The organism is Embleya scabrispora DSM 41855, from assembly GCF_000372745.1.
In the GTDB taxonomy this organism is placed as follows: Bacteria; Actinomycetota; Actinomycetes; order Streptomycetales; family Streptomycetaceae; genus Embleya; species Embleya scabrispora.
In genome coordinates, this window is sequence record NZ_KB889561.1 from 1 (window position 1) to 230,686 (window position 230,686).

A 230,686-nucleotide genomic window follows, 5' to 3' on the forward strand; every position below is an offset into this window, starting at 1 on the left:
CGGGACCGGCCGCCGACCTCGTTGCGCGAGCGATTGGTGCCCTCGTACACCGACAACAGCCCGTACACCGGCGGCGGCTGGCTGCCGTGCGTCCTGGTGACGCTGCTGGCCGGTTTCATCCGGTTCTGGAACCTGGGCAAGCCGCGGGCGGTGATATTCGACGAGACGTACTACGCCAAGGACGGCTGGTCGCTGCTCAAGCTCGGCTACGAGGGCACCTGGCCCAAGGAGGCCAACGACCAGATCCTGGCCGGTCGGACCGACACGCTGCAGACCCAGGGCTCGTACATCGTGCACCCGCCGATCGGCAAGTGGACGATCGCGCTGGGCGAGCAACTCTTCGGGCTGACGCCGTTCGGGTGGCGCTTCGCGCTCGCGGTGCTCGGCACCCTGTCGGTGCTGATGTTGTGCCGGATCGGCCGCCGCCTGTTCCGCTCGACGCTGCTGGGCTGCGTCGCGGGCCTGCTGATGGCGCTCGACGGCCTGCACTTCGTGATGAGCCGCACATCGCTGCTCGACCTGGTGCTGATGTTCTGGATCCTGGCCGCGTTCGGATGTCTGCTGATCGACCGCGACGACACCAGAGGGATCGCGGCCCGGTTGTTCGAGTCCGGCCCGGACGCGGCACGGGCGGCCTCGATGAAGTTCGGGTTGCGACCGTGGCGGATCGTGGCCGGCATCTGTCTGGGCATGGCCTGCGGCACCAAGTGGAGCGGCATCTACGTNCTCGCCGCCTTCGGCGTCATGACCGTTCTCTGGGACGCCGGCACNCGNCGCGCGTGCGGCGCGCGCCGGCCNTACCGCGCNNCNCTGCGGCACGACGTGCTGTTCGCGTTCCTGTCCACCGTCGCCATCGCGGTGGCGATCTACATCTGGTCCTGGACCGGCTGGTTCATGACCGACGGCGGCTACTTCCGGCACTGGGCCGACGACCGCTCCGGGCTGTCCCCGGACGAGGTGTTCGGCATCCCACTGCCCCAATTCGGCATGTCGTGGGTGCCGGCGCCGCTGCGCAGCCTGTGGCACTACCACGCGGAGATGTGGTCGTTCCACACTCACCTGGACGACCCACACCAGTACCAGTCGAACCCGTGGAGCTGGCCGGTGCTCGGCCGGCCGGTGCTCTACTCCAACGAAATCGTGCACCGGGGCGCGGCCGGGTGCACCGAGCAGGACTGCTACCAGACCGTACTGGCCATCGGGACACCGCTGCTGTGGTGGACCGGCGTGATCGCGGCCGGCTACCTGCTGTTCCGCTGGGCCGGCCGCCGCGACTGGCGCGCGGGCGCGATCCTGTGCGGCCTGGGCGCGGCGTACCTGCCCTGGCTGGCCTTCCAAGAGCGCACGATCTTCCTGTTCTATGCCGTCGCCTTCGTACCGTTCCTGTGCCTGGCGGTGACCATGATGCTCGGCGCACTGCTCGGCCCACCCGGGGCCACCGAGCGGCGACGCGCGTGGGGCACCGCCGGAGTGGTCGCGATCATCGCGCTGATCGCCTGGAACTTCCTCTACTTCTACCCGATCCTCGCCGGTGAGACGATCGGTCGAAGTGCGTGGCTGGATCGCATGTGGTTCAGCACCTGGATCTGAGCCGGAAGGTGGCCGCACGCCGGCGCGGTCTCGGGTCAGGCGGTGTCGAAGCGCCACCGGGTCTGGGTGAAGGTGCCCTTGCCGAATCCGAAGACGGTCGTCGGCGCGACGCGGTAGACCGCCGCCCGGTTGCCGTCCTTGCCCTGAAAGGCCCCGTCACGCACGTCGAAGTGCCACTCCGGGCCGTACTTGCCCTGGTACGCGTCGGCCAGCCGGCTCAGCCGCGCGTGGTCGGTCAGCAGCGCCGCCTCGCCCTCGACGACCAGGTCCAGGCCCTCGTGCAGGGCGTTGTCGCCGGTGGTCAGGACGCAGTTCGCGTTGGCGGCGAGGTTGCGCGCCTTGCGCTCCTCGGCGCCTGTACAGAAGTGCAACGCGTCGTCGAGCCAGACACCCAACAACGGGGTGACGTGCGGCCGCCCCTCGGGCCGCACCGTGGTCAGCCAGTACACCGGTGCGGTCGCGAGCCGAGTGACGGCCTCCGACCACGGGGTGGCGACCGCCGCGGGGTCGCTGTAGCGCGCGTCGAGATCGGTACGGGGTTCGTGCTTCGACATCAAGGTGTCCTTCGGTGAGTCGATCGGTGGTCTGCACATGATGAGACCGCGCTTCGCCGTGAAACTCATCGGCGGGCGGGCGTTGTTCGCCCGAAGGAAGCAGTCGTTGGGCGATATGCCGGCCGAGCGTCACCCGCGCCACGAGGGTGCGTGGACAGTCCGGATCAGTCCGGGCAGTGCGGGCGGCCGGAGCCGGAGCGGAAGACCGCGTCCGTCCGGGCGCCGGTGGGCCCGTCGAGGCGGGCCGCCGGTCGTGCGGCGTGCCACACACGTCACGGGCATATTCGGCGTTCGGCCTTCACGTTCCGGTCGAAGCGCACACGCACCGGCGGCCCCTGCGGCGGGTCGTACTCCAGGGCACGGTTGCCGATGAACCGCGTGTTGGCAATCGTGCCCCGATCCCTGTGGCATCCGTCCAGAATCCGCGTACTGCGATCGAGTCCCTTCTCCATGCGAATCTCCAGGCCGTACCTCGCGTGGCGCACGTCGCCGTCGTCGTAATCCAGCCGTACCGCCCGGATCCGACCGTCCGGCGACACCGCCACGACCTCTTCGGTCGACCTGCCGGAGGGAACCAAGGACGCGAGGACGGCGTATGCGACCAGGATGAAGCCCACCATCACTCCACTCAGGATCGCGAGAGCCAGAGCGCAGACGCGGAGCAGGAAGCTACGGGAGGTCGCCACGATCTCGGTCGCGATCAGGCACCAGCCGAGGGTGGCCAAGACGGGCCTACTGGAGAGGATTCCCTCGTCGAGGACGTCCAGGTTCCACGGGTTGGGCTCGACGAGCCGCCAGACGGCGAACGCCGCGCCGGCCGACCCCAGCAGCAGCACCCTGCGGACGATCACCGCCATCCGGATCATGCGCGCGAGTTCGGGATCGTCATCGCTCGATCGCGCGTCGGGCGTCGTTCCCCATGTCATCGCCCACCCCCGAACCCCCGTGGCGGGGAGCGTGGGTGCTACGCCCCCAACCGATATGGGCGGAACGTACCCACCACCACGCGCCCTACTCCCCGCGGCGGGGCCGAAGCCGGGGTGTAGGTCCTCCCGCGGATGAAGTGCCGTACCGGTGCGTGTCGGACGCGGGGGAGCTCGTGTCCGTCAGGTGGAGCGGCGTGGTGGTCCGGTTGGTGACCTCGGTGGACGACGAGTTGCCGGTGACCGCCTGGACGATCATTCCGGCGGGGACGGTCATCCCTTCCGCCGCGGCATGATGCATCGTCATAAAGGCCCCCGCCGACCGCAGTTCATGAATCCGGGCGGCCGAGCGAGCTACGTCGGCCGAACCGCCGGGAAGCCTGGACGCAAATTACCGAACTCGACTAGCTTTTCGGACATGGAACCTGAGGAACGCCGCGCGAACATCCGCAAGCCGCGCGGCCGTTACGCCAAGGGGGTCGCGCGCCGCAACCAGATCCTCGAAGTGGCACTCGACGTCTTCGCCACCCTGGGCGAGAAGGGCGCGCTGATCAAGGAGATCGCCGACCGCATGGGCATGTCCCAGGCCGGCGTCCTGCACTACTTCGGATCACGCGAGGGCCTGCTGATCTGGGTCCTGGCCGAACGCGACCGCGTCGCCGCCGAGAAGATCTCCCGGGATCGGTTCGACGATCCGCTCACCCCGATGGCCGACACCCTGCGCCGCAACGGCGACGTCCCCGGGCTGATCCGCCTGTACGTGAGCCTCGCCGCCGCGGCCGGCTTCCCGGAACACCCCGCCCGCGAATTCTTCGAGATCCGCTCCGCCGACATCGTCGCGGGCCTGCGCGACGGCCTCGCCGACCTGCAACGCCAGGGCCGCGTCCGCCCCGACATCGACTCGGCCGCCGTCGCCCGCCTGGCCCTCGCCGCCGCCGACGGCATCCAGTACCAGTGGCTGATCGACCCCACGGTGGACATGGGCGGCGTCATCGACACGATCCTCGCCCTGGTCGTGAACGTCCCCCAGCCCTCCGCCACCTCGACCGGCGGGGCCGGCGAGGCCGCTCAACACCGATGACATCGACAACCGGGGGGTCCGTGCCGGTGATCGTCACGACGGTAGTGCCCGCGGTCGGGCCGCTGTTCGGCGTGAGGCCGGTGGCCTCGGGCGTGGGAACGGTGTGCAGGGACAGTTGCCTGGGACTGTTCACCCCGGTGGCGGCGGTGGTGACGGTGTTGGTGGCGTAGATGGACCCGGGCACGTTCCCGCTGGGGCGGTCGGTGACGTAGGCAGTGGTACGACCGGGCTGAACCGCGTGCGCGGCCGACGCGGCCAAGGCGACCAGGCCGGTCGCGGTGAGCACGGCAACTTCGAGTGGACAGTACTCACCACCCGCCGAGTCTGCGCGAGCGCCCCACCCACGCCGCACACGCCCACCTCCTCGATGAGGAACTCCCGTGAGTGGCACGGGAGTTGAGCCTGCTACCGCTGCCCTGGCACACGCCGCCGCGTACATGATCAACGAGGACGCCCCCTGCGCACCCCGACACGCTGAGGGCGCGGGCGAACCTGGCCGCCTCGTACCGCCGGCCGGGGCGGCGGACCGACGAAGCCATCGCCCTGGAGGAGCGAGTGCCGGCCGACCGCGAGCGGCTGCTGGGCGAAGAACACCCCGACACGGTGGCGGTAGCGGATGCCGTGCGCAGGTGGATGAGTGAGTAGGAATCCACAGTTGTGTGCAAATCGCGACCCCACCGGACGACACCGTCCGGCGGAGCGCAGTTCGGCGACCCTGCGCCCGGGGTACTCGGTCTGCCAGGCCACTGGACGTTGGACCATGCCGCGGCTGCTCCCGGGACCCGTCGTTGACGGTACCCAAGTCCGGAACGGACTTCCGAGGCCGGTCGTACCCTCACTCACTCTCGGAGGACGCGCCGAGAATTCGCGACGCGGGGTGTCTCCGAGGAGACGCCCCGATCCGGCTCCGGGGCATCACGACGTGCTCCGCAGGATCCACCGGAACGCTTCCATCACCGACTCGTGACAGCACATCGTCCCTGCACATCCTCGACAGGCACCCATGCAGAACCCTCCCGTCACCATGTTCGGCCCCCCGATCACCTTCCTCGGGGTTCCGGCGTGCGACCTCGACGCCCCGGCCACCTACGCCGACGCCGACATCGTGGTCCTCGGGCCCCGCTCGACGGCGGCACCTCCTACCGCTCCGGCGCACGGTTCGGCCCGTCCGCCATCCGCCAGGCGTGTTACCTGCCACAGGCCGGATCGAGGCCGAGCCTGGCACTTCGGGTCGACGCCCTGCAGGACCTGAAGGTCTACGACGCCGGCGACGTGGCCCTGTACAGCGATGACATGGCGGAGTCGGTCAAGCACATCGAAGCGGCCGTCTTCAAGATCGCCTCCACCTGGGACCGCCGCGAACCACTGCTGCACGGTCGAGACTCCGACGAACAACTTCAGCAAATCGACAACGGCCGGATCCACGGCCACCCGCACACCCGGGATCGTCGCGGTCGTTGACGCCGGTGAGGAGGAGGCCGAGGCGGCGGAGCCCTTCGGGAAACCCGTGTGCGGCGAGGCGTTCCCGTCGGCGTCGGTCCGTCAGTTGCGCTTTCTGTTCTTGCTCCACAACCCGAAGGCGAACATCCCGAGGATGAAGACGAGAATGGCAACTCCGAACACCGTTCCGGGCGTTCCGTCGGGTATCCATTCTCCGCGCGCGAGCGTCATCGAAGCTCTCCTGTCTCGACCGAACGAACGAGCCACGGCCGCTCGAACAGCCGATTCGGTCTCGGCCCATCCGACCTCGAGTGACCGGCATGGTGTCCTCGAAGTGTTGCCCCGATGTCGCCGATCATGCCGCCCGACCACCACTGTCGACGGGCGACATCTCGGACTCACCGTGCCGGCACGCGCGTCGTCTCACCCGGTTGCGGCAGGCGCGCGGGGCGGAAGAGGGTGAGGGCAGCGGCGGCGGCGAGCCCCGCGCTGATCGCGGCGGCGCCGAACGCGGTCGCGATGCCGTGCGTGAGGACGTGCTCGGCGCTCTGCGTGGGGGACGCCCCGCGGGTCGCGGCGCCGAACACGGTCACCCACACCGCCAGCCCCAGCGTGCCGCCCATCCACTGGGTGGTCTGCAACAGGCCCGACGCCGCGCCTGATTCGTGCGCCGCGACGCCCGACAGGCCGTAGATGTTCAGCGGCGTCATGGCGATTCCGGCGCCCGCTCCGATGAGTATCACCGGTCCGAGGATGCCCGTCGGGTACCCGGTGGCGTCCCCGAGGCGGGCAAGCCACACGAGCCCGGTGGTGCAGGCGACCGCGCCGACCGCCACCGGCCACGCGGTGCCCACCCGCCGGGTCACCGCGGGCGCGAGCCTGGCCATCGTGAACTGCGCGGCCATCAGGGGCAGGAAGGCCAGGCCGCTCTTGATCGGGCTGAAGCCCCGCCCTTCCTGGAAGTATTGGCCGAGCAGGAAGAGCACGCTGAACATCGCGGCCGCATAGAGCCCGACGATGGGCAGTACCCGGGCAAGGGTGCCGGACACGGCCAGGCGCAGCGGCAGGACGGGCTCGGCGGCGCGCCGCTCGACCAGCCGGAACGCGGGCAGGAGAACGGCTGCGGCGACGAGGCCCGCGACGGTGCGGCCGTCGTGCCAGCCGTCGGACGCCGCGCGGATGAAGGCGTACACCAGGGCGGTGATTCCGGCGGTGCCGGCCAGCGCGCCGGCGAGGTCGAAACGTGGGCGGACGGTCGGGGCGGACCGCTTCGGCTCGCGGACGACGCGCATGGCGAGTGCGGCGAGCAGCGCGCCGAGTGGCACGTTGATCAGAAAGACCCAGCGCCACGAGACGAGTTCGGTAAGCACGCCGCCGAGGATGAGGCCGACGGACGCGCCGCCGCCGAGTACCGCCGAGTACCACGACAGGGCGCGCGCCCGTGCGGGTCCTTCGAAGGTGCTGACGATGAGGGCCATCGTGCTGGGGCCGACGAGCGCGCCGCCGACGCCTTGCAGGACACGGGCGCCGATCAGCCACCAGGCCCACGGTGCGAGGCCCGCGAGCAGCGAGGCGGTGGTGAACAGGAGGACACCGGCGATGAACGTCCGGCGGCGCCCGAACGCGTCCCCGAGCCGCCCGCCGAGCAGGAGCAGGCCGCCGAAGGCGAGCGTGTACGCGTTGAGCACCCACGATGACGCGGTCGGCGAGAGGTCGAGTGCGGAGCCCATGTCGGGCAGCGCGAGGTTCACCACGGTGACGTCGATGCCGATGAGCAGCATCGAACCGGTGATGACCGCGAGTACGAGGCCGGCCCCCCGGATTCCGGGTCCGGAGGGGCCGCCGGAAGCTCCGACGGCCGACGTCGGAGGCGAAGACCCGGGCAAGGACCCGGTCGGCTCCTCGGATGAGGACGCCTGGGGTGCGCCGGCCGCGGCGGAAGAAGGCATGGCTGACCTCCAAAGGTCAGGACAAGGGAATTTAAGAGACCCACTGGTCTCCTAAATTCACTCTAGGAGACTCGACAGTCTCTTACAAGCCGTTGGGGATACTGGAGTCCGCAGACGAGAAAGGTGACCGCGTTGGAATCCCGCACCGGAGAACCGCGCCACGCCGCCGCACCGCCCACCCGACGGCGCGGCCGCGAACTCCAACAGGCCATCTACCAGGCGACCTTCGAGCAGCTGCGCGAGGTCGGCTACGCGGGCCTGACGATGGACGGCGTCGCCGCCGCCGCGCGGACCGGCAAGGCCCCGCTGTACCGGCGCTGGCCCGACAAGGACGCCTTGCTCGTCGACGCGCTGCGCGACCGACTCCCGTCCGCCGACGACATCCCGCTCGCCGGTGACCTGCGATCCGACCTGATCGCGATCCTGCGCTTCCTGCGCGGTGCCTGCGCGATCACCGCCGACACGGCACTGCAGACGGTCAAGCAGCAGTCAGAGGGCGTACACGCGATGATGCGCGAACGCATCTCCGAGCCGACCCGGCGCCTGATCCTGGAGACCCTGCGCGCGGCGGAAGAACGCGGCGACACCCGCCCCGGATCCGCGACCCCCCTCACCGCGCGCGTCGGTCCCGCCATGATCGCCTATCAAAACCTGAGCGCCCCGACGGAACTCACCGACGAATTCGTGGTGTCGGTCGTCGACGAGGTCCTGCTCCCCATGCTGCGCGGCCCGGCCTGACCCCGGCGACCACTGCCCCCGGGCCGCCTTCGCCGGCGCCCCGTGATGGCGTTCGGTACTCAGGCACGGCGGAACACGCCGGGCGTGACGCCGTACACACGCTGGAACCAGCGGCCGAAGTGCGCCTGGTCGGCGAAGCCGGTGACCGCCGCGGCGTCGGCGGGCGCGGCGCCGGCCTCGAGCAGGGAACGCGCGTGACGCAGGCGCAGTTGTCGCTGGTAGTCGCTCGGCGCGAAGCCGAATTCGGCGCGGAAGCAACGGTAGAGGGCGAACCGGCTGCATCCGGCGGCCTCCGCCAGTTGCTCGGCGGGTATCGGTTCGAGGTAGCCATCGTCCAGGAGTGACCGGGCTCGGTGGGCCGCTTGGCGGCGCGCTCGGTCGGTCGGTGTCCGGGCGCGCACAGGAGGTGCCGTGGAGGACGCGCCACGGCGGGTCATGGCGGTGACAGCCGCGGTCAGGCGTTCATCGCGTACCAACGGATCCGCGGTGCCGACCAGCGCGGCGTGCAGACGGGCGAGGGCGTCGGCGAGCGCGTGGTCGCTCAACACGGGGCGTGGGAACAGGGGCAGGGCGCTGGAGCGTCCGTCGGTGACGTCGGTGATCACTTCGCGCACGACGGATGGCCCGATGTGGACGATGCGGTACTGATACCCCGACTCGGCCGCGGCTCGGCCGTCGTGGACGTCATCCGGATTGAAGGCCATCACCATCCCGGCACCGCTGGTGTGGGCGGCGCCCCGGCAGCGAAACCGCTGGGCGCCGGCGTCGGTGATGCCGAACGAGTACGTGTCGTGGCTGTGTGGCGGGTAGACGTGATCGAGGAAGTGCGCGTGCATGGCTTCCACGGGGCGTGCGCCGTCGCGCCAGTAGCGAACCCAGCTGTCGGCCGTTGTCATGGACGCATTATGAGCGCGGCGCACCAGCGTTCAAGACCCCCACGGGCCACAACCGTCAGAGTCGGCCCATGTCACGGAAGAGGGGCTTGCACAGCCCGTACCTTTTGCTGTCGATCACCATGGTGCTGTGGGGAGGCGCCTTCTCCGGCTCCAAGTCGGTGGTGGAACACGTACCGCACTCGGTGGCCGCCCTGCTGCGGTTCGGGGGCGCCGCTCTGGCCCTCCTGGTGGCGGTGGTGCTCTTCGGCGACCGGCAGGCGAAGACATCACCGCACACCGGCCGGCGCGCCGCCATGGCGGGCGTCCTGGGGGTCTTCGCCTACAACGGCTTCTTTTTCTGGGGGCTCTCGCTCGCGCCCTCTCTGGACGCGGGCATCCTCATTCCCGTGATGAGTCCTGTGATCACCAGTTTCCTTCTGCTGGTCACCGGGCGGGAGCGGGCGTCGAGGGCACGGCTGGGCGGCCTCGCGCTGGGTCTGGCCGGGGCCGTGGTGTTCTTTCTCGGGGCAAGCGGCAGTGCGCACGGGAACCCGTCGCGCCTTGCCGGAGACGCGCTGTTCCTCCTCAGCGCGGTGTGCTGGGCTGCCTATACGCTTGCCGGCCCTCGGGTGTTGGCCGGCATCGATCCGCTGCGCGCCACCACCTACGCGACGTGCGCGGGGGCGCTGCTGCTGGGCGTGATCGCCGCGCCCGAAATCCCGAGCGTGGAGTGGAGCGAGTTGCCGCCGGGCGTCTGGCTGGACGCGGTCTACCTGGCACTGGGCGCGGCCGCCGTCGCCAATCTCCTCTACTACCGGGGGGTGGGAGCCGTGGGGCCCGCCTCCGCCTCGTTGATGATGTTCACCGTCCCGGTGGTCAACATCGTGTGCGGCACACTGTTTCTGGGGGAATCCTTCGACGCCGTACAGACCGCGGGGGCCCTGGTGCTTTCGGCGGGTGCGGTCCTTGCCGCGCTGGAAGGGCGGCTGTCCCGGCGCGCCGCCGTGGCACCGGTCCCCGAGCAGGAGGACTCGGCCAAGGCGTGACTTCGCCGGCCGGTGTGGTCCGAGACCATGCCCGGGCGACATCGCATGAGGCCCGGCACCATGGACGGGGTCGGGTACCGCCATACCGTCGTGCGGATACACGACGCCCCGGGACGGTGCGGGCGTATCTCACCGGTCTCGGAACGAGCCGCCCATGGCGGACACCACGGAAGGCGGCGCATCGCGCGCTGTGGGCGTCGAAGCCGGCGCACCGGTCCGCGTGCCGGAAGCCGAACACCAACGTGCCGTGTGGCTGGATGACCTGACCACCGTCGGCACCGCCGTCACAGGGCACACCGTCCTCGCGGACTGGGAGCACCTGCACGCGTCCGGAACCCCCGGCCGGAGCCGGTGTCGGGGCTGTGGATCGACGGCTACTTCCCCGCCGAGACGCACCTGAACCCGCACCACGGCCGGAACCACGACGCGCAGTTCGTGCTGCGCCTCCCCGACGACTGGAACGGCAAGCTCGTCGTCACCGCCGCTCCGGGAATCCGACGGCAGTACGCCGCCGACCACATCATCGCCGACGGCTGCCCCGACTGGCATCCGGCTGCCGGGAACCCTGGGCGCGCCGCCGGCACGGCAACATGTGACCGGACACCCCATCGCCGAGCCGGACCATGGCATCGCACACCACCCTCCGAAGCTCCGACCGTCGCCCGGCGAAACACGTCACTGTGCGGCCCCGTACCGACGGCCCGGCGCCGCGCACCCCGCGCCCGGCTGTGTGGTACTACGGCCCGGAGATCGCCGGCAGACGAGAACGGACGCGACAGGTACAGCTGACCGCCCCGGCGACTCTGGCGTCGTTGGCCCGGTTGATCACGGCCACAGAGACCACGCCCGAGCGAGCGCTTGCCTGGCTGGAGGAGCAACTGGGCGTCAGGGTCGCGCTGTTCGACGGCGCGGGCGTCGCCCCCGCGACCGATCCGCCGCACGCGGCGTCGGCCCGGTCCCTCCGGCGCAGCGCCCGCTTCCGCGTCGACGGCGATCCCGTGGTCGAGTCCGCGTGCGGAGGGGCACCGCTTCCCACACGATCGACATCGTGCCGCACGACGACATCGCGGCGGACGGACCGCGCGGCCAGGAGACGCGGGTGCCGAGCACCCTGGTCACCGTGCCGGTGCGGACCGACGGAACTCCGGTGGACAGGTGGGGCCTCCGGGAAGACGAACCCTCCCGGGAGGCCCCGCGTGTGTCCGCGGCCGCGCGCCGAAAACGTGGGTCCTGGCCGGGAGTTCCCTGATCGGCCAAGCGACGTCGTCAACCGTCAGAAACGGCTCGCCGACCACGGCCGCCGGGGTCAGTCCGGTGTACGCCGTGACATCCCGATGCAGGTGGGACTGGTCGGTGTAGCCGCTGTCGGCCGCGACTCGGGCTGTGGCGTCACCCGCGACCAGGCGGTGCACCGCATGGTCGAAGCGGACCAGTTTCGCGGCGCGCTTGGGAGGCATGCCGATCTGCGACCGGAACCGGGCCCACAGGCGCTTGCGGCTCCATCCGAGTTCGGCCGCCAGTCGATCGATCCGGACCAGGCCACGCTCGACCACGATCCGGTGCCAGGCCCAGGCCACCTCCGGATCCACCGGCGATCGCACCTCGGATCGGCGGGCGAGCAACTGCTCCGTGAACGCGAAGCGGCCCTCCCACGAGCGGACTTCGGCCAGTTGCCCGCGAATTCGTGACGCCTCTCGGCCCCACAGGTCCTCCAGGGTCACCAGGGCGCCGTCCAGATCGGCCGGGCCGACGCCCAGGACCGTGCGCGCCACCACCGGCGACAGGCGGACCTGCACGCACTCGACGTGTTCGCCCCACGCCCGGACCGCGCCTCCGCGCCCGAACCCGGGCCCGGCGACGACACTTCCCCGATGCCGCCGCCCGGCGCCGTCCTCGACGACGGACGGTGTCGCCCCGAACTCCAGGACCAGCATCACGGCCGGATGCGGAACCACCCGCAAGCCGCCCACGAGCGGGCCGGGAACACTGAACCCGGCCATGTCCACACCGGCCGTCCGGCCGGCCCGGCGTGGACGTGCCACGTCCCACGCAGCCGGATCCTCGCCCGCACCCGCAGTCGACCGCATCGTCACATGGTATGCGGGGGCGGGGACGGAACATTTGTGCAATCCACCGGCACGCCCCGGCGGCGACAGTGAGCCCATGACTCTCCCCGACGATCAACCGCAGGTCGGCGGCGGCGCCGCGACCACCGAAGACTCGCTCCTGCACCTGGGGAACGGCGACATGTACGTCCGCCGGGACGGCTCCCGAAACGCCCCCGCGCTGGTCCTCATCCACGGGTCGGCCTCCTCGACCCGCTCGTGGGACCAGCTCGTTCCGCTGCTGACCGCGGCCCATCACATCATCCGGATCGATCTGCTCGGCCACGGCCGGTCGTCCGAACCGGCCGACCGCCGCTATGAGACCACCGAGCAGGGCCGCACGGTCGGCGCGGCACTGGACCGGCTCGGCGTCGAGCACGCCGTCGTCGTCGGCCATTCCAGCGGTGGCTATGCCGCCACCGCCCTCGCCGAACAACGCCCCGACCTGGTGACCGCGCTCTCGCTCGTCGACACCGGTCCCGGCCTGGACGCCTTCGTCGCACCGGAATCCGCCGCCATCGGCCCCGCGCAGTGGCCGCCGACCGATGAGCAGGTCCGGCTATTCGCCGGCACGGGCTTTCGTCCGGGCTTCCGGATCCCGCAAGAGCTCGTCGACGACGTGCGCGACATGACCCATCACGCGTTCACCGCGTCCATGCAGGCGTCCCGCGCCTATCTGGAGCAACAGACGCTCCCCGATCGACTGAAGACCCTCGGCAAGCCGCTCCAGGTGATCTTCGGCGACCAAGACCGCCGATGGCGCCCCGCGTCGGCCGCCGACTACCACGCCGTCCCGGGCGCGATCGTCGAACTGCTGCCCGGGTCCGGACACACCCCCATCCTGGAGGATCCCCCGCGGACCGCCGCATTGCTCCTGGCCTTCACCACGACCCACGCCGCGCGGGCCCGGAAGGGCACCTGACGCGCGCCATCGGGCGCCCCGCGAACGGAGCAACGTCCCGGCCCACGCCGAGGGCACAGCGCCGACGAGCGGGTCGCCCGCCTCCTCAGGGTGGAGGGGAAGGGCCATGCCGGGAGGGTGGCCTACATCCGCACCGTGGCCTGCCGCCCGCGGCCTACCGGTGGGGCGGTGGGTCGGGAGGCGGCGGTGGGATGCCGGCGAGGCCGGGTGCGGCCTCGGGCCAGACCAGCAGGACGGGGCAGGGGGCGTGGTCGACGACGAACCGGCTGCCGGGACCGAGGCTCTTCGGTCCGAGGTGGGTGCGGTCGCCGTCGCGCGCCAGGATGAGCAGGTCGGCGCCTTCGGCGGCGGCGACGACCTCCCGCTCGATCCGCCCGGATCTCTCCGACTGCGTACAGGGACGGCCCAGATGCTCGGCGGCGGCTCGAAGGAGTTGCCGGGCGGAGGCGGCCCCCAGATGCTCCAGGCGGGTGCCGGGGTCGCGGTCGCGGTGGCCGCGGCCGAGCAGCCCGGCGTATGCCCCGTGCGCGGCACCCGGGACGTCATGGCCGGTGACGTGGAGCAACGTGATGTCGGCACCCTCGGGCACGTGTTCGCGTGCGGCGTCCACGCAGGCGGGCCAGGTGCCTTCGACGATCCAGGCGATCACGGTCACGGGGTCAGCCTCCCAGGGCGAGCAGCGAGACCCACAGTGCCGTCACCGCCCCGACGAGGGCGGCAGGCACGGTGAGCAGTCCGAGCCGGGTGAACTCCTTGATGTCCACGTCAGTGTCGTGCTCGCGCACGATCCGGCGCCACAGCAGGGTGGCCAGCGACCCGGCGTAGGTGAGGTTGGGCCCGATGTTCACCCCGAGCAGTACGGCGAGCACGGCGCCGGGGCCGGCGGGCGCGGTCAGTGGCAGCAGCACCAGGACGGCGGGCAGGTTGTTGATGACGTTCGCGAGCACTGCGGCCAGCGCGGCGACGGCGAGAAGGGCGGGCAGCGCGGTGCCCGCGGGGACCAAGTGGCCGAGCACGTCGGCGAGGCCGTTGTCGACCACCGCGCGGACCACGATGCCCAGGGCGAGGACGAAGGCGAGAAAGGGGACGCTCGCGGCACGGACGATCGCGGTGGGGGTGGTGCGGCCCTGGGCCAAGGCACGGCCGGCGAGGACCGCCGCGCCGGCCAGGGCCGCCCAGGCCGGGTTCATCCCGAGCGCGGAGGTCAGGACGAAGCCGGCCAGCGTGCAGGCGACCACCACCAGGACGAACGCCGGCAGCTCGGGTGCCTCGGCGGCGGGCGGCGCCTGCGCGCCGGCATCCAGGTCGGTGGCGAAGAACCGCCGGAAGACCATGTACTCGACCGTGATCGCAACCAGCCACGGCAGCGTCATCAGCGCGACGAAGCGGGTGAAGCCGAGCCCGCTTGCCGCGAACGCCAGCAGGTTGGTCAGGTTGGACACCGGCAATAGCAGTGAGGCCGTGTTCGACAGATGGGTGCAGGCGTACACGTGCGGCTTGGGGCGGGTCCCCAGCCGCGCGGCGGTGGCGAACACCACGGGGGTGAGCAGCACCACCGTGGCGTCCAGGCTCAGTACCGCTGTGATCGCCGACGCGACGGCGAAGACCTGCACCAGCAGCCGTCGCGGCCGCCCCGTCGCGGTGCGGGCCATCCACACCCCGCAGGCTCGGAACAGCCCCTCGTCGTCGCACAGTTGGGCAAGCACGAGCACGGCGGCCAGGAACCCGATCACCGGCCCCAGCCGCTCCGCCTCGGCGCGGGCGTGCTCCAGTGAGATCGCCCCGGTGCCGATCACCACGGCGGCGGCCGGCAGCGCCACGACCGCCTCCGACCGGCCCCACGGGCGCACCACCGCACAGGCCAGGACTGCCGACAGCAAGACGACGGACAGGGCCTCCGCGAGCGACGTGTTCAGGATCAGGCACCCCCGGACGGGCAACGGAATCGGCCCTACATCGAACCAGACCCCTTCCCGGTCGACGCCAGGGGCCGCCGGTAGTGATCTCCCGGACCTCACGGGCGGCGCAGCGCTCGACACAACGTCGGCAATGCACGCAGGTCGGGACGGCCTGTGGCAGGTGGTACGGCAGGCGTGGGGCGGTCCGCGGCAGGGGCCCGGAGCAGGACGGGCTTCCGGTGCGACCTGACAGCATGGGCTCATGGACGTCGCAGTGAACCTCGGCGAGATCGGTGTGCGCCGCGCGAGTGAGTCGGAGTCGGACGCGCTGGTCGGGATCGACACGGTCGCGGCCGAAGGTGACATCGAGCGGCAGGCGAGCATCCGAAAGTGGTGCCGGCAGGGTCTGGTGGTCGTAGCGGAGGACGCGTCCGGCCTGCTTGGCTATTGCGTGGTCGAGCACACGTTCTTCGAACAGGGCTTCGTCACGATGCTGATGGTGGCCCCGGCGGCCCGCGGCAGAGGAGTCGGCCATCGGTTGCTGGACGCCGTGGCCGCCTCGTGCACAACCCCGAAGCTCTTCACCTCGACCAACGTCTCCAACCAGCCGATGCAGCGACTGCTCCGACGCGCCGGATGGAGTCCGGTCGGCCTTGTGCACGGCCTCGACGAGGGCGACCCCGAGCTGTTCTACCTCTGCCGACCGCGGACCGCGGAGCGCGGGGATGCACCTGTGACCTGAAGCGGACCGCACGAGTTCGTCGCGCCGGCGCATCTGCGCACCGGGCTCCCGTCGTTGACGAGAACGTTCGCGCGGGGTCTGGCGACACTCACTCTACGCGAGTAGCGTTTCGGCATTCGTTCGTCCACCCGGCCGCCCGACGGGCCGTCGAGGAGGTTGTACGCCTGTGGACCGTCGTCGTTTCCTGTCCCGTGGCGCCGTGATCGCGGCCGGCGCCGCCGCCGTCGGCGGACCCTTCCAGGGCCTCGTCGCGAGCGCCGCGCACGCCACCCCGGGAGCCGCCGGCCCGAGCACCGACCGCGGACGTCCCGGAAGCGGCGGATACGGCCCGCTCCTGCCGGTCCCCGACGAACGCGACGGCGCGGTACGGCTGCACCTGCCCGAGGGCTTTCGCTACCGTTCCTTCACCCCGGCCGGCTCCCCGCTCACCGACGGCAGCCCGACCCCCGGCAAGCACGACGGCATGGCCGCCTTCCGCGGGCGCCGCGGCACGACCGTTCTCGTCCGCAATCACGAAGTGAACGGTCCGGTGGGCGCCTTCGGCGACGTGGCGCACGCCTACGACCCGGCGACGGGCGGCGGCACCACCACCGTCGTGGTCGACCGGTACGGCACCGTGCAGTCGTCGCGTGTCAGCCTCAACGGCACCCAGATGAACTGCTCGGGCGGTCCCATGCCGTGGGGGTCGTGGCTCACCTGCGAGGAGACCGTCAACGGTCCCGATGTCGGCAACGACTTCACCGGTGCCGACAACAAGAAGCTCACGCGCAAGCACGGCTACCTGTTCGAGGTGCCGACCGACGGCGTCTCGACGCGGGTGCCGATCCGCAGCGCCGGCCGATTCGCCCACGAGTCGGCGGCGTTCGATCCGATCAGCGGCGCGGTGTACCTGACCGAGGACAACTTCGGCTTCGCGTCCGGCTTCTACCGATACCTGCCACCCGTCAGCCCCTGGGTCGGCGGTCGGTTGCGCGACGGCGGCCGACTCCAGATGCTCGCGGTGCGAGGACGTCCCGGGATCGACCTGTCGGCGGCGCAGCGTCCCGGTGCGGCGTACGACGTGACCTGGGTCGACATCGACGAACCCGACCCCACGTTCGCCCCGGGCACCACCAACGACCAGGCCGTTCAGGCCGTCGGGAACCAGGGTCGGGCCCAGGGCGCTGCGCTTTTCTCGCGACTGGAAGGCGCGTACCACCAGCGTGGCGTCGTCTATTTCGTCTCCACGCAGGGCGGCGCGACCGCGCCCGGCGAAGCGGCGCCCGACGGGTTCGGCGACGGGCGTGGACAGGTGTGGGCGTACAACACCGTCACACGGCGCCTTCGGCTCGTGTACGAATCGCCGACCGCGACGAAGCTCGACCTTCCGGACAACGTCACCGTCAGCCCGCGTGGCACGCTCGTGCTGTGCGAGGACGGCGACGGGGACAACTTCCTGCGCGGCCTGACCGCGGACGGCCGCGTCTTCGACCTGTCGAGGATGGAACCGGTCACCGGCGACCCGGGCGCCGAGTTCGCGGGCGCGACCTTCGGCCCGGACGGGCACACCCTGTACGTCAACATCCAGTCCAAGTCGGGCATGAGTATCGCCATCTGGGGGCCCTGGCACCGGGCGGGCTTCTGACGGGTCCCCACGGCGTGGAACCGGACCCGGCGAGACGGGGAGGAAGCCGGGTCCGGGCACGGCTCAGGCAACGTGGCTTGCCTGCCCGGCACCCGAGGCCGGGCGGAACACGGCGGGGCGAACGGCCGTTCCGGCGAATCTTCCTGTCGGAACCGGCCGTTCGCCCCTTCGAAGTCTCAGGCCGCCGACGACCGGCCGCGAGACGCCGTATCGAACCGACCGCGAACGGCTCGAACGAGGGCCGGGACCGGCCGAGTCGTCGATCCCGACCACCGAACGCACCGACGAACCTCGCCGCCCCGCACACCCTGCCGTCCGACCCGCCTTGAACTCGGTGGCATTGCGAAGCAGGTCCGAACCGGCACCACCGAAACCACGCACCCGACCCGGGTGACCCCAGGTGACCGGCCGGGAAGTCCGAAGACAGGGAAGCTGCTCGACCAGCTGTTCCTCCAACTCGCCCGGCTCGGCGCGGCGCACGACGATCTTCCTCGGCACATCGGGATCCACCATGAGCCGGAGCGCAGGAGCGAGACAGACAGCGACAGAGCGGAATCCGCAAAGACCTCACCGCCGGACGATCCACACGCCGGACTGCCGCCCGCCGCCGGCACGAGCCCCCGATAGCCCGCCAGGCCAGTCGTCTCTGACCAGCACGTTCGAAGATGGCGAAGCCTCAGGGATGACGATACGGATGACGACGACGTCGGTCAGGAAGCCGTGTCCGGTTGTTGCGCCTGTTTCGGTGCCCGCCATGCGGGATTCCTCCGGACGCCGACCTGTTCCAGGTCGAGCACGTCTCCGGCTTCGCTGCGCAGTTCGACGTGGACCGGGACACCGGTTTCGTGGTCGACGTAGTGCAGCGGCGCCGTGCCGTCCTGCAGGTGCTTGTCGCCCCACTGCATCAGGGCCACGATCACCGGGAACAGGTCGCGGCCCATGTCGGTGAGCACGTACTCGTCGCGGGTGCGACCGCCGTCCTCCCGGTAGGGACGCTTGGCGAGCAGGCCGGCCTCGGTCAGGCGCCGCAGCTGCTGGGCGGCGGCGCGGTCGGTGATGCCGATACGGCCGGCGAAGCCGCTGAACCGGGTCGTGCCGTAGCAGGCCTCGCGCAGGATCAGCAGCGCGGAGCGGGTTCCGACCACCTCCAGCGCCTTGACCAGCGAGCAGTGGTCGGTCTTCCACGCGCCGAGATCGGCAAGCGCACCTTCCATGACAACCGGCATGGAGTCCATGGTACCCGCCGCAACTTGATCCTTGTATAGCCAGACCCTGGCTACCTATACTCACGGATAGTCAGCCAGCTTCCCGATCCCGGAGTGGGAGGCGGAGCGCTGCCTTCGACCGGACATCCGGTACAGATCGCAAGGGGATTCCCATGGCCACGCAGACCACACCATCCACCGAGGGCGTGCGACCGGACCCCGGCAGACCGTCGGTGATCACGTTCGTCGTGTGCTCCGCGGCGTTCGTGGCGATGCTCGACGTGTTCGTGGTCAACGTCGCCTTCAACGACATCGGCGCCGATTTCGACGCGCCGCTCGCGGACCTCAGCTGGGTCCTCAACGCCTATGCCATCGTCTACGCGGCGCTGCTGGTCCCGGCCGGACGCCTCGCCGACCGGTACGGCCGCAAACCGGCGTTCCTCGCCGGACTGGCCTTGTTCACCGTTGCGAGCGCCGCCTGTTCCTTGGCGCCCCAGCTGTGGTGGCTGGTGTTCTTCCGCGGGGTACAGGCGGTCGGCGCGGCCATGCTCACCCCGGCGAGCCTCGGGCTGCTGCTCACCGTGCTGCCGACCGAACGCCGGGCCGGAGCGGTCAGGATCTGGGCCACCACCAGTTCGTTCGCGGCCGCGGTCGGCCCGGTGGTCGGCGGCGGCCTGGTGGAGCTGTCCTGGCGCTGGGTGTTCCTGATCAACATCCCGGTCGGCGTGGCGGCGTTCGCGGTCGCCCACCATGTGCTCCCCGACCTGCGTGACGCCTCGGCCGTGCGCATGCCGGACCCGCTCGGCACCGCGGCGCTGGTCGTCGCCTTCGGCGCGGTCTCGCTGGGCCTGGTCAAGGGCCAGGAGTGGACATGGACCGGGGCGGCGACTGTCGGCACCTTCGCCGTCGCCGCCGTCGGCATCGCGGTGTTCGTCGTTCGAATACTCAGCCACCCGGCACCGGTCGTGGATCCGGCCCTGTTCCGAACACCGACGTTCGTCTGGGCCAACATCACGGTACTGATGTTCTGCACCGCCTTCGGCGCGGTCTTCCCGTCCGTGGTGCTGTGGCTGCAAGGCCCCGGCGGCTACTCCACCCTGGTCACCGGCTTGGCCATTGCCCCGGGCCCGCTGATGGTGCCGCTGTTCGCGGCCGTCGGCCGGCGCTTGGCCACACGGCTTTCGGCCGGAGCCCTGGTGGCGGCGGGGAACCTGCTGTTCGCCTGCGGTGCCCTGCTGCTGGCCGCCGGCGCGTCCCCCGATACCCGGTACGCGACGCAGATCCTGCCGGGCTGGCTCGTCATCGGCGTCGGCATCGGCCTGGCCATGCCCGTCATGCTCTCCCAGGCCACCGTCCAACTGCCCGCCGCCCAGGCCGCCACCGGCAGCGCCGTGGTCAACACCAGCCGCCAGCTCGGCTACGTCCTCGGCGTCGCCATCCTGGTCGCCGTCCTGGGCACGGCCGGCACCGCGCACGATCCGGCGCACACCTTCCAACACGCCTGGTGGTTCATCGCCGCCACCGCCGCCGGGTCAGCCGCCACGGCCTACGGCATCACCGGCCGCACCCGGAGCTGATCACCGTGACCACCGTGGTCGCGTCCGACACCGTGCACCTGCGCTCGTGGCGCGCGGACGATATCGACAAGCTCGGCCGGGCCGTCTCCGGCATCTCGCAGAACGCACTCGCCCGGCGATTCGGCGTGCCGTGCAGCACAATCCCCGACTGGTACCCGGCCGGGATCGCCGAAGGCTGGGCGCGAAGCACTTGGAACGCGTACGTGGCCGAGAGCAGGGGCCGCATCGTGGGCTGGGCGGAGTACGGACTGAACAGCGATCCCCACCACGCCGACCTCGCCGCCCTGGTCTGCGACCGGTATCAGGGAAACGGTCTCGGCACGCGGTTGGTCAAGGAAGTCGCGTCGCTGGCCCAGGCGGCCACGGTGCGTGTGTTGCACGCCCAGATCCAGGTCGGAAACCAGGCCGCGCGCAAGGCGCTGTACGCGGCGTTGCCGGACCTGCGGTACACCGGACTGCAGGACGGACAGTGGCACTACGTCATGCACCTCCCCGAGACATCAAGCTGAACGAAGCCCGGGTCACCCGCCACCGACTCAGGCTCTTCGGTGGCGCCGCGCCGCGATTCGGGCTGCCGGCGGTGTACCTCGACCCGCCGCCGGTCCGGCGAGCCGGTCCGGCGCACCCGACACGGGTGGCGGCACGAATACGCCTGCTGCCCTTCAGCCGATCGACGAGCCGAACATCCCACCGATCCGACGGATCTCCTCCAGCGGATACGCGGTCTCCCTGCTCTCGTGCCGGAGTTCGCGAAAGAAGTCCGCCATCACTGCGGTGAGCGGCGCGTGGCGGGCGATGATCGCCGCGGCCGCCTCCGGGATTCCCGTGGGGCGCTCGCCTCGGGCATACGCTCGAACCCGCGCCTCCCGGTCGTCTCTCCCATGCCCGTAAAGGGCCGTGACCAGCCAGTTCACCAGGTAGGTGATCGAGTAGCAACGGTCATAGGTCCGATGCCGGTCGAAGAAGCCGGCCTCCTCCCACGAGAGCTCGAATCGGGAGGAGACAGCAAGGCCGTAGTCCGCGAAGTAGAGGCGCTTGCCGTCGGTCAGGATGTTCTCGAAGTGGGCGTCGAAGTGCAGAAGGCCGCGGCCGTTCATGAACGTCGTTCCCGCTGCCAGGTCTCTCCGCACCATGCCGCAGGCCCGGTCGGCGGCCTCGTCGCCGGCGTGCATCTGCCGGCCCAGCCACTGATGCAGGTTCTGCGGTATGTACTCCAGAAACAGTGCGACGCTCGCGGAGGACTGCTCGAGAGCCTCGATCCGGCGGCGCACCGCTGATCCGCCGCCCCAGTAGGCGACGGCCCGTTCGACGTCGGCCAGTTCCTCGGGCAGAGGCGTCGAATCCGGCAGCACTCGCCAGTGATACATCAGCGGAAAGCCCTCGTACTCGCCTGCGAGCACCCAGTTCGTCGTCATGGTGTGCACGGCGAGTTCCCGCCAGGCCCCGAAGCTCGGCCCGCCGATGCCGTACTGGCAAAACACGGGCAGCGCGAACAAGTTCGCCGTGGACCGCACGCTCTCCGGTCGCATCTCCACATCGGTGAGGGGCACACGCTTCACGAAGACCGGGGTTCCGGCGACTTCCAACAGAGCCGACTTCCCGCCGATACCGGAACCGATCGGCTCCGCCTTGTCCAGCAGTTCGCGCAGCGCGCCGTCACTGCACCGGGCCAGCGATGTGGAAACGGCGCCATGCGTGGCGAAACGCGCACCGCGCGACATGTCAGGGCACTTCACTGCTGCCTCCATCCGGGCACCGACCTCGATCCTTTGTCGCCTTCATCATGGCTTGGGCGAGGCCGACGTGGAGTCCTCGACCTCGCCGAACCGGCCTTCCTGGTGGGCCTCGACGACGCCTGCGCCGAGATTGCGGCGGATGTCGACGAGCCGTGCCCGTTGGGCCGGGTCCGGTCTCGTAGTGGGTATCCAGCACAGGTTTCGCTGCACCGGACCATCGCTCCGGCTTGCCGGAGTCGCCCCGGATCGGTGCTTGGCGTTCGGCTGTTGCTGCCGTGAGTGAGGCTCTTGACCCTCACGTGGCGTCAGGCCGCATAGTCGGTGCCGTGGAGAATCACTGGACCGTGGGACGTGTGGCAGAGCTGGCCGGCGTGAGCGTCCGCACGCTGCATCACTATGACGAGATCGGACTCGTTCGGCCGTCGGCGCGGACCGTGGCCGGCTACCGGGCCTATTCGGCAGGCGACGTCGAGCGGCTGCGGGAGGTGCTGGCCTACCGACGGTTGGGCTTCGGGCTGCGGGAGGTCGCCGAACTGGTCGGCGACCCGTCCACCGACGCAATCGCGCACCTGCGCCGACTGCGCGGCCTGCTGCTGGAGCGGCGTGATCGCGCCGACGCCATGGTGACGGCCATCGACCGGGAACTCGAGGCACGAGCGAAGGGATTGAAGGTGACACCGGAGGAACAACTGGAGATGCTCGGTGCACGGCTGTACGACACGATCGGCGGCGCCTACACCGCGACACGGCGTACCGAGCCGCAGATCGCCGCGCAGATCTGGGACGCGCTCGGGGACGCGCAGACGGTGCTGAACGTCGGGGCCGGCACCGGCTCCTACGAGCCTGCCGATCGCGACGTGATCGCGGTGGAGCCATCGGCGGTCATGCGGGCGCAGCGGCCCGCCGGCTCGGCGCCGTGCGTGGCCGCCGCCGCGGAGAGCCTGCCGTTCGAGGACGACTCCTTCGACGTCGCGATGGCCGTCTCCACCGTTCACCACTGGGGAGACCCGATGGCGGGGCTGCGCGAGATGCGGCGCGTGGCCCGCCGCGTGGTGGTGCTCACGTTCGACACCGACGAGCCCGGATGGCCGGACCGGTTCTGGCTTACCCGCGACTACCTGCCCGAGTTCGCCGCCGTCCTCGCGGAATTTCCCTCGCTTGCCGGGATGGCCGACGCGATCGGCGCCCGCGCGGAACCGGTGCTCATCCCGTGGGACTGCGCTGACGGCCTGTTCGAGGCGTACTGGCGCCGACCGGGGGCGTATCTGGAGGATCACGTGCGCCGTGCGATGTCGGTGTGGACGAGGGTCGGGCCGGAGGCCGAGCAGCGGGCGGTACGAAGCCTCGGCGACGACCTCGAATCCGGCCGGTGGGCCGAGCACAACAGCGACCTCGCCGACCTCGACGCGGCAGATCTCGGCCTCCGATTGCTCATGGCCTGAACCGCGTCGCAGCATCGGTGTCATCGCTGTTCCCGGCCGGCCCGCCGGCCACATGCCGGGCCTGGCAGCCACCGTGTCCGCCAACATCGTCGGCGACGGTTACGACTATCGGACCACCATCTCCCCCTGGTTCCGGTCGATCTTCCACCTGCGGCCCGACCCCGCGCCGATGACCGGCGTGCCCCTGCTGTTCCGGCTCCACGCGCTCAGCGCACTGGCGCTGTTCGCCGTCCGGCCCTGCACCCGGCTGGTCCACATGCTCACCGCTCCGCTGGGGTACGTCACTCGCCCGTACATCGTCCACCGCAGCCGCGACACGCAGCTGGGCTCGCGGGCTCCCCGGCGAGGATGGGAACGCGCCCGCTGAACGACCACCACGACCTCGTCCGTGCGACGTCATCGAGGAAGGTCGTGAGGCGGTCGTCACCGTCCACGCAGACCGGGCGGCTCGGTTCCCGACATCCGGCCTCGCCACCAGGCGCATCGAGCCGGTCGACCGGAGGAACCCGACCGGGCGGGCTCAGCCCTCCGCGAAGACCTCGTCCGCCTGCATGCCCTTCTGACCCTGCACCGCGACGAAGCTCACCTGCTGACCTTCCTTGAGGCTCTTGAAACCGTCCCCCTGGATCGCCCTGAAGTGCACGAAGAGGTCCGGACCGCTTTCGGGGGTGATGAAACCGTATCCCTTCTCGTCGTTGAACCACTTCACGGTGCCGGACTGCCGATCCGCCATGTCCACTCCCTCGAATCCGTGCTCGGGTCGGGCTTGCAGGACGCCCGACAAGCCGATCATCCACGGTGGGGGGACGAAAGTTGCGGAATTCAAGACGTCCGGCGGACAAGTGTCGGACCGGGCGCAGCGCTCCGGCCGCAACGTCGCCCCCCTCGGCGAGCTCGCGCCGCTACGTCCCGGTGCCGCGGGCACGGGCACGGGCACGGGCACGGGCACGGGCACGGGCACGGGCACGGGAGGCTGCCGGTGTCTCGCCCGCGCGATGGCGGAAGAACTTGGTGAAGACCGAGGAGTCCGGGAAGCCCAGCCGGTCTCCAATGGCGCCGGCGGGCAACTCGGTGTGCAAGAGCAGCCGTTTGGCCTCCGGTACGACGCGCACCCTGACCCGCGCCACCGCCGTCGCCGTCGGACTGGGCGCCAAGGCCTTCATCGACGACCCGGTCGACTGCTTCCGGAACAGTTCCACGGCACCGGTACCGACAATTGGGCCGACTACGGCTGTCGGTGATCCCGCCTCGGCGCAGCCGCCGTGACCTACCGATCACTCCACGTAGTGTGTCATAAGTCTCATCAGAGGATGAATGCATTGTTCAACGGACCAAAGACGACATAACTTCCTCCGGGCTGGTGACGTCGCGCACATCGCCGTCGGCCGTCGGGATCCGTATCGCGCATCCCGTTCTCGCATTCGCGAACCACAAACGCCCCCCAGGCGAGGAGCTACCGCATGTCAACGCAGGTCCCCGAACATCGGAAGACCGCACCCCCGAACGTGATCGAGGCGTCGTCTCCCGCTGGGCAGGGCCTCAGCGGCGGACTGAAGAACCGCCACCTGTCGATGATCGCCATCGGCGGCGTGATCGGGGCCGGCCTCTTCGTGGGCTCGGGGTCGGGCGTCAACAAGGTCGGTCCGGGCATCCTGATCTCCTACGCCCTCACCGGCCTGATGATCGTCTTCGTCATGCGGATGCTCGGCGAGATGTCGGCGGCCAACCCGACGAGCGGCTCCTTCTCCTCGTACGCCGACCGAGCCTTCGGCCGCTGGGCGGGGTTCACGGTCGGCTGGCTGTACTGGTTCTTCTGGGTCGTCGTACTCGCGGTGGAGGCCACCGCCGGCGGCGCGATCCTGCACGGTTGGGTGGGCGCCGTGCCGCAGTGGGCCTTCACCCTCGCGGTGATGGTGCTGCTGACCGGGACCAACCTGATCTCGGTGGGCTCGTACGGCGAGTTCGAGTTCTGGTTCGCGGGCATCAAGGTCGTCGCGATCGCGGCGTTCCTGGTGATCGGCGGGCTGGCGATCTTCGGCGTGCTGCCGGACACCGACCCGGTCGGCCTGACCAACCTCACCGGCCACGGCGGTTTCCTGCCGAACGGATGGGGCCAGATTCTCTCCGGCATGCTGCTCGTCGCGTTCTCCTTCATGGGCAGCGAGATCGTCACCCTCGCGGCGGGCGAGTCCAAGGACCCGCGACGCGCGGTCACCCGCGCCACCAACAGCGTGATCTGGCGGATCGCGCTGTTCTACCTGGGCTCCATCCTCATCGTGGTCACCCTGATGCCGTGGGATTCCAGCGCCGTCGGCGCGAGCTCGTACGTGGCGGTCCTGGACCACCTGAACATCCCGGCCGCCGGCCAGATCATGAACGTCATCGTGCTCACCGCGGTGCTCTCGTGCTTCAACTCGGGCCTGTACAGCGCGTCGCGCATGGCGTTCTCGCTGGCCAAGCGCGGCGACGCGCCGCGGGCCTTCGGCGCCGTCAGCCGTAGTGGTGTCCCGCGCAATGCCGTCCTGGCCTCGGTGGTCTTCGGCTTCGTCGCGGTGATCTTCAACTACACCTCGCCGGACACCGTCTTCGACTTCCTGCTGAACTCGTCCGGCGCCATCGCCCTGTTCATCTGGCTGTCGATCTGCCTCACCCAGCTGCGCATGCGCCGCATCCTGGAGCGCGAGGCGCCCGAGAAGTTGACCGTGAAGATGTGGGGCTTCCCGTACGTGACCTACGGCACCGCGGCATTCCTGCTCTTCGTGATCGGCTACATGCTGTACGACGACGCCGGCCGCAAGCAGATGCTGCTCTCCCTGCTGGCCGCCGCCGTCGTCCTGATCACCTCCCTCGTTCGCCGGCGCCGCGCCCCGGGTGCGGAGCCGAGCGTCGCGGCCGGGACCCCGACAGGCGCCGTCGCACCGTCGTCCGCCTCCTGACCCCGGGAACCTCCCGATCAGGGCGTACAAGCGCGGGAGGCCCGTCCGGACCCCGGACGGGCCTCCCGCGCTTGCGTCCGCCTGCCGGCCACGCCGTCGGCAGGCAGGCGGCGAGCGGCAAGGGCGCGCACCGAGAGACACCGGTGGTACGACCACGTCGACTGCGAACCGGAAGCGTGCCCCGCCGGTTGTCGACGCGGGGAACCGGACATCGGGCCCCGACGTCACATCACCATGGCCGAGTCGAACGCACGACCACCCGCCACACGGACGATCCGCGTCGTCACCGCCGCACTGATCGCCGCCGTCTGCATCGCGGTCGGACTGTGGCTCCTGCTCACCCGCGGTGACGACGACAAGCCCGCGGCAGGAGGACCGATCCGAACGGCATCCGACATACCGGTCACCGCACCGGTCACCGCTTCGCTCACCTCACCCGCCGCCCCCGCAGGAACACCGGTCACCCCGGGCGCCACCCCATCGAGCACCACACCCCCGGGCACCCGGTCCCCCACCATCCCCGCCGACGGCCGCCTCGACACCCGAACCATCTCGTTCACCGACGCCCGCGGCCTCCCCAAGGTCTTCGCCGTCGCCGAATCGGCAGCCCAGGACGCGAACGTCCTGGCAGGCGTGTTCGCCGGCAACCCGAGCAAACGCCCGCCGGAGCCCACCCCCGCGACCGACTTCGCCCACAACGTCGTGGTCTCCGTGACCGTCGAGGCAGGCTGCCTCGACCCCGAGGGCGCCCGGCTGTACGCGGACCGGAACCGCCTCAGGCTCGACGTGCGCCTCCCCGATCGCAAGGCCCCGCCGGAATGCCTCGCCCCGTACATCCGGCTCGCGCGCTTCGAAGTGCCGCGCACCTCGATGCCGAACCGACCGGTCCTGGACGGCAGAACGCCGGGAATGCCGACCGCGGACACCCGCCCCTGACCGGAACACGGATCCGTGGTCGAGGGTGCGCCGCCCACTGGGTCGAGCAGGTGCGCGCGGTGCTCGGGGCCACGGCCGATCCGAAGGCACCCAACGAGGTCGAGGTCTCACGGCCCTCGGACGCGTTGGCCGCCAAGCAGGCGGCGGCCGAGGCCCTGACTGCCGGGTTCCACGTCCCCGGCGCTCGCCGCCACGGACGACCCCGATCGGCTCTTCCGGCAGGGCCGGTTCGAACGGGCGTGGGCGCACGGCGATCACGCCGGCAGGAGTTGCGATTCCGAGTGCTCCGCCGGCGCCGCCTTGGGGTCCCACAGTCTGGTGGTCCGCACGTAGCAGGCGATGACCGAGGTCATCGCCAGAATGAGCAGTGGTCCGAACACCCACGGATGTCCGGCCATCTCCGTCGGCAGATAGCGGTACGACACCAGGAGCACCGCGAAAACCGTCGCGCCGTAGATGACCAGTCGGACTCCCGGCCGGTCCCAGCCACGGCCGAACGAGCGCATCGCCGCCTCGATGGTGAGCGCGAACACCACACCGGCCACGAGATCAACGCCGTAGTGGTAGCCGAATCCCAGGGTGGCCGTGAGCGTGCCGATCAACCAGAAGGTTCCCGCGAATCGGAAGAACCACGAGCCCCTGCGGGAATGGATGAAGAGCGTGGTGGCCCACGCCGTGTGCAGGCTGGGCATGCAGTTGCGGGGGGTGATCTCGTCGAACCGTATGGGGTGCGGGGTGCCGATCGGCGGCAGGGTGTCCGGCCACAGGTTGCCCACCGCCCATTGCCCGCCGTCGGTGCCGTAGGCGAAGACCGGTCCGACCACGGGGAAGATCATGTAGATGCTTGGTCCGAGCAGACCGATGACCAGGAAGGTGCGCACCAGGTGATGGCTCGGGAAGCGGCGCTCGACCGCCACGTTGCGTAGTTGGTACAGCGCGATGATGGCCGCCGCCAGCGGCAGCTGACCGTAGACGCCGCCGAGGACGTGGGCGCCGGTCGGGCCGGTGGCCTCCACCATTCGGCCGACCATCCACGACGGGTCACCCAGCGCGTGATCGGCGGTTGCCACGTACTGGTCGAGCACAGCCGGGCGGGTGAGCGACGTGATGTGCAGCCAGGTGTCGCCTGTCTTGTGGCCTGCCACCAGCAGCAGTCCCAGCCCGACGCCCTTCAACAGCAGAACACGTTCCCGGCCGGTGCGGCGCGTGACGGCGATGACCGCACAGCCCAGGATCACCCACAACGCGCCGTTGCCGAAGTTCATCCGGGCGTCGACCATCCACCGCACCGGCCAGATGGCGACGTCGATGGCGATCGCGGCGCCGGCCGCGATGAACCGCTGCCGCCAGGTGAGCACCACCATCGTCAACGCCAGGCCGGCGTACAACAGCGGCCCCGAGCTGGGAGCGAATATCACCTCTCGCGCCTGATTGGTGATCGGCCCCGGCAGGCCGTGGCGACGTGCGACGATCTCCAAGGTGACGAGAAATCCGAGGGCCGCCACACCCCCTGCGGCCCACAGGATCACCCGCGACCGACACCGCACGGCGGTCGTGGTTCTACGACTTGTTCGCGAAAAAGTCCGCACTATTATGGATATCAATTACTTGGCCGCTTTGTTGGATTTCAGTAAATGATCACCCTTCGCGCCGGTTTGCATGGATTTCTGGTGAAGGAGGGCGCTCGGGTGATCGTCGTGAGTCGGATGATGTTATCGGAGCGGCGCGGATGAGCTTCGCCGGTCCGGCGTTCCCGGGATCATGATCCGGAGTCTCGGACCCTCCCACCGGACGCCGCAGCCCGCCCGGGCTGCTCGAACCGAGGTCCGCGGTACGAACACGGTCCTGGTCACAGGGGGCCGGCCAACCCCCCGTCGGGTCGAACAGCCCGGGTACGGGCGGCGCCGGGTCAGGGTCGGGCGGCGAGGGCCTCGACCTCGAACAACACGTCGGGCGCGGCCAGACTCGCGACACCGATGAGGGTTTGCGTGGGGGGTTTCGTACCCCAGCCCTTCTGCACGGCCTCGGCGATCGGTCCCAGCTTGGTGACGTCGTGGTCGACCACGTACGTCCTGAGTTGGGCGACGTGGCTGAGGTCGAGTCCATGGGCGGCCAGAGCGACTTCGATGTTGCGGAACGTCTGCTTCACCTGTTCGGTGAAGTCGGCCGAGACGACCGCGCCGTCCGGGCCCGACGCGTACTGGCCCGCGACGAGCACCAGTTCCGTGCCCGCGGGGACGGTGGCGGTGTGGCTGTAGCCGAACGGGGTCGGGTCGTGCAGACCGTCCGGGTTGACGATGGCGTGTGCCATGGCGGGTCACCTCTCGTGTGTGGTGGGGTTTTGTGGTGCCTGGTAAGCCTGTCAACGAATCACGACATCCTGTGTCGTGTATTCCCGTAGAGTTTTCGTGTGCGCGCGGATCGGTTGGTATCGCTGGTGTTGCTGCTGCGGCAGCACGGTCGGTTGTCCGCGGGCGCGCTGGCGCGCGAGTTGGAGGTGTCCACTCGCACCGTGCTGCGTGACATCGAGGCGCTGTCCGCGGCCGGCGTCCCGGTCTACGCCGAACGCGGGCGGCACGGCGGTTTCGTGTTGCTGCCGGGTTTCCAGACCGAGCTCACCGGGTTGAACCACGACGAGGCACTCGCCCTGCTGGTCGCCGGATCGCGGCGCGGCGCGCAGGCGTTCGGTCTGGGCTCGGCGCTCGCTTCGGCCATGCGCAAGGTGGTCGACGCGCTCCCGGAGAGCGATCGGGCCACGGCGGCCGGCGCGGTGCGGCGATTGCTCATCGACCCGGAGATCGACCTCCTCTCACGTCGGTCGGCCGCCGATGAGGTGCCCGACGCCGTCGTGGCCGAGGTCCGGCGCGCGGTGCTCGCCGGACACAGGTTGCGCATCCGCTACGCGGCCGCGGACCAGAGCGCGAAGTGGCGCACGGTGGACCCGATCGGCCTGGTCACCGTGCGCGACCAGGGCTACCTGCTGGCCACCAGGGCCGGCGCGGACCGCACCTACCGGCTGTCCCGGGTGTCGGCCGCCGAGGAACTCGCCGAACCGGCACAGCGACCGGAGCGGGTCGATCTGGACCGGGCCTGGCAGGAACGCAGCACGCGGTTCCGCACCGGCGGCGAGCAGGTCGTTGTGCTGGTACGGGTGAACCCGGCACGACGCGAGGAGTTGGTGGGCACCGCGCTGGCCGTCCGCGCCGAAGAAGCCGACGCGGACGGCTGGTTGCGGCTGGAGGTGACCTTCCAGGATCCCAGACACGCCGAATGGGCGCTGTGGCAGCTCGCCACGAACGCGGAGGCCCTGGCCCCGCAGTGGTTGCGCACCTCCCTGCGCAATCGCGCCGCCGCGACCGCCACCTGCTACGAAGCGTCGCCCTGAGACGCCTTCCTGCCCGCCACGGCCTTCCCGCCGACCCCGGGGGTTGCAACCGATGTTGCAGGCATGCGCCGCCGATGGGGCGGCGATCGCGGTGCACGGCGGTGGGCGGGCCTCGAACGGCCGGGCGCCCGGGTCGGCGGCTCGACCCGGGCGCCGGCGTCTTCGCCCCCTGACCAGTCCGCTACTCGAACCGCGCGGTGTCGCCCGCTCCACGGCGTACGATCTCGGCCTCGTCGCCGGAGAAGTCGATGACCGTGGTCGGCCGGGTGCCGCAGTCGCCCGAGTCCACCACGGCGTCCACCACGTGGTCGAGCCGTTCCTTGATCTCCCAGCCCTGTGTCAGCGGCTCGTCCTCGCCGGGCAGGAGCAGCGTGCTGGACAGGATCGGCTCACCGAGTTCGGCGAGCAGGGCCCGGGTGACGACGTGGTCGGGAATCCGGACGCCGACCGTCTTCTTCTTCGGGTGCAACAGTTGCTTCGGCACCTCGGACGTGGCGCGGAGGATGAAGGTGTAGGGACCGGGTGTCGATGCCTTGATGGCACGGAACACGTCGTTGTCCAGGTATACGAACCGGCCCAGTTGAGCGAAGCTCTCGCACACCAGGGTGAAGTGGTGCCGGTCGTCGAGGTTGCGGATCGTCCGGATCCGGCCGATGCCGTCACGGTTGCCCAATCGGCATCCCAGCGCGAAACAGGAATCCGTCGGGTACGCGACGAGCGATCCGGAGCGGATCAGGTCGACCACACTGCCAATGGTGCGCGGCTGGGGGTTCTCGGGGTGCACATCGAAATACTTCGCCATCCGCCGACCCTACGGGGACGAACCCCGCTCCCGGCCAACGGATGTCCCCAAGCCTGCTCCGGAAGACACGACGGGGCCACGCTCGGCGCTGGTGCTGTCGGCGTGGACGTCGGTGACTCTCCCGGTGCCCGCCTCGCGCTTCGCTGTGCCGATGCCGGCGTTCGGTCCGGAACGCTTCCCGGTGGGCAGGTATCGGGCGCGCTCCCTGCCCCGCGGGCCCGCCCTCCGTCCATACGAGGCGGAGGGCGGGCCCGTGCGGGCTTCCCGATCACCCATCGGCGTGCCGACGCGGGCGCGTCAGGAGTCGACGGAGGATCAGCCGATGGTCCAGTGCTGGAGTGCCGAGCCCGTGTCCGGCTGCTGGGTGACCATGGCCCCGTCCGTACCGGCGGCGGTGGTCAGCAGCAGACCGCTGAGTTGGGACTTGATCGTGTAACTCCCGTCGGAGCGGCGGGTGAACAGCCACCGCTGGTTGCTGCCGCTGCCACAGGCCCACTGGATGACCTTGCCGCCGGGTGCGGTGGAGTGGTCGGCGACGTCCGCGCACAGCTGCGAGTGGCCGTTCGCGATCCGATAGCTGCCGTCGGACTGGCGGGTGAGGATCCAGTTCTGGTTGGTACCGCCGTTGGGGGCCCAGGTGATGAGCTGGGTGCCCTCGGCGGTGGAGCCGTTCGGGTCGTCGAGGGCCTTGCCCGAGGCCACCAGGGTGTGGGTGCCCTCCACCGGATCCCCCGGAGCCGACCCGCTCGCGGTCAGGGTCAGGGTCTGTTCACCCGCGCCGCGAAGACCTCCGGCCGGGCTGTTGGTGGTGTCGCTCCAACTGCGGGTCGGGGTCGTCTCGGCGAGCCGCCCGGACTCGCCGGACAGGCCGATGACCAGGCCGCTGTAGCGGTTGACCAGGCGGAAGGTGCCGGTGGCCGTGTTGTCGGAATTCTTGGTCGCGACGACGAACCACTGCTGTCCGACGGTGGGCCCGCCCGAACCGGCCGCGACGGCGGTGGGCTTGGCGCCCCAAGCGCGCCCGGCCTTCGTGGTCGAGTCGACGCCCAGGAGGTGGCCGGTGGCGGCGTTGGCGATCCGGTAGGAACCGTCACCGTTGGCGGTGAACACCCAGGATTCCAAGGCGTTCGCGGTGGTGGAGGCCACCGAGGTGGTCGCCGACGTGCCGGAGATCTGGGCCAGCGCCCGGCCGCCCGCGCCGCTGATCCGGTACGCCTTGCTGACGTCCACCGGCGGCGCGGCGGGCTTGGAGGAGGCAATGGTGAGGTCGACGTATTCGCCGGAGGCGTTGTTCTGGCACTCGAACGCGCAGTAGGAGCGGAACGTCCGGCCGACGATCGTCGAGTTGGTCCGGTTCGCGCCGTCGAGGAACCACCGGTACCAGGACCGGTTGGCGTAGCTGCCGGTGTCGCCGATCAGATGCCACTTCTGGGTGGCCAGGTCGTCGGTGACGTACAGCTGCTGCGGGGCAGCGGGGCCGACGGCCTCGGGGGTGCCGAGATAGAGCCCGAGGTAGGCGTTATAGGTGATGTTCATGACGAACAGCGGCGATTTCGACGGGAGTTTCCCGGCCGCGATCTGCCGGCTCACCGAGCCGCTGTTGGCAGGATTGTAGTCGTTGGCGATGGGCGTCCAGCCGCTCTGGCCGGCGCTGTCCACCGGCACCGTGTTGCTCTCCCGGCCGCCCACGCCCGGCTGCGACCAGGCACCGCCGTACCACTTCTGCCACGAACCGGGCGCCATCTTCTGTGCGATCGGCGCGCGCGCCACGTGCGCGAGACTGTCCTCCCAGTTACCACCCTTCGCCACGATCCGCGAACCGTAGTAGACGTAGAAGTAGCCGGAGGCGGTGTCGACGAACAGCCGCTGGTCGCCGTTGCCGTAGTTGTACGTCTGGTTCGGGAACTGGGCGGTGTCACCGCGCTTGGTGCTCCACGGTGAGGTGATCACATGGTCCTTGATGGTCCACGTCCGGCCCTGATCCTTGGAGACCGCGTAGTCGATCGCGTCGTAGTGGATGCCGTCGCCGAACGGCTGGGGCGTGAACTCGTTGTGCACCAGGCCGTACCAGTCACCGGTGTCCGGGTCGACCCAAACCCCGGACAGATCACAGTAGTTGCGCTGCGAGTAGCCCGATCCGGAAGGCGCGTACGTCGCCTCGACACCGGTCGGACTGTTGTTGCAGCGCGAGGTGGTGTCGTTGTTGCGGTCCCGGGAGTCGGCGGGGTTCACGGCGTCGCTGATCGCGCTCGACCTGGTGGCGGTGTCGAAGTCGGTGCCGGTGAAGAAGTCCCAGTAGCGCACGTCGTCGGCGCCGTACAGCGCGGCGGACTGTTGGAAGTAGAAGGTGCCGTCCTTGTCGACGAACGTCGAGGCCGGGGTGTCCGTCGGATGCGTGTACCGCACCGGGGAGCCCACGGTGACGGTGTACGTGGCGGCCGGCGGCGGCGCCGAGGCCGGAACCGGTGCGATGCCGGTCAGCGCGAGCACGAGCGCGGACACCAGTGCGGCGGAGGCGGAAACCGCTCCCGGTTTCCGCCTCGGTCGTGGGTAGGGCAGGGGCATGGGCACTCCTTCTGCGACAACGCACAGTCGTGGGGGTGGTGGGGCGCGGACACATTCCCTGCCCTCCGCCGGCACGGAGCCAGGCCCTGGGAGCGGTCCGGGAGTGCGGGAGCACGGGACACCCGCAAGGAGGGGCGTGCCGCCACGGTGCACATCGGGCCGCACTTCATTGCGGGTATCGCTCTTCGCTCTTGACCCCGAGTGTGCCCACCCGCCTCCCGGCGGGTCCACGGACAAAGCATCGGCCGGACTTGGACTTTTGTACCGCGCCGAGCACCTCGCCGGGCGCCGGCCTCGCGGCAATCCGCGCGCGGCAGGCCGGCGGAGATTCGGTGGGCCCGGCCAGGCCCGGCCCCGCCCCGTGCACCGGTCCGGTCGGGGTGAGGTATGGGTACGCGACATCCAGGTCTGGAAGTGCGGGGCCCGCGCGCTGAGTTCGCCGTGCTCCAGCGCGTCGGAGTGCGCAAGCTCCCGGCCGGGGTGGCCCACACCGAGGCGACCGACACCCACGCCGCCGAAATGCGGCTGACGTACGGCTACCGCAGGAGTGCGCCGCGCAGGGCCGGTCCGTCGTATCGGCGCAGGCCTCGGGCCTCGTAGAACGACACGATCGGCACCGACACCGGCGCGCCACCGCGTCCTGCACGCGACCCGGGCGGGAGGGGCGAAAGACCCGCTTGGCGACCGCGATCGGGCCGATCCTGCGGTTCAGGCGCTGCAACCGGGCCGTGGCGGGCCCGGCGAAGTTGGCCGCGCCGGCGGGTAGCCCCAGTGCGGGGCCGGCGCAGGCGGCTCGCCCCGGCCCGAGGGCGAGCCCCAAGCCCGCCGCCGGGGTGGGTCGTTCCACTCGTCGTCGCGCCCCCGTACTCCCTCATCGTTCCCCGCCCATATTTCGCTGTTACGGCCGTTTCGGGTCGCATCGCCTCCGGCGACGACCGGAAGCCTCCCTACCGGTCCACCTGTGCGCTCCCCTTCCTCCCACCGGCCGGCAATCGGCCCCCGGCCGAACAAGTCGATCCATGCCGGGAGATGCGGCTGTCGGCGCGCCGCCAACCGCCGCGCGCACGAACAGCCGTGTGGCCTCCTGCTCTTGTGGTGCTATAGGCAGATGTGATTACCCCGGGAACGGGACCACCGGCTACTTTGATGCCGTCCGACCGGAGCTGTACGAGAACGTCCCGCTCGACGGTGGTTGGTTCGGATCCCGCGGCGGCGCCCGTCCTCCGGTTCCACGCCACCTCCGCCCACCCGAGGAGACACATGTCCCGCCGCGCCCGTAAACATCGCCGCCCCTTACCCATCGGCCTGATAACCGCCTGGGTCGCCACTCTCGTCGCCCTCGTCGCACTGGGACCTGCCGGCCCCGCCGGCGCGACGGGCGCGCAGCGGTCCGACGCCGTCCCCTCGCCCACCGCGCCACATCGGGGGATCGTTTCGCAGAACGCGTCCGACGCACCGACTCCCGGGCGTGACGCGGCCGTTCATGCCTTCGTCGAGCAGCGTGCCAAGCTGCGCGCGACGCTTTCCGGCGACTCCGCCGGCACGCCGAGCGACGCCGCGGCGACCGGCGCGGACGCGAGCCTCGCGCCGACACACAACTTCTGGGGCGTCTTCCCGCAGCCGGGCACCCATGACGGCATCACCGCGACGCACAGCGTGGATCCGTCGTACCGGGTCACCAACTCGCAGAACTTCACCTACGCCCCGACCACCAAGGCGCAGAACTCGTGCATGGAGGTGGTCACCGCGTACTGGAGCCAGGGCGCCGAGATATGGGCGTGGGACTGGTGCGGCACGAGCGGCCCCGCCAAGACCCTCAAGGTGAATGCCGACTTCCTGGCGAAGTACACCACCACCGCCAACGGAGTCACGTCCTACAGCGTGCAGTTGACCAAGGACGCCACCTCGGGCAACTCCTGGTCGTCCTATCTGTACAACCACCGCACGCAGGTCTGGGAGTTGCTGTTCCGCTCGTCCGGCACCGACCAGAGCTCACTCGACCACGGCTGGGACATCTTCGAGATCTACGCGACGGTCAACCCCGCCACCGGCAAGGGCTATTTCTGCACCGAGGCGCGCAGTACAGCCTTCGACAGCGCCGACATCAAGCTCCGCAGGGGCGGCGCGTGGCAGCTCGCGACCTCCACCGACTCGCCCTGGACCAGTACCAACCCGCGCGGCAGCGACTTCCTGTGCCCGTCGCTTGCCTTCACCCGAGCCGCGCAGAACCACCACTGGACGGTGCACCCCTGATCGTCCCCGCCACCGAGCGCCGGACGGGCGGCTCGCCCCCGTCCGGCGCATCACCACGATCCTCCGCAACGCCGGCCACCGCCGCATCCACTTCGACGACCTCCGTCACTCTCGCGGCTCACCCCACCGAGGTCGACGCCGTCGAACGCCCGTGACAACGCGGGCGAGCGTCGCCGGCGGCGAGTCGGTCTCATCGGTCTCGGCACCTTTCAAGGCGTCAGTAGTACGGCGCGGGCGTCGACGTTGAGGACGTGTCCATCCATGGATGCGCAGACAGGGGCGTTCCAGTGCACGTGTCCGCAGACGGTCAGGGCGGGTGGCCGGAGCCGGAGCCGGACGCCGATTTCGGCCCGGCCCGGCCGGTCGTCGGCGTCCGGGCCGGCGGGTCCCTCGTGCAGGATCAGCACCGAAGGGTCCTCTCCCAGCACGCGGCCGAGGAGGTCGATCTGGGCGCGCTCGGCGCGGCGGCCGGGTCGGGCCGGGTCGCCGATGATCCGGCCCACCCCACCGAAGCGGACTCCGCCCAGGTCCACGCAGTCTCCGTCGAGCAGCCTCACGTGCCCACCGGCCTCGGCCAATTCCGCCGCCGACACCAGGTCGTGATTGCCGGCCACGCCGACCACGAACGGACAGCCGGCCGCCGCGAACGCCCACCACACGTCCCGGACCGCGCCGCCGACCCCGCGTCGATCCGCCGCCGGCGCCGCGTACAGGTCACCGGCCAACACCACGCCCACCCGCTCCGGCGGCGGCGCCGACCCCTCCTCGGCCCATACCGTCAGATAGTCGGCCAACGCGACGCCCAACAACACCGGCGGCCCACCCCACGGCGAGGGCGCAACCCCCTGGAGGTCACCGACGACCAACACCGCATCGCACCCGGACGGCACCCGATCCACCCGCAGCCGCCCCACCGGCAGCCGCGCCCCCTCGCTCCCACCCCCGGCCCGCGCCCGCCGATAGCCGACCTCGGTCAGCCCCACCAACTCCCCCGCCACCACGCGCATCCCCGCACGATAGATCCCCCATCTCCTCACCTACAGCCCATTTCCCCGCAGCCGGCCCTCCCGGCACGAACTCGGGGCCCGAGGAAGGCGCAGGCCGCGGCACCCGGTCGGCAGACAAGCGCCGGTTCGGCCCCGGGCGCGGCGACGGCCGGGCATACTCCTTCAACGGACCGCCAACACGTCTCGATGTCGGCTGTTGTCGAGGCCGAGCCAACGGCTCCGCAGCACGCCGTGCCGTACACGCCGCCTGTTTCGCCGGTCGGCCGTTGCCATCACCGGTGCGCGTCACGCCGGCTCGGCGTGTGTACACGGCTCGGCCGGACAGGCTCGTCCCATGTCTGAAGATTCTTGGATCGGGCGAATTCGTGGTGTCCCGAGGTTGGTCGGGACCGAGTTTCGAGGCATCGGGCGCTCCGCGTCACGGGCCTGGAAGAGCCCCGGGCGTGAGCGTGATCTCGTCGTGCAGTCCGCCAAGGCGGCGCTCGCCGCCATGCTCAGCTGGGCGGTGGCAGGGTGGTGGCTGCAGGCGCCGATGGCGATCATGGCACCGTGGGTGGCGATCCTGCTCGTCCAGGCGACGGTGTATCGCTCGGTGGCGCAGGCGCCGCAGATCATGGTCTCGATGGCCTTCGGAACGCTGATCGCCGCGTTGGCGTGGGTCGCCCTCGGAAGCACGATCGGGGCCATGGCCGCCGTGTTGCCGATCACGATGCTGCTGGGGAACTGGCGGCGGTTCGGCGAGCAGGGCATGTACAGCTCGACCAGCGCGCTGTTCGTACTGTCGTACGGGCCGGTCACCACCGCGACCGTGGGGCATCGGCTGGGCGAGGCGCTGCTCGGCGCGGCGATCGGGCTCGGGGTGAACTTCCTGCTCTGGCCGCCGGTACACCTGCGGGACAGTCGACGGGCCGCACTGGCCGTCGCGGACGAGATCGCCGAGATCCTGGCGGACGCCGCCGACGGGCTGCGCGACGGATGGGACACGGCGGCGGCGGAAGCCCGATACCGCAGGGCGCTGCGGGCGTTTCGCCGATGGGAGGATTTGCGCTCCGCCACCGAACACGCGCGGGAGAGCGTCCGGATGAACCCGCGCATCCGCCGGCACGGTCCGGTACCCGAGCTCGATCACGGCTGCATCCCGGCTCTGGAGGCCCTGGTGACACGCACGATCGCGATCACCAGGACGATCCGCGACGCCGCGCGCCGGGATGGAGCCGACCTGACCCCCGACGGCGAAACCCTCGCACCCTACGCGGAGTTCCTCGATGTGCTCGGGCGTGCCGTGCGGGAGTACGGACGCGCGGTCGCGGCTGGCACCGGCGGCCTGCCGGTGCCGGCCGACGAGGCGGACGCGCACGGCGCCCGAGTACGACACCTTCGCAGGGAACTGGCCCGCGCGGGGGAACTGCACGCGGTACTCGCCGAGCGCCTTCCCCGCGCGGCCAAATCCGGGCCCGTCATGACGGCCCTGACCGGCTCCCTCCTCGCCGAGGCGGGCCGCATCCCGGACGACCTGGCAGCCACCTCCGAGCCGGGCGACGACCGTCGTCCGACTCCGGAGGGAAAGGCCGACCTCTCGCGTCAGTGATCCGGCCCTCTTCGGCTCCCACCACCACACGCGTGAGGCGGGCCGTGGCCTCCTGGGCGCCCGTGGTCCGAGCGTGCGTCGACCGCCCTCGCCCCATCCGGCCGACCGGCATCCCCTGGTCGGCAAGTCGCGGCGAGGAGGGAGTTTTCGGGCGCGGGTATGGAGATGGGTGACAACGGCGGTTGCGGTGGTCCCGTCCGGAAGCGGGGATCCGCGCTCACCGTCGTGCAACTGTGCTTCACACTCGGGCGGTTCGACGCCGTACGGCTTCACGGCGGGTGGCTCGTCCCACACCCGTCCGCACGCCGACCACCGCCCCCCGACGGGGAGTTCGGGCGGCGACCGCAACCGGTGACACCGGTGGGTTCCCGCCTTGGAAAGCCGGCCACCTCGCGGGTGCCGCCGGTCATGGGGCGGCCGGGGATGTTCGTGTCGGTGGCGGCGGCGTCCCCGCACACCCGCGATGACACCCTGCGTAATCTTCCGATTGCGCAAAGTCATGCGTCGGGTGACGGTGGTAGGGCACCCCCGTTCATTCGATGGAAGGCCTGTTTGTCATGCGCAAGACTCGGATTGTCGCCATTCTGACCAGCGCCGCGCTCGCGGCCGGAGCCGGCACTGCGGTCGCCATCGGGGAGGTCGGCGGATCCCCGACGGTTGCCGGCGTTCGCGTCGCGTCTCCGGCACAGCCCGCCGCGCCCTCGATGGAGGCCGCGACGAGGCAGATCGAACAGCTCGGATCGATGGGAACGCTGGCCAAGGCGTCCGCCGACCTGCTGGCGGTGGCGCAACCGCGTGAGGGAGCCACCGCGGACACCTCCAAGGTCAGGGAGCGGCTGGCGGCCGTACAGACCGCGGGCAAGGACCTGCTTGCCAAGGCTCCGGCGGACAAGACCTCCACTTCCACCACCTCGGCGGCGCCTTCGGTCACCCTGAGCCAGGCGGTGTCCACGGTCGTCTCGAACGCCGAGGCACTGGCCGCGGCGATCACCAACCCGGACACCAAGCCGGTCACCCCGACGGCCGACAGGACCGGCAGCGACGTCGCCGACGTCCCGACCCTGGTGAACTCGCTCGCCAAGAGCCTGCTCGACCTGGTCGGCTCCCTCGTCGGCACCATCACGGCCGCCGGCGGTTCGGCGACCTGAGCCGGCCACCACCCCGGGTCGGTGCACATGCCGACCCGGGCAGGCGTGCCACCGGTGGCACGTCACACACAGTCACACCGTGCCGCCGTCTCGGCCGGACGCGGTACGGCGGGCGGGCCGCCTCCTCGACCATGAGGAGGCGGTCCGCCTCACGTACGCGCACAGCGTGCCGCCCTCGCGGCAAGGCGCGGTGCAACGGGCGGGCCATCTCCTCGACGACGAGATGGCCCGCTTCGCGTATCCGTGTACACGCGCGAGGCGGTCCCCTGCGGAACGCCCCGCGCCCCGCACGCTTCTCGACAGGCGAAGACCATCGGGGTCGTGCGGAATGTCGGGGTGGCGATCCCGGTGCGTCTGAACGGTCGTCGGTGCGGGTATACGCCGTCGTCCGGCGGCCGGGGCGTGTCAAGTACGGGCGCGATCCGGCCGTGTTCCACATTTAGGGAGACTGTCGTGGCCCTCACATCCGATCCCTCACCGCCGACGCCGACGCAGCACGAACCCGCGGCGCCGGCGCATCACGAGTTTGCGACGCCGACACATCACGAGACCGCGGCGCCGGCGCATCACGAGCCCGCCGCTCCGACCGCACGTCTCGAAACGTGGGCGACCCCGCCGGGGGCACCCACCCATCCCCCGCGAGCCGCCTCGCCCGCGGCCCGCCCGAAATGGGATCCGGCGCCTTCGCTGCTCACCTCGGCGTCGCCCGCCTCCCGTTCCGCGCCCCGCGCGCACCCGGCACCGGACACACCTGTGTCACCGGCGGCGGGCACGTCGGACAACCCGGTCGGGGAACCCTCCGACGACACCGCACAGACGCCGGCGGAAGACGCGGCGGAAAGCTTGTTGCGTCTGGCGGCGGCACATCGGCCGATCCCGGACGTCGCCCGGATCTTCGCACTCCTGCGGGACTGTTCGAAAACGGCCGCCGACGACGTATTGCGGGAGGTGGCCATGACGCGACCCGTGGGCGACCTCGTGCTGTTGGCCGAACTGTTGAAAGATCCCACCCAACCCGCACGAGGCAAGCGCCCCGCCGCGGAGCCCACATCACCGTAAACCGACCGACCCGGCAGGCTCGCCGCCGCCCGCGAGAACCCGTCAACCACCCCGGATACGGGGGCGGGCCTGCCATTGGCCACGTGGCCACGGCGGTGAGCCTGGCCCGGCCGGGTCGGGAATGGCATGGGGCAGTGCCCTTCCCGACCCGGCGCCGACCGTCGGTCCTACCGTCCATTGGGTCGTCGAGTCCCAGTGCCGGCCTCGTAGCGGAGGGGCGTGCGGGGACGGCGTGCGGGGACGGCGTGCGGGGACGGCGGGCGCTCAGGCCGTGGGCGTCGGAGAATCGAAGGGAGGGGAGAGGCGGATTCGGCTGACGGCTCTCCGCTGCTTCGGCAGTCGGTCCCCCGCCGCCCGCCCGTTCGGGGCCGGGCGGTTACGCCGATGGGAGCCGGTGTGCGCGGCGGCCGAATTCCGTGGCCCGCCCGTATCGTGGCCCGCCCGTTCCCGGGTCGGTCGGTGTCCCGGGCGGCCGGATGAGACAGGTCGCGCCCGGAAGGGGAAGAAGTCGTGCTCTTCACCGATCGTGTCGACGCGGGACAAAAGCTGGCCGAGCGCCTGGCGCCCTTGGAGGGCCAAGACGTGATCGTGCTCGGCCTGGCCCGAGGAGGAGTTCCGGTGGCCGCCGAGGTGGCCGACGCGCTCCGCGCCCCGCTGGACGTGTGCCTGGTGCGGAAACTGGGCGTTCCGTTCCAACCGGAACTGGGAATGGGCGCCGTCGCCGAAGAGGGAGTCATCGTCCTCAACGACCACGTGGTGCAAGCCTCGGGTGTCTCCCAAGCCGAATTGGCGGAGATCGAACGGCGGGAACGGGAGCTGTTGGAACGCCGTGCCCGCCGCTACCGGGGCGAACGACCACCGTTGGAACTCGGCGGCCGGACCGTCGTGGTCGTCGACGACGGCATCGCGACCGGATCAACCGCCCGCGCGGCCTGCCGTGCCGTCCGAGATCGAGGTGCGGCGCGCGTGGTGCTGGCCGTACCGGTGGCGCCGGCCGGCTGGGGTGAGGGAGTGGATCCGGACGCCGACGAGGTGGTCTGCCTGCACAAGCCCGTCGGTTTCATGGCGGTGGGGCAGTTCTACGCGGACTTCTCCCAGACCACCGACGAGGAGGTCGTCGAGCGCCTCGACCGAGCCCTCGCTCGCCGATCGGAGTCGTCGCCGGAGGCGCAAACGAGGGCGGAACCGGGCGCGGGCGCGGGCAACGGATCGACGCGGTCTGCGGGATCCGTGCCCACGCACACGGACATCGAGCTGCCGGCCGGAACCGTGCGGCTTCCGGGACACCTGATCGTGCCCGCGGGAGCCGAACGCATCGTCGTCTTCGCGCACGGCAGCGGCAGCAGTCGCCACAGCCCGCGCAACCGCTTCGTGGCGACCGCGCTGAATCGAGCCGGCCTGGGCACGTTGTTGTTCGATCTCCTCACCGAGAGCGAGGGAGACGCCCGATCCAACGTCTTCGACATCGAACTGTTGGCCCGGCGCCTGATCGACGTCACACACGGGCTCCGGGAGCGCCCCGAGACCCGGGGGCGGGCGGTGGACTACTTCGGAGCGAGCACCGGCGCCGCCGCCGCGCTGTGGGCGGCGGCCGAACTCGGTGACGACGTGGGAGCGGTCGTCTCCCGAGGCGGCAGGCCCGACCTGGCGGAAGGCCGGCTGCCCGCCGTCACGGCCCGGACCCTGCTCATCGTCGGCGGCAACGACCACGTGGTACTGGAACTCAACAACCGCGCGCGTACCTTCCTCCGCTGCGAGAGCCGCCTCGAGGTCGTCCCCGGCGCGAGCCACCTGTTCGAGGAACCGGGCACCCTCGACGCGGTGGCCGACCTGGCCCGCGACTGGTTCCTCGGCCGACCGACCTCCGGCGCGGACGGACCTGCGCACGGACATTGAGCGCGGGTGTCGATGTTGTCGCGAGCTCACGGGTCGGCCGGTGCCGCCCGGGGCCGATCCCCCGGCCGCGTCGACCGGCTCTTCCGGCCCTTCCGACTCACCGCGGATCCGCCCGCCGATCCGCGAGTCGCGCGGTTTCGCAGCGGATGCCCGGACTCGGGCCGGAGCGCGCCATGGATCAATGAGCCATGGCATGGGCGACATCAGCCCCCCGGGACGCTCGCCGGTCCCGACGAGGGCATCAGTCCGGAGGAATTGGCGCTCGCGACGCGTAACCACGGCCTGCCGTTGGAGGCTCTGCGCCACGATGTGACCCCGCCCGGACTGCATTACCTGCTCATCCACTACGACATCCCCACCGCCCGGATCAACGACTGGCGCCTCGTGGTGGGTGGTCGGGTACGGACACCGCTGACCCTGGACATACGGACGCTGCGGTCCTTCCCGGCCGTCACCCATCGCGTGACGATGGAGTACGCGGGCAACGGCCGGGCGCGACTGACGCCTCGGCCGATCAGTCAGCCGTGGCTGGTCGAGGCGGTGGGCACCGCCGAGTGGACCGGGGTGCCGCTGCGCCCGCTGCTTGCCGAGGCCGGAGTGGAACCCGATGCCGTCGAGGCGGTCTTCGGCGGGGCCGACCACGGCGTGGAGCGCGGCGTCGAGCAGGACTACCGGCGCAGTCCGCCGACGGCGGTATGCACCGCGAGCGATCCGGAGCCGGAGGTGTCGGTGGCGTACGACATGAACGGGGCGCCGCTGCCCCCGCAACACGGCTGCCCGCTGCGCTTGGTGGTGCCGGGGTGGTACGGGATGGCGCAGGTGAAATGGCTGCGGGAGATCACGCTGGTCGCCGAGCCGTTCGCGGGCTTCCGGCAGGCGGTGGCATATCGGTATCGCCGGGAGCGGGACGAGCCGGGTGAGCCGGTGACGCGGATGGCCCCGAGGGCGTTGATGATTCCGCCCGGGTTTCCGGACTTCATGTCGAGGGCTCGGGTGGTGCGGCCCGGCCCGGTGCTGTTGGAGGGGAGGGCATGGTCCGGGTTCGGAACGGTTGCCCGGGTCGAGGTGAGCGCGGATGACGGGGGTACCTGGAGTGCGGCGGACCTCGCCCCGGAAGACGAACATCGGTGGGCCTGGCGGGGTTGGAGTGCGAGCCGGCCGGCCACCGTCGGCGCCCATGTACTGACTGTGCGGGCGATCGACGCGGTGGGTGACGCGCAGCCGCTCACCCAGTCCTGGAACTGCGGCGGATTCGGGAACAACGCGGTGCAGTCGGGCGGCGTCGTTTCGGCGATGACGGATTCGGGGGCAACGTGGCGCGAATGGTGTCCCGGTGCTCGCATCAGGCCCGGGAGGCGGCGACTTCCGACGGGTCGGGGTCGGCGGGCGCGTTCAGTTGCCGGAGGGGAACAGCGCGTCCTGGGCGGCCTGTTGGGCGGCGAAGAGGGCGCCTTGGAGGACGGCGGAGCCGCCGAGGGTGGTCGCGCGGACGACGGTGTCGACCGGGGAGAGCGCGGCAACCTTGGCCTGGACGCGTTCGGCGAGGTCGTCGCCGCCGGCGTGGCCGAGTTCGCCGGCGAGGACGACGCAGCCGGGGTCCAGGACGGCGGTGACGGCGCAGACGCCGAGGGCGAGGCGTCCGGCGAACTCGTCGAGGAATGCGGAGCCCGCGGGGCCGGCGTCGTGGGCGGCGCGGACGACGGTGGCGCCGAGCGGCTCGATCGGCTCGCCGTGCGGGGTGTGGATGGTCGGGATGAGGTGGCCGAGCCCGTGCCGTTCGGCGAGTTCGCATACCGCGGGGTTGCCGACCAGCGAGTGGAAGCCTCCGTCGCAGCCGTCGCGCGAGGGCAGGCCGTCGGTGCCGGGGACCGGCAGGAAGCCGAGCTCGCCGGCGCCACCGGATGCGCCGCGGCGCAGTTTTCCGTCGAGGATGACGGCCGCGCCGATGCCGTTGGCGAGCCACATGAGCACGAACGTCTCGTACTCGCGGGCGACGCCGAGACGGCGTTCGGCCAGGGCGGCGAGGTTGGTCTCGTTCTCCACGTGGACGGTGGCGCGCAGGCGGTCCTCGAGGGCGCCGGCGAGGCTGCGGTGCCAGGCGGGGAGGCTCGGTGCCTGGCGCAGTTCGCCGGTGCCGGGGTCGATCAGGCCCGGCGCGCCGATGCCGATGCTGTGCAGGCGGGTGGCACCGGCGTCGCGTGCGGCGCGTTCGACGAGGGCGGTGGTCTGGTCGACGGCCGCCTGGATGCCGCCGCTGATGTCGATGGGCGCGACGGCGTCGCCGAGGCGGGTGCCGAGGAGGTCGGCGATCACGACGCTGACGGTCTCGGTACGGACGTCGAGCGCGGCCAGGTGTGCCATGTCGGCGACGATCCCGTACAGCCGTGCGTTGGGGCCCCGCCGGCCGGTCGCGGACTCGCCGACGTCGTGGATGAGACCCGAACCCTGCAGACGTTCGACGAGGTCGGCGACGGTCGGGCGGGACAGTCCGGTGAGCGCCTTGAGCTGCCCCGCCGTCAGCGGGCCCTGCTGCTGGAGAAGCCGCAGGGCGAGCCGGTCGTTGTGGGCTCGGGCGGTGCTGGGAGAGGCAGGAGGCATGGGGTCGATCCTCGCAGATATTTCTTTCAGGAAGGCTCCCTGATAGTTTAGCGTCGGCCGGCGGGGAGGCGGAGCCGGCGACCCAGGGAGGGTTTCATGTCTTTTGAAGCGATTCAGGCGGCCGGCATCGTCGGTGCCATTCAGGCGGTCCGCTGTGGCCCGGGGCGGGAAATGGGCATCGGCGGTCCCACCGGCGTCACCGCCGTCACCCCGAGGCCCGGCATCACGGATGCCTTCGATCCGCGCGCGCGGGCGGCCCGGCGGCGCCGGGGGCCGCGCTACAGGGGCGATGTCGTCTGGCAGGCCACCGAGCGTGCCGCCGCGAACAACCGTGATGCGGACGGCGCTCGCGGTACGGAGGGGCGACGGTGACGGACGGCGGAACGGCCGGGGCCGTCCCCGCGCCGGCCCCGGCCGCCGCGCCCGGGACCGACCCCGGCGACGTCGAGGGTCTCGCGGAGCGGGCGCGTGTCATCCGCGCGCGCTGGGCCATCGCGGCGGTGTTCGCCGTGCACGGCGCGGTGATCGGCAACTTCGCCACCCGCGTGCCGTGGATCCGGGACCACGCGGGCATCGGCCCGGGGCAGTTGGGCATCGCGCTGGCATTCCCGGCGATCGGCGCGTCACTCGCGATGCCGCTCGCCGCGGCGATCAGCCACCGGCTCGGCGCGCGCTTCGCGCTGCGGATCCTGCTGTCGCTGTGGACACTGGCGCTCGCGTTGCCGTCGTCGGCGCCGAACCTGGTCGTGCTGTGCGTGACGCTGTTCGTGTTCGGCGCGTCGGCCGGAATGCCGGACGTCGCGATGAACGCGCTCGGCGTGGAGACCGAGAACCGGCTGGGTCGGTCGATCATGTCGGGCCTGCACGGCATGTGGAGCCTGGGGGTGCTGATCGGCTCCGCCGTCGGCACCCTCGCCGCGCACTTGGACCTCGACGCGCGGCTCCACCACCTGGGCGCCGCCCTGGTGTTGCTGCTGCTCGGCCTGTCGGCCACGCGCGGTGTGCTGGACGTGTCGCCGGATCCGGACCAGGAAGCCCCGCCGCGCTTCGCGCTGCCGCCGAAGTCGGCGCTGCTGATCGGCATCGTCGGCTTCTGCGCGGTGTTCGGGGAGGGTGCGAGCCTGGACTGGTCGGCGGTCTACCTGAAGGACGAACTCGGCACGTCGGCGGGCCTGGCGGCGGCGACCACCACGGCGTTCGCGCTGATGATGGCGGTGGCGCGGTTCGCGGGCGACGCGGTCGTGGACCGGTTCGGCCCGGTCGGCACGGTGCGCGCCGGGGGCGTACTGGCCACGGCGGGCGGCCTGTTGGTGGTCACCGCGCCGGCCCCGGCGTTCGCGATGGCGGGCTTCGGCCTGCTCGGCCTGGGCATCGCGGTCGTCGTCCCGCTGGCCTTCGCGGCGGCGGCGCGCAGCGGCCCCAACGCGAGCCAGGCCATCGCGGGCGTCGCGACGGTCACCTACACCTCGGGCCTGATCGCTCCGTCGCTGATCGGCGGGTTGGCACACGCGACGTCGCTGGTGGCCTCGTTCGGCGTGGTGACGGCGCTGTCCTTCGGCCTGATCGCGGGCGCGAACGTGCTGCGGGTGAAGGCGAAGACCTAGGGGGTGCCTTCGTCGGCGACGTGGCATTCGCATGGGCCCGACCGGCCCGAGCCGGACCGTCCCGATCCGCCCGGGCCGGGCCGAGCGGATCGGGAAGATGCGGCTCGGGAGAGTTCGGGCCGGGTGCGGTCGGCTCGGAACCGCCCGAGCCGGGAGCGAGCGGGTCGGAACCAGGCGGGTCGGGACCGAGCCGGGCGAATCGGTCCCGAGCGAATCCGTCCCGGGCGGATCGAGTCCGGGCCGACCACCCGGGCCGGGACCAGGCGACGCTATGCCGGCCCCTCCCCCAGACCCGCGTCCCGGGCCAGTGCGACCGCCTCGGCGCGGGTGCGGGCGCGGAGTTTGGCGAGGACGTCGGCGACGCGGTTGCGAATCGTCTTCTCGGACAGCACCAACCGGGTCGCGATCGCGGAGTTGGGCAGGCCGCGGGCCAGCAGATCGAGGATCTCCCGTTCCCGGTCGGTGAGTTGGGGAAAGGGGCCGGCGCCGCGCGCGGTGCTCGACGTGCCGGCGAAGAAGGACAGGACGCGTTGCGCGATCCGCGGACCGAACACCGCCTCGCCGCGGGCCACGCCCAGCAGGGCGCGGCGGATGTCGTCTCCGTCGGCCTCCTTCAGGAGATACCCGCGAGCCCCGGCACGCAGTGCGGCGAACACCGTGTCGTCGTCCTCGTCCATGGTCAGCACGATCACCGCCGTGCGCGGAAACCCGGTACCGATACGGGCCGTCGCCTCCAGACCGCCGACGCCGGGCATCCGCAGGTCCATCAGGACGACGTCCGGATCGAGCGCGGCGACCCGCTCCAACGCCTCGGCGCCGTCCCGGGCCTGACCGATCGTCAGGATGTCGTCGAAGTCCTCCAGGATCGCCGCCATGCCGGCGCGGAACACCGGGTGGTCGTCCACGATCAGCACCCGTACCGCGCTCACGCCGGCAGCTCCGCCCGCACGATGGTGCCGCCGCCCTTGGCCGGGCGGATGTCCAGCCTGCCACCGACCTCGACCGCTCGTTCGCCCATGCTCCGCAGGCCCACCCCCGCGTGCGGTCGCGCGGGCACCCCGCATCCGTTGTCCCTGATCTCCACCACCAATGTCCCATCCGGGCGAATTCCCGCGCCCAATCGCAGTTCCCCGGCCGCACTGTGCCGGATCGCATTGGAGATCGCCTCGGCGGCTATCGCGTAGGCGGCGACCTCCACCGCGGCGGGCAACCCCTCCAGCCCGGACCCGATCGAGGCGGCGCAGTGCGGCGTCTCGTAGCCCGCGACCAGGTCGCGCAACGCCCCGGCCAGGCCGAGCTGATCGAGGATGGGCGGACGCAGCCCGTGCACGACGTTGCGCACGTCGGCCACCGCCTGGCGCAGCCGATCCCGCACCGCGCGGGCGCGCTCGGCCAGATCCTCGTCCCCACGCGCCGCCAACCTGCGGGCCAGGGCGTCGAGTTGGTGCGCGGTGCCGGCGAGTACGGGCCCGACACCGTCGTGCAGGTCGGCCCGGATCCGGCGACGCTCCTCCTCGCGCGCGGTGACGATGCGCGCCCGGCTGTCCGCGACGTCGGCGACCAGCCCCGCGGCGTAGGCGAGGGTCGCCGCGCGCGCCGCGACCTCCTCGACGGCGGACTGTTCCTCGGGCGTCCACCGCTCGTCCGGTCGCCGCAGCCCCACGCGCAGTTCGCCCAGCCGCTGCCCGAGCGCGTACGCGGGCACCGTCCGCCACCCCGCGACGGGCGCGCCGGCGGAGGCGGACACGTCGCCGTGGAAGGCCACGTACGGCAACCGCAGCGCCCGGGCGAGCGCGTCCACGAGGCGCTGCAACGCCTCGGCCGGTTCGGACGCCGGTGCCACGTGCCGACCGACCCGCGCGACCACGGCGTACGGGTCGTGCCGATGGCCGAACAACCAATGATCCACCGCGGCCTGCACCGCTCCGCGTCCGGACGCGGCGACCAGCGCGAGCACCGCCACCGCGAGCACGCCGGTCGGCGAACCCGGCGCGACGCTACCGATGCCGAGCACGATCGCCGCGTACAGACCGGCCGTGAGCGCGCTCAGCACGACGTAGACGATCGTGCGGTTGAGCACGAACTCCACGTCGAACATGCGGTGTCGCAACATCGCGATGGCGATGCCGAGGGCGGGCGCGGACAGCGCGACGCCCATCACCACGTCGCTGAGCACACTGTCGTGCACCGTGAGCGGCGCCAGACACAGCCCGGCGGCCAGGACCACGCTGCCGAGCAGCAGCCACTGCAACTGGGTGCGGCGCACGCCCACCACCCGCCGGCTGCGCACGAGTACGGCGCAGGCGCCGACCACCGTGCCCGGCAACAGCGTGGTGAACGCGCCCACCAGCACGACGTAGCGGATCCACTCGCCTCCCGGGATCCCGAGCGGGTTGTCGACGTGGTCCGAGACGTCGAGGCGCCCGGGGCGCACCATGGCCGCGAGCATGGTCACCGTCGCGATCGTGACCAGCGTGTACGCGATCGGCCGCCACCGCGTCGACGGCAGGCGGCCGTCGGGGAACAGCAGCAGGAGCAGCGGCACGACGAAGAAGTACAGGCAGAACCCCCACGAGCCGACCCACGCGGCGGCCCGAGCCCCCGGAAGGGGATCGACGGCGCCCAGAGCGGAGGCGGCACCGTACAGGGCGAGCAGCAGGTACGGCCCGATCGTCACGGGCGCGACCAAGAGCCAGCCGACCGGATTGCGCGGCCGCCCCCGCACGACGAACGCGCCGAGCACCGGCCAGACGGCGCCCAGGACCAGGTCGGACCAGTAGAGCGGCGTGACGTCGGCGCGCGCCGACACCCAGGCGTGCGTGGGCGGCACGGCGGCGCAGCAGGCCACCGCGATCCCGGCGAGGGCGCAGGCGATGCGTACGAGCGTCCGGTCGGGCAGGTTCCGCACCCAGGCGGGTGCGTGCCCGAGGAAGGCGACTTCGGACGTTGTGGTCACGGGCGTCATGCTCTCGCACCGGCCGCGGCGCCCGAAACCGGTGCCCGGCAACCGGGGGCGGCCGTCCCTCGTGCCCGGGACGCCGGGCGCGGGACGGTGTTCCTCGTCAGCGCACGACGATTCGGGGGGAACCGATGACATACACCGATCCACTGCCGCCCACCACGAGCGAATCCGTGGCCGAGGACATCCCGCACCGGCGCGCCCTGTGGCCTTTGGTCGGCGCTGCGGCGGGAGCGCTGGGCATCGTCGCGACCCTGGTCACCGACCTGCACGTGGCCGAGGACAAGGAGACGATGACGGCCGCGATGATCGCCGAGGTGGACCCGACGAAGGCGCGGATCGGCTTCTACGCCGGGTATCTGACGGTGGGTCTGCTCCTGTTGTTGGCCGCCTCGTGGCGTCGGCGCGTCGAGCCGAGGGTGCCGGGCAGTACGGCGGCGCGTGTGGTGAGCGGGGGGCTCACCGCCGCGGCCGGCGCGCTGGCCCTGGGATACGGCTGGAAGGGCGCGTTCGCGATCTACGGCCACGGCGCTTCCGAATCGTCCTCGTTCGACGACCAGGGCAGGCTCGTCTACTTCGTGCTCAACGACTTCGGCGGCTATATCGGCTGGCTGGGCGTGCTCGTCGCGGCGTGCGCCGTGGCGTGGATGGCGTTGCGCGAACGCACCGTCTCGCGCTGGATCGGTTGGGTGAGCGTGCTGTTCGCCGCGCCGCCGATCGTGGCGATGGTCGCCATGGCGGTACCCGGACTGCCGGCGTTGACGATGCCGGCGTGGCTGATCGTGACGTGCCTGGGCCTGACCCTGGGACGGAGCACGATCACGCGCTGACCTCCGGTGGGGGAGCCGGATGGGGGGCAGGGCGCCGCGGACCTTCGGGTTTGCGGCGCCTTGGGCGTGGGGGTTGGGATTGCGGTGGCCCGGGGGCGGGGTGGCTCGGGTGCGCAGCCGCCGACCGGGCGCCCGGCAACGGTGGTGTGTGGGCGGCCGACCGGCCCTGCGAGCCCGATGGCGGCCGGCAGCCATGGCGGTGTGACCAAGCGCAGGCCCAGCCGCGCCCCGTGGTCGTGCCCTGGCGAGGGTGGGCGGCCCGCGTCGCGTAGTCGGGAGTTTCCGTTGTTTCCTGTCGGCGACTGCCCCGGCGGTGCGAACAGATCGTGCAGCACGAACGCCGGCCGTCCGTTGGGCCCAAGCGATTCGAGGACGACGAGGAGCGCGATTCCGACCGATTCGGCGAGCACCGCCTCGTCCTCCGGCGCGGGGCCGTTGTCGGCCGTCACGACGAACTCGGGCAGTTGGTCGTTGTAGGACGCCTCGGGGCGGCCCTGCCGCGATCGCAGGACGTCGGATCCGGCCGACCACCGTGGTCAGCCGGCCGGGGAGGATCGCCGGTCGGGGCGCCGGAGTGGGACGGTTGGGTGCGACGCATCGCCGGTCTCGTGAGGAGGAGCAACCGTGGGGAGAGGCGCGAGCCCAGGCCACGCCGACGGGTATGTCGACCTCGCCCGATTGTCCGCCGATTGGCGGACACACTGGGGCGGGTGCCCGCCACTCGGTCACCTGTTGAAAAGGGCGTTCCCCGACAGGTGGGTGCGCTTTCACAGCCTGCCCGACTCCCGGCGCTACGCGCGAAACGACAGCGAGTACCGGGTGTTGCTCGAACGGCAACACACGGTACTCGCCGACCTGGGCGCGCCGCCGCGCCTGGTGGTCGCCACCTGCGCGTGGGACGACCGCGTCGAACCGGCGGATCAGTCACGGGAGTTGGCGACACTTGCCCCGGGCACGTACTGGCGGAGCGTGCGCTCGGGCGATCCAGCCGATGCCGATGCGCACCTGTACGCGGGCAGCATGCCCAACACACCGGCCGCTCTCGATCCGCTGCTGCGCTCCGTCGCCGACGACGAGACGTCGGGCGTCATCCTCGCTCCGATCGGGCTCGACTGGCTGGTGCATCCGTACGACGGCGGCTTCGACGTGATCGCCCGAAGCCCGACGGAACGCGACGCGCTCGAGGCCACACACCCCCAATGGCTTTCCCGTCATCCGGAAGGCTTGTGAACGGCCACGAATGCCTCCCCGCCCGCCACCCCCGACGCCGCCTTCGATCTTCGCCTCGGTAGGGAAGTGACGAGGCGGCTTCGGCGGGCCGCGCCCGGCTCTCGCTGCTCCCGTCTCCCGGATTTTCGCGCCGGCTCATTCGACGTGAGGGCCGCCGGCGGTCACCGGTCCCATGCCGGATCGATCCCGCCTCCGCGAGCCTCGCGCCGGCCCGCGTAGCGTTCCTTGCGGTTGGCCGCCTTGGCCATCTGCTGCCGCTCCTTGACGCAGGAGCGCACGGTGCAACCCGCACAGCACGTGCGGCCGGACAGCAGCATGCCGGGGTCTTCCCATCGGCAGCGGGTGTCCGGGTCCTCCTCCGTCGGGTGCGGCGGCAGGTCACAGGCGCCGTAGCGGTGATCGTGGACCGGCCGGGGGTGGTGCGCCGCATGGCGTACCCACAGCGGCTTCGTCCTGTCCGTACGGGACATCTCGTTCCTTCCGGAACCGCCGCCCGGGCTCCCGGACTTTCCGGGCGGGCGGCTGGATTCGCCATTTCACGGCGACACGCTCCTTCCTTCGTCCTTACGTCCGCGGCTTCCGCGGTTGGCATCCACCGGCCGACGGGTGAGAGGTTCCCAGCGGGTCCGGCGGGCACACCGGCAGCCACATCGTGCTCGTTCCCGGCGCGGACGGCAATCCGAGCGACGCCCGGTATCCCGCAGCGGCCGGCCACCGCCGACTCCGGCTCGGGTCGAGGGTGTGGCGAATCGCTTCTCCGATCCGCTTTCCTCGCCCACTTCATCGCGGTTCCACCCCGCGGGCGCGCGGGCGCCGCCTCGCGCGCCGACGCCCCCACGACGGCCTTTTGGTGACAGCGCACTGACGCGCCGGCGGGTGCGGAGCGCTCCGTCCGCCTCGCGGGCGAAAGCGGGACCGGTCGGGGACAGCGGACTCAGGCGCCCGGGACAACGAGGGGCCGATCGTGAGTGGCAGGCGTCGTGGTCGGCCCGGTTCCGAGGCCGAGGCCGAACCCCGCACCGCATATCGGGAGGCGCATGGCCGCCGGCCATCTCGCATCCGTCACCCCACCGCCACTTTCCTCCACGCACAGCAAGGCACCCGCAATGAACCACACCGGATACCCGCACGGGCCGCCCCATTCCGGCTCCGGCGGCCGTCGCACAAAGGTCGTCACACCGAGGACCCACCGGACTCCGGCCCCGATCCCGGCCCCGACCCCGACCCCGACTCCGAGCCGGCCTCGCGGCCAAGCCTCACCCACGCCGCCGCCCGGACCGACCTCTCCGCTCCCGGAGGTGCTGCTGCCGGCGACACCCCTGTCCTGCCTCGAACACCTCGTCGGAGCAACCCGGTTGGCCGAAGTACGCGACGCGCTGCGCGAGGCCCGCACGCGCCTCGGCGGGCGTGAGGTGTGGCACGTCAGTGACAATCCGACGCGCGGTGGGGTCGCCGAACTGCTCCGCACCACCCTGCCCCACCTGCGCGGTGAGGGTATCGACACCCGATGGGCCACGATCGAGGGCAACCGAGCGTTCCGCGCCTTCACCAAGGCGCTCTACTACCGGTTGTGCGGGGTGACCGCCAACGAACACGAGGACCCGCCGGACCCGGAGAACGGACGCGCCCTGTACCAACAGGTGACCCGCGCCGCCGCGCAGCGGCTGCTCGGCGCCATGGGTCGGCGCAGCGTGGTCGTCCTGCACGATCACCAGACGGCCGGCCTGATCCCGTACCTGCGTGAAGCCGGGTGCGTGGTGTTGTGGCAGTGTCACATCGGCACGCCTCTGCACACCGAACCCGCGGGCCCCGCATGGCACTTCCTGCGTCGATACCTGTCCGCCGCGCACGGTTTCATCGCGTCGTACGACGGAGCGTTGCCCGCGGGGCTGCCCGACGTGGCGATCCGCGTCCTGCCGCCGTCCATCAATCCGCCGGCACCGAAGAATCTGCCGCTGCATCCCGCCGTGGACGCGTCGCGCTTGATGGCACGCATCGGCGTCTTCCGGCAGCCGAGTCCCGCCGGCACCGAGCCGGACGCCGGCGATGCCTTCCCCGAGTTGCTCCCTCGCCCTCCGGCTCGGATCGATCGCGGCGCCGAGCCGTTGCCGGTGGGTACACCGCTGGTGACGCAGGTGAGTCGTTGGGACCGGGTCAAGGACATCCCGGGCGTGATCGAGGCGTTCACCGACCACGTCGATCCGGACTTCGGCGCGCACCTGCTGCTGGTGGGCCCCGGGCGGCGGGCGATCCGCAGGCCGAACGGGTATTCGCGGTCGGGCTGTCCGTGCTGCTCATCGAGGGTGTGATCACCGGCTGGGGCACGGTGTACCTCGCGGATGCGGTGCACGCGCAGCCCGGGGTGTCGGGCGCGGGCTACGTGGTGTTCGCACTGGCCATGATGGTCGGGCGGCTCACCGGTGACCGCGCGGCCGCGCGTTTCGGCCCCGTTTCCATGGTGCGCTTCGGCGCGCTGGTGAGCGGGGCCGCCGCCGCGGTCGCGATCGCGGCGCCCATCCCATGGCTGGTGGTACCGGCGTTCGCAGCCGTCGGTCTGGGCATCGCGTGCTCGTTCCCGCTCGTGGTCGGCGGCGTCGGCCGGCAGTTTCCCGGCGCCCCGGGTCCGGCGGTCGCCACCGTCTCCACCACCGGCTACCTGGCCTTCCTCGCCGGGCCGCCGCTCATCGGCTTCCTGGCCACCCACGTCACCCTTCGCCTGGCCCTGCTCCTGGTCCTCCTACTCGCGCTCGTCACCGCGTCCCTGGCCGGGCTCTTGTCCACCGACCGCACACGCGGTCCGCGCCCGGACACCGCCTCCGTCGTGCCAAGCGTGGACAACCGCGCCTGAGCGAGACCGGCGACCCCCGAACCCGAGCCGAGCCCGACCTGCGACGCGCCGCGCTCACCTGCCACGCCGACATGACACAGGCCGAGGACGCCATCGCCGCCGACCCGCCGGCCGAACAAGGTCGCGAGAGCCGCCTGGCGGACTCGTACCCGAGGGACACGCATCCGACGGGCAGCGCACAAGGTTCGAGTGTGGTGGTGGTCGATCGAAGTCAGGCGAGGTGTGCCGCGACAAGGGCGGCCGCCTCGGCGAGGAGGGGTTCGTCGGCGGGTGCGTGGGCGTCGGATGTGGTGGAGAGTACGGCCAGGACGAGCGGGCCGCGGCCGGGTGGGCGGGTGATGGCCACGTCGTTCGTGGTGCCGTAGGCGCCGGTGCCGGTCTTGTCGGCGACGCTCCAGTCGGAGGGCAGGCCCGCGCGGATGCGGTTGCCGCCGGTGGTGTTGGCCAGCAGCCATCCGCCGAGGCGGGCACGATCCGCGGGGGCCAGGGCGGTGCCGAGAGTGAGTCGGGCGTAGGTACCGGCGATGGCCCGGGCACTGGTGGTGTCGGTGTCACGCCCGGGTTCGGCCGAGTTCAGGTCCGGTTCCACACGGTCCAGGCGGGTCACCGGGTCGCCGACGGAGCGGCAGAACCGGGTGACCGCATGCGGGCCGGCGGCCTCGCCCGCCGGGCCGCCGAGCGCACGGAGCAGCAGGTTGGCCGCGGTGTTGTCGCTGTGGGTGATGGCCGCCGCACACAGGTCGGCCACCGTCATGCCGTGTGCGCGGTTCTCGGGTCGGCCGGTGATCGGCGCGTAGCCGGAACGCGTGACGTCCTGCTCGGTGTAGTGGATACGCTCGGCGAGAAATTCGCCGTTCCGATCCAGGTCCCGCAGGACGGCCGCGACGAGCACGGTCTTGAACACCGAACAGATCGGGAAACGCTCCTGCTCCCGGTAACCCACGTACCGCCCGGTGGCCGGATCGAAGCCGAACACCCCGAGCCGCGCGCCGTGTTGCTCCTCTAGTCGGCCCAGCCGCCGAAGGATCCCCTCCTCGCGCGCCGCCGCGAAGGCACTCGCACCCGCGCTCGTGCTCGCCGGAAGTACGAGGCCCAGTGCCGTCGCAGCCCCGACGGTGAGCAAGTTGCGACGGGCGAGGCGAGTTCGTGGCGAGGCCAACAGGCGCTCCCTTCGGCTGATCCGGACACGTGGGTCTCATCCAACCGCACGAGCGCGCCGGGCGTAAGGGCATCCGGTCGGGTCATCCGTCATCGGCTCTCGCGCGAAGCGGCGGCCCGAACCGGGCGCTGCCAAGGAAGGGGAAGGTCCGCGAACTGCTTTCGCGAGCACGACCATCCGGGTGACGAACCCTCGCCGCCGCCGCCGGCGAGTCGATCACGGGCGAGGAGCGCGGCCACCATGCCTGCCCGGGGAAGCCGTCGCCGGCTATGCCTGCCCAGGCGGTGCCTGTGGCGGAGTCGGGTCCTGCGCCGCGGGGAGGAGGGCGATGCCGGACCTGAGTTGCATGGCGCCGGGCAGGTCCAAAGAGCAGCGGCGGCTGGCCACCACTGCCTGCTGCATTGCCAGAGTGCCGGTGGTCGTGCAGGTGCCGCACCGCAGCGACGTCAAGTGGGCCCGGCGGATGACGGCGAGCATCCCCTCGATGTCGAAGGCGACGGTGAGGCAGATCTCCAGGCTCCCGACCCGGGCGCCGTCAACCGTCAGATCGACGCAGGGACGGTGGGTGGACGTGATCCGGTGGGTCGCCAGAGCGACGACCTCCTCGGTCTCCGGAGCCGCACGGGTACGCCGCGCGGCCTCGACCATCGCGGCGTGTTTCGCCCATCCGGCCGCCGCCAGATCGAGCAGATCCAGGCTCAGGAAGTTGTTGACCATCGAGGCGACCTCACGCTCGACGGTCTGACCCGCGGCGCCGGTCAGGCTCCGGGACCCACGCCCGAGCATCGCGGCCACCTCGTGCTCACGAGCCGCGTCCACGAGACTTGCCGCGGCCACCTCACTGTCGTCACCGAACAACAATTCGCGTACGGACGCGGGCTGCGCCACATCGGCAGTCACGGGTCCACCTCCTCGATGGTCTGTCGACCGGGGTCGGAACGAGGTTCCAGGCGCACCGTCGGGCTCGGCCCGCGCATCTGCTCGACGTCCTGCACCCCCTCCGTCGCGAGGCCCCGCATGACGGCGCGAACATGTCGGCGGGTCCAACGGGGCCCCCGCTGCCGGTGGCGGAAGAAGCCCACGTAGCCGGCCAGCGCGACCGCCAGGAAGCCGCCGACCGCCAGCATCCCGATCACCCATCCCGTGCCTGCCCCGGCGCCGGTTCCGGTGTCGACCACCGCGGCGGACGACGACGGGGATCGGGTCCCGGTAGGTCGCGACGGAGACCCGGGCACCGGTGGTGATCCCGGTCGGGCCCCGGCCGACACCTCGAAGGAGGCGTCGGCACGATCGGCCGTGCCGCATCGCGCCGAAACCTCGTGGCTTCCCTTCGACACACCCTTCGGGACCACCAGTCGGGCACTGAATCCGCCATTCGGGGCGACGGGCACGGTAAAGGGCGCGATGCCGGCACCGTCCCAGTAGATGTCGACGCGGTAGCCGCGAGCACAGGCCACGAAGCCCGAGCCGACGACCGTCACCGTCGTGCCGGCGCCTCCCCCGGCGGGCGTCAGCACGAGAACCGGACGCGCCCCGGGGACGGGGGTGCGCGACGGGCCTCGGGAAGGGGGTGGGCTGCTACGGGGAGGAGGAGTCGACGACTCGGGGGGCGTGGTCGGCGGCGCCGTGCAGCAACTGTAGGAGGGCGGGGGCGGCGGGGGCGGGGGTGGGGGCACGGCCCGAGCCTGTGCGCCACACGACGGCATCGAGATGCCCAACCCCACCAGGACCAGGGCGCCCACAATCCCCGAGATTTGCACCGTCGGTCCTTTCTCGAGACCTCGACGCGAGAACGGGCCACGGACCCGCGACGCCCGGACGGGCGAGGGGCCCGCGACTCGAACGACGGGCCGCGACCACGCACATCCCGCGCGTCCCCGCGCACGACAGACCCGGACACTTCTGATCAGCGAAACACGACACGACACCCACCGCATCCGGATGGTTGGCGAATGGCCGTGTCGAGCGTGCGATCACCGAGGACCGAAAGGGCGTGTACCAGTGCCGGCCAGGCCGGACGAATCGGTCCGCGGCGGCCGATCGGGACCCGGACTCGCCACGGAACGCCGAGCACAACCCGCGACGAACCCGGCCCCGCCCAGGGGACCACCGGGAAGCCGGGTCCGTGATCGCTTCGATCAGGGCGTGGCGATCGACGCGGGGCGTCACCCGAAGGAGCGGCCGGCGCCGGGGCGTTCCGTGCGAAAACCGGTATTCCTCAGGGGTCCGCTCCCACAGGGGGCTCCGGTATCGGTGTTGCAGAGCAGGGCGCCGTGTTCCCTAAGCCCGTGGACACCGAGGATCTGCTCGCCGTCCTGCACCGCCACCTCGCGCCGTGAGACGGTTTCGCCCGGCTGACACGGTGACATCCGCCCACGACGAGCCGAGCCCACGATGAGCACCGACCCGCACCGCGCGGCATCCGACGCGCCGGAGCCTTCCGTGCCTGCCCCGCTCGAAGCCGAGCCACAGGAGCCGGACGGCGCCACACCGACCCGATACCGGCTGTGGCAATCGATCTCCGCGACGGGCCGGTTGGCCGCGACCGTCGAGCGACTGCGCATGGCGTCACGTCCCGCCCGGCGTCGCGACCGTGGCCCGCCAGGCCCTGGCCGACCTGGACTGGGTCTGGATCCCCGCGCTGTGCGAGGCCGGCATCCCCTCCATCGGCCGCCACCACCTCGCGGGCGCTCGCGCCGCCACGCCGGCCGGCACCGGGGCCGCGTCCACGGCGTCCTGGAGATCTGTTGGCCGCACGCCCTCCCGGCACAACCCGCGTGCGTGCGACGCCAGATCGAAACCCTCGCGGAACTGAGCGCCCACACGATGGAGATCCATACCCCGGCCCGCGCGGCCACCGACTCCGGGCCCGTCGAACCGGTGGACATCGCCGACTGCCTCCGCGACTCCGCCCTGGTCCTGGTCCCCCATCTCGACGAGCAGGGACGGCTCGCCGACTTCCGCATCCACCACGTCAACCGACGCTTCGTCGACCCCGCCGGACGCCCCCAAGGGCTCGTCACGAATTCGCTCTTCCTGGAGGCGTACCCGCCGGCCGCCGGCGCCGGCGGCCTCTACGACATCGTCGAACGCGTCTACGCCACCGGGGAGCCCTATCGCGCCGAACGCGCGACCTTGACCGCGCTCGTCGACCAGGTACCGCTGGACGCGACCGCCGACGTGGCCGCGAGCCGGCAAGGCGACGCCGTCCTGCTCATCTGGCGCGTCGAAGACGAGAGCACACGCCTGGCGAAACTCCTGCACCACGCCCAACGCCTGGGCCGCATAGGGGGATTCGAGGAAAACGCGCTCACCGGCCGAATCACCTGGAGCGAATCCCTGTTCGCTTTGCACGGACTCCCCCACACCGCCGCCCCCGTCCCCCTGCGGGACCTGCCGCAGCACGCCCACTCCGACGACGGCGCCGCCCTCGACCGCTTCCTGCGCACCCTGCTCCACCACCACCGCAACGCCACCGTCGCCTTCCGTCTGGAGCGTTCCGACGGCGTGATCAGACGCATCCGGGTCATCGCCGAACCCGTCCTGGACAGCCGCGGTCAACTACTGACGGTGCGCGGGGTCTATCAGGACGTATCCGCGCAGCACTGGACGGAGGTCGCGCTTGCCGTCACCCGCGACCGCTGACACGAAGTCGCCGGCCGCGAGGGCGGATGTCGATCACCGCTCGCGGTCGGCCGCCGTGTGCGGTGCGGGGTGGGACTCCGCGCCGGGATGGGAACCCCGGCCGTGGGCCTCGTTCGGATGGGAGCCCCGGCCGTGGGCCTCGCCGGCCAGTGGCGTGGGCGACAGGTCCTGGTCGTCCTCGCCGACCTCGAGGAGCGTTTGGGCAGCGCCCACGATCAGCGGGTCGGGAACACCGACGACGTCGGGATCCTTGCCGGAGTAGTCGTGCCGGGCGAGTACGGAGCGGATGGCCTCCAACCGGCCGCGGCGTTTGTCGTTGGTCTTGACCACCGTCCACGGTGCCTGCTCGGTGTCCGTCGCGCGGAACATGGCGACCTTGGCCTCGGTGTAGGCGTCCCACTGATCGAGAGACGCCAGGTCCGTGGCGGAGAGTTTCCATTGCCGCACCGGATCGATCCGGCGGATCGCGAAGCGGGTGCGCTGCTCGGTGCGGGAGACGGAGAACCAGAACTTGGTCAGGTGAATACCGTCGTCCACGAGCATGCGTTCGAACGCCGGAGCCTGGCGTAGGAAACGTCGGTACTCGTCGTCGGTACAAAAGCCCAGCACACGCTCCACACCGGCCCGGTTGTACCAGGACCGGTCGAACAAAACGATCTCGCCGGCCGCCGGCAGTTGCGCCGCGTAACGCTGGAAATACCACTGGGTCTGCTCTCGCTCGGTCGGCTTGTCCAGCGCGACCACGCGGGCGCCGCGCGGATTGAGGAACTCGGTGAACCGCTTGATGGTGCCGCCTTTGCCCGCGGCGTCGCGACCCTCGAAGACGACGACCAGACGCTGCCCCGTTTCCTTGACCCACCGCTGCAGCTTGAGCAACTCGATCTGCAGCAACCGCTTCTCGCGGTCGTAGGCGGACCGGCCCAGTTTGCGGTCGTAGGGGTAGTTCTCCCGCCACGTGGCGATCGGCCGGCCCGAACCGTCCAACAGCACGGGCGCCTCCGCCCGGCTCCGGTCGACGGTCAGGCCGTGCAGGAGTTCCTGTCGAGGATCCGTCGTTCCTGCCACGGGGTGCCCCTTTTTTTCTCGGTCCTTCGTCGCGCCCGGACCTCGCGCGGGCTCCGTGTGGTTGTCCTTCTGCCCTCGGGCGCCCGACCCACACCGACCGGCGCCGGCGACCCACCGCCAACCGATATCTCTCCGCGAAGCGGTAAACGATCTCGTCGCGGTTCGACCACCGACCCATCAATTCATCGATACCCGGACGAATCCAGAATCGGGCGGCGTTTTGTGGGCGGATACTCGCGCCTCCGGCAAGCGGTGGACACGGAATCCTCAAATTAAGCGCAGATCCAACGGACTCGTCGCGCGGCGTAGTTATCGTTCGCGGTCCGAGCCGACACATCGGGGGGAAGCGAGAGGCCAAGGCCGTGACGTCCTTCTGTACCCGTGATCATGATACCGGCAATCAGACACGCTCGACATACGACACCAAACTCGCGGAACTCGCGAAACTCACCGAATTGGTTTATCGGCGCTATTCCGCGCCTCTGTTGTCCTTTTGCCTCAAGCTCACCGGCGGGGATCGACCGTGGGCCGAGGACGTCGTCCAGGAGACCATGCTGCGCGCGTGGCGCCACGGGGGCAGCATCGCCGCGGACACGTCCGATCTCATGCCGTGGCTGGCGACGGTGGCGCGCCGGATCGTCATGGACGACCGTCGCGCGCGCCGTGCCCGGCCGCAGGAGTGCGGCCCCGAACCGCTGGAGTTCTTACCGGCCGAGGATCCCTGGGAGCCTCTGCTCTGGAAGATGGCCGTGGCCGACGCGCTGCCCGCACTGACCCGGGCACATCGCGAAATACTGGCCGAGACGGTGCTGCGCGACCGCGACCTCAAGCAGGCCGCCGAGATCCTGGGTATACCGGTCGGAACGGTGAAGTCCCGTACCCACTACGCGATCCGCGCCCTGCGCCAGGCTCTGGAGGAGCGCAGTGCGGAATGATCACCCGGGACCTCGTTCCCGGTGTGTCGCGTCGAGGGCGCGGCACCGCGACCGGGTGCTCCCGATGGGCGTTCGATGGAGAGGGTTGCCCGGCACATGAGGAACACCGATCCGCTCGACTTCTTCGCGAACCATCGCGACGCGATTCTCCGCTGGGGCGGCATCGCGGCCGCCGCCCTGGTGTTCTTCCTGATCATCCGCTTCGTCGCGATGCGACTCGGCGGGTGGAAAGCCGCCTGGCGCCGGCTGTGTCGGGAAATCGCCCTGACCGTGTACGCGTTCACCGCTCCGGTACGGGCCTGGCTGCGGTATCGGCGCTCGGTGCGGCTTCTGGCCCGGCGGTTGGGCGCGAGCGTGACCTGGCGGGACGCGGAACGTGCCCTGGTCGCCGCGAAGTTCGCCGCGGCTCCCGGTCAGCCGTATGCCGCCCTGGTCGGCGACCACACGGTGACCGTGCTGTTCGCCGCCGCCGACATGCCGCCGCCTTCGGGCCCTTGGCGGCCGGTGCCGGACGATGCTTGGGCGTGGACCGCCGCCAGGGCGGAGTTGCCGTCGGTCACGCCGGACGCCGACGGGACCAGACCGGTCGTGGTGGCCCTGGGCGAGCGCGACCGGGACTGCGTATTCCTCGACCTCGTGGTCGGCCCGCCGATGGTGTGCGTACAGGGCGATCCGCGGTCGGGGCCGGCCCTGTTCCAGGCCGTCGCGGCGCAGTTGGACGCCCGGTTGCCGGGTGGGCAGGTCGTGGTCGCGGACGGCGTGCACCGCGACGTACCGGGATTGCCGGTACGGGACGCGTACCGAAACGCCCGCGCCAAGCCGCCTCGACTGGGCCTGCCCACGTTCCTGGTCACCCCGGAACCACCGGACCCGCTGCCCCCCGAACTCGCCGAGCCACCGGGTGATTCGCCCTCGCTGCGCCTGGTGCTCGGCGGCCCGGGGCGCGGCCATGTACGGACGCTGCTGACCGACGTGCACGGTCGGGTCGCCGTACCGGGCACTCCCTTGGTGGTCTGGTGCAACGCGCTCGGTGCGGCGCTCGCCGACGTGCTGCCCACCATTCCGCCGGTGCTCCCGCCTGTGCCCGCGCCGGTTTCCCGGCCCGGGGCGGGCGACGCCGAGTGGTTCGCCGAGGAGAAGCACACGACCGCGGCTCCGGAGCCGCGAGCGGCGCGGACGCAGGCGGGAACGGCGGAACCGGCGGCGACGCCGGAACCGGCGGGAACCACGGCGCCGGCGGTCTCGGCTCGTTCTGCGGTCGCCGACCCGCCGGCGCGGTCGTCGGGCCGGTCGGCCGCTCCGGGCGCGTCCGGACCGTCGGCGCGTACCGCGCGCACCGGGTCGCGTGCCGTCGACGCGGACCGCGAGCCGGTTCCGTCCGACGGCGAACCGGTGCCCCGGCCCTCCTCCCGGACGTCGAGCGCGGCGACGGCGTCGGAACACCACGAGCCCCGCGCACCCGCCGTGTCGGCCCGACGCGGACCGACCTCGGACCCGGAGCCGATCGACGGCTCGGGGCCCGCGGCCGGCACCGGGCCCGCGGCCGATCCGCCCCCCGGCCCCGAGCCGTCGTCGCCGGGTTCGCGGTCGTAGGCCCGGCCCCGAGTGGCTTGCCGACCGTCCCCGCCCGATGCCCCGACCCGGTTCTCCCGACCCGCCCCACGCTCCTTCCCCGCCTTCGTCGTCTCGCCGCCTCCCCTCCCCGCGAGAGAGTTGCATGCCCGTGAATCTCGCCGTCACCACCGTCGATCCGCAGAGCCGCCGCGCCGATCACCTGCTCGACATCCCCGAGTCGGCGACCGTCGCCGATCTCGGCTCAGTGCTGGGTGCCGCCGATCTGTTCCTGGGGGATCGACGGCTCAATCCCGACGTGCGCGTGGGCGCGAGCGGCATCCGCGCCGGGGCGTTGATCGGGCTTGACCGCCCCGCGCCGACCGAGACCGCGACGCGCGCGTGGCGACCACCCGGGGTCGATCCGGTGCTCGTGACCGTGCGGCACGTATCGGGCCCCGGGGCGGGCCGGGTGTGGCGGCTCGGCCCGGGGCGTCACGAGGTCGGCACGGACCGCGCGTGCGCGTTGCGTCTGGACGGCGGCGACGCACCCGCGCAGGGCACGTGGATCACCGTCGGCACGAACGCGTCGGTCACGGTCGGCCTTCCGGAGGACGCGGACGCGGACCGATGCGGACTGCGCAGCCTCACACCGCCGCCGCCCGTCGATCCGATCACGGGTACGCCGCTCACCGCCGAGGAGCCGGCCGGGGCGCAGGAGGGCGGCCCCGGCGGGCATTCCACCGCACCCCCGCCGCCGGGTCCGGACGGACTGCCCGTCGCACCGCCATTGCCGCCGATCGGCTACCTCCCGCCGCCCGACGACGGCTCACTGCCCTGGCCGACGTACGCCGACCTCTCGCTCGGTGAGCATCTCCTGCGCCTGGGCCCGCCGGACGAACCCGAGGCGGCGGTACGCCCGGCGGCGGACGGGCTGGGCGTCGAGTACAACCGGCCGCCGCGCATCGCGCCGCACCTGGACGGCGAAACGATCCGGATGATGGGTCCGCCGACGGACAACAGCAAGCGGCCGTTCCCCTTCCTGATGATGATCGCCCCGCTGCTGATGGGCCTGGCGATGATGTTCCTGTTCCGGAGTCTGTTCTTCGTCGTCTTCGTGCTCTTCACGCCGCTGATGGCGATCGGCAACTGGGTTTCCGGCAAACGCACCGGGCGCCGGGAATACCAGGAGGCGAAGCGGGTCTACCGCATCCGCCGGTCGGCGTTGGAAGCGGAGATGCGCCGCGCGACCGTGGACGAACGCGGGCTGCGCAACACGACGTTCCCGGATCCGGCGGCGGTGTTGCTGACCGCGACCGGACCGGGCCTGGGGCTGTGGCAGCGCCGCCGGCGCGACTCCGACCACATGACCATCCGACTCGGCACACTCACCCGCGCATCCCTCAAGAGCATCGACGACCAGGCGCGCGAGAGCCACTACCGAAACGTCAACTGGCGGCTTGCGGACGTGCCGTTCGGAGTCGAGATGACCGGTTTCGGGGTGGTCGGGATCGGCGCCCCGGGGGAGATCGCGCGTCGGATCGCGAGTTGGGCGGTGATCCAGACCGCCGTCCTGCACAGCCCGCGTGACGTGCGCATCGTCGTGCTCACCGAGGACGCGCACGCCGACGCCTGGCAGTGGGTACGGTGGCTGCCGCATCTGCGCCCGGGTCGGGCGGGCGCTGCGGTGGTGGCCCTGGGCACCGACCCGGAGAGCACCGCGCATCGGGTCAACGAGCTGATCTCCGACGTCCAGACCCGCCTGGACTCCGCGCAATCGGCCCTCGGCCCCACCCTGCAGCGCGAACCCGACGTCCTGGTGATCCTGGACGGCGCCCGCCGGCTGCGCGATGTGCCGGGCATGATCGACGTGTTGACCAACGGCCCGGCCGTCCGCGTGTTCAGTCTGTGCCTCGAGGAACGCGAACACCTGTTGCCGGAGGAATGCACGGCGGTGGTGACGGCCAACGGCGGCCGGCTCGACCTGAAGGCGTCCCATGTACCGGAGGTGAAGGGCATCCGGGCCGACCTGGTCGACCCCGCCTGGTGCGAGGAGGTCGCGCGCGCCGTCGCGCCGGTGCGGGACGTCACCGTGGAGAGCGACTCCGGACTGCCGTCCGAGGTCGCGCTGTTGCCGCTGATCGGCCAGGAACCGCCGGACGCGGACGCGCTGCTTCGCACATGGGCGCGCCGCCCGGCGTCCACCACATTCGTCCTGGGCAGCGGATACGAGGGTGTGCTGCGCCTGGACCTGGTGCGCGACGGGCCGCACGGCCTGATCGGCGGCACCACGGGCTCCGGCAAGTCCGAACTGCTCCAGACCATGATCGCGTCGCTGGCCGCGGTCAACCGGCCGGACGAGCTGACCTTCGTGCTGGTCGACTACAAGGGCGGCAGCGCGTTTCGCGAATGTGCCGAACTGCCGCACACGCTCGGCATGATCACCGACCTCGACGGACACCTGGTCAAGCGGGCACTGGCCTCGCTGGACGCCGAACTGCGCCGCCGCGAGACGGTCCTGAACGAGGTCGAGGCCAAGGACCACACCGAGTATCGGATCAAGCGCGCGCGTGACCCACGCCTGCCTCCGCTGCCCCGTCTCCTCCTGGTCATCGACGAGTTCGCCACCCTGGTCCGCGAACTACCCGACTTCGTACCCGGGTTGATCAGCCTTGCCCAGCGCGGCCGTTCACTGGGCCTGCATCTGCTGCTGGCCACCCAGCGGCCGGGCGGCTCGGTCAGCAACGAGATCAAGGCCAACACCAACCTGCGCATGGCACTGCGGGTGACCGACCGCTCGGAGAGCCAGGACATCATCGACGGCATCGAGGCCGCCGGGATCTCGCCCAACAACCCGGGACGGGCCCTGGTCCGCCGCGGCGAGGGCGCGCCCACGCCGTTCCAGACCGCTTTCGTCGGCGCGGAACGCCCCGGTGCGGTCCCGAGTTCGGTCGCCGAGGTCGCCGCGCCCCGGCGGGTACGCGGGATCCGACTCGGCTGGCAGCGCCTCGGCCGCCCGATCGACCTCTCCGAAGCCGACGCCGACGCCGACTTGGAGCCGGGACCGGAGTCGCACTTCGACCCGTACCAGGACCGGATGACGGCGCAAGCCGAGGAACGGCCGACGGACCTGCGCGCCCTGGTGGACGCCTTGCGCGAAGCGGCGGACCGGCTGCCCGACTTCCGGCCGCAGCCCAGTCCCTGGCTCCCGCCGATGGACGGCCGCATGCGGCTGGACGAGTTGCCGGCCATCCCGGAGCCGGCACCCGGCGCACTGCCGGTGGTCCCCTACGCCCTGCTCGACATCCCGCACCTGCAGGCCCGGCGGCCGGCTGCGATCGACTTCGCGAACTTCGGGCACCTGTACGTCATCGGCGCACCGCGTTCGGGCCGCACCCAGGTGCTGCGCACCGTCGCGGGCGCCGCGGCGCTCACCATCGCCTGCTCCGACCTGCACATCTACGCGATCGACTCGGCCGGCGGGGGCCTGAACGTGCTGGAGGCGCTGCCGCACTGCGGCGCGGTCGTCTCGCGTCACGACGCGGAGCGCATGGAGCGGCTGATCAACCGGCTGTCCGCCGAACTCACCCTCCGGCAGCGGCTGATCGCGCAGCAGGACTGCGCGGACATCACCGAGGTGCGGAGCAAGGTGGACAAGGACCGCCGGCCGGCGCACATGGTGCTCATGGTGGACGGCTGGGACGCGCTGAGCACCATGCTCGACGACTACGACGGCGGCCGGCTGTACGCCGACTTCGTGCGGTTGTTGCGCGAGGGCCAGGGGGCGGGAATCCATGTCATCGCCACATCGGAACGGCTGTTGCTCGGCGGGCGACTCGCCGCGCACAACGACCATCGGCTGCTGTTGCGTCAGACCGACCCGGGCGACTACACGCTCATCGGCATGCCCCGCGACAGCATTCCGGCGCTGGTGGCCCCGGGCCGGGGCTGGCTCGCGCCGGGGGCGATCGAGGCGCAGATCGCGTTGTTGCCCTCGATCTCCGAGTCGGCCGTCGCCGCGGGCGCCGTCGACGGGGAGGACACGTCGGCGAGCGACCAGAGCGACCAGGCCGAGGCGATGCGGGAGTTGGGTCGGCGGGCGACCATCCGCGACAGCAACGTGCCCGACGTACGAAGGCCGTTCCGGATCAACGAGATGCCGACGCTGATCGGCTTCCAGGAGGCGCACGATCGGGTGCCGCAACCTCTGCGCAAGCCGTTCTGGGCGCTGCTCGGCGTGGGTGGCGACGCGGTCGAGCCGCTGGGCTACGACTTCGCGGGCGGCGGCGGGTCGTTCATGGTCGCCGGACCGCCGCGCAGCGGGCGCACCACGGCGCTGGCCGCGATGTGTGTGTCGCTGCTGATGGGCGGCACCCGGCTGGTCGTTCTCACCCCGCGCGATTCACAGTTGCGCAAGCTCGCCGCGCACGGCTTGGCGCAGGTGCTCACCGACCCCGATCCGGAGCCGGAGGTGCTGACGGAGGCGTTGAGCGCGGTGCGGGACCACCCGGTGGTGGTCGTGGTGGACGACGCCGATCTGATGCTGGCCTGCGCCGCCGACTCGGTGCTGCGCCGGATCGCGACTTCCGGCCGCGACCACGGTCAGGGGCTGCTGTTGGCGGGGTTGGCCGAGTCGATGAGTTCGCTGGGCTGGGTCGGCATGGCCCGGCGCTCGCGGCGCGGCCTGCTGCTCGGGCCCAAGTCGCTCGGCGAGGCGGACCTGATCGGGGTCCGGCTGTCGGCCGAGCAGGTGCGCACACCACTGAGTCCGGGCCGGGGCTGGACCGCGGGCGACTCGGGCGCGGCGATCGCGGTCCAGGTGCCGCTCACGGTTCTGGACGGCTGACGGGAGTGCCGGGGCCGGTCGTCACCTTCGCGTCTCCGCCCTTGCGGCGACGGGAGGGTGACGACCGGCCCCGGGCGTCCACACGGGGTGGGATCGCCGACTACTTGTGGGCCGCCGCGTCGGCCTTCATCTTCGCGACGGCGGCATTGATGTCGCCCATCAGCTTGGTGTCGGAGCTGCCGAGCGAGTCGGCGATGTCCGTGAAATTCTTGGCGTAGGCGGAGATGTTCGCCGCCGAGGACTTCATCTGCTCGTTGAAGGTGCGATACGCCTCCTGCAGGGCGGGGCTGGCCTTCTCGAACACCAGGCCGTCGTGGAGCAGGTTCCCGACCTGGGTCTCCAGGTCCCTGAGTTCATTGGAGATGTCGGTCAGCTTGGTACCCATCCGCGTGGCCGTGCTGCGGATTTCGTCGTAATCGATATGGACGTCGGCCATCGAATCCTCCGAAGGGGTGGGTTGTCGGGTGGAGAGGCGTGGGCGGACCGCTACTGGGAGGAGTGCACCTTGTCGGCGATGTCCTTGTCCATGTCCTGGACCGACTGCATGATCTGCCGGAACTGCTGCGCGTAGCCCTTGATGCTCTCGGTCGCGGCGGTGAGCGCGGTGCTGAACTTGTCGTACTGCGCCTGGAGCGCGGGACTGGCCTTGGTGAGCACGAGATTGGTGGTCAGCAGGTTGTCGACCTCGGTCTTGGCCTCCTTCATCCGGGGCACAAGCGTGTGTTCGACGCTGTTGTCCAACAGATTGGACACCCGGGTGATCTCGGCGTAGGTGAGCTTGATGTTCGCGGCCATGACGAATCTCCTCGAAAACGGGAACGGAACCGGTGGGGACGGGCGCGGAGCGCCGATCAGTTGACGCGACCTCCGGGTGGGGGCTTGCCCACGTCGCGGTCCGGGTGACCCTTTTTGCCGGAACCGGCGTCGGCGTCGGCGAATTTGGGGTCGCGCCTCCACTCGCCCTTGGGTCCGTCGCGGATGTAGTGCTCGGTCTTGTCCCCGGCGTGCGAGACCATGGTGCCGGTGCCGTCCGTGTTGATGGTGTAGTCGGACGTACTCGTGGTGCCGTCGCCGTACTTGGTGACGGTGGAGTAGTCGCGGGCGTCGATCCGGCCCGGCTTGCCGTCCTTGCCGGCACCCGGTACGTCGTCGACCCATTCCGGGGGGCCCTTGTAGGTCGTCGTCGACTCGTAGGACTGCCCCTCCGGGTTGGTGATCTTCGACGTCTCCTTGACGATGTTGTTGTTCTTGTCCAACTCGACGGTGACGTCGATCGTGCCGTTCTCGTCCTGGTGGTGGTACGAAGTCGGCGGCTTGTCATCGGGCTTGGGGGGCTCGTCGCCGGGCTTGGGGGGTGCGCTGTCCTCGCCCTTGGCGATCCAGGCGGCACACCACGCGGGCGCCTCCGGATCGTGGCACACGTGCCGGATGCTCTCGTTCGGATGGTCCCGAAAGTATTGGGTGGCACCGATCGAGGCCAGGTAGGCGTCCCACTTGGCCTTGTCCGCGACCCATTTGTCGTGCGTGGCCTTGGTGCTGAGCCATTTGTCGAGGCCCAGACCGGTGGTGATCACACCCGCCGTGCCGGAGATCCGCGAGTCGTGGTCGAAGAAGAGATCGGAGACCGCCTTGAAGGAGTCGGCGAGCTTGTTCAGGCCCTCTTTGGCCTTGGCGGTACGGGACTTCGAGTGGTGGTAGAAGCTGTTGAACGCGGTCGAGAGTCCGGAGGTGCCCAGCGCGGCCCGGCGTTCGGCGGCGCCCGCCTCACCCAACTCGCGAAACGCCCCACCGGAGCCCGAATCGGCCTGCTTCGCAAGGGTTCTCAGCTTCGCGTTGATCTCGTGCAGGTTGGTGTAGTCGATGGCGAAATCAACCATTCGGACCTCCTGTCCCTCGCCCGACTCGCGTGGTGCGCCCTCGCTGCGGAACCGCTCCCATTTCTGTACGCGTGGCAACCGTCGAGGGTTCAATCGGGATTGTCGCGAGCAAGAATGAACCCGGTGAGCCGAAGGCGCGTACAAAAGAGCGCCGTGGTTGCACGAATCGAGCGAGAGAGGCGCTTCGATGGCTCGTCCCGGGGACTGGAGTGCGCTCGGCCTCGACAATGATCCGACTCCCGGCGACGCCGACCGGATCGACCGGGTGATCGCCGCGGCGCTCGCGTTCGTCGAACTGTCGAGGGACATCGACAACGGTCTGACCGAGGTCAAGAACACCTCGAGCGCCGTCTTCGTCGGCAAGACGGCGGAAGCCCTGCGCGGCGTGATCGACGGCAAGCTGCGCAACTACATCTCCACGTTCCGCAAGGCCCACGAGGACGTCCGCAGCGCCCTGACCGTCTACGTCGGCGTCATGCGCCACGAGCAACACCGCGCGGACACCGCGTTGTCCGCCGCCGCCGCGCTGTCCGAGGACGACAAGGAGGGCCGGGCCGCGCACAAGGCCACCGCCGAGGACGCCAAGTCCATCCTGTCGACCGCGGCCGACACCGCCGCGCGCAAGATGATCGCCGCCGGCCAGTCCATCGCCTCCCCCGTGGACGAGTGCGAGGAGTTCTGGAAGGCGCTCGGCTGGATCGCGATGATCCTGGCCATTCCCGCGATCTTCGTCGGCGGACCGCTCGCGCTGCTCAGCATCGCCCTCAACGTCGCGCTCCTGATCAAGACCGCGATCGACTTCGCGCACGGCAAGGCGAGCGTCACGCAGCTCGTGTTGGGCATCCTGGGCATGATCGCGCCCACCACCAAGGGTCTGCACCTGGGCGCGCTGTGGAGCGGCATCAAGGGTGTCGGCGGACGCGGAATCACGGGCACCAAGAACTTCTTCACCGGCGGCGCCAACTCGTTCGGCCTGTTCGGCCGGGTCGGGTTGGGCATCGACGACGCGGTGGCCGCGGCGGGTGCGTGGATCAGGGGCGGCGCGCAGGGGCTCAAACTGGGTCCCATTTCGGGCCTGGGGCCCGGTTTCGGGAAACTGGCCGGCGGCATCCGGTTCTTTCCGCTCGGCACCGAACTCACCGTGATCAACATGGCCGGCGCCAAGACGTTCTTCGGCCTGCGCAGCGTGATCACCACCCTCAACGCGTTCAAGGGTCTCGGTGCCTCGATCGCGAACGGCCTGAGCGGCTTCAAGGGGCTGCGGCTGTTCCTGCCGGTGGCCGCCGACGAGATGGGGAAGGGCCTCGGGCTGGCCTTCCGGATCGGCTTCATCGACCGCGGCATCCTCGGCATGTACCGCTACGGCGCCTTCATCGACGGCAAGTTCATCGGTGCGGGTTCCAAGATCTCCGCCGGCGTCAACGCCGGGTTCAACGCGTTCGGCCACGGCGGCGAACTGGTCAAGCTGCCCAATATGCATCTCGGCACGTTCGACCCCGTGCACATGGGCCCGCTCGGCGGCAGGTTCGACATGCCGCCGATGTCCACGAAGTTCACCAACGGGTTCGGCCACTTCGACGTGATCAACGTGCCGTCCCTGGGCACCTTCGGCACCGGCTTCCACGCCGGCAACTTCCCCGGCCTGGGCACCTTCCTCGACAACATGGGCGGGCTGGCCGGGATGGCGCCGCTCACCGGGTTCGGGGCCAAGATCGCCGACATCCCGTCGTTCTCGTTCACCGGACTGGGGTCCACGCACCTCATCGGGAATCTCTCCGTCCCGCCCGGGATCACCGGCCTCGGCGCGACCGGCGTCCACGCGCTGCCGCCCGCCCTCGGACACATCAGCATCCCGAACCTGGACACCGTCGGCGCCGGCGCGACCAACAAGATCGAACTCGGCCTGCCGGGATCGAGCGCGCTGGTCCACGACCTGCCCACGACCAACGCGAATACGCACACCGGACTGGACGGTCTCGGCACCGTCGCCGTCCCGCAGCCGGGCCACGTCGCGATGCCGGACGTGTCCACCCCGGCGCTGCCGCACGTCAACGTCTCGGGCGTCGGCTCCCTCCCGCTCACCTCGCACATCCAGACGCCCAACGTCGGCGCGGTACCGAACACCGGCCACATCGCCACCCCTTCGGCGTCCGGCCTCGGCGGCCTCGGACACCTCGCGACCCCGAACGTCGGCGGCGTGCCCGCGGTGACGCACCTGACGACTCCCCACACCGGCGCACCGATCCACATGGCCGACGTGAACACGCCCAACCCGGGCACGCTGCGCGCCGGCGTCGACGGCCAGACCTCGCTCGTCGGGCACGGCGCGAACCCGGTCGACGTCAAGGGTGTCCAGAGCCTCGGCGGCACCGGCACGCACATCGACCTCAACGGCAGCCGGGTGCTCCTCGGCGGCCCGTCGTCGGGCATGGTGGTGCCCGGCCACCCGGCGCCGGGCGGCCTGCCGGGCGTGCCGGCCGTGCCCGGCGGCCTCACCAGCGGCGCCCATTTCGTCCCGGCGAGCGGGGCGACCAACAACCTCACCGTGTTCATGATGCAGGGCGCGCACTACGACTTCGCGCACACGTTCGGCACCATCCCCGGCCTGAACGGCGTCGAGGTACGGGTCCTGCCGAGCACGCAGGCCGGCCGCACCGTCGACGTCCACATCGACCCCGGTGGTCGCACCGACATCTCCGCGACCCACATCACCGTCGGCGACCAGGAGGTGCTGCGGATCGAACGGGCCCTCGGGGACGGCGGCACGCACCGCTGGGACTACGAGCTGAGCGCCGCGAACAATCATCGGCTCCTCGACGACCAGATCATCGACACCCATGTCACCGGCCCCGTCCCCGGGCAGGCCATCGAACTGACCACGCTCCCCACCCCGCAGCTCCCGCACACCACGGCCACCGGGTCGACCCTGCCGGCCGGCGCCGGCCCGGGGCAGCGCGTCGTCGACATCCCGGGGCTGTCCGGCACACACCTCGAATACCGCGTCGGCGACGGCGGCGGCATCGAGGGCATCCGGATCACCGGCGGCGGCGCGGGTGCACCGCACCTGAACCCCTCGCGCCTGACCGGCCCGGACGGGAACACCATCGTGCGGGTCGAGCAGAACGTCATACCGAACGTCGAGGTCCGCCGCTGGGACTTCGACGTATCGGCCGAGGGCGGGCGACCGGACCGCATCGAGCGGCGGATCACCCTCACCGGCGGCGAGCACGACGACACCCTCGTCGCGATCCATGTCGATCCGGACAATCGAACCCTCGGCGTCACCCACTTCGACGACGAGGGCAACATCCTCGGGCCGGACGGGCCGCCCGTGCGGATCAACGACGCGGGCATCGTCGTCCCCTCGCCCGGCGGCTTCCACCTCTACGACCCGGCGACCGGTACACCGTCGGGCAGCGGCTTGCGCCTGATCGGCTCCAACGGCCACCCACTGGCGCTGCACGTACTGACACCGAACGGCGTCGGCGCCCGCACCCTCGTCGGTGTCGACGCCACCGGGACACTCGGCGTCGTGTCCGTGCCGGAGCACGCCAACGGCATGTTCCACGTCGTCCCGACCGGCACCGGCCCGACCGTGCGGGTCTTCGGCGCGGACGGCCGGTTCTCGCACAACTCGCTGCCGCTGACCGGCATCGACCGCCTGGGCCTGGCCGGCGGCCACATCCGCTCACCGCACGTCGGCACGGCGCAGATCGCCCACGCCGACGGCAGGCCGGTGCCCGACACGGACGTCATCCGCCAGATCGGCAACGAGTTCCGGATCCGGCACCCCGGCGGCCAATTCCACGTCGATGCCCGCGGCGCCCGCGCACACGACGTGGTGACCCTCACCACCCCCGACGGCACCGGGACGGGTCTGCACGTCTTCACCCCGGTCGGGGGGCCGAACCCACTGCCGCACCTGCGCGCGGGCGACGGCGCGCCGTCCACGACCGCGAACGTGGACACCGTCGACAACACGTTCCACGTCACCGGCACGAGCGGGCAGCCCCACGTGGTGCAGGTGCACACCCCGGGGGGCGGGTACTCGCACAACGCCCTGCCGCTGACCGGTGGCGGCGCGCCCGGCGGCTTCATCCGGCTGCCCGACACCGCCGGCGGAGTGCCGCGACTCGCGCACGGCGACGGCAGGATCGTGCCGAACACCGACGTCACCCCGCAGCACGGCGGCGGATACCTCGTGCATCACCCCGACGGCACGATCGTGGTGAACAACGCGGGCGCGCATACGCACGACGTGCTGGAGCTGACCGCCGCCGGCGCGGCGACCGGCCGTTTCGTGCACACCCCGGTGGGCACGCCCGACGTCCCCGTGCCGCACCCGAACAACCGGGCCGGCGTGCCCGACACGCACCTCACCGTCACCCGCGTCGGCGGCGAGCTGCGACTCACCGACCCCGAGGGATCGTTCGCCGCGCATGGTCTCGACGGCGCGCACCGCTACGACGCGACCCACCTGACCGGCGGCCCGTTCGACGGCCGGTTCGTGCGCTTCGACGGTCGGACCGGCACGCTCGTCGACGGGAACCTCGCCGCCGTTCCGAACACGCGCGTCGTGCGTCAGACGGGGATGCCGGGCGGCGGCTTCCGGGTCGGCGACGGCACCGACCACATCATCGTCGACATGCGCGGCGCGCACCGCTTCGACGTGGTCGGCCTGCGCGGGGCCGACGGCGCCCCCACGCGCGAGTTCGTCTTCACCCCGGCCCCGGTCACGGGGGCACCGGCGCCCGGTCCGGCGGCGCTGGCCAAGGGCCCGGACGGGCGCAACCTCGGGATCACGGTGGTCGGCCGGCCCGACGGCACGCTCCGGCTCACCGACATGGAAACCGGAATGTTGCGGGGCTTCTCCGGTACCGGCGCGTTCGAATTCCAGGTGCTGCGCCTGACCGGCACCCGAGGCGCCGAACTGCCCCAACTCATCCGCGTACACCCCGGCGGCGCACACACCCTGGTCGACGACGCCCTCGCCGACATCGCGGACACCACCGTGCGCACCCGTCCCGGCGGCGGGTTCCATGTCGCCGGCGCCGACGGCGAGTTCCGCCTGTTCGGCCGGACCGGCAACCTCGACTTGCACGTGACGTCGCGCGCGGTGACGCACGGGGACGGCGAGATCACCGTGTTCCGGGTGGACGACGGCGCCGGGACCCACCGGTTCGACATGATCGGCCTGTCGGACGCGCGGATCGGCGACCCCGCGCACACCCGTTTCCTGAACATCTCGACGGGCGACCTGCGCGTCCTGGACGGCCACCTCGACCCGCTCCCGGGCCTGCGGGCGACCGCGCAACCGGGCGGTGGCTACCGGGTCGACGGCATCGGGATGCGCACCGGCGAGTTCCAACGGTTCGACGCGGGCGGCCGGTTGGAGTTCCAGCGCATCGACGTCGTCGGCGCCCGGGGCGGCATCGACCCGAACCGGCACTTCGAACTCACGTATCCGGCGGGCGGCGAGGCCACGTGGACGCTGGTGCGCACCGACGCGCACGGCGTGCCCGTCGCGGGACCGGCGACCCGGAAGTGGTTCGAGGGCGGCACGCTCGACCTCACCGGCGCCGACGCCGGCCGGGTGCACCTGATCAGCCACCTCAAGGTGACCGTGTTCGAACGCCGTACCCTGCCCGACGGCAACATCCTCGACGCCCACCACTCGTCCGCCACGCTGGGCACCTTCGGGCTGCTGAACCAGCGCGGCACCTGGGCCGAGTTCGGCCCGGAGGGCAACCTGATCCACCACGGCACCCGGCACTGGGGCGAGAGCACCCGCAGCTGGTTCGACGTCAAGAACGTCTTCGGCGTCGACGTCCGGGTCCGACACTTCCAACTCAGCGCGGACGGCGGGCACGTACTGGCCGACCTGCGCCACATGCCGGCGACCCAGGGGTTCGCCGCCGACACCAAGTGGGTGCGGTTCGACGCCGACTTCCGGGCGATCGCGTCCGGCGACCGGCACTGGAGTTCCGGTCCCGGACGCGGCTGGACCGACACCATGCACCACCCGATCACCAACGAGATCGTCACCGTCCAGAAGAAGTTCGGCCGCTTCCAATTCGGCCTGCACGACGTGCGCCGCTATCACCAGGTCGAACTGGGACCGGGCGGCGTCCCCACCCGCGACTGGGTCTCCCGCCACGCCGACGGCAACATCAACGGGCTCGGAAAGACCCTGCACAACGGCGACTTCCTCAAGTTCGAACGCTTCGCCGAGCAGCGGCCCCCGGTGTTCTTCCGCAACATGTTCAGCGGCGAGTTCCGCGCCGCCGACCTCAGCCGGCACCCGTGGCTGGCCCAGGACAGCCGGCTGCGGGTGGGGACCTGGAAGCAGGAGCCGGCGGGCGGCGGTCCGGAGGGGCACGGCGTACAGTTCATCACCAACAACAAGACGGTGATCGACGTCGCGCACACCGGCGAGATCGTCCGCGAGACCCGCCCCCTGCACAACGGCGGCACCCTCACCGTCGGTGACGTCCGGCTGCCCGACGTCGCCGGAGCGCCGGTGGCCCACCGCGCGGGCTACCTCCCGTGGTCCGAGGGCGTCGGCGGCCTCCAGGGCCATCGCACGTTCCACGAGGGCGACTTCGCCGTCACCCCGGGCACGGGCGAGCGGCAGATCACCTGGCAGGACCGGATCACCGACGACGTGGACGACGGCGACTGGTACACTCCCGGCACCAAGCAGTGGACGGTGGTGCGCACCGGCCTCTCCGACGGCACGTTCATCGACTACCGGCCCAGGCCGACCGAAGGCGCCGCCGGCGGCACGGGGCCGAACACCCGCGGCCTGATCGACGCCCACGCCGGCAACTGGATCCGGTACGACCACCACGGCATGGTCGTCTCCCGCTCGGACGTCTTCCCCACCCCAGACGGGACGGGACACGTCGACATCATCGGCACCATGGGCCGCAATCCGCGCGAGTTCCGGTGGCACGACGCGCTCGATCCGACCATCGGCGGCAAGCGCATCACCGCGTTCGAACGGCAGATCACACCGTGGCACTTCGACCGCGAGTCGTTCCAGGACTTCGACGCGGCCGGCAACCTCATCCGCGACCACCGACAACTCGGCGAGGGCCTGAGCGTCCAGGGTTGGCGCGGTGTCGACGCCGCGGGCAACGAGGTCTGGCACTGGAACAAGCTGGACGCTGACAACAACGCGATGGGCTTCGGCAACGGTGCCGGCGATCGTATCCGGCACTGGTTCGACAAGCACGGCAACCCGCTCCCCGGCTGGGCCAAGGGCGCCCGGTGGTCCGACCGGATCGCCGGCCTGGACAACCAGGTCGTCCAGGAGATCCCGGCGCGCAGGTACACCAACTCCTTCCGGGACTTCTTCACCGACAGCCCGTTCCGGGTCCGCGACTTCCGCCCCACCCTCACCACGGAGTTCAACCGGCACCTGTGGCAGGAGTCCGATCAGGGCCTCGTCGCGCAGGCGAAGATCCGGCTCCCGGACGGCACGTTCCTGGAGATCAACAACTTCAACAAGCACGCGCGGCGCTACGACATCGACGGGATCACCGTCATCAACGAGCGCACGATCCCCGGCTACATCCACGAGTACGACGCCAACGGCGGTGTCATCATCGGTCGCGAGACCCACTTCACCGGCCTCGCCAACGAATACCGCGGCCTGAACCGCACCTACCGCGAGCCGAACCGCTGGGGCTACGGCCCGTCCGTGGACGGCGAGGTGGTCCCGGAGCCGTTCGCGCTTCGGGCGATCCAGTCCATCGGCATCGACATGTCCCACGAGTTCCTGCTCGACTTCACCGTGAACCTCGTGGTGCTCTCCATGGTGCGTACGCTCTCCGGCGGCGGGTTGAGCATGATCGACGTCGGACGCGCCGCGTTCGGCGCCGCGTTGAGTTCGATGACCAAGGGCACCGTCTCGGCGGCCCACATGGCGGCCAACCGGGGCGGCTGGAAGGTGCACTGGTCCAACATCGACTACGGGCAGCCGGGGAGTTGGCGGCCCAACGACGACAGTTGGCCCACCGAGTGGGGGGCCAACGAACGCCCGGTCCGCTGGCGCGGCGGCACCTACGAGTTCGCCCTGGGCCTGGGCACCGGCTCGGTGGCCGGGTTCGTCAGCGGCGCGTCCCAGGCCGCGATCTTCGGGGTCCGCGGCGCCGACGGCGCGATCATCAAACTCACCGGCGGCGACGCCGCGTTGGCCGGCCTCGCGTCCATGGTGGGCGGGGTCCTCGGCACCGTCTCGGTGGGCGCGCTCCGGGCCCTGGTCCAGCACTCGCTCGGCAGTCGATGGGTCCACCGCCAGGGTCCGATGGACATCTTCGTGATCGGCGGCCTGGGCAAGATGGTCGAGAAGCTCTTCGGCCTGCTGGTGCTCAGCCCCGCGACCGTGCGCTTGATCGGTCACGTGCCCGACGGGACGTCGTCCGACAACCTACTGCCAGGATCGGGAACGGGTACCGGATGAGCACCGCGGCAATCCACGTCGACCCCGCGAGCCGCAGGAGCCGGCGCACCATCGGGGCCGCGCTCGCCGCCGCACCCGCCGGCGCCGAGATCCTGATCGCCCCCGGCGAGTACCCGGAGAACCTGCGCCTGGAGCGGCGCGTGGTCCTGCGCGCGGAGAACGGCGCGGGCACCGTCGTACTGCGCGCGCCCACCGGCATCGCCCTGACCGTCGCCGCCCCCGACTGCCTGGTCCGCGGGCTCGTCCTGCGCGGCGCCGACCCGGCCGAGCCGGTGGTGCGGGTGGAGGACGCGGCGGGCCTGACGCTGACCGGGTGCGAACTCGACCAGGGCCGGGTGGACGTGGTCGGCTCGACGAGCGCGGCCGGTGCCGCGCGCAATGCCGCGCTCGGGTTCGCCGACACCCTGGAGGCCGACCTGGGCGACCCGACCGGCGGCGGCGTCCTGGTGATCCGCCGCAGCCGGCTGCACGGGGCTCGACACGGCGCGCTGGTCCTGGCGGGCGATGCCCGGGCCCGGGTCGAGGACACGCTCCTGGAGACGATCGACGGCATCGGCGTGGCGCTCTCCGACCACGCGGTGCTGATCGCCGACCGATTGCGCGTACGCGACACCTCCGGCTCGGCACTGCGGGTACGCGGCGACGCCCGGTTGTTCGCCCTGGACAGCACCCTCGACCGCGCCGGACGCAACGGCGTCCTGGTCGAGGACCGCGGCGAACTCCGCCTCCTCGACTGCCGGATCCGCAACGCGGGACGCAGCGGCGTGCAGGCCGAACACGAGGCCCGCGTACAGCTTCACGACTGCCGGATCACCGACGCCAAGGCCGCGGCGATCGCCGCAGGTGGCGCCGCGCGGCTCGTCGCACACGGCTGCCGGATCGACGCACCGGCCGCCAACGGCGTCGTCGCGCTCGGCGTATCCAAGGTGACGGTGACCGCGTCGCTGGTCGCCCGCACCGGATTCACCGCGGTGCACGTCGGCGAGCACGCCCGGGCCCGGCTCGGCGGTTGCCGGCTCGACGCGAGCGAGGAACACGGCCTCGCAGTGGTGGGGGGCGCCGAAGCGGAGGTCGTGGACACCACCGTCTCGGGCGCCGGCATGTGCGGCGTGCACGTGGCCGACGAGGGCCGGCTGACCATGCACGCCTCACGCGTCGAGGGCGGCGAGACAGGGGTGCGGCTGCGCTCGTCCACCGAGTGCGAACTGCGCGAGTGTGTGGTGAGCCGGCCCCGCCGGACCGGCGTCGAGATCGGCGTCGACGCGGTCGCCACGCTGTACGCGACCAGGATCGCCGAGACGGGCAGCGCGGGGATCAGCGTCGGGTCCGGCGCCCGGCTGCGCATGGACGGCGGCGGCATCTTCGCGGTCGCCGGCAGCGGATTGGTGCTGGACCGCGACGCCGAGCCGACGGTGCGCGGCATCCGGGTGGACGGGACCGGGAAGAACGGCATCCTGTTCGGCGAGGGCGCAGGTGGGCTGATCGAACACAGCGACCTGTCGGCGTGCGCCTACCCCGCCCTGCACATCGGCCGCGACGCCGAGCCGAAGTTGGTCGGTTGCCGGGTCTTCGACTGCGCGCGGGACGTCGGCTGGGCCGACGGCGCCCGCCCGGTATTCGAGGACTGCGTGTCGGTCCGGGTCGACACCTCGTCCCTGCCCGACCAGTCGCAGGACTCCCCCCACACACCACGACGACCCGCGGCGCCGGCCCCGGGCGGCGGGGTCGCCCCGGCGGGCGGGACGCCCGCCCCCGCCGCACCGGCGGCGGTCGACCTGGCCGAACTGGGCGAGGCCCCGCCACCCCCGGAGACCCTGGACGACCTGCTCGCCGAACTCGACGAACTCGTGGGCCTCGGCGGCGTGAAGCGCGACGTCGGCGGCATGGTCAAACTGATGCAGACGGTCCGCATGCGGCAGGAGGCCGGCCTGCCCGCGCCGCCGCTGAGCCGCCACCTGGTCTTCGCGGGCAACCCGGGCACCGGCAAGACCACCATCGCGCGCCTGTACGGACGACTGCTCAAGGCCCTCGGGCTGCTCGAACGCGGCCATCTGGTCGAGGTCGACCGCAGCGCACTGGTCGGCGAATACGTCGGGCACACCGGCCCCAAGACGACCGAGTCGTTCAACCGCGCCCGCGGCGGCGTGCTGTTCATCGACGAGGCGTACGCCCTCGTGCCCGCCGGCGTGGCGAACGACTTCGGCGGCGAGGCCGTCGCGACGCTCGTCAAGCTCATGGAGGACCACCGTGACGAAGTCGTCGTGATCGTCGCCGGATACCCCGGCGAAATGGAGCGGTTCATCGCGTCGAACCCGGGTCTGTCCTCGCGTTTCACCCGCAGCCTGCTGTTCGACGACTACTCGGCCGAGGACCTGGTGCGCATCGTCGAGCACCACGCGGGCCGGCACCGCTATGAACTCAGCGTCCCGGCGCGCAAGGCGCTCGGCGAGTTGTTCGCCCGGATGCCGCGTGGCGCGCAGTTCGGCAACGGCCGCACCGCGCGTCAGGTGTTCCAGCAGATGACCGAACGCCAGGCCATGCGTATGGCCGAGATCGATACGCCCGACGCGCGGCAGCTCGTCGTCCTCGACGAACTGGACCTGCCGCGATTGGTCGGCTCCGACTGACGGCGCACCCCGCGTCGTCAGCTGTCGTGCCCATGGAGGAGAGCCCGTGTCCGAACCCAACGAACCCGGCGCGCACGTCGGTTCACCCGCGCCCTCGTTGGCGCAGGCGTACGCTCGCCGCCCGGCCCGGCCCCGACGCGGTCTGCTGCCGGGGCGTCGGGTGTGGGTGTCCCTCGGCTCGGCCGCGGGCATCGCCGCCGTCACGACGCTGGCCGTGGCCCTGACCCCGAACGGAGCGGGGGGCGATGCGGCGGGCGGCCGGACGGTCGCCGCCGCGGCCGCGGGGGCGCCGGGGGGTGCGTCGCCCGGTGGGGCCGGGGTGGCCGGGCCGCCCGGGGCGCCCGGGTCTTCCGGGTTGCCCGGGGCGCCCGGGGCCCCTGGGGTACCCGGGGCGCCTGGGTCCCCCGGATCGCCCGGATCACCCGGTTCTCCGCCCGGAGAGTCGCCGACGGGCGCCGGGGCGACCCCACCCGCGGCCGGCCCCGAGGCGCCCGCCGCGGAACGACCGCCTGCCGCCGGGCTGCCCGCGACGAAGCCGCAAGCGCCCCGGTCGACGCCTCGTGCGCCGGCCGAGACCGTCGCAGCGCAGCCCAAGGTCGCGGCACCCCCACCCGCTCAGCCGCCGCGCCCGAACGCCCCGGGCAACCCCCTGCGTAATCCGGCCTCCGGAAAGTGCCTGAGCGGGTCGGCGGGTTCCGACGGCACGCCGCTGATCCTGTGGTCGTGCAACGGTGACGTGAACCAGACGTGGGATATCCGATCGGACGGCACGATCCGCACCAAGGGCCTGTGCATGGACGCGGCGTGGGGCTCCACCGCGAGCGGCACCGTGGTGCAACTCGCGTACTGCAGTGGAAACCCCGCCCAGCAGTTCGCGTTGCGCGGCAACACCATCTACACGAAGACCGCCAACATGTGCGTCGATCTCTGGAACAACAACGCCGGGGACGGCGCGGCGGTCCGCCTGTATGCCTGCCATGGCACCTGGAACCAGGCCTGGATGCGCGGCTGAGACCGGCCGGTCGCGGCCGCGCGTACGGGGATCCGGCCGGTGCCGAGGAGCCGGCGGCGGCCCGGTCGGCGCGGTGACGGCCGAGGTGGGCGCGCCGGATCGCGGCGGGCCCACCCCGGGCGGTCCGGGCACGGAACGACCGCCCCCGGTCGCGCGGCGCGTGCGCCGATGCGTTTCGAGCCGATCCATTCGGATGGGTGACGCTTGAGGCGCGGGTCGGGGGGCAGATGTGCGGGCACGACGGCGTCGGCCTCGACGGAAAGGATCGCCGACTCCGGAGAAGTGGGCACGTCACGGCCCCGCCCCAGGGGATTCATGGCATGCCCGCAGGCGCGTCGCGCGCTCGTGGACCGTCCGGACGAGAACGTGGCCGAGGTATCCGTCCCGGTGGTTCATCCGCCCGATTCGACCCGAAGTACCGTCCGCCGTCGCCCTCGTACCCCCGAGGAGCCCGTACCCCTGAGGAGGGTCATGTCTCGCCTTCGTCGTTCCCTCGTCCGGTGGCGCGTGCCACGACGGACCGGTGCTTCCGGGCAGGCCCGGAGCGCGGTGCGGAGCACCCTCGCCGACTGGGGCTGGGACGAGGATCGCGTCGCGTCTGCCGTCCTGGTCGTGTCGGAGCTGTTGACCAACGCACAGTTGCACACCGACGGTGAGGTGGTCCTGACCCTGCGTCGGACCAGGCGCGGGGTGCGGCTGTCCGTCGCCGACACCGACCCTCGAATGCCGACCCGGCGCGATACCGGGCCGAACCACGAGGGTGGCTTCGGGCTGCACATCCTCGACACCATCACGACCGGCTGGGGCGTTCGGACGCGCCGGGCGGGCAAGACCGTCTGGGCCGACATCGACGCCTTCTCCCCCCTCGCTTCGCACCTTGCGCGGCGATCGGATCCCGATGGGACGGTCTCCGCGATCCGAGCGATCCTCCGGTCGCGGTGGCGAGCTGGTCCGATGGCGGCCCGCCGCCGGGTCCCGGTGGGCCTACCGGCGGCGGAGGTGTGGCGACGGGTCGGCGCGGTCGGTACGGCGCTGCGCGTGGGCCTGCCCGCCACGGCGCGGCGCCTGCGGCACACGCGCCGACCGGGGGCGGGCCTGATGCTCGTGAACGTCCTCACCGCGGCTCGGCCCTCGGCCGCCTGAGCAGGAGACCTCCGGCTCGGGGTCGGATCAGGTGTGGGCGCCGCCGTGCCATTGCAGGAGCAGGATGGTGGCGTCGTCCTGGAGCTGGTCCTGGTGGTATTCGCGGAGCGCGCGGATCAGTCGGCGCAGGGTCTCGGGCGCGGGGAGGCCATCGGCTATGTGGCGGATGACGAAGTCCACGAACCGGTCGAGCCCGAAGACCTCACTTTGCGGGTTGCGTGCCTCGGTGACGCCGTCGGTGTAGAGCAGGAGCCAGTCGCCGGGTTCGAGCTGTTCCTCGTACAGCGCGACGGGCAGGCCCATGTCCGTACCCATCGGGTGGGCGGGCGGGCGTTCCAGCGTGGCGACCCACTGTCCGTTGCGGACCAGGACCGGTGGGTGGTGGCCGCGGTTGACCCAGGTCAACAGGCCGGTGAGCAGGTCGAGTTCGGCGATGATCGCGGTGGCGTAGCGACTGCGGCCGAACTGTTCCAGGAGGGCGGCCTCGATCGCCTCGCTCGTCCGCACCAGGCCCACCCCGTGGCGGCGGCTGCTGCGGCAGCCGGCCAGCGCGAGAGCCACGGTGAGGCCGGCGGAGGTGTCGTGGCCCATCGCGTCGAAGACGGCCAGGTGCGCGGTGTCGCCGTCGACCGCGTACTCGTACGCATCGCCGCCCATCTCGTACGCGGGTTCCAAGGCCGCGCTGACGGTGGCCTGTTCACCGGCGAAGGAGCCCGGCGGCATCAGGGTCCACTGCATCTCGGCGGCGAGGCCCATCGGACGGGTGCGGACCAGGCGCTCGTAGGAGTCGCTGTACGCGCGTTTGCTCACCAGGAGCAGCCCCACCAACAGGGCCAGGTCCAGCGCCCGGTCCACGGCGCCGTCGTCGACGTCGTCCGTCTCCAGACCCAGCACACCCAGGCGTTCGGCCCCGTCCGCCAGGGGCAACCACAGACGCCTCGTCCGCGCTTCCCGGGGCTCGTCGTCATCGTCCGCGCCGGTCGGGGACTCCACGGGCTCGGCGCTCTGGAACGCCCGGCCGGCCAGCGTGGCGTCCACTCGCAACTCCGCCTCGGGCGCCTCGTCCCCGACCCCCTCGTCCGCGTCGCGGCCCGGAAGCAGGCGCAGCAGTTGTTGTTGCACGTCCACGAGGTAGATCAGCGGGCGCGCAAAGCCTTGCGGTCGGGCGTACTCGGCGATCAACCCCGGAAGGTCCTCCAGAACGGCGTGCCGACTTGCCCGGAGCAGCCCACCCGCCGTGGCCGCACCGTTCGAAAGAGACTTCACACGGCGTCCTGTCCTGATTCGGGCCCGATCCCCGGCGGTCGATCACAACGACGTCGGTCGGCCATCGCCGATCGGGCAGCGTCCAAAAATAACAGAACGACCCGGCGGACCGCCCGCGGACCCCGGATCCGCGTGTCGCCATACTCAGCCGCCCTCGGGCCCCGGATCCGGGTGGGGGTTCCGTCCGGCGACGGTCGTGCGCAGGACCTCGATCCACCAATCGAGCATGTGCTCCCGTGCGGCCGTGTCGAGCCCGACGCTCCGGCGGAATTCATCGCCGAACAGGGGATCCGTCGCAACGGCTTGATGCAATGCGGCCACCGTCAGCCGGAGCGCCTCGCGTGTCGGCGGCGTGCGTCCGGTGGCCGCGCAGTGCCGCCGCGCCCGGGCGTGCAGCCGCTCCACCACCTCGTCGAGCAGTCCGCTGCCGGTATCCCGCCGGCCGGACCGATGCAGCGCGAGCGCCAGTTCGGCATAACCGTCGGCGTACAGCGCGGCCAGCGCGCGCACCAGGTCGGCGGGGTCGTTCGGGCCGTCGGTCCAGGCTTCCAGCACGGCGTGCAGTTCCGCCTTCAGCTTGGCCCCGCCGAATCGCAGCAGCGACTCCAGGAGTTGTGCACGCGTGCCGAAGTGGTGGTTGATCGCGGCATCGGACACCCCGACCTCGGCGGCGACGGCGCGCACCTGCACGGCGGCCGGGCCGCCCGCGGCGAGCAGCTTGCCCGCCGCTTCGAGGATCATCCGCCTGGCGTCCTCGGGGTTGCGTCGCACTCGGGTAGCCACGCGCCGATTCTACCTTGACCGCTCAAGGTAATCCCCTTACCTTGAGTAGCCAAGGTAAGGGGCGGGGCACGGAGAAGGAGGCCCTGTGTACGGGCGTTCCACGGTCTCGGCGATGACCGAGTTGGCGACGACCCTCGGAGTCACGATCCACGATCCGACGCCGCCCGACGAGTTCCGCTTCTCCCGTGCGGGCTGCCGGTTGCACGGATTCGACTGGGGCGGGACAAGATTTCCGGTACTCCTGCTGCACGGCGGCGGGTTGACCGCGCACACCTGGGATTTCGTCTGCCTGGGCCTGCGCGGCGCGGCCCGACTGGTCGCGCCGGATCTGCGTGGTCACGGCGACAGCGACTGGTCCGACGACTACCGCATCGACACCATGGCGGCCGACGTCGTCGCCGCGGCCGACCACCTCGGCTTCGACCGGTTCCATCTGGTCGGCATGTCGCTCGGCGGCGTGGTCGCGGCCCACGTCGCCGATTCGCGGCCCGACCGGGTGGAGCGGCTGGCGCTCGTCGACGTCGCACCCGGCGTGGACTTCGAAAGCACCCGGCGGATGCGGGCGTTCATGACCGGGCTCGGTCCGGTGCGGGATCTCGAGACGGTGGTCGAGGCCGCGATGCGGGTCAATCCGCGCGCCCACCGTACGGGTGTCGCCTACCGCGTGGGCACACTCTTTCGCCGTACGCCCGACGGCGGTTGGGTCCCGAAGGGCGATCCGCGTCCTCCCGACTTCCCCACCATTCTCGCCGCCATGGATCGGCTGGCCGCTCGGCTGACCGGCGTGCCGGTTCTGCTGGTACGCGGCGGACGCAGCAAGGTACTCCCCCAGGCCACCGCCGAACACCTGGTCGGGCGCATTCCGGACGGGCGACTCGTGGTCGTACCGAACGCGGGACACAACGTCCAGGAAGACAACCCGCCGGCTCTGATCGCCGCGCTGCGCGCCTTCCTGACCCACCGCCCCTGACCGAACGCCGGGCACCACACGCCGCCGTGCCCGCCTCCGGAACAGCGGAGGCGGGCACGGCGGCGGGGCGGTACCGCGGGGTCAGGCTCCCGTCGCGTTCCGCGCGTACGGCGACTCGGCGACGGCGGTCGCCGGCCGGGGGCCGCCTTCGCTGAGGCCGAATCGATCGTGGAACTTGCGCAGCGGGCGCGGCGCGTACCAGGCCGAGCGGCCGAGCAGGCGCATCGCGGCGGGAACGAGGATGCCGCGGACGGCGATGGCGTCGATGAGGATGGCCAGTCCGCTGCCCAGGCCGAACATCTGCATGAAGCTGAGCTCGGCCGTTCCGAAGGCGAAGAAGCTCACCGCGAGCAGGCAGGCCGCCGCGCTGACGATGCGTCCCGTGTGCCCGAGGCCGTTGGCCACGGCGGATTCGGTGTCCTCGCCCTGGTCGTGCAGTTCCTTGATCCGGCTGGTGACGAACACCTCGTAGTCCATCGAGAGGCCGAAGGCGATGCAGAACATCAGCATCGTCATCGAGGTGTCCATCGGCTGCGGTGTGAAGCCGAGCAATGAGGCGAGGTGGCCGTCCTGGAAGATCCACGTCATGACGCCGAGGGTCGCTCCCAGGCTGATCATGTTCAGGACCAGGGCACGCAGCGGCTGCACGACACTGCCGGTGAACAGGAACAGGAGGAGGAAGGTGGTGAGCGCGACCAGGGCCGCGGCGAGGGGGATCCGGCTGCCGATGGAGTCCTTGGAGTCGACCAGTTCGGCGCCGGTTCCACCCACGAGCGGGTGTGTCCCGGCGGGCGGTGTGGCCGCCCGCACCGCCTTCACCAGGCTCTGGCCCTTGTCCGACTTCGGTGCCACGGCGCTCACCACGTCGATCCGCTGCGCGTCGGGGCGGCCGAGAGCGGCGTTGCCGGGTCCGGGAGTGGTGGAGCGCCCATCGATGTAGGTCCCCGTGCCCGCCTCGACGCGGACGACGCCGTCGAGCTTGGAGAGTCGGGCCGCGTACGCGTCCAACGGGGCCTCGCCCACTGCCTTGTCGATGACGATGTGGATGGCCGCGGCGTCGTTGCCGTCGAAGTTCTTGCGCAATTCCGTGGAGACCTGCCGGCTCTGCGCGCTCTCCGGCAGCACGCGTTCGTCCGGCGTGCCCAGGGTGATGCCCAGCAGCGGGCTCGCCGCGAACAGCAGTACCGCGAGCACGGGCAGCGCGGTGAGCGCGGGCCGCCGCATGACGATGCGGGCCAGTCGTCCCCACAGCGGCGCCCGGGAGGCGGAGCGCCCCTGCTTCGCCCACGGCATCCGTCCGCTGTTGACCCGGTGCCCCAGGACCACGAACAGGGCCGGCATCACGAACAGGGTGCTGAAGGCTGCGATGGCGACCACACCGACTCCGGCATAGCCGAACGAGCGGAGGAAGTACTGCGGGAACACCAGGAGCGCGCCCAGTGCCGCCGCCACCGTCGCCGCGGAGAACGCGACGGTGCGGCCCGCGGTGTTCACCGTCTGCCGGACGGCGTCGTCCACGCTCGCCCCCGCCGAGAGTTGTTCCCGGAATCGGCTGACCATCAGCAGGGCGTAGTCGATGCCCAACCCCAGGCCCAGGGCCGTGGTCAGGTTGGTCGCGAAAATGGAGACGTCGGTGACGCTGCCGAGGACGAAGAGCTCGGCGAACGTACCCGCGATGGCGATGATTCCGATGATCAGTGGCAGCAGGGCCGCGACCACGTTGCCGAAGACGACCAGGAGCAGCAGAAGGGTCAGTGGCACGGCGATGGCCTCGGCCAGGACCAGATCCTTGCCCGACTGGGTGCCCATGTCGCTGTTGACGGCGGCGCCGCCTCCGGCCTGGACCTCGAGAGCGTCCTTGTACGACCCCGTGTAGGCGTCGATGAGCTTCTTGGCGTTCTCGTCCCGTTTGGTGTCGTCACCCTTCACATGGGCGAGCACCATGGCCTCCCGGCCGTCCTTGGAGCGCAGGGCGGGGTTGTCCGTGTCCCAGTACGAGATCACGTTGTCGAGGCTCTGCTCGTTCTTGAGGTCGGCGACCAGGGCCCGGCCGTTCTGCTTGGCGGCCGGGTCGTCGATGCCGCCCTGCGGGGCGCGGACCAGCAGGATCAGGTTCGTCTCCCCGCCGAACTTCTTGTCGATGACCTCCGCGGCCCGGGTGGACTGCGAGGCCGGGTCGTCGTAGCCGCCTCCCATCAATTTGCCGAACGCACCGGCGCCTGCGGCACCCATGAGGGCCACGGCGATGGCGGCGACGACCAGTACCAGCCTGGACCGGCGAATCGCCAGTTCGGCCATGCGTTCAAACACGCGCTGTCTCCTTTGCGTTCCTGCGGTGAAAACGATGTGAAGCAGCCGAAATCGCCATCGGGGAGCCGGCGCGGGTCTCGGCTGAGCGGCGGCTCTTCGCCCCGGCGGAGGCGGGTGCGGTGCCGCACCTGTCGTCGGACGTGCGGACTTCGGGGTGCCGCACCGCCCGGGCGCTTAGCCGCCCTGCCGTTCGTTATAAGTTGTAACGCTCGTGAATGGCTAGCGTCAAGTGCTTGCGTGATATCTTCTAACCAGAACTTGAGCATGTAGCCGCGCAGGCCGCACCACACCGGCGGATTCGGCCCTCGCCGACCCGCCCACGACGGCGCCGGTGATTGTGGGGGGCGGCACGGCCGGATGGAGGCAACAGCGCGCCCTGTTGCGTCGGCTGCCCGCGGAGCGCGCGGTCACCCGGGAACGGCGGCGAATCGTCAGGGGATCGGCGAGCGGCGACCACCGCCGCCCACCGCGGGGCCGACCGTGTACCGGATCGTTCGGGGGCCCTGACCAACACCCGCGAATACGCGGGCGACGCACGGGGGGCCGTACGAGTGAGCCACCTCCCCGACCGCGTCATGGTCGAGGTGCTCGGCGGGCAAGGGCGGCGCGCCGTCGCCCGGCGGGCAAGGAAGCGGCTACGGCCTGTTGGGCATGCGCGAACGGGTGGCCCTGCACGACGGCACCGCGGAAGCCGGCCCCGCCCCGAGGCGGCTTCCGCGTCCTTGCCGATCCGCCTCCGCCGCCCGACCCCGACGACCCGCCCACACCGCTTGAGGTCAGGCGCGTGGGCCGAGGAACAGGCCACCGCTTGCGTCGATGACGTGGCCGGTGATCCAACGCGCGGCGTCCGAGGCGAGGAACGCGACGACGTCGGCGACGTCTTCGGGGGCGCCCAGCCGGTCGAGCGCCGTCGCGTCGGTGATGAGGTCGGTCAGGCCCGGCACTTCGAAGAACGATCCGTTGGTCGCCGTTCGGGTGGCGCCGGGCGCCACCGCGTTCACCGTGATTCCTCTGACTCCGAGCTGGTTGGCCAAGGTCCGGCTCATCGTCTCGACCGCGGCCTTGGTCATGGCGAAGGATGTCTGGCTCGGGCTGGCCATCCGCGTCGCCACGGACGAGATCGAGACGATCCGGCCACCGTCGCGGAGCATGGGCAGCGCCCGCTCGATGATGAAGTACGGCGCTCGCACGTTCACCGCGAACAGGTGGTCGAACTGCGCCCGTGTCGTGGCTCCGAGCGGGCCGGCGGGCCCGGCCGCCGCGTTGTTGACGAGGATGTCGAGCGGGCGTCCGGCCAGGCCGGCCTCCACTCCCGCGAAGAGGGTCTCGACGTCGTCGTCCACACCCAGCTTCGCCCCGACGGCGAGCGCAACGCCGCCGGCGCGTTCGATCTCTTCGACCGTCGCCCTCGCACCGTCCTCGTCCGTGCCGAAGTGCACGACGACCACTGCCCCGTGCGACGCCAGTCGGGTCGCGATCGCCTGCCCGATGCCGCGCGATGCCCCGGTGACCAGGGCCGTCCTGCCGGTCAGATCATCAGTCATGCCAACCCCGATGTTAGTTACTACCAATCTGGTAGCTGCTATCACTCAGGTAGGGTCTATCACATGCCCGATCAGCCCTCAAAACTGCGAGCACGACGGCGCGCCGAGACCCAGCGCACGGTCCAGGCGCACGCGGTGAGGCTCTTCACCGAACACGGCTACGACGCCACGACCGTGGTCGACGTCGCCGAGGCCGCGGGCATGTCGCCCATGACCGTGTATCGGCATTTCCCCACGAAGGAAGACCTCGTGCTCGTCGACGAGTACGGCGCGTTGGTCGCCGAGCGGATCGCCGCGCAGCCCGCCGCACAGCCTCCGATACGCCGCATCGGCAACGCACTCGTCGACTCCGCCGCGACCTTGACCGGCCGCGACCGCGGGCAAGGCCCGTCGGCGAGCGAGGAGTTCCTGCTCGCCCGCCTGCGGCTGATGATCTCGACGCAGGCTCTGCGGGCCAGGCATCTGGACAACCACTACGTCCTTCAGCAGGCCATCGTCGACGCCCTCGGGTGCGACACGACCGACCCCGACACGGTGTTCCGCGCCCAAGTGGCGGCAAGCGCGTGCCTTGCCGCCATGCACACGGCGTTGGTGCGCTGGGTCGAGGACGACGGGCGGACCGAACTGTCCGCCGTGATCGCCAAGGCGCTCGCGGCCGCCTTCGGCGAAGCCGCCGTCGACAGCGTCGGCACCGGCCCGTACGCGTAGCCGGCTGCCGCCGAGGACTGTGCGCGTCGTGGATTCATGCCGCGACGAGGGGCAGTGTGTGCCAGCCACGCAGGATGTTGTGCGGGCGCCGGGTGGGGGCTTGGCCGGGGCTCGGGGCCAGGCTGCGAAAGCGCCTGGCCAGGGCGGTGAGGACGGCGTCGAATTCCAGGGTCGCGAGGTGATTCCCGGCGCACTGGTGGATTCCCGACCCGAGCGCGAGGTGGTCGCGGCTGTCGCGGGTGATGTCGAACGTGTCGGCATCGGGTCCCCACCTGTCACGGTCGCGGCCCGCGGAGCCGTAGAGCAGGAGCACCTGTTCGCCGGCCGGTACCACCGTGTCGCCGATGTGGACGTCACGGGTGGTGCGTCGACCGAAGAACTGGATGGGGGCTTCCATCCGTAGGGCCTCGGCCAGGACCGCGTCGGTGGGGACGGCACGATCGCGGATCGGTGCCCACTGATCGGTGTGGGCCAACAGGTGTAGAGCCGAGGTGATGGCGTGGATGGTGGTGTCCATCCCGGCGACGGTGTAGGAGAGCATGAGCGGCACGGCCTGGGACTCGTCGATGTCGCCGTGGTCGGCCGCGGTGTGGATGGCGCCGAGCCAACTGTCGGCCGCGATCGTGTCCCGCGTGGCGACCCGGGCGAGATAGCCGAACATCTCCTCGGCGTGCGGTAACCCGGCTCGGGTGCGTGCGTTGTCCGGGCCGAACGTGTCGAACGTCGCGTCGGCGAGATCCAGGAGCAGGGCGCGGTCCCGGTCGGGCAGGCCCATCAGGCGCATGACGATGCCCGCGACGAAGGGGGCCGCCAGGTCGGCAACGGCATCGAAGCCACCGTCGTGCGGGAGAGCCTCGACCAGGGCGCGAGCGTGCTCGTGCAGGTCGAGGGTGAGGGATTTCAGGGCCCGGGGCGCGAGTTGCCGTGAGAGAACGCGGCGCAGCCGTGCGTGGGCGGCACCGTCCGTGCCCACCACGGTGCCTGCCAGGAGGCGTTCGTTGACCGGGTCGGTCAGGGCGAGAGCGCGTTCGCTGGAGTACGTCGCCGGGTCCCGCAGAGCGGTGGCGACGCTCGCGTGGCGGGGCAGCGCCCAGACGCCGTGCGCCTCCAGGCGGACGACCGAGCCGAGTTCGCGCAGACGGGCATAGGCCGGATAGGGATCCGCGAGGGTGGCCTCGTCGAACAGGTCGATGCCGGAGGAGGCGTACACGCTGAGCCTTTCGTCGGCAGGTCGGCGGCGCACGGGTGCCGTGCGCCGCCGACGGTGATCAGGGACGTGGACGGCCATGGTCCGGCGCTGGTCGACGGGGGGTCAACGGCGCATCGAAGCACGGGGCGCGAACACGGTCGGCCGTGAACCAACCGCCCACAGCGGTGGACAAAACACACGCCTCGCGCACCACGTCCGGTACCGCTCGCCCCACCCGCACCACCCGTCGCGCAGGCCGGCACGTGCTCACGCGGCCGAGATCTCTCGGCGCCTCCGACGCCAAAGCCGTTGCAGCTCCCGGCTGTTGCCTCCGACCCCGGATGCGGCCGGCGCCGTCGGCGCGCGGCCCTACCCCCGGCGGGCTTCGAGCGCGTCCAGGATCAGGTCCAGGCCGTAGCCGAACTCGCTCGTGTGGTCGTAGCCCGGCTGTAGGGCGTGGTCGGCGATCATCTCCGTGAGGTACGGCAGTTCGTCCGCCGGCAGGTGCGCGAGGATGCCGCCGGCCACCTGCTCGACATCGTCCGGCGTCGTCGCCGGCAGGTTCGCCTCCTGGAGGACATACCCGCCCACGTAACTGTCGATGAGCGAGACGGCGTGCGCCGCCATCGGCAGCGTGAACCCCGCCTCCCGAAGGACGCCGAGGACGGCGTCGTGGTGGCGCAGCGTCGCGGGCCCGGGGTCGCGGCGGGAATCCATCAGGCCGAGGGCCCAGCTGTGCCGCGACAGAACCGCGCGCGCGGAGAAGGCACGGGCACGAATCGCGTCCCGCCAGTCGTCGCACCCGGCTTCGGGCAACTCGATCGCCGCGAACACCATGTCGACCACGCCGTCGAGGATCGCGTCCTTGTTGGGTACGTGGTGGTAGAGCGACATCGCCTCGACGCCCAGCTCCTGCGCCACCTTTCGCATCGTGATCGCCGGCACTCCGCCATCATCGGCGACCCGGATCGCGGCTGCCAGCACGCGCTCCGTGCTGAGCGGTTGCCGAGACGGCGGCGACTGCCGTGACGGCGGTGGTGGCGGCGGGGACGGTGGCACGACGGCTCCTGGGTGCGGGCGGGCGTCTTGACAAGCTTACATGCGTAAGTCAGCCTTACGAGCGTAAGTCCTTCGGATCGTGACGAACCCGGAGGTCGACAAACGTGAGGTCAGGCCCACGACGCGCCCGCCCTACCGGGGGCAAGAGAAGGAGATGCCGATGCCGATGCCGAGGTGGTGGGGGCATGTGAACAAGCGAGTGTTCAACCCACGTGCGGTCGCGGGCGGAAAGTGGCCGGTGCTGACCCACATCGGTCGCGCCTCCGGCACGACGTACCGAACGCCGCTCGACGCGCATCCCGTCGACAACGGCTATCTGTTCGTTCTGGTCTACGGATCGAACTCGGACTGGGTGCGAAACGTCCTGGCAGCCGACGGTGCACGGCTCCGGGTCGGCGGGAAGGACGTGCGACTCGCCGCCCCCCGCCTCATCGGGGAAGTCGAGGCGTTTCAGGCGCTTTCCGACGACGTGGCACGCCCACCGAAGCTGTTCCGCATCACCGAGTTCCTCCGCATGGACCTGGTCACGGACTGACGTTCGCCGCCCGATCGCCGCTCGCCGCCCGGTCGACGACCGGCCACCGCGGCAGCCCGGCCCGCGCACCGCCGGGACCCGCCGGGCGTCCTCGCCATCGTTCGCCCGGGTCAGGGCTGTCCGGACCCCGCCTCGGCCGCGCTCTCGCGTGTGTCGATCCGGGCGGCGAAGGTTTCGATCGCATCGACGACCCGCTCGAAGCGGAACGAGCGGAACAGGTCGAACGCGTGCTGGGCACCGGGGAGTTCGGCGTAGACGACCGGGTTGGCCGAGACCTCGCGCAGCGCGTCGGCGAAGCGCCGGGCGGCGTCCACGGGTACCACCGTGTCGTGGTCGCCGTGCGCGATGAAGAAGGGCGGCGCGTCGGCATCGATGTACGCCAGTGGCGAGGACTCGGGGCCCTGGCCGTAGTAGTCGCCGTAGTAACCGTTGAGGCAGACGGCGGCGGTGACCGTGGTGTCGACGTCCTCGAAACCGGGTTGGAAGGCCGGGTCGTTGGGTGTCAGGGCGGCCAGTGCGGCCAGGTGCGCCCCGGCCGAACTGCCGGACGCGAACAGCTGCGACGGATCGGCGCCGTACTCGTGGCCGTGCTCGCGCACCCAGGCGATCACCTTCTTGAGGTCGACGAGGTGGTCCGGGTGCCGCGCGTCGGGCCGCAGGCGGTAGTTCGCGCTGACGCACACCCAACCCTGGCTCGCGAGCCGGTAGATCAACGGCAGTGACTGGCTGTTCTTTCTGCCCCGGTCGTATGCCCCTCCATGCAGGTGGATCAGCACAGGGCCGCCCGAGGGGCGGGATCGATGGTGGTACACGTCGAGCAGGTTTCTCCGGCCCGCGTCGCCGTACTCGATGTTCGCCGTCCGCTCGACGTCGCGGCGACGGCGAAGGAACGGCCCGAGCAGGATGCGCCCGAGTGGAAGGCGGCGGCGCGGCCCCGCGACCGCCTCGGAGGCGAAGCGGGTGCGCCGGTCCGGGCCCAGCGCATCGGCCAATGCTCGCTCCACCACCGGGCCCGCCCGCATCCCGTTCCGGGCGATCACCACGAGGCCGGCCGCGGTCAGCGCCGCCGTCCCGACCGTCGCCCAACCGACGACCGACCGCACGTCCCCCTGCGAAAAGGCCCACGCCGTGCACAACAGAAGCCAGCAGATGCAGAGGAATGGCACCTCGTTGAGGACGAGGGTGAGGCGAAAACTCAGGTTCGCCGGCAGCCCCGGTCGGCGCAGCGGCGCCAGCGCGAGCACGGTGGCGACGGAGACGGACGCCACCGTCACGAGATATCCAACCGGCACAGGACCACCCCGGGATCGTCGTCGCCATCAGAGCCACCACATCTGTGGTACCACGCCCGGGGTGATTTCGACAACGTCATGCCCGAGGCGCCGTAGCCGGCGCCGCTGTCCGCGCACCCGCGTCCGGCCCGTACCCGGGACCGGACGGCTTCGGGTCAACCGGTGGTTTCGCGCGATTCCTCGGCTCGGGATGCGCGTACGCCTGCCACCTCGTACAGGAGATTGTTGACGGGTGTCGCGATGCCGGTTCGCTCGCCCAGGCGTACCACCGCGCCGGTCCATGCCTCGAGTTCGGATCGGTGGCCGGAGGCGATGTCGCGCTGCAACGAGGATGTGCCGGTGGCGGGCTGTCGGTCTATGAACGCCATCGTCGAGTCCAGGATGTCCTCGGGCAACGCGACGTCCATCGCCTGTGCCACCTGCTGAATCTCGCGCATGGCGTCGATGAGCAGACCTCGTGTGCCTTCGCGAGAGCGCAGTACTCCGATGGGGGCGTCGGTGGCGGTACCGAGACCGCCGAACGGCACGACGAACAAGAACTTCGCCCACAACTCGGCCCAGATGTCCGCGGATATCACCGCGGTCGTTCCGGCGGTGTCGAGTGCGGCACGCAGCCGCTCCACTCGTTGTGTCGGCCGGTTGTCCCATTCCGCGAAGGTCAGTGCGGCCGGGCCGCCGACATGGCGTACGCGCCCGGGCCCCTCCAAATTCGCGAAGATCTTCACGCTGCCGGGCAGGACCGCGTGCCGGCCGATCGTCCGCGCGACCTGCTCGGGGGCCTCGACGCCGTTCTGCACGGTGACGACCGCCGTGTCGGCACCGATGAGGGGCGCCAAAGCCGGGATGGCCGGGGGTAGTTGCCAGGTCTTGACGCACAGCATCACGAAGTCGACCTCGCCGATCTCGCGGGTGTCGTCGGTGGCTTGCGCCGGTGCGACGGTGAAGCTGCCGGCCACACTGTCCACGGACAGGCCCTCGCGCCGCAGGGCCTTCAGATGTTCACCTCGCGCGACGAAGGTGACGTCATGCCCGGCGGCTGCCAGACGGCCACCGAAGTAGCCGCCGATCCCGCCGGCACCGATGATCGCGACTCGCAACGACTTTGCCATGGAAAACCCCTTTCCCGGGTACCACCTGACCCACCGCCGATCGACAACCGTGGGTACGCGCACGCAAGTTGCCTGCTCACGGTGACAACGATGCCGGCCCGGCCGGACCGTCGGTTCGCCGAGACGGGTCCGAGCGAACTCGCGCCGGCGGTGAGCGCGGAACAGGCGGCGCCCGCACAGTGGTTGCGCGAGGTGCTCTATCGGGCAGTCTCGGCGACCACTCGAGGCGCGGCTTGCTCGTACACCGTGTCCAAGAGATCGCGGACGAACCGGTCGAGGTCGTCCAGTCCGCTCGCGGCCAGGGTGTTCGGACCGCCGGTCAGCAGGTGTGGAATGGCGGCGTGCAAGGCCAGCGTCACGGCCGCGGCCCGATGCGGGGTGACCGTCAACCGGGCGGCCCGCTGGGCCTGTTCGAAGTCTGCGAAGTCCGCAGCCGCGATGGCATCCAGAATGGCCGCCAGCCACGGCTTGCGCGCGGCCTCGGACTGAAGCTCCAGGTATGCCAGCATTCGGGATCGACCGGGTCCCGCCACGTTCTCCAGGAGCGTGCGCAGCATGACCACCAGGCTTTCGCGATCCCCGGGTACCGGTCCCGGCACCGGACCGGGCAGATCGTGGTAGAGCTCCACACATCGTTCCGCGACCGCGCGCAGCAGCGCGTCCCTGGTCGGGAAGTAATTCTTGGTGGTACCGAGCGGCACATCCGCACCGGCGTCCACCGCCCGGTGGGTCAGACCACGCCCACCGAACTCCGCCAACACCTCGATGGCCGCATCGCGCAGACGGTCCCGTCGATCCTGATTCACCCCACCCATCCTACCCCAGACGTGGTACCCCGATTGTGGTACTTCCCGCCCGTCGGGCGGGGGTGTCGCGGCCGTACAGGCCGCCGGGGCTCGCGGCCTGCACGGCGACGAAGTCCCCGGTCGGGTCCGCGCGAACGGACCCGGTCGACCCCTACGCTCGCGCCTGTTCCTTGCGGGGCGCGACCAGTACCGGCCGGTCCGGTAGGGCAAGTTCCACGTGGGAGCCCACGGGCAGTGTGGTGGCCGCGGGCGAGGGTACGTCGACCTTGACCGTTGTTCCGGCGGCCGAGCGCACGCTCAGGCGGGTGATCGCGCCCAGGAAGGCCGCGCCGAGCACCTGCGCCGAGCCGTCCGCCGCGGCCACCACCTCGATCGATTCCGGCCGCAGCAGCACGTCCACGTCGCCGTGCGCCGGGTCGCCGTCGATCGGCAGGGTGCGGCCGAGGACGTGCACCGTCGCACCGTCGGCCCGGGCGGGGATGCGGCTCATCACACCGACGAACTCGGCTACGAACGCGGTCGCGGGACGGGCGTACAACTGCGCCGGCGGTGCGCACTGTTCGAGCCGGCCCGCGTTCATCACCGCGACCCGGTCGGCGAGCGAGAGCGCCTCCTCCTGGTCGTGCGTCACGAACAGCGTGGTGATGCCCAACTCCTGCTGGAGGCGCCTGATTTCGTCCCGAAGGGACAGCCGCACGCGCGCGTCCAGCGCGGACAGCGGCTCGTCGAGCAGCAGGACCCGCGGACGCAGCGCCAGCGCCCGGGCCAGCGCGATCCGCTGTTGCTGGCCGCCGGAGAGTTGGTGCGGATACCGGTCGGCCTGGTCCGGCAGGCCGACCAGGTCCAGGAGTTCACCGGCGCGGGCGCGTCGCTCGGCGCGACCCACGCCCCGCATCCGCAGGCCGAAGGCGACGTTGTCCAGCGCGCTCAGATGCGGGAACAGGCTGTACGACTGGAAGACCATGCCCGCGTCGCGTCGATGCGCCGGGACGCGGGTGATGTCCTGGCCGTCGACGAGCACTTCACCCGCGTCGGGCTGCTCGAAGCCCGCGACCACCCGCAGTGCGGTGGTCTTGCCGCATCCGGAGGGTCCCAGGAGCGCGACGAGTTCACCCCGACCGACCGTCAGGTTCAGCCCGGCCAGGGCCCGCACGTTGCCGAACGAGCGTTGTAGGCCCCGAAATTCGACGGTGGCACCGGTCCGCGTTTGGTTCTCGGTGCGGGTCTTCGGTTGGTCGAACGTCATGGTCACGAGGTCTCCGCAGTGGTTTTCGTCCGGGCGCTGCGCGGCCGGCCGGCGGTGGCGAGTGCGAGCAGCAGCACCCAGGTGACGAGCAGGCCGATCACCGACACCGCGACGGACATCTCGGCCTGCGAGCCGCCGATGCCGACGATCCACACGGCGAACGGGCGGTAGCCCAGGATCGCGGCCACGGTGTACTCGCCGAGCACGAGCGCGAGGGTCAGGAACGCGGTGTTGAGCAGCGCGCCGCGCAGGTTCGGCAGGACCACCTGGAGCACCGCGCGCGGCCAGTTCGCGCCACACGCGCGCGCTGCCTCGACCAGCACCTTCAGGTCGATCGCGGCGAGCCCGCCGTCGAGCGTGCGATACGCCAGCGGCAGCGCCATCAGCGTGTACGCGAGCACGAGCACGACGGGGAAGTCCGGGTCCTGGATGGCGATGAACGTGTCGTACAACGGGGTGTCGGCCAGGTGGTCGGGCCCCCAGCGCAGCACCGTGCCGATACCGGCGACCAGCGCGATGGCGGGTACCACCAGCGGCAGTGAGCACACCACCTCGATCACCCAGCGCAGTCGCGGCGCGGTCAACCGCACGGTGATCAGCGCGGGCACCAGCAGCAGCAAGACCGATACCACGGTGGCGGCGGCCAGTTCGAGGGTGAGCGTGAGGCTGTCGAGGAAGCCGTCGGCCCCCAGGATCCCGGTGTACGCGTCGAAGGTGACGCCCTGGCCGGGCACGTCGATGCTGAAGACCACCGAGCACACCATCGGCAGCAGGAAGTACGTCCCGGCGATCAGCAGGACGACGCCTCGCGACCAGCGGATCCGGCCGCGCAATGCGGTTACCGCCATGGCTAGTCGAGCCATCGGGCGCTCCTGCGCTGAAGGGGCAGATGAACGGCGGTGACCAGGCCGGCCACCACGACCATGTCCAGGCTGAGCGCGAGCGCCACGTTGCCCTGGTCGACCAGGACGTTGCCGGACAGCGCGTCGGCGATCTGCATCGTCACCAACGGCACGGAACTGCCGACCATGGCAGCGGCCGTCGCGTAGGCCGCGAACGCCGAGCCGAAGAGCAGCACGAAGCCGCCGAGCAGTGCGGGGGTCAGGATCGGCAGCGCGACGTGCACCCAGTAGCGGAACGCGTTGGCCCCGTTGTTGCGCGCCGCCTCGCGCCACTGCTTGCGCAGTCCTTCGAGGGAGGGGGTCAGGATGAGCACCATGAGCGGAATCAGGAAGTAGAGGTAGACCACGGACAGTCCGGTGAAGCTGTAGAGGCTCCAGCCGTGCTCGGTCAGGTCGAACCTGCCGGTCACCACGCCGGCGTTGCCGAGCGTCGCCACGAAGGCGAATGCGAGCGCGACCCCGCCGAAGTTGGCGAGTACGCCGGAGGCGGTCAGCACGGCCTCGCGAACGAGGCGAAAGCGAGAGGTCACCACGGTGTGGGCGATCGGGAGCGCACATCCGGTGGCGATCAGCGCCGTGACCGCGGACAGCTTCACGCTGCCGATCAGCGCGGTCAGGTACGCGCCTTGCAGGGACGCGGACATGTTGGCGCCGGTGGCCTGTACGCCGTCGGGGGCGGTGGCTGGTGTGGTGAAGGCGCCGAAGACCATCGCGACCGTCGGTACGCCGAAGACCACGGCCGCGAACAGCAACAACGGCGCGACGCCGAGCCAGTGCGGCACGCGCCGTCGCCGGGGCCGGACCGCGCCCCGCTCGCCCGAGGCGAGCGCAGGCGCGATCCGGACCGCGGCGGGCGCGCCGACGTCGGAGAGGTCGGTGCTCATCCGGCGACTGCCTGGGCCCAGCCACCGGTGAGGACCTTCTTGGCCTTGTCGACCTGGTCCGGAGTCGGGAAGACCGGGGCGCCGGCGCCCGGCACCGCGGGCAGCTTCGCCGCGAACCCGGCGTCCAGCGTGCCGGCTTCCTTCATCGCACCCATCAGGGCCGGGCGGGCGTAGCCCTTGAGCCACAGGTTCTGGCCCTCGGGGCTGTACAGGAATTCCTGCCACAGGCGCGCGGCGGCCGGGTGCGGTGCCCACTTCACGATCGCCTGCGAGTAGTACTGCGCGTAGACGCCGTCGGCGGGGATGTTCACCTGCCAGTCGACGCCCTTGGACTTGAACTCGTCCGCGTAACCCGCGTTGAGGTAGTCCCAGTCGATGCTGATCGGCGTCTCGCCCTTTTGCACGGTGGCCGGGGTCGACTCGACCGGGTTGTAGTTGCCGTTCTTCTTGAGCTTGCCGAAGAAGTCCAGGCCGGGCTGGATGTTGTCGAACGAGCCGCCGCCCGCGAGGGCCGCCGCGTACACGCCGCCGAACGCCGAGCCGGACTTGGTCGGGTTGCCGTTGAGCGCGACCTGGCCCTTGTACTGCGGCTTGAGCAGGTCGGCGAACGTCTTGGGGCACTCCTTGATCCGCGCGGCGTCGCAGCCGATCGAGATGTAGCCGCCGTAGTCGTTGAACCAGCGGCCCTGGGCGTCCTTCTGCGGCTCGGGGATCTTGTCGAACGCGGCGACCTTGTACGGCGCGAGCAGGTCCTGCTTCGCGGCGCTGAGCGCGAACGCGTTGCCCAGGTCCACCACGTCGGGCGAGCGGTCCTGGCCCTTGCGCTGGGTCACCGCGTTGATCTCGTCCTGGGACGAGCCGTCGGGGTTCTCGACCTCGACCTTGATGCCGTACTTCGCCTGGAAGGCGTCGATCAGCGCACCGTAGTTGGCCCAGTCGCGGGGCAGCGCGATCGCGTTGAGCCTGCCCTCCTTCTTGGCGGCGGCCACCAGCGCCTCCATGCCGCCGAAGTCCTGGACGGACGTGGCCGACGCCGCGTCCTTGGCCCCGGCGGGCGCACCCGGCGCGGCGGGGGTGCCGGCTGCGGACGACTTGTCGGATGCCGAGCCGCACGCGCTCAGGGTGAGCGCGGCCACGGCAAGGCCGGCGACCAGTCCGGTCGCACGAACGCGGAGCACTGTCACGGGGAGTCTCCTGGAGCTTCGAATGGTGTGCCGGAGTTGGCTGTACAACTTGGTCCAGTACGCCCGACGTCGATGTCCGCAACGTGAACGCAGCCGCACGGGCGTGCGAGGTTCCCGGGAAATGGGCGTGCGGCCCGGCAGGCTCTCGACGAACGGGTAGGGTCGCCACGGTCGGACGTCCCGGCAATGGAAATTCGGGGGGTGGCGATGGGGGTTCAGGGCGAGGCGCGGTACCGGCAGGTCGCGGCCGATCTGCGGGAGGCGATCACGACCGGCAGATACGGCTCCGGCGGCCGTCTGCCCGCCGAGGGCGACCTCGCGCTGCGTTACGGCGTCTCCCGCGGCACGGTGCGCCAGGCGCTCGCGGTGCTGCGCGCGGACGGGATGGTCACGTCCCGACGCGGCACCCGCCGGGTGGTCCTGGGCGCCGCCCGGACGCAGAGTTTCGCCGAACTGCTCAGCTTCACCCGCTGGGCCCGCTCGATCGGCGAGGAGCCCGGCGGGCGGACCGTGACGGTGGAGCCGGCGCCCGGCGATCCGGGCGAGTGCGCGCAGTTGGGCCTGGAGCCGGGGTCGTCGGTGTACCGGGTGTTGCGGCTGCGCACGCTCTCGCGGGTGCCGGTGATGATCGAGCGCACGGTCTACCCCGAGCGGATCGGAGCGCTGGTGCGGGGCTTCCCGATCGACGCGGTCTCGCACACCGAGCCCCTGGAGGAACTCGGCGTGTTGTTCACCGACGCCGACCACACGATCGATCAGTGGCCGGCCGACGCGGAGGACGCCCGGCTGCTGGGATGCCCGCCGGGCACGTCGCTGCTGCGCGAACGGCGCCGCACGACGGACCCGACGGGCGTGCCCGTGGAGTGGTCGCAGGACCGTTACCTCCCGGGCACCGTGGCCTTCACGGTGCACAACTCGGTGGCCACGACGGCGCTGTCCCGCCGCCGGGGCTGACCGGGCCGGCGGTCTACGGTCGACCCGGGACGGGCGGCCCGGCGGTCGGGTCGGCGGTCGGGTCGGCGGTCGGGTCGGCGGTGGACGGCCCGGCGGTGGAAGATCGGCCCGGTCGGCGCTTGCGGGCAGGCACGCCGGGCCGACGCCTCACGGCAGCAGCAGCCGGGTGAGCAACGGCCGGAAGTGGGCGAAGTCCGGGACCGACGCGTCGGCGTCCTTGGCCGCCTCGTCCCAGCGCCGCACCCGCACCGCGTCGGCCGCGTACGGCCCGTCCGCGAACTCCCGTGCCTCGACCTCGCCCATCGGGCCGCCCTGGACACCGAGCGTGTACACGGACGCGTCCGACAGACGTGCCGCGTAGCCCGCCTCGGTGGCGCACAGGTAGCGCTTCGCCGCCACGTGCAGCCGGATCGGCTCGGTCACCTCGGGACCGAACCGCTCGGCGAGCCGGTCCGCGCCGGTGTGGCTGTGCCGGTTGTCCTCGCCCGTCATCAGGTCGCGGCCGGTCAGTGGCCCGTGGAAGTGCCCTATGTCGTGCAGCAGTGCGGCCGCGATCAGGTGCTCGGGCGCGCCCTCGGCCTGGGCGATCGCCCCGGCCTGCAACATGTGTTCGGCCATCGTGACCGCCTCGCCGAGGTATTCGCCCGCGCCCTGGTCGGCGAACAGGTCGGCGAGTTCGTCGAGGATGGCCGTGTCGATCTCTCGGCGTTCCGTCATGACGCGTCTCCGGTCCTGCGGTCGAGTACATCCAACGTGCCGGCGAGGCCGTCCAGATCGGCGTAGCACCCTTGCAGGTGCCGCCTGCCCGCACCGTCGAACGCGGTGCGCGCGTGCAGGACCCGGGTGTTGTCGAAGACCACGCAATCGCCCGGCTTCAGCCGCCGGGTCAACATCAACTCGGGCCGGGCCAACACCTCGGCGAAGGCTCGGTAGGCCGCGTAGAAGTCGGCGAGTTCGTCGGCCGGGAGCCGCAGCGTGCCCATCGAGCGGTTGTTGAAGCGCACCTCGCGAACGCGACCGGCGTCGTCCGCACCGATGATCGGCCGGTGCGCCCGCAGTCGGGTGCGCGCGTCCCGAAACTCGAACGGCACCGGCGTGCCGACCAACACCCGAAACGCGTCCGGTCGTTCGGCGCGCAGCAGCGCGGCGGCGCGAAACCCGTCGACGAAGCCGGAGTCGCCGCCAGTGGCCTCGTTGACCAGGCAGTGCAGGAGTTGCACGGTGGGTACCGGATCCCGATAGGGGTTGTCGGTGTGCGGGGTGATCCGGGCCGAGGTGAAGGCGAGGTTGTTGGGCCGGTCCTCAACCCGGACGTCGAAGAGTCGGCCGTAGTTCGTCTCGCGCACGAAACCGAACGTCCCCGCCACCGCCAGGACTTGCTCCTCCACGCACGGGACGCCGCGCAGCAGCGCGAGTCCGAATCGTTGCACCGCCGTCAATGCCGGCACCGGGTCGCGCGTGTAGTCGCTCCAAGCGAACTCGCGGCGTGGGGCGTCCGGTTCCGCGGCCGTCCACAACGACTTGCCGTCCTCGCTCCTGGGGTCCGGCTCGCCGGGCGCATCGAACCACGCGCGCGCGTATACGGATCGGTGCCCATCCGGCGCCCACACGACCTCCACGTCGGACCCCCGCTCGTGAACCTCGGCGGCGACCGGGTCGAGCGGGAGGTCGGTGATCTGGAAGAGCTTCTGCCCGGTACTCGGGTCGCGACACAACGGGCAGGGGCAGTTGTCCCGCAGCCACACGGCGGGCAGGCCGCCGATGTCCAGGGTGGTAGCCATGGGCGTCTCCTCGGTCTCAGAGAGTGCGCAAAGTTGTCTGTACAACTCGCAATCATGGCTACCGTCGCAGGACCATATGAGCACGTGACCACAAGCGCGTAACGCCGACATGAACACCACGCCCGTCGCGGGGCCGCCTTGTCACGGGCCGCGACCGGCCACTCCGCTCGCTCGACCCACCCGGCTCGAAAAGAACGCGCCCGCGCCACCCTCGACACCGGCCACTCGGCTTCGGGACGGTGACGTCCTCAGCTCATCAGCTCCGGCGCGAAGTAGTCACGCAGTCGGGCGATCCTGCCGTCGCGGATGCGGAAGATCTGCACCAGCGAGACGGGCGTGTCCTTTCCGTCCCCGTCGAAGACCGTGTCGATCTCGGCGATGAACACGTCGGGGTCGGAGGTGGTGTGCAGTACGTACCCGGACTTCTCGAAGTTCGGCGAACGGTCGTCCTTCACCGGTTGCTCGTAGTACGCCGCCATGGCGGCGCGGATCTCCTCGCGACCCACCAGGCGCCTGGGGAAGGCGGCGCCGGCAGGCATGAGCGGTGCCTCCAGGACGCCGTCCTCGGTGAAACTCTCGGCAAGGGCGTCGGCATTGCGGGTCACGGTGCCGGCGTAGACGTACCGTTCGAAGATCTGCTGCGGCGTTCCGGACACGGTGGCCTCCCTGGACGTGGACGTGGACGTGGGCACCCACATCATCACAGCGATGCCCGCGGGAGAATGGCATTTCGTGAACGATGGCGTTCCACTCGATCCGGTGATCGACTCCCGGCACGATCCCGGTTGAGTTCGGCCGCCCCGGCCGCCCGCCGCGGTCGCGGGCCGGAAAACCGAGCGCGGCGAATGACGCACCGGGAGCAGAATGGGCGCGCGAGGTGGTCGCCTCGCATCGGATGATCGGCAGGATCTCGGGGGACACGAGATGACCGACGCACATCTCACCGGCAACTACGCCCCGGTGGACAGCGAGCGGACCGAGACCGGTCTCGTGGTGAGCGGCAGGTTGCCCGCCGAACTGGCCGGGACCTACGTGCGCAACGGACCCAACCCCCGCTCGGGCCGGTCCCCGCACTGGTTCCTCGGCGACGGCATGCTGCACGGCGTACGCCTGGAGGGTGGCTCCGCGCTCTGGTACCGCAACCGCTGGGTCCGCACCCCCGACCGGCCGATGACCCGCCCCGACGGCACCCGGGACCTGACCGTCGGCTTGGCCAACACCCACATCGTGCGGCATGCGAAGCGGCTGTTCGCACTGGTGGAGAGCTCCTACCCGTACGAGGTGACCGAGGACCTCGACACGGTCGGCTGTCACGACTTCGCCGGCCGGCTGCGTACCGCGATGACCGCGCACCCCAAGACCTGTCCGGACACCGGCGAGCTGCATTTCTTCGGATACGGCGCGATGCGACCGCCATACGTCACCTACCACCGCGCCGACGCGGCCGGGAACCTGACGCTGAGTCGCGGGGTCGATGTGCCCGGGCGGACGATGATGCACGACTTCCACCTGACCACCGGGCACGTGGTGTTCATGGACCTGCCGATCGTGTTCAGCATGGATCGGCTGCGCGAGGGAACCATGCCCTACGCCTGGGACCCGTCCTACGGCGCGCGCCTGGGGGTGTTGCGGCGCGACGACCCGCACGGCGACATGCGGTGGTTCGAGATCGAGCCCTGCTACGTCTTCCACGCACTCAACGCCCACGACGACGGCGATCGCATCGTGCTGCACGTGATGCGCATGGCCGAAGCCGCGGACTCCTCCGCGCTCGCGCCCAAGGCCACGCTGTGGCGGTGGACGATCGATCTCACCACGGGAACCGTCGACGAGGCGCAACTCGACGACCGCCTGGGGGATTTCCCCCGCATCGACGACCGACTCGCCGGACACGACTCGCGGTTCGGCCACATCGTCACCGCGAACGAACTCGTGCGGTACGACCTGGCCCGCGGCACTTCCACGGCGCACGTGTTCGGACCGGGCCGCACCCCGGACGAGTTCGCCTTCGTCGCCGCGAACGACCGCGCCGGGGGCGCGGGGTGGCTCCTGGGTTACGTCCACGACGCCACCACCGACACCAGCGACCTGGCGGTGCACGACGCCGAGACGCTCGAACCGGTCGCCGCCGTGCACCTGCCCGTGCGGGTGCCCTTCGGATTCCACGGGGACTGGTTCGACCACGTCGACAACGCGGGAACCAGGCCGTGACCCGCATCGAGCCGATCGGCTTCATCCGCCTGGCCCGACCGCGGTTCCCGCTCGACGACCCGCTGCCCGTCGCGCCGGGCGGGCTCGCCCGCGGTCACGGGACGATGTCGTAGGTGTACTTGGAAGTGAAGTCGAGGGTCAGCCGGGGCGTGCCGCCCGGTGCGCCCGGGCCCAGTGGGGTCACGATCGGGTCGTCGATCCGGTGGCCCAGCAGGTCGCTCGAGGCCGTCATGGGCGGAAGGTAGGACCGGCCGTTGCGCTGCATCCAGCCTTCCCAGATCCGGTCCACATTGCAGTGGTGCAGGTAGAAGATCGGATCGTTCGGGGACGAGGCCGGACCCATGTCGCCGCCGACCCAGCGGTGGACCTGGTTGTGCAGTCCGGTCCCGATGAACCCCTCCAGCCGGTTGCGAAACCCTCTCGACGACGCGTCCCAGGGAGGGAAGTCGTATGTGGCCAGATCGGGATCGCCGCCGAGGAACGGCAGCGTGTTGAAGGCGGCGCCCACGTCGAGGGCGTTCGGAAGGGTGGCCGAGTCCGCCGTTCCCGCAGGAGGAAGGATCCCCAGGCCCCGGCGCAGCCCACAGTTCGCCTGGACGAGCCGTAGCGAACTGTCGGTTTCGATGCGGACCCGGAAACTTTTCGGATCGGCGGAATTGAAGACGAACGGCCCGCAGGAGATCGGATCGCCCCCATCACCCATCCAGTCCTTCGTCCAGATCAACTGGCCCGCCGGGTTGGGGAGGGAACCGTCGAGGGACCAGTCCCAGTACGGGAGAGCGAAGCCGAAGTCGTTGAGGACCCGCTGAATGTTGGCCTCCAGGTAGGCCAGCATGACGCGGTGCCACGGCAGGAACACCGGCCCTCGATGGGCACCGTTGCGGACCATCCAGTTCCCGGTCGGCGGCACGGGAGTGATCATGGCCCGGTGATGCCAGATCACGAACAGGTCGTACGTACGGACCGGCACGGCGGGGCCGGGAATCCCGAAGGCGGTCGTCTGCAGCGTCGTGTTCTCCTGCTTGAGGAGATTGACTCCGCGTATGTACGCGTCGCGGTCGGCCAGGTTGGTGAGGACGTTCCTGCGTACGATCGCCATCTCAGCCGCCTCCCGAGTGATTCGGCCCGTGCCCGTGGCCCTCGTGCTCGTGCCCCTCGTGCCCTTCGTGCCCCCCGGGTTCCGCCGGACCGCCATGGCCTCCGCCGCCGGGTGGGAATTCGTCCGGGAAGTACTGGATGAGCGCCTTCACGGTGTCCACGGCGGAGAGGAACTGGTACGCCGGCAAGGCGTGACAGTGCACCTCGCCGTTGTTCGACACCATCAGGTGGGCGGTAACCGGCCGGTCGTCCACGGTGATCTCGTACCTGGTCCTGACGACTATCCGATGGCCCTCGAATTCCTCCTCGCGAACGCTCTCCACGGGGCCGTGCATCGGCGCCGGTACGGGCAGATCCGCGACATATCGTGCGAGGGCGGCCGGCTCGGCGGCCGCGGCCATGTCCTGATGATCCATCAGAGCGTCTCCCAAAGCGCGCAGCTGCCTCGGGTCGAGCAGCCTCATGGCACATCGGCCCGCCGGAGGCGCGTGGACCCCGGCGGAAACGTGTGGACCGCAGTCGCGACAGCCACCCCGCATCGGGGTCTCCCGGCGGGACCGGCGGCAACGCGGTCCCCGGCTCCGGGCCGGTTCCCGCAGCGCCCACCGAACGACGTGGGTCCGCTCGATCCGGAGGGTCTGGTACATGTCCAGGAGACGCTCATTCGACATGCCCTGCAACTCCTGTCGCAACGGGCCGACGGGAGCGCTGCCCAGTCCCCGAGACCTGTGCGGGGCTGTCGGGCCGAAGCGTGCACCGTCCCGGATCCCGGTCCACGACGCCGGAGCACGGGGTTCACGAAACCGGTCGGCGCCGAAGGGCGGAGCGGCGTACGGGATGCCGAGGACGGCGACGACGTCCGCAACGCGTCGGTGTCCGCGAACCGCGCCGTATCTCGTCGCGTAGACATCGGCGGCCCGCGCCACCCTGTCGACATTGCGAATATTAGAAGTCTTTGCCGTATTCATCCCATTTCCGGCATTGGTCCGGATCGCCTTTCGACGCACTTCGACGCACGACGAACCACCGCCCCGGAAACGAGCTCCCGGGCCGACCGGAACTCGCCGATCGACGAAGCCCGCAATCCGCACCCGATCTCTTGCTGAAACTTCTTGCAAGCCGATGTGAACCCAGAGGCGACCTGATGCCACGTCAAGATGCGGGAACCGTACGGCCGTTCACCTGAAGTCGGGCGCAGTTGGGGACAAAACGGAATCACCGCGGGTCACCTCTGCCCCGCATCGCCCGGTCACCGTCGGGGATCGCCGCCGCATCGAGGCGGTCGCACCCTCACGCCCACGATCGACACAGTCGAGCGGCGAGGATCCGCAAAGTATTGCGGAAATCTCTTGCAAGCTCTTCCACTGAAGGGCTTCCCGTTGCTACGTTCCTTCCCGCAGTCCGGTGGCCGCCCCGGTCAACGGACGGTCCGAAGCCCCCAGTGGTCGGACCCATTCCCGAGGAGTGCAGATGCGACGGAGCATTTCCGCGGCGGCCGCAGCCGCGGCGCTCACGCTCACCCTCACCGCATGTGGCGGTGACGACGGCGGCGCCAAGGGCGGACAGCCCGCGGCGGCCAAGGACCCGGCAGCGGTGTCCGGCACCGTGACCTGGTGGGACACCTCCGACTCCACCAGCGAGGCGCCCGCCTACAAGGAACTGATAGCCAAGTTCGAGGCGGCATACCCCAAGGTCAAGATCAAGTACGAGAACGTCCCGTTCGACGACGCCCGGGACAAGTTCAAGACCGCGGCCCAGGGCGGCACCGGCGCGCCGGACGTGCTTCGCGCCGACGTCGGCTGGAACCCGGCCTTCGCCGAGCTGGGATACCTCCAGCCGCTCGACGGCACGCCCGCGTTGAACCGTCGGGAGGGCTTCCTGCCCAGTTCCTTCGCGAGCACCCAGTACAAGCAGAAGACCTACGGTGTCCCGCTCGTGACGGACACCCTCGCGCTGCTGTACAACAAGGAGCTTCTCGCGAAGGCCGGCATCACCAAGCCGCCCACCACCTGGGACGAGGTCAAGACCGCGGGGCTCGCGGTCAAGGCCAAGACCGGGAACGCGGGCGTATTCATGAAGCCGCAGGGCTTCTACGCGCTCCCGCTCATCTACGGCGAGGGCGGTGGGCTGGTCGACGTGCAGGCGAAGAAGATCACCGTCAACGACGACAGGGCGCAAAAGGCCATAGGCGTCGGCAAGGACCTGATCGACTCCGGCGCGGCGGTGACCGACGTGACCAAGGACGCCTACTCGAACATGCAGGCCATGTTCAAGGAGGGCAAGCTGGCCATGATGATCAACGGCCCCTGGTCGATCGCCGACGACCTCAAGGGTCCGGCGTTCGCGGACAAGGCCAACCTGGGCATCGCACCGGTCCCCGCCGGCAGCTCCGGCAAGGCGGGCTCGCCCACCGGCGGCCACAATCTGGTCGTCTACGCGGGCTCGAAGAACCTCGACGCTTCCTACCTGTTCGTCGAGTTCCTCACCCGGCCGGAGAACCAGGCGTTCACCGCGGAGAAGAACCACGTGCTGCCCACCCGCGCCGAGGCCTACTCGATGGGGACGGTCTCCTCCGATCCCACCGTCACCGCCTTCCGCGCCGCGCTCGACACCGCGGTGCCCGGCCCGCCCCTGGCGCGCGCGAGCGACCTGTTCGACCCGATGGACACGACCATGGAAAAGATCTACAGCGGTCAGATCTCGACCAAGGCCGGCCTCGACGAAGTCGCCAAGGCGGCACGGGGCATCCTGCCCGACTTCAAGTAACGGCCCGGCGTCTCCTCACACCCGCGCCGGGTTCGAGGAGGCTCCCGACCGCCGCGTCCGTCCGGCGGGTCGCGTACGTCGAACGGGTGGGCCCGGTGCCGATTCCCGGGTCCACCCGCCCCAACCCCCAAGCACCGCACCGTTACTGACGCTTGGTCAGGACCATGGACGATGCGGGCGCAGGCTATGAGGCAGGCCCATCATGACCACCACCATCGAGGCACCGGAGTCCCCCGGGTCGCCCTCCGTCCCCGAAGGCACGACACCGCGCAAACCCGCCGCGGGCCGCTTCCGCCGGATTCTGCGCCGGCTGCGCAGGTCCTACGACTCGCACTGGTACGCCTGGGCCATGGTGCTCCCGGTCGTCCTGGTCCTGGGTGTGCTGGTGGGCTACCCGCTCGTCCGCGGGCTCTACTACTCGTTGACCGACATCAACGAGGCCAACATGGGCCGCACGATCGGGGTCAACCACATCCCGGCCACCTACGAGTGGGTGGGGCTGAAGAACTACCGCGACGTACTCTCGGGCAGCGACGGCAACTTCTACCCGAAGCTGCAATGGACGTTGATCTGGACGGTCTCCTGCGTCGTCCTGCACTACACGCTCGGTCTGGGACTCGCGGTGCTGCTGAACCGCAAGGTCCGCTTCAGCGGGATGTACCGGATCATGCTCGTGGTCCCGTGGGCGGTACCGGCGTTCGTCTCCGCGTTCGCGTGGCGGCTGATGCTCAACAAGGACAACGGCGTGATCAACTCGATCCTCGGCGGCGCGGGCATGGACCCGGTCGACTGGCTCGGGCAGCCGACCACGGCCAAGATCGCCGTGATCATGGTCAACGTCTGGATCGGCGCACCCTTCAACATGGTGGCGATCCTCGGCGGCCTCCAGGCGATCCCGAAGGAGCAGTACGAAGCCGCCGAGATGGACGGGGCCACCCCCTGGCAGCGCTTCCGCTACGTGACCATGCCCGGCCTGCGCCCGATCAGCGCGACGATCATCCTGCTCGGCGTGATCTGGACGTTCAACCAGTTCGCCGTCATCTATCTGGTCACCGAGGGCGGACCGTTCGGCTCCACCGAGATCCTGGTGACCTTCGCCTACAAGCTCGGGTTCGCCAACATTCGCGACTACGCCGGGGCGGCCACCTACGGGGCGATCATCCTGTCGATGCTCATCCTGTTCGCGACCGCCTACCGCCGCACGCTCGACCGCAAGGGGCAGGAGACGGCATGACCACGACCACCACACCCCACCCGGCCCCGACCGAAACCCCCACCCCCGCCCGACGAACCACCACGCGGCCACGCGGACGGCGCCGCGGCGAACGCGGCCCGCTCGCCTCGATCGCCCTGCACGCCACCCTCCTGGTCGCGAGCGCGATCGCGATCTTCCCGGTCCTGTGGATCGCGCTGACCTCGCTCAAGCCGGGCGACGACTGGCAAAAGCCCGGCAGCTTCGCGGGGTTGTCCCTGGGCAACTACCGCGACGTGCTCTCCGACGGCTCGTTCGTGCGCTGGTTCGGCAACTCGGTCGTCGTCGCACTGGGCACCACGGTGCTCGGCGTGTTCATCGCCGCGAGCGCCGGCTACGCCCTCTCCCGGATGCGATTCCCCGGCCACAAACCGCTGATGTGGGCCTTCCTGGTCGTGCAGATGTTCCCGGTGGCCGTGCTCATCGTGCCGATGTACACGATCATGTCGAAGCTGCACCTGATCAACACCTACGGCAGCCTGATCCTGGCCTACTGCACGGTGGCCGTGCCGTTCTGCGCGTGGATGCTCAAGGGTTACTTCGACACGATCCCGCGCGAGATCGACGAGGCCGGACGGGTCGACGGACTGACCCCGTTCGGCACGTTCTGGCGGCTCGTCATGCCGCTGGCCCGGCCCGGCCTCGCGGTGACCGCGTTCTACAGCTTCCTCACCGCGTGGGGCGAGGTCGCCTATGCGACGACCTTCATGAACGACCGCAAGCACTACACCCTGGCGGTCGGACTGGGCACCTGGGTGGGCCAGTTCAAGAGCGAGTGGGGCCTGATGACCGCGGCTTCGGTGCTCATCACCATCCCCGCGGCACTGGTCTTCTTCTTCGTGCAGCGCCACCTCGTCTCCGGGCTCACCGCGGGCGGGACCAAGTCCTGACCCGGGACCGGTTCTCGGGCCTCGGGCCTCGGAACCGGCCGCGCGCCCACGCCCCTCGCATCGCATCGCCAGCCGACAGCCGACAGCCGACAGCCGACCGTACGACAGGACGACAGGACAGCCATGAACCTCCCCCTGACCCTCCCCGAGCCCCCGCAGACCCGGGAAAGCCCCGGGCCCTGGTGGCGGGACGCGGTCATCTACCAGGTGTATGTGCGCAGTTTCGCCGACGGCAACGGCGACGGCGTGGGCGACCTGCTGGGCATCCGCACCCGGCTGCCCTACCTGCGCGACCTGGGCGTGGACGCGCTGTGGATCACCCCCTTCTACGCGTCGCCGATGGCCGACGGCGGTTACGACGTCGCCGACTACCGAGCGGTCGACCCGACCCTGGGCACGCTCGGTGACATCGATGCCCTGGTGCGCGAGGCACACGCGTTGGGCCTGCGGGTGATCGTCGACATCGTGCCCAACCACACCTCCGATCACCACGCCTGGTTCCGCGAGGCACTCGCCGCCGCACCGGGCGACGCCGCGCGCGAGCGCTACATGTTCCGCGACGGCCGCGGCCGGGACGGCGAACTGCCGCCCAACGACTGGGAATCCGTCTTCGGTGGACCGGCTTGGACGCGACTGCCGGACGGCTCCTGGTATCTGCACCTGTTCGCCCCCGAACAGCCCGACCTCAACTGGCACCACCCCGAGGTCCGGGCCGAGTTCCTGGACATCCTCGCCTTCTGGCTCAACCTGGGCGTGGACGGCTTCCGGATCGACGTCGCACACGGCATGTTCAAGGAGCCCACGCTCGCCGACATCGGGCACGACCGGCAGATCTCCCTCCTCGGCACACAGGCCCTGCCCTATTTCGACCGCGACGAGGTACACGAGATCTACCGCGAATGGCGGGCCCTGCTCGACACCTACCCCGGCGATCGGGTGGCAGTGGCCGAGGCGTGGGTGCCCGACGCCGGGCGGCTCGCGCTGTACCTGCGCCCGGACGAGTTGCACCAAGCCTTCAACTTCCACTACCTGGGCACCGATTGGTCGGCTCCGGCCTTCCGCGCGGTCGTCGACGATTCGCTCGCCGCGGTCGCGGACGTCGGCGCGCCCGCCACGTGGGTGCTCTCCAACCACGACGTGCAACGCCACGTCACCCGGTACGGCGGCGGTACACGCGGGCAGGCTCGCGCCCGCGCCGCGGTGCTGCTCACCCTCGCGCTGCCCGGCTCCGCCTACCTCTACCAGGGCGAGGAACTCGGCCTTCCCGAAGTCACCGACCTGCCCGACGAGGTGCTCCAGGATCCGCAGTGGGAACGGTCCGGGCACACCGACCGCGGCCGCGACGGCTGCCGGGTGCCGATCCCTTGGGACGGCGCCGAGGCGCCGTTCGGCTTCGGCCCGCCCGGGTCGCGCCACAGTTGGCTACCGGTACCCGCCGACTGGCGGGAACTGAGTGTGCGGGCGCAGTGGGACCGACCCGGCTCGATGCTGGAGCTGTACCGGGAAGCCCTGCGCCTGCGCCGCGACCTGCCGGGGCTGGGTGGCGGGACACTACGCTGGATCGACGCGCCACACGGCTGCCTCGCCTTCGAGCGCGGCGCCGAGTTCGTGTGCGTGGTCAACTTCGGTGACGCACCGGTGACCATCCCCTCGTACGGCCGGCAACTCCTCGCCGGTGCGCCGCTGGTCGCGGCCGAGGCGGGCGGCGTAGTGCTGCCGGCGAACACCGCGGTGTGGTGGGGACGGACCGCGAAGTGACCCACCAACCGCCCGGCGGCGCCGTGTGTGGGCACGGCGCCGCCGACGGTGACATCGGCGGGTCGACCCGCCTTTTCGGGCCGGCGCGTCGCCGGCCGACCGCACCCTTTCCGACCACGAGATGACCGTCCGGGGGCGCCGCGTCGCTTCCGGTCACCGACGGCACAGTCCGTGCCGCCCTTCGTCCCGCACTGTGCTGACGGCCCGTCACCTGCGTCGCAGCAGGAGGATTTCCCCGCCATGACTTTCCCTTCGTCAGGTCAACTAGAGTCATCTCCCATGACCGCCAGGCTTTCCGACATCGCTGCTCAGGCAGGTGTGAGCGAGGCCACGGTCAGCCGTGTCCTCAACGGGAAGCCCGGCGTGTCCGCGGCCACCCGGCGGGTCGTCCTGGCCGCCTTGGACCTGCTCGGCTACGAGCGGCCGACCCGGTTGCGCCGCCGCAGCGCCGGGCTCGTGGGCCTGATCACACCCGAGCTCGACAACCCGATCTTCCCCGCCTTCGCGCAGGTCATCGAAAGCGCGCTGACCCAGCGCGAGTTCACCCCCGTGTTGTGCACGCAGACCCCCGGCGGGGCGACCGAGGACGAATTCACCCACCTGCTCATCGAGCGTGGGGTCTCCGGAATCATCTTCGTCTCCGGCATGCACGCCGACACCACCGCGGGTATCGAGCGCTACACGAAGTTGTCGGGCGAGAACGTGCCGATGGTGATGATCAACGGCTACGCGGAGGGCGTGGACGCGCCCTTCCTCTCCACCGACGACCGGCTCGCGATGCGGCTCGCGGTCAGCCATCTCGTCGAGCTCGGGCACGAGAGAATAGGTCTGCTGTCCGGTCCGCGCCGATTCGTGCCGGTCATCCGCAAGGCCGAGGGCTTCCTGCGGACCATGGCCGAACTCCTGGGCACCGACGAGAAGGACGCACTCCTGGAGAACACCATCTTCTCCTTCGAGGGTGGTGCCGCCGGCGCCCGAACGCTGCTCGACCGAAACGCCACCGCCCTGGTGTGCGGAAGCGACGTGATGGCTCTGGGCGCGATCACCACGATTCGCGAGCGCGGCCTCTCGGTACCGCACGACGTCTCGGTGATCGGCTTCGACGACTCGCCGTTCATCGCGTACACCGACCCGCCGTTGACCACCATCCGCCAACCGGTGCAGGCCATCGGACTGGCGGCGGTCCGCGCGCTCTTCGACGAGTTGGCCGGGATCCCGGCGCCCAGGTCGGAGTTCGTCTTCCGGCCCGAACTCATCGTGCGTGGGTCGACGGGCTCGGGGCCGAGAATCCAGCGCTGAGCCGTCGGGTCGAGTGGACCTCTCGACGCCGACCCACCGATCGGGAGCGCGGTTCGGGTGGATGCGCCGCTTCTCCGGGAAGTCGCAGGTGCTGCTCTCCTTCTCGGACGGCTACCGGACCTCGGGGCCGAGTTCGCTGTCGAGCCGGTCGGGCCAGTGCGCATCGGCGAGTTCCGCGTCGACGAGCAGGTCGCGCCAGTCCGCCTTCGCGAGTTCGACGGCTCGGCGGAACTTGGCGATGTCGCCTTCGGCGAGCAGGACGATCGCGGCTCGGACGCGCTCGCTGCGCAAGGCCTCCCGGTCATGACCCGCAGCCTCCGCGAGTGCGTCGAGCAGGCGCAGAATCTCCGGTGCGGAACCCGGTTCGGGGAAGTCGCGTCGGATGCGCCGTTCGAGTCTCGTGCCGGCAGTCATGACACCCCTCTGTTCTCCATGGAACCCGATTCGTACGGACCAGAGTTGCACAGGACGAGGCACCACTGTTCCGCCGAATCCGCTCCCGGCCCGGCGCCTCGGCACCGACCGTGGCCCTGCCCACGACGCCCGGACGGGCAGGTCCTATGCTCACGTCCTCGTGACCGACTATCGCCGTACCGTGCTCGCCGCTCTCGCGACCGCAGCCGTGATGTCCGCCTCCGCCACCGGCTGTTCGGTCGCGGCCGACGTCGCGGCCGATGCCCGCCCCCGATCCACCGCGTCCTCGGCCGCCCCCACCGGCTCCGCGGCGACCCCCTTCACCCTGCCGCCGCGGACGGGCGCCACGCTGACACGCGCCGAGGCCGCCCGGCGGTACCAGCAGATCGCGGCGGGCCGAAACCGGGCCGTGAACGCACTCGGCGCGGCGGTCGAAAACCGCCGCCCGTGGACCGAACTGCGCGGCCTCGTCGCCGCCCGGCTCGCCGCCGAGGACGAGGAGTCCCGTCAACTCGCCGCGACCCCGTGGCCGGCCGACGTCGCCCCGCTCGCGGACGCGCTCGCGCGCTCGAACATGGCCCTCCGACCCGGGTGGCTCAAGGTCGTCGACGCGAAGAACGTCAACCAGTTCGTTCGCGCCATGCAGGCGTTGAACGAAGACACGGACTCGGACACGGACACGGATCTCCCCTACCGCATCCGCGTTCTCCTCGGCCTCCCCACCGGCGATTTCCCGGAAAAGCCCACGGCATAGCCGCCGTACCGCGCGCTGATCACCGCGGCCCGCACCCACCGGGCCGCGATGCGAGGCACCGACGGTGGTCCGGCCGGACCGACGCCTCGACGGGTGAGATGCCCGGATCGGGGTCGCCCTCGATGGCGGCGATGATCCCGGCCGCCCAGTGTCGAGGGTGCTCGTGCCCGAGGGCCGTGGACAGACGAATCATCCGGGCACGTCGTTCGCGTCGGGGCATCCGCAGCGCCCGCCGCAGAGCCCGCACGAGGTCGGCCGGCGAGCGCGGATCCGTCAACAGCGCGCCGCCGCCGAGTTCCTCCGCTGCTCCGGCATAGCGCGACAGCACCAGCACCCCGGAGCCGCCCGCGGCCGACTGTGCCGCCACGAACTCCTTGGCGGTGAGGTTCATGCCGTCCTGTAGCGACGTCACCCAGAACACGTCCGCGGCGAGATACTCGTCCAGGACCTCGACGAACGAGAGGTTGCGCGGGAGGTATTCGACCGGTCGCCAAGTCGCCGTGCCGAACCGCTCGTTCACGTCGGCGATGCCCTGTTCGAGGGCGACGCGGGTCGAATCGTAGGCGGTGATACCGGGTTCGGGTGGCGGGCAGACGAGTCGGAACCGAAGGCGGCCGTGCAGGGCCGGGTCGGCTGCCAGGAGTGCGGCGACGGCGGCGACCTTGCGCTCGGGGGCCTTCACGTAGTCCAGGCGCTCGACCGAAAGCACCAGATGCCCCGCGGCGGATGGCGCGTGAGGCCCTCGGGCCCGGACCATCGTATCGATGGCCTCGCGGTCCACGCCCAGCGGATGCACGCCCACCCGCGGCGCCGAGCCGTTCCCGCCCAACGTGGCCCGGAAGTTGGCGGCGAATCCCTCGGTCTGGAAACCGGCCCAGTCCAGCGCCGTCAGGGACGTCCGCACCTCGGCCGCGACCGGCAGCGCATCGAAGACCGGGACCGGAGGAAACGGCGTGTGGTGAAACAAACCCACCCGCAGATCGGGCCGCGAGGCGCGCAGCAGTCCGGGCACGAGCCACAGGTTGTAGTCGTGCAGCCAAATGGTCGCCCGCTCGGCGGCTCGCTCCGCGATGTGTTCGGCGAAGCGGCGGTTCACGGTTCGGTATTCGATCCAGGCCGCGCGGTCGAAGCGCATGCGTTCCGGCTGCGACATCAGAGCCGGCCACAACGTCTCCTTGCAGGCTCGGTGAAAGTACGCGGACCATGCGGCGGAATCGAACCGTTGCAGCGACAAAGCAGGCCGAAGGTCGTGCTCCCCGCCGTCCGGACCGGGCAGGTCGTCGTCGACCACCGATCCCGCGACCCACAGGGGCGGGACATGGCGGTCCGCCTCGTGGTCGGCCCCGCGTGCGGTGCCCAGAACGGCACACAGCGTCGGCAGGATTCCGTTCGGGCTGGTCGGAGCGCGCCAACCCGTCGATGTCCACACCCGGGGCGGCCGGTGATAGCCCACGACCAACGCGTGTTCCGGCTCCACCCAGCCCAGGTCGCGTAATCCGGCGACGACGCCCGCCGCGCCGTGATGCTCGGTGCGGTACACCCTCTCGTCCCCGGCCACCGCCCGATCGAGGGCGGGCTCGGCGCCACCGACCACCACACCGTGCGCGCCGATCGCGAACATCGACAGGTCGTTGAGCGAGTCGCCGGCGACCAACAGATCCGCAACTACCCAACCCTGCGCGCGGGCCAGGGCCTCCACCGCGGCACCCTTGCTCGCCCCGGGTGGCAGCACGTCGAGGTACCGATCGGCCGAGTAGGCCCACGAGCACCCCAACGCGGCGACCGCGGAAACGAGTTCGCCGGTGAGGTCCTGCGGACTCAGGTGGAAGGAACACCGTCCGTCCTGCGCCACCCCGTGCTGGTACGTCAGGCCGGGGAATCCGGAGAGCGCGTCGCGCACCCGGGCCGCACCGGGCCAGCCCTCGCGCAACCGGGACTGCACGTCCGTGACCGTGCTCAGGTCCCTGCCGTCGGCCACGCTGGCTCCCACGTCGGCGACGATCCACCGCGGCCTGGGCACGAGCGGATCGGCGAGCACCCCGCGCACCGAGGCCAGACCGCGGCCGGTTGCGAAAACCACCGTGATCTCCGGATGACGCGACAAGATCCCATGCAGCCGCAGGCGTTCGGCGTCCGTGCCGCCCAGCAACGTGCCGTCCAGATCGGTGACCAGAACTCTCACCGCATACCCCCGACCGACCGGATTCGCATGCCCCGAACACCTCACCCACGAGCGGGTGCGGGTCGCCGCACGCGAACGCCCTCCGCCCGATGGGCCGGAGAGCGCGGTCGATCGACGACAGCGAACGCTAACACGCGCGGGGAACCGTGGGCAGTCTCGCGACTACGAAAGGTGATATGCGCGGCGCATCGCGCGGATGCGCTGCTCAGGTCGACGACACGGGCCCGACCATCGCAAGCCACGCGGGCAGTTCACCGGCATCCAGAGCCCCGCCCGACCCCGGCGCCGTGGCGGCCGCCGATCCACAGGCCACCGCCGCCGCGAGGCATCGGGGCAGATCCCACTCGGCGAGAACACCGTGTACGAATCCGGCGTTGAAGCAATCGCCGGACCCGGTGGTGTCCACCACACGGACCGGGACGGCGGGAACGGTGAACCGGGCCCCGGCCCGCAGCGCGAACGCACCCTGTTCGCCACGCTTGATCACGACCGTGCCCACCAGTTCGCCCAGCAACGTCGCCGCCTCGTCCGCCGTGGCGACCCCCGTGAGGCTCAGTGCCTCGTCGATGTTGGGCGCGAAGACGTCCACATGGGCCAGGACTTCGCGCACGGTCGCCGTCTCCAGCGTCACCGGGACATCCTGGCAGTCCATGAAGATCAGCGTGCCCGCGTCACGCACCGCACGCAGCGTCTCCACGACTCCCGGGCCATACCGCAGTTCGGGCAGTACGAGGATGTTCGGCCGATGCACACGCACCAGTTCCTCCACCGGGCGCGGTGTCACCGGGTCCTGAAAACTGACCATGGCCCGGTCGTCCGCATCCGAGAGCACGACCGTGACACTGCGCAAGGGCCCCGGGTGGTGGCGGAATCCGGACTCGTCCAGCCCTGCGGCGCGGGCCCCGGCCAGGACGTGCCGGCTGAACGCGTCGTCACCGAAATCGGTGGCCCACACCACGTCGTCCCCCAGCCGATGCAGCGCCATCGCCGGGTTGAAGGCGCCACCGGGCAACATCTCGAACCCACCCGCGAACGTCTCACGCCCCGCAGCCACCGTACGGGGCAGATCACGGAAGATCAGATCGGCGAAATACGCCCCGGCAACCAGAACATCGCAACGAACTTCGGATATACCCATACCCGCATCATCACGCCGGACCTCAACCGACCGGCGGGCGGTGGACGTCGGGCGCCCGCCGGGCGCGATCCGCTCAGCAGCCGGACGCGTCGCTCACGTCGGACCGGGTGAGGATGCGCCGAAGCCAGCGGGAGCGGGCGTCGCGGGCGTCGCGGCTGAGCGCCGCGTGTGGTGCGAAGGTGTCGAAGCCGTGGAACGCCCCTGGCCATACATGCAGTTCGGCTCGGCCGCCGGCCTGCCAGATGGCAGCGGCATAGGCCACGTCCTCATCCCTGAAGGTCTCGGCCGAGCCGACCTCGATGTAGGCCGGGGGTAGTCCGGACAGATCCGTGGCGCGGGCGGGCGCCGCGTAGGGCGACAGGTCCGCGGCGCCGTACCGGTCGCCCAGCAGCGCCTGCCACGCGGTGGTGTTGGAGGTGCGGTCCCAGGTGTCGACGCCGGCCATCTGGTGGCTGGAGAAGGTGCTGTTGCGGTCGTCGAGCATCGGGCACAGGAGCAATTGCCCGATCGGCGTGGGTCCGCCCCGATCACGGGTGATCAAAGCGAGCGCCGCGGCGAGTCCGCCGCCGGCACTCTTTCCGCCGACGATCACGCGGTCCGCGTCGATGCCCAGCGCACGCGCGTGCGCTGCCGCCCAGACGAGTCCGGCGTAACAGTCCTCCACGGGTTCGGGGTACCGCGCCCGCGGGGCGAGCGGGTAATCGACGGAGACGACGGCCAACTCCAGCGGGAGGGCCCATTCGCGAAGCAGCTGCGGAAGTACGGACCACGCGTTACCCATGATCATTCCGCCGCCGTGCATGTAGTACAGCAGCGGCAGCGGCCCGGCGATCCCCGCGGGCCGCGCGCTCACGAGTGTGACCTCCCGCCCGTCCGATGCCCCCGGCACCCGCAACTCCTCCACCTCGAAACGGCCTTCGGCCCGGAGATCCGCCACGGTCGGCCTCGGCCGGACCGCGGCGTCCCGCTCCTGCCGGGCCGCGAGGTTCCCCGGGGTGAACGGCTCCCTCGCCTCCTCCCCCAGGGCCGCCAACGCCGCCCCCAGTTCGGGATCGAAGGGAGGCGCATCCCCCGCCGTCGAAACACGGCCGGGCTCCGCGGGCGAGTGGCCGATACTCACGACAGGCTCTCCCATCCGGCGAGGGAGCACGGACCGGCACCGCGAGCGGAGCAGCCCGTCGACACGTCCGGGCGTTCGGGAGACACGCGCGCGAGGACCATGCGGCGCAGTCAACCATCTCCCCGCACCGGCCACAGCCCCTCGGTCAAGGTCCGGACCCGGATCACCACCTCGGTACGCCTTCCACACCCACGACGGCTCCCCCGCCCGGGGCACACGTGGGCATGCCCGCCGCTGCCCCGGAACCGGCGAGGAGCCGACGTGGACCCACGTACGTGGTGGCGCGAAATGGCCGGTCCGACGCCAGGTCACCGGCGCCGACCGGCTCGGGCGCGGCGCCGCGGCGCGTTCGGCATGGTCGCCGAACGGGTCGTGCGCACCCGTCGCGACACGTGGCATTGGGAGCACGAGGGCAAGCGGGTCGCGTACACCCCCGATCCGGGCCGGGCGGGACACACGCCACGACGACCGCATGGGCCGGGATCGACCGGCGGTGGCCGAGGCCGGGCGCGCCGAATCGCACGGTTCGGGTGGTCGGCCGGCGCACCCCAGTGCCTCGCGCGATGAGACGCTGTCCCATCCGCGCTGTGTCCATCAGATCCTCAAGCGCCATTTCGCGCGCTACACGCCGGAGTTCGTCGAGGAGACCTGCGGGGCGCCGGTGGAGTCGTTCCTGCGGGTGTGTCGGGCGTTGACCGAGAGCGGGCGCGGCACTGCTCGCGGGCTCGCTGTGCACGCGCTTCGGCGTCTTCGCCGCAGGCATGGCCTCGGCTCACGACTCCAAGTACACCGTCATCCCCCAACGCGAACGCCTCACGGCCGCCTCGTGACCCGTGTGACCCGTGTGACCCGTGTGACCCGCGTGACCCTCGTGACCCTCGTGACCCGCCGAAGCCTCACGCCGCCGCACCGCACCCGGTCGCAGCGCTCACGACCCGCCCCTACCCGGGGCCGACCTTCCGATAATCCGCAAGACGGCTGCCACGAACGAAGTTGGAGACGAATCGGGGCGACGTAGAATCGAAGTGCGACACGCCCCTTTTTCGCGTGCCGAACCACCTGCGACGGACCAGACTGGCACCCATGAAGGATCACGAGGGCTCGGCGACCGTGGTCCTGCCGAGCGGACGGCGGATCGGCGTGTACGCGATCGTGGACGCGGACGACGAACACCTCTACGACCCGGGGCCGGACGCGACACCGATCGGCTGGTCGGCGACGCTGCGCCCGAAGAGCCCGGCGGCCCGCCCCGACCTGCACGAGATCTACCGGGCGGGCCAGGGACGGCTGTGTCTCCCTTGCGGCACACGCGGCCGCTTCCTGGTGGTCGGCATCCGGATCGGGGCCGGCCATCCCGACCACATCGACATCATGGGCACCGGCGACCCCATGAGCGAGTGACCTTCTCGCCGGGCAGGCCGCCGTCCTTCGCCGCGCACCCGCACGTTCCGACGGGCGGGGCGAACATGGCATCGGGTGTCCGGCCTGATCGCCCTGCCCGGGGTCACACGCACCACACGCCGGTCACGGCGCGGCCTCGACCCGGCCCGCGAGGTCCTTGTCCAGTTCGACTCTCACCAATGCCGCCGCGAATCGCGCCAAGTCGTCGCCGTCGACCAGTTCGGCCAAAGCCTCGGACGATTTCGGCAGTCCGACGCGGCCCGCGCCGTCGAGCGCCTTCCGGTCGAGGACCGGGCGCAGGAAGGGCCAGATTCCCTGGGCCTCGCGGCAGAAGATACGGGCGCCGGACGGGCCGATACCGGGGAACGCCTGAAGCAGTTCCTCGACGCGGTCCCGCTGCTTGTCCGCGTCGCCGGCAAGCCGGCGCAGGTCGCCCCCGTAGCGTTCGCGGACGAGGACGGCGCACTCGCCGAGCCGGGTCGCGGTGCTCTCGTCGTAGCGCACATAATGCGCCCGCCCGAGCGCGTCCACCCGCTGCTGCCAGGTCAGTTCGGCCATGCCCTTGGGGGTCCCGCCACCCGCGTCGAACAGTTCGCGAGCGGCGTGGACGGCGATCGACGCCTTGATCCGGGTGGCCGTCAGGTTGCTCAGCACCAACAACTGCCACAGCGGTGCGGGCGTGTCCGCGACACGGATGCCCGCTTCCTCGGCATACGTGGTTCCCGCCTCGGACAGCACGGCGTTCACCCGTCGGTCTTCGGTGTGGGTCGTACTCATGATTCGCCTCCCACCTCCGGCTACCCGACGGCACACGATCGAATCCGCCGACGTGCCAGGTGGTCCCTTGCCCGCTTTCGGCACGGGTCCCGCGGCGCCACCGGACGACCCGAGCGCCGTCGTGTCCGCACGTCGACTGCCCGGGCCGTCCCATGAGGTCAACTATGTCGGCAAAGTCCTACTCGGTGACGCGCAGCAGCCGGTTCGGTGACCCGCTGCCCGGGTTGCCGATCCGGCCCGGCGTGGCCGCCGCGATCAACGCCTTCTGTACCTCGGCCGGCGTCGCGGTGGGGTGCGCGGACAGGTAGATCGCCGCAGCGCCGCTGACATGGGGTGTCGCCATGGATGTCCCACTCGCCGTCAGGGTGTCGGTGTCGGTGTCGTTCCACGTGGAGACGATGTCGGTCCCGGGCGCGAACAGATCCGTGCATTTACCGTAGTTCGAGAACGACGCCCGCCTGTCCGACTTGTCGGAGCTCTGCACCGTGATCGTTTCGGGAAGTCGGCCGGGCGAGTAGTCGCAGGCATTCGCGCTGTCGTTGCCCGATCCCGCGACATAGGTGACCCCGGCGGCGATCGAGGCGCGGACGGCCTTCTCCTTGGCCGCGCTCACGCTGCCGCGAATGCTCATGTTGGCCACGGCCGGCAGGACCGCGTGTGCCGTCACCCAGTCGACGCCCTGGATCACTTGCGACGTGCTTGCCGAGTTGGCGCAGCCGATCACCCGCACCGAGACCAGCTTGACCTGTTTGGCGATGCCGTAGTCACGGCTGCCCAGGATGCCCGCGACATGTGTCCCGTGTCCGTTGCAGTCGAGGCCGTTGTTGCCGTCGCCTACCGCGTCGAATCCGACACTCGCCCGCCCCTCGAACTGTTTGTGTGAGATCCGGATACCGGTGTCGATCACGTAGGCGGTGACATTCGCCGCGCTGTTGGGGTAGGTGTAGTTCCGATCGAGCGGCAGCTTCGCCTGGTCCGCCCGGTCCAGCCCCCACGACGGAGGATCGGCCTGCGTGTCGGTGATCTCGTCCACGCCGTCCTGCTCCACGAACGCCACGCGCGGGTCGGCCGCGACCCGGCGTGCCTGATGCTCACTCATTTCGGCCGCGTACCCCGACAGCGCGGAACCGTACGTCTGCCGCACCTTGCCGCCGTAGGAGCCGGCGAGCGCAGCGGAGCGCTCTCGCACGCCCGTCGCGGCGCGGGCGTCGTCCCGCAGAACCACGATGTAGCGACCGGGTATGGGATGGGTCGCGGCGGCGACGCGCCCTTCCACAGCCGTGGCCCGCTCCCGGGCACCGGCGGCCTGTGCCGAAGTGGTGCCGGAAATCGTGACAAGGGCGCACGCCCCGGCCAGGACCGCGGTCGTGATCCTGCCGTACGTTCGTCTGAACACCGTTGCTCCCAAGGAGAGTTCGAGCCGCGCCGAAATGACGCGGGTCGGTTCTACTCCGGGATGCGGGTCAACGGTGGCCAACTCTCGCCACTGGCATGAACAGGACGGTGCACCGGCGGCACTCGAATGTGCGAGCGTGCCGGTGTCCCTTTTGACGTCGAGACTGCCGTCGCCACACGAGGTCGAGGCTGCGGCCGCCGCCCGGCGCGGCGATCGACGTCGACTTCCGGGCGCAAAACGCCCACCCTGCGGGCCTCTTGTTCCCGGGCCGGCGATGTCACAGGTGGCGGGGCTGTCTCGTCTCGGGTGTCGAAGACGGGTCCGATCGGGATGGTGATGGTCATGTGGGTGTTCGTGGCGGGTTGGTCCGGAATCCCGGGGCGGCGGCCGGTGGTGCGGGGTCACCGGGTCGCGGCCACGACGCCGCGCCCGGCCGAGGGGGCGTGGGCGTGACGCGGGCCGAGGAGTTCGAGGATCTGCGGCCGCTGCTGTTCTCGATCGCGTACCGCATCCTGGGCAGCGTGGGTGAGGCCGAGGACGCGGTCCAGGAGACCTGGCTGCGCTACGACACCTCCCGGACCCGGCCCACCTCGACCAAGGCGTTCCTGTCGGCCGTGGTGACCCGGATCTCGATCGACGTGCTGCGCTCGGCCCGCGTCCGGCGGGAGGAGTACATCGGGCCGTGGTTTCCCGAGCCGTTGCTGAACGACCCCTACCAGGACCCGGAGCGCTCGGCGGAACTGGCCGACTCGTTGTCGATGGCGGCCCTGCTGCTGTTGGAGCGGCTCAGCCCACTCGAACGCGCCGTCTTCGTGCTCCGCGAGGTATTCGCCTTCGGCTTCCCGGAGATCGCCTCGGCCGTGAGTCGCTCGGAGGCGGCGTGCCGCCAACTCGCGGTGCGGGCGCGCCGCCACATGGACGCGGGCCGGCCACGGTTCGAGGCCGATCGACGCGAGCGCGCCGAACTCGCCGAGCGATTCCTCGACGCGTTCCGGGAGGGAGACCTCGACGGGCTGCGCGAACTCCTCGCTGCGGACGCGCACTTGATCGGCGACAGCGGCGGCAGGGCTCCGCAGTGGTCCGGAGGCGTCTTCGGCGCCGAGAACGTGGCCCGGCTGCTCGCCACCGTCGTTCCCTCGTTCGTCCGAATCGGCGGCGTCGTGGAACCGCACCAGGTGAACGGCCGGCCGGGAGCGATCCTGCGGGACCGGGACGGCAGAGTCCTCAATGCGCTCACGCTCGACATCCTCGACGGGCGGATCCAGACGATCCGCGCGGTGAACAACCCCGACAAGCTGGGGCACCTGGGTCCCGTGGCGAACGCCTGGGCGGTCCTGCGCGAAACGCAACAGGCCGTCCGGGACGCGGACTGACCGAACCGGCCGCCCGAGCTTCGCCCTTGCGCGCCCGAGTACGGCTCACCCGTCATCGAAGCCGAACCGGGCATCGCCACGACCGCCACCGAAGGTGCCGCCCGGACGCTCCGGGCGGCACCTTCGGTACGGCAACGCGGTGGCCCGTCCCGGCGATATCCCCGGCCGGGACGGGCCACCGGTCACGGCTTGCGCTACGCGGTCACCATCGTGAACACCGGGTGGATCCTCGGCTGGATGTCCGGAGCGCCGAGGCCGCGAAGGATCGGGATGATGATCTCGCTGAAGCGTTGGAACGCCTCCTCGGACTCCCACACGTCGACGACGAACCAGCCCTCGGGGGTGGGCGCGGCGGTGTGCGAGAGCAGGCCCGGTACCGGCCAGTCGGAGGGGCTTTTGACCGGACCGCGGCCACCGGTCACCTGGTCTGCGCTCGCCTCGTACATGGCCTGGGTCACGCCGGGCATTTCGAGAATCACGATGATCGCCATGTCGGCCTCCGCCTGCGGGGTGTTTGCGATGTCGGCCCAGTCGACCAGCCCGATCGATCCCCCCGCACACCGAGCTACGCCGAATGGACCGCGCCGGTCGCCCGTCAGCGGTTCGCGGAGGCCACCGAACCGTCCGGCGCCATGGGCGCGGCCGGCGCCGCCCGGATGCCCCGGTTCTTCAGGTGATGCGGATGCGGACGGGCCCGGGACGACATCGGCGAGCGCACGAATGCCGGCGCCTTCCCGGTCCGCGTCATCGTGTGGCCGGCGACCGGCGCGATGCCCGGGGCCGACCCGGCGGTCGCGTTCTCCAGGAATCGCAGGAGTTCCACCGGGAAGGGCAGGACGACGGTCGAGTTCTTCTCGGCCGCGACCTCGACGATGGTCTGCAGCAGCCGCAGTTGCAGCGCCGCGGGACTGCGCGCCATCACGTCGGCCGCGGAGGAGAGCTTGCGCGACGCCTGGAACTCGCCGTCGGCGGTGATGATCCGCGAGCGCCGTTCCCGCTCGGCCTCGGCCTGCCTGGACATCGACCGTTTCATCGACTCGGGCAGAGCCACGTCCTTGATCTCCACCCGGTCGATCTCCACGCCCCAGCCCACCGCGGGCGAGTCGATCATCAGTGCCAGGCCCTGATTGAGCGCCTCGCGGTTGGACAACAGGTCGTCCAGGTCGCTCTTGCCGATGATCGACCGCAACGATGTCTGGGCGACCTGCGACACCGCGAACTCGTAGTCCTGCACCTCCACCGTCGCCTTGACCGGATCGTTCACCCGGAAGTACACGACGGCGTCGACGCGGACGGTGACGTTGTCACGGGTGATGCCGTCCTGGGCCGGGATCGGCATCGTCACGATCTGGGTGTTGACCTTGCGCATGCGGTCCACGATCGGCACGATCCGGGTCAGACCGGCCTCGCGGATCGGTTCCTGCACGCGGCCCAGGCGGAATACCACTCCGCGCTCGTACTGACGGACCACCCGCAGTCCGGTCCCGCCGAGTACAGCGGCAAGGGCGACAACAGCGCCCACGATGAGAAGAAGCAGCAGGATCATGGCCCACTCCGGTGCCGAGCGACTGCCCCGAGCAGGCGGACGTCCCCGAGCGTCCCCTGAACCTCCACTGTAGCTCCGGCCGCCTCGGGAGGCTCACTCGCCGACCGGATGCGGGCCCCGAGCGGTCCGGGTGGCTGCCGGGGCGCGCAGGACGCCCACCGCGGTCTGCCGCAAATCCGCGATCAACTCGTCGAACGGCAGGGGAAGTGCGCTCGCGCCGTCGAGCCGTCCTTCGGTGTCGGCGAGGGTGGCGGTGATCAGGAGCTGCATCAGGCGCAGCCGGCCGGCGCGGGTTGCCGCGGACAGCCCCGGCTCGCCGGCCGCGAGGGCGGCGTCGATGCGCGCGGTGACCTCGCGGATGCCGCCGACGACGTCGTCGCCCAGCGGCGGGGAGAACGGTGCTCCTTCGAGGGTGAAGCGGTGGACGAAGCGCGCGTAGTGACCCGCGCGGTTGTCGTCGCGCATCGCCTCGGCGAGGGGTCGCAGATAGGCGTCCACCAGCGCGCCCAGGTCGTCGCCGTGCTCGGCGTCCAGATCGGCGAGCAGTTCCAGCCGTCGGGCGTTGAGCGGCGCCAGTCGGTCTTCGTACAGCGCTCTGACCAGTACGTCGCGGGTGCCGAAGTGGTACTGCACCGCCGAGTTGTTGCGCTGGCCGGCCGCCGCTCCGATCTCGCGGAGCGAGACCTGTGCGGTGTCACGCTCGGCGAACAGGCGTTCGGCCGCATCCAGGATGCGTGCTCGGGTTCGGGTCTTGACATCCATGCGAGCAGTGTAAGACATTCCGTCTCAATCAATTAAGTCAGCTTGTCTCAATCTGTTGTGAGGTTCCCCGTGTTCGACATCCGCCCGCTCACCCCCACCATCGGCGCCGAGGTCCACGGCCTCGATCTGAACCTGGATCTCGACGCATCGGGGCATGCCGCGCTCTCCGAGGTGTTGCACGAGCACCAGGTGCTCTTCTTCCGCGATCAGCGCATCACCGCGCACCGGCAGCGCGAGGTGGCGGCCCGCTTCGGGGCGTTGCAGCGCTTCCCGTTCGGCGAGCCCGCCGCGCCCGACCTGCCGGAGGTGATGGTGCTGGCCACCGGTGGCGATGGACCGAAGGTCTCCAACGCGGACATCTGGCACAGCGACGCGACCTTCATGGCCCGCCCTCCCCTGGGCACGATGTTGCGCGCGGTGTCCCTGCCGCCGCTCGGGGGCGACACGCTGTGGGCGGACATGGAGAGCGCGTACCGTAGCCTTTCCGCGCCGATCCGTGCCCTGCTCGACGGCCTCACCGCCGAGCACGACTTCGCCAAGTCGCGCTCGCACCGCGGTGGCGACCGCGACGCGCTCCCGCCGGTGGTGCACCCGGTCGTACGCACCCACCCGCTCACCGGTCGCCGCTGCCTCTACGTCAACCGGATCTTCACCACCCGCATCGTCGAACTCGGCGAACGGGAGAACGAATTGTTGCTGCCGTTCCTGTTCGACCGGGCCGCCCGCCCGGAGTTCCAGGTACGGCTGACCTGGCGCCCCGGAGACGTCGCCCTGTGGGACAACCGCAGCACCCAGCACTACGCCGCCTACGACTACCGGGGTCCGCGCGTCATGCACCGCATCGTCATCGAGGGCGACGAACCCCGCTGACCCGCGCACCACCGGGTCCCTCGACAATCGGCGGTGCCGCGCAATCGGGGTCGGAATCGACGTCGAGTCGCCGAGGGGTCGGCGACACGGGCGCCGGGTGACCATGGCGGCGGTGGCACCGCCGCTGCGACCGGCGGCAGTTTCACCGCGGACGCCGCGCCGGGGCCTTCGCATGCGCACACGAGGGCACGCCACGAATCGGCCGACGAAGCCCTGGGGCTTTCGGCGTGGATACCGCGATAGTGGAGCCGTGCGATCCGTCCGGGTCGGACTTCGGCCCGGCCGACCCGCACGGCCCGGTGGGTGGCGGGGCGGTCGGCAACCCACCCAGGAGTGCACATGACGCGTCCCGAAGGTCCGAAGGCGCAGCCCGTCCGTCAGCTGCGCCTGGTCGTCGAGGCGGACGACTTCGAGGCCGCGCTTGCCTTCTACCGGGACGCCCTCGGCCTGCCCGAGCAGGCGGCCTTCTCCGGTGACGGCGGTGCCCGCGTCGCGATTCTCGATGCGGGCCGGGCAACGTTGGAGATCGCGAATCCGGAGCAGAAGCGGATGATCGACGACGTCGAGGTCGGACATCAGGTCGCCCCCAGGATTCGGGTCGCCTTCGAGGTCGACGACGGCCGCGCCGTGACGGAGCACCTCGTCGACGCGGGCGCGACCCAGGTCGCGCCCCCCACGGTCACGCCGTGGCGATCCCTGAACTCCAGGCTGGACGCGCCCGCTGGTCTGCACATCTCCGTCTTCCAGGAACTCGCTGCCCCGGCGGGGCACATCGAACCCGACGGCGCCGAGGCAACGGACCACCCGACTCCGCGGGCCGATTCCTGACCACCGCCTCGTCCGCGAGGATCGAGTCCCGACCGGGGTCCGCCCGATCGACGCCCCCGGTCCGCGCGGGTGGAGGTGTGCGCGGGTGGTCAGGCGCGGCCCGCGGCCATGTCCATCAGGCGGGACAGGACGGCGTCCCCGGAGGCGGCGACGCCGTCGTGCTCCCACTCGTTGGTGACCCAGGTCCGCACCGCGCCGACCTCGCAGGCGGTCCGCAGTGACAGCGGGGCGTCGACGTACATGTCGTCGTGGTAGACGACCGCGGTCACCGGGACCTCGTTGGCCGCCAGCCGCTCCCGGTCGTACAGCAGTGGCCAGTCGGTGCGCTCGGCGAGGATTGCGGCCGCGTCGGCGAACGGCCGAAGTCCCGCGATCTCGTCGAACATCCACGGGTGGATCGTCTCGCCGGTGAGCAGCAGCGGGTCCGCGTCCTCGGCGAACTCGGGGAGGGCGGCCATGGCGCGTTCGGCGGCCCAGCCGGTGGGGCCGCCCCCCTGGGCGTAGATGGATTCGTGCAGGACCGCGAACAGCGGGTTGTCGACGAAGCCGGTCAGGTTCATCACCTGCGCCAGGAAGGTGTCCGACAACTCTCCGGACCGCGCGTCGAGGGCCTCGTCGAGCAGCCAGTGCACCCGTTCGAAGCCGTCCCCCATACCGAACACCAGGCCGAGCGTGCGCAATCGGCGCACCGTCAGCGGGTCCCCGTCGGGCAGCCGCACCCGGCCGCCGGCGACCGTGTCGGCGATCCGCCGCAGCCGGACGACGTCGTCCGGATAGCGGTCGCGGTACTCGGCGTTCTTGTCCCGGATTCGAGGATGGGTCCGCGCGTACACGTCGTCGGCGGTGGTGGACAGGCCGGGCAGGCCACCGGTGATGTAGCAGCGCCGCAGCCCCTGCGGGGCGTGCGACAGGTAGGTGAGCGTGACGAAGCCGCCGTAGCTCTGGCCGAGCGTCTCCCACGGCTCGTCGCCGCACAGGCTGCGCCTGATCGCCTCGGCGTCCGCCACGATCGCGTCGGCCCGGAAGTGCGCCAGGTGGTCGGCCAGTTCGTCGGCCGACGGGAATCGTGCGGCGGCGCGGGCGTTCAGCGGGGTGCTGCGCCCGGTACCGCGCTGGTCCAGGAGCAGCACCCGGTGCGTCTTGGTCGCGTGCCGCAGCCAGCCGGGCGTACTCGCGGTCGGCCGGGGGGACTTGCCTCCCGGCCCGCCCTGGAGGTAGAGCAGCCAGGGCAGCCGTTCACCGGCGCGCGCCGGGTCGGCGACCTCGCGGGCGAAGACGTCGATGCGCGGGCCGTCCGGATCGTGATGGTCCAGGGGGAGGTCGAACACGTGGTCGGTGATCGCGTATCGGTAGCTCATGGGGTGCCTTCCTGGAATCGCCGGTGGTGTCGGCGAAGCGGGGCCGAGGGCGGTGGCAGAGGCAAAGCGGGGCGGTGCGGAATCGGGGCATGCCGAGGAGCCGCGTCCCGGCGCGGCGATGGGGCCGCCGGCGCGGGTACGGCAGCCGGTGCCGTGGTCGGGCGCGGGGTCGTCGGGCGCGGGTCGGGGAGCCGGTGCCGTGGCCGGGAATCGGCGCGCCCCGGCCGCGACGACGACGCGGCGCTACTCCGGCGCGGACTCGGCCGCCGAGTCGGACTCGCGGCCCGGGTCGGACCAGAGCGAGCGGATGTGGCCGAGGTGTTCGCTCATCGCTCGCCGCACGCCCTCCCCGTCCCCGGCGAGCAGCAGGTCGAGGATCTCGTCGTGCTCGCGCGCCGAAGCCACCAGCGCGCCGCGTTCGGCGAGTCGGGTGAGCCCGTACAGGCGCGAGCGCTTGCGCAGGTCGCCGACGACCTCGACCAGGCGCTGGTTGCCGCCCAGTTCGAGCAGTCCGAGGTGGAACTGTCGGTCGGACTCCAGGTAGCCGATCAGGTCGCGCCGCTCCGCGGCGGCCACGATCGCGGCGGCCACCGGGCGCAGCGCCTGCAGCGCGGCGGGGTCCGCGGTCTCGGCCAGGCGCACGAGGACGGGGATTTCGATCATCGATCGAATCTCGGTGTATTCGTCGAGGTCCCGGGCGGACAGCGCGGTCACCCGGAAGCCCTTGTTGCGAACAACCTCGACCAATCCTTCCTTGACCAGATCCAACATTGCCTCGCGCACGGGGGTGGCCGAAACGCGAAACTGGGCGGCCAGGCTGGGAGCCGAATAGATGACGTCGGGGCGCAGTTCACCGGCGATGAGGGCGGCCCGCAGGGCGTGCGTCACCTGATCACGCAGGCTGCGGCGCTCCTGCACGAACGGCAGGTCCAGCGGCCGCTCCCGCACGTTCGTCGCGGCGGCGGTCTCGCCGGTCGGGCCGGTCGGCACTTCGGCGTGCGCTCTCATCGGGTGCATCCTCCCTCGAGGCCGGCTTCGCCTCGAACAGCCCTACAATGTGCAATGTTACAGTCTATCGGTCATTGTGCCCCGCCCCTCCCGTCGTTTCCCGACGCTCCGGTGCCTCGATGCCTCTCGACACCGTGAATCCCCGATGGCGCGACGATCTCACGCCCCGCCCGTCGGATTCGCCGGCAGCAGACTCACGGTGCGGGTGGCGGTGTAGAAGTCCGCCGCGGCGCGGCCCTGTTCGCGCGGCCCATGACTGGATGCCTTCGTGCCGCCGAAGGGCAGGTGGAAGTCGACGCCGGTGGTGGGCGCATTGACCTTCACCAGGCCGGTGTCGATCCGGTCGACGACGGCGAGCGCGGCGTCCAGATCGCGGGTGTGCACCGATGCCACCAGGCCGTGCGGCACGTCGCGGGCGAGCGCGATGGCGTGGTCCAGGTCGCTCGCGCGTTGGAGCACCGCGACGGGGCCGAAGATCTCCTCGCGGAGCGTGGCGTGTCCGGCCGGCACCTCCTCCAGGATGGTCGGGGTGGCGAACCACCCCGCACCGTCGTACGCCGGGCCCGTGGTCAACACCCGGCCGCCGGCCGCCGTCGCGGAGTCGATCGCGACGCGGACCCGGTCGCGGGCCGCCTCGGTGACCACCGGCCCGCACACCGTCGCGGCGTCGGCGGGGTCACCCACCGGCATGGCCCGGGCGGCGGCGTCCAGTGCCTCGCGCAGCGGATCGGCGTCGCCCACCACCACGATCCGCCGGGTGGCCGTGCACTTTTGGCCGGCGTAGCCGAACGCCGCGGCGATCAGCTGGGCCGCGGTGGCGCGCACGTCGGCGTCCGGCAGGACCAGTGCGGCATTGCAGCCACCCATCTCGGCCTGGACCGGGACCCCGCGAGCGGTGCCGGCGCGGACCACGTCCAGGCCCACCGCGGTGGAGCCGGTGAACGAGACCACGTCCGCGGCCTCGACCACGGCCGCGCCGGTGGCGGCCTCGCCCGGCAGCACGGCGAACAGGTCGGCGGGCAGGACCGCGTCGAGGAGTTCGGCCAGGCGCTGCGCGCAGCCGAGTGCCTGCGGGGCGGGCTTGAGCAGAACCGCGTTGCCCGTGGCCAACGCGGGCGCGGCCTTCCAGAGCGGGATGGCCAGCGGGAAGTTCCACGGGGTGACCAGCCCGGCCAGGCCGTACGGGCGACGCCGGGTCAGCAGCAGGCCGGGACCGGCGGCGGGCTCGTGCACGGAACCGACCGGGTCGTACACCTGCTGCGCGTTGTAGCGCAGGATGGCGATCGCGCGGGCGACCTCGCCGCGCGCCTCGGTGATCGGTTTGCCGACCTCGCGCACGATCAGGTCGGCGAATGCGTCGGCCGACGCGGTGAGCCGGTCGGCGGCGGCGCCGAGTGCGGCGCAGCGCGCCGAGGCCCCGGCCGACGCCCAGCCTCGCCCGGCGGCGCGGGCGCGTTCGGCGGCGCGGTGCACGTCCGCGGGCGACACCGCCGGGGCCTCGGCGACGAGTTCGCCGGGGTCGGCGGGGTTGTGGCTGCGTACGAGCGGTGTGGTGGACGTGGTGGTCACAACGGCAAGCCCTTCGGGAAGGGGTCGGTGGGTTCGGTGGGATCGAGCGGGTAAGGCGCGATTGCGGTGCGTGTGTCGACGGCGCAGCAGGCGTGGCAGCTCCGCATCGATCGGCTTACGACCGCGAACGCAGCGGAGCAGCAAGGGCATTGACGTTGCGTCAGGCGCGTCGGTCGGACCGGTTCAGCTCAGCCCGGCCGCGACCGCGCGCTCGGTCGCCAGGCGGATGGCCTGCTGCATCTCGGCGTTCAGCGGCCGGCGCGGCGGACGGGACGGGCCGCCGGGCTTGCCGACCACGTCCATCGACAACTTGATCGCCTGGACGAACTCGCTGCGGGTGTCCCAGCGCAGCAGCGGCTGCAGGATGTCGTACAGCTCCCGCGCCCGGGTCAGGTCGCCGGCGACGGCGGCGCGGTAGAGCTCGATGCAGGCGTGCGGCAGGACGTTGAGGAACCCGCCGATCCAGCCCTTGGCGCCGGCCACGGCCAGTTCCAGGAGCACATCGTCGGCGCCGGCCAACAGGTCCAGTTCGGGGGCCAGTTCGGCGATCCGATAGGCGCGTCGGGTGTCGCCGCTGAACTCCTTGACGCCGACGATGTGGCCGTCGGCGTGCAGCTTGGCCAGCAGCTCGGGGCTCAGGTCCACCCGGGTGTCGAAGGGGTTGTTGTAGGCGACGATCGGCACGCCGATCGAGGCCACCTCGGCGTAGTGCGCGTGCACCTCGGCGTCGTCGGCACGGTAGGCGTTCGGCGGGAGCAGCATGACCGCCTTGGCGCCGGCCTCCGCGGCCTGCTCGGTCCAGCGACGGGCCTCGGCCGAGCCGTAGGCGGCGACGCCGGGCATGACCCGGTCTCCGCCCACCGCCTCGACCGCGACGCGGACCACCCGGGCCCGCTCCTGGGCGGTCAGGACCTGGTATTCGCCCAGGGAGCCGTTGGGCACCACGCCGTCGCACCCGGCGTCGACGAGCCCGCGCACGTGGTCGGCGAAGGCGTCGTAGTCGATGCTCAGGTCGGCGTGCAGGGGCAGTGGGGTGGCGACCATCAGGCCGCGCCACGGGTGGAGGGTGCGGTCGGTGGTGATCGCGTCGGACATGGGGACTCCTTGGCTTTCGGATCGGCTTGCGGCGTGGCTTTCGACGTCGAGGCCGGCATCGGCTCGGCATCGGGGACGCGGGACACGCAGGGCGTCGGTCGGGCCCCGCCCTCGGGGCCCGCATCCGGCGCATCCGCTTGAGTCACTCAGTACAATGTCACATTGCTCATCGCCGGCGCCAGACCCACCCTCGATCAACGTAGACGATCGAGCGCGAGCTAAAACCGCAGGTGAATGGTAAAGCAATTGTAAATACAATGTCGCACCTCAAATGTGACACGACTCAGACCTTGACCATTGAGTCGGCCCTGGGCAGAGTTCCCCACCATTACCCACCCCGCCGCCTCCCGAGAGGCCCGCCGTCATGACCACGCTCGCGCCCCCCACGGATCCGCCGGTGGCCCCGGATCCGCCCGCCGCCGACACCGCCCCCACGGGGCTGCGCCCCTCGCAACTCGCCTGGCGTCGATTCCGCCGCGACCGCACCGGGATCGTCGCCGCGTGCGTCGTCGCCGTGTTCGTCGTCGCGGGCCTGGGCGCACCGCTGTTCGCCAAGTGGTACGGGCACGACCCCTACACCACCTACGGCCAGAACCGACCCGGCCTGCTCAACGAGTTCGGCTTCCCCGTCGCACCCAACGGCGGCATGTCCGGCGAGTTCTGGCTCGGCCTCGAACCCGGCCTCGGCCGGGACGTGCTCACCCAACTGCTCTACGGCATCCGCACCTCGCTGCTCATCTCGCTGGCCGTGGTCGCGATCGTCACCGTGCTCGGCGTGCTCGTCGGGGTGACCGCCGGCTACCTCGGCGGCGGCGCCGACTACCTCGTGGGCCGCGTCATCGACGTCATGCTCAGCTTCCCGTCGACGCTCTTCTTCATCGCCTTCACCCCGGTGGTGACCTCGCTGCTGACCCACCCGGGCGAGCAGATGTCCCCGCTGCTGCGGGGGGCGGTCATCGTCGCGGTGCTCTCCGCGTTCGGCTGGGCCTCGGTGGCGCGCCTGTTGCGCGGTCAGGTGCTCTCCCTGCGCAGCCGCGAATACGTCGAGGCGGCACGGGTGATCGGCGCCTCGCCCGGCCGCGTCGTGCTGCGCGAGCTGCTGCCCAACCTGGTCACCCCGATCCTGGTCAGCGCCTCGATGGCGGTGCCGACCTACGTGACCACCGAGGCCGCGCTGTCCTACCTGGGCGTGGGCATGGTCGAGCCCACGCCCGACTGGGGGCGGATGTTGCTCAAGGGCGCCGAGGTCTACAGGACCGACATCACCTACATGTGCGTCCCCGGCATCTCGATGCTCGTCTTCGTCGTCGCCTTCAACCTGTTCGGCGACTCGGTCCGCGACGCGCTCGATCCCAAGAGCGACCGCTGAGCCCTCGGCGCCGCGCACGGCACCGGTCCCCTCGCCACACCGCACTCGCACGGCAACCCTCGGAAGGAACCATGAATCCTCGCCGCAGACCCACTCGCCTCACCCGAACCGCGCTCGCCACGCTCGCCCTCACCCTCGGCGCGACCGCCTGTTCCGGCGGCGGCGGCAGCCCCGACAGCAAAGGGCCCGCCAAGGGTGCCCCCAAGGCCCAGGTGCGCGCCGTGTCGATCGGCGCCGCCGCCGAGTCGAAGGGCCCGGCCAAGGAACTCGCCGGGGCCAAGCCCGGCGGCACCGCCACGGTGCTGGAGCGCGCCGACTTCAACCACCTGGACCCGGCACGCGTCTACGTCTCGCACGAGCAGACGGCCGAGTTGCTGATCTCGCGCCAACTCACCACGTACAAGCAGGAGGGCGACCACACCACCCTGGTCGGCGACCTGGCCACCGACACCGGGACCAGCCCCGACGGCGGCAAGACCTGGACCTTCACCCTCAAGGACGGGCTCAAGTACGAGGACGGATCGCCGATCACCGCGCAGGACGTCAAGTACGGCATCGAGCGCTCGTTCGCCAAGGAGATCACCGGCGGCCCGACCTGGATCCAGGAATGGCTCGTCGGCAACTCCGACTTCCGCTCGGTGTACGACGGCCCCTACGGCGGGCGCGAACTGGACGCGATCAAGACCCCCGACGCGCGCACCATCACCTTCGCGCTCCCCGCCCCACGCGGTGACTTCCCGTTCGCGGTGGCGATGCACACCAGCACCCCGGTGCCGCGCGCCAAGGACACCAAACTGGAGTACGACAAGCACCCGTTCTCCAGCGGTCCCTACAAGATCTCCGCCCGCGAGATCGACAAGTCCATGACGATGGTCCGCAACGAGCACTGGGACCCGAACACCGACGCGGTCCGGCACGCCTACCCCGACCAGTGGAAGTTCGAGTTCGGCGCGTCCAACCAGCAGATCAACGAACGGCTGATCGCGGCCAACGGCGGCGACCGCACGGCGATGACCTTCCGCGTCGCGGTGGGTCGCGAGGTCGCCCAACAGGTGCTCACCACACCGGACTTGAAGGCCCGAACGGCGGACGCGGCCACCCCGTACACCGAGTACTTCGAGATCAACAACCGTCGCCAGACCAACCCGAAGGTGCGCCAGGCGCTGATCGCGGCATTCCCCAAGGAGCAGGTGCGGCAGATCCTGGGCGGCCCCGCCTACGGCGAGTTCGCCACCACGCTGATGGGCCCGACGGTGCTCGGCTTCGAACCCTTCGACCTGGCCGGCGTACCCAACACCGGTGACCCGGCCAAGGCCAAGCAGTTGCTCGCCGAGGCCGGCACCCCCAACCCCACCATCACCTACGCGTACAACCAGACCCCGCTGTGGGAACAGGTCTCGGTGACCATCGTCCAGGCCCTGCAGCAGGCCGGCTTCAAGGTGGTTCCGCAGCCGATCAACGACAAGAGCTACTACACCGAGATCGGCCGCATGGACAACAAGTACGACCTGTACTGGTCCGGCTGGGGCGCCGACTGGCCCAGCGCCGCCACCGTACTCCCGGCCAAGTTCGACGGCCGCAAGATCATCGACGACGGCTCCGTCTACAACCTCTACAACAACCCCGCGATGAGCACCGAGATGGATCGCATCACCGCGATGTCGGACGTCGTGGCGGCGGGCAAGGAGTGGTCGAACCTGGAGAAGAAGATCATGGCCGAGTCCCCGGTGGTGCCATTCGTGTATCGGCGCCAACTGACCCTGTACGGCCCCGGTCTGGGCGGCGTACGCGTCGGCTTCATCGGCTCGACCTATCCGATCGACGTCTGGGTCAAGTAGCCCCGGGCGGGGCTGCCGCGGCCGCCGGCGCGGGCGGGAAGACTCGCCGCTTCCCGCCCGCGCCGCCCGCGCCGGGCCGCCCGGCCACTCCCCGGTCCGACCTCCAGTGAGGGCCCCATGTTCCGATTCCTGGTGCAGCGACTACTCGGCGCCGCACTGATCCTGTTCGTCGTCTTCACCGTCACCTTCTTCCTGTTCTTCGCGATGCCGGACGACCCGGCCCGCCTGTCCTGCGGCAAGACCTGCACGCCCGAGACGCTCGCCCTGATCCGACGCGACCTGGGCCTGGACGCGTCGGTACCGATGCAGTACTGGCACTACATCGTGGGCGTCTTCGCCGGGCGCGACTTCGGCTCCTCGCACTGCTCCGCGCCGTGCCTGGGCTACTCGTTCGTCAACCACGAGCCCGTGCTCGACACCCTGCTCGACCGTTTCCCCGCCACTCTTTCGCTGGCCCTGGGCGCCTCGGTGATCTTCCTCGGCGGCGGCATCATGATCGGCATGCTCGCGGCGCTGCGGCGCGGCACCTGGCTGGACAAGTCCACGATGGCGTTCTCGCTGATCGGGGCGTCGGTCACGATCCAATTCCTCGGGGTGATCGCCCGCTACGTCCTGGTCGACGAGCTGCGCTGGCTGCCCAAACCCGAGTACCTCCCGTTCACCGACGATCCCGGCGGATGGACGGGCGGGCTCCTGTTGCCCTGGCTGACCCTGGCCTGCGTACAGGCCGCGGTGTATGCGCGCTTGACCCGGGCGTCGATGATCGACGCGCTCGGCGAGGATCACGTACGTACCGTCCGGGCCAAGGGATTGACGTCCCGTCAGGTCTATTTCAAACACGCGTGGCGCGGCGCGATCACCCCGGTGGTGACCGTCTACGGCATCGAACTCGGCGTCCTGCTCGGCGGCGCGGTGGTCACCGAGACCACCTTCAACATCCCCGGCATCGGCAAACTCGCGGTGAACGCGGTCGCCAACTCCGACCTGCCGATGATCACCGGCGTGGTGCTGATCGCCGCCACCGCGATGGTGCTCGCCAACGTCGCGGTGGACGCCGTGTACGCCGTCATCGACCCCAGGGTGCGTGTGTGATGACCCCTCCCCTGCTCGCGGTTCGCGACCTGCGGGTGCGCTTCGCCACCGAGGGCGGCGTGGTCAAGGCCGTCGACGGCGTCTCCTTCGACGTCGAACGCGGCCGCACGCTCGGCATCGTCGGCGAGTCCGGTTCCGGCAAGAGCGTCACCAACCTGACCCTGCTCGGGCTGCACAATCCCGCCCGCACCACCATCGAGGGCAGCGCGGTCCTGGACGGGACGGAACTGGTCGGCGCGCCCGAACGCACCCTGCGCGACCTGCGCGGGCAGCGTGTGTCGATGGTCTTCCAGGACCCGCTCACCGCCCTGTCGCCCTACTTCACCGTCGGCGCGCAGATCGTCGAGACCTACCGCAGGCACACCGGCGCCGGCCGGCGCGAGGCCAAGGCGCGCGCCGTCGAGATGCTGGACCGGGTCGGCATCCCGCAACCCGAGCGCCGGGCCCGCGAGTACCCCCACCAGTTCTCCGGCGGCATGCGCCAGCGCGCGATGATCGCCATGGCGCTGGTGTGCGACCCCGATCTGCTGATCGCCGACGAGCCCACCACCGCGCTCGACGTCACCGTGCAGGCCCAGATCCTGGATCTGCTCGCGGAGTTGCAGGAGCAGTTGGGCACCGCGATCATCCTGGTCACCCACGACCTGGGGGTGGTGGCGGACGTCGCCGACGACGTGCTCGTGATGTACGCGGGCCGCGCGGTCGAGTTCGGCCCGGTCGCCGAGGTCCTGGACACGCCCAGACATCCGTACACCCGGGGCCTGCTCGCCTCGGTCCCGCGCCTGTCCGACGCCCTGGACCGGCCGCTGCAACCGGTGCCCGGCTCGCCGCCCAGCCTGCTCGACCCGCCGTCCGGCTGCGCCTTCCACCCGCGCTGCGCGCACGCGGTCGACGGGCCCGAGGCGCCGTGCCGCACGGTGCTACCCCTGTTGACGCGAGCACAGGCGGCCTCCGGCGGCAGCGGGCACGCCGCCGCATGCCACCTGGAGGCGGCGCCGGGCACCGCGGCGCCGACGGACCTGCAAGGAGCCACTCCATGAACGCCACGTCGCTCGACAAGTCCGAGCCGCCGCTGCTGCGGGTGAGCGGACTGACCAAGCACTTCCCCACCAGTCGGAGTCTGCTGGGCCGTCGGGCCGGGGCCGTGCGCGCGGTCGACGGCATCGACCTCACCGTCGGGGCCGGGCAGAGCCTCGGCCTGGTCGGCGAATCCGGCTGCGGCAAGTCCACGACCGGGCGGCTGATCACCCGACTGCTCGAACCCGGCGCGGGCACCATCGAGTACCGCGGCCGCGACATCACGCACGCCTCGCGCCGCCAGCTGGCGCCGATCCGCGCGCAGATCCAGATGATCTTCCAGGACCCGTACTCCTCGCTGAACCCGCGGCAGACCATCGGCACCATCCTGCGTGCCCCGCTGGACGTCAACGACATCGACCCGCCCGGCGGACGCGACCGCCGGATCGAGGAACTCCTGGCGACCGTCGGCCTCAACCCCGAGCACCGCAACCGCTTCCCGCACGAGTTCTCCGGCGGGCAGCGGCAACGCATCGGCATCGCCCGGGCGCTCGCCGCCGGACCCAGCCTGATCGTCGCGGACGAGCCGGTGTCCGCGCTGGATGTGTCCATCCAGGCGCAGGTGATCAACCTGCTCGAGGAACTGCGCCGCGACCTGGGCATCGCGTTCGTGTTCATCGCGCACGACCTGGCCGTGGTGCGGCACTTCTGCGACCGGGTGGTGGTGATGTACCTGGGACGCGTGGTGGAGAGCGCGGATCGCGAGTCGCTGTACGAGCGGGCGCATCACCCGTACACCCAGGCGCTGTTGTCCGCCGTACCCGGTGCGACCGGCCCGGACGGCACCCGACTGGAGCGCATCCGACTCAGCGGGGACGTACCCAGCCCGATCGACCCGCCCTCGGGCTGCCGCTTCCGCACTCGCTGCCACAAGGCACAGGACGTGTGCGCGATGGTCGAACCCCCGCTGACCGCGGTGGCCGGCGGGCCCGGCCACGAAGTGGCCTGCCACTTCCCCGAACCCGTCAAGGTCGGGTCCGCGAAGATCCCGGCGCCGGCGGCGCCCGCTCAGCCGAGCCGGACCTCCTGATACCCGGTGCGCGCGACCCGGTCCACGCACCGCCCGAACCCACCGGAAGGACAGGGAATCCATGACCCGGCAAGATCCCGCCGCGGCACTCAACACCGGCACCCACGACATGCCCGTATCCCCCGTGCTCGACGCCTTCATGGCCACCGCCTGGGCGCCCAGTCCGCTGCCCGACCTCGGCCCCGAGCCGGTCGCCCCGTGGGCGGCGAAGCGCCGCGAGCGACTGTCCGCGCGCTATCCGGGCGAGCGGTTGGTCGTGCCCGCCGGCACGCTCAAGGTGCGCAGCAACAGCGTCGACTACCGATTCCGGCCGCACACCGCGTACACGTACCTGACCGGCGACCACACGCCCGACGGCGTGCTGGTCCTGGAACCGGTCGGCGACGCGCACGAGGCCGTCCTGTACCTGCGTCCGCGTTCGCCGCGCGACACCGGCGAGTTCTACCGCGACCGGCGCCACGGCGAGTTCTGGACCGGGCGTCGGCCGACCCTGGACGAATCGACGACTCTGCTCGGCGTCGAATGCGCCCACCTGGACACCCTGCCCGCCCGGCTCACCGGCCCCGCCGTCCCCACCCGCCTGCTCTGCGGCGTCGACCCGGACGTGGACCGACTGGCCGCCCCCACCGACGCCGGACGCAGCGCCGAACTGGCCGCGCACCTGTCCGAGATGCGCCTGGTCAAGGACCCGTGGGAGGTCGAGCAGCTGCAACTGGCCGTCGACCACACCGCCACCGGATTCGCCGACGTGGTGCGCGCACTGCCCCGGGCGCTGCGGCACCCGCGCGGCGAACGTTGGCTGGAGGGCGTGTTCGACATGCGCGCCCGGATCGAGGGCAACGGCACCGGCTACGACACCATCGCCGCGGCCGGTGCGCACGCCTGCGTGCTGCACTGGATCCGCAACGACGGCCCGTTGGATCCGACGCAACTGCTGTTGTTCGACGCCGGCGTCGAAATGGACAGCCTGTACACCGCCGACATCACCCGCACCCTGCCGCTCTCCGGCCGCTTCACCCCGGCGCAGCGCGAGGCGTACGAGCTGGTGTTGGCCGCGCAGCAGGCCGGCATCGACGCCCTGCGCCCCGGCGCGCGTTTCCGCGACTTCCACAACGCCGCGATGCGCGTGATCGCCGAGGGCCTGCACGCCTGGGGCGTCCTGCGGGTCACTCCCGAGGAGGCGCTGCGTCCGGACAGCGGCCTGTACCGGCGCTACACGCTCTGCAGCAGCGGCCACATGCTCGGCATGGACCTGCACGACTGCGCCAAGGCGCGGGCGGAGGCGTACCTGGACGGCGTCCTGGAGCCCGGCCACGTGCTCACCGTCGAACCGGGCCTGTACCTCCAGCCCGACGACGAGACCCTGCCCGTGGAACTGCGCGGAATCGGCATCAGGGTCGAGGACGACCTGGTGATCACCGAGGACGGCGCCCGCCTCATGTCGGCGGCGCTGCCCCGCACGCCGGACGCCATCGAGGAGTGGATGGGCACACTGGCCGGCTGAACCCGGACCCCGCGGCCCGGCCGCCCCGGTGTCGGGACGGCCGGGCGTTGCGAAAGCGCTTCGGCTCGAAGCGGTCCGCGGCCGCCTCGGCTACTCGGTGGCGTCGCGGACGGGGTCGGGCAGGGCTCCCCGACACCCGGGACAAGCTCGTGGCCTGCGCGCGGCGCGGTCTGCCGGCCGGGCCGGATGACGAACTCGCCGTAGTGCTCTACGAGTTCAGCGCGGCTGCCCGGGACGAGAGCGAATACGCCACGCCGGCACAGAGCCTGTACGACCGTCAGGTGGCCATGTACGGCTCGATCCTGGAAATCGGGCGGGCCCAGGGCCACTTCCGGTTCACCGAGCCGATCCGGGACGTGGCCGCGAACCTGGCCACCCTCGAGGACGGCTACGGCCTGCACATGGACGCGTGCTCAGGCGAGTCGCATGGCCACGACGTCATAGCGTTCGAGGACCGGGCGCGGCCGGGCAAGCGGCTCGGCCGCGGCCTCGACCTCCAAGCGACCCAGGCCGGCCTCGAACTCGGCATCGGACAGGTGGGTGAACTTCGAGATCGGCCGGGTCGACATTCGACTGTGGAACTCGCTCAGACTCGCGGTGACCGGCTGGGCGAAGGAGACGACCTCCACCACCGAGAAACCGGATGCGGTGAAGTCGGCCAGAACCTGCGAGCGTCCCGGGAACCGCTTGGCGTCGACCTCCCGCAATCGCGGCCAATAGTCGTAGACCAGGGCATCCAGCCGCTCACGAAAGGTCGTGCGGATCACCACGACCCCGCCCGGGCGAAGAACTCGGGCCAACTCCCCTGCGCACGAACGCCGATCGGGTAAATGGTGGATCACGCGCGACAACAACGCCAGATCGAACAAGCTCCCACGCGTGGGAACGGCCTCCGCGGCGCCACCGACGTACCGGACGGCGTCGTGGCCGTTGGATCGGCGCGCCTGGGCCAACATCGCCACCGAGGGATCGATACCCACCACCAGCGACGCGTGACACCATCGGGCCATCGCGGCACAGAACATCCCGGTGCCGGCGCCGACCTCCAGCACGGTCGGATGCGGTTGCGGCACGAACGAACCGATCAACTCGACCCAGGCCCGAAGCGATGCCTCCGGCATCTCGTTGCCCGCCTGGTAGACGCCGGCCAACCGCGCATCGTCGTAGACACGTCCCATCGGCCGATCCTTGCCCTTCCCACCCAGGAGGGCAAGGGAACCGTCCTGCCGATCGGCCCGCTGTAGCCCGGTACCGACGAAGCGATCGACGCCACCCCGGCAGTCGACGGCGAGAACAGGCCCGGACCCCCTTCGGGCGCCTCGCCGGCGGCTGTCGGTGAGGCGCCCGGGGGTTCAGTCGGTCAGTGGGTGGTGGTCCAGGTCGTAGCCGAAGTAGCGCGGGCCGGTCAGCGCCAGGCCGGCCGGGGTCGACCAGCGGGGGTCGCACGGGGCGGCCAGGACGGTGACGCGCAGTCCGTAGCGCAGCGATTCGGTGGTGACCGGCTCGCCCGTCTCGGTGTCCAGGACGCAGATCAGATCCGGAGTCGTGGCGACCACCCGGCCGTCGCGGCGGGCAAGCAGGTGTTCGTTCTGGAAGTCCAGTTCGAGGACCGTGCCGGCTCCCTCCAACCGGGCCCGGCCGCGGGCGAAGCCACCCTCGGTGCGGCGTTCGACGTCGACCACCTTGCCGACCGAAAGGTGCACGCCGCCCAGCAGTTCGCGGGCCGCCGCGACCGGGTCGCGGTGTTCGGCGCGGGCCTCGCGGACCGCGCGGCCGAGGTTCTCGGCCAGGGTCAGGGTGGCCGGGACCAGACCGTCGCGGAGTTGGTCGCCGCGCAGGACGGTGTCCGCGCACGAGATCTGGCAGCCGCGCTCGACGCACACGGCGCGGGCGATCCGCTCGGCCTCGGTATTGTCCACCGCCTGGACCACGATCGTGTTGCCCTTGTCGTCGGCCAGCGCCATCGGCGAGTTGGCCACCCCGATCAGGCCGGGCAGCACCATCTGCGCCTCGGGGAACGCTCGACCCATCGCGTCGCCGTCCACGATCGGCAGCCCGGCGTGCGCCGCCGCGGCCAGCGGGATCATCGAGTTCACACCACCTATCTCGATCGGCACCAGGTGGGTGGCTCGGCGGCCGAGGACCGCTTCCAGGGCGCGCAACGCGTTGATCTCCTCCCGGCCGGAGGGGAGTTTCTCCAGCAGCACGGTGGGCGCGCCCATCGACGAGATGGGTACCACCGTCGCGTCGGCCGGCACCTCGTCGATGTCGACCACGGTGACCGGGCCGTGTCGCCGCACCGCCTCGCGGGCCAGCAGCATGCCGACATACGGGTCGCCACCGCCGCCGGTGCCCAGGATGCCCGCGCCGCGCGCGATGTCCGCCAACTGCTCGATGCCGATCTCACGCATGGGTGGGGATTCCGTTCTTCGCGTCGTACACGGGGGTCGGCGAGCCGAGTCGGTCCAGGTCGAGATCGCCGACGGCCTTGATCCGGACGCGGGTCGCGCCACCCGGCAGGTACGCCAGCGGCACCTCCTCCACGTCGACGACGCGGACCGTACCCACCCGCGCACCGGACTCCTCGGCGCGCCGCACCGCCTCGGCGCGGGCCGTGGCGAGCACGTGGTCGCGTCGGCCGTCGGGGACCTTGAAGACCCGGTCGACCTCGCCGCCGACCTGCGCGATGGCCGCGCCGACCGCGTTGGCCACGTCGAAGTGGGCCGGCCTGCGCACGTCGGGGAAGCCGGGCAGGCCACCCGTGACCAGGACGCTGCCGCCGCCGACGGCGACCACGGGCAGCGGCGCGGCCGAGGTGCGCATGCGGTCCACCGTCTCGGCCAATCGCTCGGCGATCCGGGCGAGGGCACGCTCGGCGAAGGCGCGGTCCACGCCGGCCACCGCGCCCGCGTCGCCGATATCGGCCGCGCCGGCGGCCACGGCCAGGTCGGTGGCGGTCAGTGTGTCGCCGCCGAAGACCAGGGCCCGTTCGGTGAGCCGGTAGCCCACACTGCGCGGCCCGACCTCGCCGTCCGCCGCGACCAGCGAGCCGCCGCCGATGCCGAGCGAGAGCACGTCCGGGATGCGGAAGTTGGTGCGTACCCCGGCCGCCTCCGACTCGCCGGCCGCCTCGCGCGGGAACCCGGCGACCAGGATGCCCACGTCGGCCGTGGTCCCGCCCACGTCCACCACCGCACAGTCGGTGAGCCCGGACAGGAAGGCCGCGCCGCGCATCGAGTTGGTCGGCCCGGAGGCGAACGTGGCGACCGGGTAGCGGCGCGCGTGTGCGATGTCCATCAGCGTGCCGTCGTTTTGCGATATGAAGAACGGCGCGGTGATCCCGGCGCCGGCCAGCGCCGCGCCGAACGCGTCCACGATGTGCTCGGCCAGGTCGCGCAGCGACGCGTTGACGATGGTGGCGTTCTCGCGTGCCAACAGGCCGACCCGGCCGATCTCGTGCGAGAGGGACACGTGTACGTCGCCGAGTTCGGCGGTCAGGATCTGCGCCGCGCGTACCTCGTCCTCGGCGGCGGCCGGCGAGAACACCGAGCTGATCGCGATCGAACGCAGCCCCCGGGCCGCGATGTCGGCCGCGACCCGGCGCAGTTCCTCGGGGTCCAGCGGCGAGATCATCCGGCCGTCGAACTCGCGCCCGCCGTGGCACAGGTAGGTACCACCGCCGACCACGGCTCGCAGCCGCTCGGGCCAGTCGACCATCGGCGGCAGCGCCTCGGTCGCGGGCAGGCCCAGGCGCACCGCCGCGACCTCGGCGAGTCGTTCGCCCTCGATGAGCGCGTTCAGGAAGTGTGTGGTGCCGATCATCACCGCGTCCACCGCGGCCGGATCGGTGGGCCGGCCGTCGGCGCCGGGCGCGGCGAGCAGCGCGGCGACGGCGGCGGCGACTCCGGAGGTGACGTCGGCGGTGGTGGGTGACTTGGTGCCGGCGAGGACGCGGTTGTCCTCGCCGAGCAGGGCGGCGTCGGTGTTGGTGCCTCCGACGTCGATTCCGATGCGCATGTGATGGTTCCTCTTGCCGAATTGCCGCAGCGGGCGGGGTAGGGGTGTTCAGACGGTGCCGGACGCGGCCTTCGCGGCGGCGATCTCGCGAGCAGCCGCCGGGTGGGCCGGTTGCTCGACCGGGAGTTCGCGGTGGCCGTGCACGAGGTTCAGCCGGCCGGCCACGATGTATCCGAGCCCGGCGAGCAGCAGCGAGTTCAGCGCCGGCACGCCGGCCCACTGGTAGTGGTCGCACAACCAGCCGAACACCGAGGCCGCGCTCCACAGCACGATCGTGGCGGGCACCCACGAGGGTTCGGTCTCCGGGAGTCGGCCGATCGCGCGGGAGGCGTCCAGTTGCGGGCGCCAGCGCTTGGTCACGAAGTACTCGGCGACCATGATTCCGGCGATCGGCGGCGTCACCACGCCGAGCACGGTCAGGAAGTCGGTGAACCGGTCGAGGATGCCGGCGGCCGCCGCCAGGCTGCCGAGCACGCCGATCACGATCGTCACGGCGGTGCGGTTCATCCGTACGCCGATCGTCGACTCGACGGCGCTGATCAGGCCGAGCGCGGCCGAGTACAGGTTCCAGTTGTTGATCTTCACGGTGGCCGACACCAGGATCAGCACGCCCGCCACGCCGGAGGAGGCGGTGATGATGGCGATCACGTCGGACGACTTGACCGCGTACGCCAACAACACGCCGGCCAGGCCCAGTACGTACTCGCCCAGCGAAATGCCGACCAGGGTCTGCTTGACCACGTCTGCCGTGGAGCGGTTGAACCGGGTCATGTCCGGTGTGGTGACCGCGCCGACGATGTACGAGCCGGCCACGATCGTCGCGCCCGTCGCGATCGATATGTGCTCGCCGAAGGGCGGCGAGGCGACCAGGTCACCCATGCTGTGCCGGGAGATCTCCACGGTCATCGCCCAGCCGGCCAGCCCCAGGAACGCGGGCACGGTGACGAAGGCCGTCCAGCCCATCGCGCGGAACCCGCGCAGGACCAGGGCGGTGACGCCCAGGCCGGTGATCAGACACCAGCCCCACAGCGGCACGCCCGACGCCAGCGAGTGCAGCCCGGCGGCGAACACCGCGGTCTGCACGCCGAACCAGCCGAACAGACTGACCGCGATCACCAGGCCGATCAGGGTGGATCCGTAGCGGCCGAAACCGGTCCAGCGGGCGAGTACGGAGGTGGTCAATCCTTCCCGCATGCCGGCGATGCCGACGAAGACGCACACCACCTCCAGGATCACCGAGCCGAGCGTGAACGCCCAGAACGCGCCCCAGAAGCTCAGTCCGGCGCCCAGGGTCGCGCCGAGCAGGAATTGGGTCAGGTCGGAGAGTTGGCCGAAGCGCTGGATGGCGACGTTGAACCAGGAGTAGCGCGCGGACTGCGGCACCCGTTCGAGCGGGTAGTCCTCGTCGATGCCCGACGCGCCGGGTGCCGACGACTCGTGTGCCACCGATGCGGGTGCCACCGGGTCGGGGCTCGTCGGGTCGGGGCTCGTCGGGTCGGCGGCCGACTCGGGAGAGGGGGACCCGGCTGCGGGCATTCTACTGTCGGTGGTCATGCGCTTTCCTCGGATTCCTGGAGGCCGGCTCGAATTCCCGGGGCCGGAAGGGGACGTCGGGCAGGGCGAGGCATGGTGTGGTGCCGCGGGGTGTGGATGGGCCGCGGTTCACCGGGACGGGTGGTGCTCCGCGGATACGTTTCGAGGAGCGGTCACAGCGGCGAGGGGGGTCCCACCGCGCGGGCGCGCAGGCTGAACGCGGGCCCGGGAAGGTAGGGCACGGGTACCCGCTCGACCGGGAGCACGACGATCCGGCGCGGATCGGCTCCCGCGCGCACCGCACTGCGGCGCGCACCCTCGCGTACCTCGTCCACCGCGTGCGTCCCGGCCGCATCGCCGGCCCGCATCAGCCGCTCGTGGGCGCCGCCGACCGGACTGAGCGCGGCGCCGAACGCCCCGGCCACCAGGCCGTGTTCGGGCAGCAGCACGTGTGCGGCCGGCGCCCGTGTCGCGGCGAGCGCCGCCGAGCCGCCGCCCACCACGACCAGCGGCAGGCGGGCCGCGCCGGGCTGCATCCGGTCCACCGCCTCCTCGAACGCGTCGGCATCGTCGGCCGGGACGCGAATCAGGTCGGGCATCGGGAAGCTCACCGGCACGCCGCCGATGACCAGCCCGGGCCGGCTCTCCTGCGGGAAGCCGCCGGCCAACAGGCCCACCCTGATCCGCCGCGCCCCGACGTCGGCGACCACCGCGTCGGTCAGGCCGGTCAACACCCCGGCGCCGCGCAGCGTGCCGGCCGGGCCGCTGCCCAGGGCCAGGCTCGGATGCAGCCGCAGATACTCCAGCGAGGTCAGCGTGCCGTCGCCGCGGGCGACCAGGACCGTCGTGGACGACAGGCCCAGCGCACCGAGTGCGGCGGTCAACGCGTCGGCGAGGACCCGGGTGTGTCGGGAGAGCGCGGCGTCCAGGACGATGCTGTTCTCCCGCTCGATCAGGCCCAACCCACCCGACCCGGCGGACAGGCCCACGAAGGCGTCGGCGCCCACCTCGCGGCGGATGATCTCGGCGGCCTGCTGCTCCTGGGTGTCGTCGATCGGCGAGAACACCCCGGTGACCGCGAACGCGTCACAACGACCGGCCAGGCCGGCCGCGAAGCGGGCCACCGCGTCCCCATCGAGCGCGGTGGCATCGGCGGGGGTCAGGCCCGCACCGCCCTCGACCATCGCACTGCCGGCGTGCACGGCCGTACGCAGGTCGGCGGGCCAGTGGGCCAGCGGCGGCACCGCGTCCGAGACGGGCCCGCCGATCCGCAACACGCCGACCCGGGTCAGGCCCTCGCGCCGGGTGACCGCGTGCGCGGCGCTGCGCAGGCCGATGGCCACGTGGGTCACCCGCGGTGCGCGCGGTGCCTCGCGCAGGAGGGCGGCCACGGCAAAGCGGACGCTGTCCACCGGATCCGCGGCCGAGGGCACCTTGACCGTCGCCGCCGGAGCGTCGTCCACCAACAGGGCGCCGTCGGTGTTGGTGGGGCCCACGTCCACGCCGATCGTGCGCGCGCCGGTCATCGCCCGGCCTCCGCACGGTCGGGCAGGTCCAGGCCGAAGGCCGCCGGGCCACCGAGCCGAAGGCCCGGCTCGGTGTGCCAGACCGGGGCACGTCCAGCGCGAGGACCGACACCCGGAGCCCATAGCGCAGCGCCTCGACCGGTAGCGCCTCGCCGGTCCTGGTCTCCACCAGCGCGATGATGTCCGGCGTCAGCACGACGGGCCGGCCGTTCTCCAGGACGGCCAGATACTCCGACTGCGCCTCGACCCGCAACAGTCGGCCGACGTCCGGGCCCAGGCCCTCGACCAGGATTCCGGTGGTCGCATCCGAGACCCGCTCGATCGCGCCGATCTTGCCGGTGACGACACGGCGGGCCACCGGCGAAGGGTCCTCGGGAACACCGGCGGCCGGCGCCGAACCCACGGCGAGGGCCCGGCCGATCGAGCCGGGCACGGCGTGGCGCGCGACCTGCTCGGCCGTCACCGGGTAGTCCGAGCAGGCGGCCTGGCCGCCGAAGGCGTCCAGGGCGGCCCGGACCAGGCGTTCCAGCCAGGGCCCGTCGGCATGGTCGACCACCACGGTGCGGCCGCGTTCGTCGGCGAGCACGGCGGGGGTGGCCCGGATGCCGGCGAGTTCGAGCACGTTCTGGTCCATCCGGGGGAAGGCCCGGCCCATGCTGTCCGCGTCCAGCAGCGGCAGGCCCAGGCGCGCGGCCCAGGTGATGGCCACGCAGCCGTTGGATCCGCCGATCTCGCTCGACAGCAGTGCGAGCGGCGGCCGGCCCCGGACCTTCTCGACCCGGTCCCGCATCCGGCGCGCCTCGGCGACACCGCCGACGCGCTCGGCCATCACCGGGGAGGAGCCGACGATGCCGACCGTCATCACGGCCGCGTCCGCGGGCAGGTCCCGGGGGTCCAGGACGCGTACCGGCCCGTGTTCGAGGATCGCCTGTCGGGCGCCCGCGAGGGTGACCGACGTGGCCCCGCCGCCGCCCGAACCCAGGACGGCGCAGCCGCGTGCGAAGTCCGGAAGCAGTCCGGCGTCGAGTTCCATGGGTCAAAGGTACGAACAGCCGGCGTATCGGACGTGTGCCACACGCACCCGATCGAGTCGAACATGTGCGGCCGGCACACTTGGCGGCGTGACCCTACTCGCCGAGCTGCTCACCGCCCCGGACATCGACGGGCTCGTCGTCGTGGCCGGGCCGACGGATGCCGTCCCGTTGACCGGCGTGCGGCTGGAGACGCGCGCGGACCGCCTGGCGCATGCGCCCGCCGGATGCCTGGTCGTGCTGGCGACCCCGCTGAGTGGTTACCGGCTCGACGTGGCGGTGCGCGATCTCGCGGCGACCGGTGCGGCGGGCCTGGTACTGACCGCGATCACGCCGGACGCGCCCGTCCCGGCCACCGCTCTCGACCTGGCCGATCGGGGCAGGGTGGCGATCCTGCACACCGACGGCGACCTCGCCGCCCTGATCCTGGCCGTCGACCGGGCGGTCCGCGGCGGAGCGGCCGATGCCCTCGCCCGGGTGGAGGCCGCGGCCCGCGAGGTACCGCCCGTCGCTGGTGACCCCGAACGTGTGGCCCGGGCCGCGTCCCGTGTCCTGGGTGTCCCCGTCGAGTTGCGCGCGCCGGAGCCGGGCGAGGCGGGCGCGTCCGCGCGCGGGCCCGACGGCGACACCTGGCTCAGCGCTTCGGACCGGCCGGGGCCGAGCGGCCAGGCCGTGCGGGCGGTGCTCGCCCTCGGCGCCCTGGCCGCGGCGGCGGGACCGGCCGACGACGTCCCGGTGCGCTCGCGCGGCCAGTTGCTGGCCGAGCTGTTGGCCGTACCGGAGGCCCAGGCGCTGCGCCTGGGCAGCCGCGGCCGGGCCCTGGGGCTGCCCGTGGACAACTGGCATCTGGTCCTGCGGGTGGAGCCGGTCGCCTTGGCCGGCACGGACCGCTACCGCCTCCTGGAAACCGCCGGGCCGCTCGCGCTGCGCCTGCTGCGCTCCGCCGTAGCCGTCGCCTGGAACGCCGCGCGCGTCGACGAGGCGCTGATCCTGACCCGCTCGCAATCCACCGACCCGGGCCGCGACGGCATGCGCGCGGCCCTGGCCGACGCCGGTCGGCTCCTGGCCGCGCTGCGCGAGCGCAGCCCCGATGCGGATCTGCGCTGCGGCGTGGGCACGGCACATCGCGGTGTACTCGGGCTGCGCACGTCCGCACGCGAGGCGCAGACCGCCCTGTCGCGCTCGGGCGGCGGCCTCGGCCCGGTCGCGGCACACGACGCGGCGGGCCTGGACCGTATGCTCCTGGACTGGTACTCCTCCGATGCCGCCCGCGAGGCCGTGCGCGAACTCCTGGCTCCGGTACTGGCGTTGGGCCCACAGCGCGCGGTCCCGCTGCTGCGCACACTACAGGCGTACCTCGACCACCAGGGCTCGCCGGCCCGGGCGGCCGAGGAACTCCACCTGCACCGCAACGCGGTCACCAAGCGCGTCCACAAGGTGGGCGAGCTGATCGGCGCGGACCTGGAGGACCCCCAACAGCGCCTGGCGGTGCAACTGGCCTGCCGGGCCCACTTGATGTAGCGGACGGCCCGGGCAGTCCGGACCGGGAACTCGTCAGGCCCGCCCGGTGATTGGCCCTGCCGATGCCTTGCACGGGCATTGCGGTCACACGATACTGACCTGAGGTCGCTGTCCGTGTTCCGTGTGGGGCACGTGCTCCCGCACCCGACCGGTGTCAGGGGGAGACCGCTCGATGGCCAGGGGAGATCTGCGTCGGTTCCATCGGGATCCGTTGGGTTTTCTCGAGGATCTGTCGCGCCGTCGATCCACGGACGTCTTCCGCCTCCCCTGGGGCGGTTGGTGCGCGGGCGAGACGGAACTGGCGCTCGCGGTGTTGCGCGATCCGGGGTTCAACGCGGGTCTGTCCACCTTCTACGGTGACCTGTTGCCCTCACGATCGGCTCAGATCGCCGTCGGTCACGCGGTGCGGAACATCATCCGGGCACGATTACCCGAGTACCGCGAGAACCTCGCCGCAGCGGTGCCCCGACTGCCCGCGGCCGGGCGCTGGCCCGAAACCGGCACCGCACTGGTGTACGAGTGCCTGGCCGATCTGCTGTTGCACCCCGCCGCGGCACCGGAACTGCGGTCCCTGCTCGCCCGATCCGTGGGCGGCGGCCTGCTGATCCGCTCGCCCCTGATGCGGGAGCGGGCACGCGCGGAGATCCTGCGGTCCAGGCTCTTCACCGCGCTGATCCGGCACATCGGCCGGCGCCGGGGACAAGGCGTCGACCCCGGCGGCCCGCGCGACCTGCTCGACGCCGTCCTCGATGCCTGCCCCCGGGAGACGACCGACGAGGTCGTGGCCGAACTGTACGTGCTGTTGTTCCGCTCGATCGTGGGGAACGTCGGCTACGCCGTGGCCTGGACCGTACTGCTGGCCGGTCTGCACCACCCGCCGGGAGCACCCTGGCCGTGGCCCACGGACTGGATCGTGCGGGAGAGCGCACGGCATCGCCCGTTCGTCTGGATGGTCGGCCGCCCCGTCCCGCACCCGATCGAATGCGGCGGTGTGGCGTTGCGTCCCGGCACGATCCTGTCGGTCAGTCCCTACCTCCTGCACCACGACGAACGGCACTGGAGCAGGCCCGACGCGTTCGACCCCGAACGCTGGGCCCACCCGGACAAACGCGGTCCCTATCTACCCTTCAGCGCGGGCCCGTTCATCTGCGCCGGCGCGGCCGTCGCCCAGACCATGACCACCGACACCGTCGCCGCCCTGGCCGCGGACGCCCGGCTGACCGTCCTCGGCGGGCACACCCGTCCGGTCGTGACCAACGCGGCCGCGCCGTGTGCGTTCACCCTGAGCCGCACCACCGAACCGCTCACCCGATCGCACGCACCCGAAAGGAGGTGAAAACCATGATGGCAATCATCCGGCGGGTCCTCACCAACACCCCGCCGCTGATCTGGAACCCGAAGGAACACTGGTGATCCGAGCCCGAACCGGACGGCCCGCACGGCCGAACGAAACACGCCGTGCGGGCCGTTCGCCGCTCCCCGGCGCCGGTCGCCCGGCGCCGGGATGTCGTGCGTCCCCCGGAACCCTGCTCCGGTTCGGCGGGACGACAAGGGTTTTCCCCGATTCGCGCTCCGGGGTCGGATGGTTACCCTTTGGTAGCGCTCCCTCGACTTCCAGTGCCTATCACGTCCCCCGTACCGAATCGCCTTCGGCGTGCGCAATCGCACGTCCGGCGCGCCCGTTCGCTCGATGGCCGCTGTCCCTCACCACATGCGCGGCCCCAGCGGCATGTCGTCGGCCTCCCCGGCGGTGTCCGTCGACACACGACGCAATCCCTCCGGCATCGGAGAACTCCGATGCCGCCACGAGGAGGTACACGTGTGAAACGCAAACGCCTGTCCGCCCTGACTGCCGCCTTCACCGTCGCTCTCGCGATGGTCGCGGTCAACCCCGGCCCAGCCGTCGGGGAGAAGGCGCCGTCGTCCGCCGATGCCACGACGTCCGCCGAGTACAGCGTCGTCGGCGTGCGAACCGCCCAACAGCGCAGCGCCATCGCGGCGACGGGCGCCGCCGTCGACGGTGTGGAGGACGGCCGCCTGTTGATCACCGCGACCCCGGAGGAGGTCCGGCGGATCAAGGCGCTCGGCTTCACCGTCAACGCCGAGGCTCCGCCCACCGCCCCCGAGAACCGGATCAACCGGGATTTCCCGCCCTCGGACTCCGGCTACCACAACTACGCGGAGATGGGCGCCGAGATCGACAAGGCCGTCGCCAACCACCCGACGCTGATCAGCAAACAGGTGATCGGGCGCTCGCACGAGGGCCGTGACCTGTACGTGCTGAAGATCTCGGACAACGTGACGCTCGACGAGAACGAACCGGAAGTGTTGTTCACGCACCACCAACACGCCCGGGAGCACCTGACCGTCGAGATGGCTCTCTATCTCGTCAAGTTGCTCGGTGACGGCTATGCCACCGACCCTCGGATCAAGGCGCTGGTCGACAGTCGCGAGATCTGGATCATGCCCGACGTCAACCCGGACGGAGGCGAGTTCGACATCGCCACCGGTTCGTATCGCAGTTGGCGCAAGAACCGGCAGCCCAACTCCGGTTCGAGCAACGTCGGTACCGACCTCAACCGCAACTGGTCCTACAAGTGGGGCTGTTGCGGAGGCTCCTCGGGCAGCACCGGCAGCGAGACGTACCGCGGCCCGCAGGCCGAATCCGCGCCCGAGGTCAGGGCCGTGACCGACTGGGTGCGCGGCCGAATCGTCGGCGGAAAGCAGCAGCTGACCGCCGCGATCGACTTCCACACCTACAGCGAACTGGTGCTGTGGCCGTTCGGTTGGACGTACAACGACGTCGTGCCCGGGATGACCGCCGACGAGTACAACACGTTCGCCACGCTCGGCCGGGCCATGGCGGCGACCAATGGTTACACCCCCGAGCAGTCGTCCGATCTCTACATCACCGACGGCTCGATCGACGACTGGCTGTGGGGCGATCAGCGCGTCTACGCGTACACGTTCGAGATGTACCCGGAGTCGGGCAACGGTGGCTTCTATCCGCCCGACGAGGTCATCGATCGCGAAACGTCCCGGAACAAGGCCGCCGTCCTGCATCTGCTGGACTACGCGGACTGTCCCCCGCGTGCCATCGGCAAGACCTGCGGCGGGGATCCGGGCGGCAAGACGTTCGAGAACACCACCGACGTGGCCATCCCCGACAACGGCGCCGCCGTCTTCAGCGACATCGCCGTCACCGGTGTACCGGGCAACGCGCCCGCCGGCCTCAAGGTCGGCGTCGACATCAAGCACACCTGGCGCGGCGATGTGACCATCGACCTCGTCGCACCGGACAACTCCGTCTACCGACTCAAGGACGCCGCGAGCAACGACTCCGCGGACAACGTCGTCACCACCTACACCGTCGACGTATCCGGTGAGGTCGCCAACGGCACCTGGCGGTTGAAGGTACAGGACGTCGCCGCCGCGGACACCGGCAAGATCGACTCCTGGAAGGTCACCTTCTGAGCGAGTGTCCCGGTGGGTGTTCCGCTCACCTCGGCTCGGCCCGACCCGGTTCCACACCGGGTCGGGCCGAGCCGCTCGCGTCGCGGCGGGCGGCCGGCGCGTTCGGCGGCGGCACGGCCCACACCCGTCGACAGGGGTTGATGCCGGACATACCCGATGGCTAGGGTTCAGTCGGAAATTCCCCCATCCGCCGGGAGCAGACGATGGCCGACCGGGTCGCCGGCCCCGCCGAAACCCGCGATCCGCCGTCGGCACCCCTGGTGGGTCGGGCGGCGCTGCTCGCCTCCGTCGAGTCACGGATCGCGGCCGGTGCCAGCGTGGTGCTGACCGGATCGAGCGGCATCGGCAAGACCACCGTGGTGGGCGCCCTCTGCGGGTCGGCCACCGCCCGCGGCGAGAACGTCCTGCGCACGAGCGGCACCGAGATCGGTCGGCGGGTCCCCTACTCCGGGCTGACCGCCCTGCTGCACCGTGTTCCGCCCGAACTCCCGGCCGCACTGGCGCCGGCGCAGCGCTCCGTGGTCGGCGACCTGCTCGCGGGCGGGCACAGCCGGATGTGTATCGAGGCGTTCGCCCCGGGCCGCCCGCCGTGGGGCGGCCACCTGTCCGGAACGCGGTTCCACGACCTGTGTGGGCGGGCCTGGCGGGAGTTGCTCGAACGTTGTTCCGCGCTCTTCCCGACCCTGGTGGTGGTCGACGACGCGCACTGGCTCGATGCCGCCTCGGCCGACGTCCTGGCACACGCGCTGCACCACCTGGCCGGCCCCGACGTCCGGGCGCTGGTCGCCGGCGGGTGGCCCGAACGCGGTACGACCGAGCGCGGCGAGGACCTGCCCTGGCTGACCGCGCCGCTCGCCGTCGAGGTCGCCGTACCCCCGCTGCCACCGGAGGACCTGGTCGAACTCTTCGACCGGCACGGCGTACCCGCTCGCATGGCGAACAAGCTGCACGCGGACTCCGGCGGCAATCCGTACCTGGCCCTGGCCCTGGCGGGCGAACCGTCGGATCGGGCCCCGCGCCACGGCCGGCCGGCGCCGCTGCCGCAGCGGGTGCGCGCGCTGATCGGCGAGCGTGTGGGTCGCCTGTCCCCGCAGACCCGCGAGACGTTGCTCGTCGCGGCGCTGACCACCCGCCCGACCGTCGAACTGCTGTTGCGCGCGGGGCGCGCGGACGCCGAGTACGACATCCGGCTCGCCGCCGCCACCGGGCTCGTGGTCGGCGAGGGTGGGCGGATCAGATTCACCCCGCCGGCCGTGGCCGGCGTACTCGCCGAATCCGCGCGCGCCGATCATCGCGCGAGGCTGCATCTGGCCCTGGCCGCGGTGGTGACCGACGCGGCCGCACGCATCCGCCATCGGGCGCTCGCCTGCGCCGACCCGAACGCGGAACTCGCCCGGAAGCTGGCGACCGCCGCCGGGGAGGCCCGCCGCCGCCGCGGTTCCCGGCGGCTCGCGGCCGAGTTGTACCTGCTGGCCGCGGAGCGCACCCCTGCGGAGTTCGACGGTCGGCGACTGGATCGGCTGGTCGCCGCGGCGGAGGTCGGTGCGACCGCCGGGCTGTCGGAGGTCGTGCACCGGGCGGCGGACGCGGTGCTGGCCGCCGACGCGCTGCCCGCGCAACGGGTGCGGGTGCGCATGGCGTTGATCGACCTTGCCGGCCAAGGGCTCTCCGAGATGGACGAGTTGTTCGCCGCGGCCCTGCTCGACGCGGGCGAGGACCCGGCCCTGATCGGACCGTTGCGACTGCGGCGCTCGTGGGCGGCGATGGTCGCGGGCGACCACGAAGGCAGCGCCCACCACGCGGAGGCGGCGATCGGGTCGGCCCGAACGGCCGGCGACCGGGCCACCGAGTCGATGGCGCTGGCCGTGACGGCGATGACCGCGCGGATCACCGGACGCCCCGATCACCGGCTCCACATGGATCGGGCACCGACGCCGGCGGAGCCCGAACCCGACGGTCTGTTGCACCTGACGCCGCGCTTCGTGGCCGCGCGATTCGCGGTCTTCGACGACCGGCTCGACGACGCCCGACACGATCTGCTCGCGATGCTCGCCCGAACCGAGGGCGGCACCGGCGAGGAGATCGTCGCGGTACTGCGTTCGCTCTCCGAGGTGTCCGCCCGCCTGGGCCGGTGCGCGGACGCACTGCACTTCGCGGACCGGGCGATGCGGATCGCCGAGGACTCCGGCCTGAGCCCGGGGCCGGGTTGGTACAACGGCGCGATCGCCGAACTCGCCGGCGGCAGCGTGGCACGGGCCGCGGCCTACGCGGAACGCGGTGTGCGCGCGTCGGAGCAGGAGGGCGACTCGATCTTCCTGGAGCGCCATCTGCACGCGCTCGGGCAGGCCCGGTTGCGCGCGGGGGACGTCTGCGGAGGCATCGAGGCGTTGCGGCGGATCGCCGACCCCGCGCGGGGTGGGTGGGTGTCCCCGCCGTCGGTGTTGCGCCGGCACGGGGACCTGGCCTGCGCACTGGCCCTGGCCGGCCGACTCGACGAGGCGGAGCACGTGATCCGGTCGGCCCGGGAGGCGCTGGATCCCGCCGACCGCGGTCGGGGCACCAGCGCACAACTCGACCGTGCGGAGGCGGTGCTGTGCGCCGCTCGGGGCGAGGCCGGCCGGGCCGTGGAGCTGCTCGACCACGCGACACGGATCTTCGAGGCCCTGCGCCAACCGCTGGAGTTCGGCCACTGTCTGTTGGTCCTGGGCCGGATCGAGCGCAGCCGCCGCCGGCACGCCGCCGCGCGTGCCGCGGGGGCGCAGGCGCTGGCGGTGTTCACCCGGTGCGGCGCGCGGCCGTGGATGGAGCAGGCGAGTCGTACGCTCACCCGGCAGTCCGCGCCGGGCGGGCCGCCGGACGGCCGGCCGCGACCCGATGCCGCCCGGGCGTTCGCGACGCTGACCGAGACCGAGGAACGGGTGGCGCGGCTCGTCGCGGAGGGGGCGAGCAATCGAGAGGCGGCGGCGGCCCTGTTCCTCAGCGTCAAGACGGTCGAGGCGTCGCTGACCCGGATCTACCGCAAGTTCGCCGTCCGTTCGCGGACCCAACTCGGCTCACACCTGCACGACGCGCTGGGCCTGCCGGAACATCCCCGCTGACCGGCCCTTGCGAACCGCCGACCGGCCGTCCCGCACCCCCGGGCATCGAGGCCCTGCCCCGTTTGCCCCGGCCTGCGGGGAGGTGAACCATGGAATCAGGATCGTCGCACCCGCACGGATCTGGAGCCGGACGATGTCTGGTCCTTTTCAGCAGTTCCCACTCGACGGGGGCTCGACAGCGGACCTGTATCTGCTCCGCTACGACCAGGACGGTGGGCTGCGCAGTCCCCTCGCCGAGCAGGAGATCAAGGACCGGCTCGCCGGGGTCGGCGACGTCTTCCTGTTCTCCCACGGCTGGAACAACGTCTTCGCGCAGGCCCTGGATCGATATCGCGGTTTCATCGGCGGTTTCATCGCTCAGCGCCAACAGTTCGCGGTTCCGGTTCCACCGGACTACAAGCCGCTGCTGATCGGCGTCGTCTGGCCCTCGACGAGTTTCCTCATGCCGTGGGAGGCGGGCCCGAAGATCGCGGCCGATCCGGAACCGGACGGGCCCCGGGCACGCCAGGTGGAGGAGATGCTCGGCCTGGTCACCGGGTCCCTCGGGGCCGAGACGGACCCGGAGTTCGTCGAGTTGGTGGACGGCCGCTCGGTGATCGACGCCGATGCCGCGCTGCGGGCGGCGGAGATCGTGCTCGGCGCGCTGCGGGCCGGGCCCGACCCGGACGACGGGTCGCCGCCGCCCACCGCCGAGGAATTCCTCACCGTCTGGGCGGCATTGGACGGCGGCGGAGTGGCGGCCGCACCCGCCGACCCGGACGACTTCGGCGTCGCGCGCGGTGCGTCCTCCGGTCTGCTGGCCGCAGGTGGGGGATTCGATCCGCGCAACCTGTTGCGTGCGGCCACCGTGTGGAAGATGAAGGCACGCGCGGGTGAGGTGGGAAGCAACGGGGTGGGTCCGCTCGTGGCGCACATCCTGCGCGAGAGCGGGGTCCGACTGCATCTGGTCGGCCATTCCTTCGGCGCGAAGGTGTTGTTGTCCGCGCTCGCGGTCGCGGCCCCGAGCCGTCCCGCCCGGTCGATGTTGCTGTTGCAGGCCGCCGTCAACCGCTGGTGTTTCGCGGCGGACGTCGCCGGCACCGGACGCCCCGGCGGCTACCACGCGGTCTTGGATCTGGTGGACAGGCCGTTGCTGACCACGTTCTCCGCGTTCGACGAACCGCTGACCAAGGTGTTCCACCTCGCGATGCGCGGAAGTCAACTGGGCGAACCGGGCGTCGCCGCGTTCGGCGATCCCGAACTGTACGGTGCGCTGGGCGGATTCGGGCCCGCCGGCGTGGAGGGGATCTCCGCCCGTCGACCCGCGGCCGTACCCGGTCGAGAACGCTACGACCTCGGCGGCGCGTTGCGCGTGATCGCCGTGGACGGCGGGGTCGAGATCGACGGAAAGCCGGCCGTCGCGGGACACGGCGAGATCAGCAACCCCGCGACGTGGTGGGCCATGCACGCACTCGTGCGGCCCGACTGAGGCCCGGCCGGCGCACCGGCCGACCCGATACGCCGCCCGACGCGGGCGGGGAGGCGGACGTGGGCGGCCGAGAACGGGCGGCCCGAGCGGCCCGAGACGAAGGAGTCGTGATGGCCGAGGCTCTCATCGAGAGATGGCGCCTGGCGGTGCTGCGGGTGCGGCTCGACCTGGCACGGTCGTCGCCGGTGGCCGTGGTCGAACTCGTCGGTTATCCGGCGAAGGGTGCGACGACGTACTGGCGGGCCGAATTCGACTACGCCGCCTTCGGGCTCGCCGAGGGCACGGAGCCGCCGACCGGGCTGCGGGTGCCCCGCGACTTGGTCGAAGGCGTCACGAGCTGCCTGATCGCGGACTTCACGGGGGATACCGCGCTGTGGTTGCGGCTGGTCCCGCCCTATGGCCACCTGGGCGGGGTGCCGTGGGAGAGCGCACTGGTCCCCGCCACCGGTCGCCCGCTCCTGCGGGTTCCCGATCGGCTGCCGCCGGGATCGGACCCGGGTCGGGTGTGGACCGTGGCCGTCGCCGTGTCCGCGGCGCCGAACGCGGCCTGGGTCGCCGGATACCTGTCGTCGTTCATCTCCTCCCTGCGCACCTCCGTCGCGGGTGAGGTGGATGTGCACGTGTTCACCGACCGGGGCGCCGAACAGGCGCTGCGGGCGCTGTCGCACGAGGGTCCGGACGAACCGCGTGTGCATCTGCACGACCCCGGCGACGCCGCACTGCCGGCCCGGTCGGGGTCGCCGCGCCGGCGCCAGGACGCCGACGCGCGCCCCGCACCGGGCCCGCTGCTGTGGGGCGACTGGATCACCGCGGGGCTCGACGGCCGGGCGGTGCGGGCGCTGCACATCGTCACGGAGGGCGCCTTCGAGGGCAACCGCCCGGTCCTGTCGGTGAGTCCCGACCCCGCGGCTCCGACCCACCGATCCGATCGCGCGTACGTGACCTCGGATCGGGTGCGGCGCCTCGCCGACCGCGTCGGCGCGTCCGTGCTGTCCTTCGGATCGCCACCGGACAATCCGTGCGACTCGGCCATCCGGATCATGGCCGACCACGTCGGTCTGCGGCGTGCCGGGCCGACGTTCTACACCGCGTTGCCACTGGATCCCGCCGGCTACGCGTTGGCCCGGGCACACGCGTTCGTCGCCGGCGCCCCGGGTTCGGTGGCGATCCCGCGCGACCCCTCGCTGTTCGCGTACCTGCAGCCCGAGTTCGTACAGGCCGCGCTCCGGGACCCCTGGCCCGATCCGGACCGGCCCGGGCAGACCTGGCTCAGTGGGCGAGCGGCGATCGGGGAATCGGCGACCAGCGGCGAGATCCTGCCGAACGCCCTCGATGTGGCCGGCGGCGAAGAGATCACCGCGCGCTACGCGAACGCCGAGTCGGTGCCGATGTGGGTTGCCTCGTCCACGCGTTACATCGAGAACCAGGTGGCCTCGCTGGTACGGACCGCGGGCGTTCCGGGCGAGACCCCGGCTGCCAAGCAGGCCTACGACCTCGGGGTGGGGCAGGCCATCGCCGAACTGCGCGCTCTGGTCGACCGGCGGATGCGGGAGTCGTGATGCGTATCGTCCTGGGCTTCGAGCCGTTCGGGGACCGCACAGTGCTCAAATTGCGCGAGGCGCCCGCCAACATCCCGGGGTTGGGCACCAACGAACTCACCGACGTCACCGACCCCGGAGGCACGATCGCCTCGCGCGGCGAGGCCCTGCTGGAGCGGCTGTGCCGGCATCCGGCGGTGAGCCTGGGGCTGAACGTCGCGCTCGCCCAGCCGCCGGTCGCCGGACCGGAACCGCTGTACCTGCACATGGTCTCGAACCAGGCCGATCAGCTTCCCTGGGAGCAACTGCGCTCCGTCCCCCAGGGATTCATCGCCCTGGACGCCCGCTGGCCGATCGCCCGCATCGCCGCCATCCGCAGCCCGGTCGATCGCCGCACGTTCACCCCACCGTTGACCATCGTCGCCGTGCTGTCCGCGGCCCTGCGCAGCGGCATGCCGCAATTCCAGGCACTGCTGGCCGCCACCGCGTTGCCCGATGCCCGGGCGGTCGGCACGCGGCTGCACGTGATCAGCGCCGAACAGGCCGTACTCGATGCCGTCGCGGCCACCGGACGATCCGACGTCAGCGCCGAAACGATCCCCGCGAACGCGCCCGACCTGGCCAAGCGCATCACCGCGGCCCGGCCGCACATCGTGCACCTGCTGTGTCACGGTGGGGCGGTCGGCGGTGTCCGAACACTGGCCTTCGCGCACACCGCCGACGTCGACGCGCGCGAACCCGTCGGCTCCGTACAACTGAAGCTGCCCGATCTGGTGGTCGCGCTGAACCCGTGCGCACCCTGGCTGGTGGTCCTCGGTGCCTGCCAGACGGCACAGACCTCGGACACGCTCTCACTCGCCCACGAACTCGTCTCGCAGGGGTTGCCCGCCGTCGCGGGCATGCGCAGGCTGATCGACCTCAACGACACGGACCGGTTCTGCGCCGCGCTGTATCCGGAAGTGCTCGCCACCGTCCGCATCGCCGTCAAGGACGCCGGAGAGCACGAGATCGATTGGGTCACGACCTTCACCGCGCCGCGCCAGGCGATGGCGCAGGCCGATCCGTCGCAGACCGACTCGTGGTCGGATCCCGTGCTCTACGTGCAGGACGAACCGCTGCGGATCACGTCGAGTTCCGTCGTGGGTTTGCCCGACACAGCGAATCTGCAGGGGCAGCTCGACACCTACGAGCGGTTCCGCGCGACGCTCGATCCGATCACCGTCGACCGGACCCTGCTGGACCGGGTCGACGCCCTGATCGCCGACCTGCGGGCCCGATTGGCGGGTGAGGGTCCATGACTCTGCCCGCGGACATACAGCTCAACGCCTGGACCGGGGACGAGGTCGCGCGGGCCACGACGATGGACGACGCGGCGCGCTGGGGTGCCGGCACACGCGGGATCCCGCGCTCCCAGGCCGTACTCCCCTTCGGCCCGCCGGCCGACCCGCGCGACTGGCGTTCGGCCGACGTCGGCTACGGGGTCCTGCTGCCGGACGGCACCGATCCGAATCCGTCCGACGCCGCGAAGGCGGCCGGCGAGGACGCCGCCGCACCGGTACGCGAACTGCTGGCGGCACGGCCGGACACCGTGGTGCTGCGCTGGAGCCCGGACCTGCCCGATCACCTCCTGCGCAGGTACTTCGCCGATGGCCCGCCCCAGGAGCCGGCCATCGGGTTGTCCGAGTTCGGGATCGGCCGGGGCAGGCTCCCCAAGTACGTGTCGATCGTCGGCGGCCCCGAGGTGATCCCCTGGTCCGTGCAGTACGCCCTGGGCACCCGGCACCTGGTCGGGCGCATCCCCCTGTCCGGGGAGCCGCTCGCCCGCTACGTGCACGCGCTGCTGGCGAACTGGAGCGACGCGCGGGCCCGTACGGACCGGGCGCTGACCTGGACGGTCGACCACGGTCCCACGGACATCACCGCGCTGATGCGCGCGGTGATCGCCGCACCCCTGGCCGAGCGCCTCACGCCGCCCCCACTCGCGCAGTTCCGCGATCTCAGGGCGGCCGAGGCCACCGGCGCGGCGCTGCTGGGCGCCTTGACCGAGATCAGCCCCGGACTGCTCGCGACGTCCAGCCACGGCCGCACCGGACCGCTGGGGAACCCGGCCGAGATGAGGGCCACGCTCGGACTTCCGGTCGACGACACGCACACCACCGTGCCGCTGGGCACGCTGTGCGACGCGATGCCCGGTGGTTGCGTCTGGTACGCCCAGGCGTGCTGCTCCGCCGGTGCCGCCGGCGAGAGCTTCTACGCGGGACTGCTTCCGGTCGGCAGTTCCGCCTTCGGCGCGGTCGAGGCCGTCGCGGGGCTGGGCACGATGGTGGCACCCGCGGCACTGGAACTGCTCGGTCGGGAGAACCCGGTGCGGGCCGTGCTCGGTCACGTCGAGCCCACCTTCAATTGGACCCTGCAGGTCGACGACACCGGACAGGGGCTCGGCGGGCGCCTCGTCTCGGCCCTGTCCACGCATCTGTACGCGGGCGAGCCGCTGGGCTTGGCCCTGGCCGAATACCGCTCCGACGTGGGCGAGTTGCACACCCGGTGGGCCCGGCTGCGGGAGGCGTTGGCGGGCGGCGACACATCGGTCCGGGAGACGTTGACCAGGTTGCGCGTCTCGGCGCTGGACCGACAGAGCCTGGTGTTGCTGGGCGACCCGACGGTGGCGCTGCCCGCGTTGGGCCGCGCCGGGCCGTGACGCGTGCTGCCCGACGGGCGCGGCGGCGGCTCGGACGGGGCGCGGCCGGCTCAGCCCGGTTGGCCCGAGGGGTTGCGTGTCGTCTTGGCGGGGTTCGTCGTCGGGCCGCCGACGGAGTTGAGGACCAACTGGGCCTGACTGTCCACGAAGCGGGTGAACAACTGCTGCGCGTAGCCGAAGATGACCGCCCAGGCGATGATCTGCGCGGAAGAGTCGAGCGCGCTCAGGCCGGGAATGAAGTCGCCGCGCATGAGCAACAGGCCCAGGAGGGCGGTGAGCGCGCCGGTGGGCAACTTGAGCAGGGCCAGCGCGACAGGCACGTTGTACGGCGTCGAGGTTCCGTGGATCCGGCGCAGCGACGCGGCGGCGGCCACGGCGGCGGCGACCAGGCCGACCAGCTCGACCACCGGATAGTCCCACTTGGAGGCGACGTCCGCGTACATCTCGTCCAGGCTTTGCCCGGCGATCCGGTCGCGGTTCGCCGCGGAGCCGGTACCGGCGGTGGCGGTGGCGCAGACGATGCCCATGCCCGGGGGGTTGAAGCACAGCGGCACCGTCCCGGGCGAGGCGGCGCCGGCCATGGCGATCAGGGCGGCGATGATCGCGAGCGCCGCGGTGACGCCGAAGACGATGTGCGCGAAACTGCGGACCCTGAGCTTCTCCTTCAGATGCACCTGATGGGCCACGGTCGAGGCATCGATCAGGACTTCGCGCTGCTTTTCGGTCAGTGTGTCGCCCCCGCGAACGGAGAGCGCCATTTCGTCCACGCGGGCGCGGCGTTCGTCGCCGAGTGGCAGGTGCTCCTTGATGAAGGCCACGATGCCGGGAAGGTGTGCGGTGATGTCTTCCAGCGTCAGGAGCCGCAGCAGAATCACGTAGGCGAGGTCCAGTTGCGTCTGGGCGACCGCGATGTGTGCGGCGGGGCGGCCGTGTTCGTGCCCCAGCGCTCTCTTCGCCTCGTCGAGCGACTCGAGGGCCTGGTCGGCCAGGACCTGATCGCCCGCGGTGAGCGGACCCGGAGTGGTCTTGCTCTTGAGGAGTGCCTCGAGTTCGATGACGCGAGAGCGCAGTCCTTCGCGCAGTTCCCACTGTCCGCGTTCGTGCCGTCGGAGGTTGCGGGCCTGCGAGCGCCCGTATCGCCGGGAACTGCCCGGGGGCGGCGGCGGGAGCCGCTCCGGGGGTGTCGGGTTTGACTCCATGTATTCGACTATGAACGACGGGCCGGACGAATTCGTGCGTGATCGGCTTCTTCGGGTCCGGCATCACCCCGATGGACGCGCTCGGAGGGCCCACCGTGCCGTTGCTCCGGTGGTACGCGAGTGCCCTGCGTCCTCCGTCGTTCTCGGGCGGGCGATCGGATGCCGGTCGTGCTCCCCGGTGTGTCGCACCCGATTCCGCCGTGTTCGCCCTCCACGATGGCCAGGGCCGCCCGGCGCGGGACCGGGCCCGGTGGGAAGGGATGCCCATGCCGCTGAGGGACTACGGAGTTCTGGCCGCGCGAGCGGTGGCGCGTGTACGCGAAGGCGCCGCCGGCACTCCGCACTACCAGATCCATCTGGCCGACGACGCCGGCACCGCGTACCGTGCGGCGATCAACGTGCTGTCCAAGGAACCGCCTTCCGAGTTGCTGTTCGTGGTGGTGGAGGACTTCCGCCACCCGATCACCGACGCCCTGCCGGCCGCGGGCAGCGGATGGACCGCGCTCGCGTCGCAGCCCGGCGGCGCCGCGCTCGACTACATCCGCGCCAACCTCTTCGACCCGGCGACCGCGCGGCCGCTGCCCCCGGACCTGCCCGGCGCGGACAACGATCTGGCCGACCTGCTCGATCACTACGTGCAACGAGCGATCGGCGACCCGGCGGCCGCGCTGTACCTGTTCGGCCAGCGCTTCGGCCCCGAACCCGCCGAGCCGGACAAGGTGTTCGGCTTCCTGCCCGGCAACGGCGTGCACGACGTGCACATGAATCAGGGCAACAGTGAGGAGTTCCGCAGGGACGACGGTGTCTGGCAGGACGGCGGCCTGCTCATCCGCCTGCCGGACGGCCGCTGGGTGGCCGTCTTCCTGGCCTTCCAGTCCCAGGTGTGGCACACCGACGACACCACCGGCCACGCCCTCGACACCGCGCCGCCCCTGCCGGGCTCCGGCGAGGAGCCGATGCGGATCGTCGCGGCGCTGGTCAACCCGCCGGGCCCCGCTCCCGAGGCGGAGACCGTCACTGTGCTCAACGCCTCCCCCGAACCGATCGCGCTCGATGGGTGGCGGCTCGTGGACCGCAACAAGACCGCGCTGCCGCTCCCCGCGACGACGGTGGCGCCCGGTGCCGTTCTGGTGGTGCCCGGTAACCCGACGTTCCAACTCGGGAACCGCGGCGGCGCGATCACCCTGCTCGATCCGGCCGGGCTCAAGGTGCACGGTGTCACGTATACCGCGGCCCAGGCGCGGCGTGAGGGTTGGACGATCGTGTTCTGACGGTTGCCCGATCTTCTTCCGATCGGTATGCGCGGGTGCGATCGGCACCGGCGCGTTCCATCGGCTCCGACGGATCGAATCGGCACTTGCGCGGGGGCTGCGCGGCGCGCGTCGCCCCCGCGCGGCACGCCCGGCGCCGTCGGTGGCACGTTCGGGCCAAAAGGTGCGTGCGGGGGCGGTGTTTGTCACGCTGGAGGCAGGTCACGTGCCCCGCCGTGGCCGGACGGTCGGCGAGGTGCGTACCCCGGCCAGTCGACCGGAAGGCGGGCACCCATGACTGCCGACCCGTTCCGCGTCCTCCGCATCGAGGACATGCTTCTTCTGCATGTCGAGGTGATCAACCTCCGGCGCGAGGGGGCGCGGCTGGTCCGCGAGGACCCCGCCGTGCCGGCGCTGGTGCTGCTCCACCTGCCCTCCCAGCACGTCAACGAGAGCGTGCTGTCCGGCGGGCAGTTCCCGGAAACCGTGGCGGCCTTCGCGGCGGGGACGAGCACGTTGGTGTTCCTGCTCCCGGACGGGCAGGACGGCATCGACCTGACCATCGAAGCTCTGCTGGACTGGAACCGACTGACCCCGTCGATCGCCCCGGCCGGCCGGCCGCTGGACGACCCGAACGAACCGACCGTAATCGGCGGACTCCCGCGCACCGCCGTCGAGTTCCCCACCCGCCTGCTGCTGGGCCATGACCACGACGGTTCGCCGTTCGCGTGGTCGGAGCCACTGGCCGAACCGGCCGTGCTCGACGGGCGAGCCGAACTGTGGCACGTCGAACTGTCCGGCGACAACGGCGGGCCCGTGCACCTGAAGGCGTTCTCCGTGGTGTCCGGACGCCCCCACCGCACCGGGATGCCACTGGACGGGATCATGCTCAGCGAGCTGATCGTTCGCTCCAGCCTCGACCAGTTCCTCGACGTGGACGGGACTTCGCTGCGCCGCCCCCTGCTGGCCGACCGGTTCATGCTCACGCCGCTGGGCGCGACGGTGCGCATCAACGGATCCTGGCCCGTCGCGCCTGACTTCCTCGGGCTGAGTCTGACCGGCTACGAGCACATCGCGTCGCTCGGGCGCGACGAGTTCGTGCACACAGTGCGGCACGGCTTCCTCAGCAGCGGGCACCCGGCGTCCCTCATCGAGATCACCAAGCGCTTCTACGACGACCCCGGCGACGGCTCCTCGGTCGCCTACCTGCGCAAGGAAGCGCACATCGTGGTGGACCGAGCCGAGGTCACCTACGGTGCGGAGGCGGGCTACGACCGGCACCAGGGACGGCAGCTGCCGTTCCGGTCGATACGGCTCACCGACTCGGTCACTCCCGTGATCGATCTCGGGGCGGGTGCGTTCTGGGTGACCGTCGGCGGCGTGCCGTTGCCGTTCCACGCCACCGCGACCGATGCCGAGGGCCGGCACATCAGCATGGACATGCCGCTGGTGTTCGCCTCCGCCGACGCGCTCGACCGGATGGCGGGGGTCTACAACGATCCGGCCACCACCGACCGGACAAACCTGGGGCTGGGCGGACAGACGGTCGCCCTGGCCGAGAATCCGAGCGCCGACGGCAGTACCGGCATGCCCGTGACCTCGGCGCGCTTCGCCCTGGAGTCGGCCTCCGGGCACCCGGCGGGCGTACTTCCCGCCATGGTCGACGCGGTGGCGCGCGTGCCCGCGGTCGAGCAACTCACCGGCCTGGCCACCGACACCGCGGTGCGGTTGCACGATGCCTACCTCGAACAGGGTCTGGACGGCCAGCCGACCGGCGCGTTCCTGCATCTGGTCGACGCGTTGCCGATGGCCCTTTCCGCCGAGAAGGCGGGGGGACTGGCGAAACCCAGCACGGCCGTCCAGGCCGTCACCACCCGCGCGGGATTGCTCGCGCCGCAATTCCTCGGCGCGGCGGGCGATGCGGTGGGCGTCGACTCGGCGACATTGGCGCAGATCTTCGGCGGCACGAAACTGCTGGGCCCCATCGACCTGGCCGACCTGCTCGCGAACGTCCCGGCGACATCCGTCGCGGAGTTGAGGGACCTCGGCGAGGACGAGATCCGCCGCCGACTCGACGGTGTCTCCCAGGAACTGCTGCCGGTACCGCTCATGCGGATCGCCGACCTGGTCGACAGCGCCGGCTCCGAACTCCGGTATGTATGGAAGCCCCGGCTCAAGAACGACCTGCCGCTGCTGGATCTGGGCGCCGCCGCGCTCGTCCTCGAAGCGACCACCGTGCGCTCGCCGGACGCCCTGAGCAAGTCCAGCGTGCGCGGCGAACTCAGACGCTTCGCCTTCGTGTTCGCCGACATCGTGCGGGTCGACTTCGAACGCCTGACGTTCACCGCACGCCCCGGCAGCAAACCGGACGTCACCGCCGCAGGCGTCGCGATCACCTTCGAAAAGGCCCTCGAGTTCGTCAACCAGCTCCGCGAGGCCCTGCCCGCGGACGGGTTCGGCAGCGGGGCGTTCGTCGACGTGAGCACTTCCGGCGTCACCGCCGGCTATTCACTGACCCTGCCGACGCTGTCGCTGGGCATGTTCAACCTGAGCAACGTCGCCCTGTCCGCACGCCTGACCATCCCCTTCGACGATCGGCCCGCGCGGTTCCGGTTCGCCGTTTCCGAGCGGCAGAACCCGTTCAACATCAGCGTGTCGTTGTTCGGCGGCGGCGGCTTCTTCGCCCTCGAAGTGAGCACCCGCGGCATCGAACAGATCGAGGGCTCGCTGGAGTTCGGCGGCAACGCCTCGCTCGACCTCGGCGTGGCCAGCGGCGGCGTGCACCTGATGGCCGGGATCGCGTTCCAGATGACCGGCGACTCGGTCACGCTCACCGGTTACCTGCGCTGCGGCGGCTACCTGTCCGTACTGGGCATCGTCAGCATCACGGTCGAGTTCTACCTGGCCCTGACCTACCACAAGGACAACGGCATCTGCGAGGTGGTCGGCCAGGGCAGCATCACCGTCAGCGTCCGGGTCGCGTTCTTCAGCAAATCCGTGAGCCTCGCGCTGGAGCGCCGCTTCGCCGGTTCCGCGGGCGACCCCTCGTTCGCGGACTGCATGGATCCGGACGACTGGGACGAGTACTGCCTGGCCTTCGCCTCGTGAACCCTCGCCGCGGTCACCCCGATCCATCGCGTCCACCCGATCCGAGTCGCACCCTCGGGTGACCTCGCCAGGAAGGCAGGCCCATGACGACCGCACAGCACATCCAGTGGATCGCCCTGCCGGCCGGCCTGTCCCCCGACGGCACGCAGGCGCGCCTGTCGGTATTCGTGGCACCTCGGCTGGCGAGCGACGGACCCGGCACACTCGCGGCGTTCCCGGACTTCCTGGACTGGCCGGCGCGGATGGCCGGCGCGACGTTCGCGCTCACCCTCGGGGACGAGTCCGGTGTCCCCGACGGCGAGACTCCGCTCGTACCGCTCACGCGGACCGGGCAGCCGGCCGACTCCGCGCTGTGGCAACTGTTCTTCCCCGCCGGCACCCCGGTGGACGAGTTCGAGTTCGACGACCACCGGCAGAGCACCATGGTGACCTATCCGGCCCGCGAACTCGCCGACACCACCCGCCGGTCGTTCGCGAGCAGCGCGGCCGAGTCGCCCGACAGTATGCCTCCGAGCCAACAGATGAGCACCCTCGCCGGGTTCGCCGCCGCCGGCGACATGCAGGATGCCATGCAGGGCATGCGTGAAAACATCGTCATGCAACTCGCCGCCGCCGACCGGCAGGTCGCCGACCAACCGGGCGAACTGGTGCGGCCGGAACTGAGCCCGCAGGAGGCGTTCCTCGCCTTCCATGAACCCCAGCCGCAGGTCCCCGGCCTGGTTGCGGACGGCGGCCCGCACATCGCGCCGCCTCCGGAGGTGCCGCACGTCGACTTCCACCAGTTGTTGTCCTCGCTCGGCGACCACCCCAAGCTGCTGCGACGCCTGGGACTGGTGCTGGACTTCGTCGCGCCGGTAGGGCTGCTGCCGGGCTCCGGCGGCGAGCTGACCGTCTTCCTCGTACCCGACTGGGATCCGCTGCTCGGGCCGGACACGTCGCACGACCACGCGGCCGCGACGCGCTACGCCCTGGCCCCGGGCCAGGGCTTCTGTGCCGCCGCGGACGGCAACGACGCGTTCGGACCGCCGGCGCGCGGACTCCTGGCCCTGCCGGACGGCGAATACGCCATCGAGCAGGCGGACATCGACGGCATCACCCTCAAACTGCTGGCCGCCGCCGTGGCGGCCGACACCGACGAGGAGGCCGAGGCCGCGCCGCCGACGGTGCGTACCAAGGGGCTCTCGCTCGTGCTCGGCGACCGCACCCGGCACCTGCACGACACCTTCCAGCGGAACGCCGACCGGCAGGACGCGCTCGCCGAGGACACCACCGTGGTCCTCACCGCCGAGGATCTGGTGCGCGGACATCGACTGGACATCTTCGACGAGAGTCGGCAGAGATGGTTCTCGCTGCACGAGCGTGAAGTCGCCTACGATCGCGCGGGCAGCCCGGGCGACCACCTGGACACCGCGTCCGACGAAGGATTCTTCCAGCTCAGCCTGGCCACACCCACCGCCGCGCCGGGCGCCGCGCAACGCGTCCACGTGCACGAACACCTGGTCACCTGGGACGGGTGGGCGTTGTCCGCACCGCACCCGGGCAAGGCCGTGGCGAACGGGGACGGCCCCGAGCGCATCCCCAACGCGGCGGCAACGACACTGCCGTTGGAGATCGATACCCGGCCCCGACCCGGCTCGCTGCCGCACCTGCGGTTCGGCAGGTCCTACCGGATCCGAATCCGCACGGTGGACCTCGCGGGCAACGGGCCGACCCTGGAGGAGGCCGACGGACTCCTGGACCAGGACGTCCTGGTGCTGCCGGCGACGGGCGGTCCGGTCTTCCGCAGGTTCGAGGCGGTCCCCCCGCCGCTGTTGTTGCCGCGCGTCGAGTTCACCGAAGGGACCTCGGCACACCGGCTGGTGATCCGCAGCACCGCCGAACTGTCCCCGGCGCAGTACGCCGAGACGTTCAACGCCTCGCCGCCGGTCACCGACGGCACACACCCGCCGTACCACGAGGTCGACGAGCGGCACGTGGTCGCGCCGAAGGCGTCGCTGGACTGCGTCGAGCGGCACGGCAAGCTCGACGAGGCCATCGGCTCGGGCGACGCCGACGCGCGCCGGCGGTTCTACGCCATCGCATCGCGGGAGAGCGGATCGCTCGACGACGCGTCCCTGCCCGATGTGGTGTCCGTGACCTATCCGTCGGCGACCCCCGATGCGGCGGAGGGCCACTACGTGCTGTACACGGGCGAGACGATCGACCTGCCGTATCTGCCCGATCCGCTCGCCGACGGCGTGGTCTTCCACGAACTCCCGGGCATGCCGGAACGCCAGTTGTTCGAGGTGCCGTGGAACGGGGCGGCCTGGCATGCGCCGCAATCGATCCGACTGCGCGTCGAGGAGGGCGATGGAGCGCCCGTCTTCGACCCGTCGACCCGGGTGCTGACCGTGCTGCTGCCGAAGGCGACGCTGGCGACCGTGCGGGTGTGCTCGCGCGTCAAGGTCAACGAGAAGACCATGGGCATGCTCAAGTGGTGTCGGGACGCGCTCGATCCGGACCGATTCGAAAGTGTGATGGCCGCCGCCCGCGCCAACCGGCACTGGATGCTGACGCCGTGGCACGCGGTGACGCTCGTTCACGCCGTGCAACGGCCCCTGACCGCACCGCTGTTGACACTGAGCGACGGACCCGATCGGCTGCCCGGCGCAACCGGTGAACATCTCGTCGGCTCCATGGAGTTGAGCGCGGCGAGCACCGAACGCATCGACATGATCGCGTCGTGGCGCGAAAACGTGGACGACCTCGCCATGCCGGGCCCGAGTGTGCTGGAGGTCACCACCCCGGTGTTCCGGCTGCCGCTCGCCGCCGCCGTCCCGCCGGACCCGGTCGCGAGCGAGGACTCGCCCAGCACCCTCGACGGCGACTCCCTGACGTTCAACACCGTCGTGGCCGAGGAGCTCGCCTTCGCGGTGGAGCCGGACCAGCCGCCGGGGACACCGGTCCCGGCCAAGTGCGAGTTCGGTGACAACAAACACCGTGACGTGACCTTCACCCCGGTGGCGACCAGCCGATTCGGCGACTACTTCCCACCGGAGTTCGCCCGGGACACCGATCGGGAAATGCTCAGCGTGCACGGCGATCCCGTCGAGCACACCGTGCTCAGCAGCGCCAAACCCGCCGCGCCGCACGTGTCGGGCACCTTCCTCACCCTTGGGATCGAGACCTTCGGCAGCCTGCCGGACGGCCTGTTCAGGCGGCGCCGCGGCGGGGGCTTCCGGGTCTATCTGTCCCGGCCCTGGTTCTCGTCCGGAGACGGCGAGTTGCTCGCCGTGGTGTTGGGCATCGAAGGGGACGAGCAGCCGCTCCAGGCACACCCGTTCATCACCCTCATGGGACGCGACCCGATCCGCGGTTCCGCCCCGGTGTTCCTGCCGTCGGCGAGCAACTTCCCCGGCGCATCGACCATGACGGACGTGGCGCTGCCCGAGGTCTTCGACGGATTCGCGGTCACCGCGGCCGGGTTCGAGCCCACCTTCGACGGTCCGTCCGGCCGGTGGTACTGCGACATCGAGGTCGACACCGGCGACGCCTACTTCCCCTTCCTGCGGCCCGCCCTCGCCCGCCTGCAACAGCGCTCCCTGGAAGGTTTTCAGCTGTCGCAGATCGTGCTCACCGAGGCCCTGCGGCTGCTGCCCCCACGCACCCTCACCGTCTCCGGCACCGACCCGCTGACCGTGCAACTCACCGGGCCCGCCTACCACGACGACAACAGTCCGCCGACCGTGGCGGCCGGCTTCCAGGTACGCGACCCCGACGTCCCCGATCCCGTCCTCGGCTGGCTCGACCTCGACGAGACCGAACTCCTTGCCGACGACGACACCAGCCTCTTCCCCACCTATTCCGCCGACATCCCGCTCCCCGACCCGCGACCCGACCTCCCTCTGCGCCTTCTGGTCAGCGAAATGGCCGCCACGCGCTCCGACTTCGCCCTCGACGAGTTCGGTCCGGCGGTGGCAAGCCTGGTGTACGCGGACGCGGTCGACCTGTGATCCGCCGCACGGCCGCGCAACTCCTTTTGTCTATACGGCCGTTGGCAGGTCAACGCCTACCTGGCCACGGGCAGACTGCCCACGACCGATCCGACCGGCGTGAAGTAGCCGACCCACCGGCCGAGCAGCGGCACCCGACGGGCGTGACCGGGAAACCCCGCTCACGCCCGTCGGCGCGGACCGGGTGCCGGCGTCGATCCGATGCCGGCCGGGGTCGGGTGGTGTGTGGTGTTCGGTGTGTCGTGGTCCGGCCTCCCCCGAACGGGGGAGAAGCTTCCCCCGGTTCGGGGATCCGCGCGCATCGGGACTCCGGCTTTTCTTGAGGCATGACGAACGCGATCAACGATCAGGGCCGAGGCGACATCGGTACGGCGCCGCCGGTCCGGTGTGGGCGCGCGATGCGGCGCGGCGGACGCAGACTTGCGGTGCTCTCCGTGTTCTCCGTCGTGCTCGGGCTCGTCGGTGCCGGCACGGCGGTCCCGGCCCGGGCACAGGCTGCGGCAACCGGTGCGGTGGCCGAGGCCGACGAGTCCGACATCCGAGCGCGGATCGAGGCGATCCCGGGCATGCGGGTGCTGGACGAGAAGCCGGTCACGCCGGGCGTCCGATACTTCGACCTGACCTACCGTCAGCCCAATGACCACCAGCATCCCGAGCGGGGTTCCTTCGAACAGCGGCTCAGCCTTCGGCACGTCTCCACCCGACGGCCGATGGTCCTGTACACAAGCGGCTACGACCTCGGCGCCGGTCCGAGCTTCCGCTCGGAGCCGACCACCCTGCTGGACGGCAACCAGATCTACACCGAGCAGCGCTACTTCGGCACGTCCCGCCCCGAACCCGCGGACCTGTCCCACCTGAACATCCGTCAGGCAGCCGCCGATCACCACCGGCTGATCCAGGCCCTCAAACCGATCTACCGCGGTTCCTGGATATCCACCGGCGGGAGCAAGGGCGGCATGGCCACCGTCTACCACCGGCGTTTCTACCCGAACGACGTCGACGGCAGCGTGGTGTACTCCGCGCCCAACAACACCGACGACCGCGACGACACCGCATACGACGATTTCCTCACTCGGGTGGGCACTCCCGAGTGCCGGGCCGCTCTGCAAACGGTCCAGCGCGAAGCGCTCGTGCGACGGGAGGAGATGGTGGTCCGCTACGGGCAATGGGCCCAGGCGAACGGGCAGACCTTCGACACCCTGGGCGGCATCGACAAGGCGTTCGAACTCGCGGTGCTCCGCCTGCCGATGATGTTCTGGATGTACGCGGGCGAGTCGAAGTGCGCCGATGTGCCCACGCCGGCCACCTCCGCCGACGAGCTGTACGCGTGGGTCGACGGGATCTCCCGATTCGCGGTCTACACGGACAGCAGTGTCGAGTTCTTCATGCCGTACTTCTACCAACTCGGCACCCAGCTCGGATACATGCAGGTCGCGACCCCGCATCTGGAGGGTCTGTTGCGCTACCCCGGCATCCAGGAGGTGCGCAGCTACGTGCCTCGGGAGATACCGCTGCGGTTCGAGCCGGGGGTGATGCGCGACATCGACCGCTGGGTACGGTCGCGGGGCAGCGAAATCCTGTTCGTCTACGGCGAGAACGACCCGGTCCGTGCCGAGCCGTTCCGGCTGGGCCCGGGCAGCCGTGACGCTCAGGTCCAGGTGGCGCCGCACACAGGCCACGGTGCCAGGATCGCCACCCTCGCGCCCGAGGACGCCGCCCGGGCGAGCGCCGCGCTGCGGCGGTGGGCCAGGGTGTGATCCGGGTGTGATCCACCTGCCCGAAACGCGTCCCGGGCGTGGGTGTCCGGACCCGTCGGAGAAGCCGGATGCCGGGGCCGTTCGAAATCGCGTACGCGTGACCGAACACCCCGGCTCCGCCTGCTGTCCCCGCCGACCTCGGCGCCTGCACCCGAACCGTCGGGGCCCGTCCCACCCGGGCCACGGCGCGGTGTGGCGTCAGGCCGCGTCGCGGAAGGCGCCCGTCACCTCGAAGGTCACGCCGGCCGCCGGGGAGTCGGAGGTGCCGCGCTGGGAGGAGAAGTACAGTCGCCGCCCGTCCGGGGAGAACGCCGGGCCGGTGATCTCGGAGCCGTCGTGGCCGGTCACCTGGAGGAACGGCGCGACCGTGTCGTCCGGCGTGATCAGGCAGATCTGCATGTCGCCACCGTCCTCGGCGACGAACAGGTCGCCGTTGGGCCGCCCGGTGATGTTGTCCACGCCGGTCAGGGGCGCGGACCCGGCGGGCACCAGGTCGTCGTCGTAGGCGATGTCCAGGACGCTCGATGCCGCGTCGTACACCCACACCCGGTTGTCGCCCTTGGTGGTGAACCACACTCGCCCGTCCCGGTGGTGCGCGCCCTCGCCCCCCTTGAAGCGGCGCGCCTCCGCGACCTGGTTGCGCGTCCCGGTCAGCCAGTCACCGGGGCGTGGCACGGTCCGCCAGGTCACCGGCCCGGTCACCGGTGCGGCCGGGGCGCACAGCACGTCGAGGCGTCCGCGCGCGAGGTCGCCCCACGTGTCGGGCGTGAATCGATAGAAGCATCCGTCGGGCTCGTCCTCGGTCAGGTAGATCACCCGCCGGTCCGGGTCGGCCGCGGCGGCCTCGTGCTTGAAGCGCCCCATGGCGTCGCGCTTGACGGCTCCGGTGCGGCCGTACGGGTCGGTCTCCCACACCCGACCGAACGCGATCTCCTCGCACGAGAGCCACGTACCCCAGGGCGTGGCCCCACCCGCACAGTTCAGATTCGAGCCACCGAGGATGGAATAGGCACCGCCGATGCTCCCGTCCGCGGCGAAGCGCAACGCGGACACTCCGCCCACCAGCGGGAGTTCGGAGTTGGAGACGTAGATCCATCCGGCTCCGTCGCGGAAGCACGCTCCGCCGTCCGGGGCGCCGTGCCACAGGTGCGTGGTGCCCGCAACGAACCGCCCGCTGCGCGCCACCACGCGCGAGGTGAACCCGGCGGGCAAGCGCACGCCGTTGGCGTCCGGCGCCGACAGCGCGCCGTAGGGCCCGCTTCCGGGCTGCGCGGGTCCCGCGTGCGCGACGGACGCCCACAGTGACCCGCCGAGCACCAGTCCGCCCGTGCCGACGGCGGTACCTCGCAGGAATGTACGCCGGTCCATGTCGTACTCCCTTCTCGACGACGGCCGGAACCGCCGCACGCGACCCGAGCGTTACCAATCGGTACGTTAGGAGCGAACCACCGTCGAAGGAATGTGCGCACGAGTGAAATCCCGGTGACGATCGGGCATGCGGGCCGTTCGCGGCCCGAAACCCTCCTCGCCTGACCACGTGTCGGCGCCGCCCTTTGCCGACCGGCGCCGAACCCCCTTGCGGCACGGCGCGGTGGCGACCGGGTCGGGGTCAAGACGGTTTGCGGCAGAGGATCTCGCCGTGCGGAACGGAGAACCACGCGTCCTCCTGCCGCCCCCACTCCCGCCACGCCTCCGACACCGCGCGCAACTGCTCGATCGTTGCGTGGCCGCCCTCGATGGCGCGCTCGGCGTACGACGAGGCGAGCGTGCGGTCCGCCCACAGGCCGCTCCACCAGGCGCGTTCCTCCGCATCGGCATAGCACCAGGTGCTGGACGAGGCGGTGATCTCCGGACAACCCGCGTGCAGGGCCCAGGACTTCAGCCGCCGCCCGGCGTCCGGCGCGCCGCCGTTGGCGCGGGCCACCCGCAGATACAGGTCGAGCCAGTCGTCCATGCCGGGGGTCGCCGGGAACCAGGCCATCGTCGGGTAGTCCGCGTCGCGGGCGGCGATGATCCCGCCCGGCTTGGTGACCCGGACCATCTCGCGCAGGGCCCGCACCGGGTCGCCCACGTGTTGCAGTACCTGATGCGCGTGCACGACGCAGAAGGTGTCGTCCGGGTAGTCCAGTGCGTGGACGTCCGCGACCGCGAACTCGACGTTCCCCAGGCCCGCTTCGGCGGCCGTGGCGCGCGCCTGATCCAGGATGTCCGGTGCGTGGTCGACGCCGGTGACGTGGCCGTCGGGAACGAGCGACGCCAGGTCGGCGGTGATGGTGCCGGGACCACAGCCGACGTCCAGGATCCTCATGTGCGGCTTGAGCGAGTCGAGGAGATAGGCCGCCGAGTTCGCGGCGGTCCGCCAGGTGTGCGAGCGCAGCACGGATTCGTGGTGCCCATGTGTGTAGACGGCGGTTTCCTTCGACATGACGTCCCCTTCGCGTCTTCATGTGATCCCGAAACCCGCGGCGTCGCACCGCGAACCGGTGCACGACACCGTACGCCTCCATGTCGCATAATGAGATCCCGATCTCGAAATATGGACACGCATGGATGTCGAACGGCACCGACGGGAGCCGCGACCGACGACGACCGTCGGTCGGCCGGCCGGCACGATTCGCCGGCGTTTCCGGCAACGGCTGGTCGGCGACACCACGAGAGCGGATGGGAGCGCCACCAACTAGGCTCGCCGACAGTGAAGTTCACGTCGGGGGGAACAGACATGGCGTACCGCACCACGTTTCGGGCCGGCAAAGTCGCCCTCGGATGCGCGACCGCACTGCTGTCGATCACCACAGTCGCCGCGTGTACCGACGGCGGCGGCAAGTTGCCCCCGAGACAGACCAGGGCGGCCGAATCCCCGGGGTCGTCCGGTTCCGGGAAGGCGACCGAGGAGGCCCCGACGTGGTCCATGGACAATCTGCCGCCGGGTATCGACTTCTGGGCGGGCAAGGTGGACCTGGCCGTGTTCCTGTGTCACGTCTCCGACCCGAAGACGGGCGGCTGTTCCGCCGGCGCCGTCACCTACACCCAGCGCGATGAGGTCCGCGCGGCCCTTCAGGCCATGCCACAGGTCGAACACGTGTACTTCGAGGACCGGCACCAGGCATGGGAGCTCTTTCGCGCACAGAACGGCAACACACCCCTCGTCGAGGCGATGACGGCCGAGCAACTGCCGGAATCGTTCCGCGTCAAGCTCAAGGACCCCACCACCGTGGCGGCGGTGAGATCCGCGCTCGACGGACGCCCCGGCGTCGCCTCGACCATGGCCCAGACCCCCTCCGGCCCCGGAAACCCCGCGGCACGGACCGGCACGGCGGCCCCACTGACCCTGGATCGGGCCCGGCGCGCCGTCCTGACCGTGGACGACGTCGGCTCCGGATGGAGTGCGGGCGCCCTGACGGACACCGAGCCCAAGCCGGCTGCGGCGCCGTTCTCGGGGAGCAGCGGTGACGCCGGGTGCGATCGTGCCCTCCAGGGCGCGCCGACCGGCCCGACCAGGGTCGCCCTCGGCGCGAACCGGATCTTCGAGCAGGACCGCACCGGGATGCGAATCGTCGCCTCCGTCCAGGTCTACGAAGGCGACGGGGCGGCCGTGCAGTTGGCCAAGTCGCGGGCCATGGTGACCGGTTGCGCGGACCTCGACCTCCCGTGGCAGGGCGGCACCGCGCGCTTTCGTGCGATCGCCGCGCCCACCCTCGGGGACGAGGCCGTGGGCATGCGCATCGTCGCGAACCAGGGCGGCGGCCCCAAGTCCGTCGACTCGATTCTCGTGCGCCTGGGACCCAACGTCGCCACCGTCTCCGTCCTGGGCGAAGCCGACCCCGACGGCGCTGCCCTGGACCGACTCGTCCGCCGCGCCGCCGAGCATCTGCGCACCGCCGGCCGGGACTGACCCACCCCGCCCGCATCCGATGCACCGGGGATCGGGGCCGAACGACGAGGCGCGGCAGGCGATATCCGCAGCGGCAACCGTGCCGGAACAGACATCGGCGCGGCAGCGGCACGTGCGGGGGATGCGGCTACCCGCACGTCCCCCGCCGCACCTTCGGACCGCGTCACGTCGTGCACACCGGCGCCCCGTGGCCGGGTCAGGTCTCCTCACCACGAGTGTTGGCGACGAACAGGGCGACCACCGCCGCTCCGGCCAGGAGGAACGCGCCGACCAGAAGCGCCTTTTGGAAGCCCTCGGTGTAGGAGTAGGCCGCCGAGCGGCCGGCGGCCAACCGGTGGCTGGTCTCCGAGGTCGCGACGGCGGACAGGATCGCGAGGCCGAACGCACCGCCGAGTTGTTGCGCCGTGTTCATCAGGGCCGCCGCCAGACCCGCCTGATCGGCGGGAACGCCCGCGTTGGCGGCGGTGGCGACACCGACGAAGACGAAGCCGAGCCCGAACGACATCACGACCAGGCCGGGCAGCAGGTCGGTGAGATAGGAGCCGTCCACCGGGATGCGCGAGAGAAGCCAGATCCCGGCGGATGCGACGAGCGCGCCGACCACGATCAACGGACGGGTACCGACCCGGGTGAGCAGCGGCTGGGCCAGGCCGGCCGCGATGCCCACGCCGACGGTGACCGGCAGGAACGCGGATCCGGCCCGGATCTCGGAGTAGCCCAGGACCTCCTGCATGTACAGGGTGAGGAAGAAGAACATCGCGATGAAGCCGGACATGGCCACCAGTTGTGTCACGTTCGCCGCGGCCAGGCCCTTGACCCGGAAGATGCTCAACGGCATCAACGGGTTGCGCCCGACCGCCTCGTTGACCACGAAGGCGAACAACAGGCAGCCGGCGGTGCCCAGTTCGACGATCGTGCGGGTGGATCCCCAACCCTGGTCGGGTGCCTTCACCAGGCCGTAGACCAGCAGGACCAGCCCGCCGGTGGCCAGTGCGGTGCCGAGGAAGTCGAAGCCGCGCGTCGAGGCCCGGTGCCTGTCGTCGGGGAGGAGCCGGGGGATGGCGGGCAGGACGAGCGCGCAGACCGGCAGGTTGACGAACATGACCCAGCGCCAGCCGGGGCCCTCGGCGAGCACGCCGCCCAGGAACACGCCGACGGCGGAGGCGAATGCCCCGGTGCCGGCCCAGGCGCCGAGTGCCTTGTTGCGGTCGGGGCCGGTGCCGAACGAGGTGGTCAGGATCGACAGGGCCGCGGGCAGCATCATCGACGCGCCCACGCCCTGGGCGAGCCGGGCGCCGATCAATACCGCGGAGCTTTGGGCCAGTCCGCCGGCCAGGGAGGCGGCGGCGAACACGACGGTGCCGGCGATCAGTACTCGGCGGCGCCCGATCAGGTCGGCGGCGCGCCCGCCGAGGAGCATCAGGCCGCCGTAGGTCAGCAGGTAGCCGGATGGCACCCATTGCAGACCCTGGTTGGTCAGACCGAGGTCGCGTTGGATGCTGGGCAGCGCGATGTTGACGATGGAGGCGTCGACGAAGTCGAGGAAGGCCACCGCGCACAGCAGGACGAGGGTGAGCTTGCCGCGTGTGGTGGTCAGGAACGTGGCATCGGCGGCGCTGGACCGCGCCGATGCCACGGGGTTCGCCGGGTCCGTCGATTCGGGCGATGTGAAGGTGCCGGTGGACATGGGTCGCTCCAGGAGAGGTGCGCTCTATCGGCGTCTGGGCAGGTGGGCATGGGGCGGCGCCGGCGGGCGCGACCCGAGGGTGTTCGCACGAGGTGGTCGGGTTGGCTGTGTCGCACCGGGACGATCGTGGTCGGCGGCCCGGATTCGGCGGTCAGCCGTCGGTGTCGTCCGGGCGTCGGTGGTCGTCGTCGCCGGCCGGCGTCTCGTGCGGGATGCGGGTGAAGTCGGGGTAGTCGACGGGATCGGCGTCGTCGACGACGTCCAGCGCGACGCCCCGGAGCTTCTCGGGGTTGGCGATCACGTCGATTCGCACGATCCGGCCGCCCGCCACGGTGAAGCCCGCGATGCCACTGGGCCGCTTGGGGTCGCCCACCAGGCGCCCCGGGCCGCCGTTGACCACGACCGGGCGGGAGTAGGGCAGGAAGAACGGGGCCGATTGGAGCATGTGTCGCGCGACCTCCTCGGCGCCGACCAGGGCGGACGAGGCGGAGTGCCGGTTGGCGCCCAGGTCGATGCGGAAGGAGACGTCCGGGTCGAGGGTGGCCATGAGCGCGTCGAAGTCACCCTCCTGCGCCGCGGCCAGGAACGCGTCGACGATCCGACGCTGCCGCTTGAGGTCGCCTTCCGGCTGCGGCGCCGACCGCACCCGCCGGCGCGCCCGGCTGGCCAGCTGCCGTGCCGCCGCCGGGCTGCGGTCGACGATGGGGCCGACCTCGTCGAACGGCACGCCGAACACGTCGTGCAGCACGAAGGCGAGCCGCTCGGCCGGATTGAGCGTCTCCAACACGATCAGCAGCGCGAGTCCGATGGCGTCGGCCTCGATGCTCTTGTGTTCGGGGTCGTACGCGTTCGCGTCGGCCGAGCGCACGATCGGTTCCGGCAACCACGTGCCGGGATAGTCCTCGCGGCGCAGCCGTCGGGCGCGCAACATGTCGAGGCAGATCCGCCCGACGACCGTGGTCAGCCAGGCACGCAGGTCGCGGATGTCCTCGTACTCGTTGCGCGACACCCGCAACCAGGTCTCCTGGATCGCGTCCTCGGCGTCGGTGCGCGAACCGAGAATGCCGTACGCGACGGACCGCAGGTGCGGGCGCAGCCCCTCGAACTGATCGGCGAGCCACATCACGCGCCGCGTGGGTGCCGGCCCGGGTTCGTTGTCCATGCGATGTAGACGAACGTCGACCCGAAAGTGTGACGTGTGCCCGGGAATCCGCCGCGACGGCCGACGGCCCCCGTCCCGAAGCCGGGTCGAACAGCTTCGGAACGGGGGCTCGTCACCGGTACCCGGCCGGGCTCGTCCCCTGCCGTACCGGTGTGGTCACCGGCGCCGGCGCAGGGTGCGGCCGGACGGTCGGATGCGTTACTTGCGGTTCAGACGCATGGACATCGGGTCGATGCCGGCGCCGTCGATCACGAACGTGGTGCCGCGCGTGGCGAAGTAGGGAGACAGCGAGTCCACGAACGTCACCACGTCGACCCGTTTGACCAACTCCGCCTCGGCCGCGGTCCACTCGTCACAGCCGGCGACATCCGGCTTGCCCATCGCCAGACCCGCCAGACGCTTGTACTCGGGGTTGTCGATGGAGCCGAAATTGAGCCCGTCGGGTCCCGCGGGGCCGCTGAAGAAGGGGATGAGCTGGTCGGGTTGGGTGAGCGTGAGCGGTGTCCACGAGATGTCCCACTGACCGGAGGCCAGCACCTCGCCCGTCGTCCCGTTCGTGAGCGGCTTGCGGGTGACCTTCACGCCGAACGACTTCCACTGTTCGATCGCCAACTCGATCGCGGAGAGGAGTTGGGTACCCCCCGTGGTGGGGTGCGGCAGCACGATGGACAGTTGTTTGCCGTCCTTGGTCCAGTACCCGCCGGACTTCTTCCACCCTGCGCCCCGCAGTGCGTCCGCGGCCCGGGCGACGTCGTGTGGCGGGGTGTTCGCACTGACCGCGTCGGCCTGACAGGGCGGCAACATCGTGGTGGCGACCCTGATCGGCGCCGCTCCCTTGCCGCCGCTGGCCACCGCCCCCAACTGCTTGAGATCGAGCGCGGCGATCAGCGCCCAGCGCACCGCCGGATCGGTGGTGACGTGCTCGGGTGCCTCGTTCATCAAGAGCATGCCGAGCGGATCGCGCTGGATCTGGGTTTTCAGTCCGGCCGCCGTCAACCGGATGCGATCCGCGCCGGTGACGGAGGCGATGTCGAGCTGCTTGCCCAGAAGCAGGTTGGCCTTGGTGGACTCGTTGGCGACGACCTTGAAGACCAGACGCTCGGGCAGCTCGGTGGAGCGGGCGCCGTCCGGGCCCCAGACGTAGTCGGGTCGTTTGACGTAGGTGAAGTGGTCGCCCGTGGCAACCTCGGTGAGTCGGTAGGGCCCGGTGCCGTCGGTGGCGTGGGTGAGCGAGTCGGGCGCCGCGAGTCCCGATGGGCACACCAGCGGCAACTGTGTGGTGCCCCGCAGCAGGAACGGAGTCGCCTCGGGGGTACGCAGCGTCAGGGTGTTGCCGGCGTCGTCGGCGGTGGCGACGGTTCCCGGTGCCACCGCCAGGCCGTACAGCGGCGAGGTGTTCTTCGGGTCGGCGATGTAGTTGTACTGGGCCGCGACGGCGGACGCGGTGAGCGGCTTGCCGTCGGCGCAGGTCACGTCGCGCCTGAGGGTGAAGGTCGCCGAGAGGGTGTCGGACGTCCACTTCTCGGCGACCCCCGAGACGATCTTTCCGTCGGGCCCGATGTTGATCAGGGTGTCGTACGAGAACCGGGTCATCAGGGACGTGACCTTGGACAGCGAGGTGAGCGGGGACACGTTGCCGGGGTCATCGGAGATACCGATGGTGATCGTGTCGCTCCCGCCCGCGCTCGAACTGCCGGTGGCACCGCAGCCGGTGGCGAGCAGGCCCAGGGCGACCGCCGTCGCGGCCCCGCGCGCGGCGCCTCTCATCGCGCACCGCCGGCGAGAGCGGCGGAGCGCACGGGCCGCGCGACCCCGGATACGGCGCCGGCCGGCGTACGGACGCCCCGACTCACCGTCCGGACAGCGGACCCGACCGCATCGGATCGTCCCATGCTGGATACCTCCTCGGAGAACGGCGCAGGTGCCGCAGAGGACGCTCACGGTAGGCAGCGCTCGAACACCTCGTATCGTCCGCCTGAACGAAGAACGGACATCGATTCCGTCCGTATCGCCAACGGCAGGACCGCCGACGTCCGGCAGGCTTCTCGAATCCCGCTCACATCCCGCCGGCGCCTTGCGTTGGCCACCGGCCGGGCCCTCCGTACCGATTCGGGCCCCCGGCGGCCGCGGTCCGGCGCAGCAGCAGATCGGTCGTCAGGGCGAGCGGGGGCCAGTTCAGCCGGCCGTGGCGGGCCACCGCGTAGGCGCGCAGATCCACGTGCGGGAGGGGGAGCGGGAGCAGCCGCACGCCGGCGGACAGGGCGATGCCGTGGGGCAACAGACCCACCCCCAGACCGGCGGTGATCATGCCCTGGACCAGGTCGAGGCTGTCGGCCTGATGTGTGACGTGCGGGGTGAACCCGGCGAGCGAGGCGAGCGTACGGATCACCGTCTCGTCCGCGGTGTTGCGGGAGTTGACGATCCAGTCGTGGCCGGCGAACCGCGCGAAGACGTGCGCCGTCGTGTCCGCGTCGTCCCCGGCGTCGGCACCGTCCTCGGCGTGCGCGGGTACGCCCAGGCCCCATCGCGCGGTCCACAGCGGTATGGCCCGCACGGTCGGGTCCTCGGCCGCCGGCGCCAGGTTGTAGTCGTAGGTCAGTGCCAGGTCCGTGCCGTCCTCGGCCAGGAGTTGCAGCGCCTCGGCGGGTTCGTGCTCGCGGATCAGCACGCGGACGCGCGGATGGTCGACCGCCAGATCGGTGACCACGGGCAGCAGGTGGCCGCGGATGGCGGTGGCGAATCCGGCGATGCGCAGGGTCCCGTTGGGCTCCGCGCCGGGCGCGAGGTCGTGATGCGCCCGATCGACGGCGGCGAGAATGGTCACGGCGTGTTCGGCCAGTCGGCGCCCGGCCGGGGTGAGCCGGACCCGACGCCCGTGCGGCTCGATCAGGGCGGCTCCCATGTCCCGGGCCAGCGCGGCGATCTGCTGCGAGACGGTCGAGGTGCTGGTGCCCAGCACGTCGGCGACGGCGTGCATGGAGCCCGATCGGGCCAATTCCACCAGCACCCGCAGACGTCTGGTCTCCATACGCCGATTGTCCACGATCTGCGAACGATTCGTTTCGAATCGGCACGTGGACACGAACGATGACCGGGTCTTCTACTTGAGTCATGAGCACGCCGCCCGCACCCACCCGCCTCACGGTCGCGCCCCCGCGCCTGCCGGACGCCGCGACGGGCGCCCTGATGGCCGTCGCCGCGATGTCCACCGTGCAACTCGGGCTGGCGCTGTCGGTACCGCTGATCGACCGGCTCGGCGCGCTGGGCACGGCCGGACTGCGACTCGCGTGGGCGGGCCTGCTCCTGCTGGTTCTCGTCCGGCCGCGCCGCCGCGACTTCACCGGCCGGGATCTGTGGGCGTGCACGCTGCTGGGCGTGGTCAGCGGGGGGCTGATGCTCTTCTTCATGCTCGCCGTCGCGCGGCTGCCGCTGGGCACCGCGAGTGCGCTGGAATTCCTCGGCCCGCTGGCGGTGTCCCTGTACGGATCGAGCCGCGGACGCAGGCGCTGGACGGCCCTGGCCGGCGTCGGTGTCGTGCTGCTGACCGAGCCGTGGCATGCCGGAACAGACCCCGTCGGTCTGTGCTTCGCGCTGGCCGCCGCGGCCTGCTGGGCGGCGTACATCCTGCTGACCCAGCACGTCGGCGACCGGGTCACCGGTCTGAACGGGCTGGCCGTGTCGATGCCCGTGGCGGGCCTGGTCGCCATGCTCGCCGCCGCCCCCGCCGGGCTGGGCGACGTGACCTGGCAGCTGTTGCTGATCATGCTGGGGCTGGCCGTGCTCAGCGCCGTGCTGCCGTTCAGCCTGGAATTCCTCGCGCTGCGCCGGCTGAGCGCCTCCGCCTTCGGGACGCTGATGAGCCTGGAACCGGCCATCGCGCTGCTGATGGGCCTGGTGGTGCTCGACCAGGTCCCCGGTCCGATGCCCGCGGCCGGCGTCGTCTTCGTGGTGATCGCCGGCATCGCCGTCACCCGCGCCGACACCCGCGCGGCCCCCGTCCCCGAAGGGGGATACCCCGATCCCACCCCGCCGGGCGATCCGGCATCACCACGGGACGAGGGCCTGCCGGCGAACGACCTCGGGCCCGCGGCGGTTCACTGACGAAGCCCGGACAGCCGAGGCGGCACCCGTCGGCCCGGGCGGCATCGGTTCCCCACCCGACCGAGCCATCCGGCCGACGCCGCCTCCGCGGCGAAACGCGGCGCGGCCGCGACAGCGCCGTTACCCGCGGGCCGTCCCGCGCGCCGCGGCGAGGCCGTCGACGAGGTGTGCCAGGAGTCGATCGAACGTCGCGTCCGCGTCGACGGGACGCGCGGGTTCGGCCAGGACCCGGGACAGGCGTGGGTGGTTCGGGCTCTCGGCGACCGCGTGCAGGTAGCGCTCCTGGGCCTGTGCCAACTCGCGTGCGCTGCGCCCGGCGCGGGCCGCGGCGCGGCTTCGGGCGACCTCGTACGCGACGTGACCGGCCACGAATCCGGTCACCAGGCTGAATGCCTCGAGGGCGTCCTGTCCGCCGAGGCCCGCCGGTTCCAGGACGGCGAGGGCGTGTTCGGTGAAGGCGAGGGTGTTCGGACCGAGCGTCTGCCGCTCCGGCAGTGCTGCGGGCAGCCATGGGTGACGGTGCATCAGGTCGCGTTGGCCGCGGGCCAGGGTGCGCAGGTCCTCGGTCCAGACGCCGGTGGGGGTGGGCGGCGCGGGCTGGTCGCCGATCGCGTGATCGATCATCAGCTCCAGCAGGGTGTCCTTGTCGGGCACGTAGGAGTACAGGGACATCACGCCGACGCCGATGGCCGCGGCAACGCTGCGCATGGTCACGGCGGCCAGGCCGTCGGTGTCCGCGATCATGACGGCCGCGGCGGTGATCTCGGCCCGGCTGTGCGCGGGCGGGCGGCCGCGGCGCGGTTGTCGCCGGTCGAGCCACAACGCCTCGGGGTCCACGCCGCCGACGCGGTCGGCCGGGCCCGGACTGGCCACAGTGGCTCCTCTCACATGCCGGTACTGAAGTTCCCATCCAAGCACGCGCTATTCTCGTACTAAGTACGGGAAGTAACGCGAGCCGGGAAGCGAGAACACCATGACGACCACGACCACCCCCTCCGCGGCCGCACGCAAGCCCCCGCGCCGCGTCCGGTTGACGCGGCGCACGCTGCGCGGCATGCCCGCCCCCCGATACCCGGTGGCCTACGAACCGGCCCTGCGCGTCCCCGCCGCCGACGGCAGTGCGCTTGTGGCCGACCACTACCAACCCGTCGGCCCCGGCGACTTCCCCACGCTGCTCATGCGATCGCCGTACGGACGCGGGTTCCCGTGGGCGTCGATGTACGGACTGGCCTTCGCCGAACAGGGATTCCATGTCGTCCTGCAGAGCTGCCGAGGCACCGGCGGATCCGGCGGCACCTTCGCGCTGTGGCACAACGAGGCCGCCGACGGGCAGGCAACGGTCGCCTGGCTGCGCGAACAGCCGTGGTTCACTGGGGTGTTGGGCACCATCGGCCCGAGCTACCTCGGCTACACGCAATGGGCCCTGGCGCTGGATCCGCCCGCGGAACTGCGCGCAATGGTGCTCCACTCCGGCCTGCACGACCCACACGCGTTCTTCCACTCCGGCGGCGTCTTCCACTTGGAGAACTCGCTCGCGACCACCGCGGCACTGCTGCACCAACACCGGGGCGCGTGGCGGTTCATGAAGGCGATCGCCCGGTTGCAGCGCACCCAGCGCCGCGTCGCCCGTACGCTGCCCCTGCCGGACGCGTGTGCCCTCGCATTGGGTGAGCGCGTCCCGTTCCTCCGGGACGCCCTGGCCCATCCCGACGCCGACGACCCGCACTGGGTCGGCGCGGACGTCGGGCGCGCCGCCGACACGCTTTCCGTACCGACCCTGTTGGTGAGCGGATGGCACGACGTGCTTCTCGACCAGGCGTTGCGCCAGTACGAGCGGCTGCGCCGATCCGGCTGCGAGACGGCGCTGCTCGTCGGGCCGTGGACGCACAACTCGATGCTCCAGCAGGGGTGGCCCCGGGTGTTCGCGGACAGCCTGGCCTGGCTGCGCACCCATCTGTGCGACGAACCCTCCGTGCCGCCGGAGCCACCCGTTCGGGTGCACGTCGGCGGAGCCGACGACTGGCGGGACCTGCCCGACTGGCCGCCGGCCGAAACCGCCGGACAGCGCTGGTACATCGGCGCCGACGGCACCCTGAGCCGCGCGCCCGCCGCGGCCTCGGCGCCCGTGACGCTGTGCTGGGACCCCGCGGATCCGACGCCCTCGGTCGGCGGCTCCACCCTCTCCCCCAAGGCCGGCCCCCGCGACAACACCGCGCTGGAGGCCCGCGACGACGTGCTCGCCTTCACCGCCGCACCATTGACCGAGCCGCTGGAGGTCTGCGGCCCCGTGTTCGCGGACGTGCTCGCGGCCACCGGCACCGACCATGTCGACGTGTTCGCCCGACTGTGCGACGTCGACGAACGTGGCCGCTCCACCAACGTGTGCGACGGCATCCTGCGGCTGCCCCCGGCCGGCAGCACGCCGACCCGGGTCACCGTCGCCATGGGCGCAACCGCCCACCGCTTTCTTCCCGGCCATCGCATCCGCCTGCAGCTGAGCGGCGGAGCCCACCCACGTTTCGCCCGCAACACCGGATCGGGCGAACCGGCGGACACCGCACAACGGTTCGCCCGGACGACCGTGGACCTGCACCCCGACTCGGCGCTCGTGCTGTTCGCCGCCGGCCGCTGACTCAGCGACGCGGACGCCCGCGCGTCGCCTCGGCGTGCGCCTGCTCGAAGAAGGCCCGGCCGCCCGGATGGGTCCAGGGCAGATGGTAGCCCTGGTGATCGGTCGCCTCGAAGCGCACCGCGAGTTCGGACCAGCGCTGGGACTTGGCCAACGCGTAGCCCAGCGCGCTGTGATCGGACAGCGCGCTGGGGTGGCGCGGCGAGGCGTCGACGGGGTAGCGGTCGAGGGCGGTGTCGAGGTCCGTCTGCCGGGCGGCGTCCCGCCAGAAGTCGGTGTCGTCCGCGTCCCCGTCCCCGTTCGTCCGCAGCGCGCATTCGATGTGCGCCTCGACGAGGAGGATCACCAGGGGCGAGCCGTCCGGCGCGTCGGCCGCGGCCTTGCGCGCGAACGCGTACATGTCGGCGTGCGATCCGCACCATTTCTCGCACAGGTACTGCAAAGCCGCGTCGTGACCGGCGCGATGCCACGGGTCGCGCTCGCACAGCGCGTCCCACCGGGCGTCGAACACGGCGCGCGAGACGCCGAGTCCGCGACACACGCGCAACCACGAGACCCACGGGGTGGGATCGTCGGCGGCCGTCTCGGTCGCGAGCAGGCACGCGCGGTCGGCCTCGACCAACAACTCGTGGAAGTCGGCGAATCGGTGCCCGCTCGTGAGGCTCGCCTGCTTCGCGCCGCGCGCGTTCCAGGCCACGCGCACCGCGGCCGCGGCCATCACCACCAGCGGATCCGGTGATTCGGGCCGCTCGGCGCGCCAAGTCCACAGCCACTCCGGATGCAGCGCCGCGATCTCGCCCAACGCGCTCACCGCGACCACCCGGCGGGCCCAGTCCCGACCCACCCGATCCAACAACGCGGCGGCGGGCGCGAAGTCACCGTCGCGCACGAGACCTTGCCCGATCGCGCGGATCTCGACGTCGTCCAAGGCGGCGTCCCACACGAGCACAGGCGCGACTGCGGCCGAGCGCGTCGACGTGAATCGTCCCCAGAGTGACATGGGCATGGATCCTATGCGCCTTGCCTGACCCATCGTCAGGGGGAAAAGCGGAAGCCCCGGCCGACCGCCTGCGCGACCTCGACCCGGCCGGCGTGCGGCCCCGCCCGACCCTGCATCGCGACCCGGCCGCACACGGCGTCGAAGTACTTCTGCCGCGCTTCGACACCGAGGGCGGCAGCCACGGCCAGGGCCGCGGCGAAGTGCTGGGCCGAGGTGTGCCGGCCGGTTCGTGGTCGCCGGTCACGTGGTGGGCCCGCCGGTCCCGCAGTCGTGGACGAACGCCGTCGGCATCAGCGAACACACCTACCACGTCGCGACCTCCGCCCACCGGGCAGGACCCGGCCACAGCGCGGCTGGGAACGGGTCGACCGATAGCGCGGCGCGGCAGCGAAGACCCCCTGTCCCCGGCGCACGACCTCGGTGGAACCACCGAAATCGTCGGTGTCGATTCACGGTCGGCACGGCGCTGCGGGATCCCCGCGGCGCCGGCCTCGATCTGCTCGCCGGGACAGTGGCGGCTTTCCCCGCCGCCAGTCGCCGACGGGCGACACGGTCCGTCGCGACCTCGGCGGGGTGGGATCAGAACGAGCCGCCGCCGTCGCCGCCGCCCCAGCCGCCCCCGCCGTCACCACCCCAACCGCCGAAGCCGCCGCCACCGTCACCGCCGCCGAAGCCGCCGTCGCCCGCCCCGAACGCGCCCGCGTCCGCTGCGTAGCCCGTGTCCATGGACGCGCCGAGCGTGGTCCCGATCAACAGGCCCGGCAGCAACATGCCGCCGTACCAGCCGGCCGCCCACGGCCCGTACGCGGGACCGGCCTCCCAGTAGGGGCGGCGACCACCGGGGGCGTCCACCTCGCGAATCGCCGGATCGAGACCGTCGTCCAGGCGGGCCGCGTCGGCCGCGCAGACCGGCACGTCCCGCTCGGCGCCGCCTGCCGGCGCCCACCGCATATCCCGCACGGACGGACCGTGGCGCGGGTCGAAGAAGCACGGCGGTCGGCGTTGCGGGAGCGGTGTGCCCCGGCGTCGGGCCTCCAGGGACGCGAGGGCGAACCGTCCGTCGTCCAGGGCCTCGCTGACCGCGCGCACGTCCCCGGGTTCGCGGGCCGCGGCCATGGCCGACTTCGCCCGCTCGTAGGCGTCGAGGGCGTTCGTCCACTCCGCGCGCATGCCGTCGTCGGAGTCGGCCGCGCCCGGATCGAAGGCGGCCCGCTCGAGCGTCTCGCCGTATGCGGTGATGTCCTCGTCGACCACGGGCCGCACCTGCTCCAGCTCCTGTCGTGCCTGCGCCGCCCGGCGGGTACGGCCGCGCCTGCGCACCAGCAGGACCGCGCCGACCCCGGCGGCGATCACGACCGTGACGACCGCGAGGCCGGCCCACGACGAGCCGTCGCGCGCGGACGCCGATCCCTGCCGCGCGTCGGCCACGGTTTGGTCGACGAAGGCGGTGAGCAGCCCCGGTCCGTCGCCCTGGTGCGCGGCGAGCACGTCACTCTTGATCGTGGCGAGCCGCGCCCGGGACATGACCGACGCATCGGCCGCGGCGTCGAACGTGCGGCCCACGGCGATCGCGTACACGCCGGGTCGGCCCACCTGCTCACGCAGGCCCGACAGCACCGCCGCCCGCGAACCGGCCGTCGCGAGCGGCGAGTCGGCCGGTACCGCGACCACGAAGACCGGCTTGCCGGACGATCGAATCCTCGCCCGCAACGCGTCGGCGGTATTCGCGGGCAGCACATTCGCGGCGGCCGGAACGGTGTATACCGGGTCGTCCTTGAGCGAGGCGCCGATCGTCCCGATACCGCCGCCGGACGCCGCGTGCGCAGGCGCCGACACGACGATCAGGATCGCGAGCACGAGGGCCGTCCCGAGCACGAGCACTTTCGAGGCCGGCCACCCGCAACGAAATGCACCTTTCGTCATATCTTCAGGCTACTGCCGCCATCCCGGGTCACCCGGGAGGTCGGACGCCGCCGACCCGCCCGCGTGACGTCACCCGCGGGCGCGCAGCGTGCCGCCCGGCAGTCCCAGCAGGCGTTCGGCCGTTGCGATCGCCATGTCGTGCAGGGCCGGGTGGTCGAACGGGACGTCGTCGTTGGTGTACGCGCCGAGGCCATCCACGTTGACGAGGATGTGCAGGGCGACGCCGAGCGGGTCCTCCGTCGTGAATTCGCCGGCGTGTACGCCCTTGTCGACGAGGACGGTGAGGGCGTCGCGGGTGAGCGCCTCCTGGGCTCGGACCGCCGCACGCAGTCCGGGTTTGAACCTGCTGACGTGGCGCGCGTTGAGCCACAACCGGCCGAGGTCGACGTATTCGCCGTCGGTCAGGCGGGCGAGGAAGCGGGCCAGTCGATCGACCGGGGCGAGCCCGATCTCCTCGTCCGGCAGCAGCGACGCGCGTTCCTTGCTCGCGGCGTAGGCGAATGCCTCGCTCACCAGGTCGTCGGCGGCCGGAAAGTAGTGGCCGATGAGTCCGGGGCGCACCCCGAGTTCGTCGGCGACGCGCCGGAGCGTGATGCGCTCCAGTCCCTCTTCGAGGGCGATCCGCGCGGCGGTGTGCACGATTTCGGCGCGACGCTCCTCGGGCATCTTGCGAATCCGCGTCGGCGGGGGGCTTGACGTCATACCGACCACCCTATTGGATGTGTGGCCAATACCCCATTGGCCAAGAGACCAATAGCAGTCGTCGCCAGGGGTGAACCCCGAGAGGTCTCGACGTATGAACCACGCACTCCCCGCGCCGGCATCCGACGCAACCGCCGGCGATCACGTCGGCCGCCCGGAGACCCGGGGCATCGACCAGGTCCCCGAGGCCGAGCGGCACGGGCGACCGAGCGAACTCTTCGCCATCTGGGCCGCCCCGAACGTCAGCTACCTGAGCTTCGTCGTCGGCGCGGCGCTGATCCTGATGGGGCTCTCGTTGGCCCAGGCCATCGGGATCACGCTGGTCGCCAACCTGCTGTGGATCACCACGGGCGTGGTGGCGGTGAGCGGTCCGGCCGCCGGCACGAGCGGATCGGTCGTCTCCCGCGCCATGTACGGCGTCCTGGGCAACCGGGTCGTCCTGGTCCTCACCGGATGGCTCATCGCCTCCGCCTACCTCGCCCTGAACTGGTCGGCCGCCTCCGTCGCCGGCATCGGCCTCGCCAAACGACTCGGCCTTCCCGACAACGCGGCGGTCGAGGCCGTGATCGTCTGCGCGATCGCCGGCGGCACCGTGCTCATCGCGATCTTCGGCCACGCCACGATCGTGCGCCTGTACGCGGCCCTCAGTGCCTTCCTCACCCTGGTCTTCGTCGTCGTGACCGGCTACGTACTCGCCAACACCGACTGGTCCTACGCCCCCGCCGAACCGCTGCGCGGAACGGCCCTGTTCGCCACCCTCACCGCGGGCTTCACCATCGTCGCCTCCACACCCCTGTCCTACAGCAACAGCCCGGACCTGGCCCGCTACCTCCCGCGCGGCACCAACCCCATCGCCATCGCCGGTTGGACGGCCCTGGGCGCGTACCTCCCCAGCGTCGTCTTCACGAGCGTCGGCGCCCTCGCGGCCACCACGCTGGACATGAGCGACCCCCAGCGCGCCCTGGAGAGCATCCTCCCGGGATGGTTCATCCCCCTGTTCGTCATCGCGGTCGTCACCAACACCATGGCGAACAACGGCATGACCGCCTACAGCGCCGGCCTCGCCATCCAATCCGTCGGCGTCCGCCTCGCCCGCATCCCGGCCGTCGTGATCATCGGCGTCCTGGGCACGACCATGACGCTCTTCGCGACCCTGGTCTTCGATTTCCTCACGAGCGTCAACACGATGCTCGAACTCGTGGTGGTCGTCACCGGCCCGGCCATGGCGGTGGCCGTGACCGACCTCCTTTTGCGCCGCAACCGCTACGACGGATCCGCCCTTCTCGCCGAACGGCGCGACGGCCCGTTCTGGTACCGCGCCGGCGTGCACTGGGCCGGCATCCTCGCCATCACCGTCGGCGGCCTCACCGCCGCGATGTGCGTGACGACGAGCTTTTGGACCGGCCCGCTCGCCACCGCCACGGGCGACCTCGACCTGGCCGTCCCGGGCGGGATGCTCACCGCCGCGGCGGTCTACTGGGGCGTGGCGCGCGCCCTGCGATCGATCCCGCGCCCGTGAACCACGCTTCCGGCAGCCACACCCCCGACGCCGCCCCCGCGGCCGGCCGGGCCGCGAACACCCCGATCCGGAAAGAGAACCACCCTGTGTACGCCGACGTCATTGTGCTCGCCCGACACGTCGAACACCTCCGTACCGAAGCCGATCCCGACCCGGGCACGGGCCTGGGCACGCGGACGTGGAGGGGGACGGACACGGGCACGAACCACGGCACGGGCACGGCGGATGCGGCCACCGGGCCGCCGCCCGCGAGCCCGGCCGCGAACGCCGTCGCGATCCGCGACGGCCGCGTCCTCGCCGTCGGCGACGCCGCGACCCTCGCTCCGCTGCGCGGCCCCGCCACGACCGTGCACGAATTCCCGCACGCCACCATCCTGCCGGGCCTGATCGACGTACACGCCCACCCGGTGTGGGGGTCGATATCCATCGGCAGCGGCGTCGACCTGTCCGGCGCCGGCACCCTCGACCAGGTCTGCGCACTCCTCGCCGCGGCCGTCGCCACGCACCCCGAGGACGCGTGGATCGCCGGATACGACCTCGACGTCAACGTGTTCCCCGGCGAGCCGACCGGCGCGGTGTTCGGCGAGCGATTCCCCGGACGCGCGGTCTCACTCATGACCCGCGACGCACACGCGCTCGTCGTGAGCCCCCGCGTCGTGGAACTCGTCGGCCTCACCGGCCACGAGACGTTCACCGACGCCTCCTCGATCGAGGTCGGCCCGGACGGCCGCCCCACCGGATACGTAGTCGAACTCCAGGCGATGGATCTGGTGTTCGCGCACTACCCCGACGTATCCGTGGACACCGCCGCCACGTACGTCCGCCGCGAACTCGAACGCCTGGCCCGCGGCGGCCTCACCGGTCTGCACGCCCTGGATTTCGCCGACCCCTCGGAAGCCGTCTACCGACACCTCGAAGAGCATGGCGAGTTGCCGGTGCGCATCCGCTGCTCTCCCCTGGTGGCCGCCGACTCCGGCCCCGACGCCTGGCAACACGTCGCCGATCTCCAGGGCCTTCGCGGCCGGCGCTGGCACGTCGAGGGGGTCAAGTTCATGCTCGACGGAACCGCCGACAACGGCACCGCCTGGTTCGAACACCCGGACACACACGGCGAGAACTGCGAACCGCTGTGGCGTGACGTGGACGCCTACCGCGCCGCGATGCGGTACTTCGTCGAGCGCGGCATCCCCACCGCCACGCACGCCATCGGTGACCGGGCCGTGCGCTTCGCGCTCGACGTCATCGACGAGATCGGACCGGTCCCCCGTGCCCCGCACCGCATCGAACACGTCGAATCCATTCCCGACGACCTCCTCGGCCGCTTCGCCGAACTCGGCGTCGTGGCAAGCCTGCAACCCGCGCACGCCACGCGACACACCCGCGGCGACGGCACCGACAACTGGTCGCGGCGCATCGGCCCCGACCGCGCCGCCCACGGCTGGCGCACCCGCGACCTCGTGGACCACCACGCCGTCGTGGCCCTCGGCTCCGACTGGCCCATCGGCCCGGGAGATCCGCGCGTGGGCCTCGCCGACTGCCAACTGCGCCGCCCCGTCGAGGAACCGGACACCATGCCCGTACACCCGGAGCAGGCGCTCACGGCACGCGAGGCATACGTCGGCATGACGCTCGCCGCCGCCCACGCCGGCGGCGCCTCCCGTCGACTCGGCCGCATCGCCCCGGGTTACTTCGCGGACCTCACCGTCCTGGCCGCGAACCCGCTCGACCTGATCCCCGAGGCGCAGGCCGACAACGCCGTGCTCGCCACCGTCGTCGACGGCGACGTGCAACTCCACACCGACATCCCCAAGGACCGCCCGTGACCGCCGCATCGAACCCGCACCCCGAACACCGCCCGCACATCACCGCCGCCGCCACCGACCCCCGCACCCGCGGCATCACCCGCGGGCAGGCACTGCGCCCGGGCATCCACGGCGCGATCGAGACCTACGACCGGCTCTTCGCCCTCGGCGGCATCACCACCACCCGGGTCCACGACGACGCCGAGCGCGCCCTCGACACGATCGACGGGTTCCGCCCCGACGCCCGCGCCGAGATCGAGGGCATCGCCCACGGCGCGCATGTGGAACCGTGGCGCATCGCGGCCCTGAACGCACGCACGGAGATCCTCGCCCGCAGCACGACCGTGCCCCCGGGTGAATGCACCACCCTCGTGCGCCGGCTCGGTCCCGCCGACTCCCCCGCCGCACGTACCTTCGGCATCCAAACCTGGGACTGGCACGTCGAACTCGCCGACCACTGGCACACGTTCGCCTCGCGCGGCGGTCGGCACGACGTGGTCGGCCTGACCGAACACGGCATCCTCGGCAAGATCGGCGTCAACAGCGCCGGCCTCGCCCTGCACTTCAACATCCTCGGTCACGTCCGCGACGGTATCGGCGGCGTCCCCATGCACGTACTCGCGGCGATCGTCCTCGAAGAGGCCGCCGACGTCACCGAGGCACTGGCGATCGTACGCAGCGCCCCCATCGCGTCCTCGGGATCCTTCGCGCTCTTCGACCCGGCACAGGCGGTCCTGCTCGACCTCAGTCCCGTAGGCGTCTTCGAGATCGAACCCGAGAACGGCGTCCTGCTGCGCACCAACCACTTCCTCACCCCGATACCGGCGGCGGACGAGAAGACCTGGCTCTACCAACCCGACTCGGCCGAACGCCACGCCTTCGTGTGCGCCCGCCTCACCGACGCGGGCGCGCCCGACACGCCCGAGGAACTGGTGGACCATCTGGTCACCGGGGCCGGCGAACCACCCGTGACCTGCGTCCCCGACCCGGGCAAACCACTCGGCCAACGCTGGGCCACCCTCGCGACGGTCATCCTCGAACCCGCCGCCCACACCGCCACCATCCTCGACGGCACACCCGCCGACGCCAGGACCGGGACCTGGCGCACCCTCACGGCATGACCCGAGCTTCCCGGGGCGACCGGGCACCGCTGTCGCCACCGCCACTGCTCGCCGTCGGCGCGGTGGCGTCCGCGAACCCGGCCATGCCCTGCCGGGCGGTGTGTGGGTGGGGCTCTTCTTCCCGCCCCTGCCCCGGCCACTGCCCCTGCACCGACGCGAGGCGGCGCCGGGCCCGGTGCCTTAGGACAACATCCCGATCACATTGCGGGTGATGGCACGCACCTGCCGGTCCAGCGGAAGCACGCGCGGCCAGTCGACCGTGGCGGCGGTGAAGACGGTGCCGCCTCGGGTGTACAGGCCCATGGTTGCCGCCCGCACGCCGCCGCCGTTCTCCCGCGCGGCGTGGTGCCAGCCGGCGGCCGGGTCCGTGGGAAGTTCGGCGACGCCCAGGATCGTGAAGTCGACGGGGGTGCCGTCCTCGCCGGTGGCCGCGGCCGTTCCCCGCCCGTCGCGGCGCAGCGCGGCGCCGTCGCATTCGTAGCCGACCAGGGCGTGTTCGGCGCCGAGGAGGTCGCCGTCGCGCAGCCCGGTGCCGATGAAGAGCGGGTGTTGGGCGTGTTGCACGGTGAAGCCCGACGCCGTTCGGGAACCGAGCCAGTGGCCGCCGCCGTTGCGGTAGCTGACGCCGGTCAGGCTGTTCTCCGGTTCGGTTTCCCACCAGTGGTCGGGGACACCTCGGAGCGCGTCGATGTCTGCGCCCGGCCCGGCACCCGGCGGAAATTTGGTACAGGCCAGGGCGCTGCCGTCGTCGGTGACCGTGACGCGCCACCAACAGGTGTTCGCGCCGAAGACGGCGATGTTGCCGCCGCGATCGCGATACGCGGTGACGTGTCGGCGGGCGCGGGCGCTCCAGTACTCGTCGTGGCCGGCGGAGAGCAACAGCCGGTATCCATTGGGTATTTCGGGCCAGGTGTGCAGGTCCAGGTCGGTGCAGTAGTCGACCGTGTGGCCGCTTGCCTCCAGCCAGGCGATGAAGGGCGCGTCCCAGTGCGCGAAAGTCTGGCGCGGGGTACGCGGGTCGTGGGCGTCCGGATGGCCCTTGACCGGGCCGCCGATGCCGCCGCCGGGGCGGCGCAGGTCGACGACCCTGGTACCGCCCGGCGGTGGGGTCACGTGGTCGTGGGTCGACCGGTACAGGCTCCCGCCACCGCTCTCGTTGTAGGCGTGGTAGGTGAAGATCGGCACCTTGTAGAGGATGCGCGTGGTGGGCTCGCGGGGCGTGACCACGAACAACAACCGCCCCGCGCGGGCGTCCACCTCCTCGGCGCTCGCGGGGGCCGGGTCCGGCGGCCCGGCGGCGTCCGCCCGCAGGACGGCCAGGTACACCCCCGAAGGCCAGTCCACGGGAACGACGAAGTCGTAGCCGGGCCAGCGCCAGTCCTCGTCGTGGCGGCGAACCGGCGCATGGCGGCCGTCCGCGTCCAGGCCGGCCATGTGGCGCAGGGTGGCACCGCACCGGTACACGTCCATCCGGAAGCGGCGGGCGCGGGTGGCCACATGCAGGCGCAGGGTGTCCCCGGCGCGAACGCCGGGCCGGGCGGGATACCCGTCGACGACCGGTCGGCGGGTCCGGGAGGCGGTGTCACGGTGCAGATCGGGCATGGGGCGGCTCCGGAGGCGATCGAACGACGACCGGCCTGCGCCGGCGGGGCGACCACCGCTGCCTACCAGGCTCCGCGTCCCCGCGCCATGCCGACCACGGAATCCGGACATCTGCGGACGGGAGTGGCCGCCACTGCTCCGCGGCGGCGCATGTGTAGGCTCATCCGATGGACATGACGGGCGTGCGTTTCGGAACCACCGACTGGTCGTCGGTCCCCACGTCGGAGCATGCGGGCGAGTCCGGCAGCGCGACCTGGCGCACCCGGGAATTCGGTTCCGTGCGAGCGCGGATGGTGGAGTACAGCCCCGGCTATCTGGCCGATCACTGGTGCACGCGGGGCCACATCCTGCTGGTGCTGGAAGGCACGCTCACCACCGAACTGGCTAACGGCGAGATCGTCACCCTCACCGCGGGGAGCAGCTACCAGGTCGGCGACGACATGGAGCCACACCGTTCCAGCACCCGGGACGGCGCCCGTCTGTTCATTGTCGACTGACGGTCGCCCGCATGCGTCGCGCGCCGGTCGGCGACCGAGCGCGTAACCCCGGCCGCCCTGGCGATGTACGCCCGCCGTCAGGGTGCCGGTCTCCGAGTCACGGGCCACTGCGCACACTTCGGCGGCGTCGCCGTACCACGCCTCGCGATCGGCCATCGCGAGTTTGCCACCCTCGATCAGGGCGTGGACGTACTCCGCCGACCCGTGCCCATCCGGCGGCGCGAGGCTCGACGCCCGCCCCGCGCGCAGCCCCGTGGCCGGTATCGGCCCGAGGCCGGGAACAACCCTCCCCGCGCGTCCACTCGGCGGCCCGACGCCCGGGCCGGGCGCGGCCGGCGCGTCCCCGCCGTCGACGTGACCCACCGGTCGACCACCCGCGGCCGGCCTCCCCGTCGGGGACGTCAGCGCATCTGTCGCCGAACCCGCTTCACCTCGCGGTCGACGGCCCAGGCGTCGGCGACCGGCCCGAGGTGGCCGAGCTTGTCGGGGTTGCTCACCCCGCGGATGGTCTGGATCCGCCCATCGCGCATCTCCAGGAGCAGGGCTTGCAGGATCCGCCCGTCCCGGTCGCGCAGGATCGCGCCGGGTTGGCCGTTGACCTCATGCGGCTCGAACGTCACGTCGACCCGGAGCAGCCACGGGAAGACCGCGTCCAACAGCCGGGCCACCTTGACCGCGCCCAGGACGCTCCTGGCCAACTGCGGTGCCCTGCCGCCACCGTCCCCGACCAGCTGCACGTCGGCGGCCAGCAGATTCTGCAGCCCGCCCACGTCACCGTTCCGCAATGCGTCGAAGAACCGCGTCGCCAGTTCCTGCCGTTCCCCGCGGTCCGCTTCGAACCGCGGTCGCCCGGCCTCCATATGCCGCCGCGCCCGCACCAGCAGCTGCCGGCACGCCGCCTCCGAACGCCCCACCGCCGCGGCGACGTCCTGGTACCCGAAGGCGAACACCTCGCGCAGTACGAACACCGCCCGCTCCAGCGGGCTGAGCCGCTCCAGCAGCAGGAGCGCCGCCATCGACACCGAGTCGGCCAGTTCCACCGATCGCGCCGGATCCTGGTACGGGTCGTTCAGCAGCGGCTCGGGAAACCATGGCCCGATGTACTCCTCCCGTCGCACCCGCGCGGAACGCAACACGTCGATCGAGATCCGGGTGACCACCGCCGACAGGAAGGCCTTGGTCGACGTGGGCAGGGTCGCCGAACCGTCGAAACGCAGCCACGTCTCCTGCACCGCGTCCTCGGCCTCACTCACGCTGCCCAGAATCCGGTAGGCGATCGAGAACAGCAGCGGCCGCAACTCCTCGAAGTCATCGACCTTGCCCACGCCGACCCCCCTTCCCCGCAACCCTGCCGCCCGGTCGTACTCGCCGACACAGGCGGCTTCTCATGATCAGCCGGACCACCGGCAGGTCAGGCTGACGCCCCTGGTCCGGCGGCCGGGGGGGCCGCGGTCGGTCCCCGGGCGCGTTGCCCCTGCCCGTGTTCGTCCTCGGGCCCCGGCTCATCGCTTTCAGTGGAACTGCCCGGCCACGTAGTTGCCGGCCGGCTGCCGGGTGATGACGTTCAGCCGGTTCACCGTGTTCATGAACGCGATCAGGAGCACCAGAGAGGTGAGTTGCTCCTCGTCGTAGTGCTTGGCCGCATCGGCCCACGCCTCGTCGCCGACCCCGCCGGCCGCGTCCGCGACCCGGGTCCCCTGCTCCGCCAGTTCCAGCGCGGCACGCTCGGCCTCGGTGAAGACCGTGGCCTCCCGCCACGCCGCCACCATGTGCAGCCGCACCGGCGTCTCGCCGGCGGCGGCGGCCTCCTTGGTGTGCATGTCGATGCAGACGGCACACCCGTTGATCTGGCTCACCCGCAGCGACACCAGTTCCTGCGTCGCGGCCGGCAGCGGCGAGTCCTTGATCGCCTTGCCCGTCGACATGAGGTACTTGAATGCCTTGCTGTCGATCGGTCCGGCGAAGAAGTTCAGTCGCGCGTCCATGGTGTGCTCCCTCGTGCTCGTCGATGCCTACGCCCTCTGAGACGAGGACGCCCACTCCCCTGTGACATCGACCCATGTGACCTGGGTCTCCCACCCGTGGCACGGGTCGGCCGGAGTCGGTTCCCCGGCATCCGGCACTCGTTGCGGCTTCGGTAGCACGTGCGCGTCCGCCGCGAAGTGGCCGCAGTCGGTGGTGAGCGGTGCGAAGCGCAGGTATTCCAGGATGCCGCGCGGGTCCGCGGGCTCGGGCCTGGTGCTGGGGTCGGCGTATACCAGAACGCGGGCCGCAGGAGGCCGCCTTCGGCGAACTCGTCCCACCCCGAAACGGTCGACATGCAGAAGAAGTCGTGACCACGGCCGTACGCGACGATCCGGGTCAGGTGTGCCGCGGCGGCCCGAACGAGCAGGCGGTTCTTCTCCTCGACGGGCAGACCGTCCAGGAACGCCAATCGCTCATGGAGCGACCACAGCGGCGCGCTCGGATCCTGTTGCCGCCTGGTCGTGGCCGGCCCGGTGCCTCGGTCGGATCATGTGGTGGGGCTTCCGGAAGCGCGGAGGGTTCGGCGGATGGCGTTGCGGAGCCAGTGGTGGGCTCCGTCGGCTGTGTGCCGGGGGTGCCAGGCCATGCCGATGGTCACCGGTGGCAGTGCCAGGGGGATATCGAGGAGGCGCAGTCCGAGGGCGGTCGCGTCGTCGGTGAGGGGTGAGGGGGCGGCGCCGGGGAGTGCGGCGGGCACGAGGCAGACGACGTCGCTGCGGATGGCGAGGGTCATTGCGGCCAGGTGGCTGGGGAGGACGACGCTGACCCGCCGGTGGAGGTTCTGCTCGGCCAGGGCGGTGTCGAGGGGGCCGGTGAACCGGCCGCGGCGGCTGACCGCGACGTGCTGGGCGGCGGCGAGCCGAGCCGGGGTCAGGGGTCTTTCGGTGAGGGGGTGGCCTGGCCGGACGGCCGCCATCATGCGAAGGCTGACCAGTTCTTCGATCCGGGTTTCCGGGTCCACGTGGTCGATGGATCCGACCTCCAGGTCGATTCGGCCGTCGCGGAGGGCGGTTCCGGCCTCCAGTTCTTCGCCCCGCAGCCGGAACGAGACCCCCGGCGCCTCCTGCTGGGCCAGTTGCAGCAGTCCGGGGGCCAGTGCCGCACCGACCAGGTCGGCGGCCTGGAGGGTGAAGGTGCTGCGCAGGCCGGCGGGGTCGACGCCGGTGCCGGGGCTGAGCAGTGCTTCGAGGCTGCGTACCACCGCGGCGGCTTCGTCGCGCAGGGTCTGGGCGCGTGGGGTGGGGACCATGGTCTGTCCGGCCCGGACCAGGAGCGGGTCCTGGAGGACGCGGCGCAGGCGGGCGAGGGTGCGGCTCATGGCGGCGGGCGAGGTGTGCAGGCGGGCGGCGGCGCGGGTGACGCTGTGCTCGGCCAGTAGGGCGTCCAGCGCGATGGCGAGATTGGCGTCGATGACCGGCTCTGGGCTGTTCACCAGCATCATTCCGTTTCAGTCAATGATTCCGTGCTGAAGTTCCCATTGTGGCAACACGGCTGTCCTCCGCAGGATGAGGGTCATACCGATCCGGCACGACCTGCGAGGCATTCATGATCGTTATTACCGCTCCCACCGGGAACATCGGCCGTCACCTGCTTTCCGAGCTCCTGGAGTCCGCCCCCGCCGCGGGCGAGGAACTGCGCGTGATCGTGCGCGACCCCGCCCGGCTTCCGGACGCGGCGCGCGGACGCGTCGAGGTGATCACCGGCTCGCACGCGGAAGCCGAGGTCCTCGACCGGGCCTTCGAGGGTGCGGACGCCGTCTTCTGGCTCGTCCCCCCGGACGCCTCCCTGACCCCGCACGACGCCTACACCGGCTTCACCCGCCCCGCCGCCAAGGCGCTCGTCGCCCACGGCGTCGGCCGTGTCGTCGGCGTCTCGGCGCTCGGCCGCGGCACCCCGCTCGCCGACCGCGCCGGCCTGGTCACCGCGTCCCTGGCCATGGACGACCTCATCGCCGGTACCGGTGTTGCCTACCGGGCCCTGGCCTCCCCCTCCTTCTTCGAGAACCTCCTGGAGGAAGTCGACTCGATCCGCGACAAGGGCGTCTTCACCGACAACGTCGACGCCGACCACAAGGCCCCCCGCGTCGCTGTCGCCGACCTCGCGGCCGCCGCCGCCGGCCTGTTGCTGGACCGCTCGTGGACCGGCACCGGCAGCGTCCCGGTCCTCGGGCCGCAGGACCTGTCCCCCAACGACCTGGCCCGCATCATGACCGCACAGTTCGGCCGCCCCATCCGCTACGAACGCCAGCCGCTCGACGAGATGTACACCACCCTGGTCGGCTACGGCCTCAACGAGGCATTCGTCCAGGGCATCGTCGACATGAAGCGGGCCAAGGACGAGGGCCTCGACGCCGGCGTCGTCCGCACCCCGGACACCGCCTCCCCCACCGGCTTCGAGCAGTGGTGCGCCGAGACCCTCAAGCCCGCCGTCCTCTCCTGAGGACCCACCACCCGTGGCCGGAACACATGGTGCCCGGCACACCGAATCCACTCATACCTTGGAGACTTCCCGATGCCCGCTGAGGAAACCCAGCCGCCGGTCACGGCGTTCATGCTCGTCAAGACCACACCCGAGTGGCTCGCCCTGACCGTCCAGGAACGTGTGGACGCCTTCACCACCCAGGTCCTGCCGGCCATCGAGGCCAAGACCACCGGCGTCCGGTCACGCTTCTACGACACCGAGTTCTACTCCACGCGCGTCACCGACGTCTGGGTGTGGGAAGCCGAAGACCACCACGCCTACCAGCTCCTCATCGACGCACTGCGCGAAACCCCCTTCTGGGACCGCTACTTCGAGATCGTCGACCTCCTGGTCGGTACCGAGAACGGCTACGCCCGCACCTACGGCCTCGAACCCGTCGCCACCATCACCACCTGACACACCGCCCACCCCGAACGACTGGTCCGATGCCCTCTCGCCACAACCGGCCGGAGGGCATCGGAGCGGGAAGAACCAGAGCCCGCGTCCACGGCGCCGCGGGGACGGCCAAGTCGGTGACCTGCACCCGTCGAGCAGTCGAGGCGAGTCGGCCGCTCTGCTGGTCGGTCCGTGGCAATGGGGAGACCGAACCCCCACCGGAATGCCGCGTGCATGGCTGTGACACGACAACTCGCCCCGGTGAGCGGGGCGTACGTCACCCGCTGCCGTGACTCGGCGGCAGCCAGTCCTGACCGCGGAGAACACCGACGGCCGAGGGGAACACCTTCACCCCAGGAGGCGATCATGTCCGGGGAGACAGCCGTTGCGACAGCGTTCGCGTGCTTCGGTGCCGCCACTGCGGCGTACGGTCAACCCCCGGACCGCCGCCGTTCGACGGCGTAGGCTGCCGAGCACGGGACGACGAGCCCGGGACGGCCGGCGCTCGGAGTCGGCCGACGCCGGGAGTTCGGCCGACGAACGATGTGGGCGGACATGATCGAGACGAATGGACGGACACCGCGCATGGAATCCGGCAAGACATCGCCCGAGGCCCTGATCGCGTCGCTCGACGACGCGAACGCCCGGCTCTTCGTACGGTTGCTCGGCCGCCCCGACGGCCACGACATGCTGTACCGCATCAGCGGAACGGTGCACAATCACGTGCCCGGTGACGTTTACGGCAAGGTCTTCCCGCACGGTCGCGTGCTGTTCGGTGTCGAGGGCTACAACATCCGCCGGCTGATCAACCCGCCGGGCACCGACGACCTGCACATGGTCTCGCGCGAGATCGTCTTCTACACCGACCCGAAGGACGGCACCGTCCTGACCGAGTGGACGAACCCGCTGGACGGACACACCCGTCCCCTCCCGCCGATCGCCAACGACCGCGTCCAGCTGTCGTACCGCATCCGCGACGGCGCCCTGTACGCGCTGTTCGGCCCCGCCGAGGTGCCGCTGGCCGCCTCCGTCGCCCCGCGGCGGGTCCATCGCAACCTGGTGTGGACGCTGGACGTGCCGCCCGTCTATCGCCTGGCCGACCGCTACGGCATCGACGACGACTTCGGCCTCGCGAACTCGACCTACACGTCATGGGAGTTGTTCGACTTCCTGGTGCACGAGGACGACGCCCACGCGTACTCCGGTACGGATGCCGCCACCCGGACGGGAGCGATGCCCGTGAGCAACTGTTGGAGCCGGATCTGCCCGTACGTGCCGGCGATGGGCATCGCGGAAAGCGAGACGCCGGGCAACCTCGTCTACCACGCGCGTGCCTGGAGCATGGACGGTTTCGACGCGCTCGAACCGTGGTTGGCCGATCTCGTACGCACCCACCACCCGCTGTACACGAGCGCCCCCGACACCCCCGGCAGCGAACCCAACACCACCACCTGGACCGCGTTCCACGCCGACGTACTGGCCCCACGCGGCCTCACCTGGCGCGAATGGCGCGACACGGCCCACTGAGGCGCTCACCCACTCCCCACAACTGCTGTTGGAAGCGCGACGCGTGATTCCGCCGAGATCGCGGCGGACCCGGTCGGCCCGCCGCACGCGCGCGGATCAGGACGAGTCGGCCAGGAAGCCGGTCACGGTTGCGACGTACTGCTCGGGGTGCGTCGAGTGCGGGACGTGCCCGGCGCCGTTCAGCGCGGCGACCCGCGCGTGTGGGATCGCGTCGGCGAGTTTGCCGATGATCTTCGGAAACCACGCCGGACTCGCGGTGCCGTGGGTCAAGAGCACGGGGGCGGCCAACGTCGACAGACCGGACGGGTCGATCGCCGCCCAGTGCGGATCGTTTTGTTCGTCCAGGAACGTGGCGGCGTTGCCGACGAAGGTCTCGCGTACCGGAGCGGGCAGCTTCGCCCACATCCCCGGCCCGAGAGCGACCTCCTCGACGAACCGGTACACCCCGCCCCGGTCGTCGCCCGCGCGCAGGCTGTCCACGACCGCGTCGATCCGGCTCCCCATCTCACGCATCAGCGGCTCGAGTTCCGGATCGCCCGCCACGGTCTCCAACAGCGGCGGCTCGTGCGCCACGAGGCTGCGGAACACCTCGGGCCGACGAGCGGCCCGCCCCAGCGCCGTGGACGCGCCGAAGGAGTTCGCGACCACGTGGGCGGGCGCCATGTCGAGCCGCTCCAGCAGCGCCGCCAGGTCGTCCTCGTCCTGGGTGCGGGCTCCCGGGCCGGCCGGCCCGGTGCTCCGGCCGTGGCCTCGACGGTCGTAGGTCACGACGCGATAGGACGCGGCGAGCGCGGGAACGACCGACCGCCAACTGTTGTGGTCGGTCCAGGAACCGTGCACGAGGACGAGCGGCTCGCCGTCGCCCGCGACTTCGTAGTACAGGTCGGCGCCATTCACCTGTGCGTGCGGCATGCCGGGTTCCCCTCGCTCGGGTGTCACGGCGGTCCCGCCGTTCACTGCGTTCACGAACCACCGTCGCACGAACCACCGTCGCGAGCGCGACATTCCCGGGCGGCGCCCCTCCCGGGCACGCGCCGACGCCGCCCATGGCTCGGTTGTCGGGCCTTCCGGAAAGCCGAATTGCACGAGGCGACCGGCAGGGAGTCAGTCATCCGCGAGCGCCCGCATGTGGGGATATGTCGCCGCGCGGGGATTCGGTTCGGCGGCGTGATGTATTTCACTGTCCGCGCGCGCCGACAAACCCCGGGCATGCGCCGACGGATCGAATTCGGCACGCCTTTTCGGAAGCTCGCTCCCCTCGTGGAGCCTCCGATTCCCGCGTATCGACAAATCATCGTCGGCGACGTGCGGACAGCCCTCGACCTGCGGTCGGGTAATCGATGGGAGATCGGGCAGGAAGGGACGAGAAGGGCGAAACATCAGGTAGGGGATCTGCGCGTGAGGCATGCCACAGAATTCGCTTGGCTTTCGACTTCGGAACGGGTTAGGTTGATCCAGCCTACCGGCATCCGGACGTTTGGGGACGATTCGGTTAATGCGGCCCAAAGGCGTGGGGGAATCATCCGATGCGCGTACCGCACGCATCGGCGAGCACGGCAAGACCTGTGAATCGATAAATGTTTCAGAGTGTCCGCCGGTACTCCACCCGGGCGCATCCTTTCGTTGGGATCGCCATCGGTCGGTGCTTCTTTCGTTTTGATTTTCCAAGAGAAGGTCGGGCTTTGATGAAGCCACGTCGTCTGATCACCGCGATCGTTTCAGCCGCCACTGTCGCGCTGGGCACGGTCGCTCTTTCCGCCCCGGCCGGCGCCGCCGACGCCGACTCGGTGGTGCGGCTGTCGGGCTGGAACGCCGTCGCCACCTCCGCCGCAATCTCGCAGGCGACCTACAACAACGGCGGCGCCGACGCCGTCGTGCTGACGCGCGCCGACCACTTCGGTGACGGCCTGGTGGCCGCGCCGCTGGCCGTCGCCAAGAAGGCCCCGCTGCTGCTCACCGAGACCCAGTCGCTGAGCCCGGAGGCGGAGGCGGAGCTCAAGCGCGTCCTGCCGCAGGGCAAGTCGGTCTACGTCCTCGGTGGCGAACTCGCGCTCTCCAAGAACGTCGAGAACCGGGTCAGGGCTCTCGGCTACAACGTCGTGCGCATCGGTGGCGCGTCGCAGTACGAGACCGCGATCAACATCGCGAACGCGGCCACCCTGAGCCCGAAGTACATCCTCCTGGCCACCGGTCGGGAGTACTACGACGCGCTGGCCGCGGGTGCCTCGGCCGCCCTCGACGGCAGTGTCGTCGTCCTCACCGACGGTGCCAACCTGCCCAACTCGGTGCGCAACTACCTCGACCAGCACCCGAACTCGGAGCTGGTCACCGTCGGCACGCCGGCCGAGGACGCGCTGTACAACAACTACAACCGCGACTACTACGCCTTCTCCGGTGACGACGCGATCGACACCGCGCTCGCCGTCGCGGACTGGCTCGAGACGCCGGGCAACGCGAGCATCGCGACGATGAACACGTACCACGACGCGATGGCGGGCAGCGCGCTGTCCGGCCTGATCGGGGCACCGGTCCTGCTGAGCAACAGCGACCGGCTCGACCCGCGCGTGGCCGCGTGGATCACCACCCACCGCCCGACGCTCAAGAACGCGCTGCTCTACGGCGGCACCCTGGCGTTGAGCGACCGCGTCTTCACCGACACGCAGAACGCGCTCGGTGTCGGCGGCGCAGCGCTGCGCACCGCACCCCAGGCCCCGTCGCTGACGGCGCCCAAGGAGAAGGGCGACCGCCTGAACAAGTTCCCCAAGCACGCGCCGGCCACCACCGCCACCCGCTGATCCCGACGGCGTCCGCGACCGCTCCCCGAGCGGTCGCGGACGCCGTTCGCCGGAAAGGCGCCGTGCCGGGGCCACGTCGTGGCCCTCGCCGGCGCCTCGACCGTCGGCAAGGCAGCCGCACGAACGACGGCGGCGGGCCGATGCGGTACTCGGCGACGTTCGCCCGCCTGGTCCTCACAGGACGCGGGTGGCCCGCAGGAGACGCCATACCGCGGCTACGCGGACCCGGTCCTGGAAGGCCACGTACTCGGGTTCGCTCACGTGCGGGGCCCACTTGAGCTTGAAGGCTTCCTGCGACCTCGCCGGGTAGAGATCGCGCCCACGCTTCGCGCTCTGCCGGATCGTCCACCCGAGGACTCCGGAGGCACCGGGCGGTTCGTGCTCGTCCGCCAGCCCGACGAAGGGCGCGAGCCCGAGGTGCAGCCAACCCGCGCCCTCCTCCGTGAAACGGTTCAACGCGGTGAGAGTGATCAGTTCGTGGGTACCGACAGGGGCCTGTGGGCAGCGTCGCGACAGGTCGCACAACCACCCCGGTCGACTTCCCCAGGCCGGCGCGTAGGTGATGTAGGCGACGATCGCCCCGCGGTGGTGGGCCAGGAACGTACGGCGCAGCGTCCGGCCGATGCCGCCGTGTTCGCCGACCATGAAGGACAGTTGCCGCACGAGGCGTCCCTTGTCGCGTAGCCACTGGCGGTCGATGTGGTCCAGGGTGCGTTGATCGGGCAGGGCTTCGGATCGCACCTCCGTGACGACGACCCCCTCCCGCCGGGCCCGGGAGACGTTCTGCCGGACCTTGGCGAGGGGTTTGCCGCGCAGCGTGAAGCGGGACAGGTCGATGCCGTGCGAGATACCGAGCTGGTTGACCGTGAAACCGCGGTCGGTGTACAGAGCGATGTCGTTCGACCGAAGCTGAACCGCGGTCAGCAACTTGCGCCGGCCGGGGCCGCGACCGAGCGTGTGCAGGTACTCGTCGAGGAGCGGTCCTCGTTCCGCGGGCGCCGCGAAGGGTCCGGCGAACTGGATGTGGTGGCGCTGCCCCGGCAGGTAGGCGACGAGCCCGGGGACGCCGCTCCCGTAGTAGTGCCGCGTTTGGGCATTGACCGCCAGGAAGGCGCTCGGATGGTCGGCATGGCTGCGCAGCAGCCCGATCGGGTCCTGCTCGCTCGACACCGGGACCGCGGCCGTGGCCGCCGCTCCCGGGCGACCGTCGGCACCGTGTCGGCTCTCGCCGGCCGCGCCGCCCTGGGCCGGCAACACGCCGTCGCGGGCATCACTGCCGGTACCGTTTCCACCGCTCCGGTCGATCCGAACGGAAGACGGCTCTTCTCTGCCGAAGGTCATGGCTTCCCCAAGCTGAGGCGGTCGTGTCGAAAGGACAAACGAGCCGTCCGAACGTGGGGACACGCTCCATCCGGTTTGCGTGGGCCCGGCGGTGACGGTGATTCCGCCGCTGCGTGCGATGCTCCGTCGAGCCCCGTCGACGTCAAGTCCGGTTCTCCGGGCGACGGTAGGGTTCGAGGGTGACCGACACGTTCGCGCAGGACACCACCCGCCCGCGTCGGGGTCGGCGCGAGTCGCGCCCCTCGGGCGACGATCGGGAGCAGGCGATCCTGGCCACCGCCGAGCGGTTGCTCGGCGAGCGGGACCTGAGCGAGATCTCCGTCGACGACCTGGCACGCGGGGCGGGCATCTCCCGGCCCACGTTCTACTTCTACTTCGCCTCCAAGGAGGCGGTCCTGCTCACCCTGATCGACCGGGTGGTCGCCGAGGCCGACGCCGCCTCGTCGGCTCCCCCCGAAGGCGCGCCCGCGGACCCAACCGCCCACTGGTGCACGGTGATCGACGCCTTCCTGGCGACCTTCCGGGCGCACCGCGCGGTGACCCTGGCCGCGGCCCGGGTGCGCGGCGGCAACCGCGAGGTGCGCGAGTTGTGGGCCGGGGTGATGGAGACGTGGGTGGCGCGGGCGGCCCACGCGATCGACTGCGAACGCGAGCGCGGCGCGGCTCCCCAGGGGCTGCCCGCGCGCGACCTGGCCATCGCGCTCACCTCGATGACCGAGCGCGTGCTGCACGCGACGTTCGCCGCCGAGCGGCCCGCCCTCGCCGAGGCCCGCGTCGTCGACACGCTGCTCGGGATCTGGCTCGCCACCGTCTACCAGGCCCCCACCCCGCCGCGGGAGTGATACTGCCGGGGCGGCAAGGCACTCGGCGTCCCGCGCGGGCCGTCGTACAGGGGAGTCCCCACGGCCCGGGAGAGCGGCCGACTTCCTCACCCGAAAGGGTGATTCCTGGTGCTCGGACACGGCACCGCGCGCCCGCCGGCCCGCGAGTCGCCCTCGTCGACGCGGCAACGGGTGACCCTACGCCGGTGGGCGGGATCCCGAAGGAATCCCGCCCACCGGTACGACATCGACCGCTCTCGCCTGTCGGCTACGGCCTGTTCTCGACCACGACCGCCTCGTCGTCCGAGTGCACCGAAAGGTGGTGCCGGGTGTCCGGTTGGTCGGACAGCCAGGCGACCCGGTTCTCCACGTCCACGACGACCCGGGCGGGATGTTCGCCGTGGGCTCGTGCCACGTGCTCGCGCATCGCGACCTCCTCCGCGTGCAGTCGGGCCGGGGCCCCGGCCGGCAGACCGTAGACGTAGGCAAGCCCACCGGTCGGCCAGTCGGCCTGTTCCAGGACGGCCCGGTCCAGCCGGCTGGCGCCCCCGACGACCTGGGACAGGCTCATCTTCGGCGCGGGTCGGCGCTCCAGGAGGAAGGCCCGCCGATCGGCGCCGGATTGCAGTTCCAGCACACTCGGCGGGGAGACCATGCTGACGTTGCGGAACGCGGCGCACAGCCGGTCCCCCGCCAGGACCTGGAAGTCGACGAAGAGGAGGTCACCCTCGGCTCCGGCCGGACGGGCCTCCACCCGCAGTTGCCCCTCGGTGGGGAACGGGGCGAAGAGGTCCATGCGGACCAGGCCGTGCGGGTAGGGCACCACGTTGGGCCCGACCTGTGGGTAGGGCAACCAGAACACCCGATCGGCGATGATGTGCGTCGCCGCGTCGAGCAGCCCGGGATGGGTGAAGGTGCCGGGCACGGAGCCCCGTTCCGCCTCCAGGATTCCCACGGCGCCGGCACTGCCGTAGCCGACCTCGGTGAGATACCGGAAGGCCGGACCGTGCGGCAGGCGATGGGTGAGATACGGCAGTTCGGCCCGTTGGGCATCCGTGAGCGGCGGCAGCGGAGCCGGCGGGTCGAGCCGGTCGAACGTGATCGTCGCCTCGGCGACGAGTTCGAACCGGGACAGCGCCTCGTTCGGGGCCGGGCGCCACATCAGCAGGCTGACGTGCACGTCCCGGCCGCGATCGGCCATCGGCTCGACCCGGGTGAGCAGTCGCGTGGTGCTCACCACCGGGATCCAGCGCTGGAGGCGCAGTTCCCGCAGGCCGGTCGCCCGCAGACCGGTGTACGTGCTCGCCGCCTGGAACAGGTGGTCCACCGTGCACATCATCGGCAGCACCGGCAAGGTCCAGGTGGGACAGTGGTCCAGCACCCACGGATCGCCGTCGGGGCTGACGACGAACTCACGCTCGGCCGGGCCGGGTTGCGGCACCCGAACCGGTTCGGCGACGTCGGCGACCTCGGCGGCCGGCCCGGTCGGCGGAATCGGCCCGCCCGGCCCGCCCGGCCCGGCCGGCTCACCCGGCGGGAGCGGGGCGGCGGGCGGGATCGGGGCGGCCGGTGGAACCAAGGTGGCCAGGGTGCCCGGTTCCTTCATTCCTGCCGAGCCCGGTACGAACGCGCCCGCTTCCGGCTGCGGCTGTTGGAACATGCCGGCGACGTCGAGCAGCGCCCGGGTCGCCTGCCGCTGCACCTCCAGGAACAGCAGGTGGTTCTCGTGTCGAGTGTTCAGGAACTCCACATGCGTCCTGCCGACGGCCCGCTGGTGAGCACTGAGCGCGGTCGGTACCAGGGTCTCCTCGACCGGGACCGGGACCGGGGTCGAAAGCGGTGCCGCAACCCGGACCGGGACAGGGGCCGGAGCCGGGACCGGGACCGAAGCCGACCCGTCGATCGGGGTCGCCGGCGGGAGTGGAGCCCGGGTCGGCGCCGGTGTGGATACGCCGATCTCGGCCGCCGGCACCGGGCGGGCCGCGGGCAGCGACACGAGTTCCCGCGCCGGGCCCGCGTTCTGGAGCCGAAGCACGTTCCTGAGGTCGAAGAAGGCGATGCTGGACAACCGCCGGGCGGGCGTCTGCCCGTCGGCCCTTCGTCCCAGTGTCGCGATGCCCGTTGCGGCCGGAGCAGTGTCCATCGCGGTCAGGAAGAGGTCGGCCGCCGGCGCCCCGAGCGGGGCGATGGTCACCTTCGCCCTGCCCAACTCCGGCTGCGGAAGCGCCTGGGCACCCACGGCCGGCACGCTGCGGTGGTACAGGGCCACGGTCGCGCATGCGACGCCGAGGAGGCCGGCGGCGCAGTGCGGGCGCCCGAACAGGCCGGAGGGATCCAGCCGGGCCGGCCGGGCCGACGGTGCGGGCGACGCTTCGTGGTCGCCGACCACCAGATCGACGGCGGCCTGCGTCGCGTCGGCGGCCCGGTCGTCGGCCTGCGGGTCGATGACGGCGAGGACGGGGTCGCCGTCCCGGCGGGCGTGGTCGAGTCGCTTGAGCGCCAGCACCACGGCCGCGTTCCCCTCGGCTCCGGGGAGTCCGAGATCGCGGACGACCGCTCGGTGCACCACCGTGGAGGCGAGGTCGACCGCGCCCACGAGCGCCGCGTCGCTCGCTCCACTGCCGATCGCGTCGACCGCGAGGTCGAGCGCGCGGATGCCGGAAGCCTCCTCCGCGCACACCGCGACGCTGGCGTCGGTCAGCCGGAGCTGCGCACTGATCCGGTTGGCGGCGATGTTGCCCAGGCCCCCGAGGGACCACGGCGGGCAGTTCAACGGGTCGACGACGCGATCCTCGGAGGACGCCGCCGCCGCTGCCGCCGACCGGCGGGCTTCGAGGGTGGTGCGGTTGTGCCAGACGGAAAACTCGGCGTGCACGGTCGCGCTGCCGACGCCCACGAGCACCATGGTGCGCTCTTCGGGCAGTGTCACCGCGCGGGCCGCGTCCCGGGCGGCCTCCAGGACCAGCAGGTGTTCGCCGGAGGTCTGGAGCATGTCGTTGGGCGGCATCCGCAGGCCGTCCACGCGCAGTTCGACCGTACGCGGTGGCCGCAGCCTGGGCTCGCCTTCCAGCAGGGCCTCGACGAAGTCGCCGGTGGTGTCGCCGTCGCCGACGCGGGCGCCGAGGCCGACGATCGCCACCTGGTGCCGCCGGCGCCCGGCGGGGCCGGGCACGGCCCCGCCGGGGAAGGAGGTGGATGCCCGGTCGGCGGTGTTCCAGGCGTCCACGACCAGGTGGGCGTTGACCCCGCCGAAGCCGAAGCCGCTGACCGCGGCGCGCCGCAGTCCCTGCCATTCCTCCGGTTGGGACGGCGGCCGCAACGGTGTCCCGCGCAGGGCCTCGTTGGCCTCGTCGGCGCCGACGGTCGGCGGCACCGTGCCGTGCTCCATCGCGCCCAGCACCTTGAGCAGGGCGGCGCCCGACGCGGCGGTGAGCGGATGGCCCAGGTTGCCCTTGACCGATCCGATCGGCAGGTCCGTGCGTTCGGCGAAGATCCGGGCCGCACAGCTCAGTTCCACGGTGTCCCCGACCGCGGTGCCGGTGGCGTGGCATTCCAGCAGGGACACCGTCTTGGGGTCGATGCCCGCGGCCCGGTAGGCCAGACTCATCGCGCGTTGTTGCCGGCCTCCGTCCGGGACGAGCATGCCGCCCCGGCCGCCGTCGTTGGTGGCCCCGATGCCGCGGATCACGCCCAGGATGGGCACGTCCGCGGCCAGGGCGTCCTCCAGTCGCATCAGGGCGAACATCGCGGTCCCCTCGGCGGGGACCAGGCCGTCGGCGTCGCGGTGGAAGGGCCGGGAGCGGGCGCTGGGGCTCAACGCCCCCAATCGGCCCATGCCGTGGCTGATGATCTCGGGTGCGCCGCCGTTGAGCGCCCCGGCGACCATCAGGTCCGCCTGCCGGAAGTGCAGCTTCCGGCAGGCGAGTTCGATCGCGTACAGCGCCGATGCGCAGGCCGCCTCCAAGACCACCGCGCCGGCCCGCAGTTCGAACGCCTGGGCCACGAGCTGCGCCGGGAGCCCGAAGCAGAAGCGGCTCATCGGGATCGGCGCGTGCCGGTCGTGCCGGGGCCAGCCGGCCCGGACCTCGGCCGGCTGGGAGCGCAACCAGACGTCCTCGGCGTAGGCGACCATCGACGTGGTCGGGCACGAGATATTGCCCAGGACCAGGCCGGTGCGTCGGTGCAGGCCGAGCCGATCGACCTCGGCGAGCGCCTGCCGGGTCGCGTGGACGACCCAGCGGACGGTCGGATCGAGGCCCTTGATCTGCTCGGCGTCGATGGCCAGGCCATTCGGATCGAAGCGCTCCTCGAACCCGGTGACGTGGCCGAACACGGTGCTCGCGGGGTCGGCCCCGCTCCACTCGGGCCCGGCTGTCGGGCGCCCGATGGAGAACGGGGTCAGCCGTACCGCGCCGGAGACCACGGTGTCCCACAGTTCGGCGGGATTGTGTGCTCCGGGCAGGACGCAGCCGCGTCCCACGATGGCGATTGCCGGAAAGTCCATGCCCCTCACGCGTCCGTCGAGATCAGCGCGGCGGCTCGGTTCGAGCTGGACAGGTCCGGTCGGTAGACCATTTCCACGCCGGCGAGCACGGCCAGAACCTGCTCGGCGCCGTCCTGTTCGATGGTGAGCCAGACGTCGCAGATCGCGTTGTCGGTGCCCTGCATGACGCTGTGCACGGTGCACTTCACGGGCGCCTCCACGGCGCCGGTCGACAACACGCGCACCTCACGGATGCCCATCGGCAACGATTGCACGCCGGCCGAGGACAGTACCCACAGGCAGGCCGCCTGGAGCGCGCCGTCCATGACGAGCGGGTCGGTCTGCCAGGTGTCGTCCGCCCAGCCGAGCCGCCGTGCCCCGACGAGGTCGCAGGTCGCCCCGGTGGAACTCATCCCGTTGATCGTGTGGATGGCGTGGAAGAGCGGGCCGTGGAAGAGCATGCCTCCGTCGTAGAAGGCGCTCCCCGGTTGTACTTCGAAGCTCTCGTCGACGGGTTGCGCGGCCGGGGCGGTCATCTTCGCCGCCTCGCCCGGACCGGCGAGAGCCGCGTAGTGCAGGGCACCGTCGAGACTCTTGAGTTCCAGACGCAGCGGGGCGTCGGCGTGGGTGTCGTCGGGGCGCACGTGCACCCGCAGTCGGGTCTCCTCCTCCCCGAACTTGTCCAGCGCGATGGTGCGCAGCACGCGCAGGTCGCGAACCAGCACACCGTCGTTGCCGGGCAGGGCGGTACACGCGGCGTGGGTGAACCATTCCAGGACCAGTGCCACGGGCACCACGGGACGTCCCGCGATGCTGTGATCGACCAGGTAGGGGTGGGTGTCGGCGCCGACGACGATATCCGTGACGTTCGTACGGTCCGTCGCCTCGGCGGCGGGACCCGCCGTGCCGGCGGCGAGGGAGACGCAGGCGGGGCCCGGCTGTTCCAGCTCGGTCATGAAGGCCCTGACTCCGGCGGCCTCTTCGAGGAGCGGGACACCGAGTCGACGGAAGTGCTCGGCGTGCGCGGGGGAAACCATGCCGGCGGCCCAGGGACCCCAGGCCACGGCCTTGACCGTGCATCCCGGGCGGTGCTTCGCCTCGGTCGCGGTGATCTGCTCCATGGCCTGGTTGGCCGCGGCGTAGTCGCACTGTCCGGCGGTCCCCAGTCGCGCGCTGACCGAGGAGAAGGCGCACACCAGGCGCACCGGGTCGTCGGCGGTCAAGTCGAGGAGAGTGCGGAACCCGCGCACCTTGGTGTCGTAGACCGCGGTGAACTGGTCCTGGGTCTTGTCCGAGATGTTGCTGTCGGCGATGACCCCGGCGGCATGGATGATTCCGGTGATCGGGCCCCAGTCCCGGCGTACTTCGGCCAGTGCCTCGAAGACCCGCTCGCGGTCGGTCGCGTCGGCGGTGACGTAGCGGGTCTCCGCTCCGGCGACGGCCAACTCCTCCAGGGTGGTGCGGATTTCGCGGGAGGCGAGCACCCGGGCGGAAGCGAGGGCGAGTTCGGCCAGCGTCGGGGTCTTGCCGGTAGCCTCGTCGCGGCGGCCGCCCAGAATCTGCCGGATGGCGCTCTCGTCCGCGGCGCCACGCAGTTCGTCGTCCTCGTCGACGGGGCGGCTCCGGCCCAGGAGCAGGAACTTGGGCCGGTGGGCGCGGGCCAGCGCGAGCAGGCAGGACGCGGTGATGCCGCGGGCCCCGCCGGTGACGACGACCACGGGGTCCGGCCCGAGGTCGAGCGGCTGCGGTGATCCGATCGGCTCGGTGGTGCCGCGCAGCAGCGCGCGCGAGCCGTCGGCCGCCAGCGCGACGTCGGTGGTGTCGTCGCCGTGCAGGAGTTCGGTGGCGATGGCCTGGGCGATGTCCTGCGGGGCGCGCGCGGCCCGGTCGATGTCGATCGTCTTGATCGAGGCGTGCGCCCATTCGTTCGCGGCGGTGCGGGCGAGCGCGGCGATACCCGCACAGCCCTCGCGGCCGCGCATGCCGGTGGTGCCGAACGCGCCGCCGGTGTCCTGGACGACGACCAGGACGCCGCCTCGGCGGTCCATGGCCTCGGCGATGGTGTGCAAGGTCGTGAAGACCTCGCGGGTGGGTGCGTCCGGGTCCTGCTCCGGGTCGATCCCGCGCAGGCCGGCGAGTACGATCACGGCGGTGGAGTCTTCGGTCACGCGGTCCGTGACGGAGGCTTTGATGCCCTCGCGTCGCAGCGTTTCCGCCAGGCATTCGGCGACACCGGTGCCGTCGTCGGTGATCAGCAGCGGTTGTTCGCGCAGGCCCTTGAGCGGGGCGCCGGCGGCGGGCTCGACGGGTACCAGGGTGGTGCCGGTGCGCAGGACCGTGAACTGCGGCGCAGGGTGCGTGGCCTGCGCGGGGATCTGCTCCTGCGCCCGGGCGACCGGCGCGGCCGGGGCGGCGACGGGGGCCTGGGTCTGCGCGGGGGCGCCCTGGGGGGTGCGCAGCGAGGTGATCTTGTCGGCGATCGCGGCGATCGTCCGCAGCCGGGCCAGGTCGGCCGGGTCCACGTCGGCCTCACCCGGAAAGTGGTCCCGCAACCGGGTCAGGATCTGCACCCGCTTGATCGAGTCGACCCCCAGGTCGACCTCCAGGTCCATCTCCGGCGTGAGCATCTCCACCGGATAGCCGGTCAATTCGGCCACGATCGCCAACGCCACATCCGCGCCGCTCTCCTGAACCGGCGCCGGGACGAGGGCCTGGGCCTGGTGGGCGGCCTGCGGGGCGGCGCCGTCGGACGCGCGCAGCGAGGTGATCTTCTCGGCGATCGCGGCGATCGTCCGCAGCCGGGCCAGGTCGGCCGGGTCCACGTCGGCCTCACCCGGAAAGTGGTCCCGCAACCGGGTCAGGATCTGCACCCGCTTGATCGAGTCGACCCCCAGGTCGACCTCCAGGTCCATCTCCGGCGTGAGCATCTCCACCGGATAGCCGGTCAATTCGGCCACGATCGCCAACGCCACATCCGCGCCGCTCTCCTGAACCGGCGCCGGAGCAGGAGCCGGTACAGGGACCGGAGCCGAAGCGGCGGCAACGGCGGGGGCCAGGGCCGGTGCCGGGACCTGCGGGAGCGCCGGCGGTGCCTGGACCGGACTGTGCTGCGTCGCGGGTGGCCCCGGAGCCGGGGCGACCTGTGCCACCGGCACGGGCGGCCGGGCCTGAGTGACCGGGGTCGCCGGGTACTGCGTCACCGTGGGCGTCGCGGGGCTGATCTCCCGGGTGACGCGCGGCTGGCTCTCCAACGCGCGCGGGCTGGGCGCGAGCGGAGCGGGTGCCTCGACGGGAGTGTGGGCGGGGGCGGGCGCGGGCGCGGCTGCGGCTCGGGGCTCGGCTCCGGGCCGCCACGCCATCAGCGTGTCGAGCGAGGTCTTGGCCAGGTCGAGGTAGGAGGCGTGGCTGGCCGAGGTGGTGCTCTGGTAGGCGCTGTGCGCGTCGCCCGCCTGTCGCTGCACCTCCAGGAAGGCGTGCAGCCAGGCACCGGACGCGGTCACCGGCGTCCACGTGGACCCGGACGAGGTGACGTCGTGCGCCGTCGATTCCGCGGCCGGCACGTCGTGGGTGCGCACCGGAACGGCGGGGGTCGCCTGCACGGGAACGGGCGCCTGTACGGGCTCGGGTACGCGTGCGGGTGCGGGTGCGGGTGCGGCGACCTGTGCCACGGCGGTGACCGGGGTCGCCGCGGGCGGCGCGGCCTGGATCCGGGCGGGCGGTGCCACCTGGGTCACGGCGGGCGGCGTCGAGAGCGCGGCGGCGACCTGCGGGGTCGAGGTCGTCGTCGGGCCGGCCGGCGGGGCCCCGGGGGACTGCTCGTGTACGGCGGGGGCTGCGGCGGTGCTCTCGCGGTGGTCCACGTCGGGGTTGGGACCGGAGATGGGGATGGTCATACCCGTCCTTGTCAACGATGGCGAAGGAGTGCTCGAGGTGAACGAGGCCCACAGCGGGGCGAAGTCCAAGGGGCGGCCGGCGACGGCCAGCGCACCCAGGACGCGGTGCAGCGCGGCGAGTCCGGATCCCCGGGTGTGGTCCGCGCTCAGCGCGACGTGCGGCCGGTCCGCGAGGATCCTGCCGACCAGGCCGGTGAGTACCGTTCCCGGCCCGGCCTCCACGAACGTGCGGACGCCGTCCTCGTACATCGCCAGGATCATCTCGGCGAAGCGCACGGAGGAGGTGACGTGGTCGTGCAGCACGGTGCGGATTTCCGGCGCCGTGCCGGGATACGGCTTGGCGTCGGCGTTGCCGTAGACGGGCATCCGCGGCGCCGTGAACTCGTGCTTTTCCAGGGTGGGCCGCCACCCGGTGGTCGCGGACTGCAGCAGTGGGCTGTGGAAGGCACAGGAGACGGGGAGCCGTTGGGTGGGGAGCTTCTGCTCCTGTGCTCGCTTCTCCACCTTGGCGATGGCCGATTCCGCGCCCGAGACGACGTGCTGCGTCGGGGAGTTGTAGTTGGCAACCCAGGCTCGGCGGATGCCGCGGACCAAGTCGTCGGCTTCCTTGGCGGAGGCGGTGACCGCGAGCATCGCGCCCGACACCTTGCTCGCGTCGCGCAGGAGTTCGCCGCGGGCGCGGGCCAGGGCCATCATGGTTTCGTCGTCGTACACGCCGGCCGCGTTCAGGGCGGCGAGTTCGCCGAAGCTGTGCCCCGCCACGCAGTCGGGCTCGAAGCCGACAGCGCCCAGGATCTCCCGGATCATCAACGCGTGGGCGGCGAGCGCCGGTTGCGCGACTTCGGTGGCCTTGAGTCGCTCGGCCTGCTCGCGCTTCGCCGCCTTGTCGACAACCGGGGGCGGGAAGACGGAGCGGTGCAGGAGGTGTCCGTCGATCTCGAAGCCCGCCAGCCGGTCCCACGCGGCGAGCGCGTGTGGCTGGTGCAGCACGACGTCCATACCCATGTCGGGGTACTGGCTGCCCTGTCCCGGGAACAGCAGCGCGATCTTGTCGGTCGAGGCGGGGCCGCATGCGTAGCGCACGCCGGCCGGCGTGTGGAACGCGGTCTGCGGTTCGGCCACGATCCGGCGTCGGGCTTCGGCCGCGTGGGCCCGCAGGTCCTCCTCGTCGCGCACGACCAGGCACAGCCGGTGTGCCGCCGCGGCGTCGAAGGCGAGTTGGGTGCGGCGCGCCAGGTCGGCCGGCGGCGCGGTGTCGGCGGTCAGCGCGTCCAGAGCCGTGACCAGCGCGGGGCCGGAATCGGCGCTCAGCAGGACCAGTTCGCTCGGCGCGCTGCGGGTGTGCGACGCGCCCGCCAAGGCGGGTTCGGCGGCACGGTGCTCTTCGAGCGTGACGTGGAAGTTGGTCCCGCCGAACCCGAAGCTGGAGACCGAGGCCCGGCGCGGGTGGTCGGCGTCCCGGATCCAGGGCCGGGTTCGGGTGCTCAGGTAGAACGGGCCCTTTTCCAGTTCCAGGGTGGGGTCGGTCCGGTCGGCCTTGAGCGTGGGCGGCAGGATCTTGTGGTGCAGTGCGAGCGCGGCCTTGGCCAGCCCGACGGCGCCCGCGGCGGTGCGGGTGTGACCGATCTGCGATTTCACCGATCCGAGCGCGCAGCGCGCGATGTCGGCCGGGTCGCCCGAACCGAACACCTCTTGCAGGGCCCTCACTTCGGCGGTGTCACCGGCCTTGGTGCCGGTGCCGTGCGCCTCGATCAGTTCCACCGTCGCGGGGCTGTAGCCCGCGCTGGCATAGGCCCGGCGTAGCGAGCGGACCTGACCGGCGACGGCGGGGGCGTAGATCGATGATCCGCGTCCGTCGGAGGAGGTACCCACGCCGCGGATGACCGCGTAGATGCGATCGCCGTCGCGCTCGGCGTCCGCGAGGCGCTTGAGCATGACCATGGCCACGGCCTCACCCAGGAGGGTGCCGTCGGCGTCGGCGGAGAAGGGTCGGCACTCGCCCGACGGGGACAGCGCCGGGGTCTTGCTGAAGCAGGTGAACCCGAACGCGTCGGACAGCGGGTCCACGCCACCGGTGATCATCATGTCGGCGCGGCCGAGCGTGAGTTCGTCGATGGCGGCGCTCATCGCGGACAGCGAACTGGCGCAGGCCGCGTCGGTGGTGTAGTTACTGCCGTGCAGGTCGAAGTGGCGCGCGACGCGGCCGGCGATGACGTTGGTGAGCATGCCCGGGAAGGAGCTTTCCTTCCACACGGGATACGAAGCCGCGATGGCGTCGCACAGCTCGTCGGCCTTGGGCTCCGCGACGCCACGATCGAGCATGACCTTGCGCCAGGTCGGCCGCTGGGACCGGAAGGACATGCGAAAGGCCAGCTCGGTGGGGCTGGCTCCCAGGATGATGCCGGTGCGTTCTCGCATCGTCTCGGATGGGCCCTCGTCGCCGCAGGCGTCCCGCAGGACACGTTCGGCGGCGACCAGGCTCAGCAGTTGCGCCGTGTCGGTGGCGTCGATCGTGGACGGTGGGGTGCCGAAGGCGAGCGGGTCGAACGCCACCGGCGACATGAACGCCCCACGCTTGCAGTAGGTCTTGTCGGGGGCGTTGGGGTCGCTGGAATAGTGATCACTCACGAGCCAGTGGGTGTCCGGCACGTCTCGGATGAGGTCACGGGCGTGGACCACGTCGCGCCAGAACCCGGCGACGTCCGAGGAACCGGGCAGCAGGGTGCTCAGACCGACGACGGCGATGGGTGGTTGGGAGGGACGGGAACTCTCGGGCACGGGACTCCTTGCGATGTAGATTCAGAGCAGTTCATGGGCGGGGAAGGTGAACGCGTGGGCGGGCAGTTCGACACCGTGGCTGCGCAATTGCTGCGCGCGGGTGAGGACCGTCGCGCCCTCCATGAGATTGCGGGCGATCTGCACCACGGACAGGTTCGCGGGATCGGCGAGGAAACCGTCCTTGCGCCAGTCGTTGAACGCGCCCACCGCGGGGCCGCACCAGATCTGGTAGTCCACGCTGCGGTCGGCGGCTCCGGTGGTCGCCCAGGTGCTGGACATGCCCAGGTACCAGCGGAAGACCAGGGCCATCCGGTGCTTGGGATCCACGGCAGCGCGGTCGGCCTGCGCGGGCTCCCTGGTGCGCCAGAACTCCTCGGTCTGCGCCCATACCTGGGCCACCGACTGGCGGAACATCTCCCGTTCGAGGCGGGCGATCTGGGCCGGGGGGATCTCCTCCAGCGACTCGTGGTCACGGTACAACTGCGAGAGCCGCGAGGCCCGAGCGGCGAACATCGTGCCGCGGCTGAGGACCTGTACCTTCGACCCCATCTCGAACATGTCCGCGGACGGCGCCATGGCCACGTCCATGGTGTCCGCGGCCTGGAGCATCGTCCGGGCCCGGTCGGAGGTGTCGGCCTCCAGGCTGAGCTGGTTGACCGATCCGGTCACCACGTACGCGGCGCCCATCGCGAACGCGGCGGCGACGGCGTGGGGGGTGCCCAGGCCGCCGGCCGCGCCGATCCTGGTGCGTGGCGCGATGCCGTGCCGATGGGCGACCGCATCGCGCAGGGCGAGGATCTGCGGGAGGGCGGTGGACAGCGGCCTGCCGTCGGTGTGCCCGCCGCTGTCGGACTCCACGGTGAGGTCGTCGACCATCGACACGTGCGCCGCCAGTGCCGCCTCGTCGGCGGTCAAGAGCCCCTCGGCGACCAGTTCCCGCAGCAACTCGGGGGGTGCCGGTGCGAGGAACTGTTCGGCGACCTCGGGACGCGAGACCTTGGCCATCATCATCCGGGGGCGGACGACCCGACCGTCGGCTCGCACCTGCAGGCCCGCGGCGCAGCAGTGCACGAGGGCGCGGGTGACCTTGCTGAAGGCCGACACCGACACACACCGCACACCGTGTCGGATCGCGAGGCCGGCCACCTCGTCCTCCCAGGCGGGCGAGTGCGGGTTGTGGATGATGTTCACCCCCCACGGGGCGTGTTCGGGCAGATCGCGGCGCAGCTCCTCGATCGCCCGCCGAACCACGTCGATCGGCAGCCCGGCTGCTCCGAAGATCGCCAGCAGGTCGGCTCGCGCCATCGCCTTGACCATGGCGACGCCCGCGATTCCCTGCGCCATCTCACCGGCCACGTAGGGGAATCGCACGCCGTGGTCGGTGGTGAAGGAACGATCGCCGAGCCATTCCGGATACAACGGAGAGAGTGTGCCGACGACTTCGCAGCCGTCGACGGGCGCGTCACCCAGGACGGCGCCCGTCACGGAGTCGGACAGGCGCCGAACGATCGTGGCCATGCTCCGCGGTTGGCGAAGCACGGCCAGGAGACCGTCGGCGGTGGGATCCGACATGTCACGACGGGGTGATACCTGAAGTCCGATGGTCATGTAACGGTTTCTCCTGTGGGCTTTCGGAAAGGTAGTCGGACTTCGCCGACCTTCAAAGAATCCCGTGTCGACCGTCAAAGAATCCCGTGCGTTCCGGCCAGGAGATAGGCCATGTCGACGGTCGTCCGGGAACAGGGTCCGTCCAGGACCCGGCGCGCGTTGCGGTCGTCGAATACCCGTGTGTGCCGAAAATACGCGGCGAACCCGGCGTAGCTGTGAAAGCGCTGCTCGGCCGGAGGCAGCCTTTCGGGCAGCTCGGTCCGGAGGACGATGCGGATGGGTGCAAATTTCTCGAAGAGTTCGATGGGCATCGTGGCGGACACATCGTCCGGGTACACGATGTGGTATGTCTCCGCATCCGTGGATCGCTGTTCCGCGGCGATGCCGACGATGGCCCTCGCCGCGTCCTCGACGGGAAGGCGGTTCAGTCGCGCGTCGGCCGGTCCCTGCATGTGGACGACCGGTCGCGGGCCCTGCGGAATGGAGAGTCCGGCGATTCCTCTTTCGATCGTCGACGCACGCAGCAGCGCGCTGATGGCCTGAAAGGAGTGCGACGGGAGCTCCGGGGTCGGTCGGTCGCCAGAGCGCTGGGCCGCATGACCGGCGCCGGCATTCCGTTTTTCCGGGACCATTGGCGCAGCAGGGATTCGGCGTCGCACCGAGACCGCTCGTATTCGTCCTCGAAGCCGTACGTGTCGATGGGGTCGGCTTCGGCGACGGTGCCCGATCGTCGGGCGCCCGCCACGAACGCGGTGTTGACATGGCAGAACGGCGCCCGTCGCGGGCTCCCGGCGGCGATGTCGAGGAAACTGCGCGGCCCGTTGACGTTCACCGGTCGCATCGCCCGGGTGCCTGTATCGAGATCGATGATTCCGGCGCTGTGCAGGAACATGTCGGTTCGCCGGACGAGCTTTTCCACCCGGTAGTCCGGGAGGCCGAACAGCGGACGTGCGATATCGATGGCCAGCCCATCGGCCCGTCGGCGAATTTTACGAATGAAATCCGGTGTCTCGCCCAGTCGACCCAGGGCACGGGAGATTCGGTCGATCGAACCCGTGCTGCCGCGGCGCGAGAGCAACGTGACGGAGCAATTACGATTCACGAGTTCAGGAACGAGCCGCAGCCCCAGGAAACCGGTGCCGCCAGTCAATGTAACCTGCACGGTCTCATTCCTCTTCTCCCGGGGAACCGGTGGCCGGTATTGCGTGCCGATCCTATCCATGGCCGGACGCTGGAAAAGTCCAGGCCACGAGGCGGGAAGTCAGATTCACCGGTATGGCCTAGTTCCTGGGGGGGACCGGTGGACACAATTCATCATTGTCGACACTTTCGTAAGGCCCAACTATTCGCACCCCCGCCCCGCCGAGCGGGCGCGTACATCCGATCCTCATACATACGATTTTTAGCGGCGGGGCGGTCGGAGTCGGCAATCACGAGTTGCTGTCCACGCGCGGTACCCTCGCTTGTGGCACGGTCAATTCCCCCGAAATATCCGTGGACACGGCGGATCATCGGCAACAGGATTCGCCCCTTGCCGGCCGCCGCCCCGACGCGATGGCGGCCCGGGATTCGCCACGTCCACATCCCGGTTCACGGGCGTCCTCGCCCATCGCACAGCCGACGTCGTCCTGGGAGGACACGCAATGCTCGACACCATCCCGGTCCCACCTCCCGAACACGAGACGCCGGACCCACCCGGCGGACCGCTGAGCCGCCTCGCCGGTCACTGCGTGCGGCACCGCCGCCTGCTCCTGGTCGGCGCGATGATCGTCCTGGTACTGGCCGCCGCCGTGGTCGCCGGCGCCAAGGACCGCTGGTCCAACGGCGGATTCACCGCGACGGGAACCCAGGCCGCGGAGGCCGAACGGGCCGCCGTCCGATACGGGGCGAACGCCGCAGACCTGGTCTTCTACATCCGCGCCGACAAGCCGGTGGACGACGCCGAGGTTGCCGAGGCGGGCCGCCGGCTCACCACACTGGTCGCGGGACGACCGGGCGTGGACCGGGCGCAGTCCTACTGGAGCACCGGCTCCTCCCTGTTGCGTTCCCGAGACGGCAAGGGTGCGCTGATCCGCGTCGACCTGGCCGGGACCGAACGCGACTCCGCAGTCACCTCGCGCGCCCTGGTCCCCGCCGTGCGCAAGGCCGCCACCGGTCTGCGCGTCGATGCCACCGGGCCTGCGTGGCTGAACGCGCAGGCCACCGAGGAGTCCGAACACGACCTCGAACGAGGGGAGTTGCTGGCGGCACCGCTGGCCTTGATCATCCTGCTGCTCGCGTTCGGGTCACTGACGGCGGCGGCGATCCCGCTCGCCATCGGCGCGGTCTCCGTGGCCGGGGCACTGGCCGTCCTGGCCACGCTGACGCTCATGACGCCGATCACCGTGTTCGCGATCAACATCTGTGCGGGGGTGGGCTTCGCACTCTCCGTCGACTACGCCCTGTTCATCGTGACCCGCTATCGCGAGGAACTCTCCCAGGGCGTCGAATCACACCGGGCCATCGCCCGCAGCATGGCCACCGCCGGGCGCGCCGTGCTCTTCTCCGCGGCGACGGTGACCCTGTGTCTGTCCGCGCTGTTCGTCTTCCCGCTGGAACTGCTGCGCTCGTTGGCGTGGGCCTCGATCCTGGTGGTGATCATCTCGGCGTTGACGTCCCTGCTCGTGCTGCCCGCGCTGCTGGCGGTACTGGGACCGCGCCTGGATCGACTGGACCCGTTCCGCCGATTCCGGCGCGGGAGCGGGCGGGTCGGCGGCGGCAGTCCCGTCTGGCGTCGCATCGCCACGCTCGCCACCTCCCGTGCGATCCTGTGCGGGGGCACCGCCGTGGCTCTCCTCCTGGTCATGGCCCTCCCCTTCCTGCACGCGCAGTTCACCACCATCGACGAGAAGATCCTGCCGTCGGGCTCCGAACCGCACCGCACGGCAAAGCTGTTGCGTACCGACTTCGTCGACCCGCCCGAGCGCGTCATCCCGGTGATCCTGCCCCGGGCGAACGCGGCGACCGATGCGCCGGCGATCGATGCGTACGCCCGACGGTTGTCCGCGTTGCCCCATGTCGCGCACGTGATCGCCGACACCGGTGACTATCGCGCGGGACTGCCGGTTCCGGGGCCGGAGTTGCCGGCAGCACAGGCGGAGGAACCCACCGCCGTCGACACGACGCGGGTCGTCGTCCGCCCGGTCGCGCCACCGGAGACATCCCGCCCCGCGGTCGTGGGCAGCGTGCTGCGCGTAATCGGCACGGCCGACAACCAGTCACCGGACACGGTGGCGCTCGTGCACCGGTTGCGAACCCTGCCCGCCCCGCAACCCCACCTGGTCGCGGGCAAGGCAGCGGAGTTGACCGACACCAAACACACGTTGCGCGAGGCGCTCCCCTACGGCGCCGCCATCATGCTGGTCGGCACCCTGGTCATGCTCTTCCTGTTCACCCGCAGCGTCCTGGTACCGATCAAGGCGGTCGTGATGGGCCTGCTCAGCATGACCGCGAGCCTTGGGGCCATCGTCTATATCTTCCAGGACGGTCATCTGCGGTGGCTGGTGGGCGACTTCACCATCGGCGGATCGTTGGAGACCACGATGCCGCTGCTGACCCTGGCCGTCGCCTTCGGCATCTCCGTGGACTACGAGGTCTTCCTCCTTGCCCGCATCAAGGAGGAGTTCGTACGTACCGGGGACAACACCCGGTCGATCGTCTTCGGGATCGAGCACACGGGCCGACTGTTCACCGCCGCGGCCCTGATCGTCGCCGCCACCATGGTCGCGCTGACCATGTCCCACGTCACCCTGCTCAAGACGGTCGGCGTCGGCCTCGCGGTCGCGGTCGTCGTGGACGCCACTGTCGTGCGCGGCGTCCTGGTCCCCGCCCTGATGCAACTCACCGGCCGGGCGAACTGGTGGGCGCCCTCATGGTCGTTGCCCGGGCGGCGCCCCCGCGAAGACGACGCGAAGTTGCCCGACGCGCACACCGAGGCACGCACCGAACTCGTCGGCCAAGCAGCGGACTCCGCCGGCGACGGGGCGGACCGACCACAGTCCTGACCACTGTCTCGGCCCCGCCCGGGACGGCAAATCCTCCGACTCACACGGCTGTTCGGACATCCCGTGCCCGAACTCCCGCCATTACCCGTTCGGGGGATCATATTTCCGACTCGGCTCCCCCGAGGGCATAGAGTCTCCGCGATCGGCCGGCTTTCGCCGAGCGCACCCGACCCCCGCCTTTTCGCGTAGGACGAATCGAGAATCGCCTGTGGAATCCATCTGCCGCCCACTCAGCACCCGCTCTCCACGCCCGGACCTCGTCACTTTCACGCCCCGGCCGCTCGCCCCGATGAGGATGTTCACCATCCCCTATGCGGGTGCGGATGCGACGATGTTCGCACCGTGGGTGGAATACCTGCCGGATTCTGTCGAACTGACGGCCGTTCGACTTCCGGGTCGCGGCGCACGGACGGGCGAGGTTTCACTCACCGATCCCGCCCAATTGAGCGCGATGGTAGCGGAACTCGTTCTGGAATCCGACGACGGCCGTCGCTATGCCTTCTTCGGCCACAGCATCGGCGCGATGATCGCCTTCGACACCGTGCGCGAGCTGCGCCGTTGCGGTCACGCAATGCCGTCGTTGCTGGCCGTGTCCGCGGTTCCCCCGCCGCAGGGCGGCGCGTTCGCGCGCGCGTGTCAGCCGATCCTGGTGTCCGACCAGCCCTGGCGGCAATTGGGACTGACCGACCTGCTTCCGCCCGAGGTGTTTCGGGACCAAGGCGCGATGACGGCGTTCGGACCACCGATGATGGCCGATCTCCTGTTGGCTCTTCAGCACCGATATGTCCACGAGCCGCCATTGGATTGTGCGCTGAGTGTCTTCGGTGCGCGGGACGACACCCTGGTCGCGGTGGAATCCCTGTCGAATTGGCAGGAACAAACCACGCGGCCCATGCGACTGCGGACCTACCCCGGCGGCCACCTGTACGTCCACGAGACATTGCCGAGTCTGCTGACCGACCTATCCGCCGATCTGCGCACCACCGTCGGCGCGTCCTCCTGATTTCCGGGGCCGACCGCGCCGTCGTCCGAATATGTCGAGTGTTTTGGAGTGGACCCATGATTCGAGACTACGCACGACGCGTGTGCATGGTGACGGGAGCCGCTTCCGGGATCGGAAAAGCACTCGTGTTCGCCCTCGCCTGACACGGCGCGCAGTCGGCCCTCTCCGACGTCGATGCGCAGGGGTTGGGCGCAACCGCGGAGGCCCACGGCACGAATCCTTCCTCCCGCTCCTTCGCCGCGCCGACCCGACGCGCGGCGCTCACGTGGTCTCTCCTTCTCGTTCGGGCTGTTCGGCATGCCCACGCACAGCCCCGACTCCACGACGAAGTACGCCGTCCGGGGCTTCTCCGAATCCCTGCGCGGCGAACCACCCCGTGAAGGCGGCGAGGTCGGCGTGACCACCGCCTGCCCCGGCCCCGGGATCAAGACCGCCATCGTGCACGACTCGCGGGCAACGCGGGGAACCGACCGGAACAAGGTCGCGGCGGTGCACGACTCGTTGTCCGAGATCTCGCCGAAGAACGCGGCGCTCGTCTGATCCTCACCAGCGTCCGCAAGGGCCGCACCCGTGTGTGTATCGGCCTCGACGCGAAAGCCATGGATCTCGGCACCCGGTTGCCGGGCTCCGCGTTCGAACCGGTCTTGCACGCCTCCATCGGGCGCACGAGGGCCAAGGGCGTGCGTCAGGCGGCCGCACCGTCCTGATCGAGTCGATCAGCACCCTGTGCCAACGACTTCGGCCTGCTCGATCCGATCGGATCGAGCAGGCCGAAGTCGTGTCAGGTTACGGTCGAACGGCTACCGGATGCCGCCCCAACCGCCGCCGCCGCCCTTGCCGCCACCGCCGCCGCCACCCCACGGACCCCAGCCACCGCCCCCGCCACCGCCGTGCGAGTTGCCACCGCCGTAGCCCCAGCCACCACCGCCGCCGCCACCGCCACCGCCCCAACCGCCGTCCTCCCGGCCCGACGCGCCCGCCGAGTGGTCGACGTCGGCCGCCAGGGAGAACGCCGGTGAGGCGAACGCCGCGCCCGCCACGAGCAGGGCCGCGACAACGGTGACGGAAGCGCCTGTGATCCTACGCATGAAATCCCCTTACCTTGGAAGGACACCGCCTCGCCCGAGGCGGTCGGGTTCATCCTCGACGCAGATCCGCGGGCGTTGTGCGCAGGCACGCCCGCGAAACTCCCCCGATCATCGGAAACTCCGGCATCGTCGCTGCTCACCGCACATGTCGGCGTTTTTCGAAACCACCCCTACGGACGCAGGCCGCATTGCTGCATTCGGGCAACCGCGACGGGAACCGGTCGGCGATGCGCCGGCTTCACCGGAGCGTGCGCTCCGGTACCGACGCCTGATGTACGAACAGGTCGGCCCGAGTTGCCTCGGCATCGCCCCCGGGAGCCGAGCGCAGGCGGAACTCGATGGCCTCGATGATCCGTGGGCGCAGTTCCTCGGCGCGGATGACGACATCGACGGAGCCGACCTCGACCGCCCGCCGAATGTCGTGCACACGGTCGAACTCCGTGGCCACCTCACCGAGTTTCTCCGCGCGGACCGACGCGCGGAACTCGTCCAGCTCCGCCTTCGACGCGGCGCGATCCGCGCCGAAGGTGCTCGCGACTCGGGCCTCCTGCTCTCGCACCCGCGGGTCGGCCGCCGTACGGGCGTGCACGTCCCCGGCGAACACCACTGCGGCGGCCGGGGCACCGCCCAGGACCGAGGCGAACGAGCCTTCCAACGCGAGCACGGTCATGTTCGGGTTGAGTGCCTTGGAGAAGACCACGAACGCGCCGCCGTGGTACCGCGAGATCACGCAGAAGACGATGGGCCCGCGGAAGTTCACGATCGCCCGGCCGATCTCCGCGCCGTACTCCAGTTGCAGCTTGCGCATCGACTCCGGTGAGCCGTCGAACCCGGACAGGTTCGCCAGCACCACCAGCGGCCGG

Annotated in this window: 169 protein-coding genes and 6 pseudogenes (1 of these 175 cut by a window edge); 84 read left to right on the top strand and 91 right to left on the bottom strand. The window is 71.2% G+C overall.

Translation table 11 applies throughout. The annotated features are described in order from the left end of the window. Positions 1 to 1,590, top strand: a 1,590-nt coding sequence (locus A3IC_RS51660) for a dolichyl-phosphate-mannose--protein mannosyltransferase (RefSeq protein WP_020548005.1), incomplete at its 5' end; no start/stop codon positions are given. A 35-nt stretch (positions 1,591 to 1,625) separates the two neighbouring features. Here the strand turns inward: A3IC_RS51660 and A3IC_RS0100010 are convergent. Together A3IC_RS0100010 and A3IC_RS0100015 are read right to left on the bottom strand one after the other, a co-directional pair. Beyond that, the gene (locus tag A3IC_RS0100010) at positions 1,626 to 2,144 is read right to left on the bottom strand and encodes a pyridoxamine 5'-phosphate oxidase family protein (RefSeq protein ID WP_026217692.1); all 519 of its coding nucleotides are present in this window, start codon (positions 2,142 to 2,144) and stop codon (positions 1,626 to 1,628) included. 272 nt (positions 2,145 to 2,416) lie between these two features. Further along, positions 2,417 to 3,070, bottom strand: a complete 654-nt coding sequence (locus A3IC_RS0100015) for a hypothetical protein (RefSeq protein WP_158695755.1) — start codon at positions 3,068 to 3,070, stop codon at positions 2,417 to 2,419. Positions 3,071 to 3,485: 415 nt separating this feature from the next. On the opposite strand from A3IC_RS0100015, the gene A3IC_RS51665 reads away from it, so the two are divergent. Next, positions 3,486 to 4,148, top strand: coding sequence for a TetR/AcrR family transcriptional regulator (locus A3IC_RS51665; protein ID WP_020548009.1), 663 nt, complete (start codon positions 3,486 to 3,488; stop codon positions 4,146 to 4,148). A 1,062-nt stretch (positions 4,149 to 5,210) separates the two neighbouring features. Further along, the gene (locus A3IC_RS0100040) at positions 5,211 to 5,609 is read left to right on the top strand and encodes an arginase family protein (RefSeq protein ID WP_026217693.1); all 399 of its coding nucleotides are present in this window, start codon (positions 5,211 to 5,213) and stop codon (positions 5,607 to 5,609) included. Between the two features lie 81 nt (positions 5,610 to 5,690). On the opposite strand, the gene A3IC_RS72340 is transcribed toward A3IC_RS0100040, so the two are convergent. Together A3IC_RS72340 and A3IC_RS51670 are read right to left on the bottom strand one after the other, a co-directional pair. Then, a complete protein-coding gene (locus A3IC_RS72340) occupies positions 5,691 to 5,819 on the bottom strand; it encodes a hypothetical protein (protein ID WP_281174441.1) in 129 nt (42 codons plus the stop codon). A 167-nt stretch (positions 5,820 to 5,986) separates the two neighbouring features. Next, entirely contained in the window at positions 5,987 to 7,369 is a 1,383-nt protein-coding gene (locus A3IC_RS51670; protein WP_020548011.1) for an MFS transporter, read from the bottom strand. A 291-nt stretch (positions 7,370 to 7,660) separates the two neighbouring features. On the opposite strand from A3IC_RS51670, the gene A3IC_RS0100055 reads away from it, so the two are divergent. Beyond that, on the top strand, positions 7,661 to 8,275 hold the full coding sequence (locus A3IC_RS0100055; RefSeq protein ID WP_020548012.1) for a TetR/AcrR family transcriptional regulator: 615 nt from the start codon (positions 7,661 to 7,663) through the stop codon (positions 8,273 to 8,275). Between the two features lie 59 nt (positions 8,276 to 8,334). On the opposite strand, the gene A3IC_RS0100060 is transcribed toward A3IC_RS0100055, so the two are convergent. Beyond that, positions 8,335 to 9,171: an AraC family transcriptional regulator gene (locus A3IC_RS0100060; RefSeq protein ID WP_026217695.1), complete on the bottom strand. Its 837-nt coding sequence runs from the start codon at positions 9,169 to 9,171 to the stop codon at positions 8,335 to 8,337. 68 nt (positions 9,172 to 9,239) lie between these two features. Between A3IC_RS0100060 and A3IC_RS0100065 the strand changes: the two genes are divergently transcribed. Beyond that, positions 9,240 to 10,196, top strand: coding sequence for a DMT family transporter (locus tag A3IC_RS0100065; protein WP_026217696.1), 957 nt, complete (start codon positions 9,240 to 9,242; stop codon positions 10,194 to 10,196). Positions 10,197 to 11,311: 1,115 nt separating this feature from the next. On the opposite strand, the gene A3IC_RS0100075 is transcribed toward A3IC_RS0100065, so the two are convergent. Continuing rightward, a complete protein-coding gene (locus A3IC_RS0100075; RefSeq protein WP_052173148.1) occupies positions 11,312 to 12,196 on the bottom strand; it encodes a helix-turn-helix domain-containing protein in 885 nt (294 codons plus the stop codon). A 163-nt stretch (positions 12,197 to 12,359) separates the two neighbouring features. On the opposite strand from A3IC_RS0100075, the gene A3IC_RS0100080 reads away from it, so the two are divergent. Continuing rightward, the gene (locus tag A3IC_RS0100080; RefSeq protein ID WP_020548016.1) at positions 12,360 to 13,223 is read left to right on the top strand and encodes an alpha/beta fold hydrolase; all 864 of its coding nucleotides are present in this window, start codon (positions 12,360 to 12,362) and stop codon (positions 13,221 to 13,223) included. A gap of 154 nt (positions 13,224 to 13,377) precedes the next feature. Here the strand turns inward: A3IC_RS0100080 and A3IC_RS0100085 are convergent, their stop codons facing one another. Beyond that, positions 13,378 to 13,878, bottom strand: a complete 501-nt coding sequence (locus A3IC_RS0100085) for a universal stress protein (RefSeq protein WP_020548017.1) — start codon at positions 13,876 to 13,878, stop codon at positions 13,378 to 13,380. A gap of 4 nt (positions 13,879 to 13,882) precedes the next feature. Next, positions 13,883 to 15,139 carry an SLC13 family permease gene (locus A3IC_RS0100090; RefSeq protein WP_026217698.1) on the bottom strand — a complete coding sequence of 419 codons (1,257 nt, stop codon included), beginning with the start codon at positions 15,137 to 15,139 and terminating at the stop codon, positions 13,883 to 13,885. 244 nt (positions 15,140 to 15,383) lie between these two features. On the opposite strand from A3IC_RS0100090, the gene A3IC_RS51675 reads away from it, so the two are divergent. Together A3IC_RS51675 and A3IC_RS0100100 are read left to right on the top strand one after the other, a co-directional pair. Further along, positions 15,384 to 15,863 carry a GNAT family N-acetyltransferase gene (locus A3IC_RS51675; protein ID WP_020548019.1) on the top strand — a complete coding sequence of 160 codons (480 nt, stop codon included), beginning with the start codon at positions 15,384 to 15,386 and terminating at the stop codon, positions 15,861 to 15,863. A gap of 166 nt (positions 15,864 to 16,029) precedes the next feature. After that, positions 16,030 to 17,487, top strand: a complete 1,458-nt coding sequence (locus tag A3IC_RS0100100) for an alkaline phosphatase PhoX (RefSeq protein ID WP_020548020.1) — start codon at positions 16,030 to 16,032, stop codon at positions 17,485 to 17,487. A 710-nt stretch (positions 17,488 to 18,197) separates the two neighbouring features. Here A3IC_RS0100100 and A3IC_RS0100105 read toward each other — a convergent pair. Further along, the gene (locus A3IC_RS0100105) at positions 18,198 to 18,713 is read right to left on the bottom strand and encodes a winged helix-turn-helix transcriptional regulator (protein ID WP_191864152.1); all 516 of its coding nucleotides are present in this window, start codon (positions 18,711 to 18,713) and stop codon (positions 18,198 to 18,200) included. Between the two features lie 152 nt (positions 18,714 to 18,865). Between A3IC_RS0100105 and A3IC_RS0100110 the strand changes: the two genes are divergently transcribed. Both A3IC_RS0100110 and A3IC_RS0100115 read left to right on the top strand, forming a co-directional pair. Beyond that, positions 18,866 to 20,269: an MFS transporter gene (locus A3IC_RS0100110; protein ID WP_020548022.1), complete on the top strand. Its 1,404-nt coding sequence runs from the start codon at positions 18,866 to 18,868 to the stop codon at positions 20,267 to 20,269. Positions 20,270 to 20,274: 5 nt separating this feature from the next. Beyond that, positions 20,275 to 20,778, top strand: coding sequence for a GNAT family N-acetyltransferase (locus tag A3IC_RS0100115; protein ID WP_158695756.1), 504 nt, complete (start codon positions 20,275 to 20,277; stop codon positions 20,776 to 20,778). A gap of 153 nt (positions 20,779 to 20,931) precedes the next feature. Here the strand turns inward: A3IC_RS0100115 and A3IC_RS0100120 are convergent, their stop codons facing one another. Next, on the bottom strand, positions 20,932 to 21,990 hold the full coding sequence (locus tag A3IC_RS0100120; protein ID WP_020548024.1) for a protein kinase family protein: 1,059 nt from the start codon (positions 21,988 to 21,990) through the stop codon (positions 20,932 to 20,934). 359 nt (positions 21,991 to 22,349) lie between these two features. Between A3IC_RS0100120 and A3IC_RS0100125 the strand changes: the two genes are divergently transcribed. Together A3IC_RS0100125 and A3IC_RS51680 are read left to right on the top strand one after the other, a co-directional pair. Further along, positions 22,350 to 23,447 carry a MerR family transcriptional regulator gene (locus tag A3IC_RS0100125; RefSeq protein ID WP_026217700.1) on the top strand — a complete coding sequence of 366 codons (1,098 nt, stop codon included), beginning with the start codon at positions 22,350 to 22,352 and terminating at the stop codon, positions 23,445 to 23,447. Positions 23,448 to 23,499: 52 nt separating this feature from the next. Continuing rightward, a complete protein-coding gene (locus A3IC_RS51680; RefSeq protein ID WP_020548026.1) occupies positions 23,500 to 23,814 on the top strand; it encodes a respiratory nitrate reductase subunit gamma in 315 nt (104 codons plus the stop codon). A gap of 153 nt (positions 23,815 to 23,967) precedes the next feature. Here A3IC_RS51680 and A3IC_RS0100135 read toward each other — a convergent pair whose 3' ends face one another. Further along, positions 23,968 to 24,180, bottom strand: a complete 213-nt coding sequence (locus tag A3IC_RS0100135) for a cold-shock protein (protein WP_026217701.1) — start codon at positions 24,178 to 24,180, stop codon at positions 23,968 to 23,970. Positions 24,181 to 24,349: 169 nt separating this feature from the next. Beyond that, positions 24,350 to 24,610: a helix-turn-helix domain-containing protein gene (locus A3IC_RS0100140; RefSeq protein ID WP_079026193.1), complete on the bottom strand. Its 261-nt coding sequence runs from the start codon at positions 24,608 to 24,610 to the stop codon at positions 24,350 to 24,352. Between the two features lie 297 nt (positions 24,611 to 24,907). Between A3IC_RS0100140 and A3IC_RS51685 the strand changes: the two genes are divergently transcribed. Both A3IC_RS51685 and A3IC_RS0100150 read left to right on the top strand, forming a co-directional pair. Next, complete coding sequence (locus tag A3IC_RS51685; protein WP_079026154.1) at positions 24,908 to 26,383, top strand: amino acid permease; 1,476 nt, start codon at positions 24,908 to 24,910, stop codon at positions 26,381 to 26,383. Positions 26,384 to 26,617: 234 nt separating this feature from the next. Continuing rightward, positions 26,618 to 27,319 carry a hypothetical protein gene (locus tag A3IC_RS0100150; RefSeq protein WP_026217702.1) on the top strand — a complete coding sequence of 234 codons (702 nt, stop codon included), beginning with the start codon at positions 26,618 to 26,620 and terminating at the stop codon, positions 27,317 to 27,319. A 254-nt stretch (positions 27,320 to 27,573) separates the two neighbouring features. On the opposite strand, the gene A3IC_RS0100155 is transcribed toward A3IC_RS0100150, so the two are convergent. Together A3IC_RS0100155 and A3IC_RS0100160 are read right to left on the bottom strand one after the other, a co-directional pair. Next, on the bottom strand, positions 27,574 to 28,845 hold the full coding sequence (locus tag A3IC_RS0100155) for a phosphatase PAP2 family protein (protein WP_040875945.1): 1,272 nt from the start codon (positions 28,843 to 28,845) through the stop codon (positions 27,574 to 27,576). A gap of 383 nt (positions 28,846 to 29,228) precedes the next feature. Continuing rightward, positions 29,229 to 29,630 (bottom strand): RidA family protein, encoded by a 402-nt coding sequence (locus A3IC_RS0100160; RefSeq protein ID WP_020548031.1) that lies wholly within the window; start codon positions 29,628 to 29,630, stop codon positions 29,229 to 29,231. A 99-nt stretch (positions 29,631 to 29,729) separates the two neighbouring features. Here A3IC_RS0100160 and A3IC_RS0100165 point away from each other — a divergent pair, with 99 nt between their 5' ends. Continuing rightward, positions 29,730 to 30,704, top strand: coding sequence for a helix-turn-helix transcriptional regulator (locus A3IC_RS0100165; RefSeq protein ID WP_020548032.1), 975 nt, complete (start codon positions 29,730 to 29,732; stop codon positions 30,702 to 30,704). A gap of 181 nt (positions 30,705 to 30,885) precedes the next feature. Here A3IC_RS0100165 and A3IC_RS0100170 read toward each other — a convergent pair whose 3' ends face one another. Further along, entirely contained in the window at positions 30,886 to 31,506 is a 621-nt protein-coding gene (locus tag A3IC_RS0100170; protein ID WP_020548033.1) for an L-threonylcarbamoyladenylate synthase, read from the bottom strand. Positions 31,507 to 31,821: 315 nt separating this feature from the next. Beyond that, positions 31,822 to 34,071: an RICIN domain-containing protein gene (locus tag A3IC_RS0100175; RefSeq protein WP_052173150.1), complete on the bottom strand. Its 2,250-nt coding sequence runs from the start codon at positions 34,069 to 34,071 to the stop codon at positions 31,822 to 31,824. 1,260 nt (positions 34,072 to 35,331) lie between these two features. Here A3IC_RS0100175 and A3IC_RS0100185 point away from each other — a divergent pair. Then, entirely contained in the window at positions 35,332 to 36,324 is a 993-nt protein-coding gene (locus A3IC_RS0100185) for a hypothetical protein (RefSeq protein ID WP_020548035.1), read from the top strand. Positions 36,325 to 36,533: 209 nt separating this feature from the next. Here A3IC_RS0100185 and A3IC_RS0100190 read toward each other — a convergent pair whose 3' ends face one another. Further along, a complete protein-coding gene (locus A3IC_RS0100190) occupies positions 36,534 to 37,331 on the bottom strand; it encodes a metallophosphoesterase family protein (protein ID WP_020548036.1) in 798 nt (265 codons plus the stop codon). 460 nt (positions 37,332 to 37,791) lie between these two features. Between A3IC_RS0100190 and A3IC_RS51690 the strand changes: the two genes are divergently transcribed. The 4 genes and pseudogenes from A3IC_RS51690 to A3IC_RS64055 form a co-directional block, all read left to right on the top strand. Further along, positions 37,792 to 38,919: an FUSC family protein gene (locus A3IC_RS51690; RefSeq protein WP_020548037.1), complete on the top strand. Its 1,128-nt coding sequence runs from the start codon at positions 37,792 to 37,794 to the stop codon at positions 38,917 to 38,919. A gap of 557 nt (positions 38,920 to 39,476) precedes the next feature. Then, complete coding sequence (locus A3IC_RS0100200; protein ID WP_020548038.1) at positions 39,477 to 40,067, top strand: hypothetical protein; 591 nt, start codon at positions 39,477 to 39,479, stop codon at positions 40,065 to 40,067. A 1,569-nt stretch (positions 40,068 to 41,636) separates the two neighbouring features. Continuing rightward, entirely contained in the window at positions 41,637 to 43,022 is a 1,386-nt protein-coding gene (locus A3IC_RS51695) for a phosphoribosyltransferase family protein (protein ID WP_020548040.1), read from the top strand. A 12-nt stretch (positions 43,023 to 43,034) separates the two neighbouring features. After that, positions 43,035 to 44,228 (top strand): annotated as a pseudogene (locus A3IC_RS64055) (molybdopterin-dependent oxidoreductase); the annotation flags it as partial. Positions 44,229 to 44,414: 186 nt separating this feature from the next. Here the strand turns inward: A3IC_RS64055 and A3IC_RS0100220 are convergent. After that, the gene (locus A3IC_RS0100220; protein WP_020548042.1) at positions 44,415 to 45,620 is read right to left on the bottom strand and encodes an ROK family transcriptional regulator; all 1,206 of its coding nucleotides are present in this window, start codon (positions 45,618 to 45,620) and stop codon (positions 44,415 to 44,417) included. 96 nt (positions 45,621 to 45,716) lie between these two features. On the opposite strand from A3IC_RS0100220, the gene A3IC_RS0100225 reads away from it, so the two are divergent. After that, entirely contained in the window at positions 45,717 to 45,992 is a 276-nt protein-coding gene (locus A3IC_RS0100225; protein ID WP_158695757.1) for a hypothetical protein, read from the top strand. Continuing rightward, a complete protein-coding gene (locus A3IC_RS0100230) occupies positions 45,989 to 47,224 on the top strand; it encodes an MFS transporter (RefSeq protein ID WP_020548044.1) in 1,236 nt (411 codons plus the stop codon). The genes A3IC_RS0100225 and A3IC_RS0100230 overlap by 4 nt, the downstream gene beginning before the upstream one ends. Before the next feature lie 269 nt (positions 47,225 to 47,493). Here the strand turns inward: A3IC_RS0100230 and A3IC_RS0100235 are convergent, their stop codons facing one another. Together A3IC_RS0100235 and A3IC_RS70465 are read right to left on the bottom strand one after the other, a co-directional pair. Further along, positions 47,494 to 48,153, bottom strand: a complete 660-nt coding sequence (locus A3IC_RS0100235) for a response regulator (RefSeq protein ID WP_020548045.1) — start codon at positions 48,151 to 48,153, stop codon at positions 47,494 to 47,496. Beyond that, on the bottom strand, positions 48,150 to 50,189 hold the full coding sequence (locus A3IC_RS70465; RefSeq protein ID WP_020548046.1) for a sensor histidine kinase: 2,040 nt from the start codon (positions 50,187 to 50,189) through the stop codon (positions 48,150 to 48,152). Before A3IC_RS70465 ends, A3IC_RS0100235 begins: the two co-directional genes overlap by 4 nt. Positions 50,190 to 50,314: 125 nt before the next feature. Here A3IC_RS70465 and A3IC_RS0100245 point away from each other — a divergent pair, with 125 nt between their 5' ends. Further along, a complete protein-coding gene (locus tag A3IC_RS0100245) occupies positions 50,315 to 51,013 on the top strand; it encodes a DUF4386 family protein (RefSeq protein ID WP_020548047.1) in 699 nt (232 codons plus the stop codon). 624 nt (positions 51,014 to 51,637) lie between these two features. Then, positions 51,638 to 52,243, top strand: coding sequence for a DUF3885 domain-containing protein (locus A3IC_RS0100250; RefSeq protein ID WP_425387281.1), 606 nt, complete (start codon positions 51,638 to 51,640; stop codon positions 52,241 to 52,243). Positions 52,244 to 52,404: 161 nt separating this feature from the next. Here the strand turns inward: A3IC_RS0100250 and A3IC_RS0100255 are convergent, their stop codons facing one another. After that, positions 52,405 to 52,713 (bottom strand): hypothetical protein, encoded by a 309-nt coding sequence (locus A3IC_RS0100255; RefSeq protein ID WP_020548049.1) that lies wholly within the window; start codon positions 52,711 to 52,713, stop codon positions 52,405 to 52,407. Positions 52,714 to 53,541: 828 nt separating this feature from the next. On the opposite strand from A3IC_RS0100255, the gene A3IC_RS68215 reads away from it, so the two are divergent. Both A3IC_RS68215 and A3IC_RS64070 read left to right on the top strand, forming a co-directional pair. Beyond that, positions 53,542 to 54,552 carry a glycosyltransferase family protein gene (locus tag A3IC_RS68215; protein ID WP_020548050.1) on the top strand — a complete coding sequence of 337 codons (1,011 nt, stop codon included), beginning with the start codon at positions 53,542 to 53,544 and terminating at the stop codon, positions 54,550 to 54,552. Then, a complete protein-coding gene (locus A3IC_RS64070) occupies positions 54,531 to 55,091 on the top strand; it encodes an MFS transporter (RefSeq protein ID WP_020548051.1) in 561 nt (186 codons plus the stop codon). The genes A3IC_RS68215 and A3IC_RS64070 overlap by 22 nt, the downstream gene beginning before the upstream one ends. Positions 55,092 to 55,302: 211 nt before the next feature. On the opposite strand, the gene bla is transcribed toward A3IC_RS64070, so the two are convergent. The 3 genes from bla to A3IC_RS68220 form a co-directional block, all read right to left on the bottom strand. Beyond that, positions 55,303 to 56,214 (bottom strand): class A beta-lactamase, encoded by a 912-nt coding sequence (bla, locus tag A3IC_RS0100275; protein ID WP_020548052.1) that lies wholly within the window; start codon positions 56,212 to 56,214, stop codon positions 55,303 to 55,305. Between the two features lie 303 nt (positions 56,215 to 56,517). Beyond that, on the bottom strand, positions 56,518 to 57,150 hold the full coding sequence (locus A3IC_RS0100280) for a hypothetical protein (RefSeq protein ID WP_020548053.1): 633 nt from the start codon (positions 57,148 to 57,150) through the stop codon (positions 56,518 to 56,520). After that, positions 57,147 to 57,428, bottom strand: coding sequence for a hypothetical protein (locus tag A3IC_RS68220; RefSeq protein WP_158695758.1), 282 nt, complete (start codon positions 57,426 to 57,428; stop codon positions 57,147 to 57,149). Before A3IC_RS68220 ends, A3IC_RS0100280 begins: the two co-directional genes overlap by 4 nt. A 1,352-nt stretch (positions 57,429 to 58,780) precedes the next feature. On the opposite strand from A3IC_RS68220, the pseudogene A3IC_RS51705 reads away from it, so the two are divergent. Then, positions 58,781 to 59,892 (top strand): annotated as a pseudogene (locus A3IC_RS51705) (antitermination regulator); the annotation flags it as partial. 36 nt (positions 59,893 to 59,928) lie between these two features. Here the strand turns inward: A3IC_RS51705 and ppk2 are convergent. Beyond that, positions 59,929 to 60,960 carry a polyphosphate kinase 2 gene (gene ppk2, locus A3IC_RS0100300; RefSeq protein WP_020548057.1) on the bottom strand — a complete coding sequence of 344 codons (1,032 nt, stop codon included), beginning with the start codon at positions 60,958 to 60,960 and terminating at the stop codon, positions 59,929 to 59,931. Between the two features lie 362 nt (positions 60,961 to 61,322). Here ppk2 and A3IC_RS0100305 point away from each other — a divergent pair, with 362 nt between their 5' ends. The 3 genes from A3IC_RS0100305 (at position 61,323) to A3IC_RS0100315 (ending at position 68,292) form a co-directional block, all read left to right on the top strand. After that, on the top strand, positions 61,323 to 61,895 hold the full coding sequence (locus A3IC_RS0100305) for a sigma-70 family RNA polymerase sigma factor (RefSeq protein WP_020548058.1): 573 nt from the start codon (positions 61,323 to 61,325) through the stop codon (positions 61,893 to 61,895). 96 nt (positions 61,896 to 61,991) lie between these two features. Beyond that, entirely contained in the window at positions 61,992 to 63,488 is a 1,497-nt protein-coding gene (locus tag A3IC_RS51710; protein WP_052173151.1) for a hypothetical protein, read from the top strand. 124 nt (positions 63,489 to 63,612) lie between these two features. Then, positions 63,613 to 68,292 (top strand): FtsK/SpoIIIE domain-containing protein, encoded by a 4,680-nt coding sequence (locus A3IC_RS0100315; protein WP_020548059.1) that lies wholly within the window; start codon positions 63,613 to 63,615, stop codon positions 68,290 to 68,292. A 100-nt stretch (positions 68,293 to 68,392) separates the two neighbouring features. Here the strand turns inward: A3IC_RS0100315 and A3IC_RS0100320 are convergent, their stop codons facing one another. From A3IC_RS0100320 to A3IC_RS51715, 3 genes are read right to left on the bottom strand one after another with little or no spacing between them, the layout of a single operon-like run. Further along, positions 68,393 to 68,728, bottom strand: a complete 336-nt coding sequence (locus A3IC_RS0100320) for a WXG100 family type VII secretion target (protein WP_020548060.1) — start codon at positions 68,726 to 68,728, stop codon at positions 68,393 to 68,395. Positions 68,729 to 68,778: 50 nt separating this feature from the next. Then, a complete protein-coding gene (locus A3IC_RS0100325; RefSeq protein WP_020548061.1) occupies positions 68,779 to 69,087 on the bottom strand; it encodes a hypothetical protein in 309 nt (102 codons plus the stop codon). A gap of 56 nt (positions 69,088 to 69,143) precedes the next feature. Further along, positions 69,144 to 70,169 carry a hypothetical protein gene (locus A3IC_RS51715; RefSeq protein WP_020548062.1) on the bottom strand — a complete coding sequence of 342 codons (1,026 nt, stop codon included), beginning with the start codon at positions 70,167 to 70,169 and terminating at the stop codon, positions 69,144 to 69,146. Positions 70,170 to 70,356: 187 nt separating this feature from the next. Between A3IC_RS51715 and A3IC_RS61590 the strand changes: the two genes are divergently transcribed. The 4 genes from A3IC_RS61590 (at position 70,357) to A3IC_RS61595 (ending at position 83,418) form a co-directional block, all read left to right on the top strand. Further along, the gene (locus A3IC_RS61590) at positions 70,357 to 78,636 is read left to right on the top strand and encodes a hypothetical protein (RefSeq protein WP_020548063.1); all 8,280 of its coding nucleotides are present in this window, start codon (positions 70,357 to 70,359) and stop codon (positions 78,634 to 78,636) included. Beyond that, positions 78,633 to 81,263: a right-handed parallel beta-helix repeat-containing protein gene (locus tag A3IC_RS0100340; RefSeq protein WP_020548064.1), complete on the top strand. Its 2,631-nt coding sequence runs from the start codon at positions 78,633 to 78,635 to the stop codon at positions 81,261 to 81,263. Before A3IC_RS61590 ends, A3IC_RS0100340 begins: the two co-directional genes overlap by 4 nt. Before the next feature lie 319 nt (positions 81,264 to 81,582). Continuing rightward, a complete protein-coding gene (locus A3IC_RS64075; RefSeq protein WP_245599118.1) occupies positions 81,583 to 82,275 on the top strand; it encodes an RICIN domain-containing protein in 693 nt (230 codons plus the stop codon). Positions 82,276 to 82,746: 471 nt separating this feature from the next. Continuing rightward, a complete protein-coding gene (locus A3IC_RS61595; protein ID WP_281174443.1) occupies positions 82,747 to 83,418 on the top strand; it encodes an ATP-binding protein in 672 nt (223 codons plus the stop codon). A gap of 27 nt (positions 83,419 to 83,445) precedes the next feature. Here the strand turns inward: A3IC_RS61595 and A3IC_RS0100355 are convergent, their stop codons facing one another. Both A3IC_RS0100355 and A3IC_RS51735 read right to left on the bottom strand, forming a co-directional pair. Next, positions 83,446 to 84,684, bottom strand: a complete 1,239-nt coding sequence (locus A3IC_RS0100355; protein ID WP_106668722.1) for a PP2C family protein-serine/threonine phosphatase — start codon at positions 84,682 to 84,684, stop codon at positions 83,446 to 83,448. 144 nt (positions 84,685 to 84,828) lie between these two features. Continuing rightward, the gene (locus A3IC_RS51735; RefSeq protein WP_158695760.1) at positions 84,829 to 85,467 is read right to left on the bottom strand and encodes a TetR family transcriptional regulator; all 639 of its coding nucleotides are present in this window, start codon (positions 85,465 to 85,467) and stop codon (positions 84,829 to 84,831) included. A gap of 85 nt (positions 85,468 to 85,552) precedes the next feature. On the opposite strand from A3IC_RS51735, the gene A3IC_RS0100365 reads away from it, so the two are divergent. After that, positions 85,553 to 86,437 carry an alpha/beta fold hydrolase gene (locus A3IC_RS0100365; RefSeq protein WP_026217707.1) on the top strand — a complete coding sequence of 295 codons (885 nt, stop codon included), beginning with the start codon at positions 85,553 to 85,555 and terminating at the stop codon, positions 86,435 to 86,437. Positions 86,438 to 86,518: 81 nt separating this feature from the next. Here the strand turns inward: A3IC_RS0100365 and A3IC_RS0100370 are convergent, their stop codons facing one another. Together A3IC_RS0100370 and A3IC_RS0100375 are read right to left on the bottom strand one after the other, a co-directional pair. Then, on the bottom strand, positions 86,519 to 88,747 hold the full coding sequence (locus A3IC_RS0100370; RefSeq protein WP_026217708.1) for an MMPL family transporter: 2,229 nt from the start codon (positions 88,745 to 88,747) through the stop codon (positions 86,519 to 86,521). 776 nt (positions 88,748 to 89,523) lie between these two features. Further along, positions 89,524 to 90,291: an SDR family oxidoreductase gene (locus A3IC_RS0100375; protein WP_020548071.1), complete on the bottom strand. Its 768-nt coding sequence runs from the start codon at positions 90,289 to 90,291 to the stop codon at positions 89,524 to 89,526. Positions 90,292 to 90,354: 63 nt separating this feature from the next. On the opposite strand from A3IC_RS0100375, the gene A3IC_RS0100380 reads away from it, so the two are divergent. Further along, positions 90,355 to 90,999 carry a TetR/AcrR family transcriptional regulator gene (locus A3IC_RS0100380; protein ID WP_026217709.1) on the top strand — a complete coding sequence of 215 codons (645 nt, stop codon included), beginning with the start codon at positions 90,355 to 90,357 and terminating at the stop codon, positions 90,997 to 90,999. Positions 91,000 to 91,033: 34 nt separating this feature from the next. Here A3IC_RS0100380 and A3IC_RS0100385 read toward each other — a convergent pair whose 3' ends face one another. Together A3IC_RS0100385 and A3IC_RS0100390 are read right to left on the bottom strand one after the other, a co-directional pair. Then, complete coding sequence (locus A3IC_RS0100385) at positions 91,034 to 92,209, bottom strand: cytochrome P450 (protein WP_020548073.1); 1,176 nt, start codon at positions 92,207 to 92,209, stop codon at positions 91,034 to 91,036. Between the two features lie 348 nt (positions 92,210 to 92,557). Beyond that, positions 92,558 to 93,118, bottom strand: a complete 561-nt coding sequence (locus tag A3IC_RS0100390; protein WP_425387293.1) for a TetR/AcrR family transcriptional regulator C-terminal domain-containing protein — start codon at positions 93,116 to 93,118, stop codon at positions 92,558 to 92,560. A gap of 289 nt (positions 93,119 to 93,407) precedes the next feature. Between A3IC_RS0100390 and A3IC_RS0100395 the strand changes: the two genes are divergently transcribed. Then, positions 93,408 to 93,782, top strand: coding sequence for a nitroreductase family deazaflavin-dependent oxidoreductase (locus A3IC_RS0100395; protein WP_026217710.1), 375 nt, complete (start codon positions 93,408 to 93,410; stop codon positions 93,780 to 93,782). Between the two features lie 110 nt (positions 93,783 to 93,892). On the opposite strand, the gene A3IC_RS0100400 is transcribed toward A3IC_RS0100395, so the two are convergent. From A3IC_RS0100400 to A3IC_RS0100430, 7 genes are all read right to left on the bottom strand, one after another. Beyond that, positions 93,893 to 95,056, bottom strand: a complete 1,164-nt coding sequence (locus A3IC_RS0100400) for an alpha/beta hydrolase (protein WP_020548076.1) — start codon at positions 95,054 to 95,056, stop codon at positions 93,893 to 93,895. Between the two features lie 173 nt (positions 95,057 to 95,229). Then, on the bottom strand, positions 95,230 to 96,183 hold the full coding sequence (locus tag A3IC_RS0100405) for a 2-dehydropantoate 2-reductase (protein WP_020548077.1): 954 nt from the start codon (positions 96,181 to 96,183) through the stop codon (positions 95,230 to 95,232). A gap of 197 nt (positions 96,184 to 96,380) precedes the next feature. Next, positions 96,381 to 96,989 (bottom strand): TetR/AcrR family transcriptional regulator, encoded by a 609-nt coding sequence (locus tag A3IC_RS0100410; protein ID WP_026217713.1) that lies wholly within the window; start codon positions 96,987 to 96,989, stop codon positions 96,381 to 96,383. A gap of 151 nt (positions 96,990 to 97,140) precedes the next feature. Further along, complete coding sequence (locus A3IC_RS0100415; protein ID WP_040875930.1) at positions 97,141 to 98,235, bottom strand: ABC transporter ATP-binding protein; 1,095 nt, start codon at positions 98,233 to 98,235, stop codon at positions 97,141 to 97,143. Between the two features lie 2 nt (positions 98,236 to 98,237). Continuing rightward, the gene (locus tag A3IC_RS0100420) at positions 98,238 to 99,098 is read right to left on the bottom strand and encodes an ABC transporter permease (RefSeq protein ID WP_079026163.1); all 861 of its coding nucleotides are present in this window, start codon (positions 99,096 to 99,098) and stop codon (positions 98,238 to 98,240) included. Next, positions 99,086 to 100,021: an ABC transporter permease gene (locus A3IC_RS0100425; protein ID WP_020548081.1), complete on the bottom strand. Its 936-nt coding sequence runs from the start codon at positions 100,019 to 100,021 to the stop codon at positions 99,086 to 99,088. Before A3IC_RS0100425 ends, A3IC_RS0100420 begins: the two co-directional genes overlap by 13 nt. Next, positions 100,018 to 101,205: an ABC transporter substrate-binding protein gene (locus A3IC_RS0100430; protein ID WP_026217716.1), complete on the bottom strand. Its 1,188-nt coding sequence runs from the start codon at positions 101,203 to 101,205 to the stop codon at positions 100,018 to 100,020. Before A3IC_RS0100430 ends, A3IC_RS0100425 begins: the two co-directional genes overlap by 4 nt. Positions 101,206 to 101,412: 207 nt before the next feature. Between A3IC_RS0100430 and A3IC_RS0100435 the strand changes: the two genes are divergently transcribed. Further along, the gene (locus tag A3IC_RS0100435; protein ID WP_020548083.1) at positions 101,413 to 102,159 is read left to right on the top strand and encodes a GntR family transcriptional regulator; all 747 of its coding nucleotides are present in this window, start codon (positions 101,413 to 101,415) and stop codon (positions 102,157 to 102,159) included. A gap of 147 nt (positions 102,160 to 102,306) precedes the next feature. Here the strand turns inward: A3IC_RS0100435 and A3IC_RS70475 are convergent, their stop codons facing one another. From A3IC_RS70475 to A3IC_RS0100450, 3 genes are all read right to left on the bottom strand, one after another. Then, positions 102,307 to 102,876 (bottom strand): phosphonate degradation HD-domain oxygenase, encoded by a 570-nt coding sequence (locus tag A3IC_RS70475; RefSeq protein ID WP_020548084.1) that lies wholly within the window; start codon positions 102,874 to 102,876, stop codon positions 102,307 to 102,309. Then, entirely contained in the window at positions 102,873 to 103,940 is a 1,068-nt protein-coding gene (locus A3IC_RS67180; protein WP_020548085.1) for a TauD/TfdA family dioxygenase, read from the bottom strand. The genes A3IC_RS70475 and A3IC_RS67180 overlap by 4 nt, the downstream gene beginning before the upstream one ends. Positions 103,941 to 104,188: 248 nt before the next feature. Further along, entirely contained in the window at positions 104,189 to 104,596 is a 408-nt protein-coding gene (locus A3IC_RS0100450) for a nuclear transport factor 2 family protein (RefSeq protein WP_020548086.1), read from the bottom strand. Positions 104,597 to 104,864: 268 nt separating this feature from the next. Between A3IC_RS0100450 and A3IC_RS51740 the strand changes: the two genes are divergently transcribed. Beyond that, positions 104,865 to 106,151 (top strand): carotenoid oxygenase family protein, encoded by a 1,287-nt coding sequence (locus tag A3IC_RS51740; protein ID WP_020548088.1) that lies wholly within the window; start codon positions 104,865 to 104,867, stop codon positions 106,149 to 106,151. Positions 106,152 to 106,245: 94 nt separating this feature from the next. Here A3IC_RS51740 and A3IC_RS0100470 read toward each other — a convergent pair whose 3' ends face one another. The 3 genes and pseudogenes from A3IC_RS0100470 to A3IC_RS70485 form a co-directional block, all read right to left on the bottom strand. Further along, positions 106,246 to 107,250: a tyrosinase family protein gene (locus A3IC_RS0100470; RefSeq protein WP_020548090.1), complete on the bottom strand. Its 1,005-nt coding sequence runs from the start codon at positions 107,248 to 107,250 to the stop codon at positions 106,246 to 106,248. Position 107,251: 1 nt separating this feature from the next. Continuing rightward, positions 107,252 to 107,665: a hypothetical protein gene (locus A3IC_RS70480; RefSeq protein ID WP_020548091.1), complete on the bottom strand. Its 414-nt coding sequence runs from the start codon at positions 107,663 to 107,665 to the stop codon at positions 107,252 to 107,254. A 318-nt stretch (positions 107,666 to 107,983) separates the two neighbouring features. After that, a pseudogene (locus A3IC_RS70485) lies at positions 107,984 to 108,217 on the bottom strand (carboxylesterase family protein); the annotation flags it as partial. Between the two features lie 502 nt (positions 108,218 to 108,719). On the opposite strand from A3IC_RS70485, the gene A3IC_RS0100480 reads away from it, so the two are divergent. The 5 genes from A3IC_RS0100480 (at position 108,720) to A3IC_RS0100500 (ending at position 115,214) form a co-directional block, all read left to right on the top strand. Beyond that, a complete protein-coding gene (locus tag A3IC_RS0100480) occupies positions 108,720 to 110,015 on the top strand; it encodes an extracellular solute-binding protein (protein ID WP_026217717.1) in 1,296 nt (431 codons plus the stop codon). A gap of 202 nt (positions 110,016 to 110,217) precedes the next feature. Further along, complete coding sequence (locus A3IC_RS0100485) at positions 110,218 to 111,249, top strand: carbohydrate ABC transporter permease (protein WP_020548093.1); 1,032 nt, start codon at positions 110,218 to 110,220, stop codon at positions 111,247 to 111,249. Then, positions 111,246 to 112,157, top strand: coding sequence for a sugar ABC transporter permease (locus tag A3IC_RS0100490; RefSeq protein ID WP_020548094.1), 912 nt, complete (start codon positions 111,246 to 111,248; stop codon positions 112,155 to 112,157). Before A3IC_RS0100485 ends, A3IC_RS0100490 begins: the two co-directional genes overlap by 4 nt. Positions 112,158 to 112,280: 123 nt before the next feature. Then, a complete protein-coding gene (locus A3IC_RS0100495) occupies positions 112,281 to 113,915 on the top strand; it encodes a glycoside hydrolase family 13 protein (protein WP_020548095.1) in 1,635 nt (544 codons plus the stop codon). A gap of 279 nt (positions 113,916 to 114,194) precedes the next feature. Beyond that, complete coding sequence (locus A3IC_RS0100500) at positions 114,195 to 115,214, top strand: LacI family DNA-binding transcriptional regulator (RefSeq protein WP_026217718.1); 1,020 nt, start codon at positions 114,195 to 114,197, stop codon at positions 115,212 to 115,214. A 111-nt stretch (positions 115,215 to 115,325) separates the two neighbouring features. Here the strand turns inward: A3IC_RS0100500 and A3IC_RS0100505 are convergent, their stop codons facing one another. Next, the gene (locus A3IC_RS0100505) at positions 115,326 to 115,628 is read right to left on the bottom strand and encodes a hypothetical protein (RefSeq protein ID WP_020548097.1); all 303 of its coding nucleotides are present in this window, start codon (positions 115,626 to 115,628) and stop codon (positions 115,326 to 115,328) included. 160 nt (positions 115,629 to 115,788) lie between these two features. On the opposite strand from A3IC_RS0100505, the gene A3IC_RS0100510 reads away from it, so the two are divergent. Next, positions 115,789 to 116,382: a hypothetical protein gene (locus A3IC_RS0100510; RefSeq protein WP_020548098.1), complete on the top strand. Its 594-nt coding sequence runs from the start codon at positions 115,789 to 115,791 to the stop codon at positions 116,380 to 116,382. 19 nt (positions 116,383 to 116,401) lie between these two features. Here A3IC_RS0100510 and A3IC_RS0100515 read toward each other — a convergent pair whose 3' ends face one another. The 3 genes from A3IC_RS0100515 to A3IC_RS0100525 all read right to left on the bottom strand — a co-directional run bounded on the left by A3IC_RS0100515 (position 116,402) and on the right by A3IC_RS0100525 (position 120,816). Next, the gene (locus A3IC_RS0100515; RefSeq protein WP_020548099.1) at positions 116,402 to 118,564 is read right to left on the bottom strand and encodes a trehalose-6-phosphate synthase; all 2,163 of its coding nucleotides are present in this window, start codon (positions 118,562 to 118,564) and stop codon (positions 116,402 to 116,404) included. Positions 118,565 to 118,769: 205 nt separating this feature from the next. Next, positions 118,770 to 119,702 carry a carbohydrate kinase family protein gene (locus A3IC_RS0100520; RefSeq protein WP_040875931.1) on the bottom strand — a complete coding sequence of 311 codons (933 nt, stop codon included), beginning with the start codon at positions 119,700 to 119,702 and terminating at the stop codon, positions 118,770 to 118,772. Positions 119,703 to 119,775: 73 nt separating this feature from the next. Then, on the bottom strand, positions 119,776 to 120,816 hold the full coding sequence (locus A3IC_RS0100525) for an alpha/beta hydrolase (protein WP_425387294.1): 1,041 nt from the start codon (positions 120,814 to 120,816) through the stop codon (positions 119,776 to 119,778). A 499-nt stretch (positions 120,817 to 121,315) separates the two neighbouring features. On the opposite strand from A3IC_RS0100525, the pseudogene A3IC_RS73315 reads away from it, so the two are divergent. The 3 genes and pseudogenes from A3IC_RS73315 to A3IC_RS0100530 form a co-directional block, all read left to right on the top strand. Then, positions 121,316 to 121,525 (top strand): annotated as a pseudogene (locus A3IC_RS73315) (hypothetical protein); the annotation flags it as partial. After that, positions 121,524 to 121,652 (top strand): annotated as a pseudogene (locus A3IC_RS70495) (NrfD/PsrC family molybdoenzyme membrane anchor subunit); the annotation flags it as partial. The pseudogenes A3IC_RS73315 and A3IC_RS70495, both read left to right, overlap by 2 nt. Positions 121,653 to 121,905: 253 nt before the next feature. Beyond that, positions 121,906 to 122,223, top strand: coding sequence for a hypothetical protein (locus A3IC_RS0100530; RefSeq protein ID WP_026217720.1), 318 nt, complete (start codon positions 121,906 to 121,908; stop codon positions 122,221 to 122,223). 123 nt (positions 122,224 to 122,346) lie between these two features. Here A3IC_RS0100530 and A3IC_RS0100535 read toward each other — a convergent pair whose 3' ends face one another. After that, the gene (locus A3IC_RS0100535) at positions 122,347 to 123,000 is read right to left on the bottom strand and encodes an HhH-GDP family DNA glycosylase (RefSeq protein ID WP_020548103.1); all 654 of its coding nucleotides are present in this window, start codon (positions 122,998 to 123,000) and stop codon (positions 122,347 to 122,349) included. Between the two features lie 178 nt (positions 123,001 to 123,178). Beyond that, positions 123,179 to 124,396: a S8 family peptidase gene (locus tag A3IC_RS0100540; protein ID WP_020548104.1), complete on the bottom strand. Its 1,218-nt coding sequence runs from the start codon at positions 124,394 to 124,396 to the stop codon at positions 123,179 to 123,181. Positions 124,397 to 124,845: 449 nt separating this feature from the next. On the opposite strand from A3IC_RS0100540, the gene A3IC_RS0100550 reads away from it, so the two are divergent. Continuing rightward, positions 124,846 to 125,769 (top strand): RNA polymerase sigma-70 factor, encoded by a 924-nt coding sequence (locus A3IC_RS0100550; protein ID WP_026217722.1) that lies wholly within the window; start codon positions 124,846 to 124,848, stop codon positions 125,767 to 125,769. 194 nt (positions 125,770 to 125,963) lie between these two features. Here A3IC_RS0100550 and A3IC_RS0100555 read toward each other — a convergent pair whose 3' ends face one another. The 3 genes from A3IC_RS0100555 to A3IC_RS51750 all read right to left on the bottom strand — a co-directional run bounded on the left by A3IC_RS0100555 (position 125,964) and on the right by A3IC_RS51750 (position 128,077). Further along, complete coding sequence (locus A3IC_RS0100555; RefSeq protein ID WP_020548107.1) at positions 125,964 to 126,260, bottom strand: hypothetical protein; 297 nt, start codon at positions 126,258 to 126,260, stop codon at positions 125,964 to 125,966. A 104-nt stretch (positions 126,261 to 126,364) separates the two neighbouring features. Beyond that, a complete protein-coding gene (locus A3IC_RS51745; protein ID WP_020548108.1) occupies positions 126,365 to 127,315 on the bottom strand; it encodes a slipin family protein in 951 nt (316 codons plus the stop codon). Positions 127,316 to 127,408: 93 nt separating this feature from the next. Beyond that, a complete protein-coding gene (locus tag A3IC_RS51750; RefSeq protein ID WP_020548109.1) occupies positions 127,409 to 128,077 on the bottom strand; it encodes a TetR/AcrR family transcriptional regulator in 669 nt (222 codons plus the stop codon). Between the two features lie 57 nt (positions 128,078 to 128,134). Here A3IC_RS51750 and A3IC_RS0100570 point away from each other — a divergent pair, with 57 nt between their 5' ends. Both A3IC_RS0100570 and A3IC_RS0100575 read left to right on the top strand, forming a co-directional pair. Continuing rightward, positions 128,135 to 128,947 carry a TauD/TfdA dioxygenase family protein gene (locus A3IC_RS0100570; RefSeq protein WP_020548110.1) on the top strand — a complete coding sequence of 271 codons (813 nt, stop codon included), beginning with the start codon at positions 128,135 to 128,137 and terminating at the stop codon, positions 128,945 to 128,947. A 339-nt stretch (positions 128,948 to 129,286) separates the two neighbouring features. Continuing rightward, positions 129,287 to 129,775, top strand: a complete 489-nt coding sequence (locus tag A3IC_RS0100575; RefSeq protein WP_020548111.1) for a VOC family protein — start codon at positions 129,287 to 129,289, stop codon at positions 129,773 to 129,775. Between the two features lie 89 nt (positions 129,776 to 129,864). On the opposite strand, the gene A3IC_RS0100580 is transcribed toward A3IC_RS0100575, so the two are convergent. The 4 genes from A3IC_RS0100580 to A3IC_RS0100595 all read right to left on the bottom strand — a co-directional run bounded on the left by A3IC_RS0100580 (position 129,865) and on the right by A3IC_RS0100595 (position 134,805). Next, entirely contained in the window at positions 129,865 to 131,133 is a 1,269-nt protein-coding gene (locus A3IC_RS0100580) for an alpha/beta fold hydrolase (protein ID WP_020548112.1), read from the bottom strand. A 243-nt stretch (positions 131,134 to 131,376) separates the two neighbouring features. Further along, positions 131,377 to 132,150 carry a GntR family transcriptional regulator gene (locus A3IC_RS0100585; RefSeq protein WP_020548113.1) on the bottom strand — a complete coding sequence of 258 codons (774 nt, stop codon included), beginning with the start codon at positions 132,148 to 132,150 and terminating at the stop codon, positions 131,377 to 131,379. A gap of 150 nt (positions 132,151 to 132,300) precedes the next feature. Further along, positions 132,301 to 133,710 (bottom strand): aldehyde dehydrogenase family protein, encoded by a 1,410-nt coding sequence (locus A3IC_RS0100590; protein ID WP_020548114.1) that lies wholly within the window; start codon positions 133,708 to 133,710, stop codon positions 132,301 to 132,303. 183 nt (positions 133,711 to 133,893) lie between these two features. Continuing rightward, the gene (locus tag A3IC_RS0100595; protein ID WP_020548115.1) at positions 133,894 to 134,805 is read right to left on the bottom strand and encodes a dihydrodipicolinate synthase family protein; all 912 of its coding nucleotides are present in this window, start codon (positions 134,803 to 134,805) and stop codon (positions 133,894 to 133,896) included. A gap of 364 nt (positions 134,806 to 135,169) precedes the next feature. Here A3IC_RS0100595 and A3IC_RS0100600 point away from each other — a divergent pair, with 364 nt between their 5' ends. The 6 genes from A3IC_RS0100600 (at position 135,170) to A3IC_RS0100625 (ending at position 142,715) form a co-directional block, all read left to right on the top strand. Further along, the gene (locus tag A3IC_RS0100600) at positions 135,170 to 136,174 is read left to right on the top strand and encodes an ABC transporter permease (RefSeq protein ID WP_020548116.1); all 1,005 of its coding nucleotides are present in this window, start codon (positions 135,170 to 135,172) and stop codon (positions 136,172 to 136,174) included. A 71-nt stretch (positions 136,175 to 136,245) separates the two neighbouring features. Continuing rightward, complete coding sequence (locus tag A3IC_RS0100605) at positions 136,246 to 138,012, top strand: ABC transporter substrate-binding protein (protein ID WP_020548117.1); 1,767 nt, start codon at positions 136,246 to 136,248, stop codon at positions 138,010 to 138,012. A gap of 117 nt (positions 138,013 to 138,129) precedes the next feature. Beyond that, positions 138,130 to 139,104: an ABC transporter permease gene (locus tag A3IC_RS0100610; RefSeq protein ID WP_020548118.1), complete on the top strand. Its 975-nt coding sequence runs from the start codon at positions 138,130 to 138,132 to the stop codon at positions 139,102 to 139,104. After that, complete coding sequence (locus A3IC_RS51755; RefSeq protein ID WP_020548119.1) at positions 139,104 to 140,144, top strand: ABC transporter ATP-binding protein; 1,041 nt, start codon at positions 139,104 to 139,106, stop codon at positions 140,142 to 140,144. Before A3IC_RS0100610 ends, A3IC_RS51755 begins: the two co-directional genes overlap by 1 nt. Further along, the gene (locus A3IC_RS0100620) at positions 140,141 to 141,211 is read left to right on the top strand and encodes an ABC transporter ATP-binding protein (protein ID WP_020548120.1); all 1,071 of its coding nucleotides are present in this window, start codon (positions 140,141 to 140,143) and stop codon (positions 141,209 to 141,211) included. Before A3IC_RS51755 ends, A3IC_RS0100620 begins: the two co-directional genes overlap by 4 nt. A 61-nt stretch (positions 141,212 to 141,272) precedes the next feature. Next, complete coding sequence (locus tag A3IC_RS0100625; protein ID WP_020548121.1) at positions 141,273 to 142,715, top strand: aminopeptidase P family protein; 1,443 nt, start codon at positions 141,273 to 141,275, stop codon at positions 142,713 to 142,715. Positions 142,716 to 143,128: 413 nt separating this feature from the next. Here the strand turns inward: A3IC_RS0100625 and A3IC_RS61600 are convergent, their stop codons facing one another. The 6 genes and pseudogenes from A3IC_RS61600 to A3IC_RS73320 all read right to left on the bottom strand — a co-directional run. Beyond that, entirely contained in the window at positions 143,129 to 143,893 is a 765-nt protein-coding gene (locus A3IC_RS61600) for a class I SAM-dependent methyltransferase (protein ID WP_020548122.1), read from the bottom strand. Positions 143,894 to 144,067: 174 nt separating this feature from the next. Then, positions 144,068 to 145,126 (bottom strand): S-methyl thiohydantoin desulfurase family protein, encoded by a 1,059-nt coding sequence (locus A3IC_RS0100635; protein ID WP_020548123.1) that lies wholly within the window; start codon positions 145,124 to 145,126, stop codon positions 144,068 to 144,070. Next, positions 145,119 to 146,732 carry a hydantoinase/oxoprolinase N-terminal domain-containing protein gene (locus A3IC_RS0100640; RefSeq protein WP_020548124.1) on the bottom strand — a complete coding sequence of 538 codons (1,614 nt, stop codon included), beginning with the start codon at positions 146,730 to 146,732 and terminating at the stop codon, positions 145,119 to 145,121. Before A3IC_RS0100640 ends, A3IC_RS0100635 begins: the two co-directional genes overlap by 8 nt. A gap of 48 nt (positions 146,733 to 146,780) precedes the next feature. Beyond that, positions 146,781 to 148,286: a purine-cytosine permease family protein gene (locus A3IC_RS0100645; RefSeq protein WP_245599108.1), complete on the bottom strand. Its 1,506-nt coding sequence runs from the start codon at positions 148,284 to 148,286 to the stop codon at positions 146,781 to 146,783. A 152-nt stretch (positions 148,287 to 148,438) separates the two neighbouring features. Further along, positions 148,439 to 149,791: a hydantoinase/oxoprolinase N-terminal domain-containing protein gene (locus A3IC_RS0100650; protein WP_063744781.1), complete on the bottom strand. Its 1,353-nt coding sequence runs from the start codon at positions 149,789 to 149,791 to the stop codon at positions 148,439 to 148,441. A 94-nt stretch (positions 149,792 to 149,885) separates the two neighbouring features. Continuing rightward, positions 149,886 to 150,824: pseudogene (locus A3IC_RS73320) on the bottom strand (DUF917 domain-containing protein); the annotation flags it as partial. 88 nt (positions 150,825 to 150,912) lie between these two features. On the opposite strand from A3IC_RS73320, the gene A3IC_RS0100660 reads away from it, so the two are divergent. The 8 genes from A3IC_RS0100660 (at position 150,913) to A3IC_RS0100700 (ending at position 164,619) form a co-directional block, all read left to right on the top strand. After that, complete coding sequence (locus A3IC_RS0100660) at positions 150,913 to 152,343, top strand: PucR family transcriptional regulator (protein ID WP_020548127.1); 1,431 nt, start codon at positions 150,913 to 150,915, stop codon at positions 152,341 to 152,343. 172 nt (positions 152,344 to 152,515) lie between these two features. Then, positions 152,516 to 153,679, top strand: a complete 1,164-nt coding sequence (locus A3IC_RS51770) for a cytochrome P450 (RefSeq protein WP_052173155.1) — start codon at positions 152,516 to 152,518, stop codon at positions 153,677 to 153,679. 485 nt (positions 153,680 to 154,164) lie between these two features. Continuing rightward, positions 154,165 to 155,817: a M14 family metallopeptidase gene (locus A3IC_RS51775; protein WP_020548130.1), complete on the top strand. Its 1,653-nt coding sequence runs from the start codon at positions 154,165 to 154,167 to the stop codon at positions 155,815 to 155,817. A gap of 203 nt (positions 155,818 to 156,020) precedes the next feature. Then, on the top strand, positions 156,021 to 158,915 hold the full coding sequence (locus tag A3IC_RS51780; RefSeq protein ID WP_020548131.1) for a helix-turn-helix transcriptional regulator: 2,895 nt from the start codon (positions 156,021 to 156,023) through the stop codon (positions 158,913 to 158,915). Positions 158,916 to 159,048: 133 nt separating this feature from the next. Next, positions 159,049 to 160,383 carry an alpha/beta hydrolase gene (locus A3IC_RS0100685; protein ID WP_040875932.1) on the top strand — a complete coding sequence of 445 codons (1,335 nt, stop codon included), beginning with the start codon at positions 159,049 to 159,051 and terminating at the stop codon, positions 160,381 to 160,383. Positions 160,384 to 160,493: 110 nt separating this feature from the next. Beyond that, positions 160,494 to 161,942 carry a hypothetical protein gene (locus A3IC_RS0100690; protein ID WP_020548133.1) on the top strand — a complete coding sequence of 483 codons (1,449 nt, stop codon included), beginning with the start codon at positions 160,494 to 160,496 and terminating at the stop codon, positions 161,940 to 161,942. After that, positions 161,942 to 163,219, top strand: coding sequence for a CHAT domain-containing protein (locus A3IC_RS0100695; RefSeq protein ID WP_020548134.1), 1,278 nt, complete (start codon positions 161,942 to 161,944; stop codon positions 163,217 to 163,219). Before A3IC_RS0100690 ends, A3IC_RS0100695 begins: the two co-directional genes overlap by 1 nt. Continuing rightward, the gene (locus A3IC_RS0100700; protein WP_020548135.1) at positions 163,216 to 164,619 is read left to right on the top strand and encodes a hypothetical protein; all 1,404 of its coding nucleotides are present in this window, start codon (positions 163,216 to 163,218) and stop codon (positions 164,617 to 164,619) included. Before A3IC_RS0100695 ends, A3IC_RS0100700 begins: the two co-directional genes overlap by 4 nt. Positions 164,620 to 164,669: 50 nt before the next feature. Here A3IC_RS0100700 and A3IC_RS51785 read toward each other — a convergent pair whose 3' ends face one another. After that, positions 164,670 to 165,818, bottom strand: a complete 1,149-nt coding sequence (locus A3IC_RS51785; RefSeq protein ID WP_020548136.1) for a hypothetical protein — start codon at positions 165,816 to 165,818, stop codon at positions 164,670 to 164,672. 266 nt (positions 165,819 to 166,084) lie between these two features. Between A3IC_RS51785 and A3IC_RS0100710 the strand changes: the two genes are divergently transcribed. The 4 genes from A3IC_RS0100710 (at position 166,085) to A3IC_RS0100725 (ending at position 175,925) form a co-directional block, all read left to right on the top strand. Continuing rightward, complete coding sequence (locus A3IC_RS0100710; protein ID WP_026217726.1) at positions 166,085 to 167,089, top strand: DUF2278 family protein; 1,005 nt, start codon at positions 166,085 to 166,087, stop codon at positions 167,087 to 167,089. A gap of 273 nt (positions 167,090 to 167,362) precedes the next feature. After that, a complete protein-coding gene (locus A3IC_RS0100715; RefSeq protein ID WP_020548138.1) occupies positions 167,363 to 170,176 on the top strand; it encodes a hypothetical protein in 2,814 nt (937 codons plus the stop codon). 83 nt (positions 170,177 to 170,259) lie between these two features. Then, on the top strand, positions 170,260 to 174,168 hold the full coding sequence (locus A3IC_RS0100720) for a hypothetical protein (RefSeq protein WP_020548139.1): 3,909 nt from the start codon (positions 170,260 to 170,262) through the stop codon (positions 174,166 to 174,168). A 326-nt stretch (positions 174,169 to 174,494) separates the two neighbouring features. Further along, positions 174,495 to 175,925: a S28 family serine protease gene (locus A3IC_RS0100725; protein ID WP_020548140.1), complete on the top strand. Its 1,431-nt coding sequence runs from the start codon at positions 174,495 to 174,497 to the stop codon at positions 175,923 to 175,925. A 198-nt stretch (positions 175,926 to 176,123) separates the two neighbouring features. Here the strand turns inward: A3IC_RS0100725 and A3IC_RS0100730 are convergent, their stop codons facing one another. Then, positions 176,124 to 177,293, bottom strand: coding sequence for an alkaline phosphatase PhoX (locus tag A3IC_RS0100730; RefSeq protein ID WP_020548141.1), 1,170 nt, complete (start codon positions 177,291 to 177,293; stop codon positions 176,124 to 176,126). 241 nt (positions 177,294 to 177,534) lie between these two features. Then, on the bottom strand, positions 177,535 to 178,350 hold the full coding sequence (locus tag A3IC_RS0100735) for a class I SAM-dependent methyltransferase (RefSeq protein ID WP_020548142.1): 816 nt from the start codon (positions 178,348 to 178,350) through the stop codon (positions 177,535 to 177,537). 294 nt (positions 178,351 to 178,644) lie between these two features. Between A3IC_RS0100735 and A3IC_RS61605 the strand changes: the two genes are divergently transcribed. After that, positions 178,645 to 179,817 carry a permease-like cell division protein FtsX gene (locus A3IC_RS61605; RefSeq protein ID WP_020548144.1) on the top strand — a complete coding sequence of 391 codons (1,173 nt, stop codon included), beginning with the start codon at positions 178,645 to 178,647 and terminating at the stop codon, positions 179,815 to 179,817. 196 nt (positions 179,818 to 180,013) lie between these two features. Here A3IC_RS61605 and A3IC_RS0100750 read toward each other — a convergent pair whose 3' ends face one another. From A3IC_RS0100750 to A3IC_RS0100765, 4 genes are all read right to left on the bottom strand, one after another. After that, positions 180,014 to 181,504 carry an MFS transporter gene (locus A3IC_RS0100750; protein ID WP_020548145.1) on the bottom strand — a complete coding sequence of 497 codons (1,491 nt, stop codon included), beginning with the start codon at positions 181,502 to 181,504 and terminating at the stop codon, positions 180,014 to 180,016. Between the two features lie 151 nt (positions 181,505 to 181,655). After that, positions 181,656 to 182,666 carry an RNA polymerase sigma factor SigJ gene (sigJ, locus tag A3IC_RS0100755; RefSeq protein WP_020548146.1) on the bottom strand — a complete coding sequence of 337 codons (1,011 nt, stop codon included), beginning with the start codon at positions 182,664 to 182,666 and terminating at the stop codon, positions 181,656 to 181,658. A 198-nt stretch (positions 182,667 to 182,864) separates the two neighbouring features. Then, on the bottom strand, positions 182,865 to 184,433 hold the full coding sequence (locus tag A3IC_RS0100760; protein WP_020548147.1) for an ABC transporter substrate-binding protein: 1,569 nt from the start codon (positions 184,431 to 184,433) through the stop codon (positions 182,865 to 182,867). A 289-nt stretch (positions 184,434 to 184,722) separates the two neighbouring features. After that, positions 184,723 to 185,694, bottom strand: a complete 972-nt coding sequence (locus tag A3IC_RS0100765; RefSeq protein WP_020548148.1) for a LysR family transcriptional regulator — start codon at positions 185,692 to 185,694, stop codon at positions 184,723 to 184,725. A gap of 83 nt (positions 185,695 to 185,777) precedes the next feature. On the opposite strand from A3IC_RS0100765, the gene A3IC_RS0100770 reads away from it, so the two are divergent. Beyond that, positions 185,778 to 186,767: an EamA family transporter gene (locus tag A3IC_RS0100770; protein WP_020548149.1), complete on the top strand. Its 990-nt coding sequence runs from the start codon at positions 185,778 to 185,780 to the stop codon at positions 186,765 to 186,767. Positions 186,768 to 186,887: 120 nt separating this feature from the next. Here A3IC_RS0100770 and A3IC_RS0100775 read toward each other — a convergent pair whose 3' ends face one another. Further along, positions 186,888 to 187,640: a TetR/AcrR family transcriptional regulator gene (locus A3IC_RS0100775; RefSeq protein ID WP_020548150.1), complete on the bottom strand. Its 753-nt coding sequence runs from the start codon at positions 187,638 to 187,640 to the stop codon at positions 186,888 to 186,890. Between the two features lie 100 nt (positions 187,641 to 187,740). On the opposite strand from A3IC_RS0100775, the gene A3IC_RS0100780 reads away from it, so the two are divergent. Continuing rightward, the gene (locus tag A3IC_RS0100780) at positions 187,741 to 189,399 is read left to right on the top strand and encodes a CocE/NonD family hydrolase (protein WP_020548151.1); all 1,659 of its coding nucleotides are present in this window, start codon (positions 187,741 to 187,743) and stop codon (positions 189,397 to 189,399) included. A 1-nt stretch (position 189,400) separates the two neighbouring features. Here A3IC_RS0100780 and A3IC_RS61610 read toward each other — a convergent pair whose 3' ends face one another. The 4 genes from A3IC_RS61610 to A3IC_RS0100800 form a co-directional block, all read right to left on the bottom strand. Beyond that, the gene (locus A3IC_RS61610) at positions 189,401 to 190,396 is read right to left on the bottom strand and encodes a hypothetical protein (RefSeq protein ID WP_158695761.1); all 996 of its coding nucleotides are present in this window, start codon (positions 190,394 to 190,396) and stop codon (positions 189,401 to 189,403) included. A 35-nt stretch (positions 190,397 to 190,431) separates the two neighbouring features. After that, complete coding sequence (locus A3IC_RS68225) at positions 190,432 to 190,578, bottom strand: hypothetical protein (protein WP_020548153.1); 147 nt, start codon at positions 190,576 to 190,578, stop codon at positions 190,432 to 190,434. 397 nt (positions 190,579 to 190,975) lie between these two features. After that, positions 190,976 to 192,319 (bottom strand): hypothetical protein, encoded by a 1,344-nt coding sequence (locus tag A3IC_RS69615; RefSeq protein ID WP_040875933.1) that lies wholly within the window; start codon positions 192,317 to 192,319, stop codon positions 190,976 to 190,978. Positions 192,320 to 192,388: 69 nt separating this feature from the next. Further along, the gene (locus A3IC_RS0100800) at positions 192,389 to 193,021 is read right to left on the bottom strand and encodes a TetR/AcrR family transcriptional regulator (RefSeq protein ID WP_040875934.1); all 633 of its coding nucleotides are present in this window, start codon (positions 193,019 to 193,021) and stop codon (positions 192,389 to 192,391) included. 94 nt (positions 193,022 to 193,115) lie between these two features. Here A3IC_RS0100800 and A3IC_RS0100805 point away from each other — a divergent pair, with 94 nt between their 5' ends. From A3IC_RS0100805 to A3IC_RS0100815, 3 genes are read left to right on the top strand one after another with little or no spacing between them, the layout of a single operon-like run. Next, a complete protein-coding gene (locus A3IC_RS0100805) occupies positions 193,116 to 194,540 on the top strand; it encodes a purine-cytosine permease family protein (protein WP_020548156.1) in 1,425 nt (474 codons plus the stop codon). Beyond that, on the top strand, positions 194,537 to 196,363 hold the full coding sequence (locus tag A3IC_RS0100810; RefSeq protein WP_020548157.1) for an amidohydrolase: 1,827 nt from the start codon (positions 194,537 to 194,539) through the stop codon (positions 196,361 to 196,363). Before A3IC_RS0100805 ends, A3IC_RS0100810 begins: the two co-directional genes overlap by 4 nt. Next, positions 196,360 to 197,463, top strand: a complete 1,104-nt coding sequence (locus tag A3IC_RS0100815) for a C45 family autoproteolytic acyltransferase/hydrolase (protein WP_020548158.1) — start codon at positions 196,360 to 196,362, stop codon at positions 197,461 to 197,463. The genes A3IC_RS0100810 and A3IC_RS0100815 overlap by 4 nt, the downstream gene beginning before the upstream one ends. 180 nt (positions 197,464 to 197,643) lie before the next feature. Here A3IC_RS0100815 and A3IC_RS0100820 read toward each other — a convergent pair whose 3' ends face one another. Continuing rightward, complete coding sequence (locus tag A3IC_RS0100820; RefSeq protein ID WP_020548159.1) at positions 197,644 to 199,065, bottom strand: N,N-dimethylformamidase beta subunit family domain-containing protein; 1,422 nt, start codon at positions 199,063 to 199,065, stop codon at positions 197,644 to 197,646. Positions 199,066 to 199,232: 167 nt separating this feature from the next. Here A3IC_RS0100820 and A3IC_RS0100825 point away from each other — a divergent pair, with 167 nt between their 5' ends. Continuing rightward, positions 199,233 to 199,562 carry a DHCW motif cupin fold protein gene (locus A3IC_RS0100825; RefSeq protein ID WP_026217729.1) on the top strand — a complete coding sequence of 110 codons (330 nt, stop codon included), beginning with the start codon at positions 199,233 to 199,235 and terminating at the stop codon, positions 199,560 to 199,562. A 401-nt stretch (positions 199,563 to 199,963) separates the two neighbouring features. Here the strand turns inward: A3IC_RS0100825 and A3IC_RS0100830 are convergent, their stop codons facing one another. The 3 genes from A3IC_RS0100830 to A3IC_RS0100840 all read right to left on the bottom strand — a co-directional run bounded on the left by A3IC_RS0100830 (position 199,964) and on the right by A3IC_RS0100840 (position 203,028). Beyond that, the gene (locus tag A3IC_RS0100830) at positions 199,964 to 200,887 is read right to left on the bottom strand and encodes an RNA polymerase sigma-70 factor (protein WP_020548161.1); all 924 of its coding nucleotides are present in this window, start codon (positions 200,885 to 200,887) and stop codon (positions 199,964 to 199,966) included. A gap of 186 nt (positions 200,888 to 201,073) precedes the next feature. Then, entirely contained in the window at positions 201,074 to 201,547 is a 474-nt protein-coding gene (locus A3IC_RS0100835) for a carboxymuconolactone decarboxylase family protein (protein ID WP_020548162.1), read from the bottom strand. 527 nt (positions 201,548 to 202,074) lie between these two features. Continuing rightward, the gene (locus A3IC_RS0100840) at positions 202,075 to 203,028 is read right to left on the bottom strand and encodes a LysR family transcriptional regulator (protein WP_020548163.1); all 954 of its coding nucleotides are present in this window, start codon (positions 203,026 to 203,028) and stop codon (positions 202,075 to 202,077) included. Between the two features lie 104 nt (positions 203,029 to 203,132). Between A3IC_RS0100840 and A3IC_RS0100845 the strand changes: the two genes are divergently transcribed. The 3 genes from A3IC_RS0100845 to A3IC_RS61615 all read left to right on the top strand — a co-directional run bounded on the left by A3IC_RS0100845 (position 203,133) and on the right by A3IC_RS61615 (position 205,970). Further along, on the top strand, positions 203,133 to 204,026 hold the full coding sequence (locus tag A3IC_RS0100845; RefSeq protein WP_020548164.1) for an NAD(P)H-binding protein: 894 nt from the start codon (positions 203,133 to 203,135) through the stop codon (positions 204,024 to 204,026). Between the two features lie 72 nt (positions 204,027 to 204,098). Further along, positions 204,099 to 204,464, top strand: coding sequence for a darcynin family protein (locus tag A3IC_RS0100850; protein WP_020548165.1), 366 nt, complete (start codon positions 204,099 to 204,101; stop codon positions 204,462 to 204,464). Positions 204,465 to 205,028: 564 nt separating this feature from the next. Next, positions 205,029 to 205,970, top strand: a complete 942-nt coding sequence (locus A3IC_RS61615; RefSeq protein ID WP_020548166.1) for a DUF1838 family protein — start codon at positions 205,029 to 205,031, stop codon at positions 205,968 to 205,970. A 96-nt stretch (positions 205,971 to 206,066) separates the two neighbouring features. Here the strand turns inward: A3IC_RS61615 and A3IC_RS0100860 are convergent, their stop codons facing one another. Then, positions 206,067 to 206,882 (bottom strand): alpha/beta fold hydrolase, encoded by an 816-nt coding sequence (locus A3IC_RS0100860; RefSeq protein WP_026217730.1) that lies wholly within the window; start codon positions 206,880 to 206,882, stop codon positions 206,067 to 206,069. Positions 206,883 to 207,655: 773 nt separating this feature from the next. Here A3IC_RS0100860 and A3IC_RS0100865 point away from each other — a divergent pair. Then, the gene (locus A3IC_RS0100865) at positions 207,656 to 208,765 is read left to right on the top strand and encodes a cell wall-binding repeat-containing protein (RefSeq protein ID WP_020548168.1); all 1,110 of its coding nucleotides are present in this window, start codon (positions 207,656 to 207,658) and stop codon (positions 208,763 to 208,765) included. A 174-nt stretch (positions 208,766 to 208,939) separates the two neighbouring features. On the opposite strand, the gene A3IC_RS0100870 is transcribed toward A3IC_RS0100865, so the two are convergent. Further along, positions 208,940 to 210,106, bottom strand: coding sequence for a DUF2156 domain-containing protein (locus tag A3IC_RS0100870; protein ID WP_020548169.1), 1,167 nt, complete (start codon positions 210,104 to 210,106; stop codon positions 208,940 to 208,942). A 179-nt stretch (positions 210,107 to 210,285) separates the two neighbouring features. On the opposite strand from A3IC_RS0100870, the gene A3IC_RS0100875 reads away from it, so the two are divergent. Beyond that, the gene (locus A3IC_RS0100875; protein ID WP_020548170.1) at positions 210,286 to 210,948 is read left to right on the top strand and encodes a TetR/AcrR family transcriptional regulator; all 663 of its coding nucleotides are present in this window, start codon (positions 210,286 to 210,288) and stop codon (positions 210,946 to 210,948) included. 247 nt (positions 210,949 to 211,195) lie between these two features. On the opposite strand, the gene A3IC_RS61620 is transcribed toward A3IC_RS0100875, so the two are convergent. From A3IC_RS61620 to A3IC_RS0100900, 5 genes are all read right to left on the bottom strand, one after another. After that, a complete protein-coding gene (locus A3IC_RS61620; RefSeq protein WP_026217732.1) occupies positions 211,196 to 215,431 on the bottom strand; it encodes a hotdog fold thioesterase in 4,236 nt (1,411 codons plus the stop codon). Between the two features lie 5 nt (positions 215,432 to 215,436). Next, positions 215,437 to 222,081: a type I polyketide synthase gene (locus tag A3IC_RS61625; RefSeq protein WP_020548171.1), complete on the bottom strand. Its 6,645-nt coding sequence runs from the start codon at positions 222,079 to 222,081 to the stop codon at positions 215,437 to 215,439. 21 nt (positions 222,082 to 222,102) lie between these two features. Continuing rightward, positions 222,103 to 223,653, bottom strand: coding sequence for a PfaD family polyunsaturated fatty acid/polyketide biosynthesis protein (locus A3IC_RS0100890; protein ID WP_020548172.1), 1,551 nt, complete (start codon positions 223,651 to 223,653; stop codon positions 222,103 to 222,105). A 110-nt stretch (positions 223,654 to 223,763) separates the two neighbouring features. Further along, entirely contained in the window at positions 223,764 to 224,141 is a 378-nt protein-coding gene (locus tag A3IC_RS0100895) for a hypothetical protein (RefSeq protein WP_026217733.1), read from the bottom strand. Further along, positions 224,114 to 224,911: an SDR family oxidoreductase gene (locus A3IC_RS0100900; RefSeq protein WP_079026173.1), complete on the bottom strand. Its 798-nt coding sequence runs from the start codon at positions 224,909 to 224,911 to the stop codon at positions 224,114 to 224,116. Before A3IC_RS0100900 ends, A3IC_RS0100895 begins: the two co-directional genes overlap by 28 nt. A gap of 421 nt (positions 224,912 to 225,332) precedes the next feature. Between A3IC_RS0100900 and A3IC_RS51815 the strand changes: the two genes are divergently transcribed. From A3IC_RS51815 to A3IC_RS61630, 3 genes are all read left to right on the top strand, one after another. Continuing rightward, positions 225,333 to 227,732 carry an MMPL family transporter gene (locus A3IC_RS51815; protein ID WP_020548173.1) on the top strand — a complete coding sequence of 800 codons (2,400 nt, stop codon included), beginning with the start codon at positions 225,333 to 225,335 and terminating at the stop codon, positions 227,730 to 227,732. Between the two features lie 295 nt (positions 227,733 to 228,027). Beyond that, the gene (locus A3IC_RS51820) at positions 228,028 to 228,735 is read left to right on the top strand and encodes a thioesterase II family protein (protein ID WP_020548174.1); all 708 of its coding nucleotides are present in this window, start codon (positions 228,028 to 228,030) and stop codon (positions 228,733 to 228,735) included. A 297-nt stretch (positions 228,736 to 229,032) separates the two neighbouring features. After that, positions 229,033 to 229,275 (top strand): SDR family oxidoreductase, encoded by a 243-nt coding sequence (locus A3IC_RS61630; RefSeq protein WP_020548175.1) that lies wholly within the window; start codon positions 229,033 to 229,035, stop codon positions 229,273 to 229,275. Between the two features lie 260 nt (positions 229,276 to 229,535). Here A3IC_RS61630 and A3IC_RS72350 read toward each other — a convergent pair whose 3' ends face one another. Further along, the gene (locus tag A3IC_RS72350; protein ID WP_052173156.1) at positions 229,536 to 229,823 is read right to left on the bottom strand and encodes a hypothetical protein; all 288 of its coding nucleotides are present in this window, start codon (positions 229,821 to 229,823) and stop codon (positions 229,536 to 229,538) included. Between the two features lie 238 nt (positions 229,824 to 230,061). Further along, positions 230,062 to 230,686, bottom strand: partial view of an ATP-binding protein gene (locus tag A3IC_RS0100930; RefSeq protein WP_425387286.1) — the end only. The gene runs 5,039 nt beyond the window's last position; the window shows 625 of its 5,664 coding nt (coding positions 5,040-5,664); its start codon lies off the right edge, out of view — the gene reads right to left on this strand; the stop codon is at positions 230,062 to 230,064.

Excerpts from the sequence above, each read along its gene's own strand:
- A3IC_RS51745 (WP_020548108.1), bottom strand. The coding sequence starts at position 127,315 with ATGATCCTGCTGCTTCTTCTCATCGTGGGCGCTGTTGTCGCCCTTGCC.
- A3IC_RS51820 (WP_020548174.1), top strand. The coding sequence starts at position 228,028 with ATGTTCACCATCCCCTATGCGGGTGCGGATGCGACGATGTTCGCACCG.
- A3IC_RS0100390 (WP_425387293.1), bottom strand. The coding sequence starts at position 93,118 with ATGCGAAAGGTGGCGCAGGAGCTGGGCGTCGAGGCGATGTCGCTCTAC.
- A3IC_RS0100780 (WP_020548151.1), top strand. The coding sequence starts at position 187,741 with ATGACGACCACGACCACCCCCTCCGCGGCCGCACGCAAGCCCCCGCGC.
- A3IC_RS0100595 (WP_020548115.1), bottom strand. The coding sequence starts at position 134,805 with ATGTCCGACGCGATCACCACCGACCGCACCCTCCACCCGTGGCGCGGC.
- A3IC_RS70475 (WP_020548084.1), bottom strand. The coding sequence starts at position 102,876 with ATGACGGAACGCCGAGAGATCGACACGGCCATCCTCGACGAACTCGCC.
- A3IC_RS0100120 (WP_020548024.1), bottom strand. The coding sequence starts at position 21,990 with ATGTCGCGCGGTGCGCGTTTCGCCACGCATGGCGCCGTTTCCACATCG.
- A3IC_RS0100635 (WP_020548123.1), bottom strand. The coding sequence starts at position 145,126 with ATGCGTGAGATCGGCATCGAGCAGTTGGCGGACATCGCGCGCGGCGCG.
- A3IC_RS0100420 (WP_079026163.1), bottom strand. The coding sequence starts at position 99,098 with ATGGCTCGACTAGCCATGGCGGTAACCGCATTGCGCGGCCGGATCCGC.
- A3IC_RS0100425 (WP_020548081.1), bottom strand. The coding sequence starts at position 100,021 with ATGAGCACCGACCTCTCCGACGTCGGCGCGCCCGCCGCGGTCCGGATC.
- A3IC_RS0100015 (WP_158695755.1), bottom strand. The coding sequence starts at position 3,070 with ATGACATGGGGAACGACGCCCGACGCGCGATCGAGCGATGACGATCCC.
- A3IC_RS51785 (WP_020548136.1), bottom strand. The coding sequence starts at position 165,818 with ATGGAGTCAAACCCGACACCCCCGGAGCGGCTCCCGCCGCCGCCCCCG.
- A3IC_RS0100535 (WP_020548103.1), bottom strand. The coding sequence starts at position 123,000 with ATGAGTACGACCCACACCGAAGACCGACGGGTGAACGCCGTGCTGTCC.
- A3IC_RS51710 (WP_052173151.1), top strand. The coding sequence starts at position 61,992 with ATGAGGAACACCGATCCGCTCGACTTCTTCGCGAACCATCGCGACGCG.
- A3IC_RS0100860 (WP_026217730.1), bottom strand. The coding sequence starts at position 206,882 with ATGCCGCACGCACAGGTGAATGGCGCCGACCTGTACTACGAAGTCGCG.
- A3IC_RS0100605 (WP_020548117.1), top strand. The coding sequence starts at position 136,246 with ATGAATCCTCGCCGCAGACCCACTCGCCTCACCCGAACCGCGCTCGCC.
- A3IC_RS0100405 (WP_020548077.1), bottom strand. The coding sequence starts at position 96,183 with ATGGCAAAGTCGTTGCGAGTCGCGATCATCGGTGCCGGCGGGATCGGC.
- A3IC_RS0100080 (WP_020548016.1), top strand. The coding sequence starts at position 12,360 with ATGACTCTCCCCGACGATCAACCGCAGGTCGGCGGCGGCGCCGCGACC.
- A3IC_RS0100585 (WP_020548113.1), bottom strand. The coding sequence starts at position 132,150 with ATGCACCCGATGAGAGCGCACGCCGAAGTGCCGACCGGCCCGACCGGC.
- A3IC_RS0100700 (WP_020548135.1), top strand. The coding sequence starts at position 163,216 with ATGACTCTGCCCGCGGACATACAGCTCAACGCCTGGACCGGGGACGAG.
- A3IC_RS61615 (WP_020548166.1), top strand. The coding sequence starts at position 205,029 with ATGGAATCCGGCAAGACATCGCCCGAGGCCCTGATCGCGTCGCTCGAC.
- A3IC_RS0100435 (WP_020548083.1), top strand. The coding sequence starts at position 101,413 with ATGGGGGTTCAGGGCGAGGCGCGGTACCGGCAGGTCGCGGCCGATCTG.
- A3IC_RS0100175 (WP_052173150.1), bottom strand. The coding sequence starts at position 34,071 with ATGCCCCTGCCCTACCCACGACCGAGGCGGAAACCGGGAGCGGTTTCC.
- A3IC_RS0100170 (WP_020548033.1), bottom strand. The coding sequence starts at position 31,506 with ATGGCGAAGTATTTCGATGTGCACCCCGAGAACCCCCAGCCGCGCACC.
- A3IC_RS0100820 (WP_020548159.1), bottom strand. The coding sequence starts at position 199,065 with ATGCCCGATCTGCACCGTGACACCGCCTCCCGGACCCGCCGACCGGTC.
- A3IC_RS0100625 (WP_020548121.1), top strand. The coding sequence starts at position 141,273 with ATGACCCGGCAAGATCCCGCCGCGGCACTCAACACCGGCACCCACGAC.
- A3IC_RS0100715 (WP_020548138.1), top strand. The coding sequence starts at position 167,363 with ATGACTGCCGACCCGTTCCGCGTCCTCCGCATCGAGGACATGCTTCTT.
- A3IC_RS0100690 (WP_020548133.1), top strand. The coding sequence starts at position 160,494 with ATGGCCGAGGCTCTCATCGAGAGATGGCGCCTGGCGGTGCTGCGGGTG.
- A3IC_RS0100160 (WP_020548031.1), bottom strand. The coding sequence starts at position 29,630 with ATGGCACACGCCATCGTCAACCCGGACGGTCTGCACGACCCGACCCCG.
- A3IC_RS0100735 (WP_020548142.1), bottom strand. The coding sequence starts at position 178,350 with ATGTCGAAGGAAACCGCCGTCTACACACATGGGCACCACGAATCCGTG.
- A3IC_RS51680 (WP_020548026.1), top strand. The coding sequence starts at position 23,500 with ATGCCGGGCCTGGCAGCCACCGTGTCCGCCAACATCGTCGGCGACGGT.
- A3IC_RS0100850 (WP_020548165.1), top strand. The coding sequence starts at position 204,099 with ATGCCCGCTGAGGAAACCCAGCCGCCGGTCACGGCGTTCATGCTCGTC.
- A3IC_RS0100845 (WP_020548164.1), top strand. The coding sequence starts at position 203,133 with ATGATCGTTATTACCGCTCCCACCGGGAACATCGGCCGTCACCTGCTT.
- A3IC_RS0100375 (WP_020548071.1), bottom strand. The coding sequence starts at position 90,291 with ATGACTGATGATCTGACCGGCAGGACGGCCCTGGTCACCGGGGCATCG.
- A3IC_RS0100415 (WP_040875930.1), bottom strand. The coding sequence starts at position 98,235 with ATGACGTTCGACCAACCGAAGACCCGCACCGAGAACCAAACGCGGACC.
- A3IC_RS0100245 (WP_020548047.1), top strand. The coding sequence starts at position 50,315 with ATGACATACACCGATCCACTGCCGCCCACCACGAGCGAATCCGTGGCC.
- A3IC_RS69615 (WP_040875933.1), bottom strand. The coding sequence starts at position 192,319 with ATGACGAAAGGTGCATTTCGTTGCGGGTGGCCGGCCTCGAAAGTGCTC.
- A3IC_RS0100010 (WP_026217692.1), bottom strand. The coding sequence starts at position 2,144 with ATGTCGAAGCACGAACCCCGTACCGATCTCGACGCGCGCTACAGCGAC.
- A3IC_RS0100730 (WP_020548141.1), bottom strand. The coding sequence starts at position 177,293 with ATGGACCGGCGTACATTCCTGCGAGGTACCGCCGTCGGCACGGGCGGA.
- A3IC_RS0100760 (WP_020548147.1), bottom strand. The coding sequence starts at position 184,433 with ATGAGAGGCGCCGCGCGCGGGGCCGCGACGGCGGTCGCCCTGGGCCTG.
- A3IC_RS0100650 (WP_063744781.1), bottom strand. The coding sequence starts at position 149,791 with ATGACCGGCGCGCGCACGATCGGCGTGGACGTGGGCCCCACCAACACC.
- A3IC_RS0100870 (WP_020548169.1), bottom strand. The coding sequence starts at position 210,106 with ATGACCTTCGGCAGAGAAGAGCCGTCTTCCGTTCGGATCGACCGGAGC.
- A3IC_RS0100140 (WP_079026193.1), bottom strand. The coding sequence starts at position 24,610 with ATGAAGGCCTTGGCGCCCAGTCCGACGGCGACGGCGGTGGCGCGGGTC.
- A3IC_RS0100765 (WP_020548148.1), bottom strand. The coding sequence starts at position 185,694 with ATGGAGACCAGACGTCTGCGGGTGCTGGTGGAATTGGCCCGATCGGGC.
- A3IC_RS0100470 (WP_020548090.1), bottom strand. The coding sequence starts at position 107,250 with ATGGCGATCGTACGCAGGAACGTCCTCACCAACCTGGCCGACCGCGAC.
- A3IC_RS0100220 (WP_020548042.1), bottom strand. The coding sequence starts at position 45,620 with ATGCCTCCTGCCTCTCCCAGCACCGCCCGAGCCCACAACGACCGGCTC.
- A3IC_RS72350 (WP_052173156.1), bottom strand. The coding sequence starts at position 229,823 with ATGCGTAGGATCACAGGCGCTTCCGTCACCGTTGTCGCGGCCCTGCTC.
- A3IC_RS51675 (WP_020548019.1), top strand. The coding sequence starts at position 15,384 with ATGGACGTCGCAGTGAACCTCGGCGAGATCGGTGTGCGCCGCGCGAGT.
- A3IC_RS0100520 (WP_040875931.1), bottom strand. The coding sequence starts at position 119,702 with ATGGGTATATCCGAAGTTCGTTGCGATGTTCTGGTTGCCGGGGCGTAT.
- A3IC_RS0100060 (WP_026217695.1), bottom strand. The coding sequence starts at position 9,171 with ATGACAACGGCCGACAGCTGGGTTCGCTACTGGCGCGACGGCGCACGC.
- A3IC_RS0100725 (WP_020548140.1), top strand. The coding sequence starts at position 174,495 with ATGACGAACGCGATCAACGATCAGGGCCGAGGCGACATCGGTACGGCG.
- A3IC_RS0100225 (WP_158695757.1), top strand. The coding sequence starts at position 45,717 with ATGTCTTTTGAAGCGATTCAGGCGGCCGGCATCGTCGGTGCCATTCAG.
- A3IC_RS0100710 (WP_026217726.1), top strand. The coding sequence starts at position 166,085 with ATGCCGCTGAGGGACTACGGAGTTCTGGCCGCGCGAGCGGTGGCGCGT.
- A3IC_RS0100495 (WP_020548095.1), top strand. The coding sequence starts at position 112,281 with ATGAACCTCCCCCTGACCCTCCCCGAGCCCCCGCAGACCCGGGAAAGC.
- A3IC_RS0100075 (WP_052173148.1), bottom strand. The coding sequence starts at position 12,196 with ATGGCCGGGTTCAGTGTTCCCGGCCCGCTCGTGGGCGGCTTGCGGGTG.
- A3IC_RS0100200 (WP_020548038.1), top strand. The coding sequence starts at position 39,477 with ATGCGCAAGACTCGGATTGTCGCCATTCTGACCAGCGCCGCGCTCGCG.
- A3IC_RS51685 (WP_079026154.1), top strand. The coding sequence starts at position 24,908 with ATGTCAACGCAGGTCCCCGAACATCGGAAGACCGCACCCCCGAACGTG.
- A3IC_RS0100395 (WP_026217710.1), top strand. The coding sequence starts at position 93,408 with ATGCCGATGCCGAGGTGGTGGGGGCATGTGAACAAGCGAGTGTTCAAC.
- A3IC_RS0100770 (WP_020548149.1), top strand. The coding sequence starts at position 185,778 with ATGAGCACGCCGCCCGCACCCACCCGCCTCACGGTCGCGCCCCCGCGC.
- A3IC_RS51740 (WP_020548088.1), top strand. The coding sequence starts at position 104,865 with ATGACCGACGCACATCTCACCGGCAACTACGCCCCGGTGGACAGCGAG.
- A3IC_RS0100805 (WP_020548156.1), top strand. The coding sequence starts at position 193,116 with ATGAACCACGCACTCCCCGCGCCGGCATCCGACGCAACCGCCGGCGAT.
- A3IC_RS0100480 (WP_026217717.1), top strand. The coding sequence starts at position 108,720 with ATGCGACGGAGCATTTCCGCGGCGGCCGCAGCCGCGGCGCTCACGCTC.
- A3IC_RS0100320 (WP_020548060.1), bottom strand. The coding sequence starts at position 68,728 with ATGGCCGACGTCCATATCGATTACGACGAAATCCGCAGCACGGCCACG.
- A3IC_RS72340 (WP_281174441.1), bottom strand. The coding sequence starts at position 5,819 with ATGACGCTCGCGCGCGGAGAATGGATACCCGACGGAACGCCCGGAACG.
- A3IC_RS70480 (WP_020548091.1), bottom strand. The coding sequence starts at position 107,665 with ATGGATCATCAGGACATGGCCGCGGCCGCCGAGCCGGCCGCCCTCGCA.
- A3IC_RS0100380 (WP_026217709.1), top strand. The coding sequence starts at position 90,355 with ATGCCCGATCAGCCCTCAAAACTGCGAGCACGACGGCGCGCCGAGACC.
- A3IC_RS0100340 (WP_020548064.1), top strand. The coding sequence starts at position 78,633 with ATGAGCACCGCGGCAATCCACGTCGACCCCGCGAGCCGCAGGAGCCGG.
- A3IC_RS61595 (WP_281174443.1), top strand. The coding sequence starts at position 82,747 with ATGTCTCGCCTTCGTCGTTCCCTCGTCCGGTGGCGCGTGCCACGACGG.
- A3IC_RS61610 (WP_158695761.1), bottom strand. The coding sequence starts at position 190,396 with ATGTCACTCTGGGGACGATTCACGTCGACGCGCTCGGCCGCAGTCGCG.
- A3IC_RS0100890 (WP_020548172.1), bottom strand. The coding sequence starts at position 223,653 with ATGTCGGATCCCACCGCCGACGGTCTCCTGGCCGTGCTTCGCCAACCG.
- A3IC_RS0100825 (WP_026217729.1), top strand. The coding sequence starts at position 199,233 with ATGGACATGACGGGCGTGCGTTTCGGAACCACCGACTGGTCGTCGGTC.
- A3IC_RS0100600 (WP_020548116.1), top strand. The coding sequence starts at position 135,170 with ATGACCACGCTCGCGCCCCCCACGGATCCGCCGGTGGCCCCGGATCCG.
- A3IC_RS70465 (WP_020548046.1), bottom strand. The coding sequence starts at position 50,189 with ATGACGCCCGTGACCACAACGTCCGAAGTCGCCTTCCTCGGGCACGCA.
- A3IC_RS0100685 (WP_040875932.1), top strand. The coding sequence starts at position 159,049 with ATGTCTGGTCCTTTTCAGCAGTTCCCACTCGACGGGGGCTCGACAGCG.
- A3IC_RS61605 (WP_020548144.1), top strand. The coding sequence starts at position 178,645 with ATGGCGTACCGCACCACGTTTCGGGCCGGCAAAGTCGCCCTCGGATGC.
- A3IC_RS0100065 (WP_026217696.1), top strand. The coding sequence starts at position 9,240 with ATGTCACGGAAGAGGGGCTTGCACAGCCCGTACCTTTTGCTGTCGATC.
- A3IC_RS0100485 (WP_020548093.1), top strand. The coding sequence starts at position 110,218 with ATGACCACCACCATCGAGGCACCGGAGTCCCCCGGGTCGCCCTCCGTC.
- A3IC_RS0100255 (WP_020548049.1), bottom strand. The coding sequence starts at position 52,713 with ATGTCCCGTACGGACAGGACGAAGCCGCTGTGGGTACGCCATGCGGCG.
- A3IC_RS0100315 (WP_020548059.1), top strand. The coding sequence starts at position 63,613 with ATGCCCGTGAATCTCGCCGTCACCACCGTCGATCCGCAGAGCCGCCGC.
- A3IC_RS0100610 (WP_020548118.1), top strand. The coding sequence starts at position 138,130 with ATGTTCCGATTCCTGGTGCAGCGACTACTCGGCGCCGCACTGATCCTG.
- A3IC_RS0100530 (WP_026217720.1), top strand. The coding sequence starts at position 121,906 with ATGAAGGATCACGAGGGCTCGGCGACCGTGGTCCTGCCGAGCGGACGG.
- A3IC_RS0100110 (WP_020548022.1), top strand. The coding sequence starts at position 18,866 with ATGGCCACGCAGACCACACCATCCACCGAGGGCGTGCGACCGGACCCC.
- A3IC_RS0100750 (WP_020548145.1), bottom strand. The coding sequence starts at position 181,504 with ATGTCCACCGGCACCTTCACATCGCCCGAATCGACGGACCCGGCGAAC.
- A3IC_RS0100150 (WP_026217702.1), top strand. The coding sequence starts at position 26,618 with ATGGCCGAGTCGAACGCACGACCACCCGCCACACGGACGATCCGCGTC.
- A3IC_RS0100575 (WP_020548111.1), top strand. The coding sequence starts at position 129,287 with ATGACGCGTCCCGAAGGTCCGAAGGCGCAGCCCGTCCGTCAGCTGCGC.
- A3IC_RS51750 (WP_020548109.1), bottom strand. The coding sequence starts at position 128,077 with ATGGATGTCAAGACCCGAACCCGAGCACGCATCCTGGATGCGGCCGAA.
- A3IC_RS61590 (WP_020548063.1), top strand. The coding sequence starts at position 70,357 with ATGGCTCGTCCCGGGGACTGGAGTGCGCTCGGCCTCGACAATGATCCG.
- A3IC_RS0100505 (WP_020548097.1), bottom strand. The coding sequence starts at position 115,628 with ATGACTGCCGGCACGAGACTCGAACGGCGCATCCGACGCGACTTCCCC.
- A3IC_RS0100900 (WP_079026173.1), bottom strand. The coding sequence starts at position 224,911 with ATGGATAGGATCGGCACGCAATACCGGCCACCGGTTCCCCGGGAGAAG.
- A3IC_RS0100500 (WP_026217718.1), top strand. The coding sequence starts at position 114,195 with ATGACCGCCAGGCTTTCCGACATCGCTGCTCAGGCAGGTGTGAGCGAG.
- A3IC_RS0100800 (WP_040875934.1), bottom strand. The coding sequence starts at position 193,021 with ATGACGTCAAGCCCCCCGCCGACGCGGATTCGCAAGATGCCCGAGGAG.
- A3IC_RS51780 (WP_020548131.1), top strand. The coding sequence starts at position 156,021 with ATGGCCGACCGGGTCGCCGGCCCCGCCGAAACCCGCGATCCGCCGTCG.
- A3IC_RS51665 (WP_020548009.1), top strand. The coding sequence starts at position 3,486 with ATGGAACCTGAGGAACGCCGCGCGAACATCCGCAAGCCGCGCGGCCGT.
- A3IC_RS51755 (WP_020548119.1), top strand. The coding sequence starts at position 139,104 with ATGACCCCTCCCCTGCTCGCGGTTCGCGACCTGCGGGTGCGCTTCGCC.
- A3IC_RS61600 (WP_020548122.1), bottom strand. The coding sequence starts at position 143,893 with ATGGGACGTGTCTACGACGATGCGCGGTTGGCCGGCGTCTACCAGGCG.
- A3IC_RS61630 (WP_020548175.1), top strand. The coding sequence starts at position 229,033 with ATGCCCACGCACAGCCCCGACTCCACGACGAAGTACGCCGTCCGGGGC.
- A3IC_RS0100640 (WP_020548124.1), bottom strand. The coding sequence starts at position 146,732 with ATGCGCATCGGAATCGACGTCGGAGGCACCAACACCGACGCCGCCCTG.
- A3IC_RS51815 (WP_020548173.1), top strand. The coding sequence starts at position 225,333 with ATGCTCGACACCATCCCGGTCCCACCTCCCGAACACGAGACGCCGGAC.
- A3IC_RS0100835 (WP_020548162.1), bottom strand. The coding sequence starts at position 201,547 with ATGGACGCGCGACTGAACTTCTTCGCCGGACCGATCGACAGCAAGGCA.
- A3IC_RS51670 (WP_020548011.1), bottom strand. The coding sequence starts at position 7,369 with ATGCTGCTCATCGGCATCGACGTCACCGTGGTGAACCTCGCGCTGCCC.
- A3IC_RS67180 (WP_020548085.1), bottom strand. The coding sequence starts at position 103,940 with ATGGCTACCACCCTGGACATCGGCGGCCTGCCCGCCGTGTGGCTGCGG.
- A3IC_RS51770 (WP_052173155.1), top strand. The coding sequence starts at position 152,516 with ATGGCCAGGGGAGATCTGCGTCGGTTCCATCGGGATCCGTTGGGTTTT.
- A3IC_RS0100185 (WP_020548035.1), top strand. The coding sequence starts at position 35,332 with ATGTCCCGCCGCGCCCGTAAACATCGCCGCCCCTTACCCATCGGCCTG.
- A3IC_RS0100895 (WP_026217733.1), bottom strand. The coding sequence starts at position 224,141 with ATGCAGGGACCGGCCGACGCGCGACTGAACCGCCTTCCCGTCGAGGAC.
- A3IC_RS0100865 (WP_020548168.1), top strand. The coding sequence starts at position 207,656 with ATGAAGCCACGTCGTCTGATCACCGCGATCGTTTCAGCCGCCACTGTC.
- A3IC_RS0100720 (WP_020548139.1), top strand. The coding sequence starts at position 170,260 with ATGACGACCGCACAGCACATCCAGTGGATCGCCCTGCCGGCCGGCCTG.
- A3IC_RS0100580 (WP_020548112.1), bottom strand. The coding sequence starts at position 131,133 with ATGAGCTACCGATACGCGATCACCGACCACGTGTTCGACCTCCCCCTG.
- A3IC_RS0100325 (WP_020548061.1), bottom strand. The coding sequence starts at position 69,087 with ATGGCCGCGAACATCAAGCTCACCTACGCCGAGATCACCCGGGTGTCC.
- A3IC_RS0100135 (WP_026217701.1), bottom strand. The coding sequence starts at position 24,180 with ATGGCGGATCGGCAGTCCGGCACCGTGAAGTGGTTCAACGACGAGAAG.
- A3IC_RS0100620 (WP_020548120.1), top strand. The coding sequence starts at position 140,141 with ATGAACGCCACGTCGCTCGACAAGTCCGAGCCGCCGCTGCTGCGGGTG.
- A3IC_RS0100105 (WP_191864152.1), bottom strand. The coding sequence starts at position 18,713 with ATGCCGGTTGTCATGGAAGGTGCGCTTGCCGATCTCGGCGCGTGGAAG.
- A3IC_RS0100555 (WP_020548107.1), bottom strand. The coding sequence starts at position 126,260 with ATGGCGATCATCGTGATTCTCGAAATGCCCGGCGTGACCCAGGCCATG.
- A3IC_RS0100645 (WP_245599108.1), bottom strand. The coding sequence starts at position 148,286 with ATGACCACCGACAGTAGAATGCCCGCAGCCGGGTCCCCCTCTCCCGAG.
- A3IC_RS0100490 (WP_020548094.1), top strand. The coding sequence starts at position 111,246 with ATGACCACGACCACCACACCCCACCCGGCCCCGACCGAAACCCCCACC.
- A3IC_RS61620 (WP_026217732.1), bottom strand. The coding sequence starts at position 215,431 with ATGGACTTTCCGGCAATCGCCATCGTGGGACGCGGCTGCGTCCTGCCC.
- A3IC_RS0100695 (WP_020548134.1), top strand. The coding sequence starts at position 161,942 with ATGCGTATCGTCCTGGGCTTCGAGCCGTTCGGGGACCGCACAGTGCTC.
- sigJ (WP_020548146.1), bottom strand. The coding sequence starts at position 182,666 with ATGGACAACGAACCCGGGCCGGCACCCACGCGGCGCGTGATGTGGCTC.
- A3IC_RS0100190 (WP_020548036.1), bottom strand. The coding sequence starts at position 37,331 with ATGCGCGTGGTGGCGGGGGAGTTGGTGGGGCTGACCGAGGTCGGCTAT.
- A3IC_RS51715 (WP_020548062.1), bottom strand. The coding sequence starts at position 70,169 with ATGGTTGATTTCGCCATCGACTACACCAACCTGCACGAGATCAACGCG.
- A3IC_RS0100840 (WP_020548163.1), bottom strand. The coding sequence starts at position 203,028 with ATGATGCTGGTGAACAGCCCAGAGCCGGTCATCGACGCCAATCTCGCC.